Below are 227887 nucleotides of genomic sequence, written 5' to 3' on the forward strand. Positions count from 1 at the left end.
TTGGCAACACCATCCTGCTCACGCCGCTGATCGCGGAGCTTGAGCGGCACTTCAAGGGCGCGGAGATCGACGTGATCTCCGAGGGAGACATCGCCGAAGAAATCTTCGCGACGTTCTTCAGCGTCCGCAACGTCTATTGCCTGCCCAGGCGCGGATTCAAGCACCCGCTGCCCTTCCTGCACCTGCTGCATCGCGTGCGCCGTACCCGCTACGACCTGATCATCGACCCTTGCCTGGGCTCGGGCTTCAGTCGCGCCGTCGCCCGCCTGCTCCAGGGAACGTACAAGCTGGGCTTCAGCGACACTCCCCTGCGCGCAGGTCTCACCCACGCTGCGCCGACCAGTATCGCCATGCAGCATATGGCCAAACGCCCGGTCAACCTGCTGCGCTGGGCGCTGGGCCGCAGCCAGGGCGAGGAGCTTGGCTATCCGCCATTGGATATCCGATTGACGGATGTCGAGCGGTCCCACGGACGCCATGTGATTGGCGAACTGCTGGCCGTGTCGCGCCAGACCAGTTCGCCCCCGGTGGTCGGCGTGTTCGCCAATGCAACGGGCGCCAAGCGTTACCCGATGGAGTGGTGGCGCGAGTTCATCGACACCTTCAAGACGCTGTGTCCGGCAGCGAGCATGCTCGAGCTGATCCCCATGCACGGCCATTCCATGCTGGGCGCCGAATGGCCGGGCTATTACTCCTCCGACATTCGCCGCATGGGCGCGGTCATGGCAGGCATGGACCTGATGATCACGGCCGATTGTGGCGTGATGCATCTGGCCGTGGCATCGCGTGTGGCCACGGTCGGCATGTTCTGCGTCACCGATGCCTCGGTGTATGCCCCTTACGGAAAGGGCAACTGCTCCCTGCCCACGCAAGGGCTTTCCGCACGCGAAGTCGCTTGCCGCGTAGTAGCGGCGCACCCGGATTTGCTGGGGCGTCCCGTGTTCGGGTCGTCACCGGGGGACGTGTCAGCCACGGCGAGCGAAGACCAGTTCCTCGAGCGGGCATGGGCACCATGACGGAACCACTACGCACGCCTGGCGAGCCTTCTGCAGAGCGTGCCGACGTGATGCCCCCGCATCAATCCAGGTCGGGATACGCACCCAGCGATGCTCCGGCGACGGCCTGGTCACGCGATCGACTGGAGCGCTGGCTGTTGATGTTGGGCGCTTTGCTGCTGCTCGCGGCGGGCATCGGCCTGCGCGGACCCACTCCATCGGATGAGCCCCGTTTCGCACTGGTGGCGCATCAAATGGTGGCGTCGGGAAACTGGCTGATTCCGCATCGCGGCAGCGACTGGTATTCGGACAAGCCACCGCTGTTCATGGCCATGCAAGCGCTGTCGTATACGCTCACGGGCAACTGGTGGGTGGCATTTTTGCTGCCTTCGTTGCTGAGCGCCCTGGGTACGCTGTGGCTGGTGTACGACCTGGCGCGCCGGCTATGGGGGCATCGAGCCGGCATGGTCGCCGGCCTGGCCCTGCTGTGCACGGTGCAATTCGTATTCCAGGCCAAGCGCGGACAGATCGATCCGACCGTCACGTTTTTCATCACGCTCGCCAATGTGGGTCTGCTGCGGCATCTGCTGCTGGGCCCGGACTGGCGCGCATTCTGGCTCGGCTGCTTTGCCGCGGGCCTGGGCGTCATCACCAAGGGTGTCGGCTTTCTTGCCTTGATGATGTTCTTGCCGTGGGCCTTTGCCGCGCGGCGTCGCTGGCTCTGGATGCCTGGCTTTCGTGGCCAAGTCGGGCACTGGATGGGCGGCCTGCTGGCTTTCGCCTTGGCCATCGCGCTGTGGATGGTGCCTTTGCTTTTCTATGTGCACGCAGACGACAGCGACGTCGCGCGCAGCTATCTGCACGATATCTTCTTCAACCAGACCCTCCATCGCTACGTGCATCCCTGGAACAGCTTCCAGCCGCCATGGTTCTATCTCACGGTGATCATCACCTCGTGGCTGCCGCTCAGCCTTGCCTTGCCCGCACTGGCGCCGGCTTGGATGGAACGGCTGCGGGCGCGCGATGCACGCATCCTGCTGCCGCTGGCGTGGATCGTCATGGTCATCGTGTTCTTCAGCCTGACGCGGGCCAAGCGCGACGTCTACATCATGCCGGCGCTGCCGATGCTGGCACTTTGCGCGGGCCCGTATCTGGAAGATGCGCTGCGCAAACGCTGGCTGTCGTTCGTCGCCATCGGGTTTCTGCTCCTGCTCGGCGGTGCCGCCTTGGGTATCGGCGTAGCTGCGCTTGGCTTCCATCCTGCGGCGACCGCACGTTTCATCGCTGCGCGCCAATTGGGCGAGCAAGCCTCGCTGTGGTGGAGCATGTGCATCGCCCTGGGCGCATGGCTCTTGCTGCAGGCGGCAATCTTTCGCCCTCGTCGCGCCGGTGTTGCCATGCTCGCCGGCATGGCCGGCGTATGGGCGATCTGGGGTCTCGGCATGGCACCCATGCTGGCGCGCGCCAGCTCCCCGGCGACATTGGCCAATCGCGTCGAGCAGACCATTGGTCCACAAGCCGAGCTCGCCCTGGTCGCCTGGAAAGAAGAACTGCCGCTGGCCTTTGCGCGACCGCTCACCGATTTCGGCTTTGTCGTGCCCTGGCATCAGCAGCTGGCGTCGGCGATACGCTGGCAGGCCCAGGCGCCGGAACGACGCTGGGTGCTGGTGCTGGCGGACGTGATGGGGCCATGCATCCTCCGCTCGGCAACCGTGGATGCAGGCATCACCAGCGGGCGCGACTGGCGACTGTTTCGCAGCGACGCGGTGGCTGCTGCGTGCCGGCAAGGACAGGTGCCCACGGGCGCCGTCGAGGACTGGGGCGGCATCGACAGTCACCGTTGATGCACCTGCCTCCCGTCCTTGTGCCACCACGTTCCCGAGTCGCCCGTGAATTTTCCTGACACCCACGCACCTCGCACCACGTTGCCTATTCGCCTGGCGTCCTGCCTGCCCTGGGCATGGCTGCCGTTGTGGATCGTGGCGGCGCTCATCGCGATTTTTCAGCACGGCCCCATGCCCATGTATTCCACCCGCACCTTGTCGGTGGCGTGGGAGATGTGGACGCACCACAGCGTGCTCGTTCCTTACCTCAACGGTCTGCCCTATAGCGATAAGCCGCCTTTGCTGCTGTGGCTGATCCAGTTGGGCTGGGTGATCGGCGGCGTCGGTGATGTGTGGCCGCGTCTGCTCGAAGTGGCGCTCGGCGCACTGCAGCTGGTGCTGGCGTGGCGGCTGGCGCGCCGACTGTTTCCACGGACTGCGCTGGTTGCACACGGCACGGCATGGATCGTGCTCGCGCTTACCTATGGCTTCCTGTTCGGCCTGCAGGTGATGTACGAGGTCCTGCTGGCCGACTGCGTACTGGCGGCCCTGCTTTGCCTTGCACCCTCGGTGCATGGCGAACCTCCGCGTCTGGGCAGGTTTGCCCTGGCGCTCAGCCTCGGCTTGTTGACCAAGGGACCGGTCATGCTGCTGCACGTTGGGCTGCCCTGGCTGCTGGCTCCCTTGTGGAGCGAATACGCACGGCGTGACGCGCGGCGGTGGTATGTACGAGGAGGCGCCGCCTGTCTGGCGGCGTGCGGGGTGCTGCTGACGTGGGCCTTATTGGCTGCGTGGAGTGGCGGCGAGGTCTATCGACACACGCTGCTGGTACATCAGACTGCCGGTCGCGTTGTCGACGCCTTTGCTCATGCGCAACCGTTCTGGTGGTACCTGCCCTTGCTGCCGGTGCTGCTGTTTCCGTTCGCGCTATGGCCGCGCATCTGGTTGGCGCTGGCTAGCTGGCGTCGCCCGCTTGAGCCCGGCCTGCGGTTTTTGCTTGCATGGCTCGGCTCTGTTTTTCTGGCGTTCTCGTTGATCAGCGGCAAGCAGGCGTACTACCTGCTGCCTGAGTTTGCCGGATTTGCCGTGCTGATCGCGGCATCGCTGGCTCACCTGTCCTTGCGCGAGGCGCGGCCTGGTCGCTGGTGGTCGCCATGGCCGTTGGCGCTGCTATTGGCGATGGCTGGCGCCATCTTGATCACCATGGACGGGCTGGTTGCCCATGGGCACCTCGTTGATCCGATGTTTGCAACGCTGGCCACGCATAGTCGCCCGTTCGGCGTGCTGTATCTGCTGCTGGCGTTGGTGCTTGCCGTGCCGGGACGAGGAGAACTGTACCGTGTGGCCGGCGTAGGCCTGTTCGCCGTGGTGACAGCCAACGGGCTTTTCAGCATGACGCTATGGCCCGCTTACGACTTCGCCCCCGTGGCCCGCCTGCTTGCTACTGCCCAGCAGCAGGGGCGAGCCGTTGCCAACTTCGAATCGAACGACGGGCAGTACACCTTCCTCGGACGCCTGACCCAGCCGGTCGCATCGGTGCATAGTCTCCACGCACTAGGCGAGTGGGCGCACCAACACCCCGAAGGCCTGGTGATCATCTATCCCAGGCGCCTGAGCGACGCTGATCGCGCACACGCCATCTATATCCAACCGTTCCGCGGCATATCGCTGGCCGTATGGCCCGCAGACGCCCTCGCGCAGGCGCTTCCTCAAGAAAACCTGTGACGCGATGCGCGCGATCCAGCGCGCTCCTACCTTTTTTGCAAACGAAAATTGCAGGGTGCAGGTTTTGCATGCTGCTGGCGGTGCGCTATCAGCGTCCAAATGGACGCTCGCTCAGCCACTTAGTGGCGTGGCATGAAATTGGCAAATGGATAAGCAGACATTCGCCAACGCAGAGCTTCATCCATGCCCGCAACGGCCGGTACGTTTCTCGATCGGTTTCCCACCACGCCATGTCTTAGCCAGTCACCTTCCTCTGCCAGCGAGTGCCTGAGCCAACAAGGCGGCAACGCATGGAACGTTGCCTGCCAACGTCCACCAAATTTCGTTTGCACAAGGGAGGCGACCAGGGCATCGCTGACCGGTTGTCACGCATGAACAGCAGCCTGAGTGTGTCGGTTGAATCTATGCGAGCGGCCGCGCGCATCCACACCAGTGCTCTGGCATGGGTGTTGCTGCTTGGCCTGTTGCTTGGTTTTGGCTTCCAGGGCTCTCGTGGCTTGTGGAGCCCCGACGAGGGGCGCTACGTGGGCGTTGCATTGCAGATGATGGACTCGGGCAACTATCTCGCCCCCGCCTATAGTCCTGCTTCGCTCAATTTCTCCAAGCCGCCGCTGACGTATTGGGCAATTGCCGCGTCGCTTCGGCTATTGGGCCGCAATGCGTGGGCGGCGCGCCTGCCTTATGCCCTCGCCTACCTGGCGACGCTGGCCTTGCTGTTCGCCATGGGCAAGCGCACCAGCCCGGGCAAACCCTGGCTTCCATCGCTGGTCTATGCGACCAGCCTGTTCACGTTTTTCAGTTCCAACATCATCAGCACGGATGTGCTGCTGACGCTGACTGAGGGCCTGGCGGTGCTCGGCTTCATCCTGCACCGATGGCCTGAGAGCGACGACGAACGACGTTACGGATTGGTCGTGATGTGGCTCGGTTTTGGCCTGGCCTTCTTGACCAAGGGACCTCCGGGCCTGCTCCCCCTGCTTTCGGTCATCGCCTTCGCTGCGATCTGCGGCGGTGGACGTGCCGTCGTTCGACTGTTTCACCCGGCCGGCCTGGTGATCTTTGTGCTGGTGGGATTCACCTGGTATGCCGTGGTCATTCTTCGTTATCCCGGCCTGCTCCACTATTTTCTTCACCAGGAAGTGTACGGCCGCATCTTCACCGCCATGCACAAACGCCATGCGGGAGCCTTTGGATGGGCTGTGGCATTTCTTCCCGTGCTCGTGCTCGGAACCATCCCCTGGTGGCGCGGCCTTGCGCTGTCGATCCGCGACATGGTCAAGCCCGCCCAGTGGATCCGGTGGCGCAAGGAGCAATCGATTGAGCTGCTTCTTGTGCTCTGGTTTGCGCTTCCCTTCGTCATCTTCTGTCTCGCGCAGTCGCGCCTGCCGCTCTATCTGCTGCCGCTGTTTCTTCCTCTTGCCCTGCTCACGGCATCGCGCATGGAGCGCACCTTCGATTTAGGCAGCCAGCGGACCATCGCCTTGCTGGCCACATGGATCGTGCTTCTGCTCGCGACCAAGGCCATCGCGGCCTACGGCTACAGAACGAACGTCGACAACCGCCAGGCAGCAAAACAGATTGCGGCAACGATGGGCGCAGCCGATTACCGTGCGCTGCTTTTTTTGGAAGAGGCCACGGACACCTATGCCGTGGAAGAACAAACCCTCTGGGGCCTGAGGTTCTATCTCAACCGGCCGGTCTACGGCATCTGGTGGCGCAGCCCCGACGTGGGCACTCAGCTCTGCGCCGCGGCCAAGGCACAGGGAACGTCCTTGCTGCTGGTCGATCGCGACATCCCTGCCGCCAATGCGCAGGCGCTGTTGAACAGCTGCGGCGCCTCCGTCGTGTCCGCCGGCGCGTGGCGAAACAACCTGCTGTTTCTCGTACACGGTGTTCCGAAGTGACCGGAGGGCGTATGTCCATTCGACGACTCGCAGCCTTGGTCCTCGTGCTTGCCTGCAGCCCCAGCTGGGCGGGCAGCGGCATCCTGGGTCTTGATCACCCTGTGACCTATGACAACAGCGGCATCTGGAAGCGCAGCAATCAGCAAATCCTGTTCTATGGAACCATCGCCACCGTGGGCGCGGGAGCGCTCTGGTTTGGCGATGACAACAAACTCGGCGACACCTTCTGGCGATCGGTCGATTCCGTGGCGATCACCGCTGTCAGCACGCAGGCGCTCAAGTGGACCTTCCAGCGCGAGCGCCCGTCGGAAACCAATAACCCAAACAAGTGGTTCCAGGGCCTGCACGCCGAGAGCTTTCCCAGTGGCGAGGTGGCAACCATATCTGCCGCCGTTACGCCATTCATCGTCAACTATGGCAGCGACCATCCCGCGGTCTACCTGCTTGCCCTCCTGCCCGCGTACGACGCGGTGGCTCGCGTTAAAACGCATGGGCACTGGCAGAGCGACGTGCTGATAGGCGCGGCCATCGGAACGGGCATCGGGATATGGGCCACGCATCGCGATTCGCCCTGGATTCTTTCGCTGCTACCCGGCGGATTTCAGGTTGGCTATGTCCATCACTTCGATTAGAAGAGAACCCGTGTTATTCCACAGAGAGGCGGAAAATTTACGCCCCCGCAGCATTTCGATGTAGCGCTTTTACGCCCGCAGGACCCAGCATGCCTCATCCGCTCCGAGGAGCGCCGAAAAGCACCATGCTGTGAGCATTGTGATCGTCCATGGGCCGCACACGTCCGGCCACTCGCTTCCCCAGGAACTGCAACAACAACTTCAGCAACAAGCCGGCGCGGCGGGATGCACGCTGGAGCTTCGAGGATGCAAGGACCTGAGCCACTTTGTCGGTCAGGTGTGCGCTGCCGGCACCGACAGCACCGAGTTTGTACTGCTCGATCCAGGTGACCTGGCATCAGAAGTACGTGAGCACCCCGAGGCCGGCCTGGCTGACGCGTTAGACCATCTGGGCGCGCCGTATATCGAAGTTCACGAAGAGATTGATGCCGAGCTGCAACACGACGCCGGCTTTCACAAAGCTCCGCTCGCCACCGTCATCATCAACGGCAACATCGGCAGCGGTTACCGCATAGGCCTCAGCATCGCCTTGCGGCAATTGCGCGAAGGCCTGCGCGGCGACGATCAGAGGGGAGTCAACCGTTACCCTCTTCCGCAAGCAAGCATCGCTTGATGGCGTTCCATAGGCCTCCGACGTTGAAAGCCAAACCAGCCACCCGTCGAAGCCGGGCGGCTGCATGGGCTTGCGTTGGCGTGCTGCGCGGAGGCTTTCTTAGCGCTGCTTGATCAGGCTATGCACCGCCAGCGGGCCACCGAACTGTTGCAGCAGGCCACCCTCTTCGAGACGGCCCAGGGTGATCGGGCTGAACCCGAGCGTGGTGACCAGCGCGGCGACCTGTTCGTTGGCGTCCGCATGATTGCCTGAGACGAAGATGGTGCGATGGCCGTCGCCCACGCGCGGCTCGTCGGCGAGCACCGCGGCCGGCAGTGTATTGAAGGCCTTGACCACCTTGGCGCCCTTGAACTTCGTCGCCACGACCTGGCTGGAGGGCTTGCCGCCAAGGTCCAGCGGTTTGAACGCTGGGAACTCGATGGCATTGGTGGCGTCGACCACGATCTTTCCGGTCCAGTCGCTGCGCAACTTCGCCACTTCCTCCACTGCCCCGAACGGGACTGCGAGGATGATGACTTCCGCGTTCAATGCCTCGCCCGTTTCCTTCGTGCTTACCGAAGGAGCGAAGGCTTTCACTTCCTCTTCCAGCGACGCCGGTCCGCGACGATTGCTGATGACGGCCGGAATCTTGTTGCGGGAAAACTGTTTGGCGAGGGCGCCGCCGATGGCGCCTGATCCGATGATGGCGTAGCTCATGAGATATCTCCTGGTGGACGATAACTGGGATGGATGCGATGTATCAGCGCGACTTGCTGTCAAGACTGATCGGGCCTGCGCCATGGACGGTCAGCAGCAGGAAGGCGCCGGCAATCGACACGTTCTTCATGAACATGATCATCTGGATCTGATCGGCGAGGTGGTTGTGGAACAGGATGGCCGTGAGCACGGTGAAACCGGCCATCAGCACCGACACGATGCGGGTCTTCCAGCCGAGGATGATGGCCAGCGAACCGAGTACTTCGGTGGCGATCACCAGCGGAAGCACGGCGCCGGGCACGCCAACCGAAGCCATATAGCCCGCGGTGGCCGCGTAGGCACCCATCTTGCCGATGCCGGAAAGCAGGAACAGAGCCACGATCAGTACGCGGCCGAGCAGTTCAGCGCTGCTCTTGATGGTGAAGACAGAGGTATCTTGCGTGTTGCCTATCGATGAGGCGTAGCGAGCAGTTTCAACTTGAGTGTTCATGGTGATGTCTCTCGTTAAGTGGGTTGCTTGATTGGCCACCGGCTGGGTGGTCGGTTCGGATGGCGCCAGGCGGGGAGTGACAGCCTTCATGCGACCTCGTCTGCGATGGACAAAGGCTAGGCCTTGCCCATGCATCTGAATAGCCTATATATTTCGATGCAAACTATCGTTCTGGACGATATATGCTCGACGCCGTCACACTGGACCAGCTGCGCACCTTCATTGCCGCTGCCGAGGAAGGCAGTTTTTCGGCGGCCGGGCGAAAGTTGCGGCGCGCGCAATCGGTGGTGAGCCAGACCCTGCTCAATCTCGAGGCGCAATTGGGCGTCACGCTGTTCGATCGCAGCGAGCGTTATCCCAAACTCACCGAAGCGGGCGCGGCACTACTCACCGAGGCGCGCGGCGTGGCCGATCAAATGGATGGCTTCAAGGCGCGCGCTCGCTCGATGAAGGAAGGGCTGGAGCCCGAGCTTTCCGTCGCGGTCGACGTGATGTATCCGATGGATGGGCTCACCCGCGCTGCCGGCTATTGCCGCGAGTTTTTCCCCAACACGCCGTTGCGTGTCTACGTGGAAGCACTGGGCGGCGTGATCCGCCCCGTGATGGATGGCACGTGCCGCATCGGCATCGTGGGCTCGCTGCCGGTGATACCCGATGAGCTGGCCTCGGAGCCGCTGATCGACCTGCCCTTTATCACCGTGGTCTCGCCATCGCATCCACTGGCCAGGCACAAAGGCAGCATCAGCAAGAAGCTCATCGAGAAACAGATCCAGCTGGTGCTGACCGATCGCACGCCGCTATCGGATGGCCGGAGCTTCGGCGTGCTCTCGCCACTCACCTGGCGCCTGGCCGACCTGGGTGCGAAGCACGCGTTCTTGAATGCCGGCCTGGGTTGGGGGCATATGCCCCTGCACATGGTCAAGAAAGATCTGGACGCCGGCAACCTGGTCAGGATCAAGGTGGAGGGAATCGCCAAAGACACGTTTCTCCCCATGCATATCGTCTATCGCAAGGACGCCCTTCCCGGCCCCACCGGACGTGCCTTCATCTCGCAGTTGCGCTGCTGACGGCCAGGCTCGTCAGCAGCACAACCCTGAGCGCCCGAAAGCGCATCAACTCCGCCGCACCGGCAAGAACCGGCTGTTGCGCAGCAATCCCGCCGAGATCAGCGACACCAGAACGCCGACCGGGAAGATTTCCACGAAGGTCATCGGCAGGCGGTACATCGGGTTCGCGTACTGGATCTTGAAAGCCTCCATGTCGGCGCTCAGCTTGGCCAGCGCCTCGGCGCTGGCGCCCTTGGCCTTTTCGCTGGCGATGATCGCCTGCGCATAGGACGTGGCGAAATCCATATGGGTCATCGCCTGTACCCCTTCCCAAGCGATCACGTAGAAGATGCCTGCGATGAAGCTGATGCCCAGGCCGACGCCGAGTGCCGGCCAGAAGCCGATCACCCCGCCCCTGTCCACGTCACGATGCCGCTTGATCCCGACGAACACTGCGCTGAGCGCGATCAGCATCGTCGTATAGCCGATCAGCATGCCGTACTTCATGGGCGGCATGCCGGAGAACGCGATGAAGGTGACGAATTCGAAGCCGCCGACGATCACGCCGGCGATCACGCCGTACTTAAGGATGGTCCGTAACAAGGTCTGCTCCCCGCTGATGAATGGTGTCGCTATTGACTGCATTCGGGAGCCGGCCGGCAATCGCCCGAATGGGTGATTTGGACGATTTCATCCGAAATAACAAAGCGTCAGGGCACGATACCCAGCTCGCGTGCCCGGCGGATCGCCTCGGTACGCCGCTTCGCGCCCAGTTTCTCGAACAGTCGCGCGACGTGCGTCTTGACCGTGTTCGGCGACACATGAAGGCGCGCGGCGATCTCCTTGTTGGAATGGCCGGCGGCAAGTTCATGCAGCACTTCCAGCTCACGCCCGCTAAGACCCAGCGCCGCCTGCGCCTTCGGGTTGCCGTCAAAGTCGGGGGCCGCCGGCGTCGCAAAGACCCGCACGCCCAGGAAGATGCCAAGCACCAGGAAGGCCGCCGCGACCAGGAACAGATAGATATCACCCGAATGCATCCGCGCCAGGCGCTGGTAGTCGAGCCACTGCAGGGCAACGGTTCCCGCCGCCAGCAGCGCCCCATAGCCGACCACCCGCTTCCACATCACCGCCGCCTCCACTTTCCCCTTGGAGTCGGATCTTAACGCTGGCCGGGGGTTCTGGTGCTTGCCGAAGGGCTGCCGCATCGTCACAAAAAAAGGCCGGGCCCGAGGGCCCGGCTAGGGAAACGCAACATCGGATGACTTGAGCCAAACCCGCACCGCGCCTTGCCGTCCTCGGCACGGCGGCGTCGAACTAGAACTCCTGGCTCAGCCGTATGCCGATCGTGCGCGGCGGCGTCATGACGGTATAGACCTGGCCATTGGGGTACGCCGGCACCACGTCGTGGGCGGCGCAGACGGCCTCCGCGCATTCGGTGTAGCGGTACAGCTGCCCCCGTTTGTCGAACATGTTGTTGATGTAGATATCCAGCGACAGACCGTGCTTCTTGATGCCGGCGGTAAAGTCCACCGTCGTGTACGCAGGCAGATTGCCCACCAGGCCTCGTTCCAGGATGCGCAGATCCGAGGTGCGCTCGCCCACGTGCACCACAGCTCCCTGCACGAAGGCCTCCATGCCGGCAACGTCGAAGGCATAACGCGCAATCAAATTGCCCTTGAACTTCGGCGTCACCGGCAACTGCGTGCCCTTGGGAGCCTGCGGCCCGGTCACTGTGTCACCCGTGAGCGGATTGACGGTACCCGCGGGGCAGTAGGTGATCGGCGTGCCGCTGGTGTCGGTGAAGCCGCAGTAGTTTTCCGTCAACTTGGCGTTGTACAGGGCGATGCCCATGCCGATGGTGAGGTTATAGGTGGCCGCCCAGTTCAGGTCAGACTCCAGGCCATCGATCTGGGCCTGGCCTGCGTTCTTGATTTCGGTCAGACCGTTGGCGCCCAGGATGCTGAACTGGAAGTCCTTCCACTTTTCGCGGAACACCGCGCCGTTGAACGACAGACGGTTGTCGAACCAGGTCGTCTTCCAGCCCAATTCGTAGTTCGTCAGATAGTCCGACTTGTACGGCGGCAGGCTGCCTCGGCGATTGATGCCGCCGGGACGGAAGCCTTCCGACCAGGTGCCGTAAATCATCTGCTCGGGCGTGATCTGCCAGGTCAGGTTGGCCTTGCCGAGCGAGCCCGATTCGTTGGTGCTCTTGAAGAAGTCCGAACAAGGTGCGCCGTGATAGGGCTCCTGCGTCACGCAGCCGGCTTCACCGTAGCTCGATGAGGGTGAGTAGCCGGAACTGAAGCCGTAGAAGCCTTGCAGGCTGTTGTCCGTCTTGAAGTAGCGGCCACCGATCGTGCCGGTCAAGGTCTCCGGGATGAAGTCGTAGGACAGCTCGCCGAACACCGCCTTGTCGCGGTCATTGCGTTGCTGCTCGGTCAGCCACAGCGTATTGGGCCAGCCCGGCACCGCCAGCGAATCGGCCAGGCCATTGATCATGTAGGCCTGTTCGATGTCGTGCACCTGCTTTTCCCAGAACAGGCCGCCCACCACGCGCAGGCGGTCTTCCTTGGGCGAGGCGATGCGCAGCTCGTGGCTGTTCATCGTGTAGTGATCCTTGCCCTGGATGAACTGCGACGGATTGATCAGCTTGCCGCTGTTGTCGTAGATGTAGGCGCCATAGCCGGCCAGGGTGTCGTACCAGAACGAGTAGTCACTGTAGTCGCTGTACTCTTCCTGGTTGCGCTTGAGGCGGCCATAGGCATAGGTCAGGTCGAAGTTGCCGATCTTGCCTTCCACCGTCAACGCCGCCTGTATCCAGCGGTCATTGGTCTTTTCGGGATAGAAGTGCGTGAGCGCCAGGCTGCCGACCTGCGGATCGGAGGCCACGTTGCCGTTGGCGATCGTCTGCTGCCCCATCAGCGTCGGGCTGATCGACCACTCGTCGTTGAGGTTGATCTTCAACGCCGCACGCGCGCCGCTGGTGTCGACGTCGTTGTAGTTCTTCTTGGCAGCGCCGGTACAGACCAGCTCCGGCGTCGAGCAGCCCTTGGCATTGCTGACGGTGATGCCGGACGTGGGAAACGTGCGCTCGCCAACGACGTTGTCGATGTAGCCCGCATCGTGCTCGTGCCAGCCCACCAGGCGGATCGCCGTGCTCGGCGACAGCGGGATGTTGACCATGCCGTCGGCCTCGTAGCCGATGCCGCCATGATCGACCGAGTCCATGCCGACGCTGTAGCTGGCGGCAAAGGCACTCGGGTCGGGCTTGTTGGTGATGATGCGCAACGCACCCGCTTCCGCGCTGGCACCGTAAAGCGTGCCCTGCGGACCCGACAGCGATTCGACGCGCGCGATATCGTACATATGGATATCGAGCGGCCCCTGGATCGTGGTGACCGGCTGTTCGTCGAGATAGACGCCCACGCTTGGCAAGGAGCCGGAGTGGTTGCCGTCGCCGCCGCTGGCCACGCCACGCATATAGATCAGCGCAAAACCCGGTCCGAAGGTTTGATACGAAACGCTGGGCAGGTACTTCACATAGTCGTCGAAACTCTTGACGTGCAGTTCCTGCAGCTGCTCTCCGCCCAGCACGTCGATGCTGATGGGTACCTTCTGCAGATTTTCCTCGCGCTTCTGAGCGGTCACCGTCACCGTGCCCAGCGTCTTGGGCTTGGCTGGAGCGGCGGGCGCCGCGGCGGGACTCTGGTTCGGGTTTTGATTCTGCTGGCTGTTGTCTTGCGCAAACACGGATGGCGCTACGGCAAGGCAGATCGCCGCGGCAAGCGGCAACCGGGCTAGTCGCACCCTCTCTGTTCGTATTGGCTGTCTCGGCCTGACCCTATGCATCGACTTACCCTCCCCGGTAGTGACGACGATCTACTTGCTATAGGACTCCCCATGCCGGCGGCTCGGGATAACACCCGAGCACCGGTCCCAACGCCTGTTCCAGCGGTTCCAGCCAGGGGGCGTAATGCCGCCAGTGATCCACGCCTTCGCGGTAGATCGGCCGACGCACCTGCTCCGAACTGGCCGTACGCACCGGCCGCTCGTTCTGGAAGAAGCGCAGACACGATTCCTCGAACGGCAGGCCACAATGGTCGAGCAGACGCCGAACCTCCCCTTCGGTGTCCTCGACCATGTGTTCATAGATGACGCGATGGATGCGCCCGGGCAGCACCCGGTCGAAATGCGACATCAGCGCCACGTAGTCGCGGTAGTAGCGACCCAGGTCCTCAAGGCTGTAGCTGAAGCTCTGTCCGCGCGCAAAGTGCTGTTTGAAGCCCGAGAAACAACAGGCCAGGGGATGCCGGCGCGCATCGATGATCTTCGCATTCGGCAGCATCAGGTGGATCAGGCCGATATGCATGAAGTTGTTGGGCATCTTGTCGATGAACAACGGCGCCGACGTCTTGCGCTGGATGCGCGTGTGTTCGAGATAGCGTTCGCCCAGTTCGTGCAGCGCGTTCGCGTCGAGCGCAGCCAGCGTTTCGTGGTACGGCATTTCACTGGCGGCGTGCGCCTGCTCGCGCAGGCTGCGGGTGATCGAGGTGACTTCCGGCAGCTCCATGGTGCCCTCCACCATGCTGTGGCTGGACAGGATCTGCTCGATCAGGGTGGAGCCGGCGCGCGGAAGGCCAACGATGAAGATCGGATCGCCGGACGCATGGCCGCAGCCGGCGCGCGCGGCAAAGAACTCGCTGGTGTAGCGTTCGCGGATGTGCTCGACGCGCGCTGCGGTTTCATCGGCGCGGTAGTTGAGCTGTGCGTGCCGTATTGCGTTGCCTTGCGCGTAATGACTGAACGATGCCTCGTACTCGCCGCCGTCTTCCAGCGCCTTGCCGATGGCAAATTCCAGGTGCAGGCGATCGTCTTCGCCAAGGTCGGCGCGAGCCAGCTGCCGGCGCATGACGGTAAGGTCGTCAGCGCTGAAGCGGAAGGTCTTGAGGTTGGCCAGGCTCCACCAGATTTCGCCAAACGAAGGTTGCAGCGCCACGCCGCGACGATAGGCTTCGATGGCGCGCGCGGTGTGCCCTGCCGTCTTCAGAGCATGGCCGTAGCTCATCCACACGCTGGGATGACGCGGATCGCGCGCCACCAGGTCGCCATAGATGCCGATGGCCGGCTCGTAATCGCCGATGCGGCACAGCACCGCCGCCTTGAGGTTGAGGTGGCCGAGGTTGTTCGGTTCAACAGCGAGAAGCTGTTCGACTTCCGCCAGCGCGCGCTCCGGCTGGTTGCCCCGATGCAGGACCAGCGCGTAGTTCTGGCGCGCCGCATGGAAACTGGGCGCCAGTTCCAGGCAACGCGCGAGCAGATGCTGCGCGTCTTCGAGCCGCCCCAGGCGCGCGGCGACTTCCGCGAGCATGCGGATCGCTGCCACATCGGTCGGCGCCTGTTTCAGATGTTCGCGCAACAGCGCCTCGGCATCCGGTATGCGGTTTTCAACCAGGGCGGTGGCGGCCGACAGCAAGCGCGGATCGCGCGTCGAGCAGCGTACGTGCTGGGCGTAAGCCGCATCGGCCTGCGCGTGCTCGCCAGCGGCCATCAGGACATCGCCCAGCGCACGCCACGCTTGCGGCAGCTCGGGCTTCAACACCGTCGCCAGGCGCAGCGCCGTCATGGCCTCCTGTCCCTGCCCGCTACGGCCCAGGGCAATGCCCAGGTCGAGCTGCGCGTACGCCCAGTTGGGCTGCGTGCGCACCAGCTCCTGAAGCACGTCGATGGCGCCCTGCATGTCGCCTTGCGCCGCGCGCGCCCCTGCGAGCAGGCGCATGGCCACCGGCTGGTTCTCGACGACTTTGAGGATTTCGGTCGCCTGCTCGGCGGCCATCGACGGGTGGCTCTCCAGCAGGCGCGCAGCGTGCGCCAGCGCCTGCTCCAGGGTGCCGCTGGCGTCGCGCGCCGTCATCGTGCGCGCGTCCAGGGCAGCATGGACAGGGTGATGGCGGTCGGCATAAGGCGGCAGACGCTTCTCATAGGTCCTTGAGCAACCGATAGTTGAACTCTAACGACTGAGTGTAGGAATTGACCAGAATGCGTTCGTCCTGTCCGTGCGAGCGGTCATCGTCCACGTCATAAGGCAAGCCGTTGAACACATACGACGGCATGCCCGCTGCGCGCAGAAATACACTATCGGAAGCGCCGGCCGACATCATCGGCGACACCGGCACCGTACCCCACAGCGATTTCGCCACGCTTGCGATCTGCGCAAACAACGCCGCGTCCACCGGACTGGGCGGACTGGGCTGAGGTGCTGCGACGCGGCTGATGTCGATGCCGTTATCTGCCACGGCATTTTTAAGCATGACGTCGACCTGGTCCGGATCCTCGTCCGGCAGCAGGCGACAGTTGATGGTGGCGCGGGCCATCTGCGGCAACGCGTTCTCCGCATGGCCGCCTTGCAGCAAGGTGGGCACGCAGGTGCTGCGTAGCTGTGCGTTGTTATAAGGCGAGGACGCCGCAAGCCGGATCAGCGCCGCCGGATCGGAGGGCTGCTTGCCGACCGCCCGCATATCGGCGGCGGTCTTGCCCGAGTAGAAGCTCGCCAGTTCGCTGTAATAGCCACGCGTGGCGGAGTTGGTGCGCAACGGAAACTGCAGCGACGAAAGGCGGTCCAGCCCTTTGGCGAGCCGATAGATCGCATTGTCGGAGGTCGGCAGCGAGCTATGGCCACCGGGATTGCGTACGGTAAGCGTGTAGCTGAGGAAGACCTTCTCGGCCGTCTCGACCGAAAGCACCGCTGGCTTGCCGCCGCGGATCTCCGGGCCTGCGCCATCGACATTGATCGAATAGGCCGAACGGATCAGCTCCGGCCGATGGGCCAGCAGCCACTGCACGCCATTGGATACGCCATCCTCTTCGCCAGCGGTCAGCGCGAGGATGTAGTCGCCCTTGGGCTTGTAGCCTTCGCGGTGCAGGCGCAGCAAGGCGGTGACCAACCCTGCCCCGCCGCCTTTGATGTCCATCGTCCCGCGACCGTAGAAATAACCGTCGCGCTCGGTCAGTGCGAAAGGGTCGACGTGCCAGTCTTCGCGTCGTGCTTCGACCACGTCGAGATGGGCGAGCAGCAGGACCGGCTCGCGCTCGCCGCGGCCATGCAGGCGCACCACCAGATTGCGTCGCTTGGGATCGTCACCCACTACCTGCACATCCGCCGGTGCAAATCCCGCGGCGATGAAGCGCTTGGCCAGGCGATCTGCCGCCACCGTGGTGCTGCCGTGCTCGGAGGTGGTGTCGGTAGTGATCAGCTCGTTGAGCAGCTCTCGGCCCAAAGCGTTCTGCGCGTCGACTGCGATATCGCCCGCCCTGCCCATTGCAGGCAAGCTGAGTGCTGCGAACAGTATGCTGGTCAAAACACGATTCATGCCCGCTCCATCGCGAGGGCCAAGCCCTGGCCCACGCCCACGCAAAGACTGACCAGTGCACGGCGCTGGCCGTGGCGACGCAAGGCAAGCGCAGCGCTCATCGCCAGGCGCGCACCGCTGGCTCCTAGCGGATGGCCCAGCGAGATGGCGCCGCCGTTCGCATTGAGCTGTGCCGCATCGTCAGGCAGGCCGAGTGCACGCGCACATGCCAGCACCTGCGCCGCGAACGCTTCATTGATCTCGATGCGATCGAAGTCGGACAAGGCCAGGCCGGAACGCGCAAGCAGCTTGTTGATCGCCGGCACCGGACCCATGCCCATCACGCGCGGCTCCACGCCGGCCGACGCCATGCCGGTGATGCGCGCGAGCGGATCGAGGCCGTACTTGCGCACGGCTTGTTCGGAGGCGAGCAGAACGGCCGCGGCGCCATCGTTGAGACCGGAAGCATTGCCGGCCGTGATGCTGGTGCCCGTGCCAAGCAAGGGCTTGAGCGCGGCCAGCTGTTCGCAGGTCGAGCCGGGGCGCGGTTGCTCGTCGGCATCGACGGTGACGGCCTGCTTGCCGGATGCCGTTTCGACCGCGGTGATTTCTTCGGCGAGCCAACCCTGCTGCCGCGCCTGTTCCGCGCGCTGCTGGCTGCGCCACGCGTAGGCATCCTGGTCGGCGCGATCGATACCATGTTCGCGCGCGAGGTTCTCCGCCGTCTGCGTCATGGAATCGACGCCGTAGCTTTCCCGCATGCGTGGATTGACCAGACGCCAGCCCAGCGTGGTGTCTTCGAGTTGCTGGTCGCGGGCCAATGCGCCCTGGGCCTTGGCCATCACGTAGGGCGCGCGCGACATGCTTTCCACGCCACCGGCGATGACAAGCTCGGCCTCACCGCCGGCAATCGCCCTTGCAGCCTGGCCGATCGCTTCCAGTCCCGATGCACACAGGCGGTTCACCGTGACGGCGGGCACGCTTGCGGGCAGTCCGCTCAACAGCGAGGCCATGCGCGCGACGTTGCGGTTGTCCTCGCCCGATTGATTGGCGCAGCCCAGGATCACTTCGTCCACTGCCGCCCAATCCAGTCTGGCGTGACGCGCCATCAAGGCCGCGATGGGCAAGGCCGCCAGGTCGTCGGCACGCACGCTGGACAACGCGCCGCCATGCCGTCCAAACGGCGTGCGGGTCGCGTCGACCAGAAAAGCGCTATGCATAGGCCCTCGTCAAGGCCATATGCGGTTGCCAGTTGCCGCGCTGGATGGCGTATTCGACCGAGCGCTGGGCATCCTGCAAGGCGGGCAGGATCATTTTCACCGCACGCGCGGGCGTGTTGTCGCTATAGGGCATGCCCACGTTCAGCGCGGCCACCACGCGGCCGTCGGCAGCGTGAATTGGCACGGCGATCGAACACAGGCCCAGCTCCAGCTCGCGTGCCACGATCGAATAACCCTGTTCGCGTACGCGCTTTATCTCGGCCTTGAGCGCCGTCATGGTGTGCAAGGTATAGGGCGTGATCGCCTGGAACTTCTGCTCGCGCATCCAGACCGTCAGCTCGGCGTCTGGCAGGTCGGCCAGTACGACACGCCCCAGCGAGGTGGCGTAAGCCGGCAAGCGCGCGCCGACACCCAGCGCGACGCTCATCACGCGCCGCACCGGCACACGCAGCACATAGACGATGTCGCTGCCATCGAGCACGGCCAGCGAACAGGATTCGCCTACCCGCTCCGACAGCAAGGCCAGCGTTTCTTGCGCCAGCTCGGTCAGGTCCAGCGATGACAGGTAGCTGTAGCCCAGCTCCAGCACACGGGGCAACAAAAAGAAGCTGCGGCCACGACTGCCCACATAGCCCAGATGCTGCAGCGTCAACAGCAGGCGGCGCGCTACTGCGCGCGACAAACCGGCGCGTTCGGCCACCTGGGAAAGACTGGGACTGGCCATGTCGTGACTGAAGGCGCGCAGCACTTGCAGGCCGCGGGCCAGCGATTGCACGTAGTCAGCACTGTCCTCGAACGGTTCCGATGCCATAGGTCGCAAGTGTCCATTGACAGGTCGAGCGTAGAAGGATTCCAATGAGTTCGCAATACGAATTTACGTTCGGTAATCGAACAAGCGATATCCGGGGGAGAGGCTTGGCAAGCGAACACGACAGCGTCCTGCACAGCTGGTGCGTGCAGTCACAATGGCAGGCGCCGACCGTGGTTGGCGGCAGCGGCGCGCACCTGGTGCTGGCCGACGGCCGCCGCATTCTCGACATGAGCAGCCTGGCCGAGTGCAGCAACCTGGGCCATCAACATCCCGCCGTCGTCGAGGCGATCCGTCGACAAGCCGAGCAGCTGTGCTTCGTCACTTCGGCCTGGGGCGCGCAGCCGCGTGCAGAACTGGCTGAGGCGATCGTGGAAAAGGCCGGCTTCGAAGGCGGCCGCGTGTTCTTCACCCTGGCCGGCGCGGACGCCAACGAGAACGCGGTGAAATTCGCGCGCCAGGCAAGCGGCAAATCGTACGGCGTGATCGTGACGCGCGATCGCTCCTATCACGGCGCCAGCTATGCCTGCATGGCGTTGTCCGGCGATGCACGCACGCGGGCCCAGGTTGATCCCGCCTCCTTCGGTGTGCTGCATGTGCCGCCGCCATATGCCTATCACGGCGCATTCGGCAGCTACGATGCGCCGACCTGCGGTGAGCTGGCCGTGCAAGCTGTGGCGGCAGCCATCGACGATCTCGATGCAACGAATGTAGCCGCCGTGATGATGGAGCCCAACGCGGGCACCAATGGCATCGTCGCTCCCGACAATTACTGGCCCGGCTTACGCGCGGCGACCCAGGCGCGCCAGGTGGCCTTGATCGCCGATGAAGTCATGAGCGGCTTTGGCCGCTGCGGCGAATGGTTTGCCTGGCAGCGCTACGGCGATGAGGGCAAGCCGGACCTGATGACCCTGGCCAAGGGCCTGACCGGCGCGCACTTGCCGCTGGGCGCCGTGGTGCTGTCGGCAGAAATGGCAGCGCGCCTCGAACATCAGATGCTCTATACCGGGCTGACCTATTGCGGTCACCCGCTGTCGTGCGCGGCAGGCCTTGCGGCCTTGCGCGCCTACGAGCAGGAGAACCTGATCGAACGCTCGCGCACGCTGGGCCTGCGCATGTTCAACGAGCTGCAGGCCATGCAATCGCGCCACGCCGTCATCGGCGATGTGCGTGGCGGCCACGGCCTGTTCGCGGTGATCGAGCTGGTGGCTGACCGGGCGACCCGCGAACCGTTGTCGCCCTGGCCGAAAACACCGGATGCACTCCATGCGCTGGTCGATGCAGCGATGAGCGAGGGCGCGTCGTTCGCCTGCCGCGGCAACCTGATCCTGCTGGCGCCGCCCCTGGTGATCGCCGAGCAGGACCTGGCTGATGCACTGGCCCTGCTCGATCGGCTGCTGACGCGCTTTTTTCCTTCGGCACTCTAGAGGAAACACCCATGAGCTTCCGCCTCACCTACGCGACCATGTACAACCCGCCGGAGGCGATGCACGAGCGCTTCGAGGCAGCCATGACACGCGTCGAGGCGAAGGCCGGTGCGCGCCACCCACTGTTCATCGACGGCGCCGACTGCGACGCCGCCCACTATGTGGAACGCCACGCGCCGTTCGATCACACGCTGCGACTGGGCTCCTTCGCCCTGGCCGACGCCTCCGATGCTCATGCCGCCATGTCTGCAGCACGCGCTGCGTACCCGGCGTGGCGCGCCACGCCCGTGGCCGAGCGCGCGAGGCTGATCCGCCGCGTGGGCGAGATCATGGAGGAGCGCGTCTATGACATCGCGGCCGCACTTACCCTCGAAGTGGGCAAGAACCGCATGGAGGCGCTGGGCGAGGCGCAGGAAACGGTCGACTTCTTCCGTCACTCCGCCGACGATTTCGAAAGCCATGCCGGTTACACGAATGTGCTGCCCGATGATCCGATGGATGGCGTGGCGTCGCACAACGCCAGTGTGATGCGGCCGTACGGCGTATGGGTGGTGATTGCGCCGTTCAATTTTCCGCTCGCCCTGGCAGGTGGCCCCGCGGCCGCTGCACTGGTGACCGGCAACACGGTGGTGCTCAAGGGCGCCAGTGATACGCCATGGGCCGGACGCCTGCTGGCCGACTGCATTCGCGACGCGGGGCTGCCGCCCGGTGTCTTCAACTATCTCTCCGGTGCAGGGCGCGAAGTGGGCGAGGCGCTGGTGCGCCATCCGCATACGGCGGGCATCACCTTCACCGGTTCGGTACCCGTGGGCCGGCAGCTGATGCAGCAGATGACGGGCGGCGACTATCCGCGCCCTTGCATCGCCGAGATGGGCGGCAAGAACCCGTGCATCGTTACCGAGCATGCCGACCTGGATCGTGCCGCTTCCGGCATCGTGCGCTCGGCCTTTGGCATGGGCGGCCAGAAGTGTTCGGCGTTGTCGCGGCTGTACGTTCATGAGCAAGTTGCCGATGCCCTGATCGAACGCATGCGGGCGCAGATTGACGCAATCCGCGTCGGCGATCCGCGCCGGCGCGAGCACTGGCTGGGACCGGTCGTCAATGCGGCGGCCTATGCGAACTACCGCCAATACGCCGACGCGCTGCGCAGCGGTGGCGCCCGCCTGATCAGTGGCGGCGCGCAGCTGGGCGAAGGTCATGCCGCCGAGCCGGCGCTGGCCCAGGGTTACTACGTCGAACCCCTGCTCGCCGAGGCGCCGCTGTCCCATCCGCTGTGGCAGCAGGAGATGTTCGTACCCATCCTGATGCTGCACCGTTATCAGGACCGCGAGGAGGCCATGCGCCTGGCCAACGACTCGCCCATGGGCCTTACCGCAGGCTTCTTCGGCAGCGAGGATGAAGTGCCATGGTTCCACGACCACATCGAAGCGGGCGTGACGTATGCCAATCGCCCGCAGGGCGCCACCACCGGCGCGTGGCCGGGCTACCAACCGTTTGGCGGGTGGAAGGGCTCGGGTTCCACCGGCAAGGCGATCGCCTCGTTCTATTACCTCGCGCAATACCTGCGCGAGCAATCGCGCACGGTGGTGGAGTAAGACCATGCATCTCTCGCTTGCCGATGCGATCGAGAACTGTGTCGCCGACGGCGCCAGCATCGCGCTCGAAGGCTTTACTCATCTGATCCCGTTTGCGGCGGGCCACGAGATCATCCGCCAGCGCCGGCGCGATCTGCACCTGATCCGCATGACGCCCGACCTGGTCTACGACCAGATGATCGGCATGGGCTGCGCGCGCAAGCTCACCTTTTCCTGGGGAGGCAATCCGGGCGTGGGTTCGCTGCATCGCCTGCGCGACGCCGTGGAACACCAGTGGCCCAATGCGCTTGAACTGGACGAACACAGCCATGCGGGCATGGCCACGGCGTTCTGCGCCGGCGCCTCGCGGCTGCCGTTCGGCGTGCTGCGCGGCTATGTCGGCACCGACCTGCCCGCGCGCAATCCGAATATCCGCCACGTCACCTGTCCGTTCACCGGCGAGTCGCTGGCCGCCGTTCCCGCCATCAATCCCGACGTGACCATCCTGCACGCGCAGCGCGCGGACCGCGAAGGCAATGTCGCCATCGAAGGCATCGTCGGCGCCGCGCGAGAAGCTGCGCTGGCAGCGCAGACGCTGATCGTCACCGTCGAGGAAATCGTCGAGGAACTGCCGCCGGCGATGAATGCGATCGTGCTTCCGCACTGGATCGTCAGCGCGGTGGTGCACTGCCCCGGTGGCGCGTATCCGTCGTATGCGCAAGGCCACTACACGCGAGACAACGCGTTCTATCAGCGCTGGGACGCGATTGCGCGTGAACGCGACAGTTTCAGGTCCTGGATGAACGTCAACGTGATCGGCGCCCATGATCATCGGTCGTTCCTCGCCGGTTTGCAGCAGGCGGCATCATGAGTGATTGCACCCGCGACGAGTGGATGACCATCGCCGCATCGCGCCTGCTGACCAACCACGCCGTTTGTTTCGTTGGCATCGGACTGCCCAGCGCAGCCTGCAACCTGGCGCGACTGACGCATGCACCCGGGATCGTGCTGATCTACGAGTCGGGCACCATCGGCACCCGGCCCGATGTGCTGCCCCTGTCGATCGGTGACGGCGAATTGGCCGAAACCGCCGCTTGCGTGATCTCGCTCCCCGAAGTCTTCAGCTACTACCTGCAGGCGGGACGCGTCGACGTAGGGTTTCTTGGCGCCGCGCAGATCGATCGCCACGGCAACCTCAACAGCACCGTGATCGGCCCGTATGACGCACCGACAACGCGCCTGCCCGGCGCCGGCGGCGCGCCTGAAATCGCGCTGCACGCCAAGCAGGTGTTCGTGATGGCAAAGGCCTCCACGCGCAGCTTCGTCGAGCAGCTCGACTTTCGCACCAGCGCCGGCTATCTCGACGGCCATGGCGCGCGGGCACGCGCAGGAGCGATGGGCGGCGGCCCGCGTGCAGTGATTACCGACATCGGCATGCTCGCGCCGCACCCCGAGTCCGAAGAACTGCAGCTGGTGGCGCTGTACGCCGGCACGAGCGTCGACGAAGCGCGCGCCGCGATCGGCTGGCCGCTGCGGATCGCCGAACAGCTGGACACGATTGCCGCTCCCAGCGCACACGAACTCAACACCTTGCGCGCACTCAACGCACGCACCCTCGAGGCGCACGCGCGCCCTGTCCATATTCCGCTGCCCGCTGAAGGATTGCCGTGACCATGACCGTGCCCAATCCGGCCCACATCAAGACTGCCCTGCCCGGCCCCAAGGCCACCGCGATGATCGCCCGCGATGCCGAGGTGATCTCGCCCTCGTATCCGCGCGATTACCCGTTCGCGATGTCGCACGGCCGCGGCACCGAAGTGTGGGACGTCGACGGCAACCGCTTCCTCGATTTCGCCGCAGGCATTGCGGTGTGCGCCACCGGTCACGCCCATCCGCGCGTGGTCGATGCAGTGAAGAAGGCCGCGGATCAGTTCCTGCACATTTCCAGCGACTACTGGCATGCGCAGATGCTCGGCCTGGGCGAGCGCCTTGCACGCGTGGCGCCGATGCAGACACTGGCTGGCGAAGCGGCGATGAGCTTCCTCTGCCAGTCCGGTACCGAAGCGGTGGAAGGCGCGCTGAAACTGGCGCGCTACGTGACCCGCCGGCCGCGCTATATCGGGTTCCTTGGCGGTTTCCATGGCCGCACCATGGGCTCGCTCTCGTTCACCTCGAGCAAGTACACGCAGCAGCTGGGCTTTGCGCCGACGATGCCGGGCGTGACCCATGTGCCGTATCCCAATCCCTATCGCCCGCTGTTTGCCGGCGCCGATCAGGGCAAGGCTGTGCTCGACTACATCCGCATGCTGTTCGAGCGCAGCGTGCCGGCTTCCGAAGTCGCCGCGTTCCTGGTCGAGCCGATCCAGGGCGAAGGCGGCTATATCGTGCCGCCCGAGGGCTTCCTGGCCGGCCTGCGCGAGCTCTGCGACGAGCACGGCATCCTGCTGATCTTCGACGAAGTGCAATCGGGCGTGGGCCGCACAGGCAAGATGTTTGCCTGCGAGCACACCGGCGTGGTGCCGGACATCATGACGCTGGCCAAGGGCCTGGGCTCGGGCCTGCCGATCGGCGCGGTGGTCGCGAAGAAATCGCTCATGTCGCAGTGGAAGCGCGGCGCGCACGGCAACACCTATGGCGGCAATCCGCTCGCCTGCGCCGCAGCCAATGCCACGCTCGACCTGGTCTCCGAAGGCCTGGCCGACAACGCGGCGGCGACCGGCGCGCATTTCATGGCACGCCTGCATGAGCTGGCGCGCGACTATCCCTGCATCGGCGAACTGCGCGGCAAGGGCTTGATGATCGGCATGGAACTGGTGGAAGCCGATGCCGAGCGCACGCCGGCCCGCGCCTTGTGCGACGCCGTGGTCACCCGCGCTTTCCACAACGGATTGCTGCTGCTCTCCTGCGGCACCAGCACGGTGCGTTTCATGCCGCCGCTGAGCGTGAGCACCAGCGAGATCGATGAGGCCATGGTCTTGCTGCGCGCCAGTCTCGATCAGGCACTGGCGGGACACTGACCGGATGCGTCGCCCGGCCATCGCGTTCGCCCTGTTCGCCTGCGCTGGTTCGGCGCAGGCGGCGCGCGAGAGCGTGCTCAAGCAGGTCGACCTGCCGCACAACTACTACTGGCGCGAGCTGTACCTGCCGCAGCTCACCACGGGGCCGGACTTCGCCAGCTTCATGCCTGACGGAGACGCGCTGATCTACAGCATGGGCGGCTCGCTTTGGCGGCAGCGCATCGACGGCGATGCGGCGACCGAGCTGACCCACGCCCCGCGCGCCTACGACAATCAACCGGACGTCGCTCGCGATGGCCGCAGCGTGGTGTTCGCCCGCTACGACGGCAACGCCATCGAACTGTGGCGGCTCGACCTGACGACGGGACGCGAGCAGGCGTTGACCTCAGGCGGCGCGGTGAATGTCGAGCCGCGCCTGTCGCCGGACGGCCGCCAAATCGCCTGGGTGTCGACGCAGGGAACCGGGCATTTCAACCTGTTCATGGCCGACATCGATGCGAACGGCCTGCACCATGCGCGCGCCCTGCCGGGTGAGCGCAAGACGGCGCTGGACCGTTACTACTACTCGGCCTTCGACCACGCCATCAATCCCTCCTGGTCGCCGGACGGCAAGACGATTTACTACGTCAGCAATCCGGAGATCGCCTGGGGCACGGGCGATGTGTGGTCGGTGCCGGTGGCCGATCCAGGCAAACGCAGCAAGCTGCTCAGCGAAGAGACCAGCTGGAACGCGCGGCCCGAGCTCAATCCCGACGGCAAGCGCCTGCTCTACACCAGCTACCACGGTCGGCAGTGGCAGCAGCTGTGGCTGACCACAAGCACCGGCGCTGCGCCGCTCCCGCTGACCTTCGGTGATTTCGACCGCCGCAATGCGCGCTGGTCACCCGACGGCAAGCGCATCGTTTACGTTGACAACCAAACCGGCAACACCGCCCTGCGCGTCGTCACAGTACTCGGCGGCGCCACGACCACGGTGACGCCAGCCCATCGTCAATACAAGACGCCACGCATTCGCCTGGTGCTCGACATCGTCGACGAGCACGGCGAGCGCACACCCGCGCGCGTCGCCGTGCTCGGCCAGGACGGCCGGGCCTACGCACCGGACGATGCCTGGATGCATGCCGACGACGGCTTCGACCGAACCCTGCAATCGGCCGAAACCCATTACTTCCACTGCGCGCCGCCGTGTGCGCTGGACGTGCCTGTCGGCGCCGTGAAGATCTGGGTGCAGCACGGTTTTGCCTATGCGCCCTGGCGCAAGACGATAAAGGTTTCGGCAGGCCCCGATCTGTCCGTGCGCGCCACGCTCGTTCCGCAAGCGTTGCCCGCGGCGTTCGGCAACTGGATCAGCGCCGACCTGCATATCCATATGAATTACGGCGGCCACTATCGCAATACGCCAGCGAACCTTGCGCGCCAGGCGCGTGCCGAAGATCTCGATATCGCCTATGACCTGGTGGTCAACAAGGAAGAGCGCATTCCCGATATCGCCTACTTCCGCACCGATGCCGATCCGGCCAGCCTGCCGCACAGCCTGGTACTGCACGGCCAGGAATATCACACCAGCTTCTGGGGCCACCTGGGCCTGCTCAACCTCGGCGACCACTACATCACGCCGGATTTTTCCGCCTATCGGCATACGGCGATGGCAAGCCCGTATCCGCACAACGGCGTGATTGCCGACCTGGCGCATGCGCAGGGCGGCCTGGTCGGTTACGTGCATCCATTCGACACCTTGCCCGATCCAGCGCATGACGCTGTGTTGAGCAACGAACTGCCGGCAGACGTGATCAACGGCAAGGTGGATTACATGGAAGTGATCGGCTTCTCCGACCACAAGGCGACCGCCCAGGTCTGGTATCGCCTGCTCAATCTTGGCTTCCACCTGCCTACCGGCTCGGGCACCGATGCGATGGCCAACTATGCCTCGCTGCGCGGGCCGGTGGGTCTCAATCGCGTGTTTCTCAACACCGCCGGCAAACGCGATGCAGCGTCCGCCATGGCGGCCTTGAGGGCCGGTCACGGGTTCGCCAGCAATGGGCCGCTGCTCGGCCTGCTGCTGGACGACGCCAGGCCCGGTGACGCGGTTGCACCAGGCAAACATCACTATCGCGTCGCCCTGCGCTCGCCGGTGGCGGTGGAACACCTGGAGCTGGTGCATAACGGCAAAGTGGTGAAAAGCTTCGCGCTCGGCGGCGACCATCATGCGTTCGACGCAGAAGGCGAGATCGAGCTGGACGGCGGCTGGCTGCTGCTGCGCGCCTGGAACGAAGGCGGCGATCCGCAGGTGCTGGATATCTACCCCTACGCCACTACCAATCCAGTCTGGCTTGGCGATCACGTGCGTGCGCCAAGTGCACCCGGTGACGCCGCATGGTTTGCCCACTGGCTGACGCGAACCATCGAAGCGGCGTCCGCTCGCGACGACTACAACACCGCTGAAGAAAAGCGGGCAACGCTCGACTACCTCAACCAGGCACGCGAAGCGTATCGCGCCATGGCCGGCAACCCCGCGACCACCGAATCCACACGAGGCACCCGATGAAGCGAACTCTGTGCCTGCCGTTGGTCGTGTGGGCGTTGCTGTGCTGCCCCGGCGCGGCCCAAGCCGACGACACGCGATTCAACGCTGCCGACATCAATCGCATCGCCGATGTCAGTGAGCCGGCCTTGTCGCGCGACGGCGAGTCGATCGTCTACACCGTGAGCACGGCCAACTTGGAACGCGATGAACCGCAATCGGACCTGTGGCGCGTGCGCTATGACGGCACCGGTCGCGTGCAACTCACGCACACGCCGGACAGCAGCGAGAGTCGTCCGCAGTGGTCCGCCGATGGAAAGTTGATCGCCTTCCTTGCCGACCGCAAGCTCGATGGCGAAGCCAGCGACGACGACACCAAGACCCAGGTCTGGGTGATGCCGGCCGATGGTGGCGAAGCGCATCGGGTCACCAACCTGCCGAGCGGCGTCGAGGACTTCGTGCTTTCGCCCGATGGCAAACAACTCGCGGCCATCGCCTTCGATCCCGAATATCCGCCGGGCAGCAAGAAACCCAGGCACCCGCTGCCCATTGCCACCGACCGCTTCCAGTTCAAGGACGATGACACCGGCTGGCTGGGCAACCGCCACAAGCATCTCTACCTGGTGGATCTCGCCAGCGGGACCGCCACCGCGCTCACCTCCGGAAAACATGACGAACAGCTGCCCGCCTGGTCGCCCGACGGCAAACTGATCGCTTATGTCACCAGGCGCGGCGCCGATCCCGATCGCCACCTCAACTACGACATCTATGTGATCGCTCCGCGTGCCGGCGCCAAAGAAAGACAGCTCACCACGTTTTCCGGCGCCGATCTCGACCCTTACTGGGAAACGCGCCCGACGTGGAGTCCCGACAGCACGCGTATCGCCTATCTGCAAAGCGGCGAAGACAAGTGGATCTATTACGCCCCCTGGCAGTTGGCGATTATTGATGTCGCCACCGGCAAGGCCACGCTGCCGGCTCCGATCGATCGCTGCTTTACCAAGCCGCGCTGGTCGCCCGACGGACGCAGCGTCTATGTCTTGATTGAGCAGGCGCAGGTCACCCACTTGTCCCGCGTCGATCTGTCGAGTGGAAAAATCGCCGAACTGACCCACGGGGATCGTTTCGATACCGACCTGGACGTATCGGACAACGGCCGCGTAGTCGTCTTGGGCGGCGATAGCCTGCACCCCCCGCAACTGTCGGCAGTCGAGCAGGACCACTTGCGCCTGCTGGACGATCACAACGCGTGGCTGGATGGCAAACACCTGGCAACCACCGAAACGCTGCACCTGCAAAGCGCTGATGGCACTCCTCTGGATGCGCTGCTGACCAAACCCCTGGGGTATGTGCCGGGTCGACGCTATCCGACCATCGTGCGCGTCCATGGCGGCCCGGTGTACCAGTTCAGTCACGAGTTCATGCCCGACTGGCAGGTTTACGCGGCACATGGCTACGCGGTGCTCGCCGTGAATCCGCGCGGCAGCTCGGGCCGCGGCTTTGAATTCGCCAAGGCGATCTACGCCGACTGGGGCAACAAGGACACCCAGGATGTGCTGGCCGGCGTCGATCGCGCCGTAGCGCTGGGGGTTGCCGATCCCGCCCGCCTGGGTATCGGCGGCTGGAGTTACGGCGCGATTCTCACCGACGAAGTCATCACCCGCGATACGCGCTTCAAGGCCGCCATCGCCGGCGCAGGCTCGGGCAACATGTATGGCATGTATGGCGACGATGAGTACGCACGCGAGTACGAACTCGAGCTCGGCACGCCCTGGGCCAATCGCGACGCCTACGACCGTGCGAGCTACCCGTTCCTCCACGCGGACCGGATCAAGACGCCAACGATGTTCCAGTGCGGCGAGCGCGACTTCAACGTGCCCTGTATCGGCGCCGAGCAGATGTACCAGGCGCTGCGCTCGCTAGGTGTTCCCACCGAACTGGTGATGTATCCCGGCCAGCATCATGGGCTGACCGTACCAAGTTACCTGCGCGACCGCCTGGAACGCAACCTGGCCTGGTACGACCGCTTCCTCAAGTCGGCGGGCGCGAATCCGTGATCAGTACAACGTCAATGCGACGGCTCGTATCGCCCGAAGCGCTTGAGCAGCTTGATCAGCTCCGCATGCGGGATGGCCTTGGCGTAGTGCCCGCCATCACCCTGCATGTCGCGCGCGGCGATCATCGCATTGACGATGCTCTCCTCCGCCGCCTGCGCCGTGGCCTCGAACAACGGGTCCACATGGTCGTTGCCGATGAAGCTCGCCTGCTGCAGCGGTGCATCGTGCAGCGCCTGGGCATTGGCGGTGGAGAAGGCCAAGAAGATGTCGCCCGAGCCATTGCCGGCATAGCTGCCCATGCGCGCCAACCCCATGCCGGCGCGCTTGGCGATGCGTTTGAGCTGCTGGGGCAGCAGCGGTGCATCGGTGGCTACCACGATGATGATCGAGCCGGTGTCCGCGGCGGCGGTATGGGCCCCGCTGCGCACGCGGTCGTCGCGAAGATACTTGCCCACCGGCGCGCCGGCGATGCGCAAGCTGTCGCGCAGTCCGTAATTGGCCTGTACCAGCACGCCAATGGTGTAGTCGCGCTCGCCGATATGCACGCGCCGCGAGGCGGTGCCGATACCGCATTTGAATTCGTGGCAGATCATGCCGGTGCCGCCACCGACATTACCTTCGGCCACGGGCCCGCTCTTGGCGTCACGCAGAGCCTGCGCTGCGTGCTCGGGACGGACGTGAAAGCCGTTGATGTCGTTGAGGTCGCCATCCCAGGTTTCGGCCACCACCGGCAGCGACCACCAGTAGCCCGATGCATCCGCGCCACCCGCACGCACGCGCTCGGCGATCACCGCATCGCGTACCACGCCGACGCTGTGGGTATTGGTCAGCATGACGGGGCCTTCCAGCTCGCCCGACTCCTCCAGCCAGGTCGTGCCGGTCATCTCGCCATTGCCGTTGAGCGCGAACGACGCGCCGAAGGTGGGGATGTCGAAGCTGTCGTGTCCGCGGGGAAGAATCGCCGTGACGCCCGTGCGCACCTTGTGCCCGTTGGGGAGATCCTCAATCAGGGTCACCTGACCTACCGTCACACCAGTCACGTCGGTTATCGCGTTGAGCGGACCGGGCGTGCCGTCGAAGGGAATACCAAGATCCCTGGCGCGGGGCTCGGCCGCCGAGGCCACGCCGCACAGGGCCCACAGAACAAACGCAAGACGACAGCGGGGCATGGACACTCCAGAGTTCGACCGTTTGTTGGATCAGTCTATCCCGGGAAACCCACCGCGCATGAACGCTGACACGAAGATCACCGATCTCACTCTCGCCCGCGCACTCGACCCGAAGTATTACTTCGGCGAGCCCATGCTTACGATGGAACAGCGTGCGGTATTCGCACGCAGCTGGCAGCTGGTAGCCCATCAGGAACAGCTGACCGGTCCGGGCGACCATGTGGTGGAACATATCGGCGGCGTACCTGTGCTGATCGTGCGCGGCCAGGACAAGGTGTTGCGCGCCTTCCCCAATGTCTGCCGCCACCGCGCCGGCCCGCTTGCGCTGTGCAATGGCAAGGGCGCGCGTTCGCTGCACTGCAAGTACCACGGTTGGACTTACACCCTCGAAGGCCAGCTGCGCAGCGCCCCGGAAATGCAGGACGCCTGTGACTTCAAGGTGGAAGATATCCGCCTGCCACCGCTGCGCGTGCACGAGTGGCAAGGGCTGGTGTTCGTAGCGTTGGACGAACACACGCCTGCCTTCGACGAGGTCTACGGCGGCATCGCCGAACGCATCGCCCCCATCGACTTGTCCGCGATGCGCTATCTGCGCCGCGACAGCTACGACCTCGATTGCAACTGGAAGGTGTATATCGACAACTTTCTGGAGGGCTACCACCTGCCCCATGTGCATCCGGGTCTGTCCAGAGTGCTGGACTATCGCGCCTACGACACCGAGTTGTTCCCGTGGCACTCGCTGCAATCCTCGCCCTTGCGCAACAGCGCGGAGATCTACGGCGATGGCCAGGCGTTCTACTACTTCGTTTATCCCAACGTGATGTTGAACATCATGCCTGGCCGCCTGCAGACCAACCGCATCCTGCCGCTGGGGCCGGGCCGCTGCCGCGTGGAGTTCGACTATTACTACGCGCAGGACGAGGCGGCGCAGAAACGCATCGCGGCCGACCAGACGTTCAGCGATGAAGTGCAGCAGGAAGACATCGATATCTGCGAGGCCGTGCAGAAGGGCCTCGCCTCCGGTTACTACCAACCTGGCCGCCTGTGCCCCAAGCGCGAAGGCGGCGTCTGGCATTTCCACAACCTGTTGCGCACGGCCTATGCCCACGGCGCTGGAGAACCTGCATGACGATGAAGTTGTCCGGCCTGTTGTGTGCCATCGCGATGGCGTGTGCCCTGCCCGTTGCTGATGCGCAAGGCGTACAACGCACCGTCGTACACGCCGGCCATCTGCTCGACGTGGACAGCGGCAAGCTGCTCAGTGACCAGGCTGTCACCATCGTTGAAGGTCGCGTCGTGTCCGTGCAACCGTGGGCGGCCAGCAGCGGCAATGGCGCCAAGGTATTGAACTGGACGGCCTATACCGTCGTGCCCGGCCTGATGGACATGCACACTCATCTGGCCGATGAGATGGAGACAGCCGACTACGGCGCCGCGCTCAAGAGCAACCCGGCGCGCGATGCCTTCATCGGCGCCAAGAATGCGCACGACACGCTGCGCGCCGGCTTCACCACGGTGCGCGACGTGGGCGTATTCCGCGGCTTTGCCGATATCGCATTGCGCGACGCCATCAACGCCGGCTATGTGCCGGGTCCGCGCATGTTCGTTGCCGGTGCGTACATCACCATCCCCGGCGGTGGCGGCGAAATCACCGGGCTGCCGCCGGGCACGGTGGTGCCGCCGGAATTCCGGGTCGGCGTCTCCAAGGGCGTGGAAGACGTGCGCAAACATGTCGACTTCCTGCTCGACCATGGCGTCGATCACATCAAGGTGATCGCCACCGGCGCCGTGCTCGCCGACAACACCGAGCCAGGCGTATCGGAATACACCGAAGAGGAGATCCACGTCGCCGTCGTGGAGGCGGCCAAGCGTGGCAAGTTCGTCGCCGCGCACGCGCATGGCGCCGAAGGCATCAAGCGGGCGACCCGCGCCGGCGTGCGCTCCATCGAACACGGCTCGCTGATCGACGACGAAGGCATCGCCCTGATGGTGCAGCACGGCACCTGGCTGGTGGCGGACATCTACAACGGCGACTACATCGACAGCGTGGGTCGCCGCGAGGGCTGGTCCGAGCAGACTTTGCGCAAAAACATCGAAACCACCGATGCCCAGCGCGAAGGTTTCCGCAAAGCAGTAAAAGCCGGTGTGCACATCGCTTTTGGCACCGATGCCGGCGTGTATCCGCACGGTGACAACGCCCGTCAATTCGCGTACATGGTGAAGTATGGAATGACGCCTCTGCAGGCGATCCGCTCGGCCACCATCGACGCGGCACGCCTGATGGGCAAGGAGAAGGAACTCGGCTCGATTGCGCCCGGCAAGGCGGCCGACCTGGTCGCCGTGGCATGCGACCCGCTGCAGGACGTCGAATGCCTGCGCAAGGTGCAAGGGGTGATCAAGGCTGGTGAGACGGTTTCCCTCGACTAACCCAACGAGTGCAGATGACGTGAGCGAAGGCAAAAAGATCGGCTTCTGGACCTGCACCGCCCTGGTGGTCGGCAACGTGATCGGCATGGGCATCTTCATCCTGCCCTCGTCGCTGGCTCCCTACGGTTTCAATGCGTTGATCGGCTGGCTGGTGACCCTGGTCGGCTGCCTGATCCTGGCCCGGGTATTCGCGCATCTGTCCAAAGCGCTGCCGGGAGCCGACGGACCGTACGAGTACATTCGCTGCACCCTCGGTGATCTCCCTGCCTTCATGGCCTTATGGGCATACTGGGTCTCGCTGTGGCTGACCAATGCGGCGCTTGCCACCGGCGTGGTCGGCTACATCACCGTGGTGATGCCGCAACTGGCGGTGATCCAGCCGGCGCTGTTCGCGCTGGGCCTGTTGTGGCTGTTTGTGATCGTCAATCTGTTCGGCGTGCGCTCGGGAGGCGCCGTGCAGATTGTCACCTCGGCACTGAAGCTGTTGCCCATGGTCGCCATCGCGCTGCTCGGTGGATGGGTCCTGCTCACCTCCCCTGCAAGCTATGTGGCGCACCCGCCGGCCACGCCGATCACCTTCAGCGGCATCCTGGCTGCCTCGACCATCGCCCTGTACGCGATGCTTGGCATCGAGTCGGCCAGCATTCCCGCCGGGCGCGTCAACAACCCGGGGCGCACGATTCCACGCGCCACCATGGCAGGCGCCATTCTTGTCGCGATGGTCTACATCGTCGTCTCGGCCGTGCCGCTGCTGTTGATCGATCAGACGGAGCTGGCCAACGCCAATGCGCCGTTCGCCTTGCTGATGGATCGCTTCTCCGCGGCCGGCTCCGGTCGATGGCTTGCCTTGTTCGTGGTGGTAAGCGGTCTGGGCGCACTCAATGGCTGGACGCTGCTGATGGGCGAACTCACCCGCACCATGGCCAATAACGGCGTGCTGCCGGCCGTATTCGCGCGACAGAATCGCCGCGGCGCACCCGCCATCGCGCTGGTCGTCACCGGCTTGCTCGCTTCGGTGATGACCTGGATGAGCTACAGCCAGTCGCTGGTGGCGGCGTTCACCTTCCTCACCCGCGTGGTCACGGCGGCGAACCTCCCCCTGTATCTGTGCTGCTCGCTCGCGCTGGCCGTTTTGTGGCGTCGCAACGCTGCCTTTGGCATGGGCCGCAAGGTATTGCTGGTGGCGATTGGCGGTGCGATCTATGCCGTGTTCGCCTTCGTGGGCAGCGGTCACGAGCCCTTCCTGCTTGCGATGGGCCTGATCGCGGCGGGCCTGCCCCTCTACGCCATCATGCGCCTGCGTCGCAAATCGCCGCACAGCGCAACCGCACCGGCCAAGGTATGAGTTCGATGAGAGATCCGCGCTACGACATCCTGTTCACGCCGGTAAAGATCGGCCCCGTCACGGCAAAGAACCGCTTTTTCCAGGTACCGCATTGCAACGGCATGGGCCACGCGATGCCGCTGGCGCATGCCGCCATGCGCGAGATCAAGGCCGAAGGCGGCTGGGCGGTGGTGTCGACCGAGGAATGTGAGATCCACCCCAGCAGCGATCTCACGCCTTACGTCGAAGCACGCCTATGGGACGACCGCGATATTCCTGCGCTCGCGCTGATGTGCGACAGAGTGCATGCCCATGGCGCGCTCGCAGCGCTCGAGCTTTCGCACAATGGTCCGACCGCATCCAATCTTTATTCACGCGAAGTGCTGCTCGGCCCATCGCACCAGGTATCGAAGTACGGCTATCCCTCGCAAGCCCGCGCGATGACCTTGCACGACATCCGCGAGTACCGCCGCTGGCATCGCGAGGCCGCCTTGCGCGGCAAGCGCGCCGGCATGGACATCATCTATGTCTACGCCGCGCACGACTTGTCGCTGCCCATGCACTTCCTGCAGCGCCGCCGCAACCAGCGCAGCGACGAATACGGCGGCTCGCTGGAGAACCGCGTGCGCCTGCTGCGCGAAGTGCTGCAGGACACCCGCGATGCCGTCGGGGACACCTGCGCCGTCGCGCTGCGTTTTGCCACCGAGGAATTGCTGGGCCCCGGCGGCGTCGAACTGGCCGAGGCGCAGGACATCGTCGGCATGCTGGCCGAGCTGCCCGACCTGTGGGACGTCAATCTCGCCGCCTGGTACAACGATTCGGTGCCTTCGCGTTTCGCTGCCGAAGGCGCGCAGGAACCGTTCATCGATTTCGTCAAGAAGACCACCACCAAACCGGTCGTCGGCGTCGGGAGGTTCACCTCGCCCGACACCATGGTGTCGCAGATCCGGCGCGGCGTGATCGACCTGATTGGCGCGGCTCGTCCATCGATCGCCGATCCTTACCTGCCCAAGAAGATCGAAGAAGGTCGCGTCGACGATATCCGCGAGTGCATCGGCTGCAATATCTGCGTCTCAGGCGACATGACCATCTCGCCGATCCGCTGCACGCAGAACCCGAGCATGGGCGAGGAATGGCGCAAGGGCTGGCATCCCGAGCGCATCCGACCCGCGCCCCAACCCACCCGGGTATTGGTGGTCGGCGGCGGGCCGGCAGGACTGGAGGCGGCACGCGCACTCGGCCAGCGCGGCCACGACGTGAGCCTGGCCGAATCGCGCAAGGAACTGGGCGGCCGTGTCACGCGCGAAGCCCGCCTGCCCGGACTCGCCGAGTGGGCGCGCGTGCGCGACTGGCGCATGGGGCAGATCGGCAAGCTCAACAACGTGAGCGTCTATCTCGATTCGCCGCTCACCGCGCAGGACGTGATCGATTTCGGCGCCGAACACGTGGTGCTGGCCACCGGCTGTCACTGGCGACGCGATGGCTTTGGCCGCAGCAATGGACTGGGCATTCCCAGCTTGTTGGACAACGCGCGCGTGTTCACGCTCGATGACCTGATGGATGGCCGCCTGCCCGAAGGCCGCGTCGCGATCTTCGACGATGACGGCTTCTACTACGCCAGCGTAGCCGCCGAACTGCTGCGCGCTCGCGGTTGCGAGGTCGCCTACGTGACGCCGGAAGACAGCATCGCCCCATGGAGCGTCAACACGCTCGACTACCGCCATATCCGCAAGCGCATGGCCAAGCTCGGCATCGAGGCCGTGGTGTCGCACAACATCGCCGGCTTCGACGGCTCAACGCTGACGCTGGAAAACAGCTGGGACGATCAGCGCACCGAGCGCCCCTGCGATGCCGTGGTCACCATCACCTCGCGCCTGCCCGACGACGCACTCTACCAGCAGCTCTTGCAACGCCAGGGTCACTGGGGCGGCGCCGGCATCCGCTCGGTACGCTGCATCGGCGACGCCGAGGCGCCCGGCCTGATCGCCCATGCGATCTACGCCGGCCACCGCTACGCGCGTGAACTGCAGGAGCCGGTGACCGGCGAAGTGGCGTTCAGGCGCCACTTCCACACGGCCGATCCCGATGACCTGCGACGCGAAGCCCAGGCTTGAGGCTACGAACTCTGTGCGCCTGACAGGCCCAGCTCGGCGGCAATCACATCGGTGTACTTCAAACCTGCACCGGTGTTGAAGATCACCACGCGGTCGGACGCCTTCAGATCGCCCGAGGCGATCAACTGATCGTAGGCAGCGGTGGCCGCTGCGCCCTCCGGTGACAGGAAGATGCCTTCGTTGGCCGCCCAGTCGCGCAACGACGCAAAGGTGTCTTCATCGGATACCGCCACAGCCTTGCCGCCCGAAGCGCGCAAAATATCCAGGATGATGTAGTCGCCATACGCCTTGGGCACGCGCAGGCCCGAGGCTGCCGTCTTCGGATCCGCCCACATCTGGCTGACCGCAGCACCTTCGTCAAAGGCCTTCACCACCGGCGCACATCCTGACGACTGAATGGCGAACATGCGTGGCCGCTTGCCCGGCTTCACCCAACCCAGTTGCTCGAGCTCGTCGAATGCCTTCCACATGCCGATCAGGCCGACGCCGCCACCGGTGGGATAGAACACCGCATCGGGGTATTCCCAACCGAGCTGCTCGACCAGTTCGTAGCCCATGGTCTTCTTGCCTTCCACGCGGAACGGCTCCTTGAGCGTGGAAATATCGAACCAGCCCTCGCTCACCTTGCGCTCGCCGACGATGCGCGCGCAGTCGGAAATCACGCCGTCGACCAGGGTCACCTTGGCGCCATAGGCGGTCGCTTCCACCAGGTTGGCGAGCGGCACATCGCGCGGCATGAAGATATGCGCTTCGATATCCGACGCGGCGGCATAGGCAGCCAGCGCACCAGCCGCGTTGCCGGCCGATGGAATGGCCAGTTTGCGCAGACCATAGTGGCGCGCCATGGTCACAGCCAGCGACAACCCGCGCGCCTTGAATGACCCAGTTGGATTGGCGCCCTCCTCCTTGAGGAAAAGTGCATCGTGACGCTTGCTGCGCAGCATCGGCGTCCAGCCCTCACCCAAGGTCACGGGCGCCACCTCGGGCAGCACGGCGCGGTAACGCCACATGCCTCGCCATGGCGTCCTCGCATCGCCGCCGTTCACCACATCGGCTGGCGAGCTACCGAGCAGTGGCGTGAGGTCGTATCGCACGTAGAGCGCGCCCGCAGGTTGTTCGGGACATTGCGTGCACAGCGTCTGCGGCACATCGGCCGGCAGTCGCGCATGGCAGCGGGAGCATTCGAGATAGGCAATGGCAGGCATAAGACCTCGCTAGGGATGGGCGATGTTCAGAGCAACGGTGTGGAGAAGGATCTTCATGGGCGATCGCTATCGGCGGGCGCATCAAGCTGCCCTTCCCACGACGCCACCACGCTGGCCGCCACGGAGTTGCCCACGATGTTCGTCGCCGAGCGCCCCATGTCCAGCACGTGATCGACCGCCAGCACCAGCGCGACGCCGGCGTCGGGCAGGTGAAAGTAGTGCAGCGTCAGGGCAATCACCGCAATGGCGGCGCGCGGCACGCCGGCCAGTCCCTTGGTGGTGAGCATAAGCAGCCCGAACAGCGTGATCTGCTGCCCCACACTGAGTTCGACGCCATAAGCCTGTGCGATAAACAGGATGGCGAACGTGCAATACATCATCGCGCCATCGAGATTGAACGAGTATCCCAGCGGTAGCACGAAACTGGCGATGCGGCGCGGTATGCCGAACGCCACCAATTGCTCGAGCAGGCGCGGATACGCCGCTTCCGACGAGGACGTGGCAAACGCCAGCAGCACCGTCTGCCGGATGCTGGTCAGCAGACGCAGGCTGCGCGATCCGATGATCAGGCTTAACGCGGCCAGCAGCAGTACCCACAGAATAAGCAGCGACAGGTAGAAGCCCGCCACGAAGCGCGCATACGTGCCCATGATGGCGATGCCGTGCAGGCAGATCGAACTGGCCAGCGCCGCGAAGATCGCCAGTGGCGCGACCTTCATCACATAGTCCGTGATCTTGAACATCACGGCGGCCAAAGAATCGACCAGCTCGACAAAGCCCTGCGCCTTGTCCTTCAGCGATGCCGCCGCCAGGCCGATCAGGAGCGAGAACACCACGATCTGCAGGATCTCGTTGTCCGCCATGGCTTCGACGAAGGAGCGAGGGATCAGGTGATTGATGAAGTCCCCTAGCGAAAAACTCGTGGCCACGCCGGCACTGCCGCTTGCCGCCGGCCATTGCGCAAAAGCGGGCATGGCATGCAACGCGGCACCCGGCTGCAGCCAGTGCGCCATCAGAAGGCCCACGGTGAGCGACACACAGGAGGCCGCGACGAACCAGGCCAGTGTCTTGATGCCGATACGCCCGATCTCCGCCGCACCACCCATGCGCGCGACGGCGGATACCAGCGAGGCAAACACCAGAGGTGCGACGATCATCTTGATCAGCCGCAGAAAGATATCCGTGATGACAGAAAGGTCAGCAGCGATGGCGGTCGCCCGATCCGTCGTCAACGTGCGATTGCAAAGCCAGCCCACAAGCACGCCGAGCAGCGTGGCCACCACGAGGGACAGCGTGAATCCGTGCCGTCCTCGCGCCCGGGAGCTGCTTTGCTTATCGCCGGTCAATGCTGCCCATCCTCACGTCGCGCGACATCCGCTCAGGATGCACGGCGGGCTTCACGCGGCGCTGCCAACGCAAGCAGCAGCAACACGATGGCGAGCACCACATAGGCGCCCGTGAACTGCCAGACCAGCTGGCGTGACGCCTCATCGAGTGTCCAGGGCACATAGATCCCGCCAGTCAGCTCCACCGAATGAATGATGCCAAACAGGCTCAAGGCCGCGCCGGACAGCAGGATGCAGGCCGCGCGACGCGTTCGGCCATCGATCAGGGCCACCAGGAAACTCGCCCAGATCATCGAGGTGATGATGAAACCGTTGCCCAGCACGGTGATCACCGCCAGCTCGGAGATGCCGTGGCTATGCTCGGCGAACAGCGCGGCGTAGTGGTCGCTCGGCACATAGGTGGGATCACTCAGCTTGATCGTCACCATGCGCGCAATGGCCGGGAAAAAGCTGAACACGACGGCCGCGGCATAGCGAACCGGCGTTGCTTCGAAAGCCTGCACGGTGATGCCGATCGCCACGAACACCAGGATCGGCGCCAGCACCGACAACGGCAGCAGTTCGACCAGGTTGGACAGGTAACCGAACACGCCGCCGAGACCGATCACCAGGCCCGTCAGCAGCGTGTAGCCGCTGCGTGCGCCCATCGCCTTGTACGACGGCTGGCCGATATAAGGCGTGGTCTGCGCGACACCGCCGCAGAAGCCTGCCACCAGCGTTGCCAAGGCTTCCACCAGCAGAATATCGCGCGTGCGGTAATCGTCGCCGGCGACGCGCGCACTTTCCGTGACATTGATGCCGCCCACCACCATCAGCAAGCCAAACGGCAGGATCAATGGCAGATAAGGTGTGGCCGCTGCAAGGCCTTTCATCCACTCAAGGGTCGGCAGCGGCAGCGCAAAACGCCACTGCCAGGCGACCGGCGCGTGATAGCCGCTACCCAGCCAGCCCAAGGGGCCCAGGCCGTAATACAGCAGTGCGGCAATCACGAAGGCTACCAGCACACCCGGCAAGCCCAATGGCATGCGTGCACGCGCCACCAGCGCGTACAACACCACCCCCAGGCCGGCGAAGCCCACCACCGGCACCTTGAGTATCTCGACCAGCGGAAGAAAGCCCATCAGCACCAGCGCAATGCCCGCGATGGAACCAAGCAGGCCCGCGCGCGGCACATGCCGCTGCACCATCCCGCCGAAAAAGGACAGCACGAACTTCAGCACGCCCATGATTACCAGCGAGGCCATGCCCAGCTGCCAGGTGGCGATCGCCGCCGCGTGCTCATCGAGTCCACTCTGTTTGAATTGCAGGAACGCCGGACCGAGCACCAGCAAAGCCATGCCGATGCTGGTGGGCGCGTCCAGGCCCAGCGGCATGGCGGTGACGTCGTCGCGGCCCTCGCGCTTCGCCAGCCGGCGCGCCATCGCCGTATAGGCCAGGTTGCCCAGCAGCACGCCGAAGGTCGTGCCGGGGAACATGCGCAGAAACACGATATCGGCGGGGAACCCGAAGATGCCGATCAAGGCGGTGGCAAGAAAGGCCATGATCGACAGGTTGTCGACCACCAGTCCAAGAAAACCATTGATGTCGCCGGGTGACAGCCAATGTTGCGAACGCATGCTGCTCATCTCAGAACGACACCTCGGCAGGCTGCGTCACCCGCAGCACGGACTGGTCACCCGTCAGCTGCTTCCAGGCAGCGCGTATGGCCTCCACCTTAGCTCGATTCTCCGGCGTATCGGGATAGTCGATCACCAGCATCTTGGAACGCAGGCGCTCCGGTGCAGTCTGCCCCTTGCCCTGCCACTGGCCATACACGTCGACCACGCTCAAGCCATCGGGGAACCGTGGCGTGACCTGCGCGTCGAGAAATTCCCGCCAGCGCTGCTCGCTGATGCCATGGCTTTCATCGCCGACGATGCCCAGACCGAAATACAACTTCGTATCCACCCAGCCTTGCGTTTGCGCGGGATGTGCCGCGTCGCCGTGCAACGTGGCAGTCGCGGGAGCCACCGAGGCAACGCAACCAGAGAGCAATCCGGCTGCAAGCACCGCCCACGCCAAACGCAAATGAAACATGGCTATTTCCTCATACCAATTTGGACATCTATACGGATAGAGCGTCAAAGCTCGCTGGTCTTCGCGCAGTATTGACAACATGACTTGCGCAATGCAACAAATAACCACCGGCCGCCTTGCGAGGTCGAGCCCACTGCCAGCTGTACCTGGGGATCAGGTTTGTCGAACATGATCGATTACATGCTTGAGAGCCCGCACGCGCCGCATGGCCTCGCCATGCGGCGATGTTGCCTGGCGTAATCGCTCGTCCGCGCCTCCCCGGCGCCAGTACTTATCAATCCATCCTGTCCTGCGTTCGCCCTCACGGCTCACGCGACGGACGGTTGCACCCCGAAGGAATTGCCATGTCGAACCGCCACGCCGCGCTGCCGCGCGTCCGCTTGCTCACTGCACTCATCGCCGCAACGCTGGCCGCGCCTTTGGCCCAGGCACAATCACAGTCCACCGATGAGCAGCCCAAGACGCTGGGCCAGGTCGTGGTGACGGGCGTACGCGCCAGCAATCGCACGTCGCTGGATTCGCCCGTGCCGGTGGATGTATTGAGCGAGCAGGACTTGCGAAACGCCGGTGCAGTCAACGGCGAACTGGGCGCGGCGCTGGCCGTGCTGCTGCCTTCGTTCAATTTTCCGCGCCAGTCCAACTCGGGCGGATCGGACCATGTGCGTGCGGCCCAGCTGCGCGGACTATCGCCTGACGAAGTGCTCGTCCTGGTGAACGGCAAGCGCTTTCACACCTCGGCCCTGGTCAACACCGATACCAAGATCGGCAATGGCACGACGCCGGTCGACTTCAATGCCATCCCCATCAGCGCCATCAAACGTGTCGAGGTGCTGCGCGATGGCGCCGGTGCGCAATATGGCTCCGACGCGATTGCCGGCGTCATCAACATCATCCTCAAGGATGCGCCCAGCGGCGGCGAAGTCACGGCCGATTACGGCGCCTACCATACGCATTTCAGGCCCACCGATCGCGAGATCACCGATGGCCAGGGCGGCTATGCGGCCGCGGATTTCGGCACCACCCTGGCCGGCAGCGGCTATCTTCATGCGGGCGTGGAGACCAGTCACCATGCCGGCACCAATCGCGCCGGCTACGACACCGTGCCCGACTTCATTGCCGATTCCACGCCGGCCAACCTCGCCCTGCGAGGGCAGCGCAACTACGCCGCCGGCGATCCGCCCAACGAGAGTTACAACGGCTGGTTCAACGGCGAGCTGCCGCTGAACGAACACGCCAGCCTGTATGCCTTCGGTACGTATACGCAGCGCCACACCATCGGCGACAACTATTTCCGCTATCCCGACAGCGATGCAAACGTGCCTGCCATCTATCCGGATGGCTACCTGCCGCAGTCCATCGGACATAACCGCGATGCACAGACCGCCGGCGGCATACGCGGCACGCTGGGCGAATGGAATTACGACGGCAGCCTCAACTGGGGCAGGAACGCGTTCGACTACGACTTGCGCGATTCGCTCAACGCCTCGCTCGGTGCAGCGAGCCCCACTTACTTCCATATCGGCAGCTACGCGTTCAACCAGAGCACGGCCAATCTGGACGCCAACCGCCAGTACGACGTGGCTGGCAGGATTGTCACGCTCGCCGTCGGCGGCGAGTATCGCTATGAAACCTTCCGCACCGGCGCGGGAGATCCGGCGTCCTACGCCGTCGGACCGATCGACGCACCTGCCGGAGCGCAGGCTGGCGGCGGCCTGCAGCCGCAGGACGCGGCGGATCTCTCACGGCGCGTGCAGGCAGCCTATGCCGAGGTTTCCAGCGACATCACCGACACCTTCTTCGCCGACGCGGCGGGCCGCTATGAACACTACAGCGACTTCGGCGGCAACTGGAGCGGCAAGCTCAGTGCGCGTTGGGAGTTTGCACCTGGGTTTGCCTTGCGCGGCGCAGCGTCCAACAATCTGCGCGCACCATCGCTGAGCCAGATCGGCTACGAGGCCACCACGACGGGTTACGGCGCAGATGGCAAGCTGGTGACGGGGCGCATTCTGTCGGTCAACAATCCCTTGGCACGCGATCTTGGCGCGCAACCGCTGAAGCCGGAGAAATCGCGCAACTTCAGCATCGGCATCACCGGTCAACTCGGCAGCGCCTTTGACTTCTCCCTCGATGCTTATCAGATCGCCATCGACCATCGCGTCACCTTGTCCGAGACCATCGACAACGACGGGCTGGAGCAATACATCCAGCAGAATTTCGGCGTGGCCGGCGTGCAGAGCGTGCAGTTCTTCACCAATGCCGTGAATACCATCACGCGTGGCGCGGAATTGGTCGGCAACTATCGCACCGAGGTCGCCAACGGCAACCTGCTGCTCACCCTGGCCTATAGCCACAACAACACGCAGGTCCGAAGTGTCGAAGCTACCCCGCCAGCACTGATCGCGGCCGGCGCCGACAACGTGCTGTTCGGCGTGGAAGCGCGCAACACCTTGACAGATGCAGCGCCGCGCCAGCGCGGAAGCTTCACCGCCAAATGGGACAACAAACAGTGGGGCCTGCTCGGCCGCGTCACCCGTCAAGGCGCCACCACGCGCGTATTCGATTTTGGCGACGGCTATATCCCCACCCAGACCTATGCGCCCCGCTTCCAGCTGGACCTGGAAGTGGAGTACCGCGCCACCGACCACCTCAGCTTTGCGCTCGGCGGCGACAACGTCACCAACCAGTACCCCACCCGCTCCAACAGCGACATCAACTACGGCGGCAATTTCCCGTACGACGTGATCTCGCCGATCGGCAGCAATGGCGCCTACTGGTATGGGCGGGTGCGTTACACGTTCTAGCCAAGAGGCGCTCAGGCGATGCCTGCGGCATGGAGGCGGACATTTACTCGGATGATGAGGTGGCCAGATCGCCCGTCTTCATGCCTGAAAGACCTTGCCGCAGGGCTCGCACGTCTTTCGCGCCATTCATGTCGCTGAATTGCCGCTGCGCTTCGCGCCATAGCGGCGCCGCTTGTTCGAACAGATCCTTGCCATCCGGGGTGAGCTCAACGAGACGGCTGCGACCGTCCGTCGGCGACGGTCGCAGCCGGACGAAACCGTCCCGCTCCAACACGCCAACCATTTTTCCCATCGCCGTTCGCTCGGTATCGAGACGCTCGGCAAGGTCGTTGATCGAGACGCCCTGCTCCTGGTTCAGCGCTGCCAATATCAGGAACTGCGTGATACGCAGACCGGTGGGCTGCAAGTGACTGTCATACAGGCGCGAGATCTGCCGGGCAGCCTTCCTCATCGCAAAACAGTGGCACTGATCGACGCCGATGGGCGACCTGACTGGCGACATCTCGACTCTCCTCAACCCTCGTGTAACGCGGACATCAGGCAAATGCGGCGCGATGCTGTTCGATAAAGGCCGGCACCGACAGCGCGGGCGTACCCGTGACCTTCTCGACTACATCATTGGTGCCCTGGAAGATGCCTTCCCGATAATGCTGGGCCACTTCCACCAGGTGCTGGACCAGGAACGGAGGGAACTTATACACGTTTTCCATCTTGTGCCTGAATTCGTCGATCGAGGTCGGCGCATAGTCGATGCGTGCGCCGAGCACCTCGCTCATGGCCGCAGCGATCTCGCTGTGATTCATTTCGACGGGGCCGTGCAGGGTGTAGATCTTGCCCTCGTGCCCGGCGGGGTTGGCCAGGATATGCGCGATCACCCGCCCCTGATCGCCCGAGCCGATCGGCGCATGACGTCCATCCGCAAACGGAAACTCGATCTTTTTCCGGGCCCAGATCTCATGCGCAAAGTGCGGGTAGATCAGCCAGTCGGCAAAAAACGTAGGACGCAAATGCGTGGTGGGCACCCCGGACCAATCGAACACGCGCTCGGAGATCCAGTGGTCCTGGGCCGCATGGCTGGAGGACTCGCGGCGCGCGGAAATCTGCGACATATTGACGATGGCCGTGACGCCCGCCTCTTTCGCGGCCTGCGCCACATAGGCAGCGGCCTCGACGATACCCGGCGCGATCGGGTGCAGGAAATAGGCAGAGCTGACGCCTTCCATCGCCGCGCGAATCTGGTCGATATCGGTGAAATCGCCGATGGCGGTCTCCACGCCTCGAACCCTTAGCGCTGCCGCTCTCTCGTCGTCCGAGCGCACGTAGGCACGTACCCGCTGGCCCATTTTCAGCAGTTCGTCGATGGCGGCACCGCCGGTGCGGCCCGTCGCGCCACTTACAAGAATGCTTGCTTCGTTCATGACCTGGTTCTCTCGAATAATACGGGCATATGCCCTTATATCCAAAATAAGGGTATATGCTCGTAGTTGCAAGGGATCCACCAGCCTTGACGCAATCGGATGTCGTCTCAGGTGCGGTGCCAGGATTCGGTGGGCTCGTCGACCGGACACAGGCATTCCAGTCGAAGCTCCTGCGGCCCCGGTGCCCGCGGCGTTCCCACGGTTGTCACCAGGGAGAAGTAGCTGAGCCTGAGTTCGCCATCGAGAAAAGTAAGCGGAACCACCGGCAACTCCGCGGCATCGCCGTCAACGGCGCCTTCGTCGACGTCGGGATAAGCGCGCAAAGCGGCGATCAGTTCGTGCAGCCGGTCGTCGATGAGGCCTCCCACGGCTTCGCGCCGCACGCGCTGCAACATCGCCCGCGAGAACGCGGGCCAATCCCCAACAAAGGGACGCAATCCCTGCGGGTCGAACAGCAAGTGCAGCACATTGCGCGGGCGCGGCCAGCGATCGAGATCGATGAAACGGCCGAAGAGCTGTCGCACGGCGTCGTTCGCCATCACCACATTCCAATAGCGATCCATCACCAGGGCCGGATAGGGCTCGTGTTGCGCCAGCATGCGTTCGAGCGCCCGCTGGACGGTCGACAAAGACTGGGCGTCCCACACGTCATCCTGATACTGCGGCGCATAGCCGGCCGCAAGCAGCAGCTGGTTGCGTTCTCGAAAAGGCATGTCCAAACCGTCGGCCACCGCCATCAACGTGTGCCGGCTCGGCGAGCTTCGGCCGCTCTCGATATAGCTGAGGTGGCGCTGGGAGATTCCCGTATCGAACGACAATGCTTCCTGGCTTTTGTTGCGCATGCCGCGCCACGCTTTCAGCAATCTGCCCAATTCACCCGTGGTTGAAAGGCTTGCCTTGATCACGTTCGATTCCTCGCTGGCGATGGCTGCTCTCCTGTGTCACGGGAGTTGGCCTGCCAACAGTGTACCGATGCCGTGCCGGCGGCCTTATAACCTCCGAGGTCATTGAGATGCCGTAGCACCCTGCTCACACTCCTCTTCACCGATCCACCGATGCGCACGGAACGGGTCGGCCATCTCAGGTCCAGGAGACATGTATGAGCAAGAACCAGGGCAAATTCAGCGAATTTGTGTTCAGTGCGCAGGAAGGTTTCAACGAACCGGCGATGCGCGAAGCTTTCTCGCATGCGGTGCCACTGAAGACGGTGGTGATCTATTGCCTCGATCCCCGCGTCACCGGGATTCCCGCCGCTGTTGCCAGGCATTTGGGGGACGAGGTTTACCCCGGTGACGTGATCCTGGATGCCGCGGGGAACCGCGTCGGCTCCACCACCACCCTGGCTGCGGTCAGTGTGGCCGCCGGCCGGGCCATCGATGCACTGCGTTCGGTTTCCATCCTCCAGCACCTGTTCGGCATCAAGCGCGTGGTGGTGGTTCATCACTCCAACTGCGGCGCCACCTCGTACTCGGCCGAAGGCATCGTCGACGCCTTCCGGCATGAACACGGCGCGGATATCTCGCACGCTTACGAGACTCAGAGCGTGTGCATCGACGACTTTGAAGCATCCCTCAAGCATGATGTCGGCGTACTCCGGGCCAGTCCGGGTACGCCGAGCCACGTCGATATCTTTGGCTACTTCTACAACACCGACACCGGCGAGATCACCGAGGTCGTGCGGGACATCCACCAAGCCGTGGCAGCCTGAGAAAAACAGGGATGGAGGTCGTCAGTTGAGGATAACTACCTCCGTCCCCTTTCTACGATGATGCGAACCTTGATGCGTAGCGCGCAAGCTCCGCCGCCATCGTCAATCCCACCGGACCCGCTCCCACCACCAATACCTGTGTGTTCATCACTCGCTACTCCGATCGTCATCTCAGTGCATGAAGGGCCTTTCAAAGGCGAAGGCAGAAGTCGTTGGCGTCAGCCGCGGAAGAAATCGCCCGCCTCGAAGCCATATTAGTCGCTTGATTAATCTATTAATCGTTCGATTAATTATTGCAGGCAAAGCCCCGTGCAAGGCGGGCTGACAGGATGTCGCAGCCCGCTCAGGCCAGGTGGCAACCTGGATCTCGCCTCGCGTCGAGAGCGCTTGCTGAGCGGCGATTCATTGGATCAACGCGCCGGGCAAACAGAGAAAAGGACTGACCGAATGCGCAAGCCCGCCGATGGCTCACGCCCCCGGCGCCAGCATCCCGGCGATGGCGAGCACGATGCCAAGCAGCCCGACGAGGCGACTGCCGAGGCCGCTGCCTCCCGCAGGCATGGCGCGAAACGCCTGGTAGATCTGGGGAAGGGTCGCGCTGCTCCTGATGTTGGGAAGCAGGCCAAACGCCTCGTACCAAGCCGAACAAAGCAGTGAGCAGGCGAACAAATAGGATCGGGGCGGATCGAAATGCAGCAGGCACCAAGGGGTGAGCACGAGCGCGATCATCGCGCCCCGCAACTTGTTCCATGCAAATCCGTTTGTCTGGCCCATCGCACGCCCCTTCCCTCTGCAGCCCGCCCATGGTGTGGCGAGCGCCACGATCAGTGCAAGTCCTCGACATCCCAACGATCCGTGGATGCATTGACTTCGATACGAACGCGCACGTCCGCGCGCTCAGTGCGCTCGGCAGCCATCTCCCGCGCCAGTGTGGCGAACTGCTCCTGCAAGGGCGTCGGCCGCCAGTCGCTGCGGCGAGTCATCGCGATGCGCCGACGCAGGACGCCGCCCTCGATGGGGATTTCAGTCAGCGCGCCAGCCTGGCGCTCGAACATGAACTGGTCCAGCGACATCAGGCTCAACCAGTCGCCTTTGAGCATGAGCCCGCGCGTCACCAGGACGGAGCTGCATTCGATGCGCGGCGTCGGCGGCTCGATGCCGTTGACGCGAAACAGCGTTTCCCAGTTGCGCCGCATCGGCACGCCGGGTGCCGGCACGGCCCAGGGATAGGCGAGCAAGTCGTCGATCGCCACCCGTTTTTGCTGTCGCAGCGGATGGGCGCTGTTGCCGACGATGAAGAGCTCGTCATCGAACAGGCCCTCCTGTTCTACGTCGTTGGCCGGCGCCGGATGGCGCATGGCGCCGCCGATCATCAGGTCGATATCGCCATGGCGCAACGAGGTGAGCAGCTCGCCATACGGTGCCTCGCGCACATCCACCGAGGCAGACGGATGTTCTTGCGCGAATCGCGCGAGCAAGTCCGGTAGAAACACCGCGCGTGCCATCGGCAAGGTGCCGATGCTGATGCGGCCGCCGCCGTATTTGCCGGCCGCGATTTCATCGACGCCGGTGCGCAGCTCCGCCAACATCAGGCGAACGAAGCGCACGAATCGACTGGCCAGGTCGGTGGGCCGCACGACGCGTCCTGCTCGCACCAGCAATTCCGCGCCCAGCGCATCCTGCAGCTCGCGCACGGCGCGATACACCGCCGGTTGCGATAGCGCGATCTGTTCTGCAGCGGTGGCGTAGCTGCTGCATTGAACGACGGCCACCAGGGCGCGCAGCTGGACCATGCTGATGCGTCGCTCGATCTGGTTCAGCGGCGCCAGACGCGCCGAGCGGCGCACCAGGCGCACGCCGTGAGTCAGATAGCGCAACGCGCGTTCCACGCGAATGATCCAGGCCCGTCCACTGATGGTCGGGCGCGTGCCGTCGACCTGCCGTTCGAACAAACGGATTTCGAGATTGCGTTCCAGCTTGCCCACGGCCTGCGTCAGCGCCGGTTGCGAAAGACTGACCTGCTCAGCCGCCACGCTCATGCTGCCGGCGCGGGCAATCACGCTCAGTGCATCGAGGTGGCGAAGATTGAGGGAGTAAATCTTATCCATGCGCAATCAATAGTATTTACTTATGTGTCAATAATAAAACGAATTTGGCAACACCAGTGTTTCGGCGCAGATTCCGCTCACGACCGGAGAGCGAAAAAACTCTCTCGTAACAATCGATATCAATCTCGAAAGTCGCGCCAGCGTTTTTCAATGACGCAACGCAGCATCAAAAGGCGCCAATCCCCCACTTTCGCTGATCTATCCAATGTTGCGACGCAAGAAAGAAACGCCCTTCCCCGCGAACGCCGATAGTGAACTGACTGCGCCCATGAAGATCATCGATTCCCACCTGCACGCCATCGCCTCCGACACGACCACCTACCCGAAAAACCCGATCGGCGGCCATCAGTCCGAGTGGTCGCAGCAGCGTCCCGTCGATGCAGCAGGCGTGATCAAGGCGATGGACGCCGCGGGCATTGCCAAGGCCGTGGTGGTGCAGGCGTCCACTGTGTACGGGCACGACAACCGCTATGTCGTCGATACGGTGCGCGCTCATCCCGATCGACTGACCGGGGTGTATTCAATCGATGCGCTGGCGCCCGATGCGGTCGAGCGGATCGATCATTGGGAAGCGCAAGGCCTGCACGGTTTTCGCCTGTTCACCACCGGCACCACCATGCCCGGTCAGTCCGATTGGCTGGGCCACAAGGATTCCTATCCGGCGTGGGCGCATGCCGAACGCAAAGGCATTCCTGTCTGCCTGCAGATGACCATGCAAGGCCTGCCGACGCTGCGCACGTTGCTGGAGCATTTCCCTGGTGTGCGCGTGCTGCTCGATCATTGCGCCCGCCCGGACCTGGACGATGGCGTGCCGTACAAAGCGGCGCAGATGCTGTTTGAGATGGCCCAGTTCGACGGCGTGCATCTGAAGCTGACCAATCGCACGCTGGCGGCGGCAGCCAAAGGCCTCTCCCACCCCATCGATTTCCTCGAAAAGCTGGTGAGCACGTTTGGCGCCGAGCGCATTGCCTGGGGCTCCAACTTCCCCGCTGCGGAGGGCTCGCTGCATGAACTGGCGACGACGGCGCGCGATGTGCTGTCCAGCCTGCCGCAGCCGATGCAGGCGATGATCTTCGGCGGCACGGTCCAGCGCATCTATCCGGCGCTGGCGGGAGTATCGGCATGAGTCAGCCGGCCCATCTGCAGACCGTGTTGAAGACTACGGCCTTGACCACACCTCTGAAGAACGGCACGCTCAAGAGTGACCACGTGGTGCTCGACTTCACCGAGATCAGCCCCATCCACAAGGCGTTTGCGCCGATGGTGCGCGAGGCGGCGTTCGACATCTCGGAGCTGGCCATCGTCACGGCGCTGCAGGCGATTGCCTATCAGCGACCGGTAGTGTTGCTGCCCGTGGTGGTCGCCTCGCGTTTTCAGCGCGGCTGCCTGGTTTCCTATCGCCCGCATGGCGAGCTCAAGCCTGAACAACTGCGCGGCAAGCGCGTCGGCGTGCGTTCGTATACGCAGACCACAGGCATGTGGGTGCGCGCGCACCTGGTCGAGGATGCCGGGCTTGCAACTTCTGACATCCATTGGGTCACACACGATCCGGCACATGTCACGCAGTATCAGGACCCGCCGTTCGTGGAACACCCTGCCCATGGCAAGGACTTGCTGGCCATGCTGCACGATGGCGACATCGACGCGGCGATCTTCGGCAATGATCTTCCCGAGGGCGACGACTATGTACCGGTGATCGCCGATGCCAAGGCCAAGGACCTGGCCTGGGCGCAGCTGCACGGCTTTGTGCCGATCAACCATGTGGTCGCGGCCAGTGCCGAGACCTGCCGGCGCGAGCCGGACGCCGTGCGCGCCGCTTATGCCCTGCTGGTGGAGGCCGAAGGCCGGCAGCAGGTGTCCGCCGCAGGTCCGCGCAAGACGTTGTCTGGCTTTGATGCCTTGTCCGGTCCCCTGGAGTGGATCATCGACGCCTGCTTGGAACAGGCACTGCTACCGCGCAAGCTTGGCCTCGACGAGGTGCTGGGTCCCGCGCACGCTTTGCTCGAAGGCAAGTCGGCCTGACATTGCGCCATAGCGCCAACGCGATCCCTTACCAGAGTTCAGTTTCCAGATGACCCGACCGGTGAACCTCCAAACCCATCTGACGTCGCAGCGGCACCCGCTCTATCGCGACCTGACCTTCCAGGTGGTGGTGGGCATCGTGCTCGGCGTGCTGGTCGGTGTGGTATGGCCGAACATCGGTGCCGCGCTGAAGCCGCTGGGCGATATCTTCATCCGCCTGATCCAGATGGTGGTGGGGCTGATCATCTTCTGCACCGTCACGCACGGCATCGCCAGCGTGCGCGACATGGGCAAGGTGGGTCGCATCGCGCTCAAGGCGATGGTGTATTTCGAACTGGTCACCAGCGTGGCGCTGGTGATCGGCCTGGTCGCGGTCAATGTGCTCAAGCCTGGTGTCGGCATGCATGTCGACCTCGCCACGCTCAAGCAGGGAATGGATGCGACGGACCACGTCGCGACCGCACCCCAGGGCTTTGGCGACTTTCTTACGAATCTCGTGCCGACCTCGGCGCTGGGCGCATTCAGTCGCGGCGATATCCTGCAGGTGCTGCTGTTTTCCGTGCTGTTTGCCTGCGGCCTGGCCAGCCTTGGTGAAAAAGCGCAGCCGGTGCTGCGCGTGGTCGATGCCACCCAGCTCGCATTGTTCTGGATCATCCGCCAGGTGATGAAGATTGCGCCGATCGCGGCATTTGGCGCGATCGCCTTCACCACCGCCAAGTTCGGCGCCGCCAGCTTGTTGCCGCTGGCGAAACTGGTGGGCGTGTTCGCGCTGACCTGCGCGGCCTTCCTGCTGCTGGTGCTCGCACCGATTTCGTACGTGTGCGGCTTCAGCCTGCTCAAGCTGATGCGCTATATCCGCGAGGAGCTGGTGCTCGTGCTTGGCACCAGTTCCTCGGAAAGCGTGTTTCCGCAGCTGACTGAAAAGCTGACCCGTCTTGGCGTGAACGAGTCGGTGGTCGGCATGGTGCTGCCCACGGCCTATAGCTTCAACCATGACGGCACCTGCCTCTACTTTGCGGCAGTCACGGTGTTTCTGGCGCAGGCCACCGACACCGCGCTGGGCTGGCAGGGGCAGCTGGGCCTGCTGTTGATTTTGCTGGTCACCTCAAAGGGCGGCGCGGGCGTATCGGGCTCGGCCATCGCGGTCCTGACCATGACGCTGGCGGCGACCAAGACCATACCCGTCAGCAGCGTCGCCTTGATTCTTGGTGTTCATCGCATTCTGTCGGCGGGCTTTGTGTTCGTGAACATCGTCGGCAATTGCGTGGCCACCGTAGTGGTTGGCCGCTGGGAACAGGCAGTCGATCGCGAACAGTTACAAAAAGAACTACACGCGGGTTAACAGGACGTCAGCCTTCAAAACAACATGTGTCTCGCGGCACCTGACGGCGCCGCGGCGGGGAGGAGTTTGTCAATGAAAAGGTCGATGACACGTCAATCGCTATATCTTGGTCTGCTCGCCGCCTTGCTGATGCCTGCCGCTCATGCGCAGGACACGCAGGCAACGGCGGACAGCGGACCGAGCGCCAACTGGGCCGACGGCTATGCAGCCGCGCAGGCCGATGCGCAGCCAGGCGCCGTCGCTCCGGCCGACACGCTCGCTCCCGCACAGCCGCCTGCGCGTGAGCCGGGCCTGCCTCGCGCGGCATGGGTGCAGAACCTGATCGACGACGGCGTCAACATCCGCGCCAGCCTGGTGGATCAATTCGCCAAGAACACCACCGGCGGCGTCGCCCAGGGCAGCCATAACGTAGGCCAGTTCTACGTCGGCGCAGATCTCGATCTGGGCAAGATCTGGGGATGGACGGGGTCCACCTTCCACTTCACCGTCTATCGCGACTACGGCCTGAGCCTCAACGCGCTGGTCACCGGCACCTATACCAAGCAGCAATACATCTACAAAAACCCCTATACGCGCTGGCATCTGGGCTTGTTCTCGTACGAGTACAAAGGCCTGGACGACAGGCTGGATATCCAGGTCGGCCGCCTGGGCAGTACGACGTACTTCGGCCACCTGGTGGTGAACTGCCAGTTCACCTCCGCCAACACCTGCGGCGAGCCGCGCATGCTGGTTTCCGAAACCGGCCTCAGCCTGCTGCCGTCGGCGACCTGGGGCGGCAACGTGAAGTACAAGACCACCGAGAACACTTACGTCGACGTCGGTGCGTTCGAAGTCAATCCCACCGTGCAACCCAGCAATGGTCTGAACTGGGGCATCGAACATGCCACCGGCTACACCGTGCCGGTGGAATTCGGCTGGGTGAAGAATGATCCGCGCACGGAGCAGTTTCCGTTCGAGTTGAAGGGCGGCGCTTATGTGAGCACCGCTCCCCTGACCGACATCGACATGAACACGCGCGGCCAGCCGCTGGGCATCAAGGGCGGCACCGCTGCCACCGATAACCACGTGCGCGACGGCATCTACCTGATGGGCGACAAGGTGATCTGGCGTCCGGATCCGAGTTCGCCGCGCAGCTTCAACGTGTTCGGCGGCTGGGTGCAGCAGCTGGAGCAGCAGGAAATCATGCGCCAGCAGATCTATGCCGGCTTTGTGATGACCGGGCCGTTCGCCTCGCGTCCGTACGACACGCTCGGCCTCAACATCTCGGAGTTTGAGTTGACCACGGCCGAGCGCGACTTTCTTGCCGAGGAGCGCGCCAAGCTCGGCGGCAGCGGCTGGAACGCCCGCCACCAGACGGCTGCCGACCTGACCTACAGCTACCACATCGTCAAGGGCCTGGAGCTGATGCCGAGCGTGCAGTACATCGTGCACCCGGACAACTCCGCCATTCCGAAAACCGCGGTGTTGCCGAAGAACCTGCTGGTCTATGCCATCGGCCTGCGCATGGACATCGGCGTACTGATGGGCTTCAAGCCTGCCGCCGCCAACGATTGATGTTCGAAAGAGGATGAGACATGTCTGTCGTAGTAACCCACATCGAACGTGCCGACCCCAACGTCATTGACGGCCTGGCCAAGGTCGGCGTCGCCACCGCACACGAAGCACAGGGCCGCAGCGGCCTCATGCACTCCAGCCTGCGCCCCATCTACGGCGGTGCACGCATCGCCGGCTCGGCGGTTACGGTGCTGATGCCGCCGGGCGACAACTGGATGATGCATGTGGCGATCGAACAGTTGCGCGAAGGCGATCTGCTGATTGCCGCCACCACCAGTCCCTGCGAAGACGGCTATTTCGGCGACCTGCTGGCCACCTCGGCCAAGGCGCGCGGCTGCCGGGGCCTGATCATCGATGCGGGCGTGCGCGACGTGCGCGATCTCACTGCCATGGGTTTCCCGGTGTGGAGCCGGGCCATCCATGCACAGGGCACGGTCAAGGAAACCCTGGGCTCGGTCAACGTGCCGGTGGTCTGCGGCGGCGCCCTGGTCAACCCGGGCGATGTGGTGATTGCCGACGACGACGGCGTCTGCGTCGTGCCACGAGCCAGCGCCGCACGGATACTGGAACAAGCGAAGGAGCGCGAGGCGCGCGAAGAAGCGAAGCGCGTGCGCCTGGCTGCAGGCGAACTGGGCCTGGATATCTACGACATGCGCGAGCGCCTGGCCAGCAAGGGCCTCACCTATGTCTGAAACAACGCGCCCGCTGATCATCGATTGCCACGGTCACTACACCACCGCGCCAAAGGGCCACGATGCGTTCCGCGACGCACAGCTGAAGCACTTTGCCGATCCGTCGCAACCCGTGCCGGCCTACCCCGCCATCTCCGATGACGAGATCCGCGAGAGCATCGAGACCAACCAGCTGCGCCTGCTGCGCGAGCGCGGCCTGGACATGACCATCTTCTCGCCACGCGCCAGCACCATGGCCCACCATCAGGGCGACGAGGCTGTCAGCCAGACGTGGACGCGCCATTGCAATGACTTGATTGCGCGCGTCGTCGGGCTCTATCCGGAGACCTTCATCGGCGTATGCCAGCTGCCACAGTCACCCGGCGTCACCATCAGGCATTCGATCGCCGAGCTGGAACGCTGCGTCAACGAACTGGGCTTCGTGGGCTGCAACCTCAATCCCGATCCATCCGGTGGTCATTGGAACGGGCCGCCGCTGACCGATCGTGCCTGGTATCCGTTCTTCGAGAAGATGGTGGAGCTGGACGTGCCGGCCATGGTTCATGTGTCGGGCAGCTGCAACGCGAACTTCCACGCCACCGGCGCGCACTACATCAACGCCGATACCACGGCCTTCATGCAATTCCTGCAGGGCGACCTGTTCAACGATTTTCCCAGCCTGCGTTTCGTGATCCCCCATGGCGGCGGCGCGGTGCCGTACCACTGGGGCCGCTACCGCGGCCTGGCCGACATGTTGAACAAGCCGCCACTGAGCGAGCACGTGATGAAGAACGTGTACTTCGATACCTGCGTATATCACCAGCCCGGGATCGATCTGCTGTTCAAGGTGATCGACGTCAAGAACATCTTGTTCGGCTCGGAGATGGTGGGCGCCGTGCGCGGCATTGACCCGACCACCGGCCATTACTTCGACGACACGCGCCGCTACATCGATGCAGCGAACCTCTCAGACAAAGCACGCCATCAGGTGTACGAAGGCAATGTCCGTCGCGTCTATCCGCGACTGGATGCCCAGTTGAAGGCACGCGGCAAGTAAGTCGCCGGGCTCAGCAGCATTCAGCGCGGCACCTGCCAACTTTCCAGCAGGGTGCGCGTCTGCTCCATCACCGTCGCCTTGAGCAAGGCGCCCTTGGCGGCGTCGATCTCCTTCCATCCCAGTGCGTCCAGGCAGGCGCCCGGGGGATGGAAAAACGGCAGGATCTGACCCTTGAGGGTGAGCAGGCGTATCCGCGTGATCGGATCGCGGGTAGTCGTGCCGGTGATACGCGCCAGCAAGCTCAGGCGCAGCTTGTTCAACGGCTGTTTGAGCCGCCGCTCCAACAGCTGTGAGGCCACCAGCGGCTCGTCGCCCGCCACCTCGCGCACCATGAACAGGCGCCGCTTGGATGCCTGACTGTCGGTCAGCACCATGTCCAGCACCACCTCGTGGATGCCAAGGAAGGCGTCGATCAGCTCAGCCGCACTGGCCTCGCCTTTCAAAATGCCTGACGCCTGCTGCATGGCGGGCTCGAAACGGCCGCGGATGTCATCGGCGATGAACTGGGCGCAGGCCCGGTAAACCCCTTCCTTGTTCTCGAAGTAGTACTGCAGCGCCGGCGCATTGACGCCGGCCGCCGCCGCGATATCGCGGGTGGATGCGCCCGCGTAGCCATGCTCGCCGAACAAGGCCACGGCCGCGTCGATGATGCGCTGGCGCGTTTCATCGCCGCGCGCATAGCCTCCGGCCGACGAGTGCCGAGGACGCTTGGATGGGCTCATGCACGGTTCTCCTGCTTGCTCCTGCCAAATATAACATTTGACAAAGTTATTCCAATCGGAATAAATCTTCCAGCTGGAATATATTGGACACGCCCTCATGCCCGCCCCCTCCGGCTCCACGCCCGGCGAAGTAAAGAAAGATCCCACCGCCCCCAGCTCGCGCCGCTCCAAGGCGGGCAAGATTCTGCTGCCCGTCGCCATCGTCCTGGCCGTCATGGGGGTGCTGGCCCTGGGCTACTGGTGGGTGGTCGGCCGCTATATGCAGAGCACCGACGATGCCTACCTGCGCGCCGACAGCATGACCGTGGCGCCCAAAGTCAGCGGCTATGTCACCGATGTCTACGTGGGCGACAACGCCACGGTGAAGGCCGGTGATCCACTGGTGCGCCTGGATGGACGCCAGTACCGCGCGGCGCTCGACCAGGCCCAGGCCACGGTCGATGCGCGCCAGGCGGATATCCAGCGGGCGCAGGCCGCCATCCTGCAGCAGCGCGCCGCGATCGAGCAGGCCAGGGCCCAGCAGCTGACCGCCCAGATCAGCAGCCGCCACGCCGACGACGAAGTGCGCCGCTACGGCCCGCTGGCCACCACCGGCGCCGAGAGCAGCGACCAACTGTCCGTGCTCACCAGCAACCGCGACCAGGCCAGGGCGACCCTGGCGGCCGACACCGCTGCGCTCGACCAGGCACAGGCAAAGATCGCCGATCTCAACGCACAGATCGCCCAGGCTCGTGCGCAACTCGAAGCCGCCCAGGCCTCGGCACGACAGTCGAAGCTCGATCTGGACGACACCTTGATCCGCAGTTCGTTGCCAGGGCGCGTGGGTGATCGCACGGTGCGCGTGGGTCAGTACGCGCAGCCCGGCACGCGGATGATGACGGTGGTGCCGATCGAAGGCGTTTATCTCACCGCCAATTTCAAGGAGACGCAGATCGGCCAGATGCGCGCGGGCCAGCACGCCAGCGTGCGAGTCGATGCGCTGCCCGATACCGAGCTGCAAGGCGTGGTCGAGAGCTTTGCGCCGGGCACCGGCGCGGAATTCGCCCTGCTGCCGCCCGAGAACGCCACCGGCAACTTCACCAAGATCGTGCAGCGCGTGCCGGTACGCATCCGCCTGGAAGCCGACGAGCAAACCCGCAAGCTGCTGGTGCCGGGCTTGTCGGTGACGGTGAAGGTGGACACGCGTCAGGCGCACGAGGACGGCAAGGTCGCGTCCGCAGAACGCCGTCATGGCTGAGGCAGCCGCCCAGCCTGCCGCGCATCCTGAGCGTGCCAGCGTCGCGGACTGGATTGCCGTTGCGGCCGGCTCGCTGGGCGCGTTGATGGCGACGCTCGACATCTCCATCACCAACTCGGCCCTGCCGCAGATTCAGGGTGAAATCGGCGCCACCGGCACCGAGGGCACCTGGATCTCCACCGGCTATCTGATGTCGGAGATCGTGATCATCCCGCTCGCCGCGTGGCTGACCCGCGTATTCGGCCTGCGCAACTTCCTGCTCGGTTGCGCGGTGTTGTTCATCCTGTTTTCGATGATGTGCGGCATCTCGACCACGCTGATGGCGATGATCATCGGCCGCATCGGCCAGGGCCTGACCGGCGGCGCGATGATCCCCACTGCGCAAACCATCATCCGCAGCCGCCTGCCGATGTCGCAGCTGCCGATCGGCATGACGGCCTTCGGCCTGATCGTCCTGCTCGGCCCGCTGCTGGGCCCGGTTCTCGGCGGCTGGTTGACGGAGAACATCAGCTGGAGCTGGTGCTTCTTCATCAACCTGCCGGTATGCATCGGCCTGATCGTCCTGCTGCTCGTCGGCCTGCCGTCGGACAAGCCGCACTGGGAGGCCTTGCGAAAGGCCGATTGGCTGGGCGTGTTCGGACTGGCGATCGGACTGAGCTCGCTGACCGTGGTACTGGAAGAAGGCCAGCGCGAGCGCTGGTTCGAGTCCAGCATGATCATCTGGCTCAGCCTGCTGTCATTCGCCGGCATGGTCTTGATCGCGATATCGCAATTCACCGCCGCCAAGCCCGTGATGCGCCTGAGCCTGCTGAAGAACCCGCGCTACGCCAGCGTGATCTTCATCGTGCTGGTGGTGGGCGCGGCCTTGTACGGCGTGATCTATGTGATTCCGCAATTCCTTGGCCTGATCGCGGGCTACAACGCCGAACAGTCGGGCTGGGTCATGCTGGTATCGGGCGTGCCCGCCTTCATGATGATGCCGATACTGCCGCGCCTGCTGGGCAAAGTGGATTTTCGCATCCTGGTGATCACCGGCCTGCTGTGCTTCGTGGGCAGTTGCATGCTCGACATCCACCTGACGGCCCAGTCCGTCGGCGATGACTTCTTCTGGTCGCAGCTGGTGCGCGGCGCCGGCCAGATGCTGGCGATGATGCCGTTGAACCAGGCTTCGATGGCCGCGGTGTCGCGCGAGGAATCAGGCGATGCGGCCGGCATCTACAACATGGCGCGCAACCTGGGCGGCTCGATCGGCCTGGCCATCATCGGCACCGTCATCGACCGGCGCAACACCTTTCATGGGGCGACTATCCGCGAATCGCTATCGGCTAATTCCGTGCTCGGTCAGGATCGTATGGCCGCCAATGCAGCGAGCTGGTTCGCGCAAACCGGCGACATGGCCTACTCGAAGATGCGTGCGCTGGCTCAACTGGCCCAGCAGATCCAGCAGCAGGCCCTGGTGATGACGTACTCGGAAATCTTCTATGTGCTGGGCATCGCCCTGCTCTGCTGTGTACCGCTCGCCTTGCTGCTGAAGACACCCCGCTACCACGCGCCGGCAGCCACGGGCCACTAAGGATGTTTGTGATGACTACGCTTCCATCGCGCGCGCCGCGCTCCCTGCTGCTGGCGCTGCTTGCCTCGATCACCGCACTTTCGGGCTGCATGGTCGGCCCCGACTATCGCGGCGCCCCCGATGTGCCCGGCAGCCACGGCAATGCTTTTGTACGCGCGCCAACGACAGGTCTCACCGCGACACCTGCGCCTAGCCAGTGGTGGACCACGCTCAACGATCCGCAGCTCAATGCGCTGATCGACGCAGCACTGGCACACAACCCCAACCTGCAGGCGGCACAGGCGCGCCTGCGTCAGTCGCGCGAGCAACTGCTGCAACAACGCACGAAAGCCCTGCCCAACCTGTCGGTGGACGCGGCAGCCGTGCGCGTGCGCGAGCCGGATCTGTCGCTGCTGCAGTCGTCCAACAACAACGCGCAAAGCGGCCAGCGCACGAACACCTCCAGTGGGCGTGGTCCGCTGCAGTTGTATACGGCCGCGTTCGATGCCTCCTGGGAGCTGGACCTGTTTGGCGGCGTGCGACGCGCCACCGAGTCCTCATCGGCGCAGGCCCAGGCCGTCGAGGCGGACTTCGCCGATACCCAGGTGTCGTTGGCCGCCGAAGTGGCGCAGGCCTATATCGGCTTGCGCGATCAGCAGCAGCGCCTGGTGTTGGCGAATCAGTCGACCGATCTCGCGCAGAAGACGCTAGAACTGGTGCAGCAACGCCGTGCACGCGGCGTCGCCGCCGATGCGGACGTCGAGCGGCAAACCACCCAGGTTGAAAACACGCGCGCGACCCTGATTCCGCTGGACGAGCAGATCACCGAATCGCTCGATCAATTGGCGGTGCTCACCGGCCAGGCGCCGGGGGCGCTCGACCAGGAACTGTCGAAGCCGACCGCACTCCCGATCTTGCCGGCTGCGGTACCCATCGATGATCCGGCAAGCCTGCTGCGACAGCGCCCGGATATCCGCGCTGCCGAGCGTCGACTGGCCTCGAGCAACGCGCAGATCGGCCAGCACACTGCCGATCTGTTTCCCAAGGTGACCTTGATGGGCTTCCTCGGCACCACCGGCGTAAACCCTGCCGACCTTGCGAAGAAGAGCGCCCTCACCTGGCTGGGCGTGCCTTACCTGCAGTGGAATGTGTTCGATTTCGGCCGCACCCACAGCAGCATCCGCCAAGCCGAGGCCGGCCGCGATGAAGCCGTCGCCACTTATACGCAGACCGTGCTCGCCGCGCTGCAGGACGCCAACAACGCCCTGTCCCGCTACGGTCACCAGCGCGACAGCGTGGCGCGCATGCAGCAGATCGAGGCATCGGCCAATCGCTCCGAGCGCTTGATGCATCAGCGCTACGGCGCGGGCGCATCCTCGCTGATCGACCTGATGGATACCCAGCGTACGCAGTTCACTGCACAACAAAACCTGATCGAAGGACAGGCCGATCTGCTCAGGGACTTTGTGTCATTGCAGAAGAGTCTTGGGTTGGGTTGGCAATAAGCACGACAGTGATGTACCACCAGGCTATCGACGCCGCGCTCACGCATAAGTGTCGAGCCAAACGCTCACAAAAGTCCTGCACTCGCGTCACGCGGCGCCCTGGAACATGCAGCCTTGTTCTGCACGACGCAGGTGCTGCCCATGTCAAGCAAAGATCGAAAAGACGTTCCTCATCCGCACGACCATCAGCCTGCACAAGTGGAAACGCCGGCTGAGCGGGAGGCTCGCAAGAAGAAGGAATCGGAGAACCATGAGGAAGCGCTGGAAGAAACTTTTCCGGCCAGTGACCCGGTGTCTCCGTTCATTCCGGCCAAGCCGCCGAAGGACGACTGAGAACAACTCACGCGCGGCCACGCACGAGGCGTCGCTGTCGTGACGCTGACGCCCTTCACCGAACGCCGGCCTCGCACTCTCCACCACGTCACAGATGCGGGCTCACGATGCCTTGAATGATCGGAGCAACCACATGAGTGCCGAGGGCGACGAGGTCATCCTGGAGCCGCTGGCAGACGGCGGCGCGCCAGCATCCAAGAGCGGCAAATCCCAGGCGTGGTGGCAACGCCTGAGTGCAGGCTTTGTGACCGGCGCAGCAGACGACGACCCCAGCGGCGTCGCCACCTACTCGCAAGTCGGCGCGCGATTTGGCTACGCGCTGCTGTGGATCGTGTTTCTGACCATACCGCTGATGATCGCGATACAGATGATCAGCGCTCGCGTAGGTCGCGTGACGGGTCGCGGCCTGGCGGACAACCTGTCACGCAATTTTCCACGCTCCGCGGTGTGGTCGCTGGTGTCTCTGTTGATCGTCGCCAATGTGATCAATATCGCAGCGGACATCGCCGCGATGGGCGCTGCCTTGCAGTTGCTTGTCGGCGGCTCCGCGGTCGCGTTCGGCGTTGTCCTGGCGTTGATCTCGACGGGCTTGCAGGTGTTTGTTCCCTTCGCGAAATATTCGCCCTACCTCAAGCTGCTGGCCTTGAGTCTGTTTTCCTATGTGGCGACGGCCTTCGTGGTCAAGGTGCCGTGGGGCGAAGTGCTCAAGTCCACCCTGCTTCCGCACCTGCAATGGAACGTGGCGTATCTCACGGCAATTGTCGCGGTGCTTGGCACCACCATCAGTCCTTACCTGTTTTGCTGGCAGGCAGCGCAGGAGGTGGAGGAAATACGCGAGAGCGATGAGCGCGAGCCACTGAAGCACGCCGACGCGCAAGCGCCCGACGCGCTCAAGCGCATCGCCATCGATACCAGCGTTGGAATGATTTTCTCGAATCTGGTGGCGTTCTTCATGATCGTCACCGCGGCGGCGGTGCTGCATGCGCACGGCAAGACCGATATCCAGTCGACCGCTGAAGCCGCGCAGGCATTGAAGCCTGCCGCGGGCCGATTCGCCTTCTCGCTGTTTTCGCTGGGCATCATCAGCACCGGCATGCTGGCGGTTCCCGTGCTGGCCGGCGCGACCGCGTTTGCCGTGGCGGGCGCCCTGCATGCGCCCTACGGCCTGGCGCACAAGCCCAGGGATGCCAAGGTGTTCTACGGCGTCCTGGTCGCCGCCATGGCGGGCGGCGTCGCTTTGATCTTCACCCCGATCGATCCGATCAAGGCGCTGTACTGGAGCGCTGTCGTCAATGGCGTATGCGCCGTGCCCTTGATGGCGGCGATCATGATCGTCGCCAGCCGCGGGCAGACCATGGGCAACCATGTGGTGAGCGGCTGGCTGCGGCGCTTCGGTTGGTTGGCGACGGTGGTGATGGGAGTGGCCGCGATCGTGATGTTTGCCACGCTGGGCAAGAGCTAGCGGACGCTCGTCAGCTTACTTGCGTTCGTCAGCAAACAGGTGAGCGCTCATGTAATCGAGGAACACCCGCAGCCGCGGTGAAATATGCCGGTGCGACGGCCAGACGGCGCGAAAGACGTTCTGATACTCCAGCTGCCCGGACAGCACCGGCTTAAGCAGACCAGCCTCGATGGCTGCAGTCACCGAGAAATCCGGCACGCAGGCAATGCCGCCACCTTCGATGGCCAGTTCGAGCATGGGCGCGATGGTGCTTGCCGACACGGCCACCGGCACGACAACGTCCAGGCCCTTGTCCGATTGACGGAACGGCCAGCGCTCGAGCTTGCCGGTGGATGGAAAGCGATGATGGATGCAAGCATGCCCGGCGAGATCGCCAGGCATCTTCGGCACGCCCGCACGCTCAAGGTAAGAAGGTGAAGCCACCAGCACCAGGTGATAGACGCCAAGCCGGCGCGAGATCAGTCGCGAATCCACGCCCTCCCCAGTGCGGATGGCTACGTCGAATCCTTCGTTGACAATATCGACGAGGCGGTCGCTGTAATCGAGATCCAGCTCGATTTCCGGATACATGGCCATGAATCCGGCCAGCACCTTGCCGAACAGGCCGCTCAGATACGGCAGGCTCACTCTCAGCTTGCCACGGGGCGAGGCCTGGTTGCCGGCGAGTTCGCGTTCGACGCTGTCGATCTCCGACAACACGCGGCGGCAGCTTTCAAGGAAGACTTCGCCATCGGGCGTCAAGGAAATGCTGCGTGTGCTGCGGTGAAACAGCCGGACGCCCAGGCTGGCCTCCAGCCTCGCCACGGTCTTGCCCACCGCCGATGCGGTCAGGCCAAGCACACGAGCCGCCTGGGTGAAACTGCGCGTTTCCGCCGCCTGCACATAGGTTGCCAAAGCGCTCAGGCTGTCGAGCGAATCCGTGTCTGCTTTGGTGGATGTGGCCATGGCAGGAGCACTTGGCATGGATGCTTCACCCTAGGGATGCGCTGATCTATGCCGCGTGAGCGGCATCCGGGTATCCGAGGCCGGCCTGACCGGCCCCGGTGCGATAGATCAGGCCGCCGCCAACTCGGCGTGGGCCGGATAGTCGGTATATCCGGCGGCATCGCCACCATAGAAGGTGTCGCGATCGTAGCGGTTCAAGGGCAGTCCCTTGGCCAGGCGCAACGGCAGATCGGGATTGGCGATGAAGTCGCGGCCAAACGCGACCAGATCCGCGCTGCCTTCCTGCAGGATCGCCTCGGCCGATTCGCCGTTGAAGCCACCGGCCGCGATGATCGAGCCTTTGAAATGACGGCGGATCAATCGCGCAGCCACGGGATTCTGATCGCGGCTGTCGTCCACCGTGTTGCCGTTGACGCGCGGTTCGATCAAATGAAGATAGGCAACGCCAAGCTTGTCGAGCTCACTCGCTACATGGCTGAAAAGTGCGACCGGGTCGCTGTCGTGCATGTCGCCAAAGCGACCGCTGGGCCCCAGGCGCACGGCGACGCGGTCGCGGCCCCACACGGCAATTGCTTCGCGCGTGATGTCCAGCAGGAACCGGGCGCGCCTGGCCACGCTGCCGCCGTAGCTGTCCGTGCGCTTGTTCGATCCATCCTGCAGGAACTGGTCGATCAGGTATCCGTTGGCGCCGTGGATTTCCACGCCGTCGAAGCCGGCCTTGAGGCCACGCTCGGCGGCATGGCGAAATTGCACGACCATGTCGCGCACTTCGTCTTCGCGCAACGCGCGGTGCGGCGAACTCGGCACCCAACCCTGGGCGGTATACGCCACGCCTTCATAGGGGACGACGGAAGCCGTCACCGGCGCGCCGCCTTCGGGCTGCAGGTCGGCGTGCGACTGGCGGCCGGCATGGAACAGCTGCAAAAAGATCAGGCCGCCCTTGGCATGCACGGCATCGGTGATGCGCTTCCAGCCCGGGATCTGCGCGTCGGAATAAAGTCCCGGCGAACCCAGGTAACCGCCGCCGTTGGGCGCCACCACGGTCGCCTCGGACACCAGCAGGCCACCCTGGGAGGCACGCTGGGCGTAGTACTCGCGCATCAGCTCGCCAGGCCGATCGCCCGGCTGCTCGGCACGCATGCGGGTTAACGGAGCCATCACGACGCGATGACGCACGGCGTAGCGACCGATCTTCGTGGATTCAAACAGTTTCTTGCTCATGGGAAGGACCACCTGTGGAAGACGCCAGCACTGGCGAGTCATCAGATGGGTGTCCCCATGGCGGACTGTAGGTCCGCGTTGGTCCGAACACTCAGGAACAAATTTCCGCAGTCACCAGCCGCCTGTACGGCAGGCATGGGCTAAAGACCATGTTTTGCCCCGATTGCCCTGCCCGATGGGTCAGCCGCGATCGCCGAACAGGATGGCGAGCAGGAAGGCTTCAACGAGATGTTGCATGCCTTGCGACACCAGCGCATCGGCCGTATCGCCGCCCAGTTCGGCAATAGGCGTCTGGTGCCACCACTCCGAGATGCGTATCTCGTCGGGCTCGATCATCAGCGCCAACTGGAGGAGCTGGTATTGCCCCACGCGGTCGATGACACGCGAGTTGCCGCTGGGCTTGCTCCAGCGGATAGGCACCGGTATGGGATTGAACGATGAGCGTGGCTTGACCAGATACATAGTCATTCACCGCTGCGCTTGCACGTCGGCCCCGACGGATTGCCGGCCAACCGAAGGTGAATGTAAGTCGATCCAGCACGCCCGTCGATTGTACCTGGGTATCATTTTTCCCGGGAAAAAAGCCTTGAAAAGCGCTGCATCGACAGCCTTCCGTCGAAGCGCGACTGCTCGGTGGCGACTGGCGATCTGCCTTCGCGTTGCCGATCAAGAAGCGTTTCACTCTTGATACAGTGAAAATAATCACATTGAAAACGCATGGAACGCAGCGTAGAACCGACGTTGCAGGCGATTGATGTCGTGCTCATCAACTTGAAGCCGCCGTCGATTGCCTGCGTGAGCCACGTGCGGATCCGTGCAGGTTGCGGCCCCATGTCATCTTGAACCGCGCGACAGGGGCGCCTCTGCCATCGGAGATCACGATGCGCCCGCCCCATGCACCGGACCGGGACTCCGCGCACCCTCCTATCCCGTCTGCCACGCCCGTGATCTTCGTCGTCGACGACGACTTGTCCGTGCGCGAAGCGCTCGAGGCGATGATTCGCCTGGAAGGCTGGCAAGTGGAGACGTTCGCGTCCGCCCAGGCCTTTCTGGCGCGCCCTCGCGTGTTCGCGCCAAGCTGCCTGATCCTCGACATATCGTTGCCGGATCTCGACGGGCTGGATGTGCAGGACGCCATCGGCCATGACCGCATCGACATGCCGATCATCTTCATCACCGGATTCGGGGACGTTCCCACGACGGTGCGCGCGATGAAAGCGGGCGCAGCGGAATTCCTCACCAAGCCGTTCGACAACGAAGTGATGCTGGAGGCGATCCGCCAGGCCATCGCGCACAGCCGCGCCACGCTCGAGCAGGAGCTCGACATCCTGGTACTCGAGCAGCGCCGGGCATCGTTGAGCCGGCGCGAACGGGAGGTGATGGCGCTGGTCGTGGTGGGCTTGCTCAACAAGCAGATTGCCGCTGAACTGGGCATCAGCGAGATCACCGTCAAAGCCCATCGCGGCCAGGTGATGCGCAAGATGATGGCCGGCTCGCTGGCCGAGCTGGTGCGCATGGATGCCAGGCTTCAGCAGGCGCATGCGGCAAGGGAAGCCCACGACCACAGCCGGTGATCGACCATCGACTTACCCTGCCGATCGTCGATCACACGCAGTGATCGTCACACCGGTGGACCAAACAGCTTGTGCGCAATGCGCCACCGGTCATCACAACGCAGCAGCGACAGCACGTTGTAGTAGTGGTTGCCGAGAAAACGCAGCTCCGCCGTCACCGTGGCCATGTCGCCAAGCACGTGGATGGACAGCACGCTCATGGTGAACGCTTCGCCTGCCGCGCGCGGGCTTTGACGAGAGCCCACAGCCTCCACGTATTGACTGGCCGTGCGCGAGCGGAAGCTGCCCGTCACCAGGTCCTCGACACGCGCATCGGGCAGGAACACCTCGCGCAAGGTTTGCGTGTCGCCCTCATAGATGCTGCGCAGGTATCGGTTGGCCAGTTCGAGTACTGCCTGATCGTGGGTCATGCGCGTTGCCTTATCCGACCTTGGTGTCCAGGCGCGAACCGGTCACGGTGCGCACCCGCGAGATCAGCTGCTGCGCGTCGATATACCCTGGCGCGACGCTATAAAGTCTATCGCCATCTTCCAGCAGCAAGGATGGAAAACTGGAGATGCCCCAGCGACGCGCCTGCAGGAAATCCTCCTGTGTTGCCGTCACGGCCTCGGCCGATTGCCAGGCGGCGAGAAAATCCCCCGGCGTGGTTGCAAAACCCAGCGCGCCCATGACGGCAGATGCCACCTCGGCGAGCACCTCGCCCTTGGTGATATCGCGCCCGTCGACATAGAACGCACGCTGGATGCCGCGCAGCACCTCGAGCTGATCGATCGCAGGCGCCAGTCGTCGTGCGGTGACCACGGCGCGGCACGCCGGCTCGGTGTCGTAGACCAGATGGTCGTTGGCGAGGAAGGCTTCGCGATTGAATGGCAGGCCGCTGGCCGCTTCCACGCGCGACCAGTGCTCAAGCCGTGCGACGCGCTGCTGCCTCGGCATCACGGCGGTTTCACCGGGGCGCAGGCCGCCAACGACCACCTCCAGCTCGAGGCCCGGGATGGCCTCGCGCAACGCCGTGACCTCTTTGCCAAAGCCATAGCACCAGGAACACATGGGATCGGCGACCAGGACGAGTTTCATGTTTGCTGCCTCGAATGCTTGACAATGCGTCCACTGTATTCCTGCGTTCCATAGCCATAAATGTGGTTCAATGCATTTCAGTTGATACGTGGCGTAATGAATCATGCGTCGCCAATTTGATGATGTGCTGCTGGGTAGCATCGAGTTGTTCTGCCTGGCTGGTGAACTCGGCAGCTTTACCGCCGCCGCTGCTGCGGCTGGTGTGACGCCCGCCGCGGTCAGTCGCTCGGTGGCCCGGCTCGAAGAGCGCATGGGCGTGCGGCTGTTCGTGCGCACCACCCGACAGATCCGCCTGACCGACGTCGGTCGCGCCTATTTCGAAGAGTGCCGGCAGGCGCTCGCCCAGCTGATCGAAGCCGAACGCATGGCCACTGGCCAGCAGCTGCGCCCCGTCGGAACGCTGCGGATCAGCGTGCCGACCACCTACGCCCACTACCGGCTGCTGCCGCTGCTGCCCGCGTTTCGCGAACAACATCCGGAAGTGCAGCTGGAAGTGCATGTAAGCAATCGCAACGTCGATTTTTCCGAAGAGGGTTACGACCTGGCCATCCGCGTGCGCGCACCCGCCGACTCGACCTTGATTGCCCGCCACCTCGAAGATGCCGAACTCGTCGTCGTGGCGTCGCCCGATTACCTGGCCGCGCGCGGCACGCCTGCCGTGCTGGACGACCTCAACCGGCACGAATGCATCCAGTTCGATCTGCCCAGCAGCGGTCGGCGCATTCCATGGTTGTTCCGGGATCAGGGCAAGGATGTCGAGATCGCCGGCGATGGCGGCTATGTCTTGTCCGAAGATGTGCTCGGCGGCGTCACGCTTGCGCGTCACGGTGCCGGCCTGTTTCAGACTTACCGCTTCATCGTGGAAGACGACTTGCGTGATGGCCGCCTGGTGGCGGTGCTCCCGGCTTTCGGTGGACGATCGCGACCCTTCAGCCTGCTTTACCCGCATGGCCGTCACCTGCCCTTGCGCGTGCGCAGCTTCATCGATTTCCTGGTGCAGCAGGTTGCCTGAGCACCCCGCGGGCTTGTTACCCCAGGTATCAATAGAAGTGTTTCACAGCGCGTTTATGCACGCCATTGCATGACCTACCATCAGCGGCTGCCCCAGCCACCGTCGACGAGCACCCCATGATCGATCTCTACACCTGGAAAACACCGAACGGCCGCAAGCCGGTCATCGCACTGGAAGAACTGCAGCTGGAGTATCGGGTGCATGCGGTGGATATCGGCAACGACGCGCAGTTCCTGCCCGACTTCGTCGCGATATCGCCCAACAGCAAGATACCGGCGATGGTCGATCGCGAGAATGGCCTGACGCTGTTCGAGAGCGGCGCCATCCTCCAGTACCTCGCCGACAAGACCGGCAAGCTGCTGCCCACCGGCGGTTCAGCGCGCTACACCGCCTTGCAGTGGTTGAACTGGCAGGTCGGTGGTGTAGGACCGATGTTCGGCCAGCTTGGTTTCTTCGCCAACCGCGCGAAGGAGAGGATTCCGCTGGCGATCGATCGCTACCTCACCGAATCCAATCGCCTGCTCGATGTGCTCGAACAACGCCTGTCGCAGTCGGCGTATGCGGGCGGCAACGAGTACGGCATCGCTGATATCGCGATCTATCCGTGGGTGGCGGCCGTGATTACTGCCAACCCGAGCCTGCTGGGCGATGCCCGCGCCAGGCGCCCGGCCGTGGATCGCTGGATGACGCAGCTTGCCGCGCGTCCCGCGGTGATCAAGGGCATGAACGTTTTGCAGGACGCCTGACGCGGGAAGCACACGGTAGGTGCGGATGCCCGGATCACTTATCATGGGCGGATGCTCAATCCCGCCGATCTGCCCGTATCGACGCTCCTGACTGAAGTCAGCCGCGATGGTTTCGCCTTTGCGGCATCCGACCGCATGCAGCCGCTGCTGACTGCAGTAGGCGCGTTGTCGGACTGGCCGGCCTTCGTGGACAGCTGGAACCAGCTGGAACCGGACCCCTACCTGGCCGCGAAGGGACGCTTCCGCCGCCGTCGGCACGCGACGTTCTCTGCCACGGCACAGGGCGTCAGACCGGAAGCGCATCAAGCGCATTTTCAGGCGCTGCAGTACAACGCGCTGCAGGGCGATATCGAACGATGGTTCGAGCCGGTCGTTCCCTCGATCGTCGCGGGCGCCAGCATGCGTTGCATTCTCGACTTCTGCCATGCGTTTTTCGGCTCGCTCGCACCAGCTGTGCCTCGTTGGCATATCGAAGTGCATCAATTCCGCATCGAGGCCACCCGCGATGCCGCGGGTGAGCCCACGCCGGAGGGCAGTCATCGCGATGGCGTCGACTATGTCTTGGTGCTGCTGATCGATCGCCACAATATCGCCAGCGGCACCACCACCATCCATGCGCCGGATGGGCGTTTGCTTGGCGACTTCACCCTCACCCATCCGCTGGACGCGGCGTTGATCCACGACCCCAGCGTTTTCCACGGCGTGACACCGGTGCGACCGCTGGTGGCTGACGAAGCCGCGCATCGCGATGTAATGGTGGTGACGTTCAGGGCATCCGCTTGAGCGACTAGCGTTTGCGTAGTGGCAGCTCGACGCCCGCTGGCTGCTGCGCGCGATAGATCAGATACGACAACGTCCAGGCCAGGGCGAACATGCCGATCACGGCAAAGCCGAGGCTGTCGGTGTGGTCGTTGAGTGCGCCGATGATCTTCCACGCCGCGCCCTGCCAGCGAAACGTTTCGCCCAGCCATCCCATCGCCTCGGTGCCCGCCACGATGATCGCGACCAGGGCGGAGACCAGGGTGATGGTCATGTTGTAGTAGAGCTTGCGCAGGGGCCGCACAAATGCCCAGTCATACGCGCCCAGCATCACCACGCCATCGGTGGTGTCGATCAGGGACATGCCGGCGGCAAACAAAGCGGGCAATACGAGGATCGCCATGATGGACACGCCCTTGACCGTCTCCTGCGCGGACACCGTGAACATCGCTATTTCGGTTGAGGTATCCAACCCCAGTCCAAACAGCAGCCCGAGCAGAAACATGTGATGGCTGCGCGCCACCAGGCGAAACAGCGGCCGAAAAATACGGGCCAGAAAGCCACGTTGATGCAGCAGCCGATCGAGGTCCTCCTCGATATATACGCCGCCGTTGCGATATTGCCGATAGCTCTTGTGGATCGACAGGAAGATGGCGAGATTCATTACCGCGATGGCGAGCAGGAAGGCCACCGACACCGACGTGCCAATCGCCGCGCCCAGGTTGCGCAGATGCTGGAACACCGCCAGGGAACGCGTCGCGCAGGCCACGCACACTGTGACCAGCACCACGATGGTCGAATGCCCCATCGCAAACCAGAAACCCACCGACACCGGGCGTTGTCCCGCCTGCATAAGCTTGCGCGTGACATTGTCGATGGCGGCGATATGGTCGGCATCGATGGCGTGACGAAGGCCAAGGCCATAGACCAGCAAGGCCACGCCAAGCAACGACGGTCTCGCATGCAGGGCGGCAATCGCCCAGATCCACGCACCTACATTGAAGACAATCAGCACGGCATAGATGAAATGCAGCTTCTTGCGAATGCCGATACCCTGGGCGTGTGCGACGCCTGGTCGGAGAGTCTCGGGGAGATGTCGGCATGGGCTGTGCGCGGAGTGCATCGCCCTACTAGAGCTGCCCCTGACATCCACCGCAACCCATACTTCCGCATAATTGCTTGCCCTGCGCACGCAGCGCAGCATCCAGTGGTTCGTTTGCGTGCGTGCGATACGCCCTGATGTCGTCATGAAGACGCATGCGCCTGATGAATCGGCGCGGCCAGCGCCATGCATCCCTCCATCACGCACAGGCGGTCAATCATGTCGCACCACTATCCCGGCCCGGACTTCGGGTTTCCCCATGGCGATGCCCGCCTCAATCTCACCGACCTGTATGCCTTCCCCAAACCAGGAAGCTCGGACAAGTCCATCCTGGTGATGAACGTGCATCCGTCGGTAGGCGTGAATCCCGAAGGACCCACCACCAACGAGCCTTTCTCGGCGGATGCGATCTATGAACTGAAGATCGATACCGACGGCGATGCCGTCGCCAATATCTCGTACCAGGTGCGCTTCTTCTCCAGCAAAGGCTGGGCCCTGGCCGCCACGTTGCGCCGACTTGAGGGCGCGCAGGCTGCGGGCATCGGCGACAGCGGCACGCTGATCGTCGAGGAGGCGCCAGTGTCGACAGGGCCCATGGCTGTGGTGACGGAAGCTGGCGAGTACCGTTTCTTTGCCGGCTGGCGCAGCGATCCCTTCTTCTTCGACACGCGCGGCGCGCTGAACAATTTCCAGTTCACCGGCGACGACTTCTTTACCGAGGGCGATGTATGCAGCATCGTGATTGAAGTGCCCAACACCGCACTCGGCACGGGCCAGCTGGGCCTGTGGCATCGCACGCTCAATCGGGTGGATGGACATTGGGTGCAAGCCGATCGTGCAGCGCGCCCATCGCAGGAAGTCTTTCTCGCGGGCGATCAGAAGAGTCTCTATCTCGCCAGCGAACCGGCCGAGGACGCCCGCTTCATTCCCACCTTTGCGCACTCGCTGGAACACACCGGTGGCTACACCCCGGAAGAGGCCAAACGTGTAGCGAGCTCGTTGCTGCCGGACATCCTTCGCTACGATCCCGAACAACCGGCGTCCTACCCCCGCAACGGGAGAGGCCTGACCGACGATGTGATGGATGTGTTCCTGCCGCTGATCACCAACGGCAAGGTGCCGGGCGACAAGGTGGGACCGCACAAGGATCTGCTCAGCGAGTTTCCCTATCTTGGCCCGCCGCACAAGGTACGCACCGAGGCATAGAGCGGATATCTATAGCCCGTCGACGGCTACTGCGGCCTGGGCAACGTTGTCTTCGCCCATATCGCGCAGCTGTTCGCCATAGTGCCTCGGAGAAAGACCGACCACGCGTTTGAACGCATGACTGAACGCACTCTCCGAGGCATAGCCCAGCGTTTGCGCCAGCGCCGCCACCGGCGCATCGCCGCGACGCAGCGCCTGCTCGGCCAGTCGCATGCGCCAGCGCGTGAGATACGAAAGCGGCGCTTCGCCGGCCACCGCCTTGAAGTGCGTCGCAAAGCTGGTGCGCGACATGGCCGAGGCACGCGCGAGCTGATCCAGTCGCCAGGCGCGCCCGGGTTCGCCGTGGATCAATCGCAGAGCCGGCGCGAGACGTGCGTCCGTCGCCGCCCGCAACCAGCCGGCACGCAACGCGCCGCCTGCCGCCAGATGCGCACGCAAGACCTGGATAAACAGCAGATAGCCCAGCTGCATGGTGGCCAGGCCCGAGCCCGGCAAGTCGGCGCGCTCGCGCAGCAACTGATCGAGGATCCAGCGCAAGGCCTGTGCCTCCGGCGCCGAGCCATGCACATGGATATACGGCGGCAGCACATCCGACAGCAAGGCACCGTAGGAAGGATGCAGATGCACATGGCCACCGATCTGCACCACCTCGGCCTCGTCAATATTCACCCCATCCACGGCCACCATCGGCTCGCTGCGATTTGCAAACAGCTCATGCGAGGCGCGTGGTGTTGCTGTCAAATCACTCGCCAGTACGAAGTTGCGCCTGAGGGCGAGCAAGATCACGTCGCCCGGCTCCAGCCGTAACGGACTCGCCTCGCCTTCCAGCTGCAACCAGCAGGCGCCGCGCACCGCCGCGAAGAACTTGAGCTTGCCCGGCGCAGGAAAACGAATCGCCCATGGACCCGATGCCATAAAACCGCCGGTCACCAGCGATTGCACATTCGCCAGCTTGAGCACATCGGAAAGCGGATCGTTGAGCATGCCTGAACGATTGGGCATGTATCAGGGATTTTCAAGCATTCATCGTACGAGGCGCGATGTCTAGACTAGGCGTCACCTTCACCGGAACCCTCCCCATGCCCAGCTTGCAAGCCCCCATCCATACCGGCTTTTCCGCGGCCACCACGGCGCAGGACGTGCTGGCCGGCATCGACCTTACCGGCAAGACCGCCATCGTCACCGGTGGCTACTCGGGCATCGGCACCGAGACAGCGCGCGCATTGCGCGCGGCGGGTGCGCGCGTCATGTCGCGAGTACGACCGCTGGATCGCCTACGGCCAATCCAAAACGGCCAACGCGCTGTTCGCCGTGGGCCTGGATACGCGCGGTGCGCCCCACGGTGTGCGCGCCTTCTCCGTCCATCCGGGCCGCATCGTCACCGACCTGGCCCGACACATGAGCGCGGAAGAACTGCGGAAGATCGGCGCCATCGACGAACACGGCCAGGCGGTGGTCGACCTCTCGCTGGGCCTCAAGAGCGTGGCGCAAGGCGCGGCGACCAGCGTATGGGCAGCCACCAGTGCGCAACTGGATGGCCTGGGCGGCGTCTACTGCGAGGACTGCGATATTGCTGAACTTGCACCCGACACCGAGGCCACCGAGGCAGGTCAGGCGACCTTGTCGAGCGGTGTTCGCCCGTGGGCGACCGATCCCGCGGCTGCCGAACGGTTGTGGACGCTGAGCGAGCGGTCGACGGACGTGCGCATCGCATCGACGTAAGCTTTACGGCGCATCGCGTCTAATCACTCGGCTTGCTGATCCACACAGAGCGCGATCAGCACACGAGTGAATGCCATGACGACGTACCAGAGCGTTCAGGTCCAAGGCTTGAACCTCTTTTATCGCGAAGCCGGCAGCAAGAGCGCACCCGGCGTGCTCCTGCTGCACGGCTTTCCGTCGTCGTCGAGGATGTACGACAAGCTGATACCGATGCTCGCGGTGCGATACCACGTGATTGCTCCCGACTATCCGGGTTTCGGACACTCCGATGCGCCCGACCCCGCCATCTTCGCCTATACATTCGGGCATCTTGCGTCGGTCATCGAAGCGTTTACCAAGCAACTGGGCCTGCAACGCTACACGCTGTTCATGCAGGACTATGGCGGCCCGGTTGGATTTCGGCTCGCGCTTATGCATCCCGAGCGCATCCACGCGATGGTGATCCAGAATGCCGTGGCGCATGAAGAAGGCCTCGGGCCACTGTGGGCAACGCGTCGTCAATACTGGGCCGACCGACATGCCTTTGCCGACAAGTTGCGCGCGAATCTGATCTCGTTCGAGGCAGCCAGACAACGTCACCTCGGAACCGATCCCCACACCGAACTGTACGACCCGGATCTGTGGACCGACGAATCCGCCTTCCTGAACCGACCCGGCCAGGACCGCATCCAGGAAGATCTTTTCTACGATTACCGAACGAACGTGGCCTCGTATCCGCAGTGGCAGGCTTATCTCAAGGCACAGCAGCCGCCTTTGCTGGTGTTGTGGGGAAAATACGATCCGTCGTTCGTCGAACCCGGTGCCTGGGCTTACCAGAACGACGTTCCATCGGCGGAGGTCCACTTGCTGGACGCCGGCCATTTCGCGATGGATACCAAGGTGCTGCAAGTGGCCGATCTCACCCTGCAGTTTCTGGATCGCCACCGCATGCGCATGGCGCAGGCCTGAGGCTGCGTGGCGGAGCACCGGGATTGTTGCTGCTCACGGAAGACTGACTATCGATTCGTGGCTATTCGATCCTTGCGCATGGCGTCATAGAGTGGAAGGCAGCTGCATGGCATTCGCGGTTATCGGTGCAAAGGACGCAGCGATGGCCGCCCCCGATGAGGTGTTTGCATGGCTCGTGATCGCGCTCGCCTGATTTCCCTGCTACTGCTGCTGCCCTATCTGGGGCTGCTCTGGGTGTCGTTCTATAACAAGGCCGAGCCCGCGCTGTTGGGCTTTCCGTTCTTCTACTGGTACCAGCTGCTATGGGTGCCGATCACGGTCATTCTGCTCTGGATCGTCTATGGGAAATCGCGTCATGACGACTGAGCCCGACTTTGTCGCCATCGGCGTCTTCACTGCACTGTTCGCACTCGTCACCGTGATGGGTTTTCTGGCCGCGCGCTGGAAGCAATCGTCCGAACCGACCAACCTGGATGAATGGGGTCTGGGCGGTCGCCGTTTCGGCACCTGGATCACCTGGTTTCTGGTCGGCGGCGATTTCTATACGGCCTATACGATTATTGCCGTGCCTGCGCTGGTCTACGCCGTCGGCGCTTACGGCTTCTTTGCCCTGCCCTATACCATCATCGTCTACCCGTTCGTGTTTGCCGTGATGCCGGTGCTGTGGCGCAACGCCAAGGCACACGGCCATATCACGGCGCCGGATGTGGTGTATGGCCGCTTCGGTTCGCGTGCGCTTGAGCTGGCGGTGGCGATCACCGCCGTCATCGCCACCATGCCGTATATCGCGTTGCAGCTGGTGGGCATGGCGACCGTGTTTGCCGCCCTGGGATTGAATGGCGAAATTCCGCTGATCATCGCGTTCGTGATACTTGCCGTTTATACCTACTCCTCCGGCATCCGCGCGCCGGCGCTGATCGCCTTCGTCAAAGACATCCTCATCTATATTGCGGTGATCGCCGCGGTGGCCGTCATTCCCAGCAAGCTGGGCGGTTATGGCGCTGTCTTCGATGCCGCCGCGCAGGCATTCAAGGACAAGGGCAGCGGCAGCATCCTGCTGGATCCGGCCCAGTTCATGCCCTATGCCTCGCTGGCACTGGGTTCGGCGCTGGCAGCCTTCATGTATCCGCACACCTTGACCGGGATCTTTGCGAGCAAGAGCGCGAACACCATCCGCAAGAACGCGATGCTCTTGCCGGCCTATACCTTGCTGCTAGGCCTGCTTGCCCTGCTCGGCTACATGGGGCATGCCGCTCATCTGAAGCTTGCCAGCAACAATGATGTCGTGCCGGCCTTGTTCAAGGCGCTGTTCCCCAGCTGGTTCGCGGGCTTTGCCTTCGCCGCCATCGGCATCGGGGCGCTGGTGCCCGCCGCGGTGATGAGCATTGGCGCGGCCAACGTGTTCACCCGCAACTTCTGGAAGGCCTATGTGAATCCGGCGGTCAGCCCGCAAGAGGAAGCGCGTGTTGCGAAGATCGCGTCGCTGGTCGTCAAGGTGGGCGCGCTGCTGGCCATCCTGTATCTGCCCACGCATTTTGCGCTGGACCTGCAATTGCTGGGTGGCATGTGGATCCTGCAGACCTTCCCTGCACTGATGTTCAGCCTGTTCGCCTCGCGTGTCGCCGCGCGCTGCCTGCTGATCGGGTGGATCGCCGGCATGGCCAGCGGCACCTGGCTGATCTGGTCGGATGGACTCAAGCCGATCCATCACTACGCGTGGGGATCGCTTTCGGTCTCGCTGTATACGGGGTTGGTGGCGCTGATCATCAATCTGCTGGCGGTGGCGATCGTGCATGCGGTCGGCAGCCTCTCGTCCAAAGCAAACCCGTGACCCTCTCTCCATCTTCCACGCAAGCCGTGGCGAGCTCCGCGCCCGGCGGAGTTGGCCATTTCAATCGAATAGCCGGCGGCAACAACTCACAGGTGATCGACATCGATCATCGCCTTGGCAAAGGCCTCCGGCGCTTCCTGCGGAAGATTGTGACCGATGCCACCGGCGATATCGCGGTGCGCATACTTGCCGGTGAATTTCTTTGCATAGGCGCTGGGATCAGGATGCGGCGCGCCATTGGCGTCACCTTCCATGGTGATGGTGGGCACCGTAATGACAGGAGCGGCGGCGAGCTTCTGCTCATACTCGTCATACTTCGCTTCGCCCTGGGCCAGCCCGAGACGCCAGCGGTAGTTGTGGATCGCGATGGCCACATGATCGGGATTGTCGAAGGCGGCGGCTGACCGCTCGAAGGTGGCGTCGTCGAAATTCCATTTGGGCGAGGCGAGTTGCCAGATGAGCTTGGCGAAGTCGTGCCGGTATTTGTCGTAGCCCTCCTTGCCGCGATCGGTCGCGAAGTAGAACTGATACCACCATTGCAGCTCCGCCTTGGGCGGCAGCGGCGTCTTGCCGGACGCCTGGCTGCCGATCAGATAGCCGCTCACCGATACCATCGCCTTGCAACGCTGCGGCCACAGCGCCCCGATGATATTGGCCGTACGTGCACCCCAGTCGAAGCCGCCGATGGTCGCCTGCTTGATCTTGAGCGCATCCATCATTGCCACGATGTCGACCGCTAGCGCCGCCGGCTCGCCGTTGCGCATGGTGCTGTCAGAAATGAAACGGGTGGTGCCGTAGCCGCGCAGATAGGGAACGATCACCCGATAGCCCGCCGCGGCCAGCAAGGGCGCCACGTCCACGAAGCTGTAGATGTCGTAGGGCCAGCCGTGGAGCAACAAGGCCACCGGTCCGCCGGCGGGGCCAGCCTCGGCATAACCGATACTCAGATCGCCCGCCTTGACCTGCTTGAGCGGCGCAAACGAAGTGTGCGCAGCTGCCTTGGCCGGCGCCTGCATCTTGGGATCCGTGCTGCCCTGTTGCGCATGGCTCAGCGACGCCACGCCCAGCTGCGTGGCAGCCAGCGTGACAGCCGCGGCACCCACCAGCTGGCGGCGGCGGACGTCGATGTCATCGGTCGAACCGGTGCGCTTCATGGCGTTCCTCTTGGCGGATGCAGCAAACGATTCAGCCGAAGGTGAACACAAACGCTTCGGCGCCCGGATCGAGAAACTCGATCGCGAACTCGTGATCGAAGATCGGCAAGGGCTGCCGGATCAGTTGATACATCCGCGGCCCGGTGACCGTACCTTCGCCCTGCTCGTTCACGTCAACACCGTGGGCGGCGCCGGGCGGTTTGCCATCGATGGTCACGCGAAAGCGCACCGATGTGCCTGGCGTTGCCGGCCCCATCACCAGATGCAGGTCGCGCGCATGAAAATGGTAGGCAATGCGTCCCTGGGCCTTGTTCAGTACGGCCGAATGCTTGCCCACTGTCCAGTCGCCTACCAGCGCCCACTGGTTGAGATTCAGCAGGGATGGCCTGGCGTAGACATTGCGCTCGCTGAACCGACTGGCGCCGGTCGAGGCGAAATTCTCGCGGCGCTCGGAGCCGATATAGGTTTCCTGCGATCTCACATCGTCCCAGTCGGGAGCGGCCTCAACGCCGCGCGCATCGACGGTCACCAGGTCGTGGCTCACCTGCGTGGCACCGGCCTCGACCAGCAATTGCTGGATGACCCGCTCGGACTGGTCGTACTCGCCTTCGCCAAAGACGTGATGGCGTATCGCGCCCTTGGCATCGATGAAGTACAGCGCAGGCCAGTACTCGTTGTTGAAAGCGTTCCAGATCGCGTGCTGGCTATCGATCGCGGTGATCAGGGGTGGACCGAAGCGCAGATCCTTCACCGCCTGGCGAACGTTGTCGGGGTCTTTTTCAAACGCAAACTCGGGGGCGTGCACGCCGATCACGACCAGGCCCTGTTTCTGGTACTTGTTCGCCCACGCGCGCACATAGGGGAGCTGACGTATCGAGTTGATGCACGAATAGGTCCAGATATCGACCAGCACCACCTTGCCGCGCAAGGCCGCGGGCGTCAGTGGCGGCGAATTGAGCCATGCCACGGCGCCATCGAGCGACGGGAGGCTGCCTTCACGAGGCAAGTGGATCGCACCCGGCGCCGGTGCCGCCGCGTCGCTTTGTTCCCGCGCGTGCGTCGCCAGCAGGAATACCGTGGCAAGCACCACCAAGGAGGCCAGCAGGCGCTGGTTTGCTTTCATGTTCAGACCTTGATCCTAGTCGCACGCTGGCCACCCGCCGTCGCGGTACGGACGTCTACTTGGGTCTTGCCCAGTAGCGCCGGCGCCATCGTCTCATCGCCAGCGCGGCAAGCCGACGGGCGCCCGCTGCCCTACCCGTCCGCGAGGCTGCACCCGTCGCCCGTGCAGCGTCTATCGAGCTTTGGTATTGGTTGGGCCGGGCGCCGTCACATCGCCTCCACACATTGTGGCGCGAGCTTGGCCAGCGATTGCCCAGCCCAACATCCACGCTCCCGAGTCGACGCTGGAGTCACGCATCAGCGGCCACCATCTGCCCAGGCCCGCAAGGCGTCGAGGCTGCTCGCCGACACCAAAGTACCATGGACGACGCTCGGAGCTGTGGCGCATAAACGTCGAGGAAGATCGTCGTGCAACACGAGTGGAACCGTATCTTCGACGCGCTCCCTGTCCCTGCGTGGACGGCTTTTGCCGACGGACGCGCGGACTTCGTCAATGCATCTTGGTGCGAGTACACGGGACTGGGTTTCGATGAGGCCTTGGGCCAGGGCTGGCAAATGGCGATACATCCTGACGATCTTTCGGCGCTGCTTGCGGGCTGGCATGCCATGGCGGCTGCCGGCGCCCAGGGGGAGCTCGAAGTGCGAATGCGCCAATGCGACGGAGACTATCGCTGGTTCCTGCTGCGGATGGGTCCGCTGACGGACGCATCCGGCCGGGTGGAAAAATGGTGCGGCATCACCACCGACATCGACCAACGCAAACGGCTTGAACAAGCCGTGCCCAAAGCCTTGCCGGATTTGCGCGCTGCGCTGGACAGCATGCCGGTGCCGGCCGCCGTCACGACGCGCACGGGCAAACTGCTGCGCATCAACCAGGCCACGCGCGATTACTTCGGCAAGACGTTCTCGCAATTGAAAAGCCTCAAGCCGTCCGATGTCGTGCACCCGGACGATCTGCCCTACATCCTTGGCGCGCAGTCCAAGGCCTATGAGAGCGGCTCCACTTACAACGTGCAGAGTCGCCACCGCCGCTCAGACGGCGTCTACCGCTGGTTCAACGTGATCGGCATGCCCTGGCGAGATGGCGACGGCGAGATTGCCTGCTGGTTGCATCTGCTGATCGATATCGACGACCAGCGGCGGCCGGAGGAAGCCCTGCGCACCGCCGAGCGCAATCTGCACGCCACCATCCACACCATACCTGCGCTGGTGTGGTCGGCGCGCACCGATGGTTCGGCGGAGTTCTTCAACCAGCACTATCTCGACTATGTCGGACTCAATGCCGAGCAGGCGCTCGGCTGGGGCTGGATGGTGGCCGTCCACCCGGACGACGTGGACAACCTCACGGTCTCCTGGCGGCTCATCCTGGCCTCGCACGAGCCCGGCGAGATCGAAACCCGCCTGCGCCGCTGCGACGGCGAGTACCGCTGGTTTCTGTTCCGCGTCAATCCTCTGCGCAACGAGTACGGCGGCATCATCCGCTGGTATGGCATCAGCATCGATATCGACGACCGCAAGCGCGCCGATGAAAAGCTGCGCCGCAGCGAGGCATTTCTCGCCGATGGCCAGCGCATCAGCCTTACCGGCAGCTTTTCCTGGTGCCTGGACAGCGACGAGATCGTCTTCTCCGAAGAGCTGTATCGCATCTTTGGATTCGCCCAGGGCAGCACCGTCACGCTGGAGCGGATTACCGATCGCGTGCATCCCGATGACATGCCGCTGCTGACCGACAAGCGGATCGATGCGCGCACGGCAGGCAACGACCACGACTACGAAATACGCCTGCTGATGCCCAACGGTTCGATCAAGCACGTACACATCGTTTCCCACAGCACGCGAGGCCGCTACGGACGCGAGTACCTCGGCGCCGTGCAAGACGTCACCCAGCGACGCACTTCGGAAGAAACCCTGGGCGCGTTGCGCGCCGAGCTGGCGAGCATGACCAAGATCAACAGCCTCGGTGTGCTCACCGCATCGATCGCGCACGAGGTCAACCAGCCCCTGTCAGGCGTGATCACCAATGCAAGCACCTGCCTGCGCCAGCTGGCTGCCGATCCGCCATGCATCGAGGGAGCCATCGACACCGCCAAGCGCACCATTCGCGACGGCCATCGCGCGGCCGATGTGATGACCCGCGTGCGCGCCCTCTTCAGCAACAAGGCAACCGTGCCCGAGTGGGTGAACTTGAACGACGCCACCCGTGAAGTCATCGCGCTTTCGCAGAGCACGCTCAAGAGCAGCCGCGTGATGTTGAAAGCCGAGCTGCTCGATGACATGCCGCTGGTGATGGGCGATCGCGTGCAACTCCAGCAGGTGATCCTCAACTTGCTGATGAATGCGGCTGAAGCCATGCGCGAGGTGGACGATCGTCCCAGGCAGGTGGTGATCCGCACCGAACGCGACACCGGCGACCGTGTACGCCTGACGGTACGCGATTCGGGCGTGGGCTTCGGGCCCAAGGGCGTGAGCAAACTGTTCGATACGTTCTATACGACCAAGGACGGCGGCATGGGGATAGGACTATCGATCAGCCAGTCCATCATCGAGCGCCATCAGGGACGGCTATGGGCCGCGCCCAACGACGGACCGGGCGTGAGCTTCTGGTTTTCCATTCCGCGCGCCAGCCAGGATGAGCCGGCGACGCAAACAGCAACCACCGGCACGACGCGCAACACGAGGCAGCTGTGACCGCTGCAGGTCCCCTGGTTACGGTGGTGGACGACGACGAGTCCGTGCGCGAGTCCTTGCCCGACCTGTTGATGGAGTTTGGTTACTCGGTGCGGGCCTTTCCGTCGGCGGAAGCTTTCCTCAGTTCGGACTGTGTCGGCGCGGCACGCTGCCTGATTCTGGACATGGCCATGCCAGGCATGTCGGGACTCGAACTGCAACAAGTGTTGGCGCAAAGCGGGCGGGATATTCCCATCGTCTTCATCACCGCCAGCAGGGATGAAAGCGTGCGCACGCTGGCACTCAAGCGCGGCGCGGTCGACTGCCTGTTCAAGCCATTCAGCGAGTCGCTGCTGCTGGCCGCACTCCATACCGCCTTTCACTGAAGCGGGTGGCAAGCGCATCCACCTCGACGCTCTGTTCGTAGCGCCGCGGCCCTGCGGTGAAAGGTGCGCGGCACTGGCCGCGCACCCATGGCGCTTACGGAGCCTTCGGGCTCTTCATCTGCTCGACCACGCTCAGCGACTTGCTCACGTGATCCTTGGGATGCAGGTGATCGGATTCCGAGGAAAGCACGGCAGCGATCTTGCCGTCGCGTCCGATCACGAAGGTGGTGCGTTCGATGAAGCCATGGTCGATGGCCACGCCGCGCACGTCGACGGCCTTGGGATCGGCAGCAGACACCTTCAGGCCATAGGACTGGGCGATCTTGCCGTCCGGATCGGAGGCCACCGCAAACTTGCCGGCGCAGTAGTTGGGATCGGACGAGAAGGTGTTGAGGCGCTGGATGCTGTCCTCCGACACGCCGATCACGGTGGCGCCGGCGGCCTTGAACTTCTCCGTCTCCTGCGCAAACTCATGCGCCTCGATATCGCAACCGCCGGTATAAGCCGAGGGGAAGAAATAGACCACCACCGGCCCCGACTTGAGTGCGTCGGCCAGTGAGAACGAGATGGTCTTGCCTGCCTTGCTGGCCGGAGCGTTGAAGCTGGGCGCGGCATCGCCCTGGCCGGCGGCCGCGAACGCTGACGTCGCCAGGGTCAGGGCGGTGATGGCGAGCGAACGGACAAGAAAGTGTTTCATTGCTTGGAGCCCTTGTGATGGAGAGGGAAGCCTGGCCGGGTAACGCGCAAGCGTCCGCGGTAAGTACCCGTTGAGCGCGGGAAGGTTGCCATCTTGCTCCAAAGCGGGGCAATCCGCTCGTTTCCCGGCGCGAGATGAACGAGCTTTCATCTCGGCCGCGGGCCGCCTCAGCTTCCGTCCTGCACCCGCTTCAGGCGGGCAGCTCCAGCGCCACCGCCGTGGCCTCGCCGCCGCCGATGCACAGCGACGCCACGCCTCGCTGCAACTTCGCCCGCCGCAGCGCGTGCACCAGGGTCACCAGCAGGCGCGCGCCGGTGGCGCCAATGGGATGGCCCAGTGCGCAGGCGCCGCCGTGCACATTGATCTTGTCGCGCGGGATGCCAAGCTCCTTGGCCGCAATCATCGGCACCACCGCAAACGCTTCGTTGATTTCGAACAGATCAACGCTGTCGATGGACCAGTCCAGCGTTGCCAGCAACTTGCGGATCGCCGGTACCGGCGCAGTGGTGTACCACGCAGGCTCGTGCGAATGGGTGGCGTGGCCTTTGACGATGGCCAGCACCGGCCAACCCTGCTGTTCTGCGATCGAACGCCGCGTCATCAGCAGGGCAGCCGCGCCATCGGCGTTGGCCGAGGCACTGGCGGCCGTGATGCTGCCGTTATCGCGGAAGGCGGGCTTCAAGGCGGAAATCTTTTCGACGGAGACGCGCTGCGGGTGCTCGTCATCCTTGAACACGCTGGTACCCGTGCGGTCATGCAGCTCGATCGGCGCGATTTCATCGGCGAAGGCTTGCTCGCGTGCCGCCGCCTGCGCGCGCTGCAGGGTCTCGATGGCCCACGCATCCTGGGCGGCGCGATCAAAGCCGTAGCGCTCGGCGGCCATCTCGCCGAAGTCGCCCATCGGGCGGCCTTGTTCATAGGCGTCTTCCAGGCCATCGAGCATCATGTGATCGAAGATCTGATCGTGGCCGACGCGATAGCCGCCCCTCGCCTTGGACAGCAGGTAAGGCGCGTTCGTCATCGACTCCATGCCACCAGCCATGACCACCCGTGCCGAGCCCGCGGCGAGCAGGTCATGCGCCAGCATGGCCGCCTTCATGCCCGAGCCGCAGACCTTGTTGATGGTGGTGGCGCCTACTTCACGCGGCAGTCCGGCGCCCCAGGCCGCCTGACGCGCCGGCGCTTGCCGCTGCCCGGCCGGAAGCACGCAACCCATCAGCACTTCGTCAACCATGTCCGGGGCAACGCCGGCGCGGGCGATGGCGGCGCGCATGGCGATGCTGCCCAGCGCATGACCGGCCAGACCGGATAGCGCACCCTGGAAACGCCCCAGCGGCGTACGGGCGGCGGCGACGATAACGACGGGGTCGGAGGTGAGCATGATGATTTCCGCGGCGAAGTTTGGGGTGGCGTGGATTTTTATATGATACACATCATATTTAAGTTAAGAAGAGAGCAGCCGGCCGCTGTGCCCACGCATGCGGCACGATCCTGAAGACCCATCCGACGAGCGACCCGACATGACACGACTGCAGCTCGCGCCCTGAACAAACAAACGCCCCGCCGGGAACCTGCTCCCGGCGGGGCGTCGTCATCGATCAGGCGGCGAGATCGAACCGGTCGAGGTTCATCACCTTGACCCAGGCCGCCACGAAGTCGCGCAGGAATTTCTCCTTGCCGTCTTGCGCCGCATAGACTTCCGACAAGGCACGCAGCTGGGCATGCGCGCCGAAAATCAGATCCACGCGACTGCCCGTCCACTTCACCTTGCCGCTCTTGCGATCGCGTCCCTCGAACACATCGTGCGAGGTCGACGTCCATTCCACGCCCATGTCGAGCAGGTTGCGGAAGTAGTCGTTGGTGAGTGTTTCGGGCTTGTCGGTGAGCACGCCATGGGCATCCTTGCCGGTGTGGACATTGAGCACGCGCAGACCACCGATCAGCGCGGTCATCTCCGGCGCGGTCAACGTCAGCAGCTGGGCCTTGTCGATCAGCAGCTGCTCGGCCGGGATGCTGTACTTGCCCTTGAGGAAGTTGCGGAATCCATCGGCCACCGGTTCGAGCATGGCTACCGATTCCACTTCGGTCTGTTCCTGCGAGGCGTCCATGCGGCCCGGCGAGAACGGCACATTGAGCGGATGGCCCGCATTTTTCGCGGCCTGCTCGATGCCGGCGCTGCCGGCGAGCACGATCAGATCGGCCAGCGAAATCTTCTTGCCACCGGACTGGCCCTTGTTGAAGTCGTCCCGGATGCCTTCCAGCACCTTGAGCACCTTCGCCAGTTCGTCGGGCTGATTGACCGGCCAGTCTTTCTGCGGCGCCAGGCGAATACGTGCGCCATTGGCGCCGCCACGCTTATCCGAACCGCGGAAGGTGGATGCCGACGCCCACGCCGTTTGCACCAGCTGCGCGACCGATAGTCCGGACGATTGCAGCTTCTGCTTGAGCGAGGCGATGTCCTGCTCATCCACCAGCGGATGATCGACGGCGGGGATCGGATCCTGCCAGATCAGCTCTTCCTTGGGCACTTCCGGCCCGAGATAGCGGGCGCGCGGCCCCATGTCGCGATGGGTGAGCTTGAACCAGGCCCGGGCAAAGGCATCGGCGAACTGATCCGGATTTTCCATGAAGCGCCGCGAGATTTTCTCGTACACCGGATCCACGCGCAGCGCGATGTCGGTGGTGAGCATCGATGGCGCGATGCGTTTGTCCTTGTCGTGCGCGTGCGGCACGGTGCCCGCACCGCCACCGTTCTTGGGCTGCCACTGATTGGCGCCGGCCGGGCTCTTGGTGAGCTCCCATTCGAAGCCGAACAGATTCCAGAAGAAGTTGTTGCTCCAGCGCGTGGGCGTGCTGGTCCAGGTGACTTCCAGGCCGCTGGTGATGGTGTCGGCACCCTTACCGCTGCCAAACGTGCTGACCCAACCCAGTCCCATGTGCTCGAGATCCGCACCTTCGGGCTCCGGACCGACATGATCGGCGGGACCGGCGCCGTGCGTCTTGCCGAAGGTGTGACCGCCCGCGATCAGCGCCACGGTCTCTTCGTCGTTCATCGCCATGCGGCCGAAGGTATCGCGGATATCGTGACTGGCCGCGGCCGGATCGGGATTGCCGTCCGGGCCTTCCGGATTCACGTAGATCAGGCCCATCTGCACGGCGCCCAGCGGGTTTTCGAGATTGCGTCCGCCATCGGTGCGGCTGGTCTCGCTGCCATGCAGTTCCGGCTCGGCCACCAGCACGCCTTCTTTCTCGTCACCGGGCTTGCCTTTGCCATAGCGGATATCGCCGCCCAGCCAGGTCTTCTCGTTGCCCCAGTAGACGTCCTGATCGGGTTCCCACGTGTCCTCGCGCCCGCCACCGAATCCGAAGGTCTTGAAGCCCATCGACTCCAGTGCGACGTTGCCGGCAAGAATCATCAGATCGGCCCAGGAAATGCTCTGGCCATACTTCTGCTTGATCGGCCACAGCAGGCGACGTGCCTTGTCCAGGCTCACGTTGTCGGGCCAGCTGTTGAGCGGCGCAAAACGTTGCTGCCCGCGACCGCCACCACCACGGCCATCGCCGATGCGGTAGGTGCCGGCGCTATGCCAGGCCATGCGGATGAACAGCGGACCGTAGTGGCCGAAATCGGCCGGCCACCAATCCTGCGAATCGGTCATCAGTGCGGTCAGATCCCTCTTCACCGCGGGCAGGTCGAGCTTCTTGAAGGCTTCGGCGTAGTTGAAGCCTTGATCGAGCGGATTGGATTTGCTCGAGTGCTGTGCGAGCAGATCCACTCGCAATTGCTTGGGCCACCAGTCCCGGTTCGTCGTACCGCCGCCGGCGGCATGGATGAAGGGGCACTTTGCTTCGGTTGACATGCGCTCTCTCCTTGGGAGGATGAACCCACTACACGTTCTTTCGATGCGTCAGGCGTCTATGCCCCTGTCGTGGCGGGAAACCGAAAGCGGTCACCCAAGGTGCATGAGCCTGGTCCGGTGGGCCGCCTGGACGCGCGTCGGGCGGGTTCTGGCGCGCGTCGACGGTGCCCGCAGTTGTCGGAGCTTACGCCGACCGGAGCGAAAGTTCCGTATTCGGCCCGTAGCCATCCAGCGAGCCGAGGGAACCGGCCAATCCGCAGCAAACCGCGGCCATCGCCAACGCGCCACGGTGGACGGATGCCAGCGCCCGGTGGCCGTCATGCGCCTGCCACATGGGGCGGGCATGGTCGCGCCGTATCGGCAAAGAGAGTGTTGCCATGGCCTATAAACATGCAGCCACTGCGCCGTTGCGGGCCTGGGACGGTGCCCTCCCGCTGCTGATGTCGCTGGCTGTCTTGCTGATGATCGCATCCGAGCTGTTGCGGTACGGACTGCACGCGCACCACGTCAACGACCTGGCCGATCACATCGCCCAGCTGCTGATGTTCGGGCAGATTCCCATCATGTTCTGGTTCACCGCCCCCGGACGTCGTCGCGTCCGGCAGATCCTGCCTGCGCTGGCGCTGCAGCTCGCGCTCTGGGCCATCACGTTTGCGCTGGCGGTTACGCTGACCTGAGCAGGTATCGCGCTGCGGTGATGGTGAGGCCGATCACCGCAGCGCGATCAGGCCGTCTTAGGCTTTCTTCTTGGCAGTGGTCTTGCGCACCGCGCGCTTCACGGCCTTTTTCGGCGTCTTTTTGGCGGCTTTGGCGCGCTTGGGTTGCGCAGCGGAGCTGGCAGCGCCGTCAATCAGCAGATCCGCTTCGGTCACGCCGCGACGCTTGAGCGCCTTCACGAACCAGAGCGGCTGGCGGCCACGTCCCGACCACGTCACGGATGGATCAGACGGGTCGCGATACTTCGGCGCTACCGAGCCGGTCTTGCCCTTTTTGCCCGCGACCTTCTTGCCGCGCGCGGGATAGACGTCGTCCAGGTTCAGGCCTGCATGACTCAACAGGGCATCGATCTTTTCCTTGATGGCCCGCACGTGGGCCACCCGTGCCTCCTGCATATGGGCACTCGCGTTCGCAATGAGAGCCTGCAGTTCTTTGGGCGTAAGGTTCTTCAGATCAATAGCCATCGATATACCTGCGTAGTGGGTTCGAGCTCAGTCTAAGCCATTGCAAGCCTGATGACTCCATCGACCTGTCTGATTCGTCGACGATGTGATGCTTGTCGGCACGTTGACAAAATCTCCACGCGATTCGTCGCTGACTCTGCATCATGGACATCGCCAATCCGCCCGTCACCGTCGATGACGAAGCCCGTCTGCTCCACGTGTGGACACGGCAATGAATCACCGCGAACTTCGCGTGGGCGGCATCATCCTGGCGGCCGACAGCGCCAGTCGCCTTGATGCGCTCAGGCAGGTCATCGCCATCGATGGCGAGCCTACGGTGCGACGCGTCGCGCGGGATGCACTGGCTGCACGCCTGCAGCCCGTGGTGGTCGTGGTCGGTGCGCAAGGGGACGGCGTCATCGCCTGCCTCAACAATCTGGATATCGTCCCTGTCGAAAACCAGGCCTCGTCGGAGGGTGCCGGCGGCTCGCTGGCCGAGGGCGTGAAAGCGCTGTTGGCCAGCGCAGAACCGTTGCGCGCATTGATGGTGCTCCTGGCCAACCAGGCATCGATCCGTGTCGGCCATATGGAAAAAATGCTGGCCGCGCACGCCGCGGCACCCGACCGCATCCTGGCCTGCGGTCGGCAGCGCGTGCTGCGCTTGCCCTGCATTTTCCCGATCGCCTATGCCGAGGAACTCGCCACGCTGCAGGCGGCTGCCGGTGCAGAATCCTTGCTGCAGAAATACGCCGCGCAGGTCGACGCCTTCGACCTGCCCGAAGCCTTCCTCGATACCGACAACCCCGACGAAGAGGGCGCGTGGCCAAGTCGGCGAGCGAAACCACCCACGGACGACGGGGCTTTTTGAGCGCCGCACGGGGCACTCGAATTCAGGCTGATCGCCCCCATCTCCAGACCTTTCCCAAGCTCTTTGCCCTGCCCGCCCGTGACGCAATTTTCGCTGTTTTCCCAAGGCCCGCTGGTGCTGCTGGACGACCCCAGCGGACGGATCGTCTATGAAGAAAACGTCATCCCCGCCGAGCAGGCGGCGCAGTGGCACGCGCTGCTGCTGGACAGCCCGATCTGGCGGCAACAGCGCCGCGTGATGTACGAACGCGAGCTCGATGTGCCGCGCCTGACTGCACATTTTGCAGCCGACGATGCGGATCTGCCCGAGCCCCTGGGCAAAGCGCTCGAGCAGGTGCGCGCCATCACCGGCGAGCAGTTCAACAGCATCGGCCTCAATCTCTATCGCGACGAGCACGACAGCGTGGCCATGCACAACGACCGCCTCGGCGATCTGCACGAAGGTCACCCGATTGCGCTGATCTCACTGGGAGAGACGCGCCGCATGCACATCCGCAACAAGAAACATGTGCCGGCGCGGCGCCTGGACCTGGATCTGGCGGCCGGCAGCCTCTTGCTGATGAGCTGGGAAACCCAGCTTCACTACGATCACGGCATTCCCAAGCAGCCCCATCCGCTAGGCCCGCGCATCAGCCTCGCGTTCAGGACCCGCAAGCGCGACTGATTCTCGGGCCTGAACGCACAACGCAACACTCACGCTAGCGCGACGCCTTCTTGAAGAGCCAGGCGACAGCCTCGGGATACGTCCCGCAAAGGCCATCGCCATGAGCAAACACAAGAAAGAGCAGGACCCGCATCATCAACCGCCGGGCACCTCAGGCTATCCCGAACCGCAACCCACGCCATCGAAGGGCAAGAACATGCCCGACGAGCACACCCCGCATGAGCCGCAAAACAACCCACGGCAAAAGCCCAAGTCCTCGTAAGCAGATAGATCAGGCCGCCAGGCTTTTAATCACCGCATCGACAAAGGCAGGAATATCCGCGGGCTTCCGGCTGGTGATGAGCTGACCGTCCGTCACCACGTCGCGGTCCACCCAGGTGGCGCCGGCATTTTCGAGATCCTGGCGCAGGGACGGCCATGAGGTGACCTGGTGGCCTTTGACCAGGCCCGCATTGATCAAAGTCCACGGGCCGTGGCAAATAGCGGCGATCGGCTTGCCCGCGCTGCCGAAGGCCTTGACGAATTCGACCGCCTGCGGAAGCTGGCGCAGGTTGTCCGGATTCATCACGCCGCCGGGCAACACCAGCGCATCGAAACCCTCGGCCTTGGCCTCGTCGAGCGATGCATCGACACGGACATCGTCACCCCAGTCCTTCTTGTTCCAGCCGGTGATCTGCTGCTTGCCTTCCGGGGCAATCACCGTCACCTGTGCACCCGCTTCTTCCAGCAAGCGCTTGGGCTCCATCAGCTCCGACTGTTCGAAACCGTCGGTGGCAAGCATCGCCACTTTGCGACCTTTGATTCTGGCTTGTGTCATGACGCTACCTCTCCTGACTGGTGGGTGCCGATCCTGCAAAACACGCCATACGGGTCGCGTCGGTTCTGCGTGGTCGCTGCGTGACGAGGTCGGGTTCGGCTCAGTCTTGCGTCATGTCCGAGATTCAAGCGGTTCGTCGCGACGTGCGCTTGCGGGCAGGTGCTTTCTTGGCGGTCTTCTTGGCCGTGGCGCGTTTGCGCGGAGTGCTGGTCTCCTTGGCCTTGCTGCGCGTGGCCGCCTTCTTTGCCGGCGTGCGTTTCTTGCTCGCCAGGCTCTTTTGCAGCAGCGACATGAAATCCACCACATTGGTGCTGGCGTCTTCCGGCGCCGACGGCTCGTCATCGATCGGCGTCACAACGCCCTTGGACTTCATGCGCTTCTCGATCACCTTGTGCAGGCGGTCGCGGAATTCGTCGCGGAAGTCGCCCGGCTCCCACTTGCCGGACATGGAATCGACCAGTTGTTCGGCCATCTGCAATTCCTTGGCGGTGATGCGGTAGCTGGCTGTTTTCCCCGACGGCAGCGCGTAATCGTCCACATCTACCAGCTCCTGCGGATAGCGCAGCAGCACCAGCAGCAGGCTGTCATCCTTGGGAATCACCGCGGAGAGATAGCCACGCGTACGTATCACCACGCGTGCGATGCCGATCTTGCCGGTGCGTCGCAGCGTTTCGCGCAGCAGCACATAACCCTTTTCGGCCTTCTTGCCGGGCACCAGCACATAGGGCTTCTCGAAGTATTCGGGGCCCACGGCCGCGGCATCGACAAAGGCCTCCACCTCCACCGCCTCGCGCCCTTCCGGCGAGGCGGATTTGATGTCTTCGGGCCGCAGCACCACGTAGCTGCCCTTCTTGTACTCGTACGCCTTGACGATGTCCTTCCACGGCACTTCCTCGCCGGTGTCGGCGTTGACGCGCTCGTAGCGGATGGGCGTATTGCTGCGGCTGTCGAGCATGCGGAAATGCAGGTCGACGCGGCGCTCCGCCGGCATCACGGATACCGGCACGTTCAACAGACCGAACGACAGCGTTCCGTTCCAGATGGGGCGGGCCATGGCAGGGCTCCTCGAAAGACGAACCCTGAGCAAAAGCCCTCCCGCGTGAGCCCGCGGTGAGCCACGCGTGAAATCCCGCCCAGCAACGCCTGGCTCCCGCTAGGCGTGCTCGCTGGTGCCGTCCTTGATCGCCGCCAGCATCTCGCGCGCCAGGTCCACCATGGTGAACGGCTTGCTGATCAAGCGCACGCCGGGGTCGAGGACACCATTGTGAACGATCGCGTTACGCGTATAGCCGGTCATGTAGACCACGATCAGTTCGGGGTAGCGCTCCTTGGCCTTGCTGGCCAATTGACGGCCATTGGTGCCGGGCATCACCACATCGGTCAGCAGTACGCGGACGTCGGGGTGTTCGTCCAGGGCCATCAAGGCGGCATCCGCGCCGCCGGCTTCGATCGCGATATAGCCGATCTCGCGCAGCGCATTGACCACGAACAGGCGCACATCCTGATCGTCCTCGACCACCAGCACTTTGTGCTGAGAGAGCAAGGCCTCCTCACGATGGGGCGCAACCGTCTCGTCCAGCGCCTCGGAGAAGTCGCGCGGCAGATAGATCTTCACCGTCGTACCGACGCCGATCTCGCTGTAGATCTTGATGTGCCCGTGCGATTGCTTGACGAAGCCGTGCACCTGGCTCAGCCCCAGGCCGGTGCCCTTGCCCAGCTCCTTGGTGCTGAAGAACGGGTCGAAGGCTTTCTGCATCACCTCCGCGCTCATGCCGGCACCGGTGTCGGTCACCGCCACCATCACGTACTGGCCCGAGGTGACTTCGAGATGCTGCTTGGCGTAGGTGCGATCGAGCACGGTGTTGGCCGTCTCGATGGTGAGCTTGCCCGAGCCATTCATGGCGTCGCGGCTGTTCACCGCGAGATTGACGATAGCGCTTTCCAGTTGCGCGCGATCGACAAAGGCTGGCCACAGGCCGCCGGCCTGCACCGTCTCGATCTGGATGTTTTCGCCCAGCGACCGGCGCAATAGCGCGGACATGTCGCGAATGCACAGATTGATGTCGGTGGGCTTGGGTTGCAGCGCCTGCTGGCGCGAGAACGCCAGCAGTTGCTTGGTCAGCTCCCCCGCCATCATCGCGCCGTTGAGCGCGTTGTTGGCGGGCCCCTGCAGGCGAGCGTCCTCCGTGGGCAGCCGCCGTATCAGCAACTCGAGATTGCCGATGATGATGGCCAGCATATTGTTGAAATCGTGGGCGACGCCACCGGTGAGCTGGCCGATCGCTTCCATCTTCTGCGCCTGGCGCAGCTGTGCCTCGACTTCTTCGCGCTGCTGGATTTCCTGCTCCAGCGCCAGCACGGAGCGTCGCAACGCATGAGAGTGCTGCCGGCCCTCGCGTATCACCATATAGGCCAGCGCGCAGGCCAGCCCTATCGCCAGCACGATGGCGACCATCAGCAGCAGGCGCTGCGTATCCATGGCCGAGGTGCGCTTGCTCAGTACGTCCTGCTCACCCCGGTCCATGCCGGTGACGACGCTGCGTATCTGCACCATCAGCTGGCGGCCGGCGTCGGTCTTGACCAGCGCAGCGGATTCATCGAGCTGGCCGTTGCCGCGCAGTTGCACGGTGCGGCCCAGCTCATCCATCTTCGCGGCGATCAGATCGAACAGCTGATTCTGCTGGGCCGCGCGCTCGGGGCTGAGCGCCACCATGCGGCGCAGCTGATCCTCGCGTTCGGGCAGTTGCGCCTTGGCCTCGAGGAAGGGCTGGAGATAGGAGCGATCGCCGGTCAGCAGATAACCGCGCTGCCCCGTCTCGGCATCCTGCACGAGACTGAAAAGCTCCCAGGTGCTCTGCTGCAGCTCCAGCGAATGCTCCACCCACCGTTCGGCGCGAAAACTCGACGCCACGGCAAACACGATCAATACGCAGGCCACGCCCAATAGCGCGAACCCGCCAACGATGCCTCGCCTCATGCGCGAGCGCATGGCTACCGATTCCATCGAACCCCCTTGAACACATCGCCGACACCGGCCAACGCGAGGACGGCGTGCTGCCAGCGAACTGGAAACATCACCGTTTCATAACGTTGATCCCGCGATTTTCCCCATACGCCCGATGCTGTCAATCGGGTCTTTATGGTGTGTAGAGCGCGCAATTCCATTCACACGATTTCTTGATACGGTCATCACCTTCTCAGCCGCTACCATGCCTTCACGCGCCGTAGGGGCGCCAGGCTGGGGGAAAGCGAATGCGCATGATGGCCACGCGGGAACGCAGTGTCACCTCGCTCGGGGAACGGGCGGCGTTTGACGAGGCGATGGCCATTTACCTCAGGAAAGTTGCCGATTGCCGGCGCAGGCGCCTGGGGGCGGATCTGCTGCTGGTGTTGGCCTGCATGCTGCTTGCCGGAAGTGGACTGGTATCGCCCGCGCTGCGCCTGGCGGTGTTACCGTTGGCGTTTGGCGTGGCGTGGACGGGCGTTCACCTTGGCGAGCGAGCCTCGCGCGCGCGGGCTCGCCTACGCTGGTGAGCTGGACGGAGGGTTTGGACACCCTGTTGGCCGAGCGCGTGAGCGCACCGAATGATCTCTCTGTCACCGAACGCGGTGACTGCAGGCAAGCCATGAATGCATCGCCGTCGAGCTTCAGCAGCGCCATCCCAGGCTGGATCGGCGAAGCGTTCGGCCGGCCCTCGGCGACCGAAGCGATGCAGTGGCTGCTCGCCACCATCGGGCAACAGGTTGGCGCCGACGTGTGCCTGGTATTGCGCCTCAACGGCGCGGGCACGCATGGCTCGCTCGCATCGTCGTATGGCCCTAGTGCTCAAGCCCTGTCGCGCGATCTGTATCCGCTGGGTGGCAGCACGATCGAACACCTATTCAGCGCGCCCACGCCGGTTGCGCTCGAACGCAGCATGTTCAGCCGCGACCCCTGGCTGGCGAAGCTGGGTATTGCCGGCGGCGCTGCGGTGGCTTTGCAGCAAGGCCCCATGAAATTCGGTTCGCTGGGTGTCTATTTCACCCACGACGACGTCGATGTCAGCGATACCATCGCGTTGCTGGCCGAGATCCGCATGCTGATGTGGCCACTGCTGTGCTGGCAGATCCTGGGTACGGAGAATGGAACGTCCACCGCCGCGATGGGCGCCGTCCACCGTGCCAACAATATCCTCAGCAATATCGTGCTGCTGACGGATCTGGCCCTGGATACGCCCTGCGGGCGCGATGATGAGCATCTGCGCGCTTTGCTCCTGCGCATGGCCAGCGAAGGCGTGCGCTGTGCCGATGTGCTCAGGGAAATCAGTCCGGGCTGAAGAGTAGCGGCGCCCTGCCGAGCGCCGCTCTCCCTGTTAGAGCGTAAGTACGTGCAAATTAATGGTGCTTATCGAGGTCGCGCTGGCGATCGTGCTCTTTGCCGACTTCCTTCTGGATCTTGCCGGCATTCTTTTCGATATTGCCTGCGACTTCCTTGGCGGGATTGTTGGTGATCTTGCCGACGCCTTCTTTGATAGCGCCCTTTACTTCATGCTTGGTGCCTTCAACGCGATTCTTATCCATAACATCCTCCAGAGCCGCCTAATTGCGACAGGACGTTTTTAGGAATTGGGTGGTGCCCGCCCTGTGAAAATAGAAGAAAACACGGCGTTCTTCTGAATGCGTCTTCAGCTGCGCTCGCCACTTGTTAGCTGCACGGCAAGGACAGATGCGCAGCACGTGCGCATTCACGCCCCAGTCGGCGCTCTCAATTGAGCATGTCGCGCACCTTGGTCAGCAGCTGGTCGATCTCAAAGGGCTTGATCAGGATGTCCATGCCTTCGTCGAGCAACTCTTCGCCGGTCAATGCACGCTCGGCGTAGCCGGTCATGAAGAGAATCGGCAACGCCGGTCGCCATGCGCGCGCCGCCTCAGCCAGCTGCCGGCCATTCATGCCCGGCAGGCCAACGTCGGTCAGCAGGAGATGGATGGCGGCATCGCCGCGCAGGGCGCGCAACGCGGCCTCCACGTCCTCTGCCTCGGTACAGTGATAACCCGCATCGGAGAGCAGCTCGCGGGCCAGCGCGCGCAGCGAGGTGTTGTCCTCCACGATGAGGATGCTTTCGCCCTGCCCTTGCACCAGGTCGATCGAAGCATCGACTTCCTCTTCCACCTGCAAGTGTCCGCGCGGCAGGGTGATCCGCACTTCCGTGCCCACGCCGCTCTGGCTGCAGATGGATACGCGACCGCCGGACTGCCGCGAGAACCCGTAGATCATCGACAGCCCCAGGCCCGTGCCCTTGCCGATCGGCTTGGTCGAGAAGAACGGCTCGAACACGCGCTCCAGCACTTCAGGCTCGATGCCGGTGCCATTGTCGATCACCGCCACCTGCACATAGTCGCCATCGGGCAACTCGCTGTCGCCTTCCAGGCTGACCGTGGAGGTGAGCACGCGAATCTCGCCGCCGTTGGGCATGGCGTCGCGTGCATTGATGACCAGGTTGATGATGGCGTTTTCCAGCTGGTTCGCATCGACCTTGGCGATACCGGTGCCGTCCATCAAATCGAAGCGCAACTCGATATGCTCGCCGATGGTCCGGCGCAGCAGGTCGCCGAGCGAACGCATCAGCTGATTGATGTCCACCGGCTTGGGATCGAGCGGCTGCTGGCGCGCAAAGGCCAGCAGGCGATGCGTCAGCGACACGGCGCGGCGCGCCGAACCCAGCGCCATATCGGCAAAGCGCTGCACGCCTTCCACGCGACCCTCCGCGACATGGCGACTCATCAGGTCGATGCCGGTGATGATGGTGGTGAGCAGGTTGTTGAAGTCGTGCGCAATGCCGCCGGTCAGCTTGCCCAGCGCGTCCATCTTCATGGCCTGGTGCAGCTGCGACTCCGTGCGTTCGCGCTCGGCGATTTCCTGGGCCAGCTGGGTATTGACCGAGGCCAGGGCCGCCACATGGCGCTGCTCGCGCCGCCACTGCTCGGTGACATCCTCGACAAACACCAGGCCCAGGTCCGGCGCACGATACGGCGCGATACGCCACTCGATGTAACGAGCGACGCCGCGAATACTCATGGAGAAGGTGCCACGCCAGCGCTTGCGCTCCGACAGATGCGTGCGCAATTGCTCGATGGCATCTTCCTGGTTGTGCTCGAACGCCGCGGGCAACCTGCCGTCGTCCACGGCGCCGTCCAGCAGCCGCATGAAGGCCTCGTTCGCCTCATGGATCACCAGGCCCGAGTCCATCACCGCGATGGGTGCGATCGCGCTGGTGAAGATCTCGCGGAAGCGCGCCTCGCTTTCCAGCAGCGCATCTTCGGCAATACGCACACGCAACAAGGTGCGCAACGTGGCCAGCAGCACGTCCGGGTCCACCGGATGGATCAGGTAGGCATCGGCGCCCGCATCCAGGCCGGTGATCAAATCGTTGGTTTCGATCGACGCGGCCGACACGTGGATGACGGGCAGCAAGCGCGTCGGCGCCTGGCTACGCAGGTGCCGGACAATGTCGAAGCCGCTGATATCGGGCAGATTCACGTCCAGGATCAGGGCGGCAAACACATGCTGCGCCATCAAGGCGAGGCCGTCCGCGCCGGTGCCTGCCTCCAGCACGGGATAGCCGTGGCGCTCGAGCACGCGCCGCATCGAGTAGCGTGTCGCGGCGTTGTCGTCGACGATCAGCAGCGGGTTATGGCGTGGCATCGGCAGCAGCCTCCGGGAGCGTGCGCGGCAGAACGACGAAGAACACCGAACCCTCGCCCGGCTTGCTTTCCATGCCGACGTGGCCACCGAGCAATTCCGCATAGCGCTTGCACAGCGCAAGACCCAGGCCGGTGCCGCGCAGGCGCTTCTGCAACGGCGATTCCAGCTGGCTGAAATCCTTGAACAGATCCTGCTGCAGGTCTTGCGGGATGCCGATGCCGGTATCGCGCACGGCAAAGCACACGGTGCCGTCGTCCTGCAGGGTTGCCGACACTTTCACGGTGCCGCGCGGCGTGAACTTCAAGGCGTTCGAGATGTAATTGCGCAGGATCTGCGCCACCTTGCGGTCGTCGGTGTAGAGCTTGGGCATGCCTTCGGGATCTTCGAAGATCAGGTCGGCGTCGGTCAGCTCGGTGATCGGACGGAAGGTGCCGCGCAGCGCGGAGAACAGGTCCACCATGTCGAACCAGGCCGGCGAGATGGTGATGCGCCCCGCCTCGATCTTGGCCAGGTCCAGCAAGTCGTCGACCATGTCGCTCAGTTCGCGCGCGGCGTTGGAGATGTACTTGACCTGGCGATGCTGTTCTTCCGAAAGCTGGCCATCCATTTCGTCGGTCATGATGCGCGCGATGCTGAGGATGGAACCCAGCGGCGTGCGGAATTCGTGACTCATATAGGACAGGAAGCGGCTCTTCAGCTCGGAGGCTTCGCGCAACTGCTCGGCCTGCTTGTCCAGTTCGGCGTAGAGCGCAACCACGCCCTGATTGGTTTCCTCAAGCTCGGCGCGCAGCGACTCCGACTCCTCGCGCAAGCGCTCCAACTCCTCGCGCATGGATGCCTCGGAACGGGGTTCAGTGGATTCAGCCATGCGTCCGCTCCAGGGAGATCACCATGACGGTGGCGTCGTCGCGAATCCGATTGAAGTCGCGATGCAATACCGCGGCAATCACCGCCGGATGCCGCTGCCACAAGCCCGGATAATCCGCCATGCGCCACCTCGACTGCAGCCCGTCGCTATGCATGATCAGCAACTGCCCGATGATATCGCTGAAATCGAAGGCCTGGGCGCGTCGAAACTGCGCACCGACAATGCCGGGGTGGGAGGCCAGGCCGCGCGTGGCCTCCGGCGTGAGCAACGACGCAGAGATGTTGCCGATGCCGGAAAAGCGCAACGTTCCCTGGGCAGTGTCCACGCGAGCCAAGGCCACCGCACCACCGCGCGTACCCATCATGGCCTGGTGCAGATCGGCCATCAGAGCCGCAGGCTCGGCCAGCGGCTGGGCGACAAAGGCCTTGACGGCGGCCTCTGCGGCCAACGCTGCGGCTTCGCCATGTCCCAACCCGTCGACCATCAGGAACGACCAGGTGGTGCCCTTGCTCGCCAGCGCCCAGCCATCCCCGCAATACGCTTCGCCATGCAACGCCGTCTGGCTCACGCCGAAACGCAGATCATCGTCGGCCTGCTGACGCGGATAGAAACGGGCCAGCACCACCGCGCCGCGGCTATCGGCGTAGACATCCATCACCTGCGACTGGCGAACCACGGCGCCGAGCCCGATGCCCCGCGTGCCGCCGGTGGAGAAGCCGTCCGGCAGGCAATGGGCAAGACTGAAGCCCGGTCCGCGGTCCACCGCGATGATCTCGATGCCGCGCGTGCGTCGCCCAGGGACCGCTCGCAAATAGACCGCGCCTCCACGGCCATGCTTGATGACATTGGTGGCCAGCTCGGTCACCACCAGCGCGACACGCCCTGCGTCGCCATCGTCGAAACCCGCTTCATCGGCCAGCTGCTGCGCGTAACGGCGCGCCTGGCCGACCTGGGTAATTTCATCGATCGCAATGGCGACGCCGAGCGATCCGGGCAGCGTCAGTTCCATTTGGTGATGGTGACGCGCGTTCCCTTTCCCGGCGCGCTCTGTATTTCGAATTGATCGACCAGCCGCTTGGCACCCGCCAGGCCAAGCCCCAGGCCGTTGCCGGACGTCCAGCCATCGGTCATGGCCTGCTTCAGATCGGCGATGCCCGGACCGGTATCGCGAAAAACCAGCTGCACGCCTTTGCGTGCACCCTCTTCCACGATCGTCCAATCCATGTCTCCGCCGCCGCCGTAGATCACGGCGTTGCGCGCCAGCTCGCTGACCGCAGTCACCAGCTTGGTCTGATCCACCAGGCGCAAGCCGCACTCCTGGGCCAGCTTGCGCACGGCCTGGCGCCCGAGCACAACGTCCTGCTCAGAGCGGATGGCGTAGGTTCCACTGCGCGGCGTACTCATTGCGTCGGGACACGCTCGCGCAGAAGTTTCATGCCGCGCTCGACATCGAGCGCCGTGCTCACGCCGGACAAGGTGAGACCCAGTTCCACCAGGGTGATGGCCACGGCCGGCTGCATGCCCACCACCACGGTCTCGGCATCCATGATGCGCGACAGGCCCGAGATCATGCCGATCATCCGGCCGATGAAGGAGTCGACCACGTCAAGCGCGGAAATATCGATCAGCACACCCTTGGCCGAGGTCTCGCTGATCTTGGCCGAGAGATCGTCCTGCAGTGTCATGGCGAGCTGGTCATGCATGTCGACCTGGATGGTGACCAGCAGAAAGCTACCCATGCGAAGAATGGGAATGCGATCCATGAGCTTACCCGGCCTTCGTCACGCTCAGGCCCGAGCGCTTGAGCGCCAGCGCCAGCGCGTCGGCCAGGTTGGCCTTGGTCACGATACCGCCCAGGTCCAGGCCCAGATGCACGATGGTCTGCGCGATCTGCGGCCGGATGCCGCTGATGATGCAGTCCGCGCCCATCAGCCGGATCGCCGTCACGGTCTTCAACAGGTGCTGGGCCACCAGCGTATCCACGGTGGGCACGCCGGTGATGTCGATAATGGCGATATCCGAACCGGTTTCCACGATACGCTGCAGCAGCGACTCCATCACCACCTGGGTGCGCTGCGAATCGAGCGTACCGATCATCGGCAAGGCCAGCACGCCATCCCACAGCTTGACCACCGGCGTGGAAAGCTCGAGCAGTTCTTCCTGCTGGCGGCGGATCACTTCTTCGCGGGACTTCTGGAACGCGCGAATGGTGTGCATGCCCAAGGTGTCGAGCAGCTCGGAGATGGCCCACAGCTCACCTGACAGCACCGAGGGATTGCTCGCATAGGTCTTCTGCAGCAGATCAAACAACGGACGCTTCAGCGAAAAGATGAAGTGCGCCGTGTGATACGAGTCGAAGCCCTGCATCGCGCGGCTGCGCGACAGCGTTTCGAGGAACTGGCGCGATTCCGCCCAATCGGTCGTTGACAGGTCGGCCGCATCGCCCGTGGCCGACGCGCTCACCAGCAAGGCCAGGAATTCCTTCGCCTGGCGGCTCACGTCGTCGCGACTGATGCGGTTATCCGACAGCGAACCACCCTGCTCCAAGTTCGCGACCCACCCTGCGAGCAAGGCAGGCTCGTTGTTCTTGATGGCGTCGATGGTTGCCGGCTTGAGAATCGACATATGGCAGTCTCCCCATTGAATTCATTCATCATCCGGGATCAAGCAGGGCTTGGGAATAGGCGCTGAGCAAAAGGTCGATGTGTATGGAAATTTGACACGCCGTTGACGCTCACGCCCTTAGACAGAACGGTTACAGCCTTTCGTCCACTAAGCGACTCCATGAGCTCCGATCACGTCCTGACCATTCTTCTCGTCGAAGATGACGACGGCATCCGCACGATTGCGAGCGTGTTATTGGAGTCGCAGGGCCATCGCGTGCATGCGATGGCCAATGGCGAACTGGCTAGCGAATGGCTTAAACAAGGCCAGCCTGACGTGCTGTTTACCGATATCAACATGCCCGGCGGCATGAGCGGCGCGGAACTGGCGCGCCTCGCGCGACTGGCCCATCCGGGGCTGCGCGTGCTGATGACCTCGGGCGAGGCCGTGCCCGATCCCGCATGGCTGGCATCGGGCATTCACTATCTGAACAAGCCGTATGACCGTCGAACACTGCTTGCGGCCATCGACGCAACCGCCAAGGCCGTGGCCTGATCGATCACGTCCTGGCCGGCGGAGCCCCCATGCCCACCTCCGCCACCATGCGGCGAATACGCTGCAGCGCCCAATCGTGATCGTCGCGCGCAGCATTGCGCAGCACTTCTTCCGCCAGGCCTGAGAATTCCTGCCAGAACAAAGGCGGCTCCGGATATTTCCGGGCCAGTGCCTGCGCATAGCCTTGCAGTCGATCCAGATCGCTATCGAGGTTGTCGCGATTCTTGGTCATGGTGACTCAGCGACTCATCTGGCCAAAGTCTTCGGCGCCTGTGTTGTAGCGGCGCGACGTTATGCATCGCGTCGTGAACATGTCGGCTGCGCGTGATGCGCACAGCCCTCTTGCAACGTCAGCCTAATGCGACAAGTGGATCTGCGCCTCACTCCGGATGTTTCACATTTGAGCGGCAGTGCACTCACGAGCGGACCGCCATCGTCCTCGCACACCCCACGACGAGGTTATTCCCCATGAGTCAGCACGACCACGAAATCAAGGTACTGAACGGCCTGATCGAAACCACCATCGACAGCGTCGACGGTTACGCCGAAGCGGCCAAGGATGCGGAAAACGCCCAGTTCCGCGATCTCTTCCTGACCCGCGCCGCCGAGCGCCGCCAGGTCGCCGCGCATCTGCGCGAGGCCGTGCGTCGCGAAGGCGGCGAGCCTGCCGATGACGGCACCGTGCTCGCCTCGGCGCATCGCGTCTTCACCGGCCTGCGCAGTTCCATGAGCCATGGCGACAAGGCGGTGATCGAGGAAGTGGAACGCGGCGAAGATCACATCAAGGCCAAATACGATGAAGCGCTCAAGGACGACAAGCTGTCGCTCTCTGCCCGCGAATCCATCCAGCAGGCCTATACCTCGGTGCGCCAGGGCCATGATCAGATGAGTGCGATCAAGCACGCCGTGCAGTAAATCATTGCCATCTCGTTGACCTGCGACGGACGGCATGCCGTCCGTCGCTTTGCTTGATCACATCTGCGGCTGCTGCTCCGCCGGTGGCACCGGATCGCCAACCGGCGGTGGCTGCGGCTCGGGATCGGTCAATGGCGGACGCGCGGGTGTGGGCACCGGCGGCTCCGGGGGCGCGGGCGGCTCGACCGGACTGGGCGGCCCCGGCGGCTTGACCGGATCGGGCGTGGGCGCAGGCACTTCGCCGTGCGCGACGTACATGACGAATTTCTCGGCGATCATCGTTCGACTCCCGCGTAGACGCCTGCATCCTCGCCATTGGCGATTGAACTGCGTGCACGCACGGCGTGAATACCGATATTCACGGTGCGCCGTATCGGAACGATTCATCAGCCTGTACGCGCCGCTGTGATTGCTGCAACCGCAGCTGACTTGCACCATTGAAATTTGACTGGCTGGTCACTTGTTGGCGCGTAATTCTCGTTGCCATGCCAACGGAGGACCGACGCATGAAGACGCGTGCCATCACTACTCTCGCCATCGTCCTGATGACTTTTACGGGTGCGACGTTTGCGCAGACGCAAACCCGCACCGTGTGCGAAGACGTACCGGTGAAGCAGGTCAATTCCAGCGATACCCATCGCGTTGCAGGCACGGCCATCGGCGCCGTCGCCGGCGGCGTGCTCGGCAACCAGGTCGGCGGCGGCAAGGGCAAGACGCTTGCGACGGTCGGCGGCGCGGTTGCCGGCGGCGTGGTGGGCAACCAGGTGCAGAAATCGCATCAGGACAAGAACGCCACCTATACCACCGAACGCCGCTGCCATCAGGAGCAGTACTGATCCTCGCTGTATCACCGCCCATCCATCGCCCTTAGGAGACTCCTGCATGCAAACGTCCGTCTATTGCATGGCCCGCACCTCGGAGCAGGCTGAAGTGATCCTGCTGGAACTCAAGCAGGCCGGGTTCACCAATAACGATATTTCCGCCCTGCTGCCGGATCGCCGGGGCACCAAGGACTTCGCCCACGAACACAACACCAAGGCGCCGGAGGGCGCAACCGCGGGCGGCATCGCCGGCATGGGCGTCGGCGCTGCACTGGGTTGGCTGGCTGGCGTCGGCGCGTTGGCGATACCGGGCGTCGGGCCATTTATCGCAGCCGGCCCGATCATGGCCGCACTCAGCGGCGCGGCCGTCGGCACCGCCACCGGCGGCGTGGTCGGCAGCCTGGTGGGTCTGGGCATGCCGGAGTTCGAAGCCAAGCGCTACGACGCGAAGATCCGCGAGGGGAACATCCTCATTTCCGTGCACACGGAAAGCGGCAAGCAAAAGGATGTCGCCAAGGACGTGTTCAAACGCAACAATGCGGACGATATCTCGACCGCTTCGGAGGCGCGGGTGCACTGAGCCCGCGGCGATCCTGACGCCAGCTGACTCGACCCAGCGGCGGCAACGAGGTTTTCACACGTGGCTCACGACCGGAACGATTTGATCCGGCCATTCACCACGTACAGCACAGTGGGGGCAAAGACATGCACGCCAAGAAACGTCGATCCGGTTTCGTGATACTGGTGGAAGACAATCGCCAGAACGCGCAGGCCACGGGTGAATACCTGGAAAGCCAGGGCTATACGGTGGATTACGCCTACGATGGCATTACCGGCCTGCACTTGGCTTCGTCCAACGACTACGACGCCGTCGTGCTCGACGGCATGCTGCCCGGCATGGATGGCCTGGAGGTCTGTCGCCGCCTGCGCACCGAGCACAAGCTGGCCGCGCCCATCCTGATGCTCACCGGCCGCAACACCCTGGACGACAAGGTCGCCGGTCTTGACACCGGTGCCGACGATTACCTGTGCAAGCCATTCGATCTGCGCGAGCTGGAAGCACGCCTGCGCACGCTCATCCGTCGTGAGCGGCGCCAGGTGTCGCGTGAAGTCCTCACGGTGGGTGATCTCACCTTCGACACCGGCACGCTGAGCGTGACGCGCGCCGAGCAGGAGCTCACTTTGTCGCCGATCGGATTGCGCCTGCTGGCCATCCTGATGCGCGAATCGCCCCGCGTGGTCAGCCGCTCCCGCCTGGAACGCGAAGTGTGGGGCGAATCGCTGCCCGATTCGGACACCTTGCGCTCGCACCTGTACATCCTGCGTCGCGCGATCGACAAGCCGTTTGCCAACCCCTTGATGCACACCTTGCCGACGGCCGGTTATCGCCTTGCCGATCTCTCGCCCGCCGCCAAGGGCGCAACGCCGAAGGCGTCGGGCACGACTCTCGCGATGGCCTGATACAGCGCCCCACATGCACCGACGCGACGGCCGCCGAGCAATCGGCGGCCGTTGTTTTTTCGAGAATGGTGGCGTCAAACATCATCTCCACGCAGGCTGCACCTTCGACCACGCAAAGTTGAAGGCACGGACCAACACCGCCCCGCGCAAGCAAACCATCGACCGCAAGCGCCGCGATACCCGCCTCGCCGATTGGACGCATGCAGCCGCCAGGCTGATGCGCATCAACGCAGTCGCCCGGCCTACCGCATGGATGCACCCTTCCACCGATGACGCCACGCGGCGCCGTCCGCCATCAGCGAGGTGACCGTGCGTATCGCCCAGATCTCACCGCTCTATGAATCGGTTCCGCCCAAACTCTATGGTGGCACCGAGCGCATCGTCGCCTATCTGACCGACGCCCTGGTCAAACGCGGTCACGACGTCACCCTGTTCGCCAGCGCCGACGCCCAGACCCGGGCGCGATTGTGCGCCACGCGTGCGCAATCGATCCGGCTCGATCCATCGCCGCTGAAATCCGATCTCGCCGCGCACCTGACCTTGCTGCACGAGGTACAGCGACAGATCGATCGATTCGATGTGCTGCACTTCCATATCGACCTGCTGCACCTGCCGGCGTTTGAAGCGGTGGCCTCGCGCACCATCACCACCTTGCACGGCCGCCTGGATCTGTCCGATCTGGCCGACGCCTATGCGCGCTGGCCGCAGTATCCGCTGGTCTCCATCTCCAGGCAGCAGCGCGCGCCCATGCCGAATGCGTCCTGGCTTGCCACCGTGCCCCACGGCATTCCGGCCGAGCTCTATCGTGCGCACCCGCACTCGGGCGAGGGCTATCTGGCCTTCCTCGGCCGCATTTCGCCGGAGAAGCGACCGGATCGGGCGATCGCCATCGCGCGACGTGCCGGCATTCCGCTGCGCATTGCCGCCAAGGTGGATGCGGTGGATAAGGCGTATTTCCACGAGCATATCGCGCCGATGCTCGACGATCCGCTGGTGCAGTACGTGGGCGAGATCAGCGATGCAGAGAAAGAGGCGTTCCTCGGCAACGCGCGCGCCCTGTTGTTCCCGATCGACTGGCCCGAGCCGTTCGGGCTGGTGATGATCGAGGCGATGGCCTGCGGCACACCGGTCATCGCATGGAACTGCGGATCGGTGCCCAGCGTCGTCGACGATGGCTTGACCGGCTTCATAGTAAACAGTGAGGACGAAGCGGTCGAAGCCGTCAAACGCATCCCCAGGCTCAACCGCAAGAGTATCCGTAGCGTCTTCGAACGACGCTTCACTGCCGACGTCATGGCGGCCGCGTACGAGACGGTCTACCGCCAGGCCTTGATGGAGTCGGCCGATCTTCGCGCGGTAGGAACCTGAGCGGATGAATGAAGACGCGTTTACTCCCAATGAGATAACGGACAGCCTCAGCATCGGCGAAACGCGGGCGATGTTTGCGCTCAAGGCGGCGCACAGCTTTGCCGTGAGCGACGCACGCGGCGACATGCTGGGCGGCGCAGAGGGTATGTTTCGCAACGATACGCGCGTGCTGTCCCACTGGATTCTCGAACTGGGCGGCGAGCGCCCTTCCCTGCTCAGCGGCGCGGTGAGCCACGACAACGTGCTGTTCACCGCCGACCTCACCAACGAGCCCTTGCCGCCCACCGGCGGCAAGGCGGCGCCGGCGGGCGTGATCCATGTGCAACGCACGCGGCTGTTGTGGGACAACCGCCTGTTCGAGCAGATCCACCTACACAACTTCGACGACAGCGACCTGACGGTGCTGGTGCGCCTGCGCTTCCATGCGGATTTTCGCGACATCTTCGAAGTGCGCGGCATGACCCGCAAACAGCGCGGCGAAGCACTGCCCGCCCAGCTGCATGGCGACCACGTCCAGCTCGGTTATCGCGGGCTCGATGAGGTGTTGCGCAGCACGGTGATTTCGTTTTCCGAAAAACCGCATCAGCTCGCCGCGCAGCGGGCGGACTTCGAGCTGGCCATACCACGATTGGGCAGCACCTCGATTTACCTCGAGGTGGGCGACGAGCATCTGCAACCCACACGCGAACGCTACCGCAGTGCCGCCGCCGCAGCGCGCGCCACCATGCGCCGCCGTCGCCATCGTGGCGCCTGCCTGAAGAGCAATTCGCGCCTGTTCAACAACTGGCTGGATCGCTCGCGCGCCGATATCGCGCTGCTGGTAGCTGACCTGCCTACCGGCCCTTACCCTTACGCAGGCATCCCCTGGTTTTCCACGCCGTTCGGGCGCGACGGGCTGATCACGGCCCTGCAGACGCTATGGGTGGATCCCAGTCTGGCGCGCGGCGTGCTGGCTTATCTGTCCAGTCGACAGGCCACGCAAACCTCGGCATTCCGCGATTCCGCGCCGGGCAAGATCATGCACGAGACGCGCTCGGGCGAAATGGCCTCGCTGGGCGAAGTGCCTTTCGGTCTGTACTACGGCGGCGTGGACAGCACGCCGCTGTTCGTGATGCTGGCCGGCGCCTATGCGCAACGCACCGCCAACTATGCCTTCATCGACCAGCTATGGCCCTCGCTCAAGGCTGCCATGGGCTGGATTGAAACCACCTGCGATGCGCATGCCCACGGTTTTCTCGCCTATGCGCGCGGTGCCGAGGGCGGCCTGGTCAATCAGGGCTGGAAGGACAGCAACGATTCGGTCTTCCACGCCGATGGCCGCATTCCGCAGGGGCCGATCGCCCTGGTCGAAGTGCAGGGCTATGTCTATGCCGCGTTGCGCAGCATGGCGAAACTGGCCGAGCACCGCGGCGACAGCGACTGCGCGACACGCTGGCGCACCCGCGCCAGCGACATGCGGCACGCGGTGGAAGAGCTGTTCTGGGATGAGGACCTGGCCAACTACGCGATTGCCCGCGACGGCGACGATTCGCTATGCCGCGTGCGCGCTTCCAACGTGGGGCATCTGCTTTACACGGGACTGCCGCGCAAGAAGCGGGCGCGCCAGGTGATCCGCCAGCTCAGTTCGGCGGCCTTCGATGGCGGCTGGGGCATCCGCACGCTGGCGAACGAACAGGCGCGCTACAACCCCATGTCTTATCACGACGGTTCGGTATGGCCGCACGATGTCGCCATGGGCGCCGCAGGCATGGCGCAGTACGGCGAGCGCGCGGATGTGGTGCGTCTGGTCGGCGAGACTTTTGAGGCCGCCACGTACTTCGGCATGCGCCTGCCGGAGTTGTTCTGCGGTTTCCCCCGCCGCGCGGGCGAGCCGCCGGTGGCCTATCCGGTGGCATGCATGCCGCAGGCCTGGGCGGCCGGCACCATGTTCATGCTGATGCAGGCCTGTCTGGGTGTGGAGATCGACGGACGCCGCGGCATCGTGCACGTGCGCCGTCCGCGCCTGCCCCAAGGCATCGACCGACTGGTCGTCAACGGCCTCGAAGTGGGCGGCGCGCAACTGGACCTGGGCTTTGAACGCATCGGCGGACGCGTGGTGACCTTCCGCGAACGTGGCGACAACGACTTGCGCATCCAGGTCGAGCAATAGCGCTTAGAACATCGGATAGCAGCCCTGCACGCCGTGCGTGGTCAACATGGCGCCGATGCGCGCCGTCAACCAGTCCTGATCGAGCGGATCGCTGCGCTGCATCAGCTCGTCGGCGAGCTCGGCGAAGCGCGGCCAGAATTCGGTCGCCGAAGGATGCGCCTGCAGCAACGAGGACACCTCGATGTCCAGTTCGTCGAGGCTGCGTTCCAGGCGTAGTCGGTTGGGCTTCATGGGCGGAGCGTAAGCCCGGATTCATCACGGCGATGTGGGATTTTTGCGAGCGGGGCGTCTTGCCTAAAACTGCCTTCGCCACGCCAGCACCGTGTCCGGAAAGAGCCCCGCCAGCGGCACGTCGACCGCTTCGCAGGCATCCATCACATAAGCCAGCGAACGCGCCGCCTCGCCCCGTTGCAGTTCGCGCGGCACATTGAAGGCCTCGTACTCGATGGCCTCCAGCATCCGCAGCGACCACTCGTAGAGACCGTCGCCCTGACTCTGGAACCGCCGTTGCAGCCAGTCCTTGAGCGTGTGCAATGGCAGGTCGTCGCGGACCGACACCTCCTGCAACTCGGCAGTCACTTCGGGACAGACGCCGCGCAGCCATTCGCTGTAACCGGCTGCCGCATCAGGTATGACCAGCGGCGCCGGCGAACGCTGTTCGGCATGCCGCAACAGGATGCTTCGCTCCACCTGGCGCGCCTGGGCGAGCCGTTCGGTTTCCAGCAGCAAGCCGCGATCCAGATCGAATACGTCGAAAAACCGTCGATGCAGGTTGCGCATGCGCACCAGCGGCTGCCGTGAGTAGCCGACTTTCACCAGGTCCTGCTCCCGCCATGGCAGCAGGTAGACGAAGGTACGCCCCTTGCTGAGCGTCCTGGGCATGACGAATTCATCCATGCGCACGATGGTTACACAGGCATCGCCCGAGTCGAAGCCCATGCCCCGGTCACAAAAGCCAATCAGGCGATTCACGCAGCCCGTGAAAGCCTCGCCGCATGACCGCGACCCAACAGGCAGCCACCCGACCCGAACGCGATGCCGCGTCCGAAGGCCTGGTCTACATGCGCGGCGACGAACCCGGTCTGCGTCGTCGTCGCCAGGGCAAGGGGTTTGTCTATCTCGACGCCCGCGGGCATCGGGTCACCCAGGCACGCGTGCTCGATCGCATCCGCCTGCTCGCCATTCCGCCGGCCTATGTCGATGTCTGGATCAGCGCCAACCCGCGCGGCCACCTGCAGGCCACCGGGCGCGATGCCAAGGGTCGCAAGCAGTATCGCTACCACGCACGCTGGCGACGCGTGCGCGATGGCGGCAAGTTTTCGCATATGGCCGAATTCGGGGCTGCACTGCCGCGCATTCGGCGACGCGTTCGTCTCGATCTCGCGTTGCCCGGCTGGCCCAAGCAAAAGGTGTTGGCGCTGCTGGTGCGGCTACTGGATGAAACGCTGATCCGCGTGGGCAACGAGGCTTATGCCACGGACAACGGCAGTTACGGCCTCACCACGTTGCGCTCGCGCCACCTGCGCACGGAAGCCGGCAAGCTGCACCTTATTTTTCGCGCCAAAAGCGGACAGCAGAGCGACGTGACGCTCAGCAATAAACGCCTGGCTCGCCTGTTGCGACGCGTCCAGCAGCTGCCGGGACAGCGCCTGTTTCAATACGTCGACGATGACGGCAAGCGCCATGCCGTCGACTCGGGCATGGTCAACGACTACCTGCACGAGGCCAGCGGCGGCGATTTCACCGCCAAGGATTTTCGCACCTGGGCCGGTACGGTGATGGCGATCGGCCTGCTTGCCGAACAGCCCATGCCGGCCGAGGCCAGCGAGCGCGAGCTGCAGGAAGCGATCAACCTGGTCGTCCGTGAGGTGGCCGACGCGCTGCGCAACACGCCCAAGGTCTGCCGCACGTCGTATATCCACCCCAAGGCGTTCGAGGGATGGAAGGATGGCAGTCTGCAGCGCCTGGTATCTGCGTCGGTGGCGCATCAACCGAGAAAGCTGGAAAGCGCCACGCTGCGCTTTTTGAAATATCGTCCGCGCAGCCGCTGAGTCGTTCACTCCTCAGTGACGGCAGCCGGTCGATGCATGCGCCGATAGTCCGCCGGCGTCACGCCAACTTGACGCATGAAGGCCCGGCGCAGCCCATTGGCATCCGCGTAGCCGCACAAGCTGGCCACGCGCTTGGGCGGTTCCTGTCCCAGTTCGAGCAGTCGACGTGCCGCTTCCACCCGCACCTGTTCCACGTACTCCGCAGGCGGCACGCCCACTTCCTGATGGAACACGCGCGCGAAATGACGTGGACTCAAGCCCGCACGCTGCGCCAATGCCGCCACCGAGTGGTCCTCGCCGGGATGGGCGCCAATCCAGCGCTGCAGCTCCTGGATGGCGGCATGTCCCGCCAGCCCGGCTTCGCCATGACGACTGAACTGCAGTTGCCCGCCGGGACGCTTGAAGAACATCACCAGCTCACTGGCCACCTGCATCGCCACCTCGCGGCCGAGATCTTCCTCGACCAGGGCGAGCGCGAGATCCATGCCTGCCGTCACGCCTGCCGCGGTGCATACCGGACCATCGCGCAGATAAAGCGCATCGGGCTCGACCTGGATCTGGGGATAGCGCTCACGCATCACGTCGACCACGCCCCAATGGGTGGTGATTCGACGCGCCTCGATCAGGCCGCTGGCCGCCAGCACCAAGGCACCGTTGCACACGGACCCATAGCGCCGACTGCGCTTCGCTGCGCGCCGCAACCAATCCAATGCATTGAGATGAGTCGGCGCATGGGCCATGCCGGGTGCGCCGGCCACGAGCACCGTATCGAAGCGCGGGAGCGCATCGCGCAGGGTCAGATCGGGCATCAGTCGCACGCCGGACGAGCTTTCGATCGCACGCGCGGACGTGCCCACCACCCGCAGCTGATAAACCGTCTTGCCAAGGCGTCGATTCGCTTCGGCAAATACGTCAAGCGGCCCGGATACATCCAGCAGCTGCACGCCGGGAAAGGCAAGGATGGCGATGGTGCGGATCATGGGCGCCTCCGGCACGCGTCCGTCCTGGCCACAAAATGGCATGATCTGCCACTTTGAGTCAAATCATGACGGATGGATTTCGCGTTCCAATGGCTGCGAAGGCGGCATGCCGTATGCCGGCGACCTTGGAGCATCCATCATGACCACGATTGCAGGCATTGCCATTCCGGACAGCCAGCTCGCCCGGGAAGTTACCGACCTGGTGCGCGACACCGAAACGGATCTGCTGTACCACCACTCGCGCCGCGTCTTCCTGTTCGGCGCACTCACCGGCCGCCAGAAGCAGCTCAGCTTCGATCCCGAACTGCTCTATATCGGCGCCATGTTCCACGACATGGGATTGATGCCTGCCCACAGCAGCCCGGACCACCGCTTCGAAGTGGATGGCGCCAACGCGGCCGCGGACTTCCTGCGCCGTCACGGCATTCCCCAGCAGAGCATCGAACTGGTGTGGACCTCGATCGCGCTGCACACCACGCCGGGCATTCCCGAATTCATGCGCCCGGAAATCGCCCTGCTCACCGCCGGCGTGGAAATGGATGTGCTCGGACTGGGCTTTTCGAATGTCGCCGATGGCGATCGCGCCACCGTGGTGGAAGCGCATCCCCGCAGCGCGCAGTTCAAGCAGGACATCATCGAGGCGTTCTACCAGGGCATACGCCACAAGCCCGACACGACCTTCGGCAATGTCAAAGCCGACGTGATGGCCCTGAAGGAGCCGCACTTCCATCGCGGCAACTTCTGCAGCGTCATCCTCCATTCGGCTTGGCCGGGCTGAGGCTTCGCCGTCGATCGTTCAACCCGTAGCCAGGCGGGGCCACGTCCAGGCATGCCAGACGATAAGCAGGGACAGCGCGATCTCGATGGCGCCCATCACCAGGTAGAACGTCCAGGCACCCGGCATGGTGACGAGCATGATGATGGCGTAGACCAGGCCAAGGAAGATATTGAGCACCCGACTCAACATCGGCCTCATCACCAGCGAAAGAAAAATCATCAGGCTGGGTACGGCCATGAGCAGTGACGTACCCAGCAGAACGCCCTGCGTGGCGGGACCGAGCGGGCCTATGTTTCCCTTCAGCATGTCCTGCAAATTGCCGGGCTGGTAGAGGCCGAAGTAATCGACGTAGATGTAAAGGAACATGAGGCTCGTCCATAGCCCGGCGAGCTTCAGCTTGACCGGCACCTTCAGGTCTTCGAGCGGCGCCTTGGCACTTGGTTGCGAATTCACGTCTGCTCCTTGCGTGCGATGAGTCAATGGAGTGTGCGCCGATGGGACGCGCTCAGCCTTCCCTGTTGAGGCGCAGATCGTTGAACTTGCGTCGCTCGATCAGCGCGGTGATTTTTCCGTTGGCATCGCGCTGGAACACCAGCAGGTTGCGTTCGTCATCCGTGCCCATGAATACGTCCTTCGCCACCGGCTGCAAGGTATTGACGGGGCCGCCGGCGCGCGTGACATAGCTGAGCACGCCATGATCCACCGAGACCGTCCATGCGCGATTCGGCGCGAAACGATAGGTGCCCGCGTAATCATTCAGCACAAGACCTGGTACGTCGATTTTCGGCGGCGCGGTGGGAATGGTCACATCCTCGAAGCCGGCCACCTTCCACTCGCCGCCCTGCTTCACGAAGGTGAGCAGTGCGCGATAGCGCACGACGAAGGACTGTCCAAAATACGTTTCGCGCTCGTACTGCTCCACGCTGAGCAAGGCGCTGTCGCCATGCACCCAGGCGTGCGGATCGCGCATCTCCATGCTGCCGGTGATGCCGGCGGGAAAGGGGTGCAGCGAGGCGATGGTTTCGGCCTTGCTGGCGACGCGGCCAAACTCGTCGATCATCACCGCATCGTCGGTGACCGCCTTTTCCCAGATGGTTTTGTCGCCTGTGGGTAGCGCGTCCATCAGCTTCTGCGTGGTCTGCACCAGCTCGTCGCGCAAGGCGGTCGGCGCTTCGGCCGCGTGCAGCGGCACGATGGTCACTGCGGCAATCAGTCCCGATACGATGGATCGCTTGAACATGGCATCCCTCCGGCGATGCCGTGAAGCATGCGCTCGGCCGCCATGCCACACCCGTGCTTTAAGTCATTGGATGCCCCACGGTCCAGGGCCGCGTGCGACGCATGCGGCAATCGATCCATCGACCGGTGTGGCAAAGACGACCAGAATCAGCCCGATCATGGAGCTCCGCGCCGTCCCCAAGGCAGGCAGGCTCCGCAGCATGGATTTCATCTCATGGCACTTTTCCCCGCTGCCAACGACATCGGCATTGCCACCCTGATCGACCGCTTCTACGACAAGGTGCGCGCGGACGCCGAGCTGGGCCCCGTGTTCAACGCGGCCGTCCATGACTGGCCGGCGCACAAAGTGCTGTTGCGCGACTTCTGGTCGTCCCTGGTGTTGCGCTCGGGGCGTTATCAAGGCAACCCGATGGGCGTGCATCGCGCCCTGCCCGCGTTCCCGCAGCACCTGTTTCATCGCTGGCTGGCGTTGTGGCGGGAAACCGCGCGCGAGGTCTTCGACACACCGGCGGCCGAGCTGTTCATCGGCACCGCCGAGCGCGTGGCGCAGGGCCTCAGCATGGGGCTGGGTCACGGACGCTTGTCGGTCGACCACCCCTCGCGGGTGCTGGGTCCGTTGCACATCATCTCCTGACGCAACCGAACGCCGCGTTTGCCGGCACGAACGACGCAACGGCGCTGAGTCAGAGTACACTGCACAGATGAGAATCAATCGCATTTGTGATGTGCTGCGCGCAGTCCCGCTCCTGATCCTCCTGCTGGGCCTGGCCTCGCCGCCCGCCCACGCCCAGGCGGACGCCAACGATCCCGCGGCCAGCGTGCCGCAGACTTGGCAAATGCTCGATTACCTCGCCGCGGATTACGCGGGCGCGGTCAAACACGGCGAGGTGGTAAGCGCTTCGGAATACGACGAGATGCGCGAGTTCGCGCGCCATGCGCGCGATCGCGTGACCGCATTGCCGCCCAGCTCCGCCTCGCCCGTCCTGCGCGAACAGGCCGACAAATTGGTCGAACTGATCGACGCCAAGGCGCCAGAGTCCGAGGTCGCCCATCAGGCGCACGCGCTGACCGACACCTTGCTGCAGGCCTATCCCATTCCCACCGCACCGACCAAGGCACCGGAGCTTGCGCGCGGAGCGGCGCTCTATCAGACGCAGTGCGCTCTCTGCCACGGCGCGAGTGGACATGGCGATGGCCCGGCGGGACTGCAGCTGTCGCCGCGGCCCATCGATTTCACCGACGCATCGCGCGCCGATCAACGCAGTGCCTTGTCGCTCTATGAAGTGATCACCCAGGGCGTCGCCGGCACGCCGATGGCCAGCTACGCACAGACGCTCTCGAGCGACGACCGCTGGTCGCTTGCCTATTACGTCGGCACCCTCGCCTATCCCGAGGCGAGCGCGCAAGGCGAACAGGCATGGCGCAAGGATCAACAAGCCCGCGGCGCCATCGCATCGCCCAGCGAACTGGCGCGTGCACGCGTTTCCGGTCTGTCAGATCTGATCGGCACGACCCAGGCACGCCTTATCGTCGGCTACTTGCGCGCACATCCCGAGGCCGTGCACGAGGCCCTGGCCGGGATTCCACTGGCGCGCACTCGCGTCGCCGACAGCGTAGAGGCGTATCGCAGAGGCAAGCCTGAAGAAGCGCGACAGCTCGCACTCTCGGCTTATCTCGATGGCGTCGAACCCATGGAGGCGCGACTGGATGCACGCGATGCAGCGTTGCGCGCACGCATCGAAACCGCCATGGGCGCCTATCGCACCTCGCTGTCGCAGTCCGCGGCAGGCGATGCGGTGACCACGCAGGCGCACGCGGTGGATCAACTGCTTGCGCAAGCGCAATCCCTGCTGATGGAAGGCACGGCCAGCCCGATGACGACCTTCATCGGCGCGCTCACCATCCTGGTCCGCGAGGGGCTGGAAGCCTTGCTTGTGGTCGTGGCGCTGCTGGCCTTCCTGCGCAAGGCCGATCGGCACGACGCCACCCGCTATGTGCACGCGGGCTGGCTGCTCGCGCTGCTGGCAGGCGCTGCCACCTGGGCGGTGGCGAGCTATTTCATCTCGATCAGTGGCGCCAGCCGCGAGCTCACCGAAGGCCTGTCGTCGTTGTTTGCCGCGGGCGTGCTGCTTGCGGTTGGCTTGTGGATGCACCAGAAGAGCATCGGCGGCCGCTGGCAGTCTTATCTGAAGGCGAAGATGGCCACGGCGCTCGATCGTCGCTCAGCGTGGTTCGTGTTCGGCCTGACCTTCATCTCGGTCTATCGCGAAGTCTTCGAAACCATCCTGTTCTACACGGCACTGTGGAACGAAGGCCAGGGACAGTGGTTGCTTGCTGGCATCGTGGTGGGCGCCATCATCCTGGGCTTCATTGCCTGGGTACTGCTGCGCACCAGCCAGCGCCTGCCGCTGGGCCTGTTCTTCTCGGTGAGTTCGCTGGTGATCGCCGTGCTGGCGATCGTGCTGACCGGCAAGGGCGTGGCAGCGTTGCAGGAAGCGGGATGGACCGCCGTCACCGTGGCCCCGGTGCCGTCCATCGATCTGCTGGGCATCTATCCCACCTGGCAGTCGCTGCTGGCGCAGCTGGCCGTGGCCGTGATGCTGGCCATCGGCTTCACCTACAACCGCTGGCGGGCCAACGCCACCTGAAGTTGTCGCCCTGGAGGCCTCTGCCGGGCGGCACTTGAATTCTGTATCGGTCGATACATATTATTGTATCAATCGATACAGAATGAAGGTGCGTTATGGCCCGCCCACGCGAATTCGACGAACAGAAGACCCTGGAGGCCGTTGCCGAGGCTTTCTGGGCGCGTGGCTATGAGGCCACCTCCACGCGTGAACTGGCGGAGCGCACCGGCCTGACGGTGACCAGCCTGTACAACGCGTTCGGCGACAAGCGGGCGCTGTTTCAACGCGCCTTGGAGCACTATCTGGATGCAACGCTCCGCGAGCGCATCGACCGCCAGGAGAAGTCACTGGCTCCCAGCGAGGCGATCGCCGCGTTCTTCCAGGAAGTGATCGAGCGCTCGCTGTCCGATACGCAGCAGCGCGGCTGTTTCCTGGTGAACTCGGCGCTGGAGGCCACGCCCGAAGCGCCCGAACTGCGCGCTGCGATTGCTGCCGAAATCGACGCCATCCGCGCCTTTTTCCGTCGCTGCCTGCTGGCCGCCCGCCGCAGCGGTGAAGTGCCCTCATCCGTTTCCGCAGCGGAAGCTTCCGCGCATCTCCTGACCGTCATGCTCGGCCTGCGCGTGATGGCCCGCGTCGATCCCGATCGCACCACGATGACGGCTGCCGTAGCCACGGCGCTGAAAGCCGCCGGCATCGCGAAACACCGCTGAACAACATCCCCATTCCCCTCTGGAACTACCCCTCATGTCACCCCGCACTTTCCTCATCACCGGCGCCACCAAGGGCATCGGCCGCGCTATTTCCCAACGTCTCGCCAACGCAGGACATCACGTCGTCGGCCTGGCGCGTAACATCGACGAGCCGGACTTCCCGGGCACCCTGGTGTCCGTCGATCTTGGCGACCGCGCAGCCACCGCCAAGGCGCTCAAGGCGCTGGTCGAGCAATATTCCTTCGACGGCGTGGTCAACAACGTCGGCTATGTGCGCGTGGCGCCAATCGACGAGGTAGACCTCAACGATCTCGACGACATCCTGCGCATCAACCTCGTGCCCACCATCCAGACCGTTCAGGCGCTGCTGCCGCAGATGCGTGCCAAGGGCTGGGGCCGCGTGGTGAATATCACCAGCTTCGTCGCGCTGGGTTATGCGAATCGCACGTCGTATGCAGCCGCCAAGGCTGCGGTGAACAGTTTCACCCGCACCTGGGGCCTGGAGCTCGCGGAAAGCGGCATCACGGTGAATGCGGTGGCGCCCGGTCCGACCGAAACGGAGCTGTTCCGTGCGAACACGCCCGAAGGCAGCGAGGCCGAGCAGCGCTTTCTCTCGGTGGTGCCGATGAAGCGCCTGGGCAAGCCGGACGAATTGGCGGCGACCGTGGAGTTCCTGCTGTCTGATGGCGCCAGCTTTATCACCGGGCAGACGTTGTATGTCGATGGCGGCGCATCGATCGGTCGCTCCGCCGCCTGATCGTGCGACGGTTCAGTGGAAATCGCGCGAACGGCTGTCCAGCGAACCCAGCAACTCGCTCAGGTCGATGAGTCGATCGGCGATGAGATGGCTTACGCCGTCCGCGTGTTCCCAACGTCCATCCACGCCCAGCAGGCGCGACTCGAGAAAGATGCGGCGCTGACGTTCGGCCACGTGACTCCACACCACCACGTTGATGGGTCCGAACTCGTCTTCCATGGTGATGAAGGTGACGCCGCTGGCCGTCTGCGGACGCTGGCGCTGCGTCACCAGCCCGGCCGCGCGCACCTTGCTGGCATGCGGGCGCAGGTGCAGGCTCTTGGAATCCAGGCAGCGCGCCGCGCGCAGGCGCGCACGGATCTGCTGCAGCGGATGCGGCCCCAGACTGAGCCCCATACGCGCGTAATCGGCCAGCGTGCTTTCACCTTGCGATGGTGGCGGCAGCACGACCTCTTCTTCCACCGGACTGGTGTTGCCGAACAAGGGCAGCTGCGCCTCGATGCCCGCCATGACCCAGCGCGCACGATGACGATGGCCGGCCAGGCCGCGTAATGCATCCGCCTCGGCCAGCGCATCCTGCTGTTGCTTGTTGAGTCCGGCGCGCGCGCACAGGTCGGCCACGTCTTCGAACGGCCGGCGTGCACGCGCCGCCATCAGTTGCGTCATCACCTCCTCGCGGCAGCCGCGCACCTGCCGCAAGCCAAGCCGCATGGCATAGCCGCCGCGCGAGGAGTCATCGGCTTCGAGCGTGTTGTCCCAGTCGCTGTGGCGCACATCCACCGGTCGCACCTTGATGCCATGGCGCTGGGTGTCCTGCACGATCTGGCTCGGGCCGTAGAAACCCATCGGCTGCGCGTTGAGCAAGGCGCACATGAAGGCCGCGCAGTAATGGCATTTGAGCCAGCAGCTGGCATACACCAGCAAAGCGAAGCTCGCCGCATGGCTTTCGGGAAAACCGTAGGAACCAAAGCCCTTGATCTGCTCGAACAGGCGCGCGGCAAAATCCGGCGTGAAGCCGTTTTTCAGCATGCCGGCCATCAGTTTCTGGCGATGGATTTCCATGTCGCCGTTGCGTCGCCACGCCGCCATCGAACGGCGCAGCTGGTCCGCCTCGCCGGGCGTGTATTCCGCCGCGACGATCGCCAGCTTCATCACCTGTTCCTGGAACAAGGGCACGCCGAGCGTGCGCTCGAACACATCCTTCAAGGCCTCCGACGGATAAGTGATCGGCTCCTCGCCGCGCTTGCGGCGCAGATACGGATGCACCATGTCGCCCTGAATCGGGCCCGGCCGCACGATCGCCACCTGGATCACCAGGTCGTAGAAATTCTCCGGCCGATGCCGCGGCAGCATCGCCATCTGCGCGCGCGATTCGATCTGGAACACGCCGATGGTGTCGGCGCGCTGGATCAGTTCATAGGTCGGCGGATCATCCGGCGGAATCGACGCCAGCGTTTCCACGCGACCATGATGACTCTTCAATAGATCAAGACATTTGCGGATACAGGTGAGCATGCCCAGCGCCAGGCAATCGACCTTGAGCAGGCGCATGGTGTCCAGATCATCCTTGTCCCACTGGATGATGGTGCGGTCGGGCATCGAGGCATTTTCCACCGGCACCAGATGTGACAGCGGCTGATCGGAAATCACAAAGCCACCCACGTGCTGGGACAGGTGGCGCGGAAAATCCATCAGCTCTTCGGTGAGCGCCATCACCCGCCGCAGCACGGGACTATCCGGATCGAAGCCGCGCTCGCGCAGGCGGCCGTCCAGCGGATCGTCGCCGTCCTGCCAGGCGAAGGTGCGCGACAACAGGTCGATCTGATCCGATGGCAGGCCGAGCACGCGTGCCACGTCGCGTACCGCGCTGCGGCCTCGATAGCAGATCACGGTGGCGGCCAGCGCGGCCCTCTCGCGGCCGTATTTCTCGTAGATATGCTGGATGACTTCTTCGCGCCGCTCGTGCTCGAAGTCGATATCGATATCCGGCGGCTCGTTGCGTTTGGCGGAAATAAAACGCTCGACCAGCAGCGTGGTCGTGGCCGGATCCACCGCCGTCACGCCGAGCGCGTAGCAAACCGCCGAATTGGCGGCCGAACCGCGGCCCTGGCACAGGATGTCCTTGCCGCGCGCGAAGCTCACGATTTCCTGCACGGTCAGGAAGTACGACTCGTACTTGAGCTGCTCGACCAGCTTCAGCTCATACTCGATCTGCTCCCTCACCTTGGGCGGCTCGCCCTGCGGCCAGCGCCAGCGCACGCCCTCTTCGGTGAGCTGGCGCAACCATGTGGTCGGCGTATGTCCTGCCGGCACCAGTTCGGCGGGATAGCGATAGCTCAGGTCGGTCATCACGAACTGGCAGCGCTCGGCGATGCGCACGCTTTCGGCCATCAGTTCGTCGGGATGGATCGCGGACAAAGCCACGCGCGTACGCAGATGTCGCTCGCCATTGGGAAACAGCAGGTCACCGGCATCGGCCACGGTGCGATGGTGGCGGATCGCCGTCATCACATCCTGCAAGGCACGGCGGCGGCGCACGTGCATGTGTACGTCGCCCGCGGCCACCATTGGCAGCTGCAGTGCATCGGCCAGCATCTGCAGCCGGGCGAAACGGCGGTCGTCGTCGGGGCCACGATGCAGTTCGACCGCCAGCCACAATCGCGCCTCGAACAGCGAGCGCAGCCACTCACCATGCGCCTGCTGCAGCTCGGCCTGCGGCAACCACAAGGCCAGCGTGCCGGGCAGGCCGTCGGCAAAGTCCTCGCGCGTCACCCGATACGTGCCCTTCTCTGCCACGCGCCGACCGCGCGTGATGAGTGCACACAGCGAGGTATAGCCCTGCAGGTTCTCGCACAACAGCACCAGCTTCGGGCCATGCTCGATCTGGAACTCGGCGCCGACGATCAGCGGCAGCCCGGTATCGCGCGAGGCCTCGTAGGCGCGCACGATGCCGGCGAGCGAACATTCGTCGGTGATCGCCAGCGCGCGATAACCGCAGGCCTTGGCCCGCTCGAACAACTCGCGCGCACTCGACGCGCCACGCTGGAACGAGAAGTTGGACAGGCAATGCAGTTCGGCGTAGTCGTTCATGCGAACCACCCATGCAACATCCAGTGGCCCTGCTCGCCCGGCGCGCAATACACCCACGCACACTGTCCCTGCGAGGTGCGCACCACGTAGTAATCGCGCCGGATGTCGCCACCATCCCACCAGCCGGTTTCGATGCGCTCGGGGCCGGCGAGCACCTCCGGCGCCGGGCCACGCAGCGGGCATGGCGAGGCCAGCAGCCAGGTCGGGCGCGGCAAGGTTTCCGGCGTGGTGGCTGCTTTCACATGCGCCGCATCGGACTGCGCACGCTCCGGGCGCGGATCCACCGTGCGATGCAGATGCTGGATGGCCTGCTCGCCCAGGCGTGCACGCAAGCGTTCGCGCAGCTGATCCAGCGGCACGGCATGCGTGGGCCGGGTATCGAACAGGTCGCGGCCGGCGGGAACGAACGGCGGCAAGTCGCTTGCCACCAGCCGCATCGCCAGCACCGGCTGGTGCAATTCCAGGCGCTCGAGCCGTCCGCGCGCGCAGTCGAACAACAGCGTGGCATCACGCGCGGCGGCCAGCATGCCCACCGTCACGCAGGTGGGCAGACCGCTGCGATGTTCCAGTTCCAGTTCGAATCGCTGCACGCCGCCATCGCGACCGGCGAGATACGCCGCCAGGTCGCCGGTGAGACGGCGCAGCGGAAACACCAGCGCCTCGACGTGCTCGATTTCGTGCGTCCACTCCATGCGCTGCTCGAACGCATCGGGCGGACGGTAGCTGTCCATTGGCGTGGGCTCGTCGCCGGTGAGGCGATCGAGCTGCGCCACCAGCTCGGCGCCGAAGCGGCGTTGCAGGCCTGCGCGCGGCAGCTTCAAGACTTGGCCCAGGGTGCGGATGCCCATCGACGGCAAACCCTGCGCGGCATCGGCCGGCAGGCGCGCACGCGCAATCGGCACAGGCGCCAGCGCCTCGCGCAGGATCTCCGGCGACATCACCGCCAGCCCGTCGTGCACGCCGGCCAGCACATAGGCCGCATGCGGTGTCGGTGCGAGCGCGATGCGATGACGGAAAGCCAGTCCCTGCAGATCGTCCCGCAACAGCGATTCAAAACGCGGCCATGGCCCGAACAGGTTGAGGCTGCGACTCACCTCCAGCACCACGGCGTGCGCGTACAGCCCCACCTCGGCGCTATAGCGATACGCCCAGGCAGCGAGCAGACGATGCCAGCGCGCCTCGTCTTCCGGATCGTGCTCGACCATCGCGAACTGCTGCAACAAGGCTTGCGCCGCGGTGAGTCGCTGCCCGCGATAAATGCCCGCCGCACGCGCGCTCGCATTGGCCGCGTGCACGATGCGCGCCTGCGCGGGACCGCTCACCAGCACCAGTGGTTCGTCCGACGGCGGCCGTCGCCGGAGGACACCGTCCAGCGCCAGTTGCGGCAGCAAGATGCAAGCCCAGAGCATGGCGCGTCACGACCAGCCGGAAGCTAGCGATACCGCCTGTGCCGGCGGATTGCCGCCACGGCATTTGCGCACGCGTATCTGCCAGCTGGGCGTGCTTTCCAGTTCCAATCGCAATGCCGCGGGCGACGCCTGCACGGCATGGCGGCGATCGCGGAACAGAAAGGCCAGCGCCTTGCCGGTATCGGCCGCCACCTGCAATCGACGCAAGGCACGGTCATCGGCGTGCACCGGCCACGCCAGCACGGCGGCGCAACTGGCCGAGCGCAGGCATTGCTCGGCCGCCCACAGCACATCGCGTTCGTCCGCGTGCACGATGTCCACGTTCGACATCACCACGCCGCGCGCTTCCCAGCCCGCCACATAAGGCACGTACGGCGGCGAGATCACCATCACCGGACGCCCTTCGCGGGTGAGGCGCGCCAGCGTAGGCAACAACAATTGCAGCTCACCCACGCCATCGGCGGGCAGCAGGATTTCAGTCATCGCGTGCTCGGGCCAGCCGCCGCTGGGCAAGGCGGCATCGAGCGTCGCCCAGCCGGTGGGCTGACTGCCCGACGGTTGCGGCGCAGCGCGGCCTTGCCAGACCTGGCGGCTGTGCAGAAGTGTATCGAGCGCAAGGACCTGACCCACGGCGCACGCCCCTCAGCGCAACGTGCGCAGGCAACGGGTGACGACGCCCCACACGCTGAGCGTCTCGCCTTCGCGGAACACGATGGGCTTGAAGTGCGCGTTTTCCGGCAGCAGCGCGATATGCCCATCCACCTTGCCCAGCCGCTTGATGGTCAGCTCGTTGTTGACCATCGCCACCACGATGTCGCCCTGGCGCGGCGCGAGCGCACGATCCACCAGCACTTCGTCGCCGTCGAAAATGCCGGCGCCGATCATCGACCAGCCCGACACGCGGATGATGAAGGTGCTCGGCTCGTGGCCGGGCAGCACGAGGTGTTCGTTGAGGTCGACCACTTCGTCGACATCGTCGTCGGCGATCGACGGCAGGCCGGCCGGCACGCGACTGAGGAAAGCCGTCAGCGCGACCGTCGATGGTTCCAGCGACAAAGGCCGCGGCGCCTCCAGCGTGGCAGGACTGCGGTAGGCCTCCAGGTAGGCCAGCACGCCCGGTACCTGGCTGTCGGGTACGCGTATGCGCTGACTGGGTTCACCGGCGGGACGACCGGCTCCCGGGCGGCGTCCACCGTGGTCGGAAGGAGGCATGGGGCGACTTGATTAGTGGGACGGTAATCAAGATAGCACGATGGGATTCTCACCGAGCGAGATTCAGCACGCCGCTATGAATAATTTTCAAACGACTGATTAAAAAGACAATTCAGGCGTCCGCGCGGTAGACCCGCCCCTTCCACTGGGAGCGCACGCCGCGCCAATAGCGCAGCGCCGAACTCCAGGTCATGCCGAGGTAGAGACCCGCCCCCAGCGGCAGCAGCAGCGCCCACCACAGGGGCATGCGGTAGTACCTGAGCATGGGCAGGTAGCCCAGCATCATGGCGCCCAGCGCGATCCAGGCACAGGGCCACAGCTGTGGTGCGGCCAGCAAGGCCAGCGGCACCCCGTAAGCCCACAGGAACAACACCGTCACCAGCAACAACACGGACGTCGAATAGCCCAGCTGGGTGAAGGCCGACCGCGCCACCATGCCGTGGATCGACTCGAAGCTACCGTACGGCCGCCGGCTCAGCACATCGCGGCTCAAGCCGATCCAGGTGCGGCCGCCCGCGCGCTTGACCTGACGTGCCAGCGCGCAATCGTCGATCAGCGCATCGCGCAGGCTGCCGAAGCCGCCGATGCGTTCAAGCACCTCAGTATCCACCAGGATGCAGCCGCCCGCGCCGGCCGCCACCCAGCGCGAGAGCGAGTTGGACAAAGCAAACGGATAAAGCAACTTGAAGTAGTAGACGAAGGCAGGCAGCAACAAGCGATCCCAGAAACTGGTGCGGCGCAGGTCCGCCATGATCGACACGAACTGCCGCTGCTCGCGCTGCTTGTGCGACAGCAGCGTGGCCAACATGCCGGGACGCAGTTCGATATCCGCATCCAGCAACAAGGTCAGCGGCGTGCGTACCTGCTGCCTGCCCTGCTCCAGCGCCCACAGCTTGCCCGCCCAACCTTCCGGCAAGGGCGCACCCTGGATCACGCGAACACCGGGATACGAGCTCGCCACACCGGCCGTGCTGTCGGCCGACTGGTCGTCGACCACGATGATCTGGAGTCCACTGCCCTGCGCCTGCAACGCGCGCAGCGTGCTGCCGATCACGTCGGCTTCGTTGCGTGCAGGCATCAATACGGTGACGTCGTCCAGGCGCATGCTGGCCAACGCATCAGCCTCCAGATGCTCGCGCGTACTCCATGGCCGCCACGGCACCAGCAGCAGTCCCAGCCACATCACGACCGGGACGATGGCGCCAATGAGCAGCCACATGACTCAGTGCCCGGCGTCGGCCCCGGACGACGAGCCTCTGCGCTGGATCGCGCTGATGGGGATATGGATCGCCGTGGCATCGACGCGGTCGCCGTACATCACCGGCAGATCCGGCGCCATCGCGCCATCGATGCGCGGACCGAACGTCGCCACGCGCGCGGCCTTGAGCGGATGCGCAAAGGTGTCATCCACCGCCGTGCCTTCGAAGCCGCAATGCGCCATGCAGTTGTCGCACTTGGGGTTGATGCCGACGCCGTATTTTTCCCATGCGGTTTCTTCCATCAGCTCCTTGTACGAGCTGGCGTAGCCCTCGTCGACCAGCAGATAACACGGACGCTGCCAGCCGAAAATGTTGTAGGTGGGGTTGGACCACGGCGTGCACTGGTAGCTCTGGTTGCCCGCGATGAAGTCCAGGAACATCGACGACTGGTTGAACACCCACTTGCTCTTGCGTTCCTTGCCGATGCGGAAAATATCGCGGAACAGCTGCTTGCTCTCGGTGCGCCCAAGAAAGACATCCTGGCGCGGCGCATGCTGGTAGCTATAGCCGGGCGACACCGTGATGCCTTCGATGCCAAGCGACATGGCGAAGTCGAAGAACTCGGCAATTTCTTCCGGCTTCTCGTTGTTGAACAGCGTGCAGTTGATGGTGACGCGAAAACCGCGCGACAACGCCAGCTTGATCGCCGCCACCGCCTTGTCGAACACGCCCTCCATGCACACCGATTGATCGTGCCGCTCCTGCAGGCCGTCCAGATGGACCGACCAGGTGAAATACGGCGACGGCGTGTACTCGTCGATGTGCTTGGTCAGCAGCAGCGCATTGGTGCACAGGTAGATGAATTTCTCGCGCGCGATCAGGCCCTGCACGATCTGCGGCATCTCCTTGTGGATCAGCGGCTCGCCGCCGGGAATCGACACCACCGGCGCGTCGCATTCGTCCACCGCGCGCAGTGCGTCTTCCACGCTCATGCGCTTTTGCAGGATCTCTTTGGGATGATCGATCTTGCCGCAACCGGCGCAGGCGAGATTGCACTGGAACAAGGGCTCCAACATCATCGCCAGCGGATAACGCTTCTGCCCGCTGACCTTCTTGCCGATGATGTAACGCGCGATCTTGGTTTGCTGAATAAGAGGAATGCCCAACGGAATCTCCTCATCACTGACGGATGGATGTTACGCGCTGCGCTTGATGCCAGTCGCCTTCATCACGGGATCGAGTATAGCCACGTCGCGGCGATGTGGCGTTCAGGACGCCAGACTGGCGGGCGGCGCAAATACATGCGCGTGTTCGCGACGCAAGCGCTCCCATTCGATCTTGAACCATGGCGTGAAATGCTCCGGATGCGCGGCGATCTCACGATCCAGCGCATCGGGCGCGATATAACGCAGCGCGGCGATCTCAAGCCTGTTGGCGACGGGAGCCGCATCCGTACGGCCGGCGTAGACCCAGCAAAGCTCGTGTTCCGCGCCTTCGTCATCGAATTGCGCCTGATACTGGAACTTGAACTGGAACTGGAATTCGCACTGCAGGCCGAGCTCCTCGGCCAGGCGACGATGAGTGGCTGTTTCCATCGTCTCGCCGCGCCGGGGATGGCTGCAGCAGGTATTGGACCAGTAACCCGGCCACAGGCGTTTGCCTTCGGCGCGTTGCTGCAGCAGCAGCTCGCCGTCCGTATTGAACACAAACAGCGAAAACGCGCGATGCAGAATGCCCTGTCCGTGGTGCGCGCTCGCCTTGTCGAGAAAGCCGGTTTCGCGGTCGTGTTCGTCGACCAGCACCAGGGGTTCGTCCTGAAAGGACACCACACTCTTCGACCAGCTTCCTTCGTTGAAGTCCAACTCGCGGTTAGCCAAGGCTCAAACCTCTCTCTTCCGACGGACGGCGGCAGTACACGCCCGGTCATCACATCTTCGTCACATCTGGCGCGACGCACGTTCGACCGTACATCGATGGCGCACTCAGGCTAGCAAGGATGAGCGAAGGCGAGTAGTCCCTCGCGGGCGCCGTTCATACCAAAGGATAGTTATTGCGTTGAATGAACACTGCTCGCCGGCGCCGGAAACGGCTCATGCGTGCGTGTCCACGTGGTGTTTCCACCGAGCAGCGTGATGCCGATGAAACCGCGCAACACCAGCCGATCCGGTGAGCGCAGGTGAATTTCGCAGTGATATTCCTTGCCGTTGTCGGCGTTGTAGACGCGGCCATCCACCCAGGCGCGCGCCTGGGCGTCGTAACGCAATCCCCATAGCAGGCGCAGGCCCGTCAATGGGCGCGAACGCAGCGCCGGATCGGGATTGTGACGATCGGTGACGGTTTTTCCGTTGAGCTCGGCGCCGTCCTCAGGGCCATAGGTATCGTGCAGCTGCCACACAATGCTGCCGACAAACGCATCACCATCGCGCTCGATGCGGATAATGGCGTCGCGGCTTTCGACCAGCCAGTCGCCCTCGATGGCGGTGCCCGGCGTAGCGTCGGCAGACGGCGTCTGTGCGAGCGCCACGCCCTGCAGCAGGCATAGCGGCAAGATCCATGCAGCCAGCCGAAACAGCCGCAAAACGTGCGCTTTCACGAAGTGCATGCATTAACTTTGGAAGGAATGACGGACCGCGTGCTGACCGAACTCATGTCCCCTCCCGCTGCCCTATCGCTGCTGTCATGGATTGGCCTGGTGCTGGCCGGGTGCACCACGGCCTATGCGTGCCTGAGCCTGTGGGCCTGGTTCCGCTGCGAGCGCCGCAACCAGCATCCGCGAGCGGATGTGAACGATCAGGCAAGCCGCCCGGTGAGCGTACTCAAGCCGCTGCACGGCGCCGAGCCCGGCCTCTACGAGAACCTGAAAGGTTTCTGCAAGCAAACCCACGCGCATTACGAAATCCTGTTTGGCGTGCGCGATCCCGAGGATCCGGCGATTGCCGTGGTGCAACGTTTGCAGCGCGAATTTCCCGAACGCTCGATGGCACTGGTGATCGATCCCACGGTCCACGGCGCCAACCTCAAGGTCAGCAACCTGATCAACCTGCTGGCGCAGGCGCGTTACGACTGGCTGGTGCTGGCCGATGCCGACATCAGCGTGGCGCCGGATCATCTGGCGCGCGTCACCGCACCGCTGAACGATCCGGGCGTGGGCATCGTGACCTGTCTTTATCACGGCGTGGTACGCGATGGATGGACAGCCCGCCTGGGTCGGCTCTTCATCGACGACTGGTTTGCGCCTTCCGTACGTCTGGCGCACGCCTTCGGTTCCACCCGCTTCGCCTTCGGCTCCACCATTGCCTTGCGACGCCACACACTGGACGCGATCGGTGGCCTGGCGTCGCTCAAGGACACGTTGGCCGACGATTTCTGGCTGGGCGAGCGATCGCGCCAGCAAGGCTTGCGCACCGTACTGAGCGACGTGGTGGTCGGCACGCAGGTGAACGAAAACCAACTCTCCCAGCTGTGGTCGCATGAAATGCGCTGGCTGCGCACCATTCGCGCCATATCACCGGCCGGATTCACCTTCAGCTTCGTGTGCTACAGCTGGCCACTGCTGGTGCTGGCCTTGTTGCTCTCGCCCACGCTGCCTTGCCTGATCGTGGCCGCGCTGGGAGTCCTGGCACGCCTGTGGCGCTACCTCGTGTCCTGGCCAAGCACCGCAAGATCCAACCGTTGGCAGGACCTGTGGCTCACCCCTTTTCGCGACACACTGTTGCTGCTGGAATGGGCTGGCGCACTGGTCCACTGGCGAGTGGACTGGCGCGGCCAGATCTTGCATGCGCGCGACCATGCGCCATCGCGCTATCCTTGAACAAGTGGTGACTGGTGTGTTGAACAACTCATTGCGGACAACTGCAGGAGCTTGGCAATCCATGAAGACGCTTTTTCTGCAAGCCCCTTCGTTTGACGGTTTCGATGGCGGCGCGGGCTCGCGCTACCAGGCCAAACGCGAGATCAAGAGTTTCTGGTATCCCACCTGGCTCGCCCAGCCGGCGGCACTCGTCCCCGGCTCGCGCGTGCTGGATGCGCCGGTGGAAGAATTGTCGGTGGAAGCAACGCTGGACATCGCCGCCGAATACGACCTGGTGATCATCCACACCAGCACGCCATCGTTTCCCACCGATGCGAAATTCGCCGAGCTGATCAAGCAGCGCCGTGGCGACATCCTGATCGGCATGGTGGGCGCCAAGGTGGCGGTGGAACCCGATGCCTCCTTGCTCGCCTCGCCCGCGATCGATTTCGTGGCGCGCGAAGAGTTCGACTACACCTGCAAGGAAGTGGCCGAAGGCCGCGCCTTCAAGGACATCGCCGGCATCAGTTACAAACTGATCGACGGCAGCGTGCAGCACAACCCCTCGCGCGCCACCATCGAGCAGATGGACGACCTGCCCTTCGTGGCTCCCATCTACCAGCGCGACCTGAAGATCGAGCGTTACTTCATCGGCTATCTGCTGCATCCCTACGTGTCGATCTACACCGGCCGCGGCTGCCGCTCCAAATGCACGTTCTGCCTGTGGCCGCAGACCGTGGGCGGCCATCGCTATCGCGTGCGTTCGGCGGCCAACGTGCTGGCCGAGGCGAAGTGGATCAAGGAGAACATGCCGGAAGTGCGCGAGCTGATGTTCGACGACGACACCTTCACCGACAGCTCGAACATGGATCGCGTGCACGAGATCGCGCGCGGCCTGCACGCCATGGGCTGGACCTGGAGCTGCAACGCCAAGGCGAACGTGCCGTACGAGTCGCTGAAGATCATGAAGGAAAACGGCCTGCGCCTGCTGCTGGTGGGTTATGAGTCGGGCGACGACCAGATCCTGCACAACATCAAGAAGGGCTTGCGCACGGATATCGCGCGCACCTTCACCGAGAACTGCCGCAAGCTGGGCATCACCGTGCATGGCACCTTCATCCTGGGCCTGCCGGGCGAAACCAAGGAAACCATTGCGCGCACCATCGCCTACGCCAAGGAAATCAATCCGCACACTATCCAGGTGTCGCTGGCGGCGCCTTATCCGGGCACGACGCTATACAAGCAGGCCATCGAAAACGGCTGGCTGGAACACAACACCGCCGCCAATACGGTCAACGACAAGGGCGTGCAGCTGGCCATGATCAGCTACCCGCACCTGTCCAAGGAAGAAATCTTCCACGGCGTGGAAACCTTCTACCGCAGCTTCTATTTCCGCCCGTCCAAGATCTGGGAGATCGTGAAGGAAATGGCCGGCAGCTGGGAGATGACCAAGCGGCGATTGCGCGAAGGCGTGGAGTTCTTCCGCTTCCTGCACGCGCACGAGGCATGACGGCGCGACCCGTGCGTTACCGATGACCGAAGCACCCGCATCCGCGCGCCCACGACTGATCGTGACGGCCGATGATTTCGGCCTGCACCCTGCGGTCAATCACGCCGTGGAACGCGGATTCCGGGAAGGCGTGCTGCGTGCTGCCAGCCTGATGGTGACGGCACCCGCCGTCGCCGATGCGGTGGCCCGCGCCAAGCGCCTGCCCGGCCTCGCGGTGGGTTTGCATCTGGTGCTTGCCGACGGGCTGTCGGCCCTGCCGCCGTCGCAGATTCCCGAACTGGTCGACGCGCGCGGACGCTTCGGCGACGATATGGTGCGCGACGGCTTTCGGTTTTTCTTTCTGCCCTATGTGCGACGGCAGCTTGAAGCAGAGATCCGCGCGCAGTTCGAGGCGTTTGCCGCGACGGGCTTGCCGCTCGATCACGTCAACGCACACAAGCACTTCCATCTTCATCCGACGGTACTTTCCTTGATCCTTTCCATTGGCCGCGAGCACGGCTTGCGCGCGGTACGCTGGCCGGCCGAACCCGGCTCCGGTCCCTGGCTCAAACCCTGGCTGGCGCTGATGCGCTTCCGTTTGCGCCGCGCCGGCATGCGATCGAACGACCATGTCTTCGGCATCCGGCACACTGGCGCCATGGACGAACAGGCGTTGCTGGATGTGCTGCAGCGGCTGCCCCGCGGCCTGAGCGAGCTCTACCTGCATCCGGCCACGCACGGCGAACTGACTCCCACCATGGCGAACTATCGCCACGCCGACGAACTGGCCGCACTGCTGTCGCCCCGTGTGCGGCGCGCCGTGGCCGAACACTGCCAGCTTTGCAATGGCTTCAGCGATCCGGCGGCGGCATGAAATATTTCGTTTATCTCGCCGGCGTGCTCGGCCTGGTGGCCGCCATCATCCTGGTAACGCACCAGAACTGGTCGGCCATCGAGGACGCCTTCGACCACGCCGGATGGGCCCTGCTGTGGCTGCTGCCGTTCCACGCGCTGCCCTTGTTGCTGGACGTATTCGGCTGGCGCGCCCTGATCGCTCCCAGCGATCCGCACGGACGCGCCCGCGTGCCGTTCCTGTTCTGGGCCGCCACGGTGCGCGAAGCCTGCAATCGACTGCTGCCGGTGGCCAACGTGGGCGGCGAAATCGTCGGCATCCGGCTGGTCAAATGGCGCGGCCTGGAAGGCGCACCGGTGGCTGCGAGCGTGATCATCGAGGTGCTGTTGACCCTGGTGAGTCAATACATCTTCGTGGCCCTGGGCCTGTTGCTGCTGATCGGCATGGCAGGCCATATCGGCACGCTCAATTCGGTGATCTGGGCGGTGATCGCCACGCTGCCGCTGCCGATCGGGCTGGTCTGGTTGTTCCGTCACGGGCAGGTCTTTTCACGACTGGAGGCCTTTGCGGAAAAGCTGCTCGGCGGGCCTTCTCGGTTCACCGAGCTGCTCGACGGCGCCCGTCTGGACGACGAAGTGCGCAAGCTGTACGGCAAGCCCGCACGCCTCACGATCGCTTGCGCCTGGCAGGTCGCAGGCTTCGTGGTGGGCAGCTTCGAAAGCTGGCTGGCGCTGTATCTGCTGGGCTATCCCATTTCCGTTTGGGACGCGATTGCCATCGAGGCGACCACGCAGGCGGTGCGCCACATCATCTTCTTCGTGCCAGCGGGACTGGGCGTGCAGGAGGGCGGCCTGGTGCTGTTCGGCAATATCATCGGCCTGCCCGCGGACGCTGCGATCGCCTTGTCGCTGGTCAAACGCGCACGTGAGGTAGGCTTTGGCGTGCCTGCGCTATTGTCGTGGCAGTGGGCGGAAGCACACCGCCTGCACCGCCGCTGGCTGTCGCGCCGCAAGCCATCACTGGCCGATGCACCAGACCGGAAGTTGTCGTAACACCACGAGGTGAAACCGTGTCCCATGACGCCGTAGCCGCCGCCGACCACAGCATGCGCCACTGGGCTGGCAACGAACCGGGACGCATCAAGATCGGTTCCGATGCCCACAAGCGGCTGTTCTGCCGGATGATCCTGGACACGCACAACCCGTATAAGCCGGCCGTGATCGAATGGCCGGCGCTGGATGCGGACACCTTGCATCGCATCACCTCGCTGCCGATCTGGGATATCGCCGTGCAGACCGAGGGCAAGGCCAAGCTGCGCGTGGCGACCTATACGAATACCGTCACCGATCCGCTGCTGCATGAAGCGCTGACCATGGATGGCGATGAGGAAGCGCGCCACAAGGTGGTGTTGAGCAAGATGGTGGCGGCCTACGGCATCACCCTGGCGCCCGAGCCCGAATACGAAATACCGAAAGATTCCGAATGGGGCTGGCTGGTCACCGGCTACAGCGAATGCATCGACAGTTTTTTCGCCTTCGGCCTGTTCGAGTCGGCCAAGCGCACCGGTTATTTCCCGGCCGAACTGGTGGACACGTTCGAGCCGGTGATGCAGGAAGAGGCGCGCCATATCCTGTTCTTCGCCAACTGGGTGGCGTGGTATCGCAAGCAGTTGCCGTGGTGGCGGCGCCCGGCGTTCGAGCTGAAAGTGCTGCGGGTGTGGCTGTTTCTGATCTGGGAACGCATCGGCATCGCCAAGGGCCTGGACAACAACGGCGAGATGCAGGACGCCAACTTCACCATCACCGGTCATCAGCAGATTGGCCTGGACCTGAAGATCGGCGAGTTGCTGGACATGTGCCTGGCGCAGGACAGTTTCCGCATGGGCGGCTACGACGAGCGCCTGCTGCGGCCCACCTTCGTGCCGCGCATGGCCCGCATGGCCCGCCGTTTCATGCGCTCCTACAACAAGCAGACTAGCGATGCAGACTGAGAAACCCCTGTGGGAGCGCACCCTGTGCGCGAACGCATCGCGCTAGCGATGCAAGCTAAACCATGCCACCGCATCTTCCAGCGCCAGCCGCACCGGCCCTGCCGCATAACCCAACTCCCGCTCCGCCTTGGCACTGCTGAAGTACATCCGCTTGCGCGACATGCGCACCTCTTCCACGGTGGCGATCGGCGGCTTGCCCGTCATGCGCGCCCAGGCCTCTGCCATGTACGCCACCGGCATCACCGCGCCATGCGGCAGGCGCCAACGCGGCGGCGTGCCGCCCACGATCTCGGCAATCTCGAACAACAGCTCGCGCAGGCTCATGTCCGCGCCGCCCAGGATGTAGCGCTCGCCCACCACGCCGTGCTTGAACGCCAGCCAGTGCCCATCGGCGACGTCGTCCACATGCACGACGTTGAGCCCGGTATCCACATACGCCGGCATGCGACCGGTCATCGCGTCGCGCACGACGCGCCCGGTGGGCGTGGGCTTGATGTCGCGCGGTCCGATCGGGGTGGAGGGATTGACGATCACCACCGGCAATCCTTGCGCCGCGAAACCGGCGACGACTTGCTCGGCAAGAAACTTCGAGCGCTTGTAGTGACCGAGCATATCGGCCAGCGATACCGGCGTGGTTTCACTGCCAGGCGTACCGTCCCTGGGAATGCCCAGCGTCGCCACGCTGCTGGTATAGATCACGCGCGGCACACCGGCCTGCCGCGCCGCCTCGAGCAAGGCGCGCGTACCTTCGACATTGGTCTGATACAGCTCCTGCGGATGCGGCGCCCACAGCCGGTAATCGGCAGCGACATGGAACAAGGCATCGCAGTCGTCGCAAATCCTTGCCAGCGACGTGGCGTTGGTGAGATCGCCTTCGACGATCTCCACGTCCAGGCCCTGCAGGTTGCGCCGGTCGGAACCGGCGCGGGCCAGCACGCGCACATGATGATCCTCGCGCAGCAGCCGCCGCACCACGGCGGAGCCGACGAATCCGGTGGCGCCAGTAACTAGCGACCGCACGGAAGCAATACCAAGGTATACACGACCATCGCCAGCCTGGACCCTGGACACATAAGGCAGTCGTTCCCTGAACTCGGGGAGGAGTGGGAGGTCATTATGTACGAACGACGCAGACATCGGCGCGTGCGGCAACGGTAGTCGCATCGGCGCCACCGGCACCAGTGCCTGTCCGGTCGGCGTCCGCTTTCCCCAGGCTTTCAAAGCGTATCCACGCGTCTCTACGAATCGATGACATTCGCTTTGATCAGATGGGCGGCGTCTCTCACAGACAGGGTGATACCATGCCGATGTCGCTGGATTCTCTGTATGTGAATACTAAGAAGGCCGAGGCATGCCCATGTTTGAAGCGAAACACGCCGCTGCGATCGCCCCAAGCAACGCCGGCGCTTACCAGGAAGCCATTCTTCCCAAGGTGTCACGAACCTTTGCCCTGACGATTCCGCAATTGCCACCGGCATTGCGCGACGTCGTGGCCAACGCGTACCTGCTCTGTCGCATCGCCGACACCATCGAAGACGAACCCGCGTTCAGCGCGGAAGAAAAAGGCCGCTACGAAAAAGCCTTCGTCGACGCCGTGACCGGGCGCATCGACGCACGCGAATTCGCCGCCCACATCGCGCCGCGACTTTCCGACGCCACTTCGGAAAGCGAACGCGACCTGATGTTCCGGCTGCCGCTGGTGCTGGAAATCACCGAATCGTTCAATCCTGTCCAGCACGACGCCATCGTCGAATGCCTGCGCGTGATGTCGCAAGGCATGCACGATTTCCAGCGCGTGGTCGGCCTGCAAGGACTGGACACGCAGCGCGACATGGATCGCTACTGCTATCACGTCGCGGGCGTGGTCGGCGAGATGCTGACCAAGCTGCTGATCGATTTCGAACCGGAACTGGTGCCGCAGACGCGGACTCTGATGCGCCTGGCCATTTCGTTTGGCCAGGGCCTGCAGATGACCAATATCCTCAAGGACCAGTGGGAAGACCGCAGCCACGGCGTGTGCTGGCTGCCGCACGATGTGTTTGCGCGCCACGGCGTGGAGCTGCAGGACCTTAGTGCCGGCCAGCAGGATGCGCACTATGCCGACGCCATGATCGAGTTGATCGGCATCGCGCACGCGCATCTGTGCCGCGCGGTCGAGTACACGCTGATCGTGCCGGCGCGCCACGCCGGTTTCCGGCGCTTCTGCCTGTGGAGCATCGGCCTGGCCGTGCTCACGTTGCGCAATCTGCAGGACAGGCTCGACTTCTCCTCCGGCACGCAGGTAAAGGTGTCGCGTGCTGCCGTCGCGCAGACCATCGGCTTGACGCGCCTGAGCGACAAGTACGATCCGGCCGTACGCTTTCTGTTCGGCGCGGCGGCGCGCAAGCTGCCGCTCACGCCCCTGGCAGCGGAGTGGGACGTGCCCCAGGCCGGCAACGCCGCCTGGCCGTGGCGACGGACATCGCAGTATAAAAACGCGCGATCGCTATGACGGATTCACCAGCCACCGTCGCCGACCCTGCCCCGCCCAACACGCGTCAACCGACTCTCGATCCCGGCCTTGTCGATCCGGATCGCATCGACCGGGCCATCGATCGGGCGCGACAGGCCCTGATGGCGCGTCAGCGCGCGGACGGTCACTGGTGTTTCGAATTTGAAACGGACTGCACGATTTCGTCCGAGTACATCCTGATGATGCATTTCATCGACGAGATCGATGAGGTGCTGCAGGAGAAGCTCGCGCGCTACATCCGCCTCAAGCAGCGCCTGGATACCCACGGCGGCTGGCCGCTCTACCACGACGGTGCGCTCGACCTGTCGTGCACGGTGAAGTCGTATTACGCATTGAAGGCGGCAGGCGATTCACCCGACGCGCCGCATATGCGCCGTGCGCGCGAGGCGATCCTCGCCAAGGGTGGCGCAGCGAAAAGCAATGTGTTCACGCGCATCCTGCTCGCCATGTTCGGCCAGGTGCCCTGGCGCGCCGCGCCGTACGTGCCGGTGGAAATCATGCTGTTCCCCCGCTGGGCGCCGTTCCACCTGGACAAGGTGTCGTACTGGGCGCGCAGCACCATGGTGCCGCTGTTCATCCTTTGCACAATGAAGGCGAAGGCCAAGAATCCGCGCCAGGTCGGCATTGCAGAACTGTTCGTGACGCCGCCGGAGCAGGAACGCCACTACTTCGCCACGGGCGGTGGCTTCATCAGCAAAGTGTTCCTGGTGCTGGACAAGCTGGGTCGCGCCTGCGATCCACTGATTCCCGGCAGCCTGCGTCGCCGGGCGGTGCAGCGGGCCGAGCAATGGTTCGTTGCCCGACTCAATGGCGAAGATGGCCTTGGCGCGATCTTTCCGCCCATGGTCAACGCACTCGAAGCGATGGATCTGCTGGGCTATGCGAAAGACCATCCCGCCCGCGCCACTTGTTTGCGTTCACTGCAGAAACTGATCGTGCAGCGCGATGACGGCACGGCGTATTGCCAGCCCTGCGTGTCGCCCGTGTGGGATACCGGCTGGTCAGCCATCGCCTTGCTGCGAGCTTCGCCGGATGATGCGACGCAAGAGGCGGTCACCCGCGCCATGGCATGGTTGGCGCCGTTGCAGGAACTGGAACTCAAGGGCGACTGGGCCGTGCAGGCGCCCGATCTGGCGCCTGGCGGATGGGCTTTCCAGTACGCCAACGCGTACTTTCCCGACCTCGACGACACGGCCGTGATTGCCGCGCTGATGCATGTGGCGGTCCGCGGCACGCCGCGTGAAGGCCAGTATCGCGATCGCATCGAGCGCGCGGCAGACTGGCTGGTCGGCATGCAGTCGGACAATGGCGGCTTCGCCTCGTTCGACCGCAACAACACGCACTATCACATCAACGAGATTCCCTTCGCCGATCACGGTGCCATGCTCGATCCGCCCACCGAAGATGTGTCGGGACGCGTGCTGGCCTTGCTGGGCATCCTCAATCGCCCGCAGGACAAGCCCGCCATCGAACGTTGCATCGCCTACCTGCGTGCTGCGCGCCTGCCGGATGGCTCGTACTGGGGGCGCTGGGGCACCAATTACATCTACGGGACCTGGTCGGTGCTGGCCGGCCTCGCGCTCGCAGGCCAGGACATGCAGCAGCCATGGATACGGCAGTCGGTCACCTGGTTGCTGTCCAGGCAGCATGCCGACGGCGGCTGGGGCGAAACCAACGACAGCTACTTCGATGCCGCACTGCGTGGCAGCAACGGCGGCGTAAGCACGGCGCACAGCACGGCCTGGGCCTTGCTCGGGCTGTTTGCGGCGGGCGAACACACGTCGGAGGCAGCGCATCGCGGTATTCGCTGGCTGCTGGATCAGCAGCAGGCGCCGGGCGGGCCCGAGGCCGATCTCTGGTATCACCCCAGCTTCAATGCACCGGGATTTCCACGCGTCTTTTTCCTCAAATACCACGGGTACACCGCGTATTTTCCGCTATGGGCACTCAGCCGCTATCGCCAGCTGCTTGCGAACTCACCGCCGACGCCGTGATGCCGGGCTCGGTGGGTATCGTGACAGCGCTTGCTTCGGAGGCGCGCACGCTCACGCGTCGACGGCTGCGTGTGCGCACCGCGCTGGCTCTGGAACATGGCGGCGCGCTGTGGCTCTCAGGCATGGGCCAGGATGCGGCGCGGCAGGCGGCCCTGGGTTTGATCGCGTCGGGCGCGACGGCCCTGGTGTCGTTCGGCGTGGCCGGTGGTCTTGCCCCCGGTTTGCGCAGCGGCACGTTGATCTGCCCGTCCTGCGTGCTCGACGAGCGCAGCCATGATTACCTGCCCGATGCCGCGTGGCGTGCCTCGATCATCCGCCGCCTTGCCGCCACGCAGCTGCCCCGCGTGGATGAAGGCACACTGCTGAGCCTACCCGTGCCGCTGCTCAGCGTGGCGGAAAAAGGCGCGATGCGCGAACGCCACCAGGCCTTGGCCGTCGACATGGAAAGCGCAGCGATTGCCGCGGTGGCCGGCGAGTACCGCATACCCTTCGTCGTGTTGCGAGCCATCGTCGACGAGCGTGACGACAACCTGCCGGTCGAACTGCAAGCTGCGATCGACGCCTGGGGGCGGCCGCGTCCGGCTCGCCTGCTAGCGACCTTGCTGCGACACCCGCATCTGTTCGCCGAACTGCCCGGACTGGTCGCGCGCATGGGCAAAGCCACGCGCAGCTTGCGCATGGCGGCCAACGTGGCCGGCATCGAACTGGGACGTAACGTACCCCAGCCCTGTTAATCTCACCCTGTATTCGGATGTCAGGCCTGGCCTCGACGTGCGGCCGGCGGCATCAAAGCCTGGAGGTCCGACGGCGTGTTCAGAGCGATCCACAAAGGCCTGGTCTGGATGGTCGACCGCAGCGGTCGACATCACTTCATCGTGTTGCTGTTGTCGGCGCTATTGGTCGTACTAAGCCTGTGGGGCGCATCCCGCTATCTGAGCATCGATACCGATGCGGATCATCTGTTTTCGGAGAAGCTGGCGTGGCGCCAGCAAAGCCGCGCCTTTGCACGCCAGTTCCCGCAATTCAGCGACACTCTCACCGCGGTGGTGCGCGCACCCACGCCGGAAGAAGCACGCATTGCGGCTCAAGCACTCAATGCCAAGCTGCAGGCGGACAAGCAACACTTCCACTCCTCCTCGACGCCGGGCATCAGCCCGTTCTTCAATCGCGAAGGGCTCCTGCTGCTGCCGCAGGACGAGCTGGAAAGCACGCTGGACAGCATGCTGCAGGCGCAGCCGCTGCTGGGACCGCTGGCCAAGGACACCTCGGCGCGCGGCCTGTTCAACGGCATCGACCTGATGGTGGAAGGTGTGCGCCGGGGCCTCGCCAACGATCTCTCTTCCTATGACGCCGCGCTCGGCAACGTGGCGCAGACCATGGAGGATGCGCTGGCCGGCAAGCACGCACCCCTCTCATGGCAGGCGCTGTTGACGCCGGACCTGGTGAGCAGCAGCGGTGGGCAGGAGTTCATCCTGATCCATCCGGTGCTCGATCACACCGCACTGGAACCCGGCGACGCAGCGACGCAGGCCATGCTGCGCCTGGCCGACGAGTTGCCCGAAGTGAAATCCGGGCGCGTGCGCATCAACTACACCGGTTCGGTGCCCTTGGCCGACGAGGAGTTTGCATCGCTGACGGATCGCGCCGGCCCCATCGCCATCGGCAGCAGCCTGTTGCTGGTGTTCTGGCTGGTGTTGGCGCTGGGCACCTGGCGCTTGATCGTGCCGGTCATCATCACCTTGATCGTCGGCTTGATCTATACGCTGGGCTTTGCCGCGTTTGCGGTGGGGCGCCTCAATCTGGTGTCAGTGGCATTTGCGGTGCTGTTTGTCGGCCTGGCCGTGGATTTCGGCATCCAGTTTGGCGTGCGCCTGCATGCCCGCCAGTACAGCGATCGAACCTTCGACGACTCGCTGCATGAAACCGCTCACCGCGTGGTCAGCCAGGTGGGTCTTGCGGCGCTCGCCACGGCCTGCGGCTTTCTGGCCTTTGCGCCCACCGATTTCACCGGCGTCGCCGAGCTCGGCATCATCGCCGGCGTAGGCATGCTGCTGGCGCTGCTATGCACGCTCACGGTGCTGCCCGCCCTGCTGCGCCTGTTGTCGAAGGGCTCGCCCCATGCGGAAGTGGCGCTGCCCGGCGGCGTCGCTGCCGATGGCTGGCTGCAACGCAACCGCAAGGCGGTGCTGGTGACGTTCGGCGTGCTCGGCGCCATCGGCGCCTGGTGTGCCATCACCATACCGTTCGACGCCAATCCGCTGCACACCAAGAGTGCGCGCAGCGAGGCGATGCGCACGCTCACCTCGTTAATGGAAGATCCCAACACCAACCCCTTCACCATGGACATCCTGGTGAAGGACCTGCCAGCTGCCAAGACACTGAGCGAGCGACTGGGCAAGTTGCCGGAGGTGGCGCAAGTGGTGTCCGGCGTCGACTTCGTGCCAACCGGCCAGCAGGACAAGCTCGATCAGCTGCAGCAAGCCTCCGACCTGATGTACGCCGTGCTCAATCCCGGCGAGAAGACCGCGCTGCCCAGTTACGACGAGATGCGCCAGTCGGCCAAGGACACCAGCGAAGGCATCGCCAGCGTGGCCGACAAACTGCCGGCGAATTCGCCGCTGCGACGCATCGGCAAGGCACTCGCCGCCCTGGCCAAGGGCAGCGATCAGCAAATGGCAACGGCCAATCAGGCGCTGACCGAGTTTCTGCCTTACACACTCAACCAGCTGGCCGACTCGCTATCGGCCACGCCCATCACCATGCAGAGCCTGCCGGATGAACTCAAGCGCGACTGGTTCGCCCCGGACGGACGTGTGCGCGTGCAGGTGACGCCCACCGCGAAGGCGCAGAGCACCCTGGGTCTGCGTCGCTTTGTGCAGGCGGTGCAGCAGGTCGCGCCGGACGCGGCGGGTTCCGCCGTGGACACGATCAAGGCCGCCGACACCATTCTGATCGCATTCCGCGAAGCCGCGATTTACGCCACGCTGGCCATCGCCATCGTGCTGATCCTGGTGCTGCACCGCGCGCGCGACGCCGGCATGGTGCTGGCCACCCTGCTGATGTCGGCCCTGCTCACCGCGCTGCTGGCGCGGCTGTGCGGCATCTCCATCAACTTCGCCAACATCATTGCGCTGCCGCTGCTGCTGGGCGTGGGCGTGTCGTTCAACGTGTACTTCGTGATGAACTGGCGCCAGGGCATGCAGCTGTTCCTGGGCTCGCCCACCGCACGTGCCATCCTGTTCTCCGCGCTCACCACGGGCACAGCCTTCGGCAGCCTCGCCATCGCCCGCCATCCGGGCACGGCCAGCATGGGTACGGTGCTGCTGCTGAGCCTGCTTGCGGTGTTGCTGTCCACCTTCGCCTTCCTGCCCGCGATGCTCTACTCCGTCGGGCAGTGCAAGCAGCCCCTCAGCCAACCATGACCTTGGTTTTCCCATCGCCGGAGTCGATGCATGTTGCCTAGCCGTCGTTTTCTCATCGCTGGACTTGCCCTGCTGTTGAGCGTCAATGCAAGCGCCCACGCCATCCTGGTGGACAGTACGCCCAAGGCGCACGGCAATGTGCCCGCAGGGCATGTGGCGCTCACGCTGAGCTACAACAGCAAGATCGACCAGATGCGCTCGCGACTGGTCTTGATCGCACCGGACAAGAGCGAAACGCCGCTCACCATCATCGCCAACGACAGCAAGCCCAATGAACTGGCAGCGGCGGCCGAGGTGAAAGCTGGCGCGTATGTGGTGCGCTGGCAGGCACTGGCACTGGACGGCCACATCACGCGCGGCGACCTGCCGTTTTCCGTGACGGCAACGCCCTGAGGCAGCCCGCCTTTCGCACTGAACCCGCGCACCAGCGCTGACCAACGGACATCCCGTGGCTCTCCTCGTCGATATCTTCGGCTACCTGAGCATCATCCTGCATGGGTTGGTGGTTGTCGCCCAGTCCATGATGCTTGGTGGTTTGCTGTTCCTGGTTTTTCTGCTGCATCCGCTGGCATCGCAACTCGCGCAAGGCGAACAGCTCGAACAACGTGTCGCTCGCCTGGCGCGCTGGAGCGCGTGGGCGCTGCTGCTGTGTGAATTGGCGACGACAGCACTGCAGGTGTCCGTGCTGATGTCCACCGTCGAACTGCCCTTGGGCAATGTCATGCAGGCATCGTTCGCGGTGGCGGCCAGCATCAAGATGCTTTGCGCGCTGGTCATCGCGCTGAACCTCAGGCCATCCACGCTGACGCAGGCGTATGGGCGATGGCTGCTTATGCTGGTTGGCCTGATCGAGCTTGGTGCCGCGACCATGACCACGCATGCCTATGCGCGCCTGCAAGACAGCGCGCTATTGCTGGTGGCGGAAGGCCTGCATCAGTTCGGCGCGGCGATCTGGATTGGCGCGATTCCTAGCTTTGTGCTCGTGCTGCGGCGGCTGGACGACGCGGAAGGATTGCGACGGATCGGCACCGGCTTCTCGCGCATGGCCATGCTGGGCGTCGCCTGCATCCTCGTATCCGGCATCACCATGTGGGTGTACTACGTGGGCGATATGCAGGGCTTTTACGGCACGGCCTACGGCGTGATGGTGGGCGCCAAGATCGCCATGTTCATCGGTTTGCTGGGTTTGGGGCTGGGCAATCTTCTGGTGAACGAGCGCCTGCGCAAACGACACGATGCATCGGTGATCCGGCTGCGTCGCTTTGCCGAGGTGGAAATTGGTATCGGCTTCACCATCTTCTTCGCGGCGGCATCGCTGACCTCGGTGCCGCCCGCCGTCGACCTCACGACCGATCGCGTGAGCCTGCACGAGATTGCCGAGCGCAACGCACCGGCGTGGCCGCGACTGGACTCGCCCGATCACGACATGCTCGCCATCTCGCAACGGCAGGCGCAACTCGACCACGACGCACGACGCGACAACCACGAGGCGGAGGCCGCCACGATCCCTGGCTCGGGCATCCTGCCGCCACGCAATGCCCAGGACATCGCGTGGTCGGAATACAACCATCACTGGGCCGGCATCTTTGTGTGCCTGATCGGTTTGCTGGCCCTGCTCGGCAGCGCCGGCGTGCGCTGGGCGCGCCACTGGCCGCTGCTGTTCCTGGCCATGGCCGGCTTTCTGCTGGTGCGTTCGGACCCGGAAGTGTGGCCACTGGGGCAAACCGGCTGGTGGGCCGCGTGGCGCGACGTGGAAGTGGCACAGCACCGCTTCTTCGTCGTGCTTATCGTGCTGTTCGGCACGTTCGAATGGGCCGTGCGCACGGGGCGTTGGAAGAGCGGGCGCGCCGCCCTGGTCTTTCCGCTGCTGGTCGCGGTGGGCGGCGCGATGCTGCTGACCCACAGCCATCAGATTTCCAACGTGAAGGACCAGCTGCTGATCGAATTGACCCACACGCCGCTTGCGCTCGCCGGCGTCACCGCCGGCTGGGCACGCTGGCTTGAAATACGCCTGCCTGGACGCGGTGGGCGAATCGCCGGCTATGTCTGGCCGGTGTGTTTCCTGCTGATCGGCGTGATCCTGCTGTGGTACAGCGAGGCCTGATCGCCTCGCTCGCCGTCAACGGATGCGGTGCACGATGGTGTCGGCAAGGCCCAGCAGGTGCGCCGCGCGCTCACCAAGCGGCAGCAAGGCGACACGCGCACGCTCACCCAGCTCCTCAGCCAGTGCCCGCGAGGCTTCGAGGCCGAGCAGCGATACATAGGTGGGTTTATGGTCCTGCGCATCTTTGCCAGGCGTCTTGCCCAGCGTCGCCGCATCGGTGGTCACATCGAGTATGTCGTCGACCACCTGAAAGGCGAGACCCACCGCGCACTGATACTGGTCCAGCGCGGCGTGCAGGTCCGGCGACATCGGTGATGGCCCGGCGTGCGCGCCCATGAAGATCGACGCACGCAGCAAGGCGCCGGTCTTGAGTCGATGCATCCGCTCCAGTTGCTCGCGCGCCAATACCTGGCCGACGCTGGCCAGGTCGATCGCCTGTCCGCCGACCATGCCCTGCGAACTGCTCGCGCTCGCCAGCTCCTTCAGCAGCGCGACTTTCTGAGCGGCCGTCGCCGGAAGCTCGCCGATCACAGCGAACGCCTGCGCCTGCAGACCATCGCCCACGAGTACGGCCATCGCCTCGCCGTAGCGCACATGCACGGTGGGCAGGCCGCGGCGCAGCAAGTCGTTGTCCATCGCCGGCAGGTCGTCGTGCACCAGCGAGTAGGCGTGAATCATCTCGATCGCGCTTGCGGCGCCATCGAGCGTTGCCGGTTCGGCGTCCACCAACTCACCCGCGGCATGACACAACAGTGCGCGCAACCGCTTGCCGCCGCCCAGCGTGGCATAACGCATGGCCTCGTGCAGCGTTGCAGGCTCGACATCGGACGCAGGCAGATATCGCTCCAGCGCCTGCTCGGTGCGTTGCACGATTCGCGGCATCCACCCTTCCAACGGTTCCACGCCCGTGGGCGCATGAGGTGTGGCAGGCCAAAGTTGAACAGCTTCACTCACGGGTACGACTCCACATCACATCAATGAATCGCCACGACCGCGGACGCCGCCGGCAGCTGCGCCACGAACTGTCGCGCGGTGGCGCGGGCAAGCTCGTCGCCGGCGAGGATGTCTTCCAACGACGCGAAAGGCGCGAGCGCCGGCAGTTGCTGCAGCGCCCGCTCGATCACGCAAGCAATATCGGTAAAGCGGATCTGCCCATGCAGGAACGCATCGACAGCGATCTCGTTGGCGGCATTGAGCGTGACGCTGGCAGTGCAACCGTCACGCAGCACCTGCAGGCCAAGTCGAAGACACGGGAATCGCTCCAGATCGGGCACCTGAAAACTCAAGTTGGCCATGCGCGTGAGATCCAGCGCGGCCACGCCCGAATCGATGCGCTCGGGATAGGCCATGGCATGGGCAATCGGCGTGCGCATATCCGGATTGCCCAGCTGCGCCAGCACCGACTGGTCCGCATACGCCACCATCGAATGAATCACGCTCTGCGGATGGATCAGCACCTCGATGCGCTCGGGTGGCATATCGAACAGCCAGCGCGCCTCGATGACTTCCAGCCCCTTGTTCATCATGGTGGCCGAATCGACCGAGATCTTGCGCCCCATCACCCAGTTGGGATGCTTGCACGCCTGGTCGGGGGTGACGTCGTCGAGTGTGTCCAGTTCGCGCTGCAGGAATGGACCGCCCGACGCGGTGAGGATGATGCGTTCCGCGCCGCCACCCGCGCACATGTTGGTGCTCAGGCACTGGAAGATCGCGTTGTGTTCGCTGTCCAGCGGCAACAGCGTGGCACCGTGCTGCGCGACGGTGCGCATGAACAGCGCGCCGGACATCACCAGCGCTTCCTTGTTGGCCAGCAGGATCTTTTTCCCTGCGCGCGCTGCCGCCAGCGATGAGGCCAGGCCGGCCCCACCCACGATGGCCGCCACCACGGTGTCGCAGGCGGACGCGCTGGCAACATCGATCAACGCCTGCGGTCCGTACGCCACCGTGGTGGAGAGACGTGCGGCTCGCAGTTTCTGTTCGAGTTCCGCGGCGCCGTCGGCATCACCGACCACGGCCACCTCGGGAAGAAACGCCACGCATTGCTCGAACAGGCGATCGATGCGCTGGTGAGCGGTCAGCGCGAACACACGGAAGCGATCCGGGTGGCGCGCCGCCACGTCCAGCGTACTGGTACCGATAGAGCCGGTGGAACCGAGGATGGCCAGGCGCTGCCTACTCATCACTGGATCTCCCGCGCGACCGCTGGCTGGGCGCATTCACCATCATCACGAACGCGCCTCTCTGGCCACACTGCAACTGGGCTTGACCGACAACACCTTGTCGGCAAAACGCTGGATGGACGCACGGATGCCTTCCGCATCCAGCCCGTAGTGATTGAGCAGGCCCGCCGGGTCGCCGTGCTCGATGAATTCATCGGGCAGGCCCAGGCGCAGCATGGGCACACTGATGCCGGCATCGGACAGGAACTCCAGGCAGGCCGAACCGGCGCCGCCCTGCACGCAGCCCTCTTCCACCGTCACCAGCGCATCGTGCGATTGCGCCAGCTGGCGTATCAGAGCCTCGTCCAGCGGCTTGACGAAACGCATATTGGCGACCGTCGCGTCCAGCGCTTCGGCGGCGGCGAGGCTGGGTGGAAGCATCGAACCAAACGCCAGGATCGCCACGCGAGAGCCTGCCGCGAGTGTCGTGTGGCGACGCACTTCGCCCTTGCCGATCGGCAGCACCGTCATCTCGGTTTCGATCGCCACACCCGGACCGGTACCGCGCGGATAACGGACCGCCGCCGGTCCATCGTGGTTTACCGCCGTATGCAGCATCTGGCGGCATTCGTTTTCATCGGAGGCGGCCATCACCACCATGTTCGGAATGCAACGCAGATACGCCAGATCGAACGCACCCATATGCGTGGCGCCATCGGCGCCGACGATGCCCGCACGGTCGATGGCAAACGTCACGGGCAGGTTCTGCAGCGCCACGTCGTGGATCAACTGGTCGTAGCCGCGCTGCAAGAACGTGGAATAAATCGCAACCACCGGCCGCAGGCCTTCGGTGGCGAGGCCTGCGGCAAACGTCACCGCGTGCTGCTCGGCGATGGCCACATCGAAATAGCGATCGGGAAAGCGCTTCTCGAACTCCACCAACCCCGAGCCTTCGCGCATGGCCGGCGTGATGCCGACGATGCGCGGATCCAGCGCTGCCTCGTCGCACAGCCACTCGGAGAACACCTGCGTATAGCTCTTGCGCGCAGCCTTGGCGGCCGACACCAGGCCTACCTTGGGATCGAACTTGCCCGGACCGTGGTACTGGATAGGATCGGCCTCGGCCAGCTTGTAGCCATGGCCCTTCTGCGTGATCACGTGCAGGAACTGGGGACCACGCAGCTTTTTGAGGTTCTGCAGCGCAGGTATCAGCACGTCCAGATCGTGGCCGTCGATGGGGCCGGTGTAGTTGAAGCCGAACTCCTCGAACAACGGCGCCGGCACCACCATGCCCTTCATCTGCGACTCAAGTCGCGACGCCAGATGGCTGATCGGTGGAATCGGCCGCAACGCGTAATGCACGCCCTGGCGCGCCTGTTGATAGAAGCGGCTGGAAATCAGCCGGCCGAAGCAATAGCGCAAGGCGCCGACCGGTGGCGAGATCGACATGTCGTTGTCGTTGAGCACGACCAGCAGGGGCGAGTCCTCCGACACGCCTGCATTGTTCATCGCCTCAAACGCCATGCCCGCGCTGAGCGCGCCATCGCCAATCACCGCAATGCTGTGGCGCTGCTCGCCCCGGATGCGCGCCGCATGCGCCATGCCCAGCGCAGCGGAGATGGAGGTACTGGAGTGCGCCGTGCCGAACGTGTCGTACGGCGACTCGGTGCGCCGCGGAAAACCGGAGATCCCGCCCCATTGCCGGATGCCGCCCATGGCCTCGCGGCGGCCGGTCAGAATCTTGTGCGGATAGGACTGGTGCCCGACGTCCCACACCAGGCGATCGCCCGGCGTATCGAACACATAGTGCAGCGCAATGGTGAGCTCCACGCTGCCAAGGTTGGACGACAGATGTCCGCCGGTGCGCGACACGCTTTCCAGGATGAAAGCACGCAACTCGCCAGCCAGGCGGTGCAGCGCCGGCATGTCCAGCTCGCGCAATTGCGCCGGTGAATCGATAGTGCGTAGCAAATCGTACACGACGGACTCTCCTCGGGGCTGCCGGAGTCTCTATCTGGACGTTTCAGTACTTATGCCTGCCGTGGCTACTTCCGACAACAACACCGCATCAACAACCCACGGAGCGATGCCGCGATCACGAACGCCACGCGCCGGATCGCCAACTTCGCCATCTTGCCTCCTGCCCGCCTGCATTCACCTTTCGACGAAGGCACGCTCGATCACGTAATCGCCTGGCTCACGCGTGCGCGGCGAAGCCTGGAAACCGCGACCATCCAACAACGCGCTGGTGTCATCCAGCATCGCCTGACTGCCGCACAGCATCACCCGGTCGGTGACCGGATTCAGCGGCGGCAGGCCGGCAAAATCGCTCATGCGTTCATCCACGATCGCATCGGTGAGACGCCCGCGATGGCGAAATGGTTCACGCGTGACGCTGGGGTAATACACCAGCTTTTCGCGGACCAGATCGCCCAGATACGTGTGCGACGGCAGCTCCTGCTCCAGATACTGGGCGAACACCAGGTCGCTGATGCGGCGCACGCCATGCGCCAGCACGACGCGGTCGAAGCGCTCATAGGTTTCCGGATCGCGCACGATGCTGAGGAACGGCGCCAGGCCCGTGCCCGTGCCTAGCAGGTACAAATGCTTGCCCGGCTTCAGATCGTTCAGCACCAGCGTGCCGGTGGGCTTGCGGCTGACCATGATGGGATCGCCCGGCTTGAGGTGTTGCAGCCGCGAGGTGAGTGGCCCATCGGACACCTTGATGCTGACGAATTCCAGGTGTTCCTCGTAGTTGGCGCTGGCGATGGAATACGCCCGCAGCAGCGGCTTGCCCTCCACTTCCAGGCCAAGCATCACGAAGTGACCGCTATCGAATCGAAAACCCGGGTCTCGCGTCGTGCGGAAACTGAAAAGGCTGTCGTTCCAGTGATGAACTTCGATCACATACTCCGTCGCCAATGCCACCATCACAGCCACCGTTGCCAAGTGAATAGATGCATGCACGCGACCAGACGATTCGACACGCGAGACGGATCTGGCTGTCGAATCGCTGGACCGTCAGTGTCTTGTTACAAGTTTCTGGCGGTGGAAGTCAATCCTGCTTAGTGATGCTTTTTCATAGTCGCGCGATTCATGAAAAACATCGGCACGTATCGATGAATAATCACACGACAATCACAACACGCCTGTTACCGGCCGCGTGGTTTTACGCGAACGCAAACGCCTGTTCACGCGCTCGCATCGGAGGCTTGCCGTGCACCCTCCGTAGCGCGATTTGAGTCGCGCTTCGCGCCATGAGCAATGAATCGCCGCGCGGCCCTTGCAACGGCCGCGCATGCCACCACTTCAGGCCGGTTTGCAGGCTCCAAGCATGGCAAGAATGAGCACCCAGGCCGCAGTCTCATAGTCAAGCTCAATGAGCCTGATGCCAACAATCAATTAGACCTATGAAGTCAAACCCCGTAACCTTGCCACTCATCCCACCACAACCAACGGAAAACAACCGATGTCGTTGATCAATACCGAAATCAAGCCGTTCAAGGCACAGGCCTATAAGAATGGCCAGTTTGTTGAAGTGACCGATGCCACGCTGAAGGGCAAGTGGTCCGTGGTGGTGTTCTATCCCGCCGACTTCACCTTCGTCTGCCCGACGGAGCTGGAAGATCTGGCCGATCACAATGATCAGTTCCAGAAGCTGGGCGTCGACATCTACGCCGTTTCGACCGATACCCACTTCGCCCACAAGGCTTGGCACGACACGTCCGACGCGATCAAGAAGGTGCAGTACACCATGATCGGCGATCCGACAGGCGCGATCACCCGCAACTTCGACGTGATGATCGAAGAAGAAGGCCTCGCTCTGCGCGGCACCTTCCTGATCAACCCGGAAGGCCAGATCAAGCTGTGCGAAATCCACGACAACGGCATCGGCCGCTCGGCCTCCGAGCTGCTGCGCAAGGTCAAGGCCGCGCAGTACGTCGCCGCCCACCCGGGTGAAGTGTGCCCGGCCAAGTGGCAGGAAGGCGACAAGACGCTGAAGCCGTCGCTGAGCCTGGTTGGCAAGATCTAAGTACAACAACGTCCTATCTTGCGGCCCGCTGCATCGGGCCGCCTTGGACCCGGTACCCCGCCGGGTCCTTTTTCCCAAGTTCCAAGACGCACGCAACGCCCGGCAACGACCGCGGTGCTAGCGGCGCTCACCCCGAATAAAGGATGGAGTCACCATGTTGGATGCCGATCTGAAGTCCCAGCTGCAGGCCTACCTCGAGAACCTCGTTCATCCGATCGAGCTGGTCGCATCGCTCGACCAGGGCGAGTCCTCGCAGGAGCTCAAGGCGCTGCTGGAAGACATCGCCCCGCTGTCGACCAAGATCACGCTGCGCCTGGACGGCAACGATGCGCGCAAGCCGTCGTTCGCGATCAACCGCACCGGCACCGACGTGGGCGTACGCTTCGCCGGCATCCCGATGGGCCATGAGTTCACCTCGCTGGTGCTCGCCCTGCTGCAGGTCGGCGGGCATCCGTCCAAGGCATCACAGGAAGTCATCGAACAGGTGCGCAACCTCGACGGTCAGTACCGCTTCGAAACCTTCATGTCGCTCTCCTGCCACAGCTGCCCGGACACCGTGCAGGCGCTGAACCTGATGAGCGTGCTCAATCCCAACATCTCGCATGTGGCGATTGACGGCGCGCTGTTCCAGGACGAAGTGAACGAGCGCCAGGTGATGGCCGTCCCCACCGTCTACCTCAATGGTGAATTCTTCGACACCGGCCGCATGGAGATCGAGCAGATCGCCGCGCGTCTGGATACGAATGCCCATGCACGCACCGCCGAACGCCTGAGCAACAAGTCGCCGTTCGACGTGCTCGTGGTCGGCGGCGGTCCGGCCGGCGCCGCTGCAGCCATCTATGCCGCCCGCAAGGGCATCCGCACCGGCGTCGCCGCCGAGCGTTTCGGCGGCCAGGTGCTGGACACCATGGCGATCGAGAACTTTATCTCCGTGCCGTATACCGAAGGCCCGAAGCTGGCCGCGTCGCTTGAGCAGCACGTGCACGAATACGATGTGGACGTGATGAACCTGCAGCGCGCCGAGCAGCTGATCCCGTCCACCACCGAAGGCGGCCTGCATCAGGTGCGGCTCGCCAACGGCGCCCTGCTCAAGGCCAAGACGGTGATCCTCTCCACCGGCGCCCGCTGGCGCAATATGAACGTGCCGGGCGAGCAGGATTACCGCAACAAGGGCGTCACCTATTGCCCGCATTGCGATGGCCCGTTGTTCAAGGGCAAGCGCGTGGCGGTGATCGGCGGTGGCAACTCGGGCGTGGAAGCAGCGATCGACCTGGCCGGCATCGTCGGTCACGTCACCCTGCTCGAATTCGACAGCAAGCTGCGTGCGGATGAAGTCCTGCAGCGCAAACTGCGCAGCCTCCCCAACGTCGACATCATCGTCAGCGCGCAGACCACCGAAGTAGTCGGCGATGGCCAGAAAGTGACCGGCCTCAACTACACCGACCGCACCAGTGGGCAGTCTCACTCGGTGGCATTGGAAGGCGTGTTCGTACAGATCGGCCTGCTGCCCAATACCGACTGGCTGAAGGGCACGATCCAGTTGTCACCGCGCAACGAAATCGAAGTGGACGCCCGCGGCGAGACCTCAGTACCCGGCGTGTTCGCCGCCGGCGACGTCACCACGGTGCCGTACAAGCAGATCGTGATCGCCATGGGCGAAGGCTCCAAGGCCTCGCTGAGCGCCTTCGACTACCTGATCCGCCTGCCGGTGGAAGTGGCCGAAAAAGAAACCGTCGCCGCCTGACGAAGCAGTTCCAACGCCCGGTCCCGTGCTGCCGATCCCCCTCCCGGCGCACGGGGCCGGGCTTTTTTTTGGCCGTCCGTTTGCGGTGACGGTTCCCGCAGCCCAGTCATGGCGCGGCTTATAACCCTGCGTGATGCCGACATGAGAAATGCTCATCTGTCGGAGTCTTTCAATCGCTCAAAGCTCGGGTTTTCATACGCCCACACCCTTCTCCAATGGTGCCAGAAGGCAGCGTGGCGGCGCTGCGCCAGGCTTCGACACGGGCCTGCGTCAGGAGGAATGCGGTCAGCGAGACCGCCTCCTACCACCCTCACCTCTCATCCGCGAACCAGAGACACGCCGCCATGTTCAACGCTCTCCGTCGCTCGAAGATCTCGCTGCTTGCCGCCGCACTTCTGGCCTCCCTGCCGATTGCAGGCCTGCACGCAGCGGAAGCCAGGACGCCACTGACCATCGACGAAGCACTTAAGGCGTCCGCCGAACAGCATCGTCCGGTGCTGGTCGATTTCCAGGCGGTGTGGTGCTACTCCTGCTACTACATGGCGAGCCATGTGTTGAATGGACCCGAATGGGATGCCGTCCAGCGCAAGGCCATCGTGGTCGAAGCCGATGCGGACTCGCCGGACGGACAGACATGGATGAAGAAACTCCATGCGTCCTTCCTGCCCAGCTACGTAGTGCTCGATGAACATGGCAACGAGCTGGGGCGCATTTCGGCGGAGCAGCCGCGCGCGTCGTTCTATCCGAAGATCAACGCCATCCTCGCCACCGGCAACACGCTGGAGGGGCTCAGGCAAAAAGCCACCGAGGGCGCGCCGGGCGATGTCGCCAATGTGCTGGAGGCCTATCAGGCACGCGCCGAAGGCAGTGACGGCTTGAACTGGTTCGCCAGCCTGCCTGCAAGCCAGCAACAGAATGCACGCACCAACCCACGCGTTGGCCTGGCGCTCGATCAGCTTGCGCTTGCCAAGGCCCGGGCCGCCGACGACAACGCTGCCGTCATAGCCAACGCACAGAAGGTGCTCGCGCAGGATATCGGCTGCCAGCGTCCCTACGTGCTTGAGAACCTGCTCGACGCCACCGACAAACGTCCTGCCGCCGAACGCAAGTCACTGCTCGCCGCGCAACGCAAGCCGCTCGATCAGTACGTCAACACGCAGGTGCTCATTGCCAGGCCGGTGTGTGCAGACCAGCGCAGCGCCGTGCTCACCAGTGCGCAGCTCGATGAAGCGCTCGGCGAGCATGACGCAGCAGCAGCCATTCTCGATCGCGCCATCACCCAGACACGCCAGCGCCTCGGCAACAACCTCGCCAGCGACCGCAACCTGGCCGACAACCTGCGCATCTACCTGTTGCGCGCCAAGCGCAGCGCCGAACTGGACGACTACCAGCACAAGCTGATCGCCGCCTACCCCGACGACTACGTCTACGCCTACCGCTATGGCCGCAACCTGGTGGAAACCGGCAAGCCGGCCGAGGCATTGCCATATCTGGCACAGGCCGCCGACAAGGCGTACGGCGCCAACCGCCTCGCCGTGGCCCTGCAACGTGTGAAAGCGCTCAAGGCACTGCATCGCGACGACGAGGCAAACAAGGTGGCCGCCGACGTGCTGGAAACCAATGGCCCCTGGTTCAAGCAGCAGGCCGATGCCCTGAAGGCGGCGCTCAAAGCGTAAACGCGCAAGCACACCGCGTCCTGCGATGGACGCGGCGTGCTGATCAGCGCGAAACGGACGCGCTGTTATTCGCGCAGCTGTTGCAGCAAATGCTCCAGCTCGGCGCGCAGCTGACGGACCTGTGACAAAGCCAGGTCACGCTCACGCATTACCTCGTGATGCACCACGAGCGATACCGCGTGCATCGACAAGGTTTTCTTTCTCGCTCGATAACGACGCGCGCGCTCCGCCGCCGTCAGCGCATTGGGCTTGCGCGGACGGCCACGCGGCCGCTTGAACGCCAAGGGCAACGCAAGCGTGCCCGGATCTCGGGGGTCAACCATGGCACCTCCTCCTTTTTGCGCGCATTTTACGTGACGTCACGACAAATGCAAGAAAAATCCTACGAAAAAACAGCAAGAAAGGAGGTCTATTTCATCTGCAGCCGCTGCTTGCGGCTGTCGACGCGAGGGCGCCTCGTGCGTTCACGTGACAAGGAGATTCCTGTCGCTACCGTGCAATCGCGGGCTGCCCGAGGACGCGGCCAGGCGATGCCGGGGCGAGTGAGCCCACCGCGCAGAAGAAGAAGGAAAAGCCGAAGATGGATTCGCTCTATGAGCTGTCATCGCGGGCCATCCGCCGTCTCTATGACGCTCGCATCAGCACGCCGCCTGTGCTGGATATCGATACCTACTTTCCCGATGGACATCGTTTTCGCGATGCATGGGAAGTCATCCGTGGCGAAGCGATGGCGATACTTGAGAGCGCCCAGCCCATTCCACGCTTCCACGAGATCATGCCCACGCAGGCGGACATCTCGGCGAACGACGGTCGTGACTGGCGCATGTTCCTGCTCAAGGTTTACGGACAGGACATCCCGTCCAACCAGGCGCACTGCCCGTTGCTGACCCAGCTGCTGACCAGGTGCCCCGATGTGTTGTCGGCGACCCTGTCCTTCCTGGCGCCGCACAAGCACATTCCGCGGCATACCGGGCCCTTCCGGGGCATCCTGCGTTACCAGCTGAACCTGGAGGCGCCGCTGGGCGTCGACGGCCGCCCCAGCGCCGTGCTGTGGCTGGCCGGGGATGAGCATCGCCTGGGCAATGGCGAGCACTTGTTGTGGGACGACACGTATCCGCACGAGGTGTGGAACCGCAGCGAGCACACGCGGGTGGCGTTGCTGCTGGATGTGCGCCGGACCGACATGCCGCTGGATCTGCGCCTGTTGTCCAGCGCCGTGACCAAGAGTGTGGGCATGGTGGTGCGCTGGCGCGGGTTTTCCTGACCACGCCGGGAGCTGCCATATCCGCCCGGCTCAGCTCAGCGCGCCATGGCAGCATTGCGGCCGGGCTGTTCGCCCCCATGGAAGGCTACGCCATGCGCACATGGAACAAGACCTGACCTGGGAAGGGGGACGTATGCTCGGCAAAGTGGACGAAATTCGTGAAGTCGACTTCAGCAGGATGGGCACACTGGTCCTCGCCGGCGGCGGCAATCGATGCTGGTGGCAGTCAGGCGCGTTGCGGCATTTGATGGAGCGCGGCATGCGTTTGCCTGCGCAACTGGTCGGCACCAGTGCCGGCGCTGCGGTAGCCGCCTCGTTCCTCGCGCAAGGCGCCGACACGGCACTGCAGACGTGCCTGAAGCTCTATGCTGACAATCCCAGGATTTTCGACTGGTCCGCCCTGCCCAGGCTCAAGCTGAAATTTGCGCACCAGCACGTGTATCCCGCGTGGGTCGATGCGTTCTTGAACGAAGCGACATTCGACACGTTGCGTCAGTCGTCCTCACGCCTGGTCGTCGCCCTTACTCGGCCGGCGCGATTCCTGGGCACAAGGGGATCCGTGGCAGCGGGAACATTGGCTTATCTGGTCGACAAATACCTGTGGAACAGCATTCACCCTCGTCTGCCCAGGGTATTGGGGCTACGCCAGGACTTCATGGTGCTCAACGATTGCTCCGACATCGACACAGCCCAGGCTCTGCTTATCGCAGCCGCCTCCGCGCCACCCATCATGTCCGCGCGCGCGGTCGGGGGCGGGATGGCGATCGATGGCGGTTACACGGATAACGCCCCGATTCCGCTTCAATCGGAAGTGGAGCGATCGAACACACTGGTGATGCTCACCCGTCACTATCCGAAACTGCCGCCGATGTTCAGCTGGCAGGGGCGCCATTATTGGCAGCCCAGTCAACGCATTCCCGTCTCAACCTGGGACTGCACGCCGAAAACGACGGTGCGCGAAGCCTATGATCTGGGGACGCAGGATTCGGTGCATGCGTTGAGTACAGGCTTGCTTCGATAGCTACGCCGGTTGCGACAGCACGCAGGCGTGATCCTCATCCGTGGTGTTTGTGCGGGCGGGCCGGGATAAACGGCGATACGGGATCGCTGGCCGGAAACGTCTCCTCCAGCGCCTCGTCCTGCAGCGCCTGGCTATGCGATTCGGCTTCGCTGCGCGCAAGGCGCCTGGCATCGCTATCGGATCGATGGCGACGAGGGTCGCCCGCTTGATCGGTGGGACTTTTCTCTCGGCGTGGCATGGGACTCCTCCGCAGCACAGGCGACGCAAACGCATCGGCAACCCTACTGGCGCCGAACCGCAAGATCAGCGCCACCTGCCCATGCGATGCCCGTGACCAGCGATGCCTCGCCAGCCACGGGCCCCTGACCGGTCAGGCGTGCCGACTGGTTTCGAACAGGAACCACACGCGGCGCTCGGCCTCGTCGATCCAGTTCTCCAGCAGGCTGGCCGTAGCCACGTCCTTGTACTCGTCGCACAGCTCATGGGTGGCGCGCATATAGCCGGCGAGACGCTGGTTGTCCTCGCGCAGCTCGGCCAGCATGTCATCGGGCGTCACGAAGTCCGCATCGTTGTCGGACAGACGGGCAAGGCGCTTGGCATGCCCCAGCGACCTCAAGGTGGTGCCACCCAGCTTGCGCACGCGCTCTGCGATGGGGTCCACGGTGGCGTAGATCTGGTCGGACTGTTCGTCCAGCAGCAGGTGGTAGTCGCGGAAATACGGCCCGGACATATGCCAGTGGAAGTTCTTGGTCTTCAAGTACAGGGCCAGGACGTCGGCCAGCAGTGCATTGAGTTCGCCGGAGATGTCGCGCGTCGCCTTGTCGCCCAGTGCCGAAGGCGTGTTGAGCGCTGCCTTCTGACGGGTCTTGGCGGCCGCGGTGTCGCCCTTGGCCTTGCTAGTCTTGCTCATTGAGATTACTCCGCTGTTGGCTCTAGGGAGGCCCTGATCTATGCGTACGGCGTAGTTCAAGGCATCCCTTAGAGTATGGACCGGTAAATGTCATTTCGATGTCGCTGCCGGCGTGGCGTCGGCGTGGCGCATCAGCGCAGCGAGCGCCAGCAGCGGCGGCACGGCAAAACACCACATGCTGCCGAAGGCATACAGCAGCGCGCCGGCCGCGCAGCCGATGGCGAAAGCCAGCACGGCGAAGCTCATGCGGCTCAGCCGGTCGTTGATGGCGGCCCTCTGATCCTCGGGCACGCCGCAGATGCGGTCGGCCACATCCAGCATGATCTGCGTGGTGGTGCCGGTCATCAGCGTCGATGGCGGCGAGCTGGCCAGGTGCACGCGATGCAAGGCGTTCTGCACAGCCATGGCGCCTACCAGGGTCATGCCGGTCAATGTGGCCGACCAGGTGTCGCCTTGCGGAAAGGGCCCGTAATGAATCGCCAGCACCATGGCCACGATGAACAAAGCCAGATTGATCGCCAGCAACGAACGCACCACCGGTTGCCCGACGGCCATCAGGCGATAACGCAACAGCCGCGCCCCGATCACGAACAGGCAGAACACCGGCAGCGCGAGCAACTTGGCCACGATGCCGGAGGTGCCATTGACCAGCGCCGCGCCGATGGTGACGAAGTTGCCCGTCACATGCGCGGTGAACAAGCCATGGAGCGCAAGAAAGCCTGCCGTGTCGACATAGCCTGCCATCACGCTGAGGATGGTCGGCAACCAGGATTTTTCAGCCATGCCACTGCGCTCCGGCGGAATCAGGCTCGATCATTGAACGCATCACCACATGAATTTTCCTTCGACGCCGACATAGTCGCCGTCGCGTCCGCCGGCCATGCGTATCGCCCGCCCCACGTCGTAGTGGACAGCTTCCACTGCGCCAGTGAAGTTGGCGTTGAAGACATAGTCAGCGCGCACCTGACCATACACGCCCGTCCAGCTGCCGCCCCGTCCTGCCGTGCCGGGCAAGGGAATATTGGGCTGCACGTAGATCGCATCGGCCGTGGTTTGCCGCCACTGGAAACCCAGTGCCGCCATCAGCGTGAAGCGGCTGGCCGGCTTGATGGTCACGCTGGGCTTCACGTGCACCAGGTTGGTGTAACCCGTGAAGCCGGCCAGGGTGAAGTAATAGCCATTGGGAAACAGCGGATTGAAGGTGCCCAGTGTGCCGTCGCCGGGATGGCGATCGCCTGAGGCGGCATCGACCTGCAGCCCGAGTCGGGGCGACCAGGGGATCGACCAGGTGTAACCCACGCGTGCGCCGGTGCCCCAGGCATCGATGTCCTTCGCACCCACGTGACCGCGCTGGGCCATGCCCTCCAGGTCCCAGTCGACGCCCGACTGGTTCCCGGCGAAACGCACGTCATAGACATCGCGCCGCTCCTCGCCCACGGCGTCCAGGTAACGTGCGTTGTCGCGGCTGTACAGCGCGTAGTATGCCGACAACTCGTCCTTGCCCCACAGCAGGCGCTCGACGCGCAAAGTGTTGAAGCGGAAATGGCGGTTGGAGGTATCGTCGAACGGATGCTCGTCCTTGTACTGCACCGGCTGACTCAGAAAACCGATGAAACGCCACTGCCCCGTTTCCCAGTCCGCCCAGATGGCGTCGAACGACTGGCGCACGTTCGGTCCATCGCGCAACGAGACGAAGCGCTGCAGGTCGAACGCGAAATCCTGACGGCCCACGCGCGCCTTGAAGGTGCCATCGGCAAAGGTCCGGACATAGGCGACAAAGGCGAGTCGCAAATCCCAGGGATTGCGATCGGCGCCACCGATCACCTGCTTGTTCACCGTGCGCGCATCCTCAAACTGCACGAAGGCCTGCCAGTAGCTGGCAAAGTGCAGATCGGCGTGCAGCTGGAAGCGCTGCAACAGATAGGTATTGTTCGGACTCCCGCCTATGCCGAAGCTCGCGGCGTCCGACCATTCCGTCCGCTCACGCAACGTCACGCCGAACGAGAGATAGGTCTTGGGATCGTCCGCACTGAGCGACCAGTACTTCAACGCGTCGCCCCATTGCGTGCGCAACGCGGGATCGGCCAACACGGACCAGTCTTCCTGCCAGCGGTTGCTGCGCAAGGCGGGCCGCTCCGCGGCGCTCTGCACGGGCGTGGCCTGAGTGGAGTCCGCACTCACCTCCTGTGCGCTACTGGTCGATGCGTAGCCCGTGCAGCACAGCGCACCTGCCAGCAAGACGCGCACGGGAGCCCCACTGGCCCCCGTGCGCAAGCTTCCTGTTCGAGGCATGGCCTCAATGACCGGCGGCGTGGATCTCGGCCACATAGCCACCCGGGAATGCCACCATCGCGGACTCGCGACCCTCACTGGTGAATGGCTCGACCAGCACCTTCGCGCCATGCGCCTTGGCCTTGCTCAAGGTGTCGGACAGGTTGCCCACTTCGTAACCGGTCATCTCGTGCCCATAGGGATAGGGCAAATGGCCGTCGGTGACGAATACAGTCATCTTGCCGAAGGTGGATTCGATACGCACGCGACGGAACGTGTCGCCCGTACGACCGATCTCCACGCCAGGCGCCTTGGCCTCATCGGACGCCACCTTGCCGTGCGAGAACGTCACGAAGCTCTTGACGAAGGCATCGACGCGATCCGGCGACACATACACGCGATTTTCCGGCACCGTCTGAAACGCCGCGTAGTTCGGCGGCGTGGTGTGCCAGTACAACTGCATGTTGACGCCACCGGGCCACTGGATCACCGCGTCGCGGCCGATGGGATCGGGAAAGATCTGCACGATCACGTCGGCGCCGGCTGCGCGTGCGGCTTTGACCGCCACATCGAGATCGGTCACCAGATAGCCGGTGCGTTCGGCGCCGAACGGATGCGGAACCGGCGTGCGGAAACCAAACAACGACACCGTGCCCACCGGCGTCTGCAGCAACTGCGTGCTGGTGCTGCTGGGCGTGGGCGTGACGGTGGCGATGCCTTGCTTGGTGCTCTGGCCGCCAAACGTGGCGAGAAAACTATCGACGAAGGCGTCAACGTCGGCCGGTGCCACATAGACGTGGGTGGTGTCGTACTGCGAACCCACCGCCACCATCGGCGTGACCGGCGCCTCCTTGGCGACGACCGGCGGCGATACCGCAGCCACCATGCTGAAACCCAGGGCGAAAGCCAACAATCTAGAACCGATGCGCATGGGGAAAGTCCTTGGGAGTTCAGGGATGAGAGTGTGCCGCGGCCAGCGTTGCACGTTCGCGCAGGTCGTACCACGCGACGAGCAGGAACCCGCCGACCAATCCGAGGTGTTCAAAAAAAGCGTTCGTCACGCCAAATCGTTCCGCCTCGGGCACGGACCAGAAACGATTGGCGATAAAGGTTGCAGCCAGCGTGAAGACGGCCAGCAACAAGGCGCCCAGCCAACGCCCCTTACCTGAAAGTATGGCCAGCGAGGCACCGAGCTCCAGTACGATCACGGCGACGGTGATCGGCCCGGCGGGCGTCATGCCAAAGTGCGCCGTTTCAGCTACGGCGGCGTCGAAGCCCCAGAGCTTCTGCAAACCGCCCTGCAGGTAGGCCGCGCAAAGCCCCAGCAAGGCCAGCCAGCGTACCCACGGAGCACCGAGTCGCTCGGCCCAATGGGTGGATGTCAAAAAAGCCCGCATGGCTACACCGCCCAGCACGCGCAACCTAGCGCGCCCCAGAAGGATTTCAGATCAGACACCGGCAAGCGGCTGGACCATGCGTTGGCATGATCGTGCCCATGCACGCCGCAACCGTGGTTGCAGCCACACGCGGCCTGCGTCATCGCCGGCTGCGCCTGGCGTTGCTGCGCCCATGCGCCATAGCCGCCATAAGTGCGCACCGGCGACCAGTCCGGCATGGCGGCCGGCACCGCCCCCTCTTCGAGCGATGCGTAGTCGCCGCTGCCGTAGACCACGCGGCCGCCCACGATGGTAAGCAGCGAGGTCGTATCGGCAATATCGTCCTCGGGGCAGGCAAAGAAATCGCGATCCGGCACGATCAGGTCGGCCAGCTGCCCTACTTTGATCTGACCCTTCTTGCCCTCCTCGTTGGAGAACCAGGTGACGTTCTGCGTCCACATGCGCAGAGCCGTGTCGCGATCCAGGCAATTGCTGCGCGGATACAGCGCGAGGCCGCCGACGGTCCTGCCGGTCACCAGCCACGCCAGCGACACCCACGGGTTATAAGACGCCACGCGCGTGGCATCTGTACCCGCCGAAGTGCGCAGCCCTTTCTCCAGCATGCGTTTCACCGGCGGTGTTGCCTGCGCGGCGCCCGGACCGTAGCGCTCGACGAAATACTCGCCCTGGTAAGCCATGCGGTGCTGCACGGCAACGCCACCGCCGAGTGCGGCGATGCGGTCGATGGAGCGTTCCGAAATGGTCTCCGCATGATCGAAGAACCAATTGAGCCCTTGCAGCGGAATATCGCGATTGACCTTTTCGAACACATCCAGCGCGCGACTGATGGTTTCGTCGTAAGTTGCATGCATGCGCCACGGCCAGCGGTTTTCGGCGAGCACGCGAACCACTTCCTCCAGGTCGCCCTCCATCTCGGCTGGCATGTCGGGGCGTGGCTGCCGGAAGTCCTCGAAATCCGCGGCCGAGAACACCAGCATTTCACCGGCGCCGTTGTGGCGAAAGTAGTCGTCGCCCTGTTTGTACTTTGACGTGCTCGTCCAGCGGAGAAAATCGTCCTTTTCCTGTTTGGGCTTTTGGGTGAACAGGTTGTAAGCAAGGCGGATGGTGAGCTGATTTTCCGACGCCAGCTTTTCGATGACAGCGTAATCCTCGGGATAATTCTGGAAGCCACCGCCCGCATCGATGGCGCCCGTCACGCCCAGGCGATTCAATTCGCGCATGAAGTGCCGCGTGGAATTGAGCTGGTAGTCGAACGGCAACTTGGGGCCCTTCGCCAAAGTCGCATAGAGAATGGCCGCGTTCGGCTTGGCCAGCAGCAACCCGGTGGGATTGCCCGCGCCATCGCGTACGATCTGCCCGCCAGGCGGTTCGGGCGTGTCCTTGGTATAGCCGACGGCCCGCAGCGCCGCGCCATTCAAGATGGCCCGGTCGTACAAATGCAGCAGGAATACCGGCGTATCCGGCGCCACCGCATTGAGCTCGTCGATGGTCGGCAGCCGCTTCTCAGCGAACTGGTGTTCGGTGAAGCCGCCGACCACGCGCACCCATTGCGGCGCCGGCGTGATCGCCACCTGCTGCTTGAGCATGGCCATCGCATCCGCCAGCGAACGCACGCCGTCCCAGCGCAACTCCAGGTTGTAGTTGAGGCCGCCACGAATGATGTGCAGGTGGTTGTCGATCAGGCCCGGCAGCACGCGCTGTCCTTTGAGATCGATCACGCGCGTGCGCGAGCCGGCCAGCGGCATGATCTCGGCAGCACGCCCCACGGCCACGAAGCGGCCATCGGCGATCGCCACGGCTTCGGCTTCGGGTTGGCCCCAATCGAGCGTGGTGAAACGACCGCCGTGAAGGATCAGGTCAGGCGACTTGTCGACGGCCGTCATGACTGCAGCTCCTTCTTGGCGGGCCTGTTGCCGGCATTGTCCGCGGTTGGCAACTCGCCGCACATATGCGGCTTCACCTGATTGTGCAGCCAGGCGGTTGTCGTCGCCTGGCGATGCATGAAGGTCTTCACCAGCGGCGGCGCCTGCTCACCCAGCAGGATGCCCAACAGACCCACCAGAGCCACCAAGGGCGGCGCTGGCGAACGAACCTGCAGCAAGCCGTAGATGACGCCGACCAGGATGCCGGCAGCAAGCGATATCAGATAGATTTTCATGGCCATGCTCCAGGACAACGACGACGATCAACCTTCGTGTGCACCGAACATGGTCTTGGCGTAGATCACGCCCAGGCCATACGAACCACCGAAATGCTTGGCGATGCCGGTGGTGCTGTCGTACGTCTCGGCACGCGCCCAGTCGCGCTGGAGTTCCAGCAGGTATTGCAGCGAGGTCATCGGCCGCGCGCCTGCCTGGATCATGCGCTCCATGGCACGGTTGTGTGCCTCGGTCGAAACGTCGCCGCAGGCATCGGCGATCACGTAGATCTCGAAACCCTGATCGAGCGCCGACAGCGTCGGACCGACGATGCACACGGAGGTCCACAAACCCGCCAGCACCAGGCGCTTCTTGCCGATCTCGTTGACGCGCTTGACTACGGCCGCGTCTTCCCAGGTATTCATGGAAGTGCGGTCCAGCAGAGCCTGGCCCGGGAATGCGTCGGTGATCTCGCTGAACATCGGGCCTGAGAAGCTCTTCTCCGCCACCGTGGTGAGGATGGTCGGCACCTTGAAGCTTGCCGCCGCATGCGAGATCAAGGCGGCGTTGTTGCGCAACACGATGGCGTCGATGGAATGCGTGGCAAAGGACATCTGCGACTGGAAGTCGATCAGGATCAAGGCGTGATCCGTCGGATTGATCAACTGTTTGCCAGGCGTGGGGGTCGCGTTGAGAGACATGGGGGATACTCCAGTGCGGCGGGGCGTGGGATGAGATGACGTTCGACATGGCGCGGGCGAACGGATGACTTCCGCCCTACACCCATTGTTCTCATCGGGCAGTCGATGAATACCCCAATCGCGGCAAAAGTGGGCTACCCAATCAGGTAAGCGCGTACGTCCCGGACCATCGCAGGCACGCACTGTTTCGTGCGTGTCACCACTTCAGTTGTCGAAGAAACCCCGATTGCGCGCCAGGGTGACCGCATGCGTGCGGTCGAGCGCGCCCAGCTTGATCATGATGTTCTTCAGGCGCGCTTTCACGGTGTCTTCGGATACGCACAGGATGTCGGCGATGCGCCGGTTGGTATGCCCCGTGGCCACCAAACGCAGCACGGCGAGCTCACGGTCGCTGAGCATTTCCGCCCAGGCGTGGGAGGCAATATCCCCGGCCACTTCCGCGGCCATCACGCGACGACCCGCCATCACGGTGCGGATGCCGGCCAGGATCTCGTCGCGCGTAGCCGTCTTCAGCAGATAGGCGTTTGCGCCGAAGGTGAGTGCACGCTTCACGCGCGCATCACCGGGATACGAGGTCAACACGATGATGCGCGCATCCGGAAATTCGCCGCCCAAGGTGGAAATGGCCTGGAGCCCATCCACGCCCGGCATCTGCAGATCGATCAGCGCCACGTCCGGATGCAGTTCGCGATAGCGCACGATCGCTTCCGCCCCGTCGGCGGCCTGCCCCACCACCTCCATGTCCTGCGCACTCTCGATGGCCGCAACGATGCCATCGCGCATGATCGGGTGATCGTCCGCAATCAGGACCCGGATGCGTGTCGCATCAACTGTCACGATATGGTCCCTCGACACGTGGCTGCTCGCGCCTCCCAGGACGGCTGCGGGAGATCTGTCCGGGCTTGCAGTTTCAACTATAGCCTGCAATGCGCGGTGCCGATCAATGCCCGATCGGGTGATTCTGTGTTCATTGCGCGACACCTATGGCCGCGCCACGTGCGGCGATATGCTGCGCCTGTCGCAGCCGGATTTCGCCGCCTGCGCGCCAGCCACGGAAACCTATGACGATGCTCGGATGGCGGGAACTCGCGCGTCGTGGTGCTGTACTGGCCGGCGTGGTGCTATGGCTGGTGTTCGCCGCCTGCGCGCACGCTGAGGATTCGCCCGGCTTTCGCCGCCGCCTGTGGACCACCGAGGCAACCACGCCTGCCGATATCTGGGCCATGGCCCAAGGCAAGGACGGCTATCTTTGGCTGGGCACAGGCAGCGGGCTCTATCGATTCGACGGCTCTCGCTTCGAGCGTTTCCAGCCCTTGCCCGGTGAACGCTTCCGTTCAAACAACATCACCGCGCTCACCGCCCTGCCCGACGGCTCGATGTGGATCGGCTTCTACTACGGTGGCGCCAGCATGCTGCGCGGCGGCCGCTTGCATCACTATGGCGCCGGCAAGGATTTTCCCGCCGGCATGGTGCTGGCTTTTGCGCAAACCGACGACCGCGTCCTGTGGGCAGCCACCGAAGGCGGACTCGCCCGCTTCGACGGCCGCGCATGGCAAACCGTGGGCGAGGCATGGAGCTATCCCGCGCAACGCGCCGACTGGCTCATGGTGTCCCGCGACGGGACCTTGTGGGTGACCACCGGCGAAGCGCTGATGTTCCTGCGACCGGGCGAGCATCGCTTCCAGCGCACCGACCAGGCGGTCTCCAAGTACGCCATCGTGGCGCAGGCGCCCGACGGCACGTTGTGGCTTTCCGATCATCTGCATGGCACGCGCGCCCTGCCCGGCCTCACCGCTACGCATCCCACCAGCACACCGACCGAAGCTCCTGGCGACACGGATTTCGCCTGGGCCAATCGCCTGCTGTTCGACCGTTACGGCAATCTCTGGGGCACCTGCGTCGACCGCAACGGTATCTATCGCGTGGCATCGCTGGCGCCGCTTGCCAGCGGGCGCTCGCTGCGCGCGCAGGATCTCACTGAACTGATCGGGCGCAGCAGCGGCCTGGTGTCCGAACGCGTCGTCCCCCTGGTCGAAGACATGGAAGGAACGATATGGGCAGGCACCAACCTGGGCCTGGTGAGTTTCCACCGCAACAGCTTCCAGGTGCCCGGACAAATCACGCTGGGCGCTGCGGCCAATTACGCGATGGCCACTGACGCGACCGGCGCCGTATGGGCCGCGAACGGCGGAACGCTCTACCGCTTCGATGCCCACGGCGACCAGGTGGTGCGCACCGACCTGCACGACATCGACGGCATGCAGTTCGATCGTGCAGGCGCATTGTGGATGGTGGGGCGCAATCGGCTCTACCAGTTGCACGGCAAGACCCTGGACACCATCGAATGGCCCGTATCGCCCGATCTCACGCGGGCAAGCGCGTTTGCGATCGATCGCGACGATCGCCCCTGGCTGGCACTGGCCGAGCACGGCCTGTACCAACTCAAACAGGGACAATGGCAACGCGTGGTGCCCCTGCCCGCGCTGGCCGATGAAACACCCACGGCGCTGGCGAGTGGCGAACATGGCGACGTGTGGATCGGTTATGCAGGCGACCGCCTGGTGCGCATCGACGAGCAAGGCGCGCATCTCTACAGCGCGGGCGACGGACTGCACGTGGGCACCATCACCGCCATCGTGGTCGAGGCCGGCGACCTGCTGATCGGCGGAGAGCAAGGGCTGGCGCGCCTGCGCGACGGCCGCCTCGCATCGATGCCGGTGCAGGACAACGACACCTTCAGCGGCATCACGGGCATCGTGCGCACCGCCAATGGCGACCTGTGGCTCAATACCGGCAAGGGCGTCGTGCGGATCGAATCTGACGAAGTCACCGCCGGCTTCGAACGATCGGACCATCAACCGGCCTATCGTCTGTTCGATCTGCGCGACGGCCTGCCTGGCATCGCCAAGCAAGGCGCCATCCTGCCGACCACCGCCGTGGACGGTCGCAATCGTTTCTGGTTTCTCACCAACCAGGGGCCGGCGTGGATCGATCCCTCCAAACCTTTCAACAATCCATTGCCGCCGCCGGTGGCGATCACCGCGATCATTGCCAACGGCCGGCGCTACGCCGCCGGCCAACGCATCGTCTTGCCCAAGGGCACGACCAATCTGCAGGTGCAATACAGCGCGGCAAGCCTGGCCATTCCCGATCGTGTGCGCTTTCGCTATCGGCTCGATGGCGTCGACGCCGCCTGGCAGGACGTCGGCAATCGCCGCGAGGCGTTCTATTCCAACCTGGATCCCGGCAATTACCGATTCCATGTGATTGCCGCCAACGACGATGGCGTGTGGAACCTTCAAGGGGCGGAGATCAGCCTCGGCATTGCGCCGTGGTTCTACCAGTCCTGGTGGTTCTATGTGTCGTGCGCCGTCGTCCTTGGCAGCCTGGTCGCCGTGTTCTTCCTGTGGCGAACCCGGCTGGCGGCCGATCGTGTGCACCTGCAGTTGATGGAGCGCATGAACGAGCGCGAGCGCATCGCCCGGGAAATCCACGATACCTTGCTGCAAGGCGTGCAAGGCCTGTTGTTGCGCCTGCAGGCGCTGATGTCGCGGCCAGTACCCGATCAAGAGCAGGCCGATGTACTCAACGCCGCCATCGAGCAGGCCCGGCAGATGGTGATCGAAGGGCGCGACAAGATCATCGCCTTGCGCGGTGACGAACCGCAGCACAATGAACCGGTTCAGTCGATCCTCGCGGTAGGTGAGGACTTGGCTTCGCTGTACCCGGGCGTGAGGTTCCGACTCAGCGCCGAAGGCGAGCCGCGCGCCCTGCTGCCCAGCGCGCGCGATGAAATCATCGACATCGTCCGCGAGGCGATCCGCAACGCCTTCGTCCACGCCGAGGCGCGCCAGGTGGAGGTCCACGTGGATCACCAGCCACGCTGGCTGCGTGTGCGCGTGGCGGACGATGGCAGCGGCCTGGATGAAGCCACCGTGCGAGCAGCGGTGGACGCCGGGCACTGGGGCATCGTCGGCATGCGCGAGCGCGCGCAACGACTCGGCGCAAAGTTATCGCTGCGGCAGCGCGACCCGCATGGCACGCAATGGTTGCTGAGCGTCCCGTGCCGCGCGGCTTACCGCGCGACCAGGGACGAGCGCCGCAGCACTGACCGACCCGTCACGCCGTGAGCGCCATTCGCTCCACGGCGTGACCAGCGAGGCCTCTACTTCGACTCTTTTTCCATCAAGGTGTCCACCAGGTTGGCAGGCACTTCCTCGTAGTGGTCGAACTCCATGGTGAAGGTGCCGCGCCCGCGCGTGGCCGAGCGCAGGAAGTTGATGTAACCAAACATTTCCGCCAGCGGCACAAAGCCCTGCACGAAAGCCTGCGTGCCCTTCTGGCCCTGGTCGCTTACGGTGCCGCGACGACGGTTGATGTCGCCGATGACATCGCCGAGGTAGTCCGCCTCGGTGACCACTTCCAGCCGCATCACCGGCTCCAGCAGCTTGGGCTTGCTTAGCCGCTGTGCCTCGCGGAAGCACTGCCGCGTGGCAATCTCGAACGCCAGCGCCGACGAGTCGACGTCATGGAACTTGCCGTCGATCAGGCGCGCCTTGAAGTCCACCACCTCGTACCCGGCGATCTGTCCCTCGCGCGACTCCACATTGACGGCGTGCTCCACGGCGGGGATGTATTCGCGCGGCACGCGGCCACCGACGATCTCGTCGGAGAACACCACGCCGCTGCCCGACTCCTGCGGCTCGAAAATCATGGTGACTTCGGCAAACTGGCCCGAACCACCCGACTGCTTCTTGTGCGTATAGGTGTGTTCCACCGTACGACCAAAGGCCTCGCGGAAACTCACCTTGGGCTTGCCCATATTGGCGTCCACGCCCAGCTCGGTGCGCATGCGGTCGATGGTCACCTCCAGGTGCAGCTCGCCCATGCCCTTGAGCACGGTCTGGCCGGTTTCCTTGTCCATCTCCAGGCGTAGCGACGGATCGGCCTTCACCATCTTGTAGAGCGCCGCGGACATCTTGTCGATGTCGTTGCGGGTCTTGGGCTCCACCGACACGCTGATCACCGGATCAGGGAAGCGCATGCGTTCCAGCAGCGCAGGATGCGCCGGATCGGACAAGGAGTCGCCCGTCTCGGTTTCCTTCAACGACACGAATGCGCAGATGTCGCCCGCGCGCACCTCGTCGATTTCCCTGGTCGCATTGGCCTGCACTTCGACGATGCGGCCGATGCGTTCCTTTTTGCCGCGGGTGACGTTCTGCAAGGTGTCGCCCTTCTTGATCACGCCCGAATACACGCGGCAGAACGTGAGCGTGCCGAACTGGTCGTTGATCACCTTGAAGGCGAGCGCGCGGGCCGGCGCTTCATCGATCACGCCCTGCTCGCCGGTGACGTGACCGTCCTCGTCCACCAGTGCAATGCCGCCGTTCTCGCCGGGATACGGCATATAGTCGATCACCGCATCCAGCAACTGCTGCACGCCCTTGTTGCGATACGAGGAGCCGCAGAACACCGGCACCAGCTTGCCGGACACGCAGCCCTTGCGGATGCACTGCTTCAACATTTCCGGATCGAACTCGCCCGTTTCGATCAGGCGATCGAACGCAGCGTCGTCCATGGCCAGCGCGTATTCCAGCGTCTCGTGGCGCAGCTTTTCAAGGTTGTCCACCCACGCCTGGTCGGCCGCCGTGCTGAACTTCACGCGGCTGGCCACTTCGTTGAGCGGCACGGTATCCCACGGGCTGTCCTTGTCGTCGCCCTTCCACAGATAGGCGACGCCGGCGACCAGATCGGCCATGCCGACGAATTCGTCGTGGCTGCCCAGCGGCACCTGGCACAGCAGCACGCTCGCACCAAGGCGCTCGCGGATGCCCTTCACGCAGTGCTCGAAGTTCGCGCCGGTGCGATCCATCTTGTTGACGTAGCACAGGCGCGGCACGTTGTACTGGTCGGCCAGGCGCCAGTTCGTCTCGGTCTGCGGTTCCACGCCGGCCACACCGTCGAACACCACCACCGCGCCGTCGAGCACGCGCAGGCTGCGATTCACCTCGATGGTGAAATCGACGTGTCCCGGCGTATCGATCAAGTTGATCTGGTGACCTTTCCACTCGGTGGATACCGCCGCCGACTGGATGGTGATGCCGCGCTTGCGTTCCTGTTCCAGATAATCGGTGGTGGTGGAACCCTTGCCGTCCTTGGTGTCGTGCACGTCGACGATCTGATGCTTCTTGCCGGTGTAGTACAGGATGCGCTCGGTCGTGGTGGTCTTGCCGGCATCGATGTGCGCGATGATGCCGATGTTGCGATACAGCTCAAGCGACTTCTTGCGTGCCATGGGGTCCTGCCTTGATGAAAAGGTGCAATCCGACCAGGCACGCCACCCGTCACGACAGGTGCCCAGCGCTCCGCCCGATATAGGGTCGTTCAGCCAAGCATCAACGTTGCGTGAAAACCCATGTAATCAGCCACTTGCGAAATCACCCGCGCAAGCCTCGGTGAAAACCCGGCCTAAGGCCGCGCCGGAACGCCCGTCCGCCGCGCCGCCAGGACGGCGTCGCACAGGCATGCTCATGACGCCACGGCATGAGCAAATCAGCAAATGTCATTGGACATGTTTAGACGTCTATACCGCTGTTGACTCGCGCAAACAATCGCCGTTAGCCTGCGATTGCTGCATCGCATCACTGTGTTTTTTTGACTGGGGAATTACGTCGCATGCCTAAGAATTCCGTCGGCCTGAAGGCCGCGCCAAGCGTCCTTGCCGTTGCACTGCTTTCCATCCTTTCGCAAGCCTCCGCGCAGGACGCCGCCCCACCGCCGTCCACTGAAAGCGCGAAGAAGCTCGGCACTGTCATCGTCACCGGCACGCGCGCCGACAACCGCACCGAGAGCAGCTCGCTCACACCCATCGACGTCGTCTCGGCGCAAACGCTCAAGCAGACCGGCACCACCGAACTGACTACCGCACTGGCGCGCATCATTCCGTCGCTGACCTTCCCGCGCCCCTCGGCCGCCGATACCGCCGACTCGCAACGCCCGGCGCAGCTGCGTGGTCTTTCGCCGGATCAGGTGCTGGTGCTGGTCGACGGCAAGCGCTGGCATCCCGGCGCCATCCTGATCACCAATGGCGTGCTCGGCCGCGGTTCGCAGGCGGTGGACCTCAACACCATTCCCATTGGCGCGGTGGATCACATCGAAGTGCTGCGCGATGGCGCATCCGCGCAGTACGGCTCCGATGCCATCGCGGGCGTGATCAACATCGTGTTGAAGAAAGGCGCCCAAGGCGGCGAAGTGGACGTCACCGGTGGCCAGTATTCCGCAGGTGATGGTCGCCAATGGCAAGGTTCGGCCAACTTCGGCATTCCACTCAGCGACAAGGGATGGATACGCTTCACGCTGCAGGACGGCAACCAGGATTACACCAACCGGGCCGAGCCCAATCGCACGCGTCCTGCGGAGGGCACCACGCAGCGCTACGGCGACCCGGCGGTGCAGGATCACAACCTGTTCCTGAACTCGCAGTTCGACCTCACGCCGAACGTGCAGCTTTACGCCTTTGGCCACTACAGCGAGCGCAACACCACCTCGCCTGCGTTCTTCCGCAATCTGGCCAACAGCAACTCGGTGCCGTCGCTCTATCCGAACGGCTATCTGCCGCTGGAACACGCGGACTCCACCGATCGTTCGCTGGTGATCGGCGTACGCGGCAAAACGGATGGCGGCTGGCGTTGGGACGTGAGCGGCAATTACGGCGGCAACCGCGTGTCGTATGCCACCGAGAACAGCGTCAATCGCGCGTTCCTGCATGACTTTGGCTATAGCCCCACCCAGTTCCACGACGGCATCCTCAACTCGTCCCAGCAGTCGTTCGACGTGGACATTGCCAGGGAATTCTCCACCAGCTGGCTGCCCAACCCGGTGACGCTGGCCTTTGGTGCGGAATACCTGCGCCAGACCTATGAGATCGATGCGGGCGACCTGACCTCCTGGTACACCGGCACCTCGGGCGTGTCCGGCGGCGCCCAGGGTTTTGGCGGTTACCAGCCGACGGATGCGGGCTCCTATAGTCGCCACGACGTAGCCGAATACGTGAGCCTGGAATCGAACCTCACCGATCGCTTCGGCGCGTCGCTCGCCTTGCGCCACGAGGATTACAGCGACTTCGGCAACACCACATCAGGCGCGCTGGCCGGCCGTTTTGACTTCACCAATCGCTTCGCCTTGCGCGGTAGCGTGTCCACCGGTTTCCGCGCGCCGTCGTTGGCGCAGCAGCACTATTCGTATACCTCGTCGCTCTACTACGGCGCGGGTAACTCGCTGCAGCTGCCGCCAGGCATCTACAACACCGGCCTGGTACCGGTGAACAGCCCGGTTGGCACGCTGCTGGGCGCCCAACCGCTGGAACCGGAGAAGTCGCACAATTACACCTTCGGCGCGGTGTGGAATCCGCTCGATGCGCTCAACCTGAGCGTGGACATCTACCAGATCAACATCGACAACCGCATCACCCTGTCCAGCAACCTCGCCACCACCTCGCCCGCGGTGCAGGCCTATCTCGCCGCCAACGGCATCACCAACACCAACTACAGCGGCATCGCGTACTTCACCAATGCGGTGGACACCCGCACGCGCGGTGTGGACCTGGTGGCGAGCTATCTCAGCGACTTCGGCGATGCCGGCTCGCTGCAGAGCACGGTGAGCTACAACTACAACAAGAACAAGGTCACCGACATCAAGGCCAATCCGGCGATCCTCAACCAGCTGGGGGTGAACCTCAAGCGCATCGACCGGCGCGACCAGTACGGCCTGCTGGCCGATACCACGCCGCGCAGCAAGCTGATCATCAACGAGGTCTACAACCTCAGCCGCTGGAGCTTCAACGGCACGCTGACGCGCTACGGCAGCTTCGTGTCCTACAACTCCACCACGGCCACGCTAGACCAGACGTTCGGCGCCAAATGGATACTCGACCTGGCCGTGAACTACAGCCTCGACCGCTGGACCTTCACCGTCGGCGGCGACAACGTGCTCAATACCTACCCTGACCGCGTCATCCACGCCAACGACAACAGCGGCACCATGCCGTACTCGGTGTTTTCGCCGTTCGGCTTCAATGGCGCCTATGTCTACGGCAAGGTGGCCTACCGCTGGTGACGCCTGCGCACCGGCCCGATCCACGGGCCGGTGCCTTCACCGCGCACGAACAAAACCTGTGCGATAGCTACCGGATAATCCTCCCCGACGGAGTCGCACCCATGGCCGCCGAACAACACCTCACCCCCGAGTTCATCGCACAGCAACGCAAGCGCCTGGAGGCGCTGCGGCAGCAGGTGCTGGGCGGTGAACTGGACGTCAATGCACGCAAGCGCGCCTTTACCGAGGAGCACGGTGACGAGGCCGAAGAGTTCGAGGATTCCGCGCAGGACCTGGCCCAGGAAGAAGTGCGCCAGGCCACCCACGACGTGGACGAGCAACGCGTGAACAACATCGAGCGCGCCCTGCAGAAGATCGACGACGGCACCTACGGCTACTCCGACGAGAGCGGGGATCCCATCCCCAAGGCCCGGCTGGAAGCGGCCCCGGAATCCGTGCTCACCGTGCAGGAAGAACAGGCCCGCGAGCGCCGCTGACCCCTTGAGCCCGCCGCGTTCGCCCCGATCTTCAGGGCGTTCGGGCATTCAATGCCCGTGGGTTCATCGAGGAGAGCACGCAGTGAGCAGTCGTCCCACGTTCGACCTGTCCCCTCCCACCCCGCTTCAGTTCGATGCACTGGCTGCCAAGTTGACGGCGGAAGAGCGCAAGGTGCTGCTGGACCATGGCACCGAGTCGCCCTTTTGCGGCGTGCTGCTGTCCGAAAAGCGCGCGGGCGTCTACGGCTGCCGGCTGTGCGGCCTGCCGCTGTTCCTGGCCGGCAACAAGTTCGACAGCCGCACCGGCTGGCCGAGCTTCACCACGCCGTTCGACGAGACGCATCTGGCCTATGTGCGCGACAGCAGCTACGGCATGGTGCGCACCGAAATCCGCTGCGCCCGCTGCGGCAGTCACCAAGGCCACGTGTTCGACGACGGTCCGCCGCCGACCCACCAGCGCTATTGCATCAACTCGGTGTCGCTGGAGTTCGTCGCCGCCACCGACCCGCTGCCAGACAAGCTGGGACGCGGCGCGCCTGAAGGCGCTGTGTGGAACCTGTTCGCCAGCTGACTCCTTTACCCCCGCCATCAGGACACGTCCATGCCTTTGAAGTCGCGTTACAGCCGACCCGTCTGGCTTGCTTCTGGTGTACGCACGCCCTTCTCCAAAGTGGATGGCGCGCTGGCCTCGCACGATGCCATCGCGCTGTCGGTGCCCGTGGTGCAGCACATGCTGGCCAGCCTGCCCGAGGGCAAGCGTCCGGATTTCGCGGCCTGGGGCGCGGTGGTGCCCAACCTCACCTGGAGCAACATCGCGCGCGAAGTGCTGATGGACGCGGGTGCGCCGGCGACGATCCCGGCGTTCTCGACCATCATGGCGTGCTCCACCAGCATGATCGGCATGATCGAAGCCGCCGGCATGCTCGACGACGACAGCCTGCAGCTGGCCCTGGTCGGCGGCGTGGACAGCCTCAGCCGCATCCAGCTGGGTCTGCCGCAAAGCCTTTCCGACTGGATCCGCCAATTCCAGAAAGCACGCTCGGTTGGCGAGAAGGTTTCGCATGCACTCACGCTGAAGCCGGGCGACGTTCGCCTGTACATCCCGGGCATCGTCAATCGCACCTCAGGCCTGAGCATGGGCGAGCACACCGAGATCACGGCCAAAGACTGGCATATGCGCCGCGAAGATGAAGACGCCTGGGCGCTCGGCAGCCACCAGCGCACCGTAGCGGGCTGGAACAGTGGCTTCTTCGATGACCTGGTGATACCGGTGGGCGACTTCCGTCGCGACAGCATTCCGCGCGCAGATAGCACGCTGGAGAAACTGGCCAAGCTCCCGCCGGCGTTCGACCGCACGACCGGAGAAGGCACGTTGACCGCGGGCAATTCGTCGCCGCTCACGGACGGCGCCGCCGGCTTGTGGGTCTCCAGCGAGAAAGGCCTCGATCGCATTCCCTCGCATGTGCCGCGCGTCAAGCTGGTCGACTGGGAAATCGCCGCGGTCGACTTCCGCGTGGAAGGCCTGCTGATGGCGCCGGCATTCGCCATACCCAAGCTGCTGGCTCGTCACAACCTGCGTTATGACGACGTGGCCCTCTGGGAAATCCACGAAGCCTTTGCCGCGCAGGTGCTGTTCCACATGGCTGCGTTGGAAAGCCGCGAGTTTCTCGCGCGCAAAGCAGGTGTGGACCGCGACTTCGGACCGTTCCCGCGCGAGCGCGTCAATCCCAATGGCGGCAGCCTGGCCATTGGCCATCCCTTCGGCGCCACGGGTGCTCGCATCCTCAGCCAGGCAGTGAAGGAGCTCGCGGCGCAACCTGCGGGCACCCTGGCCATTGTCAGCATCTGCGCCGATGGTGGCCAGGGCACGGTGGCCCTGCTCGAAGCGGGCTGACCGATCGGCAACGCTGCTTGCTACGATGCTCCCACTTTTGACAGGGGGAGCACCATGGCATTGCAGCGTTCGCTTTTCACCGTCGCCATTGCCGGCCTGCTATGCGCAGCCAGCGCATCGGCCGCCGATACCAAGCCTGCGAGCGACCAGGACTTCGTCGCCTACGATCAACCGCTGATCGCCTTCACCCATGCCACCGTGATCGACGGCACGGGCGCCAAGGCCGCGCGCGATCAGACGCTGGTGATCGACCATGGCCGTATCGTCGCCATGGGCAAGAGCAGCAAGGTGAAGCTGCCGCAGGATGCCAAGGTGATCGACGCCAAGGGCAAGACGCTGATGCCGGGCTTCGTGATGGTGCACGAGCACATGTTCTATCCGGCCGGCGGCGCCGAATACAACGAGATGAGCTATAGCTTCCCGCGCCTCTATCTCGCCGGCGGCACGACCACCATGCGCACGGCCGGCTCGATGATGCCCTATGCCGACATCAACGTGCGCGACGCCATCGCCAAGGGCACCGTGATCGGTCCCGACATGGACGTGACCGGCCCCTACCTCAACGGCCCGGGCCTGCCCATTCCCGCCGTGCACGTGCTGAGCGGTCCGGACGATGCCGAACGCACCGTCAACTACTGGTCGGCCGAAGGCGTCACCTCGTACAAGGCCTATATGCAGATCACCCGCGATGAACTGAAGCGCGTGATCGATACCGCTCACGAGCACAAGGCCAAGGTGACGGCGCATCTGTGCTCGGTGACGTATCGCGAAGCGGTGGACATGGGCATCGACAACCTGGAGCACGGCTTCTTCGTCGCCAGCGATTTCGTCAAGGACAAGCAGCCCGACCAGTGCCCGAAGAGCCCCGGCGTCAACGACTCGCTGGCCGCCGTCGATCCAAGGTCAGCTGACGTGAAGCTGCTGATGCGCGACATGATCAACCACCATGTGGCGCTCACCTCCACGCTCACCGTATTCGAAACCTTCGTGCCAAACCGGCCCAAGGCGCCGCAGGGTGCGCTCGACCTGATGTTGCCGGAAGTGCGTGCACAGTACGAAGCCACCTGGAACAAGGTGCAGGGGTCCAAGGCGCGCATGACGCCGGAGACCTACCTCAAGCTCGCCCGCATGGAGAAGCAATACGCCGACGCCGGCGGCCTGCTGCTCGCCGGCACCGATCCCACCGGCTACGGCGGCGTGGTGCCGGGCTATTCGTCCAAGCGCGAAGTGGAACTGCTGGTGGAGGCAGGCTTCGGTGTCGAGCAGGCGGTGAAAGTCGCCACCTCCAACGGCGCGAAATACCTGGGCCGCGACGGCGACGTCGGCACCCTCGCCGTAGGCAAGCGCGCTGATCTGGTGGTGATCGATGGCGACCCGGCCAAGCACGTGGCCGATATCGAGCACATGCCGCTCGTGTTCAAGAATGGCGTGGGCTACGACACGCAGAAGATCTTTGACGCGACGCGCGATAGCGTGGGTCTGCATTGAGTTTGTATCACCGGCGCCATCCGGGCGCCGGTGGCAAACCGCGGCCCCCACTGCCCGTCATTCCGGCGTAGGCCGGAACGACGACAATGAGAGTGCGCGCAAGGCTTGAACAGCCTTAGAAATAAACCTGCGCCCGCATCTCGAAAATGCGCGGATTCACCTGCAGCCTGCCCCGATCACTGAAGGCCCACACATAGTTAGCCTGGAACTTCAGGTGCTCGCCGATATACCAGTTCGCCCCGGCCGTCCAATCGTGTTCCTTGCCGCCCGTGATGGCGCCGTCGTTGAGATCCAGCTCGCTATAGCGCACCGCCAACTCCACCGCGCCCCAGGCGTGTGTCGGTCGCACCGCCTGCAGGTCGCGGCCGTTGTAGCGACGGTCGGCCACGTTGCCGTCGCTGTAGAAGCGCGACTCGCCGGTGAGCGTCCAGGTAGTGAACACATAGAAACCGTTCACCTCGACATTGGGCTTGCCGTTGCTGCGATCCACCTGCGCCTGCAGATACTCGCCCTGCAGCGACCAAGGCCCCTGGATCCACAGTGCCTCTAAGCCGTGGCGATCGACACTTTTGCTATAGGGCAGATTGCCGGTATCCACCAGACGCACGGGCGAAAGGCCATCTTCCGGCCGCGCGCGCAGCCGCGCAGAAGGCGGCACCGAGCCCTCGTCGGCCCAATCGAGCTTTTCGCGTGACGCGGACAGGCCCAGGTGCAAGACATGGCCGGGCTTGTTGAGCGGTATCCACGCGGCACGTGCAGCCCAGGTGCGCCCCGGATTGTTGCCGTCGAAATCCTTGCGCCAGAAATAGTCGCCGACGTTGAGGATGAAATGCGGCCTCACCCAGGCCCAGTCGAAACCCGCGCGACGTCCTTCCCACACGGCCTGCGTGGGCAAGGCGGTTTCGACAAACGTGGTGGCGGACGAACTGGTCACGCCTTCGAAACCCACCGGCGTTTTCGAATAGCCGAAGCGGAAGTTGCCGATGTCCTCGCCGATCACGCCGCTGCTGCGAAAACGCACGAAGGTATCGACCCACTGCCTGGCCTGGAAGTCGTATTGCACGATGGCGTCGTACACGCCCGGCTTGCGCAGGTAGAAACCCAGATAGCGACGCCGGTTGGTGCCGGCGTCTTCGAACTTGCCGGCGTCGTTGGAGAATTGATTGACGTCGTACTGATAAAGCACGGCCAAGCCAAAGTCCGTGCCATCGGATGCGGTCACATGCGTGGGCCAGTTGCTGTAGAAGTCATAGTTGTCCGCGAGACAACACACCGGCCAGGCGCAGGCGATCGCCATGACGGCGAGTGCGCGACGCAAGGTGACGGCGGTCTTTGCGGACAGGGCTGGATTCATGGTCTCGCCTCCCAACGAGTAAAAACATGCTGTCCAATCGGCGCCAGAGCAGGAAATGACTTTTGTGCATATGCACATGGCCTTCATCTCGCCAGCAGCCCTGTGGCCTGAAGCAATTTACCGGCCCATTGGCCGCGCTTCCTGACATCGCTGCTTGACGGGGCTCGAACGCAGTCACGAAAGCTCGACGCCTGCCGACGCAACCTGATGCTGTAGCGGATCACAAGGCGCGAGGGCCGTGTACCCGACGCTTATCGTCCACAACGCAAAGATCCACACCGGCGTCGCCCAGCGGCCCGAGGTGCAGGCATTGGCCGTCAACGGGCGGCGCATCGCCGCCGTCGGCACCAACGGCCAGATACGCTCGCTCGCCGGCCCTGCCACCATGGTGATCAATGCAGGCGGGCGGCGCATCATTCCCGGTCTTATCGATGCGAACCAGCACCTGATCGCCACCGGCCTGGACTACAACCAGCAACTGCGCTGGGACGGCGTGCCCAGCGTGGACGCAGCACTGGGCATGCTGGCCGACCAGGTGGCGCGCACGCCGCCTGCGCAATGGGTACGCGTCGTGGGCGGCTTCGGTGAACACCAGTTCGCCGAGCATCGGCTGCCGACGCTTGAGGAATTGAACCGCATCGCCCCCTCCACGCCGGTCTATGTGCAGCACCTGCAGGATCGCGCCCTGCTCAACGCGGCGGCCATCGCTGCCTGCGGCTATGACGGGCAGACGCCGGATCCACCGGGCGGCCATATCGAATGGGACGACCAAGGCGTGCCCACCGGCCTGCTGCTCGCCACGCCGACGCCGGAAATCTTTCGCGACGCGCTCGCTCACGCACCTGTGCTGCCGCACGAATACCAGATCAACAGCCTGCGCCAGAGCATGCGCGAACTCAATCGATTGGGCATCACCAGCGTCATCGATGCCGGCGCCGCGCATTTGCGTTACCCGGACGATTACAAGGCCGTGGAAGAACTCGCCCAACATCATCTGCTCACCGTGCGCGTGTCCTATCACTTGTCCGCGCAGACTCCGGGCGGCGAAACCGGCGACTTCCTGCACTGGTGCACCATCAACCACTACGGCGATGGCGACGAACTGTTCCGCTTCAACGGCGCAGGCGAAGTGCTGGTGCATGACGCCATGGATCACGACGACTTCCGTCAACCGCCGCCGGTACTCACCGCCCAGACGGGCACCGAGCTCAAAGACATCGTCAGCCGGTTGGTGGCGCGCAGCTGGCCCTGGCGCATGCATGCCGTCTACGAGGAGACCATCGAGATGGCCCTGGAGGCTTTCGAACAGGTCGATGCGGAAATGACACTGCGCGCCCTGCCCTGGTTTTTCGATGGCGCCGAGACGATCAGCGCGAGAAACATCGAGCGCGTCGCCCGGCTTGGCGGCGGTATCAACCTGCAGCCGCGCATGGCCTATCAGGGCGAGTACTTTCTCGAACGCCACGGTCCGGATGTCGCGGCGCACACGCCGCCGATCCGTCGCATGCTCGATGCCGGCCTGCATGTCGGCGTCGGTTCGGGCGGCAGCACGGCGGCAAGCATGGATCCGTGGACCACGCTCTACTGGCTTACTACCGGCCGCACGCTGGGTGGCAGCACCCTCTATCCGCCCGAACAACGCCTGGACCGCACCCAGGCGCTCGCCCTGCATACGCGAGCCAACACCTGGTTTTCCGGCGAAGCAGGCAGCAAGGGCCAGCTCGATATCGGCCAGTACGCCGACTTCGCCGTGCTCTCGCAGGATTACTTCAGCGTGGCCGACGAAGACATCCGCCAGATTGAGGCCGAGCTCACCGTGATGGATGGCCGCGTGGTCTACGCGCAAGGAGACTTTCGCGCGTTCGATCTGGCCCAGCCGATGCCGTTGCCGGAATGGTCGCCGGTCAATCACGGCGGCGGATGCTGGCGGCAACGTCACCACGCGGAACAAGGCCATCCCATCGCCTCGAGTTCGCGCGATGGCGGCCGCGCCCAAGGATGAAGGCGCAGCCGCCGCACGGCCTGTATCCAGCTCAGAAGCGCAGGCGGGCGAACAACGAAGGCCCCAGCAACTTCATATCCAGATTCGCCTGGTAGGACGGATGGTTCTGGTCGAGGCGAATGCGCGTATAGCTGTATTCGGCACCCACGCCGAAGTTCTCGATCGGAAACCACTCCAGGCCGAGGGCCCCGTTATAGATATGGCCCGCGAGGTTGCCGCCGTTCTTCTTTACGCCATAGGCATCGGCGTAAATGCGGAAGTTGTGCGAGAACGCGTGCCGCCAACCCAGCTGCAACACCGGCGCCCAGGCCGTCTCGTGGGTGCTGGCCACGGCGCTGCCGCCGAAGCCGTCGATATCGGCCTGTCCCTCCACCCGGGCCTTCACGCCGTAATACGCCGCGCCGATACCAAGGCCGAACACATCGCTGCCCGTGCCAAACCACCAGCGATAGGCTGCGCTGCCGAAGTTGAAGTTGAGTTTGCCGTCCACGCTGGCGGAGGCGGGAAACGTGGTGCCGTCATAGCTGATGTCACGACTGATCGAGCGGCCGTGCGTGCGATTGATGCCGAAGAAATCGAAGGAGAATCCCTGATGATCGCCGATCAGGAAATCCAGCCGCGCGCGCGGAACCGCTTTATGCTCCTGGAAGCCCAGATCGTCCTCCAGACTGAAGTGACCGTTGTAGCCGTTGATGATGCCGCTGCGACCGGTCGCGCCAATCTGCGTCTGCGTATCGGAGTAGAACGCACCCAGCCAGATGCTGACACGGTCGAGTGCGGGGGATGGATCGGCAAAAGCGGGGACGCTGCCGAATGCGGTGAGGGCTACGAGTGCAAGACGAGTGCAAAGCCGCGTTTTGTTTTTCTGTTGTTTCATCGATGGTCTCCCTGGGCGGTGCACGCACCCTAAGGAGACAAATGTCGACTGCTGGTCCCCGGAATGTGACCGTTACGCAAAGACGCATATCAACAGTCAGCGTTGTTGCCATCTTGTACGCGGCGTCTCGACGAGACTCGCACGAGTTCTGCATAGCGCCTTGGCGCGATGCGCACGGCTGGTACACATACGTCGAGGAAACGCCAACATAGGTCACTCATGGGATGTTCGACCATATCGAACATGTTCATCGGAAACATGGCACGGCAAGGCCAACGGGCAGTCGCATCATTTCCCCATCGACCACACATCCATCCACGGAGCACGCCATGAACCGTTTCACCGACAAAACCATCCTCGTCACCGGCGGCAACAGCGGCATCGGCCTTGCCACCGCCCAGGCCTTCGCGGCGGAAGGTGCCCGCGTAGTCATCACCGGCCGCGATGAAGCCGCACTCGAACAGGCCCGCGCCAGCATCGGCGCCCAGGCCATTGCCATCCGCAACGACGCCAGCAGCGTGACGGGCGCCAGGGAGCTGGCCAGCGCGCTGAGCGCCAAAGGCCTGCGCCTGGACGGCATCTTCCTCAATGCCGGCATCGCCAAGCTGGCGCCGTTTGAAACCGTGGACGAGGCGCTGTGGGACCAGACCTTCAACGTCAACGTGAAGGGCCCCTATTTCCAGATCCAGTCGCTGCTGCCGCTGCTCAACAAGGGTGCGTCCATCGTCATCAACGGCTCGATCAACGCCCATATCGGCATGCCGACCTCGTCGGTTTACGCCGCCAGCAAGGCCGCGGTGATTTCGCTGGCCAAGACCTTGTCGGCGGAACTGTTGCCGCTGGGTGCGCGCGTCAACGTGGTGAGCCCGGGACCGGTGGAAACGCCGCTCTACGGCAAGCTCGGCATGGACAAGGCCACGCTGGAAGCCACCGCCGCGCAGATCCAGTCGCAGGTACCGCTGGGCCGCTTCGGCACACCCGCTGAAATCGCCTCGACCGTCTTGCACCTGGTCGCACCGGAATCGGCCTTCATCGTCGGCACCGAGATCATCACCGACGGCGGCATGAGTCAGCTGTAAGCCATCTGCCCGGCCGCACCCGCGGCCGGGTCTACCAGGGAGTTCACGATGAAGACCTTGCATTGGATGCGCCGCCTTGCGGTGGCGTTGCTGGCCTCGCTCGCCCTTCAGGCAGCGGCTAGCGCCAAGACACCAACCATCGAACAACACACGGCCAACGCCAACGGCGTGCAACTGCATTACCTCCAGGCCGGCCAAGGCTCGGACACACCCGTGATCCTGTTGCACGGCTACGCCGAAACCAGCCATATGTGGCTGCCGCTGATCGCCAAGCTCGACGACCGCCGCACGGTGATCGCACCCGACCTTCGCGGCGCCGGCGATTCATCGATGCCCGCCTCGGGCTACGACAAGAAGACCATGGCGCAGGACATCCATGCCCTGGTGCAGCAACTGGGCTATCGCAAGGTGAAGATCGTCGGCCATGACATCGGCCTGATGGTGGCCTATGCCTATGCCGCGCAATACCCGGACGAGGTGGACAGCATCGTGTTGATGGATGCGTTTCTCCCCGGCGTGGGCGACTGGCAGAAAGTGTGGCTGCTGCGCGACAAGTGGCATTTCAACTTCTACGGCGAAACGCCGCTGAAACTGGTCGACGGGCGCGAACGCATCTACTTCGAGCATTTCTGGAACGACTTTGCCGCCGATCCCAAACACTCGATGTCCGAAGCCGATCGCCAGTACTACACCCAGCAGTACGCACGGCCGGGTCGCATGAAGGCCGGTTTCGAATACTTCCACGCCTTCCCGCAGGACGCCGAGGATTTCGCGGGCTTTGCCAGGCAGCCGCTGACCATGCCGATGCTGGTGCTCGCCGGTGAAAAGGCTTCGGGCGATTTCCTCATCGCCCAGGCCAGGCTGGTCGACACCCATGTGCAGGGCGTGATCATCAAGGGTTCGGGCCACTGGCTGATGGAAGAAGCCCCCGCGCAGACCATTCCCGCGCTGGTCGGCTTCCTCAACAACGATGCCAACGCCCAAGCCCGGCGCTGAGCTTCCCATGGCGGATCACGCGGCCGGCGCCTGCCGGCCGCGTTCATGTCCCTGCGTCTCAGCCTTGTCAGGACGCCAGCGCCACCAGCCACCGTGTTTTCTGGAAAAATCACCCCCATATCGCTGGCACGGCCAGTACGGCAGACGGGTGAACACGTGATAGAGCTGGTGGGTTTCGACGGTGACGACACGCTGTGGCACAGCGAGGGTTATTACCAGTCGGCGCATGGTGAGTTCGAGCGCATCGTGGGCGAGTACATCGATCTGGTCGATGTACGCGTGCACGAGCGACTGCTCGCCACCGAGCGCCGCAACATCAAATTGTTCGGCTACGGCGCCAAGGGCATGACCTTGTCGATGCTGGAATCGGCCATCGACATCACCGGCCAACGCATCAGCGCTGCCGATCTGCACCGAATCATCGAACTGGGCAAGCAGGTCCTTGCGCATCCGGTGGATCTGCTGCCGGGCATCCGTGCCGCAGTGGAAGCCGTGGCCCAGCATCACCGTGTGGTGCTGATCACCAAGGGCGACCTGTTTCATCAGGAACAGAAGGTCGCCAGCAGCGGGCTGGCCGACCTGTTCCATCGCATCGAGATCGTTTCGGAGAAGGACGAGCGCGCCTATCGCAACGTGCTGGAGGAATTCCAGCTCTCGCCGACACGTTTCGCCATGGTCGGCAATTCGCTGCGCTCGGACATCGCGCCCGTGGTGGAGCTCGGTGGCTGGGGCGTGTACATGCCCTACCACGTGACCTGGGCGCACGAGACCGATACGGATTTCGTCGACCACACTTCGCGCGTGGTGCAGGTGGCTGATCCCACCGGCATCGCCAGCGCCCTGGAGGAGTTGCAGCAACGTGCCGTCGCCTGATCTCGATCTCGACCTGTCCATCGATGCCGGCGCCGCCAGCATCGAGCGAGACCGCGCGCGCCTGCGCGAGTTCGTGCACGCGCATCCACGCCTGTTCGTGCTCACCGGCGCCGGCTGCAGCACGGATTCGGGCATACCCGATTACCGCGACACCAACGGCGGCTGGAAACGGCCGCAGCCTGTGACCTATCAAGCCTTCATGGGCGAAACCGCCACGCGCCAGCGTTACTGGGCACGCAGCCTGGTGGGTTGGCGCCGCTTTGGCCGGGCGCAACCCAATGCCACCCACCGCGCACTGGCGCGACTGGAACAGCAGGGACGCGTGACCACCCTGCTCACCCAGAACGTGGACGGCTTGCACCAGGCCGCAGGCCATCAAAGCGTCATCGACCTGCATGGACGACTGGATGAAGTGCGCTGCATGAGCTGCGACCTGCGCCTGCCCCGCGACACGTTTCAGCAATCGCTGGTGGAACACAATCCCGCCTGGGCCTTGCTCGATGCCGGCGATGCGCCGGACGGCGACGCCGATCTGGACGGCCGCGATTTCACGCAGTTCGTCGTGCCTCCCTGCCCGGCCTGCGGCGGCATCCTGAAGCCGGACGTGGTGTTCTTCGGTGAAAACGTGCCACGCCATCGCGTTGACGCCGCCGTCACATCGCTGAACGACGCGGACGCCATGCTGGTGGTGGGATCGTCCCTGATGGTGTTTTCCGGCTACCGCTTCGCGGCCGCGGCCGCGCGGGAGGGCAAACCCATTGCCGCCGTGAACCTGGGCAAGACCCGGGCCGACCCACTGCTCAGCCTCAAGATCGAACAATCATGCGCCGAGGCCTTGGCTTTTGTGTCATAGGGACGCGGCCCGATGCCGCTCGCGCATTGTGACCATTTGATGCAGAGTAGACATCCCGGTCGTCTGGAATCACTGCATGAATGCCAGGCTGCAACATCGCGCCGCGTCGCCGCGGTCTTCCTCGTCCCACGCCAAGAGTGGGCCGGGCAAGCCATCCGAGTTCGAGCGGATCTGCGAGGCGCTGGACGGCTATTTCGACAAGGCATTCGAGGCGCGCAAGCGTCTACTTGAACAACCCTACGAGCCCAAGCTGTTGCATGCATGGCGCGTCAACCTGCGCCGCGTGACGGCCACGCTGAAAGACCTCGCCTCGCTTTCCGACGACGACTTGCGCGATGTGCTCGCCTACCTGCGCTCCTGCCGCGAATCCACCGGGCAATCACGCGACCTCGACATCCTGGCGCAGGAAACCCTGCCCGCCTTTCTGGACAAGGAAAACGTCAAGCTTCCCGGCGTCGACGCCGCCACCAAGGCGCTTTCCGAGCGCCAGCAGCAGGCGCACAAGCAGGCCGTGGTCGAACTCAAGAAGCACAATCTCGCAGCGTCGCTGCAGTCATGGCGCCACTGGGTGCAAACCGTCGAACCGCCGACCGACAACCAGGTGCGCAAGCTGGCCGCCGCGGCCCTCCAGCAACGCTGGAATACGCTGAAGAAACGCGCCAGCAAACTCGATGGCGGCCAGAAGCGCCTGCATCGTTTGCGCAGCGCCACCAAAAAGATGCGCTACAGCATCGAGCTCTATCAGCACGCCTTCTCCAAGCAGGCGACCTCGGCCTGGCTCAAGCAGCTGACCGAGCTGCAAAGCGGCCTTGGCCTGGCACACGACCGCATGACGGGACGCAGGCTGATCCGCGACTTTCTCGTGGCGGAAGACACCCAGACCGTGCTCAAGCCGTTCCGCCAGTGGGGCAAGCGCACCGCTTTCCACGCCTCGGAAGAGGCCATGCACTCATTGGCGAAGCTGGAAAAATTGAACTCTTTCTGGCGCAAGGCCGCGCACTGACGCTTAGCGCCGGGCGCGGAAAAACTCGCGCAACATAGTCGACGAATCATCCGCCAACAGGCCGCCCTCCACCGCAATGCGGTGATTGTGGCGATCGGAAATCAGCGTATCGAACACGCTGCCTGCGGCGCCGGTCTTCGGATCGGTCGCCGCATACACGACGCGCCCGATGCGCGCATGCACCAGCGCCATCGAACACATCGCGCACGGCTCCAGCGTCACGTACAAGGTGGCGCCGGGCATGCGGTAGTTGGACAGTTTTTCGCCCGCGGCGCGCAAGGCCATGATTTCCGCATGGGCGCTGGGATCGTTCAGCGTGATATTGCGGTTCCAGCCCAGCCCGATGATCTCATCGCCCTGCACCAGCACCGCGCCCACCGGCACTTCGTTTTCCGCATCACGCGCGTGCGCAGCGAGCTGCAGCGCGCGGCGCATGTAGCGTTCGTCTTCGTCGGAAAACGCCGGGGCTGGCGATGGTGTCTGATCGGTCATCAAAAAGGCTATGAAGGCGTGCGAAACCACCATTCTACTGCCTAGATCGCCGAGGTGATCCCGATGACGAAATCGAGAAATGCACGCACCTTGGCCGATGGGTGCTGGCGCGAGGGATACAGCGCGTACAGCGGGAAGCGCTCATCGGGCCAGTCGGGGAACAGATCCACCAACTGGCCACGGGTCACCAGCGGCCCGGCCGCCACCGCCATCACCTGAGCAATGCCATAGCCGGCCACGCAGGCGCTGTGCATGCTGCCGCCATCGTTGACCACCAGCCGCCCCGAGGTTTTCACCGCCAGGCGCGTGCGCTTGCGATGAAACTCCCACGGAAAGGTGTGCCCCGTCGCCGGATCGCGAAATTCGATGCAGATATGCCGGTCGCCCTCCAGCTCCTGCGGATGCGCAGGCCGCCCATAGCGGCGCAAATAAGCCGGCGAAGCCACGGTGAGGATGCGCGTCTCCAGCAGCCTGCGCGCCACCAGGCTGGAATCGGGCGGCTCGCCGAAACGCACGGCCAGGTCGAAGCCGTCGGCGACGATGTCGCCCAGCTGGTCGCGCGTAGCCAGCTCCACTTCGAGCTGCGGATGAGCCTCCATGAACTCGCCCACGCGCGGCGCCAGCACCAGCCGCGAAAACAGGGGATCCATATGCACGCGCAGTCGCCCGCGCACCATCGTGGCGCCTTCGGCCGCACTCGCGGCGGCCTCTTCCAGCCCGGCCAGCAAGGGCATCACCTGGGCGTGGAAACGAAGTCCTTCATCCGTGAGACGCACGGATCGTGTCGTGCGATCGAACAGCCGTATGCCCAGCCGTGCTTCGAGCCGCGCGATGGCACGGCTGACGCCGGGCGGCGACATGTCCAGCGCCTCGCCAGCGGCGGCAAAGCTGCCGCCATCGACCACGGCGGTGAACACGCTCATGCCGTTCAAGATACGCTCGTCGAAGGCCATGCATTCATGCCCTTTTGTCACTTATCCATTGTCATTGATGTTATCGCGAAACCAGTGGCGGACGCGGAAAATCCTCATCCGAACGCGGCAGGCGCCGCCCCCTTGAGGATCCGAACATGTATGCAGTCATGGGTATCACCGGCCAGGTTGGCGGCCAGGTAGCAAATGAACTGCTGGCCGCCGGCCAGCGCGTACGGGCGATCGTTCGTGACGAGGCCAAGGCAGCGCCCTGGATCGGGCGCGGTTGCGATACGGCGATCGCCACGGCCAACGATGCCGACGCGCTGGCCGCCGCTTTCGCCGATACGCGCGGCGTATTCCTGATGATCCCGCCCGACTACGACCCCGCCCCTGGTTTTCCCGCTGTCCAAGAGATCATTGCCGCCGTACAGCAGGCCGTCATAAAAGCCCGCCCCGGCAAGCTGGTATATCTCTCCACCGTCGGCGCCCACGTGGAGACGTTCTCGCTGTTGAACAACGGCCGGATGGTCGAGTCCGCGCTTCGCGAACTGCCCCTGCCCACCGCCTTCGTGCGCCCCGGCTGGTTTATGGAGAACGCCGCATGGGACGTCAGCGCCGCTCGCGCCGGCCTGATTCCCAGCTATCTGCAGCCCCTGGACCACGCCATCCCGATGGTCGCCACCGCGGATATCGCGCGCACCGTGGCAAGCACTCTGCAGGACACCTGGCAAGGCACACGCGTGATCGAACTCGAAGGACCGCGGCGTTACTCCGCACTGGACATCGCCAGCGGCTTTGCTGCCGCGCTGGGCCAGCCTGTGCGCACCGAACCGGTGCCTCGCGACTCCTGGGAACACCTGTTCCGCACACAAGGCATGCAACACCCTGAGGGCCGCATGCGTATGCTTGACGGCTTCAACCAGGGCTGGATCGACTTCGAACACGGCCAGGCTGGCTCGCACAAAGCATCGACAACGTTGGAACATGTCCTGCGCAATCTGGTCGAACGATCACCCTGACTCACGGCTCAGCAGGCAACCCTCATGACTTCGAACACGCAGCAAACCGCTCTCATCATCGGCGCCTCCCGTGGCCTGGGACTCGCCCTGGCGGCTGAATACCTCAAGCGCGGCTGGCAGGTCATCGCCACCGTGCGCGGCCCAAACCACACCCCGCTGCATGACCTCCAGGCATCGTCCGGCCAGCGGCTGGAGATCGAACACCTGGACATCGATGCACCCGAGCAGATCGCCGCGCTGCGTGCCCGCCTGAAAGGCCGGGCGCTGGACGTATTGTTCGTCAACGCCGGCGTCGCCATCGAGGCAGACAAGCCCATCGGCGAAGTCAGCACCGAGGGCTTCACCCGCATGATGGTGACCAACGCGCTCAGCCCCATGCGCGTCGTCGAAACGCTCGATGCCCTGGTGGCGCCCGACGGCGCCATCGTCGTCATGTCGTCCGGCCTCGGCAGCGTGGCCAACAATATCGATGGCGGCTGGGAGTCCTATCGCGCCAGCAAGGCTGCGCTCAACACGCTCATGCGCAGCTACGCCTCCCGCCAGCCCGACCCCGGCCGCAGCTTGCTGCTTATCGCACCAGGCTGGGTGCGCACCGACATGGGCGGCCCCGACGCGGCGCTCGACGTCAGCGAAAGCATTCCGCTGGTGGTGGACGTGGTGACCCAGCAGACCGGCCGCAGTGGCCTGCAATTTCTCAACCGGCTGGGGGAGACCATGCCCTGGTGAGGGCACTACCTGGCCAGGTGAAGCGGTGCCGTGGTGAACGGCACCGTCATCGGCTAGAACGTCACCCGCAATCCCACTCGCATGGCGCCCTGCTGGCCGTTCGACGAAGGGATGAAATACGGCAAGGCCGCCACCGCCATCTGGCCCGTTGAATCCCGCCCCGTGGCCTGCTGGCGGTACACCAAGGCATACAGCAACACCTGCTTGGAGAGGCTGTACCAGGCGCCGGCATTCCATTGCTGGTAGGTCGCGGTCTGGGCCTTGGTGTAATCGTAGGAGGCGCCCAGCATCCACGCCGGGTTCAAGCGGTAGGTCGCCAGCAGTTCGTAGTTGTTGAAGGTCGCCGTGCCCGAAAACGGCGTCGATGAGGTGCGCACGACGTCCTCGAACCGGGTCGACGTATAGGTAAAACCAGCCAGTACCGGGCCCCACAGGTAATTCACGCCCGCACCGAACTCCACCCGCGTGTGTGCCGACACATAGCCGCTGAAGATGGGACTGGTGATCGGATTGCTGAAACTCGCGCCCGCCACCGGAACCGATCCCGCGTCGTAAAGCGTCGTCGCGGGCTTGCCGATGCGCGAATAGAAGGCACTCGAAGTCAGCGCCTCGTTCGCATAGCTCACGCTGGCCGAACGCTTGCAGCCCACGGAAGGCTCGCTCCCGCCGCCTGCGGGACCGAACAAGGCCGCGAACTTGAATCCGTCAAACACCGGCGAGTTGTACTTGATGACGCCGGTGAGCGAGTAGCTGCCCCACATATTGTCTTCGTCCGACGCATGCGTGGCCGCCACGCCGCCGAAACGTCCCGCACCCGACAAGCCGATCAGCGAATCAAGCGCGAGATCGTATTGGCGGCCCACCGTGATCGTGCCGTAGGGAGACTCCAGCCCCGCAAAAGCCTGGCGACCAAACAGACGACCGCCATTGGCAAGCTTGCCCGTGTTGATGTCGAAGCCACCTTCCACACGACCGATCACGCGATAGCCGTTGTCCAGCTTGTAGTCGGCCAGCAGTCCAAACTTGCTGCTGCCCAGGGAGCCGTTGGTCAGCTTCAGCTGGCTATGCCCCGACTGGTTGGTGGTGTAAGTGAGGCCGTCGTCCAGGACGCCATAGAAGGCGACATTCTCGGCGTGGCACGTCAGCGCCGTCGTCAACGCGAGCCCGGCAAAAATCCTTTTCATGAGCAATCCACCCCTGTGCATTGAACAGACGATTGAGTGATGGCGCGCGACCTTCCCCGTGTCGCTTGAAAGCGCGCGCTGCTTTAACCGGCGAGCAGCGCCGGCACTGCCGTGTGGGCAATGATTCGAACGACATCGATATCGATATGGACGTAGCGCTCCGGCGCATCGAGCATGTTCAAACTGCCGAGCACCCTGCCTTGCCAGCGCAGCGGCATGTTCACCACGCTGCCCAGGCCCAGAAAGGCCAGGCGTTCGTGGTGAGCGAACACGCAAGCGAGTTCTTCTTCGCAATGACCCACGAACGGCAAGCCCCAATGCAAGACCTGATCGGCCCAGGCCGGTGATGCCACCGGATCGGTCGCCCCTTCGGGATAGGTGGCCGGATCGCTGGAATAAAGGCGGGTGGCGACCGTGCAGGCTTCGTCATAGACCAGCACCGTCAGCAAGCGGTGCCCAACCAGGCGCTGCAACGCAGCGTCGACTGCCCGGAACACATCGCGCGAGCGCCGGGCGTGGAAACAGGCGCGTTCGATCACGCCCAGTTCGTCGGACAGGCAATCGCTCATCGACTGCCCTCCTCGGCGGCGATCGCTTCCAGCGAGCGGCCTTTGGTTTGCGGACCAAGCACGATCACCGCGCAGACACCCGCCGCCAGCACCACCGTGGTCATGGCGAACACGCCGCCAAAGCCCAGCACCGGATACAGCAGCCCGACCAGCAAGGGCGCACTGATCGCGCCGATGCGCCCCACCGCCGACGAACTGCCGGCACCGATCGCACGGATCGCGGTGGGAAAGATTTCTGCCGTGTAAGCGTAGACGCCGGCATAGGCGCCATTCATCGCAAACGAGAGGCACGCGCCGGCCAGCAGGATTGCCTGATGATCGTGGGCGAAAGCCATCGCCAGGGCAAAGGCGGTACCCAGCGTCATATACAGGACGATGGTGCCCTTGCGCCCGATTTTTTCATTCAGCAGTGCGGCTGAGAAATAGCCAGGAATCTGCGCCAGATAGATGATGAACGAGTAGCCGAAGCTCTGCGTGATGCCCATGCCCTTCTGCATCAGCAGGCCGGGAATCCAGGTGAAAAACAGGTAGTAACTGAAGGTGAGCGAGAGCCACATCAGCCACGCCATCGCCGTGATACGCGCCTGCCTGCCGTGCCACAGGCCTTGCAGCAAGACCTTCAACGACGGTCGTCCCAGGTCCTTCCCGCTCGGCGCCAGCGCCGCCTCACCTGCCGTGTCGCGTAAAGGCGTGCGCTGATCGAAGGTCGACTCGATCTTGGCGATGATCGCCCTGGCCTCTGCATGTCGTCCGCGACTTTCGAGCCAGCGTGGCGATTCATCGAGCGATCGCCGCCACCACAGCAACATGCCCACCGGCAACGCGGTGATGATGAGCACGACCCGCCAACCCTCCGCGGATGAGCGGACGACGAAGTAGCCGAGCGCCGCGGCGGCAACAAAACCGAACGAGAAGAATCCGGTGAGCGCACCGACGAAGGTGCCGCGATAGCGCTTGGCTACAAACTCCGCCAGATACGGCGCAATGATCGCGCTCTCGGCACCCGTGCCGATGCCGGCGATGATGCGCAAGACCAGGAACATCGACCACGACGTCGACCACGCCGAGGCCAACGAAGCCACCGCATAGATGACCAGCGCATACATCATCACGCGACGCCTGCCGAACACGTCGCCGAGCAAGCCAGCGCCAAGCGCACCGAAGAAGAAACCGACGTACGCGACGCTGCCCAGCACGCCGGTCTGCGCGCTGCTCAAGCTCCATAGCGAGCGCAGCACCGGCAGGATGAAGGCCAATACAGCCGTGTCCATCGCATCGAATGCGTAGCCCAGGCCGCCGATCAGGAACAGGCGGCGGTGGTAGCGGGCGTACGGCCAGCTTTCCGTTCTTGACGAAACGAATGACAAAGTAACCCCCATGCATCGGCAAGCGACGCTGTTTGACGAAAACGACGATTGGACGGGACCGGCGGCCATCCCCATGGCCACGCAGCGTTGCTGCGCCCGACGTTTGTTTTTCAGGCGGGCGCGCGAGTGAGTCGGTCGACCACCGGTTTGCCTGCCTTGAGCACCATCAGCAGATTGCGTTCGTGTTGAAAGGCGCGCAGGTCGCGCAGAGGGTCACCGTCCATGACCAGCAGATCGGCGCACGCCCCCTTGGCGATGACGCCCAGCCGCCCCGACTCTCCTATCAGCTCTGCGTTGACGTGGGTCGCACTGCGCAGGACTTGCGCCGGCGACATCACCTGTTGGCGCAGCACGAGTTCGTCGCACTGCAGATCGTGCATGTCGCCCAGCAGATCCGAGCCCAGGGCGATCTTCACCCCGGCCGCCTGCGCGATGCGGATGGCGTCGAGGCCGCGGTCCTTTACCTGCGCGCATTTCTCCAGCATGGCGGGCGACCAGCCCAGCGCGCTCCCGCGTTCCGCCAACGCGGCGTAAGTGGCCAGGGTGGGCACAAGGTAGACGCCGTATCGCGCCATCAATTCAGCCGTCTGCTCGTCGAGCAGATTGCCGTGCTCGATCGAACGCACCCCTGCTCGCACGGCCCGACTGATGGCCTCCGGCGAATACGCGTGCGCCATCACATAAGTCCGGGCCGCGTCCGCTTCTTCCACGATCGCACCGAGTTCCTCGGTGGAAAATTGCAGGCCCTCCAGTGGATCGTTGGGCGTGGAGATGCCACCGCCGGCCATCACCTTGATGTGATGGGCGCCGTTGCGGATCTGCTCCCGCACGGCGCGGCGAACCTCGGGCACGCCGTCGGCGACGTAGCCGAGCAGGCCGGCCGAGCCGCAGCAGATGCAACTGCCATGGGAAAAGTGTGGAGGGCGTGGGTCACCGTGACCGCCGGTCTGGGTAATGGCCTGTCCCGCGATCAACAGCCGCGGCCCGACGATATGTCCCTGCTCGATCGCCTGCACCAGACCCGAATCAGCCCCGCCCGCATCGCGCACCGTGGTGTAGCCGCGTCGAAGCATGGCCTCGAGCACGGTCTCCGTGTGGGCGGCAATTAGCGACTGCGTCATCAAAGAGAGCTTGAAGAAGTCAGCGACTATCGCAGTGACGTGTACGTGTGCATCGATCAATCCTGGAAGCAACGTAAGACCGTCAAGCGCGATGCTGACTCCCCCGTTGTCAGGCAAATCTCCCTGGACGACGGCGGTGATGGTCTCGTCCTCGATGCGCACTGACATGCGGGTTAGAAGCTCGCCGGTACTGCTGTCGAACATGTTTGCGTTGCGGAACGTCAACGATGCCATCGGCGATTCCCTTCGTAGGCCGTGGCATCGATTGTGTTGACGGCTGCCTATGCGAACAATGACATCGCCCTGACAACGTCTTTGCCTTCAAGGCAACACTGTCTTCCCGATGTTTCGCCAAGGATTGCGAATGAATGGTCTGTCGATGGGCCGACTGAAATACCTGTTCGAAGCAGCACGACTGGGCAGCATGCGCGCTGCGGCGGACTTTCTGGACGTGGCGCCCTCGGTCGTCAGCAGGCAGATTGCCGAGCTGGAGAAAGTCACTTGCACGCCTGTAATGGAAACCAATCGCCGTGGCGCCAAAGCGACCGAAGCGGGCCGGCTCCTGATCGAGCACTACCGCAATCACCTGGCCCAGGAGGAATCGCTGGCGTCGCGCTTGAACGCGCTGGTGGGTCTGTCGATCGGCACGGTGAGCATTGGCGCCGTGCAGGGATTTGCCGATGACCTCATGCGACACGTCTTGCAGCCGTTCAATGCACGCCATCCAGGCATCGCCATCAAGCTGCAGCTGGGCAGCATCAACGACATACTCGGCTGGCTCGAGCAGGATGAGGTTCACCTGGGCCTGATCTACGGGCCTGGCTTCCACTCGCACCAGGGCCGCCTGAAAGAGGTGCGCTCCCAACTGCAGCCGCTATGCGTGGTGGTTTGCGCGCAGCATTCGCTGGCCGAGGTGCCGCTGCTACCGGTTGGGGCGCTGTTCGAGCATCCGTTTGCGCTGGCGCATGCCGGCTTCGGAACACGCAAGATCGTCGAGCAGATCGAGGCCGCCGAGCATCGACGCCTCAAGCTGGCGATGGAATCGGATCACCTGATCTGCCTGACCGGCTTTGCCCGCTGCGGCATGGGCGCGACCCTGCTTCCGGCCTTTGCCGTCTACGACGATCTCCAGCGGGGAACCCTGAAGGCGATCCCCGTGGCCCACCCCTTGCTGACCGAGGTACAGGCGCAGCTGGTGGCCCGACGGGGGCGAGCGCTGCCTGCCGCCGCGCAGCGACTGCAGCGCCACATCGTTCAGCACATGGAGGCGTTCAATGCGTTGAGCGCGTCAGGGTGATCCGCGCCGAGGGGCGAAAACTGCGACACCTGGCGAGTGCCCTCAGGCCTGGATGTAGACCCAGGCCTGTTTGCCCGACTTCAGGCGCACGGCGACACGCTGGTAGTCCGCGACCTCGTAGCGATCAGCCGCGGCCAGCTCGGCCGCGGTGATGCGGAACACCTTGCCGGCGACTTCGTCCGACGGGTCGTCGCTCGGCGCGACGATGGGGTGGAACTGCTCGCCGCTCTGGCGCAGCACCTCGGGATCGCTGATCTCGATCAGCGTCCGGCGATAGCCGGGCATGGCGTCATCTTCGCCTTCGAGCAAACGCCCGAACGACGCGAGCTGCACGCGCTCGAGCTGCAGAGTGCCGTAGGAGAACAACAGCTCGTTGCGGCCCTCGTCCACCATCACCATCATTCCTTTGATATCAATCAATTACGGCGACTTCCTGAGAAAGCCACCGTTGGCCCGGAGCCTGGAACTCACTCCCACTCAATGGTTGCGGGCGGCTTGCCACTGATGTCATAAACGACACGAGAAACACCGCGCAACTCATTGATAATACGATTCGAAACCTTTCCGAGGAAGTCATACGGCAGGTGCGCCCAATGCGCCGTCATGAAGTCGATCGTCTCGACCGCGCGCAGGGCAATCACCCATTCGTAGGCACGGGCGTCGCCGACCACGCCCACCGACTTCACCGGCAGGAACACGGCGAAGGCCTGGCTGGTCTTGTCGTACAGATCCCAGGCGCGCAGCTCTTCGATGAAGATGGCGTCGGCGCGGGCCAGCAACTCGGCGTATTCGGGCTTCACTTCGCCCAGGATGCGCACGCCCAGGCCGGGGCCGGGGAACGGATGGCGGTAGACCATGGCGCGCGGCAGGCCGAGCTCCACGCCGATGCGGCGCACCTCGTCCTTGAACAGCTCGCGCAGCGGCTCGACCAGCTTGAGCTTCATGTGCTCCGGCAGGCCGCCCACGTTGTGGTGGCTTTTGATCACGTGCGCCTTGCCGGTCTTGCTGCCGGCGGACTCGATCACGTCCGGGTAGATGGTGCCCTGAGCGAGCCACTTCACCTGGCCGTGGCCGGCGTTGGTGACCTTGGCCGACTCCTCGTCGAAGATCTCCACGAACAGGCGGCCGATGATCTTGCGCTTGGCTTCGGGATCGGCCTCGCCTTCCAGCGCCTTGAAGTAGCGCTCGGCGGCGTTGACGCGGATCACCTTCACGCCCATGTGCTCGGCCATGGTGGCCATCACCTGGTCGCCTTCGTTCCAGCGCAGAAGGCCCGTGTCGACGAACACGCAGGTCAGCTGGTCGCCGATGGCCCGGTGCAGCAGCGCGGCCACCACGGACGAATCCACGCCGCCGGAGAGGCCCAGCAGCACGTGGTCGTTGCCGACCTGCTCGCGCACGCGGGCGATCTGGTCTTCGATGATGTGCGCGGCGGTCCACAGTGTCTGGCAGCCGCAGATTTCCGTGACGAAACGCTTAAGCAGCGAGGTGCCCTGCTTCGTATGCGTCACTTCCGGATGGAACTGCACGCCGTACCAGCGCTTGTCTTCGTTCTCCATCACGGCGACTGGGATGCGATCGGTGGTGCCGGTGATGATGAAGCCCGGCGGCGCCTTGGACACGTGGTCGCCATGGCTCATCCAGACGTCCAGACGATGCGCGCTGTCGTGATCGCTCAGGCCGGCGAACAGGCGGCTGGTCGGCGCGATATCCACTTCGGCGTGACCGAACTCGCGTGCGTCGGCGGCCTCGGTGGCACCGCCCAGTTGCGCGGCGAGCGTCTGCATGCCGTAACAGATACCCAGGATGGGGAGCTGCGAATCGAACACTTCCTGCGGCGCCTTGGGCGCACCCGGCAACGTCGTCGACTCGGGGCCGCCGGACAGGATGATGCCCTTGGCGCCGAACGCGGCGATCTCGGCCGGGTCGTGATCCCACGCCCAGATTTCGCAGTAGACGCCGATCTCGCGCACGCGGCGGGCGATCAGCTGCGTGTACTGCGCGCCGAAGTCGAGGATGAGGATTTTGTCGCTATGGATGTCGGTCACGGTCCGGCTCCGGTGCGCTGCAGGCTTGCCCTGCCCGCGCTTGATTCAGTGAATGCGAAGGCGACGCGCAAGGGCGTCGCCTCCCGTTAAAACGAATGCGCCGGCCATCAGGCCGGCGCGTATCCCTCAGGAATTGAGCCGGTAATTCGGCGCTTCCTTGGTGATCTGGATGTCGTGCGGGTGCGCTTCGGTGACGCCGGCGCCGGTCACCTTCACGAACTGCGCGTTGTTGCGCACATCGTCGACGGTGGCGGCACCGAGGTAACCCATCGAGGCACGCAGGCCGCCGATCAGCTGGTGGATGATGTTGCGCAGCGAACCACGGTACGGCACGCGACCTTCGATGCCTTCGGGCACCAGCTTATCGGCGTCGGCTTCGTCCTGGAAATAGCGGTCCTTGGAGCCCAGCGCCATCGCGCCCAGCGAACCCATGCCACGGTAGCTCTTGTACTGGCGGCCCTGGAACAGTTCGACATCGCCCGGCGATTCTTCGGTACCGGCAAACATCGAACCCAGCATCACGGTGGATGCACCGGCGGCGAGCGCCTTGGGGATGTCGCCCGAGTAGCGGATGCCACCGTCAGCGATCAGCGGGATCTCATCCTTCAGCGCGGTCGCTACGAGGTCGATCGCGGTGATCTGCGGCACGCCCACACCAGCGACAACGCGCGTGGTGCAGATCGAGCCGGGACCCACGCCCACCTTCACCGCATCGACGCCGGCATCGAGCAGCGCGCGCGCCGCTTCGCCGGTGACGATATTGCCGGCGATCACCTGCACCTGCGGGTAGCGCTTCTTCACCCAGCCGGCGCGGTCGATCACGCCCTGGGAATGACCGTGCGCGGTGTCGACCACCAGCACGTCCACACCGGCGTCCACCAGCGCTTCGATACGCGCCTCGGTATCGCCACCCACGCCAACTGCCGCGCCGACCAGCAGGCGCTCGAGGCGATCCTTGGCGGCGTTCGGGTTGTCGCGGGCTTTCTGGATGTCCTTGACGGTGATCAGGCCACGCAGCTGGAAATCGTCGTTGACCACCAGCACTTTCTCGATGCGGTGCTTGTGCAGCAGCTGCAGCACTTCGTCCTGGCTGGCGCCCTCACGCACCGTCACCAGCTTCTCCTGACGGGTCATGATGTTGCGCACGGGATCTTCATGCTTGCGCTCGAAGCGCAGATCGCGGCTGGTGACGATGCCCACCAACTGTTCGCCGTCCACCACCGGCACGCCGGAGATGTTGTACGCACGGGTCAGCTGCAGCACTTCGCGAATGGAAGTATTCGGACCAACCGAAATAGGACTGCGAATCACGCCTGCTTCGAACTTCTTCACCAGACGCACTTCGGCAGCCTGCTGTTCGGCGGTCATGTTCTTGTGGATGATGCCGATGCCGCCCTGCTGGGCCATGGTGATGGCGAGGCGGGCTTCGGTCACGGTGTCCATGGCGGCGGACACGATGGGAATGTTCAGGCGCAGGTTTCGGGTGAGCCGCGTGGAAGTGTCTACATCACGTGGCAGAACGGCCGAATGAGCCGGAACGAGGTAAACATCGTCGTAGGTGAGAGCCTCGGCGAGGATGCGCATGCGTTTTGTCCCGCTGCAAAGAGGAGATTATACGCAGAAGGCCTAGGCCTCGCCACTCTCTGCATGAACGAAATGTCGCAGGTCTCGCCCTTTGTGGGAGCGCACCCTGTGCGCGACTGCAACGTTGCGGCGTGTCGCTCCGTAGGTTTGTCGCGCACAGGGTGCGCTCCCACACCTAAGGGAGGGCTCAGCCCTGGCGAGCAGCGTCGCGCGCGTCCGCCGCTTCCAGCGTGTTTTCCAGCAGCGTCGCCACCGTCATGGGACCGACGCCGCCCGGCACCGGCGTGATCCAGCTGGCGCGTTCGGCGGCCGTGGCGAAGTCCACGTCGCCCACCAGCCGGCCGTCTTCCAGGCGATTGATGCCCACGTCCACCACCACGGCGCCCGGCTTGATCCATTCGCCCTTGACGAGACCCGGCCGACCGACCGCGACGATCACGATGTCGGCCTGGCGCACGAAGCCTTCCAGGTCGCGGGTGAACTTGTGGCAGCAGGTGGTGGTGCAGCCGGCAATCAACAATTCCAGCGCCAGCGGGCGACCCACGTGATTGGAAACACCGACCACCACCGCGTGCTGACCGCGCACCGGACGATCGGTGTGGCCGAGCAAGGTCATCACGCCACGCGGCGTGCACGGACGCAGGCCGAAGCGGCGCAGTGCCAGGCGACCGACGTTGACGGCCTGGAAGCCATCGACATCCTTGCCCGGATCAATGCGATCGACCAGCGCATCCTCATCGATGTGGTCGGGCAGCGGCGACTGCACCAGGATGCCGTGCACGGCCGGATCGGCATTGAGCTGGTCGATCAGTGCGATCAGTTCTTCCTGGCTGGTGCGCGAGGGCAAGTCGAAATCGAACGAACGGAAGCCCACCTGATGGCAGGCTTTGCGTTTATTGCGTACGTAGACCGAGGAGGCCGCGTCGTCGCCCACCAGCACCACGGCGAGCCCGGGCACGTCCAGCCCCTTGGCCGAGCGCTCGGCAACCCGGCGCCCGATCCGATCCATCAGTTCCTGGGCGATGCGTTTGCCGTCGAGGATACGTGCGCTCATGATCGGGGCTGCCTGCAAAGGAACGTATTATCCCGGCTAGGGCCGGTTAACGCTATTGGCCGTACGCATACAAACGAGATCGCATGGCTGCCACAACACGCCTGACCACCCCACTGGAACTGGACGCCCACGGCATACGTCTGCGGCCGTGGCAGGCCGACGATGCGCAAGCCCTGTTCGAGGCCACCCGCGAATCGATCGCCTCGGTGGGTCCATGGTTGCCCTGGCTGCATGAGGGCTACACCCTGGAAGAGAGCGCCCAATGGATCGCCGACTGCCAGGCCGGCCGCGAGCGCGGCGATGCCTACGCCTTTGGCATCTTCGACGCGCAAGGCCGAGCGTTGGGCGACGTGGCGCTCAATCGCATCGACCCCAAGCGCGGCAGTGCGAACCTCGGGTACTGGGTGCGCCAGTCGGATCAGGGCCAGGGCGTCGCCACGCGCGCGGCTCGCGCCTTGGCCGAATTCGGCTTCGAGGTGTTAGGCCTGGTACGCATCGAGATCGTCATCGCCGTCGACAACGTGGCCAGCCGGCGCACGGCCGAGCGCCTGGGCGCCTTTTTCGACGGCATCTCACCGAACCGGATCATCCATCGCGGCGAGGCCGCACCCGCCGCGGTGTATTCGCTGCTGCCGCCAGAACGCGATGAACCCTCGCCGGGTCCCGTGCTGGAAGATGGCGACCTGCGCTTGCGCCCGTATCGGCCGCCCGACCTGCATGGCTTGCACGCCGCCCTGCACGAGTCGATGGCCACCATCGGTCGCTGGCAGGACTGGTGCACGCCGGCGTACAGCCTGGACGATGCCCGCCACTGGATCGCCAAGACGCGGCTGGCCTGGCAGGGCGCCGGCGACGAATGCGCGCTGGTCATGGCTGATCGCGCCAGTGACGAGCTCATCGGCAGCATCTCGCTCAATCACTGGCAGCCCGAATACGGCATGGCCAATCTTGGCTACTGGGTACGCCAGGCGCGCCAGGAGCAAGGCGTCGCCACCCGGGCGGTGCGCCTGCTGGCACGGCATGCGCTGCAGGCCACGGATCTGCGCCGACTGGAAATCGTGATCGCCGCAGACAATCAGGCCAGTCGCCGTGCCGCCGAAAAGGCAGGCGCACAGTTTGAAAGCATCGCGCGCCAACGGCTCATGCTGCGCGGCGAGCCGCAGGATGCGGCGATCTATTCGCTGATCGCGAATGACTTGCGCTGATCAGCCTGCCGCGGCGCAGAGCTGCACCAGATCCTCGTAGCCGTGGAACGTGGCGCCATCGCCGCAGCCCGGGCAACCCGGATCGCGCGGCAGCCGCGTCTCGCGAAAGCGCATGGCCAACGCATCGAAGTTCAGCAGGCGACCGACCAGCGGTTCACCGATACCGAGGATGAGCTTGAGCGCTTCAGTGGCCTGCAGCAAACCGACGATACCGGGCAATACGCCAAGCACGCCGGCTTCGCTGCAGTTGGGCGCATCGGCCGCGGCAGGCGGCTCGGGGAACAGGCAGCGATAGCACGGCGAGTCCGCGCGACGCGGGTCGAACACGCTCACCTGTCCGGTGAAGCGCTCCACTGCGCCGTAGACCATGGGCAGCTGCAAACGCCGGGAGGCGGCGGCGATCAGATAGCGTGCAGGAAAATTATCCGCACCGTCGATCACCAGATCGTGATCCGCCAACAGACGCTCGACGTTGTCGGCCTGCAGACGTTCGTTGCGAATTTCCACGCGCACGCGCGGATTGAGTGCCGCAAGCGCGATGCGCGCCGACTCGGTCTTGGCCATGCCGACGCGTGCATCGGCGTGTATGACCTGCCTGTGCAGATTGGATCGCTCGACGCGATCATCGTCGATCAGGGTGAGCTGCCCAATGCCGGCGGCTGCCAGATAAAGCGCAGCCGGCGCACCCAGACCGCCCGCGCCCAGCAAGGCGACGCGTGCCGACGTCAACTTCGCCTGCCCTGCTTCACCCACCTGGGGCAACTGGAGTTGGCGCGCGTAGCGTTCGGCGGCATCGCTATCCAATGCACCCATGGCAACAGGCAGGCCTTCCGCCTTCCATTGCTGGAAACCGCCGGCCACTGAGAACACGTGCTGGTAACCCATGCGCTGCAGCGCCTCGGCAGCGAGCAGCGAGCGTTGGCCGCTGCCGCACAGCAGGAGCACGGGCTGGTTGCGATCAGGCAGCAGTTGTTCGATGCGTAGCTCAAGAAAGCCGCGCGAGATACCGACGGCACCGACTGGCAGGCCGCTCGCACGCTCGCCGTCTTCGCGCACATCGATCAGGAAGCTGCCTTGCGCCTGCCGGGCCAGCGCCTCGGCGGGGGTTATCTCGGCAATGCTGGCGCGCAGGGAGGCCAGCCAGCTGTCGCGGTTGAGGCTCGTCATCGCGCTAGCTTACTCCAGCCCACCCGCCCCCTGTCCTCTGTCCTCTGTCCTCTGTCCTCTGTGGGAGCGCACCCTGTGCGCGACGGTGCGGAGCGCGGCAACCAAGGGTTCTGGCGCGAGTTGAACGAACCGAGGTACAACGATGCGCCGCGGTCGCGCACAGGGTGCGCTCCCACATGGTCTGAGGTACAACGATGCGCCGCGGTCACGCACAGGGTGCGCTCCCACATGGTCTGAGGTACAACGATGCGCCGCGGTCGCGCACAGGGTGCGCTCCCACATGGTCTGAGGTACGGCGATGCGCCGCGGTCGCGCACAGGGTGCGCTCCTACAAGAGCGATGGGGTCGCGCGTCAGCGACGCTTCTTCATCTCGCGCACCATGCGCTGGCGCTTGCGCTGCTGGGCTTCGGTGAGCACGTTCTTCTTGCCGGCGAACGGATTCTCGCCGTCGCGGAAAAAGATGCGTACCGGCGTGCCATCCAGCTTGAAGCGCTTGCGGAAAAAGTTTTCCAGATAGCGGCGATAGGCCGGTGCGATGTGCTTGGTGCGGCTGCCATGGATGACGATGCTCGGCGGATTGGTGCCGCCCGGGTGCGCAAAGCGCAGCTTGGGGGCATGGCCACGCACCAGCGGCGGCTGGTAGCTCTCGTAGGCGAGCTCGAGCGCCTTGGTCAATTCGGACGAACCCAGTTCCTTGGTGGCGGCACGATGCGCATTCACGACCGCCTTCATCAGCTCGCGCAGGCCCGAACCATGCAGCGCCGAGATGAACACCGTCTTGGCCCAGTCGACAAACTGCAGGCGACGCTCCAGCGCACGCTGGCACTGTTCGCGCTGATAGCCGTCCATGCCGTCCCACTTGTTGACGGCGATGACCAGCGCCCTGCCCTCATCGAGCGCGTGACCGATCAGCGTGAGATCCTGGTCGGCCAGGTTCTCGCGCGCATCGACCATCAGCACCACCACTTGGGCGGCAGCCATCGACTGCAGCGTCTTGATGACGCTGAATTTCTCCACCGCTTCCTCGACGCGCGCCTTGCGACGCACGCCGGCGGTATCGATCAGGGTGTACTTGCGGCCGTCGCGTTCCAGCGACACGCGAATGGGATCGCGGGTGGTGCCGGCCACGTCGGAAACGATCAGGCGATCCTCGCCGAGCAGGCGATTGATCAGCGTGGACTTGCCCGCATTCGGACGGCCGACGATGGCGACGCGAATGCTGTCCGCCTCGACCGGATCGATCTCTTCGTGCTGGTCTTCCGGCAGCAGCGTGATGGCCGAAGCGACCAGATCCTCGGTACCGCGATTGTGCGATGCCGCCAGCGGCAGCGTGTTGGCGATGCCGAACACGGCAAATTCCGCCATCGCATTCTGCAGATCCAGACCGTCAGTCTTGTTGACCCCGGCGATGATCGGTTTGCCGCTGCGACGCAGCTCGTCAAGGATGGTGCGGTCCTGCGGCAGCAGGCCGTCGCGGGCGTCCACCACGAAGACCAGCACGCTGGCCTCTTCGATGGCCAGGCGCACCTGCTGCGCAGTCAGGCCTTCGATGCCTTCCTCTTCGCCGGACAGGCCGCCGGTGTCCACCACCACGAACGGGCGTGTGCCGGTGCGGCACACGCCGTAGTGTCGATCTCGCGTAACGCCCGGCATATCAGCCACCAGGGCGTCACGACTGCGCGTCATTGCGTTGAATAGGGTCGATTTACCGACATTGGGACGACCGACCAGGGCAACGACGGGCAGCATGATTCAAACAACCTTTATTACGATCAGTGGCCGCCGAGACGGTAAGCGCCGATGCGGCCCTTGACGTCTTCGACGTACACAATGTCGCCCACCACCAGGGGTTGGGCGCGAATGGCTTTCTTGGACAGGCGCTCACGTGCCGCCAGCGCGCCGTCACCGGTCTGCAGGAAGTGCACGTAGCCCTCGAGGTCGCCGACCACGACGTAGTCACCGAGCACGGCAGGAGCCGTGAGCCAGCGGTACTTCAGTGCATCGTTCTTCCACATGTCGGCGCCGCCGGTCTTGTCGAACGCCCACACCTGCGACTCGTCGCTCACGCCGTAGAGACCGTTGCCGGTGACGTCCAGCGAGGTGAAGGTCGAGAACGGTCGCCCCCACAGCGGGCGACCGCTGGGACCGTCGATCGCGGCGATATTGCCGTGATAGGCGGCGCTGTACAGGGTGGTGCCTTCGAGCAGGATCGAACCGTCGGCATCGGCCAGGCGATCGATCTCGGTGCGGCCTTCGCCGCTGGCGAGGGTCTGTTCCCACAGCTTCTCGCCATTGTCCAGACGCAGCGCGACCAGCTTGCCGGCATCGTTGCCGTAGAACACCACGCCGTTGGCGACCAGCATCGGGCCATTGCCGCGCAGGCTGAGCAGCGGCACGGAGTCCTGGTCGTAGACCCAGCGGCGCTCGCCGGTGGAACTATCGAAACCGTACAGACGGCCGTCCTGGGTGCGTGCAACCACGAGGTTGGCGGAGATCACGGGCGGGGAGATCACTTCGGAGTTGACCACCGACTCCCAGCGCGGGCTGCCGTCTTTCGCATTGATGCCGTAGACGTGGCCATCGAGCGTGCCGACCACGAGCAGGTCGCCGGAAACCATCGGGCCACCGGCATACAGCGCATCGGCGCGCTTCTTGTCGCCCCAGCCGAACCAGCCCTGGGTGCGCGAGCTCTTGGTCCACAGCGTCTTGCCGCTGGTGGCGTCGATGGCGGCGATCTTGCCATCGGTGCTGCAGGCGTAGAGCACGCCGTCTGCAAAGGCGGGGCGCAGACGCACGCCGCTGTCACCCGCACCGTCGCCCACACTGGTGGTCCACAGCTTGGTCACCTGGGTGGTGGGCTTGAAATCCTTGGCCAGCGGAGTCGGCGGCTGGACGTTTTCCTTCTTGAACGAATGGCAACCGGCAAGCACCACCAGAGAGGTCAGTGCCACCAGCCAAACGCGCTTCATCGCACCGCGCTTCTTCACTTCAGGTTTCATGCACCCTGCTTCCCGGCCACGGCCAGATCATCGATTTTCATCTGCACGCTCTGAGGCGCGTTCTCACCCAGCGCCGCCTTGGCGGCTACGTATGCCTTGCGGGCATCGTCTGGGCGCCCAAGCTTGACCAGCGCATCGCCGCGTAGTTCCTGTGACACACCTTCATACGTCTTGGACTGCATGCGATCGAGCGCGGCAATCGCGTCGGCGGCCTTGCCCTGCGCCAGCTGCACGCGCGCGATGCGCATCTGCGACAGCGCCTTGAGGTTCGCATCGGCGGCGTGGCTCTCGGCCCAGCCGAGCGACTCGATCGCCTTGTCCATCTGCTTGGCCTGCACCTGGCGCTCCGCCCGATCGCTCACGGCGAACACGGCGTAGGTGGAATCGGTGTAGTCCTTGAGCAACTGCTCGGTCAGCGCATCGGCGTTGTCGGACTTGCCGGCAGCCACGGCGACCTGGATCTGCTGATACAGGTTCGCAGCGTCAGCCTGATGCTCTGCCTTGTGCTTGTTCCACTGCTGCCAGCCGAAGATGCCGACCAGGCCGATCGCGATGCCGACGACGATGGACAAGCCGTTCTGGCGCAACCACTGTTGTACGCGTTCGCTCTGTTCGTAATCGTCGTACGCTTCAAATGCCATGCAATCACCCTTGGGGAACCGCACGCCAGAGGCACCTGGCGGCGCCCGTCATGCGGAAAAGAAATCAGCCCGAATGTCCGCTCGTTGCCGAACGGACAATGGGCAAGCATAACCGATTGCGCCAGGCCGCACAGGCCTGGCGTGATGACTCAGGCGCCGGCCGGGGTGGCCTTGCCGTCGCGCAATTCGATGCGGAAATGCGCAACATTGGAACGGCGATAGCTATCCAGCGGCATGGGCTGGCCATCCAGCATCACCTGGGCGCCACCGGCGTTGCCGATGCGCACTTCCAGCGGCTGATCGCTGCGGTAGGTCTTGGAGCTGCCGGCCGGCAGCAAGCCGTATTCCAGGCGCGAGCCGTCCTTGCCGGTGACTTCGACCCAGCTGGCGTTCTGCAGGCTCAGCACGAGGCTGTGCGCGCCGCCGCCCACCGAGCCGGCATCCGTGGTCGGCGTCGGTGCCGCCGGCTGCGCTGCCGCATGGGTATCGCCCAGGAACGGCGTCATGGAAGCCATCAACGGCTGGTCTTGCGCAGGCGCAGCCGCCGGTGCCGGTGTGGTAGCCGGCGCGGTCGTACCTTCCTGCGTATTGGGTGCAGTGCTTGCCACGGTCGATGCCGCGGCGCTGGCACTGCTGGCCGGCGCATCGACCTGGGCGACCGGCGCGGCATCGAGCGGCGCCAGATGGCTGACGTCGCGATCGAGCGTGCCACGCACGCCCAGCCAGATGGTCGGCACCACGATCGCCGCGGTCAGCACCACATAGGTCGCCGCGCGCGCGTAGTTCTCAAGCAGATAACGCGAGTGCGAGATGCCGCCCGTCGCCACCAGGGTGGGTTCCGCCGGCTTGATGCGATCGAGCTCGAGCCTGACCTCGGCTTCGTCGACGCCGAGATAACGCGCGTACTTGATGAGATAGCCACCCAGGTACACGTGGTCGATGCCGCTGTACTCGTTGCTCTCGACCTGCCTGAGCACACGGGTCGGCAAGCGCAGCGCATGAGCGCAGGTCTCGACGTCCAGCCCGCGCGCTTCGCGCGCAGCGCGCAAACGCCCGCCCAAGGTGCCCTTGATCGCTTCCGGCGAATTGTGTTCGGTTTCCATGGTGACGTTGGGCGCTTGGGTGAAAGGGAATTCTCGGTTGCCGCTGTTGGCCGAATTTGACGGTTGAGTGGTCATTGGCGTGCAGTTGCGTCGAGGGCGCGGGCCTGCTCCGAATCCGGGAACTGGCTTTGCAGTCGCCTGCTGTAGTTGAGAGCAGCATCCGTGTTGCCCAACCGTGCTTCGATATCGTGTCCGAGCTTGAGCGATCCCGCGGTCGGCTGACCCAGCGCATCGAAGCGCTGGATGAAGGCACGAGCACGGAAGGCATCGTTCTGAAGATAAAGCACATTGGCGAGCTGATACAACGCCCCGCCGTTTTGCGCATCGATTTCGATGGCCTTGCGGAAGTCTGCCTCGGCCGCCGTCATGTTCTGCGCCTTGGCCTGGCAGATGCCGGCATTGGTCCAGGCCAGCGACGGTGTCTGGTAGAACGGGTCGGCCACGGCTTTCTGGAAATACGCCTGCGACTCGGCCGCCTTGCCCTCGCGGTTGCACAGGAACCAGCCGAGGTTGTTGTTGGGATCGCCCTTCTCCGGCGCCAGCGTGACAGCCTTGCGGTAATGCAGCTCCGCATTGGGCAGGTCATTGATGCGCTCGTAGATCACCGCAGCCACGGTTTGCGCAGGCACGTAGGTCGGGTCGAACTGCATGGCCTTGTTGATCTTGACCATGGCGTCCTCCAGATCACCGTTGGCCATGTACTGCTGGGCCAGTTCGGTGTGGATGCGCGCGCCTTCCTGCTTCTGCTCAGCCTTGGACTGGCGAGTGATCTTGCTCCCCTCGTTCGAGTTGGAACCGGATTTCGACACCGGCACGCACGCAGCCAAAAGCATGGCCACGCTCGCACTCAGCAACAATCGATCAAGCCGCATGACTCGCCCCTTCGTCCAGACGCTTGCGAAATTCGGCCTGGCGACGGGTGCGGTCCAATACCTGCCCTTTGAGCTGGCCACATGCCGCATCGATGTCGTCGCCGCGGGTACGGCGCAACATGGTCAGCACGTTGGCATTGAGCAACTGGGTCTGGAAGGCGCGGATGGTTTCGGCGTCGGAGCGCTCGAAACGCGTGCCAGGAAATGGATTGAACGGAATCAGGTTGACCTTGCACTGAGGCATGCGGCGCATCAGCTTGATCAGCTGGCGGGCGTGCTCGGGCTGGTCGTTGACACCCTTCATCAGGGTGTACTCGAAGGTGATCGAGGTGCGCGGCTTGCGATCCAGCCAGCGCTGGCACGAAGCCATCAGCTCGGCGATCGGATAGCGCTTGTTGAGCGGCACCAGCTCGGTGCGCAGCTCATCGTTCGCTGCATGCAGCGACACCGCCAGCGACACGTCGATGGTCTCGGACAACTTGTCGATCATCGGCACCAGGCCGGCGGTGGACAGCGTGACGCGCTTGGACGCTAGGCCGAAGCCCAGGTCGTCGCGCATCAGGCTCATCGCCTTGGTGACGTTGTCGAAGTTCAGCAACGGCTCGCCCATGCCCATCATCACGACGTTGGTGATGCGACGGTTCTGGTGCGTGATGTTGCCGAGATATTTGGCCGCCACCCACATCTGGCCGATCACTTCGGCCGTTGACAGGTTGCGGTTGAAGCCTTGCGTGGCGGTGGAGCAGAACTGGCAGTTCAGGCCACAACCCACCTGCGAAGACACGCACAGCGTGCCGCGGGTCGGCTCGGGGATGTACACCGCTTCGATGGCGTTGCCGCCATCCATGCCGAGCAGCCACTTGTGCGTGCCGTCGGTGGCGCCCTTGTCGAACAAGGTCTTCGGCGGACCGACGTAGCAGGACGCTTCGAGCTTGGCCCGAAGCGTCTTGCCCACATCCGTCATGTTTTCAAAGTTGTCTTCCAGGCGGTGGTAAATCCACTTCATCACCTGCTCGGCGCGATACGGCTTCTCGCCCAGCTGCGCAAAAAAATCACGCAGGCCCTGTCGATCGAAATCGAGCAGGTTGACCTTGTCGGTGGTGGTGGAATTTGCCTGATCAGTCATCTTGAAATATTGCGGCTCAACGCCGCCCTCTTAATCCTTACGCTATCCAATGGAACGCGGTTTTCGTGAAGAGTGCGGCCATGGATGGCCGCTTCGTGATCTTCGCGCTCATGGATGAGCGCACTTACCTCGAGAACGTTTCGGTCGTTGCGAAGAAGTAGGCGATCTCGACGGCAGCCGTGTCGGCAGCGTCGGAACCATGCACAGCGTTCGCATCGATGGAGTCGGCGAAGTCGGCGCGGATCGTGCCCGGCGCAGCGTCCTTCGGATTGGTGGCGCCCATCAGGTCGCGATGCTTGAGGATCGCGTTGTCACCTTCGAGTGCCTGGATCATCACCGGTCCGGAGATCATGAACTCGACCAGCGCGTTGAAGAACGGACGCTCCTTGTGCACCGCGTAGAAACCCTCGGCTTCCTTGCGCGACAGATGCTTCATCTTGGCGGCAACGATCTTCAGGCCGGCCTTTTCGAAGCGAGCATAGATTTCACCGATCACGTTCTTGGCAACGGCGTCGGGCTTGATAATGGAAAGGGTGCGCTCCAGCGCCATGAGGGTCTGCTCCGGAAAAACTGGTATTTGAGTGGGCGGGCCGATCGATATCGGCGAACTTACGCCAAATCCCGACTAGATATGGGGATTTAGCTCACGAAAGTTTGACAGATTCTACCTGATACGCAAGCCGGGCGCAGGGATCCCAGGGCCCCTTGAAACGACCGTTTGACGGGCGCAAATCGACCCGCGTATCCTCAAACGATCGTTTGATTCCTGCCCGGGGTTGCGGACCATGTCAGTCTCCAGTGCTTCCATGCCGACCAAGGAGCGCATTCTCGGCGCCGCGGAGGAATTGTTCGCCCGGCACGGCTTCGAAGGGGCCTCGCTGCGCCAGCTGACCGCCGCCGCCGGGGTCAACCTGGCCGCGGTGAACTACCACTTCGGCTCCAAGGACCGCCTGATCGAAGAGGTGTTCCGCCGCCGCCTGGACCAGCTCAACGGCCGCCGCATGGCCGCCCTGCAGAAGATCGCCGGCGAGGCGGACACCACCATCGAGGACGTGCTGGCAGCCTTCATCGTGCCTGCACTGGAGCTCTCCCACGATGGCAATGGCTCGCTGTTCATGCGCGTGCTGGCCCGCGCGTTCGCCGAACACGACGACACCCTTCGCAAGTTCCTGTCGGACAACTACGGCCATGTGATGCGCCAGTTCACCGCGGAATTCGCCCGCCTGTTGCCGCAGCTGAGCAAGGAAGAACTCTACTGGCGCGTCGACCTGGTGACCGGTGCCCTGACCCACGCCATGTCGGGCTTCGGCATGATCCAGCGCAAAAGCGACGTGCCCGAAGAGCGCCATCGCGCGCAGACCGCCGAGCACCTGATCCGCTTTGCCGCCTCCGGTCTCAAAGCCCCCTGATTCGTTCCAACCCTTCCCCTCGGCCGCTCGCGGCCGTTCGTCTCACTACCCAGCGTTTCGCATTACGGAGAAGCCAATGACCGCTCCATCCACCCCTAAAGCGCTACGAATCCGCAAGGCCGCGGTACTTGGCGCCGGCGTCATGGGCGCGCAGATCGCCGCGCACCTGAGCAATGCCGGCGTCGAAACCGTGCTGTTCGACCTGCCCGCCAAGGAAGGTCCCAAGAGCGGCATCGCGCTGAAGGCCATCGCCAACCTGCAGAAGCTCTCGCCTGCCCCGCTGGCCGACAAGAACGTCGCCGCCACCCTGATCCCGGCCAACTATGACGAGCATCTCGATCATCTGAAGGACGTGGATCTGGTGATCGAAGCGATTGCCGAACGGATGGACTGGAAGCTGGATCTCTACAAGAAGATCGCCACCCATCTGTCGCCGACCGCGGTGATCGCGTCCAACACCTCGGGCCTGTCGATCAACCAGCTGGCCGAAGCGCTGCCGGAAGAAATGCGTCACCGTTTCAGCGGTGTGCACTTCTTCAATCCGCCGCGCTATATGCACCTGGTCGAGCTGATCCCGACCAGGCTCACCGACAAGAACGTGCTGGAAGGCCTCGAGGCCTTCCTCACCACCGCGCTCGGCAAGGGCGTGGTGTATGCGAAGGACACGCCGAACTTCATCGGCAACCGCATCGGCGTGTTCTCGATGCTGGCCACCATGCATCACACGCAGCAGTTCGGCCTGGGCTTCGACACTGTCGACGGATTGACCGGCCCGGCCGTGGGCCGTCCCAAGAGTGCGACCTACCGCACCGCCGACGTGGTCGGCCTGGACACCATGGCGCATGTGATCAAGACCATGGCCGATACGCTGGCCGATGATCCGTGGCACGAATACTTCAAGGCCCCGGTGTGGCTGTCCGCGCTGATCGAGAAGGGTGCGCTGGGCCAGAAGACCGGCGCGGGCTTCTATCGCAAGGCCGGCAAGGACATCGTCGTGCTCGATGTGGCCAAGCAGGATTATCGCCCGTCTGAGCAGAAGGCCTCCGATGAAGTGAGCGCGATCCTGGCGATCAAGGATCCGGCCGAGAAGTTCGGCAAGCTGCGCGCGTCGAATGATCCGCAGGCACAGTTCCTGTGGGCGACCTTCCGCGATCTGTTCCACTACAGCGCTTATCACCTGGCCGATATCGCCGACACTGCGCGCGACGTCGACTTCGCCATCCGCTGGGGCTACGGCTGGAAGCTCGGTCCGTTCGAGACCTGGCAGGCTGCCGGCTGGCAGCAGGTGGCGGGCTGGATCGCCGAAGACATCGCCGCCGGCAAGGCCATGAGCAAGGCGCCGCTGCCGGCGTGGGTGACCGACGGCCGCAACGGCGTGCACGGCAAGGACGGCTCCTGGTCCGCTGGCGAAGGCAAGAACAAGCCGCGCTCGCAGCACCCGGTCTACCAGCGCCAGCTGTTCCCCGATCCGATCCTGGGCGAGAAGTTCGACCAGGGCACGACGGTGTGGGAAAACGACGGCGTGCGTCTGTGGACGCTGGGCGACGATGGCGTGGGCATCATCTCGTTCAAGACCAAGATGAACACGGTCAACGACTACGTGCTCGACGGCGTGCAGCAGGCGATCGATGTCGCCGAGCAGCAGCTCAAGGCCGTGGTGATCTGGCAGGCCGGCGAGCCGTTCTCGGCTGGCGCGGATTTGAAGGGCGCACTCGGCCTGCTGCAGGCCGGCAAGTTCGACGACTTCGAGAAGATGGTCGCCAACTTCCAGGCCACCAGCATGCGCATCAAGCATTCGCTGGTGCCGGTGGTGTCGGCGGTGCGCGGTCTCGCCCTCGGCGGCGGCTGTGAATTCCAGATGCATTCGGCGCGCACTGTGGCGGCGCTGGAAAGCTATATCGGTCTGGTCGAGGCCGGCGTCGGCCTGCTGCCGGCCGGTGGTGGCTTGCATGAGCTGGCCATCCGCGCGGCCAAGGCCAACCCGGAAGATCCGTTCGAAGCGCTGAAGAAAGTGTTCGAGACAGTCGCGATGGCGAAGGTCTCCGGCAGCGCGATGGAAGCCAAGCAGCTGGGCCTGCTGCGCGACAGCGACATCGTCGTGTTCAACGCCTACGAGCTGCTCTATGTCGCCAAGAAGGTCGCGCTGTCGCTGGCCGAAAGCGGTTGGCGTCCGCCGATGATGGCTCGCAACATCCCGGTCGCCGGCGATGTGGGCACGGCCACCTTCCAGGCGTCGCTGGCCAATCTTGCGGAAGGCTATTTCGCCTCGCCGCATGACGTGGCCATCGCCACGCGCATCGCGGACACGCTGTGCGGCGGCAAGATCGAACGCGGTTCGCAGGTGGACGAAGAGTGGCTGCTGCAGCTGGAACGCAAGCACTTCGTGGAGCTGGCCAAGACCGAAAAGACCCAGGCCCGCATCGCGCACACCATGACCACCGGCAAGCCGCTGCGTAACTAACCAAGCGTCCTTACCTGCGAACAAACTTTGAGCGCGTCGCCGCAAACCTAAGCGCGACGCCACGGAGCAAAACCATGAGCAAGCAAGTGCAAGACGCTTACATCGTCGCCGCCACCCGCACGCCGGTCGGCAAGGCGCCGCGCGGCGTATTCCGCAACACCCGTCCGGACGACATGCTCGCCCACGTGATCCGCGCCGTGATGGCGCAGGCGCCGGGCATCGATCCGCATCGCATCGAAGACGTGATCGTCGGCTGCGCGATGCCCGAGGCCGAGCAAGGCATGAACGTGGCGCGCATCGGCGCCCTGCTCGCCGGCCTGCCGTACACCGTGCCGGGCGTCACCATCAACCGCTTCTGCTCCTCGGGCGTGCAGGCCATCGCCATGGCCGCCGACCGCATCCAGCTCGGCGTGGCCGACCTGATGATCGCCGCCGGCACCGAGAGCATGAGCATGGTGCCGATGATGGGCAACAAGATCGCCATGAATCCGGCCATCTTCGCCAACAAGGAAGATGTCGCCATCGCCTACGGCATGGGCATCACCGCCGAGAAGGTGGCCGAGCAGTGGAAGGTCACGCGCGAGCAGCAGGATGCGTTCGCGGTGGAAAGCCATCGCCGCGCACTGGCCGCCATCGCCGCCGGCGAATTCAAGGAAGAAATCACGCCGTTCCAGCTCGATGACCATTACCCCGATCTGGCCACGCGCGGCATCAAGACCGACAGCCGCCTGATCGACACCGACGAAGGCCCGCGCGCCGGCACCACGCTGGAAGTGCTGTCCAAGCTCAAGACGGTGTTCCGCAACGACCGCTTCGGCGGCTCGGTGACGGCCGGCAACTCCTCGCAGATGTCCGATGGTGCCGGCGCCCTGCTGATCGCCAGCGAGAAGGCGGTGAAGGAATTCAACCTCACTCCCATCGCGCGCTACGTCGGTTTCTCGGTGGCAGGCGTCAAGCCCGAAGTGATGGGCATCGGCCCGAAGGAAGCGATTCCCAAGGTGCTCAAGCAGGTTGGCCTGACCAAGGATCAGATGGACTGGATCGAACTCAACGAAGCGTTTGCCGCGCAGGCGCTGGCGGTGATCGGCGATCTCGGCCTCGACCCGAGCAAGGTCAACCCGCTCGGCGGCGCCATCGCGCTCGGCCATCCGCTCGGCGCCACCGGTGCGATCCGCGCCGCCACGCTGATTCACGGCATGCGTCGTCGCAAGCAGAAGTACGGCATGGTGACCATGTGCATCGGCACCGGCATGGGTGCAGCGGGCGTGTTCGAAGCGCTTTGATCTGTCGCTTCATGCGTAAACGAAAAGGCGCCGTAGCGATACGGCGCTTTTTTTCGCCATCTCCGATGCAAACGGCCCTGCTCTTTTTGCTCGTCATTCCGGCGCAGGCCGGAATCCAGGTGCGATGCATCCGGTTGTCGCGACAATCGGCACGCACTGCTACTGGATTCCGGCCTGCGCCGGAATGACGCGTTGGAGGCGACGCGACGAAGGGCCTCAACTCAGCGCCGCAAGCTGCCGCGCCACATAGAGCGTCAAGAAGATCGCCATCAGCACCAACAGCACGGCCATGCCCCGGGCCGTCCACGAGTCGCCATACATCGAGGTATCGGCCGCCTCGATCGCCTTTCGATTGCGATAGAACCGGATCGTGGCGCCGACGATCATCAAGGCGCCCACCAGCAGCAGCCCCAGGCCCAGCCATTGCGACGCTTCCGTATGCAGGCTCTCGGTCACCTTGGCGGCCGCGCGCGATGTGAACAGCAAAAAGATGTCGAAGCGTTCCAGCAGGAAGCCGAACGCCATGACCGAGATCGCGGTGCGCACCCAGGCGAGATAGGTGCGTTCGTTGGCCGAATGGTCGGTGAAGTGCGGGATCACGGCACATCCTTTGGTGAGGAACCCTGCCCGCCGCCATCATGCCACGCCGCGTCTCACCGGGCCGCAGATCGCGCCGTGCCGGACCCGCGCTACAATTCCCGGGCTACGTTTTCCGGACGCTCCACGCATGCGCAATCCCCTGCAGGAACAGTTACTCAAGGCCGGCCTCGCCAAAAAGGGCAAGGTCGACCAGATTGCCCGCGAACAGGCCAAGCAGCGCCAGGGCAAGCCCGTTGCCACCGAGGCCGCCGAGAAGATCGATACCCAGCGCCTGCAGGCCGAACGCGCCGAACGCGATCGCGCCCTGGCTGCCGAACGCAACGCGCAGGCCCATGCGCGCGAGATCGCCGCCCAGGTCCGCCAGATCATCGATGCCAACAAAGTGAAGCGCGAAGGCGAGATCAGTTACCGCTTCAACGACGGCGAGAAGATCCACAGCGTGCTGGTGAACGAAGCGCTGCGCGCGCAGCTGGCCAAGGGCACGCTGGTGGTTGCGCGTTCCGGCGACAGCTATGAACTATTGCCGCGCGCGGCAGCGGATAAGATCCGCGAACGCGACGCCAGCGTCATCGTGCTGGACCACGGCCAGCCCGCGGACAGCAAGCCGGCCAGTGACGACGATGAGTTCTACAGCCAGTTCAAGGTGCCGGACGACCTGATCTGGTGATGCGCAAGAATCGGAGTGTGGCATCAGTCGCCACCGGCTAGTTTGAGGTCTCGCCACTCGACTGCCCACCATGCACGCACAACGCATCGAATCGCCCAACCGGTCCATCGCCTCGCGCCTTGAAGCCGTCGATTGGCCAGCCCTGCTGGCGGAACTCGACGAACGTGGCAGCGCAGTGATCGAAGGCTTGCTCGATGCCGAGCAATGCCGCGATATCGCTGCCAATTACGCCGACGAGTCGCGCTATCGCAGCCGCGTGGTGATGGCACGCCACAACTTCGGTCGAGGCGAATACCGATACTTCCGATATCCCCTGCCCGACCCCGTGCAGCAGATGCGCGGCGCGTTGTACCCGCAGCTCGCGACCTTGGCCAATCAGTGGAACGACCGCATGGGCATTGCCGTGCCATATCCGGCCACGTACGAAGCCTTCCTGGGCCGCTGCCATGACGCCGGGCAGACGCGGCCCACGCCGCTGCTGCTCAAATACGGCGCTGGCGACTACAACTGCCTTCATCAGGATCTTTACGGCGAACACGTGTTTCCGCTGCAGTTGGCGGTCCTGCTGTCCGAACCCGGTCGCGACTTCAGCGGCGGTGAATTCGTGCTCACCGAGCAGCGTCCACGTATGCAGTCGCGCGTCGAGGTGGTGCCGCTGCGCCAGGGAGACGCCGTAATCTTTGCCGTCAACCAGCGTCCGGTCGCCGGCACGCGGGGTTCCTACAGGGTCACCATGCGCCATGGCGTGAGCCGCGTGCGCAGCGGCCAGCGTCACACGCTGGGTGTCATATTCCACGACGCCCAGTAGGTATGCAGCACGACCCGGTGCGTATCCTTTAGGATGGTCGCTTTCGTACCTCGAAAGGATCGTGCCGCCTATGCAGAACCACGAACCGACCGTTGCAACCGGCCAACCCGAACATCACCTGCAGCGAAATCTGCGCAACCGCCACCTGCAGCTGATCGCCATCGGCGGCGCCATCGGCACCGGCCTGTTCATGGGCTCGGGCAAAACGATCAGCCTCGCGGGCCCGTCGGTGATTTTCGCCTACGCGATCATCGGCAGCGTGCTGTTCTTCATGATGCGCGCCATGGGCGAGCTGCTGCTGTCCAACCTGAACTACAAGTCGTTCGTCGATTTCAACTACGACTTGCTCGGCCCCTGGGCGGGTTTCTTCACCGGCTGGACCTACTGGTTCTGCTGGGTGGTCACGGGCATCGCGGACATTGCGGCCATCACCGGCTATATCCAATTCTGGGCGCCGCACGTGCCGCTATGGCTGCCCGGATCGGCCTGCATTCTTCTGCTGCTGGGCCTCAACTTGCTGACCGTGAAGCTCTTCGGTGAAATGGAGTTCTGGTTTGCGCTGGTGAAGATCGTCGCCATCGTCGCGCTGATCGCCGTCGGCATCGTGCTGATCGCCATCGGTTTCACCTCGCCGACCGGCGCCAAGGCCGCGGTGTCCAATCTCTGGGCGAATGGCGGCTGGTTCCCGCACGGCGGTTCCGGATTCATGGCGGCGTTCCAGATCGCCGTGTTTGCCTTCGTCGGCATCGAGCTGGTGGGCACGGCATCAGCCGAAGCGCGTGATCCGGAAAAAACCCTGCCCAAGGCGATCAACTCCATTCCCATCCGCGTGATCATCTTCTACGTGCTCGCCCTGCTGGTGATCATGACGGTCACGCCGTGGAACGAAGTGGCGCCGGATCGCAGCCCGTTCGTGAACCTGTTCATGCTGATCGGCATTCCGATCGCCGCCAGCCTGATCAACTTCGTGGTGCTCACCTCGGCCACGTCCTCTGCCAACAGCGGCATCTATTCGACCGGACGCATGCTCTACGGTCTTTCGGCCGGCAGGCTCGGCCCCAAGCCGTTTGCCAGACTGAGCAACAACAACGTGCCGGCCAACGGCCTGGCCTATTCCTGCTTCCTGCTCTTCATCGGCGTGTTCCTGCTCTACCAGGAAGGCGACGTCATGAAGGTCTTCACCATCGTCACCACGATCTCCAGCATCTGCTTCATCTTCGTGTGGTCGCTGATCATGATTGCCTACATGCGCTACCGGAAACTGCATCCGGAGCGCCACACGACGTCGATTTTCAAGATGCCCGGCGGGGTGGCGATGTGCTGGATCGTGCTGGCCTTCTTCGCCTTCGTGCTGTGGGTGTTCGCGCAGAAACAGGACACGCTGCAGGGCCTGATCTACACCCCGATCTGGTTCATCTGCCTGGCCCTCTGCTACCCGCTCTATCGCCGGCAGGCGATCGAGCATCGCAAACAGACGCATTGACGCTGCGACACGTGACGGCGCGCGGCCCAAGCCCGCGTCGTCACGGCCTAGGCAGGGCCTGATTCACAGGCATAAAAAAACGGCCGCGAGGGCCGTTTTTTTTGTGAATGGCGATGCTTCCATTCACCGAATCTGGAGCGGGAAACGAGACTCGAACTCGCGACCCCGACCTTGGCAAGGTCGTGCTCTACCAACTGAGCTATTCCCGCATCGGAGTCGCGCATTGTAATGGCTAATCGGCGGCCGTCAAGCACCTGTCATGAATCTCGGGGTTACTTCTATTCAGTCGTCGTTGCGGGGCAGCGGATGGCCAGAACCATCGCCCTTCAGGCTGGGCCACGCGGCGCGCAGGTAGTACAGGCCCGACCAGATGGTGAGGATGCCGGCGATCACCAGCAGTCCCTCGCCGATGTGATACAGGCGCAAGGCCTCGGCGTCCTTCTCGTGCTGGACGATCAACACCACCAGGGCGACCATCTGCATGGCGGTCTTGAGCTTGCCGATGAAAGCCACCTTGATGGTGGCACGCATGCCGATCTCGGCCATCCATTCGCGCAAGGCGGAGACACTGATCTCGCGTCCCACGATGATGGCTGCCGTGATCGCCATCAGGATGCCCGGCCAGCCGCCGCGATGGGTTTCCACCAGCAGGAACAGCGTCACCGCCACCATCAGCTTGTCGGCCACCGGATCGAGGAAGGCGCCAAAGGCCGAGGTGAGATTCATGCGCCGGGCGAGATAGCCATCCAGCCAATCGGTGATGGCGGCAAGTGCGAACACGATGGCTGCCGTGATGTTGTGCCCCGGAAACTGCCAATAGAACACCACCACCATCACCGGCAACAGCAGCACGCGAAACAAGGTCAGCCAGGTGGGCAGGTTGATGTGCATAAATCCTTTCCGGTTTGCAGCAGTCAGCAGGGAAGCTTGTGGATCAACGCCATCATCAACCGTCCACGCCCTCGATCATGCGGGATTTTGATGTAAGCCGGCATGACGGTCCGCACCCATTCGCGCGGATCAGCCATGGAGTGCAGCATAAATGCGTTCGGCCAATCCGCGATCAATCCCTTTCACGCGGGTGAGCTCCTCCACGCCGGCCGCTTCCACGCCGGCGAGACCGCCAAATGCCTTGAGCAGGGCCGAACGGCGGCGCGCGCCGACGCCGGCAACATCCTCCAGCACGCTGCGCTCGCGCGCCTTCTCGCGGCGCTTGCGATGGCCGGTGATGGCAAATCGATGCGCCTCGTCGCGCACGGCGGCCACCAGGTGCAACGCCGGCGATGACGGGCCCGGATGCAGGTTGCGGCCCGAATCGGCCAGCACCAGCGTCTCCTCGCCCGCGCGGCGACCCGGCCCCTTGGCCACGCCGACCACGTGGATGCCGGTCACGCCAAGCTCGCGCAGCACGTCCAGCGCCTGCGCCACCTGCCCGCTGCCGCCATCGATCAGCAGCACGTCAGGCCGCGCGCCCTCGCCTTCGGCCAGCCTGCGGAAGCGGCGCACCAGCGCCTGATGCATGGCCGCATAGTCGTCGCCGCCAGTGATGCCGCTGATGTTGAAGCGGCGGTAATGCGATTTCTCCGGGCCTTCCGGACCAAACACCACGCAGGACGCCACGGTGAGCTCGCCCTGCGTGTGGCTGATATCGAAACACTCGATGCGGCGCGGCGGCTCGTCCATCTCGAGCAACTTCTGCAGATCGTCGAAACGCGCACCCAGGGTCTGCCGGCTGGCCAGCCTGGCCGTGAGCGACGCCTGGGCGTTGCGCTCGGCCATTTGCAGGAAACGCGCACGTTCGCCGCGCACGCTGGACTTGAGTTCCACCGCATGGCCCGACTGCTGTGCCAGCACCTCGCCGAGGACCTGCTGGGTCGGCAGCGTTTCGCCCAGGATCAGCTCTCGTGGCACTGGACGGTCCAGGTAGTACTGCGCGATGAACTGCTCCAGTACGTCGGACGGTTCGGCATCCAGCGGCAGGCGCGGGAAGAAGTCGCGCGTACCCAGGCTGATGCCGTTGCGGAAGAACAGCACGCTGACGCAGGCCATGCCCGCTTCGATGCGGCAGGCGAGCACGTCCATGTCCGCGCTCGCGCCCTGCACGTGATGCTCGGCCTGCAGCTTGCGCAAGGCGCCGACCTGGTCGCGGAACGACGCCGCGCGCTCGAATTCCAGCGCCTTGCTGGCTTGTTCCATCTGCCCGGCCAGCTCGTCGATGACCGCGCTGCTACGACCTTCGAGGAACATTTCCGCGTGGCGCACGTCGTTGCGATAGTCCTCGACCGAGATCAGCTGCACGCACGGCGCCGTACAACGACCGATCTGGTGCTGCAGGCAGGGGCGCGAACGGTTCTTGAAATAGCTGTCCTCGCACTGGCGCACCTTGAACAGCTTCTGCATCAGGTTGAGGCTTTCGCGCACGGCGAAGGTGCTCGGGTACGGCCCGAAATAGCGGCCCGGCAGATTGCGTGCGCCGCGATGAAAGGCCAGCCGCGGGTAGTCCTCGCCGCCCGACAGATAGATGTACGGGTAACTCTTATCGTCGCGCAGCAGGATGTTGTAGCGCGGCTTGAGCGACTTGATCAGCTGCGATTCGAGCAGCAGCGCCTCGCCTTCGGTGCGCGTGATGGTGATCTCGGTGCGCGCGATCTGCGACACCATCGCCGCGATGCGCGGCTCCATGCGCGGCTTGAGGAAATAGCTGCCGACGCGCTTCTTGAGGTTGCCGGCCTTGCCCACGTACAGCAGCTCGCCGTCCTCGTCGAAATAACGATAGACGCCGGGCGACGTGCTCAGGTTTTTGACGAAAGCCTTGCCGTCGAAGGCTTGCGGCGGCGGTGTGGACTGCATCGTGTGATTCTATCCGGTCACTGCTGCACGCAGGCGCACGATCAGGCCATCCACGCCCTGCTCCGCCAGCGCCACGGCATGGCGAAAACCCTCGGCGTCGCCGAAGTACGGATCGGGAAACTCTTCGGGCGCGGCCACGCCGGCCCAGGGCAGGAACAAGGCGGGCGCCACGCCGCCACCCCGCCGCAGGCCTTCGAGCGTCTCCAGATTGTCCTGGTCCATCGCCAGCACCCAGTCGAACGTCTGGAAATCGGCTGCCCGCACCTGTCGCGCGCGATGCGGCGACAAGTCATAGCCGGCATCCGCTGCCGCACGCAGCATGCGCGGATCGGCGCCCTTGCCGATATGCCAATGGCCGGTGCCGCAGGAGGCCAGCGACAACGAAAGGCCGGCCTGTGCCGCGCGCTGGCGAGCCACGGCTTCCACCAGTGGCGAACGGCAGATATTGCCCAAGCACACAAACAAGATGGACGGGACCGGCGCGCTTTTCATCAGATGGAAATGTCCTCGTCGCGTCGCCCTGATATAGGCATCGCATGAAAACTCGAAATGGCTGCGGAAAGGGCCGCAATCAAGCCCTCAGGGAGTGACTAAAGTCACGATTGTTGTGACACGCGAAGTCTGCCTATGCTTGCCCGATCCACAGGGAGGAAGAAAGTGAATCGCAAGCTCATTACGATAGCGGCCGCTGCCATGCTGCTGGGCCAGGCGGCCATCGCGGGACCCGCCGGGCAAGACGCGCCGGCTCCGGCTGCCGCCTCGCCCACGGCAGGCGCCAGCGCCAATACGGCAGGCGATCATCCGGCGAGCATCGACGAGGATCGCCCCCAGCCGGCCCCGCGCTTTTCCGCCGCCATGAAGAACAACGCCGGCACGGGCACCGTGGTGGTCATGGTGCAGGTCGGACCGGACGACAAGGCCAAATCCTTCCACGTGATGATGTCGTCGGGCTCCAAGGCCCTCGACGACGAGGCCATCCGAACCGCGAAGGGCTGGTCGTACAAGTCGGCCGTCAAGAACGGCGCGCCTGCCGATGGTTATGTGCAGGTGCCGATCAGCTTCAACAAATAGCCTGAGTCGATGCAGGGCTGATTGGAGGATCGCTCGTGGGCTGCCTGCCTCTACCCATCCTGTTCGTGCTCGGCTTTTTGATCGGCCGCGCCGTTGCCGGTACCAACGGCGCCCTGTGGGGCGCCGGCATCGGGCTGGTAGTGGGCCTGGTCCTGGGCGGCCTGTTTGTGATGCTGCTGCGTCGCCGACGCTGAAGATCAGCGCTGGGCCAGCCAGCGCTCCGCACGCTCGAGGTCGGCCTCGGTATCGATGCCCGGCGGGAACGGTTCGGGCGTCAGTCGGGCAGCGATGGCATAGCCGTGTTCGAGCACGCGCAGCTGCTCCAGCGATTCGGCCTGCTCCAGCTGAGTGCGCGCCAGCGTGGTGTAACGCTTGAGGAAGCCCGCGCGATACGCGTAGATGCCGATATGGCGCAGGAACGGCACGTTCGCGGGCAATACATCACGATCGGCAGCAAATGCATCGCGCGCCCACGGCAGCGGTGCACGACTGAAGTACAACGCCCGCCCATTGGCAGAACGCACAAGTTTGACCACGTTGGGATCAAACAGCTCGTGCGCATCCACGATCGGCGTGGCCAGCGTGGCCATCGGCGCATCGTCCTCGGCCAGCGCGCGCGCCACTTCGCGGATACCCGCCGCCGGCGCGAACGGCTCGTCACCCTGCAGATTCACCACGATGGCGTCGTCGGGCCACGCGTAGAACTCGGCACATTCGGCCAGGCGATCGCTGCCCGAGGCGTGGTCGCTGCGCGTCATGCATACATCCACGGCATGCCCTTGCAAGGCATCGGCGATGCGCTGGTCGTCCACCGCCACTACCACCTGCGTGGCACCCGCCTCGAGCGCGCGCTGCGCCACGCGCACCACCATCGGCACACCGGCAATCTCTCGCAGCGGTTTGGCCGGCAGGCGCGTGGAGCCGTAGCGGGCGGGAATGGCGACGATGAAGGACGGGGTGGCAGTGGGCATGGCGATCTCTGCGTGAGGCCACAAGGGTAGCTGCACCCGTTCCCTCGGGCGAGACCTTGTGGGAGCGCACCCTGTGCGCGACGGGCATGCCGGACGGTCTCGGTTCCTGCCAGTCGCGCACAGGGTGCGCTCCCACAGAAAGCCGAATTGCTGGAATCAGGCGGTTTCCAGCTTGAACCCGCAGCGGTTGGCCAGCTCGATGAACCCAGGGAACGAGGTCGCCACATTGGCGCAATCGTTGATGCGCACCGACCCACTGGCGACCAGGCCGGCCACTGCGAAACTCATGGCAATACGGTGATCGCCATGGCTCTCGATGGTACCGCCATGCAGCGGACCGCCGTGGATGGTGGCACCATCAGGAGTCTCGTCGACAACGGCGCCGAGCGCGCGCAATCCCGTGGCCATCGCCGCCAGGCGATCCGACTCCTTCACGCGCAGCTCGGCCGCACCGCGCACCACGGTATTGCCCGTGGCTGCCGTGGCCGCGACGAACAGCGCGGGGAATTCGTCGATCATGTCGGGCACCAGCGCCTCGGGCAGTTCGATGCCGTGCAGCGGCGCATGGCGCACCACCAGATCGCCGACTGGTTCACCGCCGCTCTCGCGTTCGTTTTCGATGCGAATATCCGCCCCCATCAGGCGCAGCGCCTGCAACAGGCCGGTGCGGCGTGGATTGAGGCCGACCGACTGCAAGCGCAGCTCGGCACCCGGCACGATGCTGCCGGCGACGAGGAAGAACGCCGCCGAGGAGAAGTCCGCCGGCACATCCACATTGGTAGCGCGCAAGGTATGACCGCCGCTCAGTCGTGCGCGACCCGGTGTGAAATCGATGGGCCAGCCAAACGCCGCAAGCATCCGCTCGGTGTAGTCGCGCGTCGGATGCGGCTCGATGACGTCCGTTTCGCCTTGCGCATACAGGCCCGCCAGCAAGAGCGCCGACTTCACCTGGGCACTGGCCACCGGCAAGGTGTAGGCGATGCCATGAAGCGCCTGCCCGCCGCGCACGTGCAGCGGCGGAAGGCCGTCCTGCGTGTCGATCTTCGCGCCCATGCGGGCAAGCGGGTCGGTCACGCGGCGCATCGGACGCTTGGACAGCGATTCGTCGCCGATCAGCGTGCTATCGAAGGCCTGCCCTGCCAGCAATCCGGCCAGCAGGCGCATGCCGGTGCCGGCATTGCCGCAGTCGAGCAGCTGGGTGGTTCCCTTCAGGCCGTGCAGGCCCACGCCATGCACCACGCGTTCGCCATCGGCCGGCGTTTCGATGCGCACGCCCAGTTGCTGCAACACGGCGGCCGTGGCGCGCGTGTCTTCGCCTTCGAGGAAGCCACGGATATGGGAAGCGCCTTCCGCCAGCGCACCCAGCATCAGCGCGCGGTGCGAAACGGATTTATCGCCAGGCACGCGCACGCTGCCCTTGAGCGCGCGCGCGGGGTGACTGGTCCAGTCGAGTCGGGTCACGAAACATTCTCCAACGGCTGCGCAGCGGCGGCCTTAGTTCTATCAGGGCAACGCCACCGGGTACGAACCGAGCACGCGCACCTGCGCGGCGGCTTCGCCCATTTCCTTCATCGCCGCCTGCATCGGCTCGTCGTTGATGTGGCCGGATACATCGATGAAGAACGCGTACTGCCACTTGCCCGAATGCGCCGGACGCGATTCGATGCGATTGAGGCTGATGTCGTGCTCGGCAAACGGCTTGAGCACGTGATACAGCGCGCCCGGCTTGTCGTTCACGGTGATCAGCAGCGAGGTGCGATCGTTGCCGGACGGCGGAAACAGCGAACGGCCGATCACCAGGAAGCGCGTGGTGTTGTCCGCGCGGTCTTCAATGCCCTGGGCCACCGTCTTCAGGCCATACACGCGGCCCGCCGTTTCGCCGGCAATCGCAGCCACGTCATCGGCGTGACGCGCCATGCGGGCCGCCTCGGCGTTGCTGCTCACCGCCACGCACTCGACACCAGGCAAGTTGATGCGCAGCCAGGTCTTGCACTGCTGCAACGACTGCGCATGCGCGTAAACACGCTTGATGCCTTCCAGCTTGCCCTGCATCGAATGCAGACACTGATGCACGCGCAATTCCACTTCGCCGCAAATGGTGGCTTCGGAGGTGAGGAACATGTCCAGCGTGACCTGGATCATGCCCTGCCCGGAATTCTCCACCGGCACGACGCCGAAATCGGCGTGGCCCGCCGCCACTTCCTGGAAAACTTCCTCGATGCTGCCCAGCGGCAGTCCGTAGGCGGCGTGACCGAAATGCTTGCGCACGGCCTGTTCGCTGAAGGTGCCCTCAGGGCCGAGAAAACCCACCTTGAGTGGATCTTCCTGGGCCAGGCAGGAAGACATGATTTCGCGGAACAGCCGCACCATTTCCACGTCGGTGAGCGGGCCATCGTTGCGGTCCACCACCATGCGCAGCACGTGGGCTTCGCGTTCCGGGCGGTAATAGTCGATCGCCGAAAGCCCCTCGCCCTTGACGCGGGCCACTTCCTGCGCCCATCCGGCGCGCTCGGAGATCAGCTGCTGGATCTGCTGATCGATGCTGTCGATGCGCTCGCGCACATCGGAAAGCGAGGATTTCTTATCGGTCATGTCGTGGGCTGCGCAAGCAACGGAAGTCCAAATGGGGATCAGGGATAGTCCTTGATGTGCGACCAGGCGTGCAACGGTTTCATCCGTGACGATGCGCAAAATCGCGCATGAAGCCCACCAGGGCCTGCACCGCTTCGAGCGGAACCGCGTTGTAAAGCGAGGCGCGCATGCCGCCCACCGCCTTGTGTCCCTTGAGCGCGAGCAGGCCGGCGGCTTCCGATTCCTTGAGGAAATCCGCGTCCAGCGCGCTGTCATGCAGGGTGAACGGCACATTCATGCGCGAACGCGAATCCAGTGCCACCGGGTTGCGATAAAAACCGTTGGAGTGGTCGATGGCGTCGTACAGCAGCTCAGCCTTTGCCGAATTGCGCTCGCCGACTGCAGCGAGACCGCCCTGCTCCTTCAGCCACTGGAAGGTGAGACCCGCCAGGTACCAGCCCCAGGTGTTGGGCGTGTTGAGCATGGAATCGTTGGCGGCGTGATCGGCGTAGCGGAAAATCTTCGCCATCGGCCGCGTAGCGCGCTCCAGCAGGTCGCGCCGGATGATCATCACCACCAGGCCCGATGGCCCGATGTTTTTCTGCGCGCCGGCGTAAATCAGCCCGAATTTGCTGACATCGACGGGTCCGGAGAGGATGTCCGACGACATATCTGCCACCAAGGGCACGTCGCCTACATTCGGAATCTCGTGGAATTCCACGCCATGAATGGTTTCGTTCGGCGTGTAGTGCACGTAAGCGGCGCGCTCGTCGAGCTGCCACGTCCCGCGCGGCGGCAGGCGCGTGTAGTGCTCGCCCTTGCTGCTGGCGGCGACGTTCACCTTGACGTATGGCGCCGCCTCGCTGGCGGCCTTCTCGCCCCAGTGGCCGGTCACGATGTAATCGGCGCTGTCGCTTTCAGCGGCCAGATTCATCGGGATTTGCGCGAAATGCTGGGTCGCGCCGCCTTGCAGGAACAACACCGCGTAGTCAGCAGGAACCGCCAAGAGTTCGCGCAGATCGGCCTCAGCCTGCTGTGCGAGGCCCATGAAGGCCTTGCCGCGGTGAGACAACTCCATCACCGAGGCGCCGCAACCCTGCCAGTCCAGCAATTCGCGTTGCGCGCGCTCAAGCACCGGTTGCGGCAATGCGGCCGGGCCGGCGCTGAAATTCCAGAGTCTGCTCACTGACGACGCCTTCAGAAGGAACATCGCCGCATTATGCCGCGTCGCAGCAACCCACCGTCAACCAAGGCGACGATGCCACGGCATCGCCCGAACCCCGCCTCAGAAACGCACCAGCAAAGCCACCGCAATTCCCAGGGCGAGCACCGCGGCGGTGGCGATCAGCCACCACACCTCGCCGCGCGGGCCAGCATCCTCTTCGGGCAGATGCGGCCGCTCCGGCGCCGGCTGGATGATCTCCGGCTCCGGTTCCAGTCCCGGGGCATCGACCACGAAACGATGCATGCCCAGGCCCACCTGGTCGCCCGGCCGGAGTGCGGCCTGGGTCACCGGCACGCCGTTGACGCGCAGGGGATAACGCTCGGACTGCTGGCCGGCCTCCAGCATCAGCTGACCATCCCGCCAGAACACCACCAGCGAAGCCGTCTCACCCTGCGGAAGCTCCAGCGGAATGCGCCCATGCGGGCCCAGCTCCAGCTTGTCCTGCAGCGACAGCACCCGACCGGACAAAGGGCCCGCCACGGCACGCAGCGCCACCGTGCAACGCCCTTCGGCAGGCACGGTCACGGGCAGATTGTGGGCGGGTTCTTCGTCGGCACGCAGCAGCATGCGGCAATCACCGACGCTCAGGATGTCGCCGGCGCGCAACAAGGCCTTTTCACGCACGGGGCGCGCATTCACGTAGATGCGGTTGCCCTGGGGCAAGACCTGCAGCACCCAACCCCGGCGATCCAGCTGGATGCGCAGGTGATAGGTGCCGGCCTGATGCGCGGCCAGGATCAGGTCATTGTCCGGCGCACTGCCGATGCGCAGCGCCGGCCCGTCCCAGTGGAAATCCTCGCGGGGCGAATTGGGAAACTCGATGCGCATCTGTGAACCAGTCGATGGACGGGCGGGACTCTAGCAGATGCCTGCGAGCTTAAGGACGCTCTGATCTCACCCATGGGCTTCGACAACAGAGCTGCGCGCGCTGCGCAGCGGCAGTTCCGGGTGACGTGGCTTACCATATGCCTTTGCCTCCCAGGAACACCCATGCCCAAGATCGACATCCGCCGCCCCCACCAGCTTTCCGTGACCGAGGCCCGCGCGGTGGTCGACAAGGTGGCGGCCCGCATGCAAGAAAAGTTCGGCATGGAGGGCCAGTGGCAGGGCGACATCCTGCGCTTTTCCCGCCCGGGCGTGAACGGCAGCATTGCCGTGGCGGGCGACGTCATCCACGTGACAGCCGAGCTGGGAATGATGCTGGCGCCGCTCAAGGGCATGGTGGAACAGGAGATCCGTCGCAAGCTGGATGAGCATTTTGGCTGATGATTCTTTAACCATTGGACTTTCCGTGGCATAATCGACGGATTAAGCAGCCACGACGGCTGCCCTGCCCCCACGGAACGCATGGCCAAAGACGACGTCATCGAAATGGAAGGTACGGTCCAGGAGACCCTGCCCAACACCATGTTCCGCGTGCAGCTGGAAAACGGCCACGTCATCACGGCCCATATTTCCGGCCGCATGCGCAAGCATTACATCCGCATTCTCACCGGCGACAAGGTGAAGGTCGAAATGACCCCCTACGACCTGACCAAGGGTCGCATCACCTACCGCATGAAATAATCGCTCGTCTGTAGGAGCGCACTTGTGCGCGAAAAGCCTACGCAGCGGTAAAGCCGGAACCTTGCGGTCGCGCACAAGTGCGCTCCTACAAGGGACGGCCCATCGAAAAGGCCGCGCCATGTCGCGGCCTTTTTGTTTGCCCTCTCCCCGCAACAACGAAAAACGGCGCCGTATCGCTACGGCGCCGTTCTCTCGTGCAGGTAAAACCCAGGCTTACCAGTTGTAGCTGGCACCCACGCCCACACCGGCGTCGCCGTGGGTGGTCGCGCTGACGTTGAGCTTCACGGCAAATTTGCCGGTTGCGCTCATGGCCGACATGCTGACCGCCACGCTGGACTGGCCGCGGAAGCTGCCCACGCCCGCGCCGATGGAGTGCCCGCCGTTCACCACCGCCTGCGGGATGGAGGACATGGCCATCGCCGAGGCGACGCCGCCATCCGCCTGGCGACCCATGTTCCTGACCTGCTGGTCGGTGTAGCTCTTGGACCAGTCGGCCACCTGCTGCACCTGGCCCACCGTGGCTGCGTCCGTCGCCGACGTACCCGGAGCCACGTTGTGGATCACCGCGCCATTGCCGCCGCCGTTCAAGGTCACGCTGCTGCTGCCATCGGCATTGGTGTCGTAGGTCACCGCCGTATTGGTCGAGCCATCGGCATTCATCACACCGGCAGCCTTCAGCTGGCCCACGTTCACGGCATCCGTGTTGGCCGTACCGGCCGCCACATTGGTCACCTGACGCTCATGGCCTGCCGAACCCATCGACACGCTGTTGCTGCGATCGGCGACCGAGTTGGCGCCCACGGCCACGCTGTTGTCAGCCGAGGCCGCTGCGGCGTTACCCAGCGCAGTGCTGTTGTTGCCAGACGCTACGGCGCCGTTGCCACCGGCGGTCGAGGTGCTGCCCGAAGCCACCGGCTGCTTGCTGTTGCTGTCCTTGCTGACCTGGAACATGCCGGACTGGCCGTTGGTGATGTTGGTGACGTTGCTCACGGCACCCGCCATCGTGTTCACCGTGTTCTCCACGTTGGTCACGCGGCCATCGAGGTTGGTCACCGTCTGGTTGGTGGCGTTGAGCTGGCTGCCGTTCACCGCATCGGTGCTGGTGGCAGACAAGTTGCCGGCCGCCACGTTGGTGACCTGGCGTTCCTGCCCCACTGCACCCACCGAGACACTGTTCGCACGGTCAGCCACCGAACCCGCACCCAGCGCCACGCTGTTGGCCTGGCTGGCCTGGGCGCCGTTGCCGATCGCCACCGCGTTGGCGGCAGACGCCTTGGTGTTGCCACCCACGGCCACGCTGTCCGAGCCCGCCGCGTTGGCAGCGGCAGCCGTCGAATTGACCTGCACGTACTTCAGGCCACCGGTGTTCATGGTGTTGATGGTGCTGTTGATGTTGGCGATATCGCCGGTGTTCTGCGCCACCTGCTGGTTGGTCGCATACAGCTGCGAACCGTTCACCGCATCGCCGCTGGTCGCCGACAGCGCACCGTCCTTCACGTTGCTCACCTGCACCGGCGTACCGGCATTGCCCAGGGTGACCTTGTCGTGGGCGGCCGAGTCGTACTTCACCGCGTCAGCGAGCTGACCGTTCATGCCGGTGATGGTGGTGTTGATGGTGGAGATATCGGTGGTGTTCTGCGAGACGCGACCGTCGAGATTGGTGATCGCACTACCCACGTTGTTGACCGTGGTGGTGGAACCGTTCGCGTTGTGCACGCTGTAGCTCGGTGCCGAGATCGAACCGTCAGCATTCACCGTCGAGCCGCCGCCGATGGCATCGGCCATCGACTGGCTCACGCCATGCAACTGGCCACCGTTGACGGCATCCTTGCTGCCGGCAGCGACCGTACCGTCCGCCACGTTCAGCAGCTTGCGGGCGCCGGCGGTGCCCTGGAAGTCCACCGCAGCACCGTTCGTGCTCTTGCCCACCGTCAGGTTGGCGCCGGCCGAAGCCTGCTGGACCAGACCGATCGTGCCGCTATTGATCTGGGTGTTGATGGTGTTGATGTCGGAGGTGTTCTGCACGACGCGGCCATCGATGTTGGTGACCGCCGTGCCCACATCACTCGCCGTGGTGGTCGTACCGTCGGCGTTATGCAGGGTATAGCTCGGCGCCGAGATCGCACCGGTGGTGCTGTTGTAGCTCGCACCGCCGCCGAAGGCCGAAGCCGTGGTGGTGCCCTGCTGGTCGGCCTTGCCTTCCACGCGGGTCACGTTGGCGTTGGTCGTGTTGAGCTGCGACATGTTCACCGCATCGGTGTCAGCCACGCCCGCCGTCACGTTCTTGAGCGTGCGGGTCGCGCCGTTCTTGTCGGCAAAGTCCACTGCAACGCCGTCGGTGCCCTTGCCCACGGTCAGATCGGCGCCAGCCGCAGCCTGCTGCACCAGGCCCACGGTGCCGCTGTTGATCTGGTTGGTGATGTTGTTGATCGACGTCGTGTTGCCCGCGATGTCGGTGGTGTTCTGGGTCACCTGCTGGTTGGTCGCATACAGCTGCGAGCCRTTCACTGCATCGGAGCTGGCAGCGGACAGCGCACCATTCTTGACGTTCGTCACCTGCACCGGCGTACCGGCGTTGCCCAAGGTCACCTTGTCGTGCGCGGCCGAGTCGTACATCACCGCATCGGCCAGCTGACCATTCATGCCGGCAATCGTGGTGTTGATGGTGGAAATGTTRCCTTCGGTGGTGGTGACGCGGTTGCCCAGGTTGGTGATGGCSGTGGTGTTGCCRGCCACRTTGGCGTTGGTCGCGTTGAGCTGCGACATGTTCACTGCGTCAGTCGCTGCCACGCCAGCCGTCACGTTCTTGAGCGTGCGGGTGTTGCCGTTCTTGTCGGCAAAGTCGACCGCCACACCATCGGTGGCCTTGCCCACGGTCAGGTCGGCACCGGCCG

At 64.1% G+C, this 227887-nt stretch carries 210 protein-coding genes and 1 tRNA gene (1 of these 211 running past the window's edge); 103 read left to right on the forward strand and 108 right to left on the reverse strand.

The window, feature by feature from the left end; all coding sequences use genetic code 11:
- From AC1DE1_RS04630 to AC1DE1_RS04655, 6 genes are all read left to right on the forward strand, one after another.
- Positions 1-1016, forward strand: partial view of a glycosyltransferase family 9 protein gene (locus AC1DE1_RS04630; protein WP_477178710.1) — the 3' portion only. 88 nt of this gene lie to the left of the window's left edge; the window shows 1016 of its 1104 coding nt (coding positions 89-1104); the start codon falls outside the window, past its left edge; it ends in the stop codon at positions 1014-1016.
- The gene (locus tag AC1DE1_RS04635; protein WP_477175506.1) at positions 1013-2839 is read left to right on the forward strand and encodes an ArnT family glycosyltransferase; all 1827 of its coding nucleotides are present in this window, start codon (positions 1013-1015) and stop codon (positions 2837-2839) included. The genes AC1DE1_RS04630 and AC1DE1_RS04635 overlap by 4 nt, the downstream gene beginning before the upstream one ends.
- A gap of 45 nt (positions 2840-2884) precedes the next feature.
- On the forward strand, positions 2885-4543 hold the full coding sequence (locus AC1DE1_RS04640; RefSeq protein ID WP_477175507.1) for an ArnT family glycosyltransferase: 1659 nt from the start codon (positions 2885-2887) through the stop codon (positions 4541-4543).
- Positions 4544-4914: 371 nt separating this feature from the next.
- The gene (locus AC1DE1_RS04645) at positions 4915-6447 is read left to right on the forward strand and encodes an ArnT family glycosyltransferase (protein ID WP_477178927.1); all 1533 of its coding nucleotides are present in this window, start codon (positions 4915-4917) and stop codon (positions 6445-6447) included.
- Positions 6448-6458: 11 nt separating this feature from the next.
- The gene (locus tag AC1DE1_RS04650) at positions 6459-7079 is read left to right on the forward strand and encodes a phosphatase PAP2 family protein (RefSeq protein ID WP_477175509.1); all 621 of its coding nucleotides are present in this window, start codon (positions 6459-6461) and stop codon (positions 7077-7079) included.
- A gap of 130 nt (positions 7080-7209) precedes the next feature.
- Entirely contained in the window at positions 7210-7692 is a 483-nt protein-coding gene (locus AC1DE1_RS04655; protein WP_441602153.1) for a type II 3-dehydroquinate dehydratase, read from the forward strand.
- Positions 7693-7791: 99 nt separating this feature from the next.
- On the opposite strand, the gene AC1DE1_RS04660 is transcribed toward AC1DE1_RS04655, so the two are convergent.
- Together AC1DE1_RS04660 and AC1DE1_RS04665 are read right to left on the reverse strand one after the other, a co-directional pair.
- Positions 7792-8388 (reverse strand): NADPH-dependent F420 reductase, encoded by a 597-nt coding sequence (locus AC1DE1_RS04660; RefSeq protein ID WP_477175510.1) that lies wholly within the window; start codon positions 8386-8388, stop codon positions 7792-7794.
- 43 nt (positions 8389-8431) lie between these two features.
- A complete protein-coding gene (locus AC1DE1_RS04665; RefSeq protein WP_477175511.1) occupies positions 8432-8878 on the reverse strand; it encodes a DoxX family protein in 447 nt (148 codons plus the stop codon).
- A gap of 182 nt (positions 8879-9060) precedes the next feature.
- Between AC1DE1_RS04665 and AC1DE1_RS04670 the strand changes: the two genes are divergently transcribed.
- Positions 9061-9945 carry a LysR family transcriptional regulator gene (locus AC1DE1_RS04670; RefSeq protein WP_441602156.1) on the forward strand — a complete coding sequence of 295 codons (885 nt, stop codon included), beginning with the start codon at positions 9061-9063 and terminating at the stop codon, positions 9943-9945.
- A 45-nt stretch (positions 9946-9990) separates the two neighbouring features.
- Here the strand turns inward: AC1DE1_RS04670 and AC1DE1_RS04675 are convergent, their stop codons facing one another.
- The 7 genes from AC1DE1_RS04675 to AC1DE1_RS04705 all read right to left on the reverse strand — a co-directional run bounded on the left by AC1DE1_RS04675 (position 9991) and on the right by AC1DE1_RS04705 (position 19301).
- Entirely contained in the window at positions 9991-10500 is a 510-nt protein-coding gene (locus tag AC1DE1_RS04675; protein WP_477175512.1) for a DUF4199 domain-containing protein, read from the reverse strand.
- 134 nt (positions 10501-10634) lie between these two features.
- Positions 10635-11048 (reverse strand): helix-turn-helix transcriptional regulator, encoded by a 414-nt coding sequence (locus AC1DE1_RS04680; protein WP_441602158.1) that lies wholly within the window; start codon positions 11046-11048, stop codon positions 10635-10637.
- Between the two features lie 190 nt (positions 11049-11238).
- On the reverse strand, positions 11239-13773 hold the full coding sequence (locus AC1DE1_RS04685; RefSeq protein ID WP_477175513.1) for a TonB-dependent receptor: 2535 nt from the start codon (positions 13771-13773) through the stop codon (positions 11239-11241).
- Between the two features lie 37 nt (positions 13774-13810).
- On the reverse strand, positions 13811-15835 hold the full coding sequence (locus AC1DE1_RS04690) for a tetratricopeptide repeat-containing sulfotransferase family protein (protein WP_477175514.1): 2025 nt from the start codon (positions 15833-15835) through the stop codon (positions 13811-13813).
- Between the two features lie 64 nt (positions 15836-15899).
- Positions 15900-17291 (reverse strand): M20/M25/M40 family metallo-hydrolase, encoded by a 1392-nt coding sequence (locus AC1DE1_RS04695; RefSeq protein WP_477175515.1) that lies wholly within the window; start codon positions 17289-17291, stop codon positions 15900-15902.
- Positions 17288-18490, reverse strand: a complete 1203-nt coding sequence (pcaF, locus tag AC1DE1_RS04700) for a 3-oxoadipyl-CoA thiolase (RefSeq protein ID WP_477175516.1) — start codon at positions 18488-18490, stop codon at positions 17288-17290. Before pcaF ends, AC1DE1_RS04695 begins: the two co-directional genes overlap by 4 nt.
- Positions 18483-19301, reverse strand: a complete 819-nt coding sequence (locus AC1DE1_RS04705; protein WP_477175517.1) for an IclR family transcriptional regulator domain-containing protein — start codon at positions 19299-19301, stop codon at positions 18483-18485. Before AC1DE1_RS04705 ends, pcaF begins: the two co-directional genes overlap by 8 nt.
- A gap of 104 nt (positions 19302-19405) precedes the next feature.
- Here AC1DE1_RS04705 and AC1DE1_RS04710 point away from each other — a divergent pair, with 104 nt between their 5' ends.
- From AC1DE1_RS04710 to AC1DE1_RS04740, 7 genes are read left to right on the forward strand one after another with little or no spacing between them, the layout of a single operon-like run.
- Positions 19406-20725: an aminotransferase family protein gene (locus AC1DE1_RS04710; protein WP_477175518.1), complete on the forward strand. Its 1320-nt coding sequence runs from the start codon at positions 19406-19408 to the stop codon at positions 20723-20725.
- 11 nt (positions 20726-20736) lie between these two features.
- Positions 20737-22320 carry an aldehyde dehydrogenase family protein gene (locus tag AC1DE1_RS04715; RefSeq protein ID WP_477178928.1) on the forward strand — a complete coding sequence of 528 codons (1584 nt, stop codon included), beginning with the start codon at positions 20737-20739 and terminating at the stop codon, positions 22318-22320.
- Positions 22321-22324: 4 nt separating this feature from the next.
- Positions 22325-23170: a CoA transferase subunit A gene (locus tag AC1DE1_RS04720; RefSeq protein WP_441602165.1), complete on the forward strand. Its 846-nt coding sequence runs from the start codon at positions 22325-22327 to the stop codon at positions 23168-23170.
- Complete coding sequence (locus AC1DE1_RS04725; RefSeq protein ID WP_477175520.1) at positions 23167-23970, forward strand: CoA-transferase subunit beta; 804 nt, start codon at positions 23167-23169, stop codon at positions 23968-23970. The genes AC1DE1_RS04720 and AC1DE1_RS04725 overlap by 4 nt, the downstream gene beginning before the upstream one ends.
- A 2-nt stretch (positions 23971-23972) precedes the next feature.
- The gene (locus AC1DE1_RS04730; RefSeq protein ID WP_441602444.1) at positions 23973-25316 is read left to right on the forward strand and encodes an acetyl ornithine aminotransferase family protein; all 1344 of its coding nucleotides are present in this window, start codon (positions 23973-23975) and stop codon (positions 25314-25316) included.
- Between the two features lie 4 nt (positions 25317-25320).
- Entirely contained in the window at positions 25321-27861 is a 2541-nt protein-coding gene (locus AC1DE1_RS04735; RefSeq protein ID WP_477175521.1) for a CehA/McbA family metallohydrolase, read from the forward strand.
- Complete coding sequence (locus AC1DE1_RS04740) at positions 27858-29894, forward strand: alpha/beta hydrolase family protein (protein ID WP_477175522.1); 2037 nt, start codon at positions 27858-27860, stop codon at positions 29892-29894. The genes AC1DE1_RS04735 and AC1DE1_RS04740 overlap by 4 nt, the downstream gene beginning before the upstream one ends.
- 11 nt (positions 29895-29905) lie before the next feature.
- Here the strand turns inward: AC1DE1_RS04740 and AC1DE1_RS04745 are convergent, their stop codons facing one another.
- A complete protein-coding gene (locus AC1DE1_RS04745; protein ID WP_477175523.1) occupies positions 29906-31063 on the reverse strand; it encodes a DmpA family aminopeptidase in 1158 nt (385 codons plus the stop codon).
- 58 nt (positions 31064-31121) lie between these two features.
- On the opposite strand from AC1DE1_RS04745, the gene AC1DE1_RS04750 reads away from it, so the two are divergent.
- The 4 genes from AC1DE1_RS04750 to AC1DE1_RS04765 are packed head-to-tail and all read left to right on the forward strand — an operon-like array spanning position 31122 to position 36928.
- Complete coding sequence (locus AC1DE1_RS04750) at positions 31122-32192, forward strand: aromatic ring-hydroxylating oxygenase subunit alpha (RefSeq protein WP_477175524.1); 1071 nt, start codon at positions 31122-31124, stop codon at positions 32190-32192.
- Positions 32189-33490: a Xaa-Pro dipeptidase gene (locus AC1DE1_RS04755; RefSeq protein WP_477175525.1), complete on the forward strand. Its 1302-nt coding sequence runs from the start codon at positions 32189-32191 to the stop codon at positions 33488-33490. The genes AC1DE1_RS04750 and AC1DE1_RS04755 overlap by 4 nt, the downstream gene beginning before the upstream one ends.
- Positions 33491-33509: 19 nt before the next feature.
- Positions 33510-34835: an amino acid permease gene (locus AC1DE1_RS04760; RefSeq protein ID WP_477175526.1), complete on the forward strand. Its 1326-nt coding sequence runs from the start codon at positions 33510-33512 to the stop codon at positions 34833-34835.
- 5 nt (positions 34836-34840) lie between these two features.
- On the forward strand, positions 34841-36928 hold the full coding sequence (locus AC1DE1_RS04765; RefSeq protein WP_477175527.1) for an oxidoreductase: 2088 nt from the start codon (positions 34841-34843) through the stop codon (positions 36926-36928).
- A 2-nt stretch (positions 36929-36930) separates the two neighbouring features.
- Here AC1DE1_RS04765 and AC1DE1_RS04770 read toward each other — a convergent pair whose 3' ends face one another.
- The 4 genes from AC1DE1_RS04770 to AC1DE1_RS04785 form a co-directional block, all read right to left on the reverse strand.
- Complete coding sequence (locus tag AC1DE1_RS04770; protein WP_477175528.1) at positions 36931-38133, reverse strand: threonine synthase; 1203 nt, start codon at positions 38131-38133, stop codon at positions 36931-36933.
- Positions 38134-38186: 53 nt separating this feature from the next.
- On the reverse strand, positions 38187-39416 hold the full coding sequence (locus AC1DE1_RS04775) for a dicarboxylate/amino acid:cation symporter (protein ID WP_477178929.1): 1230 nt from the start codon (positions 39414-39416) through the stop codon (positions 38187-38189).
- Between the two features lie 95 nt (positions 39417-39511).
- On the reverse strand, positions 39512-41095 hold the full coding sequence (locus AC1DE1_RS04780) for a SulP family inorganic anion transporter (protein WP_477175530.1): 1584 nt from the start codon (positions 41093-41095) through the stop codon (positions 39512-39514).
- Between the two features lie 10 nt (positions 41096-41105).
- Positions 41106-41555, reverse strand: coding sequence for a DUF3574 domain-containing protein (locus AC1DE1_RS04785; protein WP_477178930.1), 450 nt, complete (start codon positions 41553-41555; stop codon positions 41106-41108).
- Positions 41556-41899: 344 nt separating this feature from the next.
- On the opposite strand from AC1DE1_RS04785, the gene AC1DE1_RS04790 reads away from it, so the two are divergent.
- Positions 41900-44356: a TonB-dependent receptor plug domain-containing protein gene (locus tag AC1DE1_RS04790; protein ID WP_477178931.1), complete on the forward strand. Its 2457-nt coding sequence runs from the start codon at positions 41900-41902 to the stop codon at positions 44354-44356.
- 43 nt (positions 44357-44399) lie between these two features.
- Here AC1DE1_RS04790 and AC1DE1_RS04795 read toward each other — a convergent pair whose 3' ends face one another.
- From AC1DE1_RS04795 to AC1DE1_RS04805, 3 genes are read right to left on the reverse strand one after another with little or no spacing between them, the layout of a single operon-like run.
- Entirely contained in the window at positions 44400-44858 is a 459-nt protein-coding gene (locus tag AC1DE1_RS04795; RefSeq protein WP_477175533.1) for a MarR family winged helix-turn-helix transcriptional regulator, read from the reverse strand.
- A 34-nt stretch (positions 44859-44892) separates the two neighbouring features.
- The gene (locus AC1DE1_RS04800) at positions 44893-45855 is read right to left on the reverse strand and encodes an NmrA family NAD(P)-binding protein (protein ID WP_477175534.1); all 963 of its coding nucleotides are present in this window, start codon (positions 45853-45855) and stop codon (positions 44893-44895) included.
- Positions 45856-45881: 26 nt separating this feature from the next.
- Positions 45882-46679 (reverse strand): helix-turn-helix domain-containing protein, encoded by a 798-nt coding sequence (locus tag AC1DE1_RS04805; RefSeq protein WP_477175535.1) that lies wholly within the window; start codon positions 46677-46679, stop codon positions 45882-45884.
- A 194-nt stretch (positions 46680-46873) separates the two neighbouring features.
- Between AC1DE1_RS04805 and AC1DE1_RS04810 the strand changes: the two genes are divergently transcribed.
- Positions 46874-47482 carry a carbonic anhydrase gene (locus tag AC1DE1_RS04810; protein WP_441602182.1) on the forward strand — a complete coding sequence of 203 codons (609 nt, stop codon included), beginning with the start codon at positions 46874-46876 and terminating at the stop codon, positions 47480-47482.
- 52 nt (positions 47483-47534) lie between these two features.
- Here the strand turns inward: AC1DE1_RS04810 and AC1DE1_RS04815 are convergent, their stop codons facing one another.
- The 3 genes from AC1DE1_RS04815 to AC1DE1_RS04825 form a co-directional block, all read right to left on the reverse strand.
- The gene (locus tag AC1DE1_RS04815; RefSeq protein WP_477175536.1) at positions 47535-47630 is read right to left on the reverse strand and encodes an FAD-dependent monooxygenase; all 96 of its coding nucleotides are present in this window, start codon (positions 47628-47630) and stop codon (positions 47535-47537) included.
- A gap of 320 nt (positions 47631-47950) precedes the next feature.
- The gene (locus AC1DE1_RS04820) at positions 47951-48256 is read right to left on the reverse strand and encodes a hypothetical protein (protein WP_477175537.1); all 306 of its coding nucleotides are present in this window, start codon (positions 48254-48256) and stop codon (positions 47951-47953) included.
- 50 nt (positions 48257-48306) lie between these two features.
- Positions 48307-49590 carry a LysR family transcriptional regulator gene (locus tag AC1DE1_RS04825; RefSeq protein WP_477175538.1) on the reverse strand — a complete coding sequence of 428 codons (1284 nt, stop codon included), beginning with the start codon at positions 49588-49590 and terminating at the stop codon, positions 48307-48309.
- Between the two features lie 268 nt (positions 49591-49858).
- On the opposite strand from AC1DE1_RS04825, the gene AC1DE1_RS04830 reads away from it, so the two are divergent.
- The 6 genes from AC1DE1_RS04830 to AC1DE1_RS04855 all read left to right on the forward strand — a co-directional run bounded on the left by AC1DE1_RS04830 (position 49859) and on the right by AC1DE1_RS04855 (position 56236).
- Positions 49859-50716 (forward strand): amidohydrolase family protein, encoded by an 858-nt coding sequence (locus AC1DE1_RS04830; RefSeq protein ID WP_477175539.1) that lies wholly within the window; start codon positions 49859-49861, stop codon positions 50714-50716.
- A complete protein-coding gene (locus tag AC1DE1_RS04835) occupies positions 50713-51612 on the forward strand; it encodes a substrate-binding domain-containing protein (RefSeq protein ID WP_477175540.1) in 900 nt (299 codons plus the stop codon). Before AC1DE1_RS04830 ends, AC1DE1_RS04835 begins: the two co-directional genes overlap by 4 nt.
- Before the next feature lie 61 nt (positions 51613-51673).
- Entirely contained in the window at positions 51674-52954 is a 1281-nt protein-coding gene (gene dctA / locus AC1DE1_RS04840) for a C4-dicarboxylate transporter DctA (protein WP_441602187.1), read from the forward strand.
- Positions 52955-53038: 84 nt separating this feature from the next.
- Positions 53039-54508 (forward strand): carbohydrate porin, encoded by a 1470-nt coding sequence (locus AC1DE1_RS04845; protein ID WP_477175541.1) that lies wholly within the window; start codon positions 53039-53041, stop codon positions 54506-54508.
- A gap of 20 nt (positions 54509-54528) precedes the next feature.
- Positions 54529-55200, forward strand: coding sequence for a 4-carboxy-4-hydroxy-2-oxoadipate aldolase/oxaloacetate decarboxylase (locus AC1DE1_RS04850; RefSeq protein WP_477175542.1), 672 nt, complete (start codon positions 54529-54531; stop codon positions 55198-55200).
- 13 nt (positions 55201-55213) lie between these two features.
- Entirely contained in the window at positions 55214-56236 is a 1023-nt protein-coding gene (locus tag AC1DE1_RS04855; protein ID WP_477175657.1) for an amidohydrolase family protein, read from the forward strand.
- Positions 56237-56256: 20 nt separating this feature from the next.
- Here AC1DE1_RS04855 and AC1DE1_RS04860 read toward each other — a convergent pair whose 3' ends face one another.
- Positions 56257-56958 (reverse strand): CerR family C-terminal domain-containing protein, encoded by a 702-nt coding sequence (locus tag AC1DE1_RS04860; protein ID WP_477175543.1) that lies wholly within the window; start codon positions 56956-56958, stop codon positions 56257-56259.
- Positions 56959-57055: 97 nt separating this feature from the next.
- On the opposite strand from AC1DE1_RS04860, the gene AC1DE1_RS04865 reads away from it, so the two are divergent.
- The 5 genes from AC1DE1_RS04865 (at position 57056) to AC1DE1_RS04885 (ending at position 63047) form a co-directional block, all read left to right on the forward strand.
- A complete protein-coding gene (locus AC1DE1_RS04865) occupies positions 57056-58195 on the forward strand; it encodes an HlyD family secretion protein (protein ID WP_477175544.1) in 1140 nt (379 codons plus the stop codon).
- Positions 58188-59768, forward strand: coding sequence for an MDR family MFS transporter (locus AC1DE1_RS04870; RefSeq protein WP_477178932.1), 1581 nt, complete (start codon positions 58188-58190; stop codon positions 59766-59768). The genes AC1DE1_RS04865 and AC1DE1_RS04870 overlap by 8 nt, the downstream gene beginning before the upstream one ends.
- Before the next feature lie 11 nt (positions 59769-59779).
- Positions 59780-61252 carry an efflux transporter outer membrane subunit gene (locus tag AC1DE1_RS04875; protein ID WP_477175546.1) on the forward strand — a complete coding sequence of 491 codons (1473 nt, stop codon included), beginning with the start codon at positions 59780-59782 and terminating at the stop codon, positions 61250-61252.
- Positions 61253-61393: 141 nt separating this feature from the next.
- Positions 61394-61585: a hypothetical protein gene (locus tag AC1DE1_RS04880; RefSeq protein ID WP_441602194.1), complete on the forward strand. Its 192-nt coding sequence runs from the start codon at positions 61394-61396 to the stop codon at positions 61583-61585.
- A 133-nt stretch (positions 61586-61718) separates the two neighbouring features.
- Entirely contained in the window at positions 61719-63047 is a 1329-nt protein-coding gene (locus tag AC1DE1_RS04885; RefSeq protein ID WP_477175547.1) for an Nramp family divalent metal transporter, read from the forward strand.
- Positions 63048-63062: 15 nt separating this feature from the next.
- Here the strand turns inward: AC1DE1_RS04885 and AC1DE1_RS04890 are convergent, their stop codons facing one another.
- From AC1DE1_RS04890 to AC1DE1_RS04905, 4 genes are all read right to left on the reverse strand, one after another.
- Entirely contained in the window at positions 63063-63992 is a 930-nt protein-coding gene (locus AC1DE1_RS04890) for a LysR family transcriptional regulator (RefSeq protein WP_477175548.1), read from the reverse strand.
- Positions 63993-64100: 108 nt separating this feature from the next.
- Positions 64101-65213 (reverse strand): alkene reductase, encoded by a 1113-nt coding sequence (locus AC1DE1_RS04895; protein WP_477175549.1) that lies wholly within the window; start codon positions 65211-65213, stop codon positions 64101-64103.
- A 180-nt stretch (positions 65214-65393) separates the two neighbouring features.
- Positions 65394-65681: a hypothetical protein gene (locus tag AC1DE1_RS04900; RefSeq protein ID WP_477175550.1), complete on the reverse strand. Its 288-nt coding sequence runs from the start codon at positions 65679-65681 to the stop codon at positions 65394-65396.
- A gap of 95 nt (positions 65682-65776) precedes the next feature.
- Entirely contained in the window at positions 65777-66046 is a 270-nt protein-coding gene (locus AC1DE1_RS04905; protein WP_477175551.1) for a hypothetical protein, read from the reverse strand.
- Positions 66047-66094: 48 nt separating this feature from the next.
- Here AC1DE1_RS04905 and AC1DE1_RS04910 point away from each other — a divergent pair, with 48 nt between their 5' ends.
- Positions 66095-66787: a response regulator transcription factor gene (locus AC1DE1_RS04910; RefSeq protein WP_477175552.1), complete on the forward strand. Its 693-nt coding sequence runs from the start codon at positions 66095-66097 to the stop codon at positions 66785-66787.
- 47 nt (positions 66788-66834) lie between these two features.
- Here the strand turns inward: AC1DE1_RS04910 and AC1DE1_RS04915 are convergent, their stop codons facing one another.
- Complete coding sequence (locus tag AC1DE1_RS04915; protein WP_477175553.1) at positions 66835-67197, reverse strand: nuclear transport factor 2 family protein; 363 nt, start codon at positions 67195-67197, stop codon at positions 66835-66837.
- Between the two features lie 10 nt (positions 67198-67207).
- Positions 67208-67864 (reverse strand): DsbA family protein, encoded by a 657-nt coding sequence (locus tag AC1DE1_RS04920; RefSeq protein WP_477175554.1) that lies wholly within the window; start codon positions 67862-67864, stop codon positions 67208-67210.
- A 103-nt stretch (positions 67865-67967) separates the two neighbouring features.
- On the opposite strand from AC1DE1_RS04920, the gene AC1DE1_RS04925 reads away from it, so the two are divergent.
- The 3 genes from AC1DE1_RS04925 (at position 67968) to AC1DE1_RS04935 (ending at position 70405) form a co-directional block, all read left to right on the forward strand.
- Positions 67968-68876 carry a substrate binding domain-containing protein gene (locus AC1DE1_RS04925; protein WP_477175555.1) on the forward strand — a complete coding sequence of 303 codons (909 nt, stop codon included), beginning with the start codon at positions 67968-67970 and terminating at the stop codon, positions 68874-68876.
- Between the two features lie 116 nt (positions 68877-68992).
- Positions 68993-69622: a glutathione S-transferase N-terminal domain-containing protein gene (locus tag AC1DE1_RS04930; protein WP_477175556.1), complete on the forward strand. Its 630-nt coding sequence runs from the start codon at positions 68993-68995 to the stop codon at positions 69620-69622.
- 51 nt (positions 69623-69673) lie between these two features.
- Positions 69674-70405: a 2OG-Fe dioxygenase family protein gene (locus tag AC1DE1_RS04935; protein ID WP_477175557.1), complete on the forward strand. Its 732-nt coding sequence runs from the start codon at positions 69674-69676 to the stop codon at positions 70403-70405.
- 4 nt (positions 70406-70409) lie between these two features.
- Here AC1DE1_RS04935 and AC1DE1_RS04940 read toward each other — a convergent pair whose 3' ends face one another.
- Entirely contained in the window at positions 70410-71504 is a 1095-nt protein-coding gene (locus AC1DE1_RS04940; RefSeq protein ID WP_477175558.1) for a HoxN/HupN/NixA family nickel/cobalt transporter, read from the reverse strand.
- A 198-nt stretch (positions 71505-71702) separates the two neighbouring features.
- Here AC1DE1_RS04940 and AC1DE1_RS04945 point away from each other — a divergent pair, with 198 nt between their 5' ends.
- Entirely contained in the window at positions 71703-72689 is a 987-nt protein-coding gene (locus tag AC1DE1_RS04945; RefSeq protein ID WP_477175559.1) for a DUF4331 family protein, read from the forward strand.
- 9 nt (positions 72690-72698) lie between these two features.
- Here AC1DE1_RS04945 and AC1DE1_RS04950 read toward each other — a convergent pair whose 3' ends face one another.
- Entirely contained in the window at positions 72699-73691 is a 993-nt protein-coding gene (locus AC1DE1_RS04950) for an AraC family transcriptional regulator (protein WP_477175560.1), read from the reverse strand.
- A 234-nt stretch (positions 73692-73925) separates the two neighbouring features.
- On the opposite strand from AC1DE1_RS04950, the gene AC1DE1_RS04955 reads away from it, so the two are divergent.
- The 4 genes from AC1DE1_RS04955 to mctP all read left to right on the forward strand — a co-directional run bounded on the left by AC1DE1_RS04955 (position 73926) and on the right by mctP (position 77190).
- The gene (locus tag AC1DE1_RS04955) at positions 73926-74411 is read left to right on the forward strand and encodes an SDR family NAD(P)-dependent oxidoreductase (RefSeq protein ID WP_477178933.1); all 486 of its coding nucleotides are present in this window, start codon (positions 73926-73928) and stop codon (positions 74409-74411) included.
- Between the two features lie 75 nt (positions 74412-74486).
- The gene (locus AC1DE1_RS04960) at positions 74487-75359 is read left to right on the forward strand and encodes an alpha/beta fold hydrolase (protein WP_441602210.1); all 873 of its coding nucleotides are present in this window, start codon (positions 74487-74489) and stop codon (positions 75357-75359) included.
- 168 nt (positions 75360-75527) lie between these two features.
- A complete protein-coding gene (locus tag AC1DE1_RS04965; protein ID WP_441602211.1) occupies positions 75528-75725 on the forward strand; it encodes a DUF3311 domain-containing protein in 198 nt (65 codons plus the stop codon).
- Positions 75715-77190: a monocarboxylate uptake permease MctP gene (gene mctP, locus AC1DE1_RS04970; protein WP_477175561.1), complete on the forward strand. Its 1476-nt coding sequence runs from the start codon at positions 75715-75717 to the stop codon at positions 77188-77190. The genes AC1DE1_RS04965 and mctP overlap by 11 nt, the downstream gene beginning before the upstream one ends.
- A gap of 86 nt (positions 77191-77276) precedes the next feature.
- Here the strand turns inward: mctP and AC1DE1_RS04975 are convergent, their stop codons facing one another.
- Entirely contained in the window at positions 77277-78344 is a 1068-nt protein-coding gene (locus tag AC1DE1_RS04975) for an alpha/beta fold hydrolase (RefSeq protein WP_441602213.1), read from the reverse strand.
- 31 nt (positions 78345-78375) lie between these two features.
- Positions 78376-79467 (reverse strand): redoxin domain-containing protein, encoded by a 1092-nt coding sequence (locus tag AC1DE1_RS04980; protein WP_441602214.1) that lies wholly within the window; start codon positions 79465-79467, stop codon positions 78376-78378.
- A gap of 407 nt (positions 79468-79874) precedes the next feature.
- Between AC1DE1_RS04980 and AC1DE1_RS04985 the strand changes: the two genes are divergently transcribed.
- Positions 79875-82154 (forward strand): PAS domain S-box protein, encoded by a 2280-nt coding sequence (locus AC1DE1_RS04985; protein WP_477175562.1) that lies wholly within the window; start codon positions 79875-79877, stop codon positions 82152-82154.
- The gene (locus tag AC1DE1_RS04990) at positions 82151-82519 is read left to right on the forward strand and encodes a response regulator transcription factor (protein WP_441602216.1); all 369 of its coding nucleotides are present in this window, start codon (positions 82151-82153) and stop codon (positions 82517-82519) included. Before AC1DE1_RS04985 ends, AC1DE1_RS04990 begins: the two co-directional genes overlap by 4 nt.
- 94 nt (positions 82520-82613) lie before the next feature.
- Here AC1DE1_RS04990 and AC1DE1_RS04995 read toward each other — a convergent pair whose 3' ends face one another.
- The 3 genes from AC1DE1_RS04995 to katG form a co-directional block, all read right to left on the reverse strand.
- On the reverse strand, positions 82614-83216 hold the full coding sequence (locus AC1DE1_RS04995; protein ID WP_477175563.1) for a peroxiredoxin: 603 nt from the start codon (positions 83214-83216) through the stop codon (positions 82614-82616).
- Between the two features lie 190 nt (positions 83217-83406).
- Entirely contained in the window at positions 83407-84597 is a 1191-nt protein-coding gene (locus tag AC1DE1_RS05000) for an acetyl-CoA C-acyltransferase (protein ID WP_477175564.1), read from the reverse strand.
- A 217-nt stretch (positions 84598-84814) separates the two neighbouring features.
- Positions 84815-87076, reverse strand: a complete 2262-nt coding sequence (gene katG / locus AC1DE1_RS05005; RefSeq protein WP_477175565.1) for a catalase/peroxidase HPI — start codon at positions 87074-87076, stop codon at positions 84815-84817.
- 377 nt (positions 87077-87453) lie between these two features.
- Between katG and AC1DE1_RS05010 the strand changes: the two genes are divergently transcribed.
- Positions 87454-87753, forward strand: coding sequence for a hypothetical protein (locus tag AC1DE1_RS05010; RefSeq protein ID WP_477175566.1), 300 nt, complete (start codon positions 87454-87456; stop codon positions 87751-87753).
- A 57-nt stretch (positions 87754-87810) separates the two neighbouring features.
- Here the strand turns inward: AC1DE1_RS05010 and AC1DE1_RS05015 are convergent, their stop codons facing one another.
- Positions 87811-88257, reverse strand: a complete 447-nt coding sequence (locus AC1DE1_RS05015) for an H-NS histone family protein (protein ID WP_441602221.1) — start codon at positions 88255-88257, stop codon at positions 87811-87813.
- A gap of 211 nt (positions 88258-88468) precedes the next feature.
- On the opposite strand from AC1DE1_RS05015, the gene AC1DE1_RS05020 reads away from it, so the two are divergent.
- The 3 genes from AC1DE1_RS05020 (at position 88469) to AC1DE1_RS05030 (ending at position 90029) form a co-directional block, all read left to right on the forward strand.
- The gene (locus AC1DE1_RS05020) at positions 88469-89104 is read left to right on the forward strand and encodes a nucleotidyltransferase family protein (protein WP_477175567.1); all 636 of its coding nucleotides are present in this window, start codon (positions 88469-88471) and stop codon (positions 89102-89104) included.
- Between the two features lie 78 nt (positions 89105-89182).
- Positions 89183-89767 (forward strand): alpha-ketoglutarate-dependent dioxygenase AlkB, encoded by a 585-nt coding sequence (locus tag AC1DE1_RS05025; RefSeq protein WP_477175568.1) that lies wholly within the window; start codon positions 89183-89185, stop codon positions 89765-89767.
- A gap of 100 nt (positions 89768-89867) precedes the next feature.
- Positions 89868-90029: a hypothetical protein gene (locus AC1DE1_RS05030; RefSeq protein WP_477175569.1), complete on the forward strand. Its 162-nt coding sequence runs from the start codon at positions 89868-89870 to the stop codon at positions 90027-90029.
- A 9-nt stretch (positions 90030-90038) separates the two neighbouring features.
- Here the strand turns inward: AC1DE1_RS05030 and AC1DE1_RS05035 are convergent, their stop codons facing one another.
- The 3 genes from AC1DE1_RS05035 to AC1DE1_RS05045 all read right to left on the reverse strand — a co-directional run bounded on the left by AC1DE1_RS05035 (position 90039) and on the right by AC1DE1_RS05045 (position 93588).
- The gene (locus AC1DE1_RS05035) at positions 90039-90584 is read right to left on the reverse strand and encodes a type 1 glutamine amidotransferase domain-containing protein (protein ID WP_477175570.1); all 546 of its coding nucleotides are present in this window, start codon (positions 90582-90584) and stop codon (positions 90039-90041) included.
- Between the two features lie 124 nt (positions 90585-90708).
- Positions 90709-91638 (reverse strand): non-homologous end joining protein Ku, encoded by a 930-nt coding sequence (gene ku, locus AC1DE1_RS05040; RefSeq protein ID WP_477175571.1) that lies wholly within the window; start codon positions 91636-91638, stop codon positions 90709-90711.
- 99 nt (positions 91639-91737) lie between these two features.
- The gene (locus AC1DE1_RS05045) at positions 91738-93588 is read right to left on the reverse strand and encodes a CHASE3 domain-containing protein (protein ID WP_477178934.1); all 1851 of its coding nucleotides are present in this window, start codon (positions 93586-93588) and stop codon (positions 91738-91740) included.
- A 248-nt stretch (positions 93589-93836) separates the two neighbouring features.
- On the opposite strand from AC1DE1_RS05045, the gene AC1DE1_RS05050 reads away from it, so the two are divergent.
- A complete protein-coding gene (locus AC1DE1_RS05050; protein ID WP_441602228.1) occupies positions 93837-94118 on the forward strand; it encodes a hypothetical protein in 282 nt (93 codons plus the stop codon).
- A 92-nt stretch (positions 94119-94210) separates the two neighbouring features.
- Positions 94211-94900, forward strand: a complete 690-nt coding sequence (locus AC1DE1_RS05055) for a hypothetical protein (protein WP_477175573.1) — start codon at positions 94211-94213, stop codon at positions 94898-94900.
- A 58-nt stretch (positions 94901-94958) separates the two neighbouring features.
- Here the strand turns inward: AC1DE1_RS05055 and AC1DE1_RS05060 are convergent, their stop codons facing one another.
- The 7 genes from AC1DE1_RS05060 to AC1DE1_RS05090 all read right to left on the reverse strand — a co-directional run bounded on the left by AC1DE1_RS05060 (position 94959) and on the right by AC1DE1_RS05090 (position 100759).
- A complete protein-coding gene (locus AC1DE1_RS05060) occupies positions 94959-95144 on the reverse strand; it encodes a CsbD family protein (RefSeq protein ID WP_441602230.1) in 186 nt (61 codons plus the stop codon).
- A 184-nt stretch (positions 95145-95328) separates the two neighbouring features.
- On the reverse strand, positions 95329-97266 hold the full coding sequence (locus AC1DE1_RS05065; protein WP_477175574.1) for a hybrid sensor histidine kinase/response regulator: 1938 nt from the start codon (positions 97264-97266) through the stop codon (positions 95329-95331).
- Positions 97253-98134 carry a sensor histidine kinase gene (locus AC1DE1_RS05070; RefSeq protein WP_477175575.1) on the reverse strand — a complete coding sequence of 294 codons (882 nt, stop codon included), beginning with the start codon at positions 98132-98134 and terminating at the stop codon, positions 97253-97255. Before AC1DE1_RS05070 ends, AC1DE1_RS05065 begins: the two co-directional genes overlap by 14 nt.
- Entirely contained in the window at positions 98127-99143 is a 1017-nt protein-coding gene (locus AC1DE1_RS05075; protein WP_477175576.1) for an ATP-binding protein, read from the reverse strand. Before AC1DE1_RS05075 ends, AC1DE1_RS05070 begins: the two co-directional genes overlap by 8 nt.
- Positions 99134-99538, reverse strand: a complete 405-nt coding sequence (locus AC1DE1_RS05080; protein ID WP_441602234.1) for an anti-sigma regulatory factor — start codon at positions 99536-99538, stop codon at positions 99134-99136. Before AC1DE1_RS05080 ends, AC1DE1_RS05075 begins: the two co-directional genes overlap by 10 nt.
- Complete coding sequence (locus AC1DE1_RS05085; RefSeq protein ID WP_441602235.1) at positions 99535-99897, reverse strand: STAS domain-containing protein; 363 nt, start codon at positions 99895-99897, stop codon at positions 99535-99537. Before AC1DE1_RS05085 ends, AC1DE1_RS05080 begins: the two co-directional genes overlap by 4 nt.
- A 4-nt stretch (positions 99898-99901) precedes the next feature.
- Positions 99902-100759 carry an STAS domain-containing protein gene (locus AC1DE1_RS05090; RefSeq protein ID WP_441602236.1) on the reverse strand — a complete coding sequence of 286 codons (858 nt, stop codon included), beginning with the start codon at positions 100757-100759 and terminating at the stop codon, positions 99902-99904.
- A 159-nt stretch (positions 100760-100918) separates the two neighbouring features.
- On the opposite strand from AC1DE1_RS05090, the gene AC1DE1_RS05095 reads away from it, so the two are divergent.
- Positions 100919-101293, forward strand: a complete 375-nt coding sequence (locus AC1DE1_RS05095; protein ID WP_441602237.1) for a response regulator — start codon at positions 100919-100921, stop codon at positions 101291-101293.
- Between the two features lie 4 nt (positions 101294-101297).
- On the opposite strand, the gene AC1DE1_RS05100 is transcribed toward AC1DE1_RS05095, so the two are convergent.
- Positions 101298-101525 carry a hypothetical protein gene (locus AC1DE1_RS05100; RefSeq protein ID WP_441602238.1) on the reverse strand — a complete coding sequence of 76 codons (228 nt, stop codon included), beginning with the start codon at positions 101523-101525 and terminating at the stop codon, positions 101298-101300.
- A 236-nt stretch (positions 101526-101761) separates the two neighbouring features.
- Between AC1DE1_RS05100 and AC1DE1_RS05105 the strand changes: the two genes are divergently transcribed.
- Positions 101762-102208, forward strand: a complete 447-nt coding sequence (locus tag AC1DE1_RS05105; RefSeq protein ID WP_441602239.1) for a ferritin-like domain-containing protein — start codon at positions 101762-101764, stop codon at positions 102206-102208.
- 57 nt (positions 102209-102265) lie between these two features.
- Here the strand turns inward: AC1DE1_RS05105 and AC1DE1_RS05110 are convergent, their stop codons facing one another.
- Entirely contained in the window at positions 102266-102487 is a 222-nt protein-coding gene (locus tag AC1DE1_RS05110; RefSeq protein WP_477175578.1) for a hypothetical protein, read from the reverse strand.
- Positions 102488-102753: 266 nt separating this feature from the next.
- Between AC1DE1_RS05110 and AC1DE1_RS05115 the strand changes: the two genes are divergently transcribed.
- From AC1DE1_RS05115 to AC1DE1_RS05135, 5 genes are all read left to right on the forward strand, one after another.
- On the forward strand, positions 102754-103044 hold the full coding sequence (locus AC1DE1_RS05115) for a glycine zipper 2TM domain-containing protein (RefSeq protein ID WP_441602446.1): 291 nt from the start codon (positions 102754-102756) through the stop codon (positions 103042-103044).
- 46 nt (positions 103045-103090) lie between these two features.
- A complete protein-coding gene (locus AC1DE1_RS05120) occupies positions 103091-103609 on the forward strand; it encodes a hypothetical protein (RefSeq protein ID WP_441602241.1) in 519 nt (172 codons plus the stop codon).
- 125 nt (positions 103610-103734) lie between these two features.
- Positions 103735-104490, forward strand: a complete 756-nt coding sequence (locus AC1DE1_RS05125) for a response regulator transcription factor (protein ID WP_441602242.1) — start codon at positions 103735-103737, stop codon at positions 104488-104490.
- 309 nt (positions 104491-104799) lie between these two features.
- The gene (locus tag AC1DE1_RS05130; protein ID WP_441602243.1) at positions 104800-105858 is read left to right on the forward strand and encodes a glycosyltransferase family 4 protein; all 1059 of its coding nucleotides are present in this window, start codon (positions 104800-104802) and stop codon (positions 105856-105858) included.
- Positions 105859-105862: 4 nt separating this feature from the next.
- Entirely contained in the window at positions 105863-108007 is a 2145-nt protein-coding gene (locus AC1DE1_RS05135) for an amylo-alpha-1,6-glucosidase (RefSeq protein ID WP_441602244.1), read from the forward strand.
- A gap of 3 nt (positions 108008-108010) precedes the next feature.
- Here the strand turns inward: AC1DE1_RS05135 and AC1DE1_RS05140 are convergent, their stop codons facing one another.
- Together AC1DE1_RS05140 and AC1DE1_RS05145 are read right to left on the reverse strand one after the other, a co-directional pair.
- A complete protein-coding gene (locus AC1DE1_RS05140; protein WP_441602245.1) occupies positions 108011-108238 on the reverse strand; it encodes a hypothetical protein in 228 nt (75 codons plus the stop codon).
- A gap of 63 nt (positions 108239-108301) precedes the next feature.
- Positions 108302-108946, reverse strand: a complete 645-nt coding sequence (locus tag AC1DE1_RS05145; protein WP_477178935.1) for a hypothetical protein — start codon at positions 108944-108946, stop codon at positions 108302-108304.
- Positions 108947-109002: 56 nt separating this feature from the next.
- On the opposite strand from AC1DE1_RS05145, the gene AC1DE1_RS05150 reads away from it, so the two are divergent.
- On the forward strand, positions 109003-110058 hold the full coding sequence (locus AC1DE1_RS05150) for a DNA topoisomerase IB (RefSeq protein ID WP_477175579.1): 1056 nt from the start codon (positions 109003-109005) through the stop codon (positions 110056-110058).
- A 5-nt stretch (positions 110059-110063) separates the two neighbouring features.
- Here AC1DE1_RS05150 and AC1DE1_RS05155 read toward each other — a convergent pair whose 3' ends face one another.
- The gene (locus AC1DE1_RS05155) at positions 110064-111038 is read right to left on the reverse strand and encodes a GlxA family transcriptional regulator (RefSeq protein ID WP_477175580.1); all 975 of its coding nucleotides are present in this window, start codon (positions 111036-111038) and stop codon (positions 110064-110066) included.
- 139 nt (positions 111039-111177) lie between these two features.
- Here AC1DE1_RS05155 and AC1DE1_RS05160 point away from each other — a divergent pair, with 139 nt between their 5' ends.
- Positions 111178-111816 (forward strand): HD domain-containing protein, encoded by a 639-nt coding sequence (locus tag AC1DE1_RS05160; protein WP_477175581.1) that lies wholly within the window; start codon positions 111178-111180, stop codon positions 111814-111816.
- Positions 111817-111834: 18 nt separating this feature from the next.
- Here the strand turns inward: AC1DE1_RS05160 and AC1DE1_RS05165 are convergent, their stop codons facing one another.
- Both AC1DE1_RS05165 and AC1DE1_RS05170 read right to left on the reverse strand, forming a co-directional pair.
- On the reverse strand, positions 111835-112269 hold the full coding sequence (locus tag AC1DE1_RS05165) for a DUF6326 family protein (protein ID WP_477175582.1): 435 nt from the start codon (positions 112267-112269) through the stop codon (positions 111835-111837).
- Positions 112270-112321: 52 nt separating this feature from the next.
- Entirely contained in the window at positions 112322-113056 is a 735-nt protein-coding gene (locus AC1DE1_RS05170) for a nuclear transport factor 2 family protein (protein WP_477178936.1), read from the reverse strand.
- A gap of 213 nt (positions 113057-113269) precedes the next feature.
- Between AC1DE1_RS05170 and AC1DE1_RS05175 the strand changes: the two genes are divergently transcribed.
- The 4 genes from AC1DE1_RS05175 (at position 113270) to AC1DE1_RS05190 (ending at position 117152) form a co-directional block, all read left to right on the forward strand.
- The gene (locus AC1DE1_RS05175) at positions 113270-113689 is read left to right on the forward strand and encodes a group III truncated hemoglobin (RefSeq protein ID WP_477175584.1); all 420 of its coding nucleotides are present in this window, start codon (positions 113270-113272) and stop codon (positions 113687-113689) included.
- A gap of 91 nt (positions 113690-113780) precedes the next feature.
- On the forward strand, positions 113781-115703 hold the full coding sequence (locus AC1DE1_RS05180; protein ID WP_477175585.1) for an FTR1 family protein: 1923 nt from the start codon (positions 113781-113783) through the stop codon (positions 115701-115703).
- A gap of 95 nt (positions 115704-115798) precedes the next feature.
- Positions 115799-116395, forward strand: a complete 597-nt coding sequence (locus AC1DE1_RS05185) for a TetR/AcrR family transcriptional regulator (RefSeq protein ID WP_477175586.1) — start codon at positions 115799-115801, stop codon at positions 116393-116395.
- A gap of 34 nt (positions 116396-116429) precedes the next feature.
- Positions 116430-117152: an SDR family oxidoreductase gene (locus tag AC1DE1_RS05190; RefSeq protein ID WP_477175587.1), complete on the forward strand. Its 723-nt coding sequence runs from the start codon at positions 116430-116432 to the stop codon at positions 117150-117152.
- Between the two features lie 12 nt (positions 117153-117164).
- Here AC1DE1_RS05190 and AC1DE1_RS05195 read toward each other — a convergent pair whose 3' ends face one another.
- The 8 genes from AC1DE1_RS05195 to AC1DE1_RS05230 all read right to left on the reverse strand — a co-directional run bounded on the left by AC1DE1_RS05195 (position 117165) and on the right by AC1DE1_RS05230 (position 126655).
- Positions 117165-120242, reverse strand: coding sequence for an error-prone DNA polymerase (locus AC1DE1_RS05195; protein WP_477175588.1), 3078 nt, complete (start codon positions 120240-120242; stop codon positions 117165-117167).
- The gene (locus AC1DE1_RS05200; RefSeq protein ID WP_477175589.1) at positions 120239-121651 is read right to left on the reverse strand and encodes a Y-family DNA polymerase; all 1413 of its coding nucleotides are present in this window, start codon (positions 121649-121651) and stop codon (positions 120239-120241) included. The genes AC1DE1_RS05195 and AC1DE1_RS05200 overlap by 4 nt, the downstream gene beginning before the upstream one ends.
- A 6-nt stretch (positions 121652-121657) precedes the next feature.
- Positions 121658-122281 (reverse strand): translesion DNA synthesis-associated protein ImuA, encoded by a 624-nt coding sequence (gene imuA, locus AC1DE1_RS05205; protein ID WP_477175590.1) that lies wholly within the window; start codon positions 122279-122281, stop codon positions 121658-121660.
- Between the two features lie 12 nt (positions 122282-122293).
- Positions 122294-122863: a LexA family protein gene (locus tag AC1DE1_RS05210; RefSeq protein ID WP_441602259.1), complete on the reverse strand. Its 570-nt coding sequence runs from the start codon at positions 122861-122863 to the stop codon at positions 122294-122296.
- Positions 122864-122975: 112 nt separating this feature from the next.
- Positions 122976-124082 (reverse strand): glycosyltransferase, encoded by a 1107-nt coding sequence (locus tag AC1DE1_RS05215; protein WP_477175591.1) that lies wholly within the window; start codon positions 124080-124082, stop codon positions 122976-122978.
- Between the two features lie 3 nt (positions 124083-124085).
- Complete coding sequence (gene hpnH / locus AC1DE1_RS05220; RefSeq protein WP_477178937.1) at positions 124086-125228, reverse strand: adenosyl-hopene transferase HpnH; 1143 nt, start codon at positions 125226-125228, stop codon at positions 124086-124088.
- 102 nt (positions 125229-125330) lie between these two features.
- Positions 125331-125939, reverse strand: a complete 609-nt coding sequence (gene idi / locus AC1DE1_RS05225) for an isopentenyl-diphosphate Delta-isomerase (RefSeq protein ID WP_441602262.1) — start codon at positions 125937-125939, stop codon at positions 125331-125333.
- Between the two features lie 170 nt (positions 125940-126109).
- A complete protein-coding gene (locus tag AC1DE1_RS05230; protein ID WP_477175593.1) occupies positions 126110-126655 on the reverse strand; it encodes a DUF2147 domain-containing protein in 546 nt (181 codons plus the stop codon).
- 54 nt (positions 126656-126709) lie between these two features.
- Between AC1DE1_RS05230 and hpnI the strand changes: the two genes are divergently transcribed.
- From hpnI to AC1DE1_RS05255, 5 genes are all read left to right on the forward strand, one after another.
- On the forward strand, positions 126710-127873 hold the full coding sequence (gene hpnI / locus AC1DE1_RS05235; RefSeq protein ID WP_477175594.1) for a bacteriohopanetetrol glucosamine biosynthesis glycosyltransferase HpnI: 1164 nt from the start codon (positions 126710-126712) through the stop codon (positions 127871-127873).
- A gap of 61 nt (positions 127874-127934) precedes the next feature.
- Positions 127935-129362, forward strand: coding sequence for a hopanoid biosynthesis associated radical SAM protein HpnJ (hpnJ, locus tag AC1DE1_RS05240; RefSeq protein ID WP_477175595.1), 1428 nt, complete (start codon positions 127935-127937; stop codon positions 129360-129362).
- 22 nt (positions 129363-129384) lie between these two features.
- A complete protein-coding gene (hpnK, locus tag AC1DE1_RS05245) occupies positions 129385-130215 on the forward strand; it encodes a hopanoid biosynthesis-associated protein HpnK (RefSeq protein WP_477175596.1) in 831 nt (276 codons plus the stop codon).
- Positions 130212-131246, forward strand: coding sequence for a lysylphosphatidylglycerol synthase domain-containing protein (locus tag AC1DE1_RS05250; protein WP_441602267.1), 1035 nt, complete (start codon positions 130212-130214; stop codon positions 131244-131246). Before hpnK ends, AC1DE1_RS05250 begins: the two co-directional genes overlap by 4 nt.
- Positions 131247-131263: 17 nt before the next feature.
- Positions 131264-132184: a ferritin-like domain-containing protein gene (locus AC1DE1_RS05255; RefSeq protein ID WP_477175597.1), complete on the forward strand. Its 921-nt coding sequence runs from the start codon at positions 131264-131266 to the stop codon at positions 132182-132184.
- A 42-nt stretch (positions 132185-132226) separates the two neighbouring features.
- Here AC1DE1_RS05255 and hpnA read toward each other — a convergent pair whose 3' ends face one another.
- Complete coding sequence (hpnA, locus tag AC1DE1_RS05260; protein WP_477175598.1) at positions 132227-133204, reverse strand: hopanoid-associated sugar epimerase; 978 nt, start codon at positions 133202-133204, stop codon at positions 132227-132229.
- 331 nt (positions 133205-133535) lie between these two features.
- On the opposite strand from hpnA, the gene AC1DE1_RS05265 reads away from it, so the two are divergent.
- From AC1DE1_RS05265 to AC1DE1_RS05290, 6 genes are all read left to right on the forward strand, one after another.
- Entirely contained in the window at positions 133536-134675 is a 1140-nt protein-coding gene (locus AC1DE1_RS05265) for a phytoene/squalene synthase family protein (protein WP_477178320.1), read from the forward strand.
- The gene (gene shc, locus AC1DE1_RS05270) at positions 134672-136690 is read left to right on the forward strand and encodes a squalene--hopene cyclase (protein WP_477175600.1); all 2019 of its coding nucleotides are present in this window, start codon (positions 134672-134674) and stop codon (positions 136688-136690) included. The genes AC1DE1_RS05265 and shc overlap by 4 nt, the downstream gene beginning before the upstream one ends.
- A gap of 20 nt (positions 136691-136710) precedes the next feature.
- Positions 136711-137424, forward strand: a complete 714-nt coding sequence (locus AC1DE1_RS05275) for a phosphorylase family protein (RefSeq protein WP_441602272.1) — start codon at positions 136711-136713, stop codon at positions 137422-137424.
- Positions 137425-137499: 75 nt separating this feature from the next.
- Complete coding sequence (locus AC1DE1_RS05280; RefSeq protein ID WP_441602273.1) at positions 137500-140112, forward strand: MMPL family transporter; 2613 nt, start codon at positions 137500-137502, stop codon at positions 140110-140112.
- Positions 140113-140142: 30 nt separating this feature from the next.
- Complete coding sequence (locus tag AC1DE1_RS05285; RefSeq protein WP_441602274.1) at positions 140143-140505, forward strand: copper resistance CopC family protein; 363 nt, start codon at positions 140143-140145, stop codon at positions 140503-140505.
- Positions 140506-140560: 55 nt separating this feature from the next.
- Positions 140561-142216 carry a copper resistance D family protein gene (locus tag AC1DE1_RS05290; RefSeq protein WP_477175601.1) on the forward strand — a complete coding sequence of 552 codons (1656 nt, stop codon included), beginning with the start codon at positions 140561-140563 and terminating at the stop codon, positions 142214-142216.
- Between the two features lie 15 nt (positions 142217-142231).
- Here AC1DE1_RS05290 and AC1DE1_RS05295 read toward each other — a convergent pair whose 3' ends face one another.
- The 4 genes from AC1DE1_RS05295 to AC1DE1_RS05310 all read right to left on the reverse strand — a co-directional run bounded on the left by AC1DE1_RS05295 (position 142232) and on the right by AC1DE1_RS05310 (position 147309).
- A complete protein-coding gene (locus AC1DE1_RS05295; protein ID WP_477175602.1) occupies positions 142232-143098 on the reverse strand; it encodes a polyprenyl synthetase family protein in 867 nt (288 codons plus the stop codon).
- A 92-nt stretch (positions 143099-143190) separates the two neighbouring features.
- Positions 143191-144396 carry a 1-deoxy-D-xylulose-5-phosphate reductoisomerase gene (gene ispC, locus AC1DE1_RS05300; protein ID WP_477175603.1) on the reverse strand — a complete coding sequence of 402 codons (1206 nt, stop codon included), beginning with the start codon at positions 144394-144396 and terminating at the stop codon, positions 143191-143193.
- Between the two features lie 45 nt (positions 144397-144441).
- Complete coding sequence (gene dxs / locus AC1DE1_RS05305) at positions 144442-146355, reverse strand: 1-deoxy-D-xylulose-5-phosphate synthase (RefSeq protein WP_477175604.1); 1914 nt, start codon at positions 146353-146355, stop codon at positions 144442-144444.
- Positions 146356-146529: 174 nt separating this feature from the next.
- A complete protein-coding gene (locus tag AC1DE1_RS05310; protein WP_441602447.1) occupies positions 146530-147309 on the reverse strand; it encodes a ferredoxin--NADP reductase in 780 nt (259 codons plus the stop codon).
- Positions 147310-147844: 535 nt separating this feature from the next.
- On the opposite strand from AC1DE1_RS05310, the gene ahpC reads away from it, so the two are divergent.
- The 3 genes from ahpC to AC1DE1_RS05325 all read left to right on the forward strand — a co-directional run bounded on the left by ahpC (position 147845) and on the right by AC1DE1_RS05325 (position 151828).
- The gene (ahpC, locus tag AC1DE1_RS05315) at positions 147845-148408 is read left to right on the forward strand and encodes an alkyl hydroperoxide reductase subunit C (protein ID WP_441602279.1); all 564 of its coding nucleotides are present in this window, start codon (positions 147845-147847) and stop codon (positions 148406-148408) included.
- Between the two features lie 154 nt (positions 148409-148562).
- Entirely contained in the window at positions 148563-150152 is a 1590-nt protein-coding gene (ahpF, locus tag AC1DE1_RS05320; protein WP_477175605.1) for an alkyl hydroperoxide reductase subunit F, read from the forward strand.
- A 344-nt stretch (positions 150153-150496) separates the two neighbouring features.
- Entirely contained in the window at positions 150497-151828 is a 1332-nt protein-coding gene (locus tag AC1DE1_RS05325) for a thioredoxin family protein (RefSeq protein ID WP_477175606.1), read from the forward strand.
- Positions 151829-151893: 65 nt separating this feature from the next.
- On the opposite strand, the gene AC1DE1_RS05330 is transcribed toward AC1DE1_RS05325, so the two are convergent.
- Entirely contained in the window at positions 151894-152151 is a 258-nt protein-coding gene (locus AC1DE1_RS05330; protein WP_477175607.1) for a hypothetical protein, read from the reverse strand.
- Between the two features lie 257 nt (positions 152152-152408).
- Here AC1DE1_RS05330 and AC1DE1_RS05335 point away from each other — a divergent pair, with 257 nt between their 5' ends.
- Together AC1DE1_RS05335 and AC1DE1_RS05340 are read left to right on the forward strand one after the other, a co-directional pair.
- Positions 152409-153092, forward strand: a complete 684-nt coding sequence (locus AC1DE1_RS05335) for an aspartyl/asparaginyl beta-hydroxylase domain-containing protein (RefSeq protein ID WP_441602282.1) — start codon at positions 152409-152411, stop codon at positions 153090-153092.
- A 100-nt stretch (positions 153093-153192) separates the two neighbouring features.
- Positions 153193-154113 (forward strand): patatin-like phospholipase family protein, encoded by a 921-nt coding sequence (locus AC1DE1_RS05340; protein WP_477175608.1) that lies wholly within the window; start codon positions 153193-153195, stop codon positions 154111-154113.
- 34 nt (positions 154114-154147) lie between these two features.
- On the opposite strand, the gene AC1DE1_RS05345 is transcribed toward AC1DE1_RS05340, so the two are convergent.
- The 10 genes from AC1DE1_RS05345 to AC1DE1_RS05390 all read right to left on the reverse strand — a co-directional run bounded on the left by AC1DE1_RS05345 (position 154148) and on the right by AC1DE1_RS05390 (position 162367).
- Positions 154148-154351 carry a hypothetical protein gene (locus tag AC1DE1_RS05345; RefSeq protein ID WP_477175609.1) on the reverse strand — a complete coding sequence of 68 codons (204 nt, stop codon included), beginning with the start codon at positions 154349-154351 and terminating at the stop codon, positions 154148-154150.
- Positions 154352-154483: 132 nt separating this feature from the next.
- A complete protein-coding gene (locus AC1DE1_RS05350) occupies positions 154484-155023 on the reverse strand; it encodes a Dps family protein (protein WP_441602286.1) in 540 nt (179 codons plus the stop codon).
- A 90-nt stretch (positions 155024-155113) separates the two neighbouring features.
- The gene (locus AC1DE1_RS05355) at positions 155114-155806 is read right to left on the reverse strand and encodes a YoaK family protein (RefSeq protein WP_441602287.1); all 693 of its coding nucleotides are present in this window, start codon (positions 155804-155806) and stop codon (positions 155114-155116) included.
- A 42-nt stretch (positions 155807-155848) separates the two neighbouring features.
- On the reverse strand, positions 155849-157270 hold the full coding sequence (locus AC1DE1_RS05360; protein WP_477178938.1) for an alginate export family protein: 1422 nt from the start codon (positions 157268-157270) through the stop codon (positions 155849-155851).
- Positions 157271-157319: 49 nt separating this feature from the next.
- Positions 157320-158225 (reverse strand): glyoxalase, encoded by a 906-nt coding sequence (locus AC1DE1_RS05365; RefSeq protein WP_477175611.1) that lies wholly within the window; start codon positions 158223-158225, stop codon positions 157320-157322.
- Positions 158226-158244: 19 nt separating this feature from the next.
- A complete protein-coding gene (locus AC1DE1_RS05370) occupies positions 158245-158709 on the reverse strand; it encodes a DoxX family protein (RefSeq protein WP_477175658.1) in 465 nt (154 codons plus the stop codon).
- Entirely contained in the window at positions 158694-160574 is a 1881-nt protein-coding gene (locus AC1DE1_RS05375; RefSeq protein ID WP_477175612.1) for an amidohydrolase, read from the reverse strand. The genes AC1DE1_RS05370 and AC1DE1_RS05375 overlap by 16 nt, the downstream gene beginning before the upstream one ends.
- Complete coding sequence (locus AC1DE1_RS05380) at positions 160571-160849, reverse strand: DUF1427 family protein (RefSeq protein WP_477175613.1); 279 nt, start codon at positions 160847-160849, stop codon at positions 160571-160573. The genes AC1DE1_RS05375 and AC1DE1_RS05380 overlap by 4 nt, the downstream gene beginning before the upstream one ends.
- 27 nt (positions 160850-160876) lie before the next feature.
- Positions 160877-161530 carry a hydrolase gene (locus AC1DE1_RS05385; protein WP_477175614.1) on the reverse strand — a complete coding sequence of 218 codons (654 nt, stop codon included), beginning with the start codon at positions 161528-161530 and terminating at the stop codon, positions 160877-160879.
- 204 nt (positions 161531-161734) lie between these two features.
- Positions 161735-162367 carry a response regulator transcription factor gene (locus tag AC1DE1_RS05390; protein ID WP_477175615.1) on the reverse strand — a complete coding sequence of 211 codons (633 nt, stop codon included), beginning with the start codon at positions 162365-162367 and terminating at the stop codon, positions 161735-161737.
- A gap of 224 nt (positions 162368-162591) precedes the next feature.
- On the opposite strand from AC1DE1_RS05390, the gene AC1DE1_RS05395 reads away from it, so the two are divergent.
- A complete protein-coding gene (locus AC1DE1_RS05395) occupies positions 162592-165660 on the forward strand; it encodes a sensor histidine kinase (protein ID WP_477175616.1) in 3069 nt (1022 codons plus the stop codon).
- A gap of 35 nt (positions 165661-165695) precedes the next feature.
- On the opposite strand, the gene fusA is transcribed toward AC1DE1_RS05395, so the two are convergent.
- Positions 165696-167825: an elongation factor G gene (fusA, locus tag AC1DE1_RS05400; RefSeq protein ID WP_477178939.1), complete on the reverse strand. Its 2130-nt coding sequence runs from the start codon at positions 167823-167825 to the stop codon at positions 165696-165698.
- Between the two features lie 380 nt (positions 167826-168205).
- On the opposite strand from fusA, the gene AC1DE1_RS05405 reads away from it, so the two are divergent.
- From AC1DE1_RS05405 to AC1DE1_RS05425, 5 genes are all read left to right on the forward strand, one after another.
- On the forward strand, positions 168206-170644 hold the full coding sequence (locus tag AC1DE1_RS05405; RefSeq protein WP_477175618.1) for a TonB-dependent receptor plug domain-containing protein: 2439 nt from the start codon (positions 168206-168208) through the stop codon (positions 170642-170644).
- 101 nt (positions 170645-170745) lie between these two features.
- Positions 170746-171120 carry a TraR/DksA family transcriptional regulator gene (locus tag AC1DE1_RS05410; protein ID WP_477175619.1) on the forward strand — a complete coding sequence of 125 codons (375 nt, stop codon included), beginning with the start codon at positions 170746-170748 and terminating at the stop codon, positions 171118-171120.
- A gap of 82 nt (positions 171121-171202) precedes the next feature.
- Complete coding sequence (msrB, locus tag AC1DE1_RS05415) at positions 171203-171691, forward strand: peptide-methionine (R)-S-oxide reductase MsrB (protein ID WP_441602298.1); 489 nt, start codon at positions 171203-171205, stop codon at positions 171689-171691.
- A 30-nt stretch (positions 171692-171721) separates the two neighbouring features.
- Positions 171722-173014 carry a thiolase family protein gene (locus tag AC1DE1_RS05420; RefSeq protein WP_441602299.1) on the forward strand — a complete coding sequence of 431 codons (1293 nt, stop codon included), beginning with the start codon at positions 171722-171724 and terminating at the stop codon, positions 173012-173014.
- A gap of 54 nt (positions 173015-173068) precedes the next feature.
- Positions 173069-174502, forward strand: a complete 1434-nt coding sequence (locus AC1DE1_RS05425) for an amidohydrolase family protein (protein ID WP_441602300.1) — start codon at positions 173069-173071, stop codon at positions 174500-174502.
- Between the two features lie 115 nt (positions 174503-174617).
- Here AC1DE1_RS05425 and AC1DE1_RS05430 read toward each other — a convergent pair whose 3' ends face one another.
- Positions 174618-175856, reverse strand: a complete 1239-nt coding sequence (locus AC1DE1_RS05430; protein ID WP_477175621.1) for an OprO/OprP family phosphate-selective porin — start codon at positions 175854-175856, stop codon at positions 174618-174620.
- Between the two features lie 238 nt (positions 175857-176094).
- Here AC1DE1_RS05430 and AC1DE1_RS05435 point away from each other — a divergent pair, with 238 nt between their 5' ends.
- Positions 176095-177858, forward strand: coding sequence for an amidohydrolase (locus AC1DE1_RS05435; RefSeq protein WP_477178299.1), 1764 nt, complete (start codon positions 176095-176097; stop codon positions 177856-177858).
- 31 nt (positions 177859-177889) lie between these two features.
- Here AC1DE1_RS05435 and AC1DE1_RS05440 read toward each other — a convergent pair whose 3' ends face one another.
- Positions 177890-178735 carry a hypothetical protein gene (locus AC1DE1_RS05440; protein WP_477175623.1) on the reverse strand — a complete coding sequence of 282 codons (846 nt, stop codon included), beginning with the start codon at positions 178733-178735 and terminating at the stop codon, positions 177890-177892.
- A 329-nt stretch (positions 178736-179064) separates the two neighbouring features.
- On the opposite strand from AC1DE1_RS05440, the gene AC1DE1_RS05445 reads away from it, so the two are divergent.
- From AC1DE1_RS05445 to AC1DE1_RS05465, 5 genes are all read left to right on the forward strand, one after another.
- Positions 179065-179814, forward strand: coding sequence for an SDR family oxidoreductase (locus AC1DE1_RS05445; RefSeq protein WP_441602304.1), 750 nt, complete (start codon positions 179065-179067; stop codon positions 179812-179814).
- Positions 179815-179862: 48 nt separating this feature from the next.
- Positions 179863-180810 (forward strand): alpha/beta fold hydrolase, encoded by a 948-nt coding sequence (locus AC1DE1_RS05450; protein ID WP_477175624.1) that lies wholly within the window; start codon positions 179863-179865, stop codon positions 180808-180810.
- A 156-nt stretch (positions 180811-180966) separates the two neighbouring features.
- Positions 180967-181683, forward strand: a complete 717-nt coding sequence (locus AC1DE1_RS05455) for an HAD family hydrolase (RefSeq protein ID WP_441602306.1) — start codon at positions 180967-180969, stop codon at positions 181681-181683.
- A gap of 40 nt (positions 181684-181723) precedes the next feature.
- On the forward strand, positions 181724-182536 hold the full coding sequence (locus tag AC1DE1_RS05460; protein WP_477175659.1) for an NAD-dependent protein deacetylase: 813 nt from the start codon (positions 181724-181726) through the stop codon (positions 182534-182536).
- Positions 182537-182612: 76 nt separating this feature from the next.
- Positions 182613-183539 carry a CHAD domain-containing protein gene (locus tag AC1DE1_RS05465; RefSeq protein ID WP_477175625.1) on the forward strand — a complete coding sequence of 309 codons (927 nt, stop codon included), beginning with the start codon at positions 182613-182615 and terminating at the stop codon, positions 183537-183539.
- A gap of 3 nt (positions 183540-183542) precedes the next feature.
- Here the strand turns inward: AC1DE1_RS05465 and tadA are convergent, their stop codons facing one another.
- On the reverse strand, positions 183543-184031 hold the full coding sequence (tadA, locus tag AC1DE1_RS05470; protein WP_477175626.1) for a tRNA adenosine(34) deaminase TadA: 489 nt from the start codon (positions 184029-184031) through the stop codon (positions 183543-183545).
- 41 nt (positions 184032-184072) lie between these two features.
- Complete coding sequence (locus tag AC1DE1_RS05475; RefSeq protein ID WP_477175627.1) at positions 184073-184984, reverse strand: LysR family transcriptional regulator; 912 nt, start codon at positions 184982-184984, stop codon at positions 184073-184075.
- A 116-nt stretch (positions 184985-185100) separates the two neighbouring features.
- Here AC1DE1_RS05475 and AC1DE1_RS05480 point away from each other — a divergent pair, with 116 nt between their 5' ends.
- Positions 185101-185964: an NmrA family NAD(P)-binding protein gene (locus tag AC1DE1_RS05480; protein WP_477175628.1), complete on the forward strand. Its 864-nt coding sequence runs from the start codon at positions 185101-185103 to the stop codon at positions 185962-185964.
- Between the two features lie 24 nt (positions 185965-185988).
- Positions 185989-186690, forward strand: coding sequence for an SDR family NAD(P)-dependent oxidoreductase (locus AC1DE1_RS05485; protein ID WP_477175629.1), 702 nt, complete (start codon positions 185989-185991; stop codon positions 186688-186690).
- A 53-nt stretch (positions 186691-186743) separates the two neighbouring features.
- Here the strand turns inward: AC1DE1_RS05485 and AC1DE1_RS05490 are convergent, their stop codons facing one another.
- From AC1DE1_RS05490 to AC1DE1_RS05505, 4 genes are all read right to left on the reverse strand, one after another.
- Positions 186744-187874, reverse strand: a complete 1131-nt coding sequence (locus tag AC1DE1_RS05490; protein ID WP_477175630.1) for a porin — start codon at positions 187872-187874, stop codon at positions 186744-186746.
- Between the two features lie 83 nt (positions 187875-187957).
- Entirely contained in the window at positions 187958-188443 is a 486-nt protein-coding gene (locus AC1DE1_RS05495) for a GAF domain-containing protein (protein WP_441602313.1), read from the reverse strand.
- A complete protein-coding gene (locus AC1DE1_RS05500; protein WP_477175631.1) occupies positions 188440-189810 on the reverse strand; it encodes an MFS transporter in 1371 nt (456 codons plus the stop codon). The genes AC1DE1_RS05495 and AC1DE1_RS05500 overlap by 4 nt, the downstream gene beginning before the upstream one ends.
- A 110-nt stretch (positions 189811-189920) precedes the next feature.
- Positions 189921-191165, reverse strand: a complete 1245-nt coding sequence (locus AC1DE1_RS05505) for a metal-dependent hydrolase family protein (RefSeq protein WP_477178940.1) — start codon at positions 191163-191165, stop codon at positions 189921-189923.
- Positions 191166-191295: 130 nt separating this feature from the next.
- On the opposite strand from AC1DE1_RS05505, the gene AC1DE1_RS05510 reads away from it, so the two are divergent.
- On the forward strand, positions 191296-192228 hold the full coding sequence (locus AC1DE1_RS05510) for a LysR family transcriptional regulator (protein ID WP_441602316.1): 933 nt from the start codon (positions 191296-191298) through the stop codon (positions 192226-192228).
- Between the two features lie 42 nt (positions 192229-192270).
- Here the strand turns inward: AC1DE1_RS05510 and AC1DE1_RS05515 are convergent, their stop codons facing one another.
- From AC1DE1_RS05515 to folD, 4 genes are all read right to left on the reverse strand, one after another.
- Positions 192271-192648: a gamma-glutamylcyclotransferase family protein gene (locus AC1DE1_RS05515; RefSeq protein WP_477175633.1), complete on the reverse strand. Its 378-nt coding sequence runs from the start codon at positions 192646-192648 to the stop codon at positions 192271-192273.
- Positions 192649-192695: 47 nt separating this feature from the next.
- Positions 192696-194276 carry a glutamine-hydrolyzing GMP synthase gene (gene guaA / locus AC1DE1_RS05520; protein ID WP_477175634.1) on the reverse strand — a complete coding sequence of 527 codons (1581 nt, stop codon included), beginning with the start codon at positions 194274-194276 and terminating at the stop codon, positions 192696-192698.
- Between the two features lie 126 nt (positions 194277-194402).
- Positions 194403-195860 carry an IMP dehydrogenase gene (guaB, locus tag AC1DE1_RS05525; RefSeq protein WP_477175635.1) on the reverse strand — a complete coding sequence of 486 codons (1458 nt, stop codon included), beginning with the start codon at positions 195858-195860 and terminating at the stop codon, positions 194403-194405.
- Between the two features lie 187 nt (positions 195861-196047).
- Positions 196048-196914, reverse strand: coding sequence for a bifunctional methylenetetrahydrofolate dehydrogenase/methenyltetrahydrofolate cyclohydrolase FolD (folD, locus tag AC1DE1_RS05530; protein ID WP_441602319.1), 867 nt, complete (start codon positions 196912-196914; stop codon positions 196048-196050).
- Positions 196915-196997: 83 nt separating this feature from the next.
- Here folD and AC1DE1_RS05535 point away from each other — a divergent pair, with 83 nt between their 5' ends.
- A complete protein-coding gene (locus AC1DE1_RS05535; RefSeq protein WP_477178941.1) occupies positions 196998-198119 on the forward strand; it encodes a GNAT family N-acetyltransferase in 1122 nt (373 codons plus the stop codon).
- On the opposite strand, the gene moeB is transcribed toward AC1DE1_RS05535, so the two are convergent.
- The 8 genes from moeB to ndk all read right to left on the reverse strand — a co-directional run bounded on the left by moeB (position 198120) and on the right by ndk (position 206578).
- Entirely contained in the window at positions 198120-199286 is a 1167-nt protein-coding gene (moeB, locus tag AC1DE1_RS05540) for a molybdopterin-synthase adenylyltransferase MoeB (RefSeq protein ID WP_477175638.1), read from the reverse strand.
- 352 nt (positions 199287-199638) lie between these two features.
- Complete coding sequence (der, locus tag AC1DE1_RS05545) at positions 199639-201036, reverse strand: ribosome biogenesis GTPase Der (RefSeq protein ID WP_441602322.1); 1398 nt, start codon at positions 201034-201036, stop codon at positions 199639-199641.
- A 23-nt stretch (positions 201037-201059) separates the two neighbouring features.
- Positions 201060-202286, reverse strand: a complete 1227-nt coding sequence (gene bamB, locus AC1DE1_RS05550) for an outer membrane protein assembly factor BamB (RefSeq protein WP_477175639.1) — start codon at positions 202284-202286, stop codon at positions 201060-201062.
- Complete coding sequence (locus AC1DE1_RS05555; protein ID WP_477175640.1) at positions 202283-202927, reverse strand: YfgM family protein; 645 nt, start codon at positions 202925-202927, stop codon at positions 202283-202285. The genes bamB and AC1DE1_RS05555 overlap by 4 nt, the downstream gene beginning before the upstream one ends.
- Before the next feature lie 149 nt (positions 202928-203076).
- On the reverse strand, positions 203077-204030 hold the full coding sequence (locus AC1DE1_RS05560; RefSeq protein ID WP_441602325.1) for a helix-turn-helix domain-containing protein: 954 nt from the start codon (positions 204028-204030) through the stop codon (positions 203077-203079).
- A gap of 71 nt (positions 204031-204101) precedes the next feature.
- Positions 204102-204902, reverse strand: coding sequence for a type IV pilus biogenesis/stability protein PilW (gene pilW / locus AC1DE1_RS05565; RefSeq protein WP_441602326.1), 801 nt, complete (start codon positions 204900-204902; stop codon positions 204102-204104).
- Positions 204892-206028: a dual-specificity RNA methyltransferase RlmN gene (rlmN, locus tag AC1DE1_RS05570; RefSeq protein ID WP_441602327.1), complete on the reverse strand. Its 1137-nt coding sequence runs from the start codon at positions 206026-206028 to the stop codon at positions 204892-204894. The genes pilW and rlmN overlap by 11 nt, the downstream gene beginning before the upstream one ends.
- Before the next feature lie 124 nt (positions 206029-206152).
- Positions 206153-206578 (reverse strand): nucleoside-diphosphate kinase, encoded by a 426-nt coding sequence (ndk, locus tag AC1DE1_RS05575; protein ID WP_477164596.1) that lies wholly within the window; start codon positions 206576-206578, stop codon positions 206153-206155.
- A 235-nt stretch (positions 206579-206813) separates the two neighbouring features.
- Here ndk and AC1DE1_RS05580 point away from each other — a divergent pair, with 235 nt between their 5' ends.
- From AC1DE1_RS05580 to AC1DE1_RS05590, 3 genes are all read left to right on the forward strand, one after another.
- The gene (locus tag AC1DE1_RS05580) at positions 206814-207437 is read left to right on the forward strand and encodes a TetR/AcrR family transcriptional regulator (RefSeq protein ID WP_477175641.1); all 624 of its coding nucleotides are present in this window, start codon (positions 206814-206816) and stop codon (positions 207435-207437) included.
- A 76-nt stretch (positions 207438-207513) separates the two neighbouring features.
- Positions 207514-209898 (forward strand): 3-hydroxyacyl-CoA dehydrogenase/enoyl-CoA hydratase family protein, encoded by a 2385-nt coding sequence (locus tag AC1DE1_RS05585; protein ID WP_477178942.1) that lies wholly within the window; start codon positions 207514-207516, stop codon positions 209896-209898.
- A gap of 74 nt (positions 209899-209972) precedes the next feature.
- Positions 209973-211181, forward strand: a complete 1209-nt coding sequence (locus tag AC1DE1_RS05590) for an acetyl-CoA C-acyltransferase (protein ID WP_477175643.1) — start codon at positions 209973-209975, stop codon at positions 211179-211181.
- 216 nt (positions 211182-211397) lie between these two features.
- Here AC1DE1_RS05590 and AC1DE1_RS05595 read toward each other — a convergent pair whose 3' ends face one another.
- Positions 211398-211781 carry a YidH family protein gene (locus AC1DE1_RS05595; protein WP_441602332.1) on the reverse strand — a complete coding sequence of 128 codons (384 nt, stop codon included), beginning with the start codon at positions 211779-211781 and terminating at the stop codon, positions 211398-211400.
- Positions 211782-211908: 127 nt separating this feature from the next.
- On the opposite strand from AC1DE1_RS05595, the gene AC1DE1_RS05600 reads away from it, so the two are divergent.
- From AC1DE1_RS05600 to cycA, 3 genes are all read left to right on the forward strand, one after another.
- Entirely contained in the window at positions 211909-212448 is a 540-nt protein-coding gene (locus AC1DE1_RS05600) for a DUF2058 domain-containing protein (RefSeq protein WP_477175644.1), read from the forward strand.
- Positions 212449-212518: 70 nt separating this feature from the next.
- Entirely contained in the window at positions 212519-213256 is a 738-nt protein-coding gene (locus AC1DE1_RS05605) for a 2OG-Fe(II) oxygenase (RefSeq protein WP_477175645.1), read from the forward strand.
- 70 nt (positions 213257-213326) lie between these two features.
- Positions 213327-214739 carry a D-serine/D-alanine/glycine transporter gene (gene cycA / locus AC1DE1_RS05610; protein ID WP_477175646.1) on the forward strand — a complete coding sequence of 471 codons (1413 nt, stop codon included), beginning with the start codon at positions 213327-213329 and terminating at the stop codon, positions 214737-214739.
- Between the two features lie 133 nt (positions 214740-214872).
- On the opposite strand, the gene AC1DE1_RS05615 is transcribed toward cycA, so the two are convergent.
- The 4 genes from AC1DE1_RS05615 to AC1DE1_RS05630 form a co-directional block, all read right to left on the reverse strand.
- Positions 214873-214948: transfer RNA gene (locus AC1DE1_RS05615), tRNA-Gly, on the reverse strand.
- Between the two features lie 73 nt (positions 214949-215021).
- On the reverse strand, positions 215022-215630 hold the full coding sequence (gene pgsA, locus AC1DE1_RS05620) for a CDP-diacylglycerol--glycerol-3-phosphate 3-phosphatidyltransferase (RefSeq protein ID WP_441602336.1): 609 nt from the start codon (positions 215628-215630) through the stop codon (positions 215022-215024).
- Positions 215631-215759: 129 nt separating this feature from the next.
- On the reverse strand, positions 215760-217589 hold the full coding sequence (gene uvrC / locus AC1DE1_RS05625; RefSeq protein ID WP_477175647.1) for an excinuclease ABC subunit UvrC: 1830 nt from the start codon (positions 217587-217589) through the stop codon (positions 215760-215762).
- Between the two features lie 9 nt (positions 217590-217598).
- A complete protein-coding gene (locus AC1DE1_RS05630) occupies positions 217599-218081 on the reverse strand; it encodes a low molecular weight protein-tyrosine-phosphatase (RefSeq protein WP_477175648.1) in 483 nt (160 codons plus the stop codon).
- A gap of 165 nt (positions 218082-218246) precedes the next feature.
- Here AC1DE1_RS05630 and AC1DE1_RS05635 point away from each other — a divergent pair, with 165 nt between their 5' ends.
- Both AC1DE1_RS05635 and AC1DE1_RS05640 read left to right on the forward strand, forming a co-directional pair.
- Positions 218247-218660, forward strand: a complete 414-nt coding sequence (locus tag AC1DE1_RS05635; protein ID WP_477175649.1) for an energy transducer TonB — start codon at positions 218247-218249, stop codon at positions 218658-218660.
- 35 nt (positions 218661-218695) lie between these two features.
- Positions 218696-218854, forward strand: coding sequence for a hypothetical protein (locus AC1DE1_RS05640; RefSeq protein WP_441602340.1), 159 nt, complete (start codon positions 218696-218698; stop codon positions 218852-218854).
- Between the two features lie 3 nt (positions 218855-218857).
- Here AC1DE1_RS05640 and kdsB read toward each other — a convergent pair whose 3' ends face one another.
- The 5 genes from kdsB to AC1DE1_RS05665 form a co-directional block, all read right to left on the reverse strand.
- Positions 218858-219631, reverse strand: a complete 774-nt coding sequence (gene kdsB, locus AC1DE1_RS05645; RefSeq protein WP_477175650.1) for a 3-deoxy-manno-octulosonate cytidylyltransferase — start codon at positions 219629-219631, stop codon at positions 218858-218860.
- Positions 219632-219787: 156 nt separating this feature from the next.
- Positions 219788-221092, reverse strand: a complete 1305-nt coding sequence (gene aroA / locus AC1DE1_RS05650; protein ID WP_477175651.1) for a 3-phosphoshikimate 1-carboxyvinyltransferase — start codon at positions 221090-221092, stop codon at positions 219788-219790.
- 42 nt (positions 221093-221134) lie between these two features.
- The gene (pheA, locus tag AC1DE1_RS05655) at positions 221135-222223 is read right to left on the reverse strand and encodes a prephenate dehydratase (RefSeq protein WP_046970777.1); all 1089 of its coding nucleotides are present in this window, start codon (positions 222221-222223) and stop codon (positions 221135-221137) included.
- Between the two features lie 79 nt (positions 222224-222302).
- Positions 222303-223388 carry a 3-phosphoserine/phosphohydroxythreonine transaminase gene (serC, locus tag AC1DE1_RS05660; RefSeq protein WP_477175652.1) on the reverse strand — a complete coding sequence of 362 codons (1086 nt, stop codon included), beginning with the start codon at positions 223386-223388 and terminating at the stop codon, positions 222303-222305.
- A 99-nt stretch (positions 223389-223487) separates the two neighbouring features.
- Positions 223488-224255 carry an FHA domain-containing protein gene (locus AC1DE1_RS05665; protein ID WP_477175653.1) on the reverse strand — a complete coding sequence of 256 codons (768 nt, stop codon included), beginning with the start codon at positions 224253-224255 and terminating at the stop codon, positions 223488-223490.
- Positions 224256-224417: 162 nt separating this feature from the next.
- Here AC1DE1_RS05665 and AC1DE1_RS05670 point away from each other — a divergent pair, with 162 nt between their 5' ends.
- Together AC1DE1_RS05670 and infA are read left to right on the forward strand one after the other, a co-directional pair.
- Positions 224418-224693: a polyhydroxyalkanoic acid system family protein gene (locus AC1DE1_RS05670; RefSeq protein WP_441602346.1), complete on the forward strand. Its 276-nt coding sequence runs from the start codon at positions 224418-224420 to the stop codon at positions 224691-224693.
- An 81-nt stretch (positions 224694-224774) separates the two neighbouring features.
- Positions 224775-224993: a translation initiation factor IF-1 gene (infA, locus tag AC1DE1_RS05675; protein ID WP_019466733.1), complete on the forward strand. Its 219-nt coding sequence runs from the start codon at positions 224775-224777 to the stop codon at positions 224991-224993.
- Positions 224994-225206: 213 nt separating this feature from the next.
- Here infA and AC1DE1_RS05680 read toward each other — a convergent pair.
- Positions 225207-227887 (reverse strand): YadA family autotransporter adhesin (locus AC1DE1_RS05680; protein ID WP_477178943.1); only part of this gene is annotated, 2681 nt, incomplete at its 5' end.

This window comes from Dyella sp. 05T440 (genome assembly GCF_056395965.1).

Excerpts from the sequence above, each read along its gene's own strand:
- pgsA (WP_441602336.1), bottom strand. The coding sequence starts at position 215,630 with ATGCACATCAACCTGCCCACCTGGCTGACCTTGTTTCGCGTGCTGCTG.
- AC1DE1_RS05465 (WP_477175625.1), top strand. The coding sequence starts at position 182,613 with ATGAATGCCAGGCTGCAACATCGCGCCGCGTCGCCGCGGTCTTCCTCG.
- AC1DE1_RS04750 (WP_477175524.1), top strand. The coding sequence starts at position 31,122 with ATGAACGCTGACACGAAGATCACCGATCTCACTCTCGCCCGCGCACTC.
- AC1DE1_RS04740 (WP_477175522.1), top strand. The coding sequence starts at position 27,858 with ATGAAGCGAACTCTGTGCCTGCCGTTGGTCGTGTGGGCGTTGCTGTGC.
- AC1DE1_RS04875 (WP_477175546.1), top strand. The coding sequence starts at position 59,780 with ATGACTACGCTTCCATCGCGCGCGCCGCGCTCCCTGCTGCTGGCGCTG.
- AC1DE1_RS05395 (WP_477175616.1), top strand. The coding sequence starts at position 162,592 with ATGACGATGCTCGGATGGCGGGAACTCGCGCGTCGTGGTGCTGTACTG.
- pcaF (WP_477175516.1), bottom strand. The coding sequence starts at position 18,490 with ATGCATAGCGCTTTTCTGGTCGACGCGACCCGCACGCCGTTTGGACGG.
- AC1DE1_RS04865 (WP_477175544.1), top strand. The coding sequence starts at position 57,056 with ATGCCCGCCCCCTCCGGCTCCACGCCCGGCGAAGTAAAGAAAGATCCC.
- AC1DE1_RS05345 (WP_477175609.1), bottom strand. The coding sequence starts at position 154,351 with ATGCCACGCCGAGAGAAAAGTCCCACCGATCAAGCGGGCGACCCTCGT.
- AC1DE1_RS05145 (WP_477178935.1), bottom strand. The coding sequence starts at position 108,946 with ATGGGCTTCGACTCGGGCGATGCCTGTGTAACCATCGTGCGCATGGAT.
- AC1DE1_RS05425 (WP_441602300.1), top strand. The coding sequence starts at position 173,069 with ATGGCATTGCAGCGTTCGCTTTTCACCGTCGCCATTGCCGGCCTGCTA.
- AC1DE1_RS04850 (WP_477175542.1), top strand. The coding sequence starts at position 54,529 with ATGTCTGTCGTAGTAACCCACATCGAACGTGCCGACCCCAACGTCATT.
- pheA (WP_046970777.1), bottom strand. The coding sequence starts at position 222,223 with ATGACCGATAAGAAATCCTCGCTTTCCGATGTGCGCGAGCGCATCGAC.
- AC1DE1_RS04980 (WP_441602214.1), bottom strand. The coding sequence starts at position 79,467 with ATGAAAGCAAACCAGCGCCTGCTGGCCTCCTTGGTGGTGCTTGCCACG.
- AC1DE1_RS05010 (WP_477175566.1), top strand. The coding sequence starts at position 87,454 with ATGGCCTATAAACATGCAGCCACTGCGCCGTTGCGGGCCTGGGACGGT.
- AC1DE1_RS05600 (WP_477175644.1), top strand. The coding sequence starts at position 211,909 with ATGCGCAATCCCCTGCAGGAACAGTTACTCAAGGCCGGCCTCGCCAAA.
- AC1DE1_RS05030 (WP_477175569.1), top strand. The coding sequence starts at position 89,868 with ATGAGCAAACACAAGAAAGAGCAGGACCCGCATCATCAACCGCCGGGC.
- AC1DE1_RS05475 (WP_477175627.1), bottom strand. The coding sequence starts at position 184,984 with ATGGCCTTCGACGAGCGTATCTTGAACGGCATGAGCGTGTTCACCGCC.
- AC1DE1_RS04975 (WP_441602213.1), bottom strand. The coding sequence starts at position 78,344 with ATGAAGCGCACCGGTTCGACCGATGACATCGACGTCCGCCGCCGCCAG.
- AC1DE1_RS05285 (WP_441602274.1), top strand. The coding sequence starts at position 140,143 with ATGTTGCCTAGCCGTCGTTTTCTCATCGCTGGACTTGCCCTGCTGTTG.
- AC1DE1_RS04940 (WP_477175558.1), bottom strand. The coding sequence starts at position 71,504 with ATGCACTCCGCGCACAGCCCATGCCGACATCTCCCCGAGACTCTCCGA.
- AC1DE1_RS04650 (WP_477175509.1), top strand. The coding sequence starts at position 6,459 with ATGTCCATTCGACGACTCGCAGCCTTGGTCCTCGTGCTTGCCTGCAGC.
- AC1DE1_RS05250 (WP_441602267.1), top strand. The coding sequence starts at position 130,212 with ATGAAATATTTCGTTTATCTCGCCGGCGTGCTCGGCCTGGTGGCCGCC.
- AC1DE1_RS05535 (WP_477178941.1), top strand. The coding sequence starts at position 196,998 with ATGGCTGCCACAACACGCCTGACCACCCCACTGGAACTGGACGCCCAC.
- AC1DE1_RS04715 (WP_477178928.1), top strand. The coding sequence starts at position 20,737 with ATGAGCTTCCGCCTCACCTACGCGACCATGTACAACCCGCCGGAGGCG.
- fusA (WP_477178939.1), bottom strand. The coding sequence starts at position 167,825 with ATGGCACGCAAGAAGTCGCTTGAGCTGTATCGCAACATCGGCATCATC.
- AC1DE1_RS04900 (WP_477175550.1), bottom strand. The coding sequence starts at position 65,681 with ATGACTATGTATCTGGTCAAGCCACGCTCATCGTTCAATCCCATACCG.
- hpnK (WP_477175596.1), top strand. The coding sequence starts at position 129,385 with ATGACCGAAGCACCCGCATCCGCGCGCCCACGACTGATCGTGACGGCC.
- AC1DE1_RS05215 (WP_477175591.1), bottom strand. The coding sequence starts at position 124,082 with ATGTGGCTGCTCATTGGCGCCATCGTCCCGGTCGTGATGTGGCTGGGA.
- AC1DE1_RS05170 (WP_477178936.1), bottom strand. The coding sequence starts at position 113,056 with ATGTTCAAGCGATCCATCGTATCGGGACTGATTGCCGCAGTGACCATC.
- AC1DE1_RS04930 (WP_477175556.1), top strand. The coding sequence starts at position 68,993 with ATGATCGATCTCTACACCTGGAAAACACCGAACGGCCGCAAGCCGGTC.
- AC1DE1_RS04695 (WP_477175515.1), bottom strand. The coding sequence starts at position 17,291 with ATGAATCGTGTTTTGACCAGCATACTGTTCGCAGCACTCAGCTTGCCT.
- AC1DE1_RS05120 (WP_441602241.1), top strand. The coding sequence starts at position 103,091 with ATGCAAACGTCCGTCTATTGCATGGCCCGCACCTCGGAGCAGGCTGAA.
- AC1DE1_RS05510 (WP_441602316.1), top strand. The coding sequence starts at position 191,296 with ATGAATGGTCTGTCGATGGGCCGACTGAAATACCTGTTCGAAGCAGCA.
- AC1DE1_RS04730 (WP_441602444.1), top strand. The coding sequence starts at position 23,973 with ATGACCGTGCCCAATCCGGCCCACATCAAGACTGCCCTGCCCGGCCCC.
- AC1DE1_RS05440 (WP_477175623.1), bottom strand. The coding sequence starts at position 178,735 with ATGAAACAACAGAAAAACAAAACGCGGCTTTGCACTCGTCTTGCACTC.
- AC1DE1_RS05560 (WP_441602325.1), bottom strand. The coding sequence starts at position 204,030 with ATGGAAACCGAACACAATTCGCCGGAAGCGATCAAGGGCACCTTGGGC.
- AC1DE1_RS05445 (WP_441602304.1), top strand. The coding sequence starts at position 179,065 with ATGAACCGTTTCACCGACAAAACCATCCTCGTCACCGGCGGCAACAGC.
- AC1DE1_RS05105 (WP_441602239.1), top strand. The coding sequence starts at position 101,762 with ATGAGTCAGCACGACCACGAAATCAAGGTACTGAACGGCCTGATCGAA.
- katG (WP_477175565.1), bottom strand. The coding sequence starts at position 87,076 with ATGTCAACCGAAGCAAAGTGCCCCTTCATCCATGCCGCCGGCGGCGGT.
- AC1DE1_RS05080 (WP_441602234.1), bottom strand. The coding sequence starts at position 99,538 with ATGAGTACGCCGCGCAGTGGAACCTACGCCATCCGCTCTGAGCAGGAC.
- AC1DE1_RS05385 (WP_477175614.1), bottom strand. The coding sequence starts at position 161,530 with ATGTCTCTCAACGCGACCCCCACGCCTGGCAAACAGTTGATCAATCCG.
- AC1DE1_RS05125 (WP_441602242.1), top strand. The coding sequence starts at position 103,735 with ATGCACGCCAAGAAACGTCGATCCGGTTTCGTGATACTGGTGGAAGAC.
- AC1DE1_RS04825 (WP_477175538.1), bottom strand. The coding sequence starts at position 49,590 with ATGGATAAGATTTACTCCCTCAATCTTCGCCACCTCGATGCACTGAGC.
- pilW (WP_441602326.1), bottom strand. The coding sequence starts at position 204,902 with ATGCGGCTTGATCGATTGTTGCTGAGTGCGAGCGTGGCCATGCTTTTG.
- AC1DE1_RS05135 (WP_441602244.1), top strand. The coding sequence starts at position 105,863 with ATGAATGAAGACGCGTTTACTCCCAATGAGATAACGGACAGCCTCAGC.
- hpnJ (WP_477175595.1), top strand. The coding sequence starts at position 127,935 with ATGAAGACGCTTTTTCTGCAAGCCCCTTCGTTTGACGGTTTCGATGGC.
- AC1DE1_RS05330 (WP_477175607.1), bottom strand. The coding sequence starts at position 152,151 with ATGGTTGACCCCCGAGATCCGGGCACGCTTGCGTTGCCCTTGGCGTTC.
- rlmN (WP_441602327.1), bottom strand. The coding sequence starts at position 206,028 with ATGACTGATCAGGCAAATTCCACCACCACCGACAAGGTCAACCTGCTC.
- der (WP_441602322.1), bottom strand. The coding sequence starts at position 201,036 with ATGCTGCCCGTCGTTGCCCTGGTCGGTCGTCCCAATGTCGGTAAATCG.
- AC1DE1_RS05055 (WP_477175573.1), top strand. The coding sequence starts at position 94,211 with ATGAATGCATCGCCGTCGAGCTTCAGCAGCGCCATCCCAGGCTGGATC.
- AC1DE1_RS05505 (WP_477178940.1), bottom strand. The coding sequence starts at position 191,165 with ATGGCATCGTTGACGTTCCGCAACGCAAACATGTTCGACAGCAGTACC.
- AC1DE1_RS04885 (WP_477175547.1), top strand. The coding sequence starts at position 61,719 with ATGAGTGCCGAGGGCGACGAGGTCATCCTGGAGCCGCTGGCAGACGGC.
- AC1DE1_RS05090 (WP_441602236.1), bottom strand. The coding sequence starts at position 100,759 with ATGTCGATTCTCAAGCCGGCAACCATCGACGCCATCAAGAACAACGAG.
- AC1DE1_RS04755 (WP_477175525.1), top strand. The coding sequence starts at position 32,189 with ATGACGATGAAGTTGTCCGGCCTGTTGTGTGCCATCGCGATGGCGTGT.
- AC1DE1_RS04910 (WP_477175552.1), top strand. The coding sequence starts at position 66,095 with ATGCGCCCGCCCCATGCACCGGACCGGGACTCCGCGCACCCTCCTATC.
- AC1DE1_RS05335 (WP_441602282.1), top strand. The coding sequence starts at position 152,409 with ATGGATTCGCTCTATGAGCTGTCATCGCGGGCCATCCGCCGTCTCTAT.
- AC1DE1_RS05665 (WP_477175653.1), bottom strand. The coding sequence starts at position 224,255 with ATGCGCATCGAGTTTCCCAATTCGCCCCGCGAGGATTTCCACTGGGAC.
- AC1DE1_RS04780 (WP_477175530.1), bottom strand. The coding sequence starts at position 41,095 with ATGCGTTCGCAACATTGGCTGTCACCCGGCGACATCAATGGTTTTCTT.
- AC1DE1_RS05325 (WP_477175606.1), top strand. The coding sequence starts at position 150,497 with ATGTTCAACGCTCTCCGTCGCTCGAAGATCTCGCTGCTTGCCGCCGCA.
- AC1DE1_RS04890 (WP_477175548.1), bottom strand. The coding sequence starts at position 63,992 with ATGGCCACATCCACCAAAGCAGACACGGATTCGCTCGACAGCCTGAGC.
- AC1DE1_RS05110 (WP_477175578.1), bottom strand. The coding sequence starts at position 102,487 with ATGATCGCCGAGAAATTCGTCATGTACGTCGCGCACGGCGAAGTGCCT.
- AC1DE1_RS04935 (WP_477175557.1), top strand. The coding sequence starts at position 69,674 with ATGCTCAATCCCGCCGATCTGCCCGTATCGACGCTCCTGACTGAAGTC.
- AC1DE1_RS05670 (WP_441602346.1), top strand. The coding sequence starts at position 224,418 with ATGCCCAAGATCGACATCCGCCGCCCCCACCAGCTTTCCGTGACCGAG.
- AC1DE1_RS04635 (WP_477175506.1), top strand. The coding sequence starts at position 1,013 with ATGACGGAACCACTACGCACGCCTGGCGAGCCTTCTGCAGAGCGTGCC.
- AC1DE1_RS04735 (WP_477175521.1), top strand. The coding sequence starts at position 25,321 with ATGCGTCGCCCGGCCATCGCGTTCGCCCTGTTCGCCTGCGCTGGTTCG.
- tadA (WP_477175626.1), bottom strand. The coding sequence starts at position 184,031 with ATGACCGATCAGACACCATCGCCAGCCCCGGCGTTTTCCGACGAAGAC.
- AC1DE1_RS04795 (WP_477175533.1), bottom strand. The coding sequence starts at position 44,858 with ATGTCGCCAGTCAGGTCGCCCATCGGCGTCGATCAGTGCCACTGTTTT.
- AC1DE1_RS05580 (WP_477175641.1), top strand. The coding sequence starts at position 206,814 with ATGTCAGTCTCCAGTGCTTCCATGCCGACCAAGGAGCGCATTCTCGGC.
- mctP (WP_477175561.1), top strand. The coding sequence starts at position 75,715 with ATGACGACTGAGCCCGACTTTGTCGCCATCGGCGTCTTCACTGCACTG.
- AC1DE1_RS05585 (WP_477178942.1), top strand. The coding sequence starts at position 207,514 with ATGACCGCTCCATCCACCCCTAAAGCGCTACGAATCCGCAAGGCCGCG.
- AC1DE1_RS05035 (WP_477175570.1), bottom strand. The coding sequence starts at position 90,584 with ATGACACAAGCCAGAATCAAAGGTCGCAAAGTGGCGATGCTTGCCACC.
- AC1DE1_RS05630 (WP_477175648.1), bottom strand. The coding sequence starts at position 218,081 with ATGAAAAGCGCGCCGGTCCCGTCCATCTTGTTTGTGTGCTTGGGCAAT.
- AC1DE1_RS05015 (WP_441602221.1), bottom strand. The coding sequence starts at position 88,257 with ATGGCTATTGATCTGAAGAACCTTACGCCCAAAGAACTGCAGGCTCTC.
- AC1DE1_RS05065 (WP_477175574.1), bottom strand. The coding sequence starts at position 97,266 with ATGCCACGCCATAACCCGCTGCTGATCGTCGACGACAACGCCGCGACA.
- AC1DE1_RS05350 (WP_441602286.1), bottom strand. The coding sequence starts at position 155,023 with ATGAGCAAGACTAGCAAGGCCAAGGGCGACACCGCGGCCGCCAAGACC.
- AC1DE1_RS05185 (WP_477175586.1), top strand. The coding sequence starts at position 115,799 with ATGGCCCGCCCACGCGAATTCGACGAACAGAAGACCCTGGAGGCCGTT.
- AC1DE1_RS04845 (WP_477175541.1), top strand. The coding sequence starts at position 53,039 with ATGACACGTCAATCGCTATATCTTGGTCTGCTCGCCGCCTTGCTGATG.
- AC1DE1_RS04870 (WP_477178932.1), top strand. The coding sequence starts at position 58,188 with ATGGCTGAGGCAGCCGCCCAGCCTGCCGCGCATCCTGAGCGTGCCAGC.
- AC1DE1_RS04860 (WP_477175543.1), bottom strand. The coding sequence starts at position 56,958 with ATGAGCCCATCCAAGCGTCCTCGGCACTCGTCGGCCGGAGGCTATGCG.
- AC1DE1_RS04835 (WP_477175540.1), top strand. The coding sequence starts at position 50,713 with ATGAGTCAGCCGGCCCATCTGCAGACCGTGTTGAAGACTACGGCCTTG.
- AC1DE1_RS05490 (WP_477175630.1), bottom strand. The coding sequence starts at position 187,874 with ATGAAAAGGATTTTTGCCGGGCTCGCGTTGACGACGGCGCTGACGTGC.
- AC1DE1_RS05195 (WP_477175588.1), bottom strand. The coding sequence starts at position 120,242 with ATGAACGACTACGCCGAACTGCATTGCCTGTCCAACTTCTCGTTCCAG.
- AC1DE1_RS05590 (WP_477175643.1), top strand. The coding sequence starts at position 209,973 with ATGAGCAAGCAAGTGCAAGACGCTTACATCGTCGCCGCCACCCGCACG.
- AC1DE1_RS05150 (WP_477175579.1), top strand. The coding sequence starts at position 109,003 with ATGACCGCGACCCAACAGGCAGCCACCCGACCCGAACGCGATGCCGCG.
- AC1DE1_RS04895 (WP_477175549.1), bottom strand. The coding sequence starts at position 65,213 with ATGAGCAAGAAACTGTTTGAATCCACGAAGATCGGTCGCTACGCCGTG.
- ispC (WP_477175603.1), bottom strand. The coding sequence starts at position 144,396 with ATGAGTAGGCAGCGCCTGGCCATCCTCGGTTCCACCGGCTCTATCGGT.
- ahpC (WP_441602279.1), top strand. The coding sequence starts at position 147,845 with ATGTCGTTGATCAATACCGAAATCAAGCCGTTCAAGGCACAGGCCTAT.
- AC1DE1_RS04690 (WP_477175514.1), bottom strand. The coding sequence starts at position 15,835 with ATGACGGCGCGCGACGCCAGCGGCACCCTGGAGCAGGCGCTGGCGCAC.
- AC1DE1_RS04670 (WP_441602156.1), top strand. The coding sequence starts at position 9,061 with ATGCTCGACGCCGTCACACTGGACCAGCTGCGCACCTTCATTGCCGCT.
- AC1DE1_RS04995 (WP_477175563.1), bottom strand. The coding sequence starts at position 83,216 with ATGAAACACTTTCTTGTCCGTTCGCTCGCCATCACCGCCCTGACCCTG.
- AC1DE1_RS05480 (WP_477175628.1), top strand. The coding sequence starts at position 185,101 with ATGTATGCAGTCATGGGTATCACCGGCCAGGTTGGCGGCCAGGTAGCA.
- AC1DE1_RS05265 (WP_477178320.1), top strand. The coding sequence starts at position 133,536 with ATGCCCATGTTTGAAGCGAAACACGCCGCTGCGATCGCCCCAAGCAAC.
- ndk (WP_477164596.1), bottom strand. The coding sequence starts at position 206,578 with ATGGCGCTGGAGCGCACCCTTTCCATTATCAAGCCCGACGCCGTTGCC.
- shc (WP_477175600.1), top strand. The coding sequence starts at position 134,672 with ATGACGGATTCACCAGCCACCGTCGCCGACCCTGCCCCGCCCAACACG.
- AC1DE1_RS05050 (WP_441602228.1), top strand. The coding sequence starts at position 93,837 with ATGCGCATGATGGCCACGCGGGAACGCAGTGTCACCTCGCTCGGGGAA.
- bamB (WP_477175639.1), bottom strand. The coding sequence starts at position 202,286 with ATGAAACCTGAAGTGAAGAAGCGCGGTGCGATGAAGCGCGTTTGGCTG.
- AC1DE1_RS04960 (WP_441602210.1), top strand. The coding sequence starts at position 74,487 with ATGACGACGTACCAGAGCGTTCAGGTCCAAGGCTTGAACCTCTTTTAT.
- uvrC (WP_477175647.1), bottom strand. The coding sequence starts at position 217,589 with ATGCAGTCCACACCGCCGCCGCAAGCCTTCGACGGCAAGGCTTTCGTC.
- AC1DE1_RS05495 (WP_441602313.1), bottom strand. The coding sequence starts at position 188,443 with ATGAGCGATTGCCTGTCCGACGAACTGGGCGTGATCGAACGCGCCTGT.
- infA (WP_019466733.1), top strand. The coding sequence starts at position 224,775 with ATGGCCAAAGACGACGTCATCGAAATGGAAGGTACGGTCCAGGAGACC.
- AC1DE1_RS05355 (WP_441602287.1), bottom strand. The coding sequence starts at position 155,806 with ATGGCTGAAAAATCCTGGTTGCCGACCATCCTCAGCGTGATGGCAGGC.
- AC1DE1_RS04745 (WP_477175523.1), bottom strand. The coding sequence starts at position 31,063 with ATGCCCCGCTGTCGTCTTGCGTTTGTTCTGTGGGCCCTGTGCGGCGTG.
- AC1DE1_RS05485 (WP_477175629.1), top strand. The coding sequence starts at position 185,989 with ATGACTTCGAACACGCAGCAAACCGCTCTCATCATCGGCGCCTCCCGT.
- AC1DE1_RS04925 (WP_477175555.1), top strand. The coding sequence starts at position 67,968 with ATGCGTCGCCAATTTGATGATGTGCTGCTGGGTAGCATCGAGTTGTTC.
- AC1DE1_RS04660 (WP_477175510.1), bottom strand. The coding sequence starts at position 8,388 with ATGAGCTACGCCATCATCGGATCAGGCGCCATCGGCGGCGCCCTCGCC.
- AC1DE1_RS04705 (WP_477175517.1), bottom strand. The coding sequence starts at position 19,301 with ATGGCATCGGAACCGTTCGAGGACAGTGCTGACTACGTGCAATCGCTG.
- AC1DE1_RS04720 (WP_441602165.1), top strand. The coding sequence starts at position 22,325 with ATGCATCTCTCGCTTGCCGATGCGATCGAGAACTGTGTCGCCGACGGC.
- AC1DE1_RS04830 (WP_477175539.1), top strand. The coding sequence starts at position 49,859 with ATGAAGATCATCGATTCCCACCTGCACGCCATCGCCTCCGACACGACC.
- AC1DE1_RS05115 (WP_441602446.1), top strand. The coding sequence starts at position 102,754 with ATGACTTTTACGGGTGCGACGTTTGCGCAGACGCAAACCCGCACCGTG.
- AC1DE1_RS05100 (WP_441602238.1), bottom strand. The coding sequence starts at position 101,525 with ATGACCAAGAATCGCGACAACCTCGATAGCGATCTGGATCGACTGCAA.
- cycA (WP_477175646.1), top strand. The coding sequence starts at position 213,327 with ATGCAGAACCACGAACCGACCGTTGCAACCGGCCAACCCGAACATCAC.
- AC1DE1_RS05340 (WP_477175608.1), top strand. The coding sequence starts at position 153,193 with ATGGAACAAGACCTGACCTGGGAAGGGGGACGTATGCTCGGCAAAGTG.
- AC1DE1_RS05420 (WP_441602299.1), top strand. The coding sequence starts at position 171,722 with ATGCCTTTGAAGTCGCGTTACAGCCGACCCGTCTGGCTTGCTTCTGGT.
- AC1DE1_RS04880 (WP_441602194.1), top strand. The coding sequence starts at position 61,394 with ATGTCAAGCAAAGATCGAAAAGACGTTCCTCATCCGCACGACCATCAG.
- AC1DE1_RS04680 (WP_441602158.1), bottom strand. The coding sequence starts at position 11,048 with ATGTGGAAGCGGGTGGTCGGCTATGGGGCGCTGCTGGCGGCGGGAACC.
- AC1DE1_RS05155 (WP_477175580.1), bottom strand. The coding sequence starts at position 111,038 with ATGATCCGCACCATCGCCATCCTTGCCTTTCCCGGCGTGCAGCTGCTG.
- AC1DE1_RS04765 (WP_477175527.1), top strand. The coding sequence starts at position 34,841 with ATGAGAGATCCGCGCTACGACATCCTGTTCACGCCGGTAAAGATCGGC.
- guaB (WP_477175635.1), bottom strand. The coding sequence starts at position 195,860 with ATGCGCATCCTCGCCGAGGCTCTCACCTACGACGATGTTTACCTCGTT.
- kdsB (WP_477175650.1), bottom strand. The coding sequence starts at position 219,631 with ATGCCCACTGCCACCCCGTCCTTCATCGTCGCCATTCCCGCCCGCTAC.
- ahpF (WP_477175605.1), top strand. The coding sequence starts at position 148,563 with ATGTTGGATGCCGATCTGAAGTCCCAGCTGCAGGCCTACCTCGAGAAC.
- AC1DE1_RS05020 (WP_477175567.1), top strand. The coding sequence starts at position 88,469 with ATGAATCACCGCGAACTTCGCGTGGGCGGCATCATCCTGGCGGCCGAC.
- AC1DE1_RS05295 (WP_477175602.1), bottom strand. The coding sequence starts at position 143,098 with ATGCCGCGAATCGTGCAACGCACCGAGCAGGCGCTGGAGCGATATCTG.
- AC1DE1_RS05075 (WP_477175576.1), bottom strand. The coding sequence starts at position 99,143 with ATGGAACTGACGCTGCCCGGATCGCTCGGCGTCGCCATTGCGATCGAT.
- AC1DE1_RS05430 (WP_477175621.1), bottom strand. The coding sequence starts at position 175,856 with ATGAATCCAGCCCTGTCCGCAAAGACCGCCGTCACCTTGCGTCGCGCA.
- AC1DE1_RS04645 (WP_477178927.1), top strand. The coding sequence starts at position 4,915 with ATGAACAGCAGCCTGAGTGTGTCGGTTGAATCTATGCGAGCGGCCGCG.
- AC1DE1_RS05365 (WP_477175611.1), bottom strand. The coding sequence starts at position 158,225 with ATGCGCATCGGTTCTAGATTGTTGGCTTTCGCCCTGGGTTTCAGCATG.
- AC1DE1_RS04725 (WP_477175520.1), top strand. The coding sequence starts at position 23,167 with ATGAGTGATTGCACCCGCGACGAGTGGATGACCATCGCCGCATCGCGC.
- AC1DE1_RS05380 (WP_477175613.1), bottom strand. The coding sequence starts at position 160,849 with ATGAAAATCTATCTGATATCGCTTGCTGCCGGCATCCTGGTCGGCGTC.
- AC1DE1_RS05190 (WP_477175587.1), top strand. The coding sequence starts at position 116,430 with ATGTCACCCCGCACTTTCCTCATCACCGGCGCCACCAAGGGCATCGGC.
- AC1DE1_RS04810 (WP_441602182.1), top strand. The coding sequence starts at position 46,874 with ATGAGCAAGAACCAGGGCAAATTCAGCGAATTTGTGTTCAGTGCGCAG.
- AC1DE1_RS04770 (WP_477175528.1), bottom strand. The coding sequence starts at position 38,133 with ATGCCTGCCATTGCCTATCTCGAATGCTCCCGCTGCCATGCGCGACTG.
- AC1DE1_RS04790 (WP_477178931.1), top strand. The coding sequence starts at position 41,900 with ATGTCGAACCGCCACGCCGCGCTGCCGCGCGTCCGCTTGCTCACTGCA.
- AC1DE1_RS05070 (WP_477175575.1), bottom strand. The coding sequence starts at position 98,134 with ATGGCTGAATCCACTGAACCCCGTTCCGAGGCATCCATGCGCGAGGAG.
- AC1DE1_RS05160 (WP_477175581.1), top strand. The coding sequence starts at position 111,178 with ATGACCACGATTGCAGGCATTGCCATTCCGGACAGCCAGCTCGCCCGG.
- moeB (WP_477175638.1), bottom strand. The coding sequence starts at position 199,286 with ATGACGAGCCTCAACCGCGACAGCTGGCTGGCCTCCCTGCGCGCCAGC.
- AC1DE1_RS05095 (WP_441602237.1), top strand. The coding sequence starts at position 100,919 with ATGAGCTCCGATCACGTCCTGACCATTCTTCTCGTCGAAGATGACGAC.
- AC1DE1_RS05000 (WP_477175564.1), bottom strand. The coding sequence starts at position 84,597 with ATGCTCACCTCCGACCCCGTCGTTATCGTCGCCGCCGCCCGTACGCCG.
- AC1DE1_RS04815 (WP_477175536.1), bottom strand. The coding sequence starts at position 47,630 with ATGAACACACAGGTATTGGTGGTGGGAGCGGGTCCGGTGGGATTGACG.
- AC1DE1_RS05410 (WP_477175619.1), top strand. The coding sequence starts at position 170,746 with ATGGCCGCCGAACAACACCTCACCCCCGAGTTCATCGCACAGCAACGC.
- AC1DE1_RS05210 (WP_441602259.1), bottom strand. The coding sequence starts at position 122,863 with ATGCCTCCTTCCGACCACGGTGGACGCCGCCCGGGAGCCGGTCGTCCC.
- folD (WP_441602319.1), bottom strand. The coding sequence starts at position 196,914 with ATGAGCGCACGTATCCTCGACGGCAAACGCATCGCCCAGGAACTGATG.
- AC1DE1_RS05060 (WP_441602230.1), bottom strand. The coding sequence starts at position 95,144 with ATGGATAAGAATCGCGTTGAAGGCACCAAGCATGAAGTAAAGGGCGCT.
- AC1DE1_RS04685 (WP_477175513.1), bottom strand. The coding sequence starts at position 13,773 with ATGCATAGGGTCAGGCCGAGACAGCCAATACGAACAGAGAGGGTGCGA.
- AC1DE1_RS04785 (WP_477178930.1), bottom strand. The coding sequence starts at position 41,555 with ATGTTTCATTTGCGTTTGGCGTGGGCGGTGCTTGCAGCCGGATTGCTC.
- AC1DE1_RS05555 (WP_477175640.1), bottom strand. The coding sequence starts at position 202,927 with ATGGCATTTGAAGCGTACGACGATTACGAACAGAGCGAACGCGTACAA.
- AC1DE1_RS05175 (WP_477175584.1), top strand. The coding sequence starts at position 113,270 with ATGGCACTTTTCCCCGCTGCCAACGACATCGGCATTGCCACCCTGATC.
- AC1DE1_RS05375 (WP_477175612.1), bottom strand. The coding sequence starts at position 160,574 with ATGACGGCCGTCGACAAGTCGCCTGACCTGATCCTTCACGGCGGTCGT.
- AC1DE1_RS04920 (WP_477175554.1), bottom strand. The coding sequence starts at position 67,864 with ATGAAACTCGTCCTGGTCGCCGATCCCATGTGTTCCTGGTGCTATGGC.
- ku (WP_477175571.1), bottom strand. The coding sequence starts at position 91,638 with ATGGCCCGCCCCATCTGGAACGGAACGCTGTCGTTCGGTCTGTTGAAC.
- AC1DE1_RS05405 (WP_477175618.1), top strand. The coding sequence starts at position 168,206 with ATGCCTAAGAATTCCGTCGGCCTGAAGGCCGCGCCAAGCGTCCTTGCC.
- AC1DE1_RS05605 (WP_477175645.1), top strand. The coding sequence starts at position 212,519 with ATGCACGCACAACGCATCGAATCGCCCAACCGGTCCATCGCCTCGCGC.
- AC1DE1_RS05200 (WP_477175589.1), bottom strand. The coding sequence starts at position 121,651 with ATGCTCTGGGCTTGCATCTTGCTGCCGCAACTGGCGCTGGACGGTGTC.
- AC1DE1_RS05450 (WP_477175624.1), top strand. The coding sequence starts at position 179,863 with ATGAAGACCTTGCATTGGATGCGCCGCCTTGCGGTGGCGTTGCTGGCC.
- AC1DE1_RS04945 (WP_477175559.1), top strand. The coding sequence starts at position 71,703 with ATGTCGCACCACTATCCCGGCCCGGACTTCGGGTTTCCCCATGGCGAT.
- AC1DE1_RS04915 (WP_477175553.1), bottom strand. The coding sequence starts at position 67,197 with ATGACCCACGATCAGGCAGTACTCGAACTGGCCAACCGATACCTGCGC.
- AC1DE1_RS05085 (WP_441602235.1), bottom strand. The coding sequence starts at position 99,897 with ATGGATCGCATTCCCATTCTTCGCATGGGTAGCTTTCTGCTGGTCACC.
- AC1DE1_RS04950 (WP_477175560.1), bottom strand. The coding sequence starts at position 73,691 with ATGCCCAATCGTTCAGGCATGCTCAACGATCCGCTTTCCGATGTGCTC.
- AC1DE1_RS04905 (WP_477175551.1), bottom strand. The coding sequence starts at position 66,046 with ATGGGGCCGCAACCTGCACGGATCCGCACGTGGCTCACGCAGGCAATC.
- AC1DE1_RS04965 (WP_441602211.1), top strand. The coding sequence starts at position 75,528 with ATGGCTCGTGATCGCGCTCGCCTGATTTCCCTGCTACTGCTGCTGCCC.
- hpnI (WP_477175594.1), top strand. The coding sequence starts at position 126,710 with ATGTCCCCTCCCGCTGCCCTATCGCTGCTGTCATGGATTGGCCTGGTG.
- AC1DE1_RS05045 (WP_477178934.1), bottom strand. The coding sequence starts at position 93,588 with ATGGAATCGGTAGCCATGCGCTCGCGCATGAGGCGAGGCATCGTTGGC.
- AC1DE1_RS04820 (WP_477175537.1), bottom strand. The coding sequence starts at position 48,256 with ATGGGCCAGACAAACGGATTTGCATGGAACAAGTTGCGGGGCGCGATG.
- AC1DE1_RS05140 (WP_441602245.1), bottom strand. The coding sequence starts at position 108,238 with ATGAAGCCCAACCGACTACGCCTGGAACGCAGCCTCGACGAACTGGAC.
- AC1DE1_RS04665 (WP_477175511.1), bottom strand. The coding sequence starts at position 8,878 with ATGAACACTCAAGTTGAAACTGCTCGCTACGCCTCATCGATAGGCAAC.